The 227,707-nt window shown below is 68.8% G+C and carries 210 protein-coding genes, 4 tRNA genes and 2 pseudogenes (1 of these 216 only partly in view); 137 read left to right on the forward strand and 79 right to left on the reverse strand.

The features are described from left to right. Positions 1-118: 118 nt before the first annotated feature. From F8O03_RS03805 to F8O03_RS03815, 3 genes are all read right to left on the reverse strand, one after another. Complete coding sequence (locus F8O03_RS03805; protein ID WP_151422643.1) at positions 119-409, reverse strand: WXG100 family type VII secretion target; 291 nt, start codon at positions 407-409, stop codon at positions 119-121. Positions 410-491: 82 nt separating this feature from the next. After that, positions 492-2,225, reverse strand: coding sequence for a sensor histidine kinase (locus F8O03_RS03810; RefSeq protein WP_151422645.1), 1,734 nt, complete (start codon positions 2,223-2,225; stop codon positions 492-494). Positions 2,226-2,263: 38 nt separating this feature from the next. Beyond that, a complete protein-coding gene (locus F8O03_RS03815) occupies positions 2,264-2,962 on the reverse strand; it encodes a response regulator transcription factor (protein WP_068479813.1) in 699 nt (232 codons plus the stop codon). Positions 2,963-3,092: 130 nt separating this feature from the next. Here F8O03_RS03815 and F8O03_RS03820 point away from each other — a divergent pair, with 130 nt between their 5' ends. Beyond that, positions 3,093-3,908, forward strand: coding sequence for a methyltransferase domain-containing protein (locus tag F8O03_RS03820; protein ID WP_151422647.1), 816 nt, complete (start codon positions 3,093-3,095; stop codon positions 3,906-3,908). A 19-nt stretch (positions 3,909-3,927) separates the two neighbouring features. Here F8O03_RS03820 and F8O03_RS03825 read toward each other — a convergent pair whose 3' ends face one another. The 3 genes from F8O03_RS03825 to F8O03_RS03835 all read right to left on the reverse strand — a co-directional run bounded on the left by F8O03_RS03825 (position 3,928) and on the right by F8O03_RS03835 (position 7,602). Continuing rightward, the gene (locus F8O03_RS03825; protein ID WP_151422649.1) at positions 3,928-5,574 is read right to left on the reverse strand and encodes a DNA repair helicase XPB; all 1,647 of its coding nucleotides are present in this window, start codon (positions 5,572-5,574) and stop codon (positions 3,928-3,930) included. Positions 5,575-5,647: 73 nt separating this feature from the next. Continuing rightward, the gene (locus F8O03_RS03830; protein ID WP_151422651.1) at positions 5,648-7,306 is read right to left on the reverse strand and encodes a helicase-associated domain-containing protein; all 1,659 of its coding nucleotides are present in this window, start codon (positions 7,304-7,306) and stop codon (positions 5,648-5,650) included. A gap of 26 nt (positions 7,307-7,332) precedes the next feature. Then, positions 7,333-7,602 (reverse strand): hypothetical protein, encoded by a 270-nt coding sequence (locus F8O03_RS03835; protein ID WP_104253815.1) that lies wholly within the window; start codon positions 7,600-7,602, stop codon positions 7,333-7,335. 142 nt (positions 7,603-7,744) lie between these two features. Between F8O03_RS03835 and F8O03_RS03840 the strand changes: the two genes are divergently transcribed. Together F8O03_RS03840 and F8O03_RS03845 are read left to right on the forward strand one after the other, a co-directional pair. Beyond that, positions 7,745-8,128: a cold-shock protein gene (locus tag F8O03_RS03840; RefSeq protein WP_104253894.1), complete on the forward strand. Its 384-nt coding sequence runs from the start codon at positions 7,745-7,747 to the stop codon at positions 8,126-8,128. Then, entirely contained in the window at positions 8,128-9,351 is a 1,224-nt protein-coding gene (locus F8O03_RS03845; protein WP_151422653.1) for a DUF3027 domain-containing protein, read from the forward strand. The genes F8O03_RS03840 and F8O03_RS03845 overlap by 1 nt, the downstream gene beginning before the upstream one ends. Positions 9,352-9,454: 103 nt before the next feature. Here F8O03_RS03845 and serC read toward each other — a convergent pair whose 3' ends face one another. Then, positions 9,455-10,570, reverse strand: a complete 1,116-nt coding sequence (gene serC / locus F8O03_RS03850; protein WP_104253813.1) for a phosphoserine transaminase — start codon at positions 10,568-10,570, stop codon at positions 9,455-9,457. A gap of 76 nt (positions 10,571-10,646) precedes the next feature. On the opposite strand from serC, the gene F8O03_RS03855 reads away from it, so the two are divergent. From F8O03_RS03855 to F8O03_RS03875, 5 genes are all read left to right on the forward strand, one after another. Beyond that, positions 10,647-11,384: a metal-dependent transcriptional regulator gene (locus F8O03_RS03855; RefSeq protein WP_104253812.1), complete on the forward strand. Its 738-nt coding sequence runs from the start codon at positions 10,647-10,649 to the stop codon at positions 11,382-11,384. Positions 11,385-11,660: 276 nt separating this feature from the next. Continuing rightward, positions 11,661-12,755: a C40 family peptidase gene (locus tag F8O03_RS03860; RefSeq protein WP_167516456.1), complete on the forward strand. Its 1,095-nt coding sequence runs from the start codon at positions 11,661-11,663 to the stop codon at positions 12,753-12,755. A gap of 181 nt (positions 12,756-12,936) precedes the next feature. Then, the gene (locus F8O03_RS03865; protein WP_151422658.1) at positions 12,937-14,115 is read left to right on the forward strand and encodes an NlpC/P60 family protein; all 1,179 of its coding nucleotides are present in this window, start codon (positions 12,937-12,939) and stop codon (positions 14,113-14,115) included. 196 nt (positions 14,116-14,311) lie between these two features. Next, positions 14,312-15,352 carry a C40 family peptidase gene (locus tag F8O03_RS03870; RefSeq protein WP_151422660.1) on the forward strand — a complete coding sequence of 347 codons (1,041 nt, stop codon included), beginning with the start codon at positions 14,312-14,314 and terminating at the stop codon, positions 15,350-15,352. Positions 15,353-15,687: 335 nt separating this feature from the next. Next, positions 15,688-16,182 carry an HNH endonuclease gene (locus F8O03_RS03875; RefSeq protein ID WP_104253808.1) on the forward strand — a complete coding sequence of 165 codons (495 nt, stop codon included), beginning with the start codon at positions 15,688-15,690 and terminating at the stop codon, positions 16,180-16,182. A gap of 11 nt (positions 16,183-16,193) precedes the next feature. On the opposite strand, the gene F8O03_RS03880 is transcribed toward F8O03_RS03875, so the two are convergent. Further along, positions 16,194-16,646, reverse strand: a complete 453-nt coding sequence (locus tag F8O03_RS03880; RefSeq protein ID WP_151422662.1) for an SRPBCC family protein — start codon at positions 16,644-16,646, stop codon at positions 16,194-16,196. A gap of 33 nt (positions 16,647-16,679) precedes the next feature. Between F8O03_RS03880 and F8O03_RS03885 the strand changes: the two genes are divergently transcribed. Beyond that, positions 16,680-18,443 carry a helicase HerA-like domain-containing protein gene (locus F8O03_RS03885; RefSeq protein WP_151422664.1) on the forward strand — a complete coding sequence of 588 codons (1,764 nt, stop codon included), beginning with the start codon at positions 16,680-16,682 and terminating at the stop codon, positions 18,441-18,443. Between the two features lie 164 nt (positions 18,444-18,607). Here the strand turns inward: F8O03_RS03885 and F8O03_RS03890 are convergent, their stop codons facing one another. From F8O03_RS03890 to aztB, 5 genes are all read right to left on the reverse strand, one after another. Next, on the reverse strand, positions 18,608-19,276 hold the full coding sequence (locus tag F8O03_RS03890; protein WP_151422665.1) for an AIM24 family protein: 669 nt from the start codon (positions 19,274-19,276) through the stop codon (positions 18,608-18,610). A 185-nt stretch (positions 19,277-19,461) separates the two neighbouring features. Next, a complete protein-coding gene (locus F8O03_RS03895) occupies positions 19,462-20,649 on the reverse strand; it encodes a hypothetical protein (RefSeq protein ID WP_151422667.1) in 1,188 nt (395 codons plus the stop codon). A 65-nt stretch (positions 20,650-20,714) separates the two neighbouring features. Beyond that, positions 20,715-21,656, reverse strand: coding sequence for a zinc ABC transporter substrate-binding protein AztC (gene aztC / locus F8O03_RS03900; RefSeq protein ID WP_151422669.1), 942 nt, complete (start codon positions 21,654-21,656; stop codon positions 20,715-20,717). 2 nt (positions 21,657-21,658) lie between these two features. Beyond that, complete coding sequence (locus F8O03_RS03905; protein ID WP_151422671.1) at positions 21,659-22,933, reverse strand: hypothetical protein; 1,275 nt, start codon at positions 22,931-22,933, stop codon at positions 21,659-21,661. Positions 22,934-22,956: 23 nt separating this feature from the next. Further along, the gene (aztB, locus tag F8O03_RS03910) at positions 22,957-23,862 is read right to left on the reverse strand and encodes a zinc ABC transporter permease AztB (protein WP_151422672.1); all 906 of its coding nucleotides are present in this window, start codon (positions 23,860-23,862) and stop codon (positions 22,957-22,959) included. 36 nt (positions 23,863-23,898) lie between these two features. Between aztB and F8O03_RS03915 the strand changes: the two genes are divergently transcribed. From F8O03_RS03915 to F8O03_RS03925, 3 genes are all read left to right on the forward strand, one after another. Beyond that, positions 23,899-24,621 carry a metal ABC transporter ATP-binding protein gene (locus F8O03_RS03915; RefSeq protein WP_151422674.1) on the forward strand — a complete coding sequence of 241 codons (723 nt, stop codon included), beginning with the start codon at positions 23,899-23,901 and terminating at the stop codon, positions 24,619-24,621. A 73-nt stretch (positions 24,622-24,694) separates the two neighbouring features. Next, entirely contained in the window at positions 24,695-25,279 is a 585-nt protein-coding gene (locus F8O03_RS03920; RefSeq protein WP_151422676.1) for an HdeD family acid-resistance protein, read from the forward strand. A gap of 5 nt (positions 25,280-25,284) precedes the next feature. Then, positions 25,285-25,740, forward strand: a complete 456-nt coding sequence (locus F8O03_RS03925) for a DoxX family protein (protein ID WP_151422678.1) — start codon at positions 25,285-25,287, stop codon at positions 25,738-25,740. A 143-nt stretch (positions 25,741-25,883) separates the two neighbouring features. On the opposite strand, the pseudogene F8O03_RS03930 reads toward F8O03_RS03925, so the two are convergent. Continuing rightward, a pseudogene (locus F8O03_RS03930) lies at positions 25,884-27,175 on the reverse strand (low temperature requirement protein A). Between the two features lie 159 nt (positions 27,176-27,334). On the opposite strand from F8O03_RS03930, the gene F8O03_RS03935 reads away from it, so the two are divergent. The 6 genes from F8O03_RS03935 (at position 27,335) to F8O03_RS03960 (ending at position 34,171) form a co-directional block, all read left to right on the forward strand. Beyond that, positions 27,335-27,925, forward strand: a complete 591-nt coding sequence (locus tag F8O03_RS03935) for a GNAT family N-acetyltransferase (protein WP_151422680.1) — start codon at positions 27,335-27,337, stop codon at positions 27,923-27,925. Positions 27,926-28,064: 139 nt separating this feature from the next. Next, positions 28,065-29,213 (forward strand): peroxidase-related enzyme, encoded by a 1,149-nt coding sequence (locus F8O03_RS03940; RefSeq protein WP_151422682.1) that lies wholly within the window; start codon positions 28,065-28,067, stop codon positions 29,211-29,213. A 59-nt stretch (positions 29,214-29,272) separates the two neighbouring features. Then, complete coding sequence (locus tag F8O03_RS03945; RefSeq protein ID WP_151422684.1) at positions 29,273-30,346, forward strand: ABC transporter substrate-binding protein; 1,074 nt, start codon at positions 29,273-29,275, stop codon at positions 30,344-30,346. Beyond that, entirely contained in the window at positions 30,346-31,446 is a 1,101-nt protein-coding gene (locus tag F8O03_RS03950) for a FecCD family ABC transporter permease (RefSeq protein ID WP_104253795.1), read from the forward strand. Before F8O03_RS03945 ends, F8O03_RS03950 begins: the two co-directional genes overlap by 1 nt. Beyond that, on the forward strand, positions 31,443-32,228 hold the full coding sequence (locus F8O03_RS03955) for an ABC transporter ATP-binding protein (protein WP_151422685.1): 786 nt from the start codon (positions 31,443-31,445) through the stop codon (positions 32,226-32,228). The genes F8O03_RS03950 and F8O03_RS03955 overlap by 4 nt, the downstream gene beginning before the upstream one ends. Further along, positions 32,228-34,171: an FAD/NAD(P)-binding protein gene (locus tag F8O03_RS03960; protein ID WP_151422687.1), complete on the forward strand. Its 1,944-nt coding sequence runs from the start codon at positions 32,228-32,230 to the stop codon at positions 34,169-34,171. The genes F8O03_RS03955 and F8O03_RS03960 overlap by 1 nt, the downstream gene beginning before the upstream one ends. A 178-nt stretch (positions 34,172-34,349) precedes the next feature. On the opposite strand, the gene F8O03_RS03965 is transcribed toward F8O03_RS03960, so the two are convergent. Both F8O03_RS03965 and F8O03_RS03970 read right to left on the reverse strand, forming a co-directional pair. Beyond that, the gene (locus tag F8O03_RS03965; protein ID WP_151422689.1) at positions 34,350-35,582 is read right to left on the reverse strand and encodes an MFS transporter; all 1,233 of its coding nucleotides are present in this window, start codon (positions 35,580-35,582) and stop codon (positions 34,350-34,352) included. Beyond that, a complete protein-coding gene (locus tag F8O03_RS03970; protein WP_151422691.1) occupies positions 35,575-36,018 on the reverse strand; it encodes an ArsR/SmtB family transcription factor in 444 nt (147 codons plus the stop codon). The genes F8O03_RS03965 and F8O03_RS03970 overlap by 8 nt, the downstream gene beginning before the upstream one ends. A gap of 123 nt (positions 36,019-36,141) precedes the next feature. Between F8O03_RS03970 and F8O03_RS03975 the strand changes: the two genes are divergently transcribed. The 3 genes from F8O03_RS03975 (at position 36,142) to F8O03_RS03985 (ending at position 40,685) form a co-directional block, all read left to right on the forward strand. Continuing rightward, positions 36,142-37,467, forward strand: a complete 1,326-nt coding sequence (locus F8O03_RS03975; RefSeq protein ID WP_167516457.1) for a GNAT family N-acetyltransferase — start codon at positions 36,142-36,144, stop codon at positions 37,465-37,467. A 75-nt stretch (positions 37,468-37,542) separates the two neighbouring features. Next, a complete protein-coding gene (locus F8O03_RS03980; protein ID WP_151422695.1) occupies positions 37,543-38,916 on the forward strand; it encodes a hypothetical protein in 1,374 nt (457 codons plus the stop codon). A 416-nt stretch (positions 38,917-39,332) separates the two neighbouring features. Next, complete coding sequence (locus tag F8O03_RS03985) at positions 39,333-40,685, forward strand: choice-of-anchor G family protein (protein WP_167516458.1); 1,353 nt, start codon at positions 39,333-39,335, stop codon at positions 40,683-40,685. Between the two features lie 95 nt (positions 40,686-40,780). On the opposite strand, the gene F8O03_RS17990 is transcribed toward F8O03_RS03985, so the two are convergent. Together F8O03_RS17990 and F8O03_RS03990 are read right to left on the reverse strand one after the other, a co-directional pair. Continuing rightward, the gene (locus tag F8O03_RS17990) at positions 40,781-40,924 is read right to left on the reverse strand and encodes a hypothetical protein (protein WP_167516459.1); all 144 of its coding nucleotides are present in this window, start codon (positions 40,922-40,924) and stop codon (positions 40,781-40,783) included. 53 nt (positions 40,925-40,977) lie between these two features. Then, on the reverse strand, positions 40,978-41,343 hold the full coding sequence (locus F8O03_RS03990; RefSeq protein ID WP_151422699.1) for an MmcQ/YjbR family DNA-binding protein: 366 nt from the start codon (positions 41,341-41,343) through the stop codon (positions 40,978-40,980). A 111-nt stretch (positions 41,344-41,454) separates the two neighbouring features. Between F8O03_RS03990 and F8O03_RS03995 the strand changes: the two genes are divergently transcribed. Further along, positions 41,455-42,486, forward strand: a complete 1,032-nt coding sequence (locus tag F8O03_RS03995; protein WP_151422701.1) for an NADPH:quinone reductase — start codon at positions 41,455-41,457, stop codon at positions 42,484-42,486. A gap of 36 nt (positions 42,487-42,522) precedes the next feature. Here the strand turns inward: F8O03_RS03995 and F8O03_RS04000 are convergent, their stop codons facing one another. From F8O03_RS04000 to F8O03_RS04015, 4 genes are all read right to left on the reverse strand, one after another. Then, the gene (locus F8O03_RS04000; RefSeq protein ID WP_167516460.1) at positions 42,523-43,356 is read right to left on the reverse strand and encodes an SDR family NAD(P)-dependent oxidoreductase; all 834 of its coding nucleotides are present in this window, start codon (positions 43,354-43,356) and stop codon (positions 42,523-42,525) included. A 60-nt stretch (positions 43,357-43,416) separates the two neighbouring features. Further along, positions 43,417-43,959, reverse strand: coding sequence for a DinB family protein (locus tag F8O03_RS04005; RefSeq protein ID WP_151422703.1), 543 nt, complete (start codon positions 43,957-43,959; stop codon positions 43,417-43,419). A 65-nt stretch (positions 43,960-44,024) separates the two neighbouring features. Then, positions 44,025-44,099, reverse strand: a tRNA-Arg gene (locus F8O03_RS04010). Positions 44,100-44,330: 231 nt separating this feature from the next. Further along, complete coding sequence (locus F8O03_RS04015) at positions 44,331-44,612, reverse strand: hypothetical protein (RefSeq protein WP_151422705.1); 282 nt, start codon at positions 44,610-44,612, stop codon at positions 44,331-44,333. A gap of 3 nt (positions 44,613-44,615) precedes the next feature. Here F8O03_RS04015 and F8O03_RS04020 point away from each other — a divergent pair, with 3 nt between their 5' ends. From F8O03_RS04020 to F8O03_RS04030, 3 genes are read left to right on the forward strand one after another with little or no spacing between them, the layout of a single operon-like run. Next, a complete protein-coding gene (locus F8O03_RS04020) occupies positions 44,616-48,548 on the forward strand; it encodes an AAA family ATPase (protein ID WP_151422707.1) in 3,933 nt (1,310 codons plus the stop codon). 2 nt (positions 48,549-48,550) lie between these two features. Next, the gene (locus tag F8O03_RS04025; RefSeq protein ID WP_151422709.1) at positions 48,551-48,817 is read left to right on the forward strand and encodes a hypothetical protein; all 267 of its coding nucleotides are present in this window, start codon (positions 48,551-48,553) and stop codon (positions 48,815-48,817) included. Between the two features lie 28 nt (positions 48,818-48,845). Next, positions 48,846-50,138: an MFS transporter gene (locus tag F8O03_RS04030; RefSeq protein WP_244295891.1), complete on the forward strand. Its 1,293-nt coding sequence runs from the start codon at positions 48,846-48,848 to the stop codon at positions 50,136-50,138. Between the two features lie 109 nt (positions 50,139-50,247). On the opposite strand, the gene mscL is transcribed toward F8O03_RS04030, so the two are convergent. The 3 genes from mscL to F8O03_RS04045 are packed head-to-tail and all read right to left on the reverse strand — an operon-like array spanning position 50,248 to position 51,677. Continuing rightward, positions 50,248-50,685 (reverse strand): large conductance mechanosensitive channel protein MscL, encoded by a 438-nt coding sequence (gene mscL, locus F8O03_RS04035; RefSeq protein WP_104253781.1) that lies wholly within the window; start codon positions 50,683-50,685, stop codon positions 50,248-50,250. Positions 50,686-50,729: 44 nt separating this feature from the next. After that, the gene (locus F8O03_RS04040; protein ID WP_151422711.1) at positions 50,730-51,038 is read right to left on the reverse strand and encodes an FmdB family zinc ribbon protein; all 309 of its coding nucleotides are present in this window, start codon (positions 51,036-51,038) and stop codon (positions 50,730-50,732) included. Between the two features lie 60 nt (positions 51,039-51,098). Next, positions 51,099-51,677, reverse strand: coding sequence for a 5-formyltetrahydrofolate cyclo-ligase (locus tag F8O03_RS04045; RefSeq protein ID WP_151422713.1), 579 nt, complete (start codon positions 51,675-51,677; stop codon positions 51,099-51,101). Positions 51,678-51,809: 132 nt separating this feature from the next. Between F8O03_RS04045 and F8O03_RS04050 the strand changes: the two genes are divergently transcribed. The 4 genes from F8O03_RS04050 to F8O03_RS04065 all read left to right on the forward strand — a co-directional run bounded on the left by F8O03_RS04050 (position 51,810) and on the right by F8O03_RS04065 (position 55,587). Next, the gene (locus F8O03_RS04050) at positions 51,810-52,733 is read left to right on the forward strand and encodes a UTP--glucose-1-phosphate uridylyltransferase (RefSeq protein WP_151422715.1); all 924 of its coding nucleotides are present in this window, start codon (positions 51,810-51,812) and stop codon (positions 52,731-52,733) included. A 12-nt stretch (positions 52,734-52,745) separates the two neighbouring features. Continuing rightward, entirely contained in the window at positions 52,746-53,393 is a 648-nt protein-coding gene (locus F8O03_RS04055) for a GNAT family N-acetyltransferase (RefSeq protein WP_104253777.1), read from the forward strand. 96 nt (positions 53,394-53,489) lie between these two features. After that, the gene (locus F8O03_RS04060; protein WP_151422716.1) at positions 53,490-54,611 is read left to right on the forward strand and encodes a hypothetical protein; all 1,122 of its coding nucleotides are present in this window, start codon (positions 53,490-53,492) and stop codon (positions 54,609-54,611) included. A 43-nt stretch (positions 54,612-54,654) separates the two neighbouring features. Then, positions 54,655-55,587, forward strand: a complete 933-nt coding sequence (locus F8O03_RS04065; protein WP_151422717.1) for a hypothetical protein — start codon at positions 54,655-54,657, stop codon at positions 55,585-55,587. Positions 55,588-55,599: 12 nt separating this feature from the next. Here F8O03_RS04065 and F8O03_RS04070 read toward each other — a convergent pair whose 3' ends face one another. The 3 genes from F8O03_RS04070 to F8O03_RS04080 form a co-directional block, all read right to left on the reverse strand. Continuing rightward, a complete protein-coding gene (locus F8O03_RS04070) occupies positions 55,600-56,436 on the reverse strand; it encodes a siderophore-interacting protein (RefSeq protein ID WP_151422718.1) in 837 nt (278 codons plus the stop codon). Then, on the reverse strand, positions 56,433-57,251 hold the full coding sequence (locus F8O03_RS04075; RefSeq protein ID WP_244295893.1) for an ABC transporter ATP-binding protein: 819 nt from the start codon (positions 57,249-57,251) through the stop codon (positions 56,433-56,435). The genes F8O03_RS04070 and F8O03_RS04075 overlap by 4 nt, the downstream gene beginning before the upstream one ends. 192 nt (positions 57,252-57,443) lie before the next feature. Then, positions 57,444-58,214, reverse strand: coding sequence for an AraC family transcriptional regulator (locus F8O03_RS04080; protein WP_167516461.1), 771 nt, complete (start codon positions 58,212-58,214; stop codon positions 57,444-57,446). Between the two features lie 255 nt (positions 58,215-58,469). Here F8O03_RS04080 and F8O03_RS04085 point away from each other — a divergent pair. Continuing rightward, a tRNA-Ala gene (locus F8O03_RS04085) sits at positions 58,470-58,542 on the forward strand. A gap of 65 nt (positions 58,543-58,607) precedes the next feature. Here F8O03_RS04085 and F8O03_RS04090 read toward each other — a convergent pair. Further along, positions 58,608-59,357: an NADPH-dependent F420 reductase gene (locus F8O03_RS04090; RefSeq protein WP_341872787.1), complete on the reverse strand. Its 750-nt coding sequence runs from the start codon at positions 59,355-59,357 to the stop codon at positions 58,608-58,610. Between F8O03_RS04090 and F8O03_RS04095 the strand changes: the two genes are divergently transcribed. Further along, positions 59,356-59,706 carry a DUF2200 domain-containing protein gene (locus tag F8O03_RS04095; protein WP_151422722.1) on the forward strand — a complete coding sequence of 117 codons (351 nt, stop codon included), beginning with the start codon at positions 59,356-59,358 and terminating at the stop codon, positions 59,704-59,706. The two genes, F8O03_RS04090 and F8O03_RS04095, sit on opposite strands and share 2 nt — an antisense overlap. A gap of 55 nt (positions 59,707-59,761) precedes the next feature. After that, positions 59,762-61,045 carry a heparan-alpha-glucosaminide N-acetyltransferase domain-containing protein gene (locus tag F8O03_RS04100; RefSeq protein WP_151422723.1) on the forward strand — a complete coding sequence of 428 codons (1,284 nt, stop codon included), beginning with the start codon at positions 59,762-59,764 and terminating at the stop codon, positions 61,043-61,045. Between the two features lie 83 nt (positions 61,046-61,128). Here the strand turns inward: F8O03_RS04100 and F8O03_RS04105 are convergent, their stop codons facing one another. Further along, positions 61,129-62,124: an ABC transporter substrate-binding protein gene (locus F8O03_RS04105; protein ID WP_151422724.1), complete on the reverse strand. Its 996-nt coding sequence runs from the start codon at positions 62,122-62,124 to the stop codon at positions 61,129-61,131. A 58-nt stretch (positions 62,125-62,182) separates the two neighbouring features. Between F8O03_RS04105 and F8O03_RS04110 the strand changes: the two genes are divergently transcribed. The 4 genes from F8O03_RS04110 to F8O03_RS04125 all read left to right on the forward strand — a co-directional run bounded on the left by F8O03_RS04110 (position 62,183) and on the right by F8O03_RS04125 (position 66,047). Next, the gene (locus tag F8O03_RS04110) at positions 62,183-63,250 is read left to right on the forward strand and encodes a FecCD family ABC transporter permease (RefSeq protein ID WP_244295895.1); all 1,068 of its coding nucleotides are present in this window, start codon (positions 62,183-62,185) and stop codon (positions 63,248-63,250) included. Continuing rightward, entirely contained in the window at positions 63,247-64,311 is a 1,065-nt protein-coding gene (locus F8O03_RS04115; protein WP_151422725.1) for a FecCD family ABC transporter permease, read from the forward strand. Before F8O03_RS04110 ends, F8O03_RS04115 begins: the two co-directional genes overlap by 4 nt. A gap of 68 nt (positions 64,312-64,379) precedes the next feature. Then, positions 64,380-65,576, forward strand: a complete 1,197-nt coding sequence (locus F8O03_RS04120) for an MFS transporter (protein ID WP_244295897.1) — start codon at positions 64,380-64,382, stop codon at positions 65,574-65,576. An 18-nt stretch (positions 65,577-65,594) separates the two neighbouring features. Beyond that, entirely contained in the window at positions 65,595-66,047 is a 453-nt protein-coding gene (locus tag F8O03_RS04125) for a DUF1622 domain-containing protein (protein WP_151422726.1), read from the forward strand. Between the two features lie 51 nt (positions 66,048-66,098). On the opposite strand, the gene F8O03_RS04130 is transcribed toward F8O03_RS04125, so the two are convergent. From F8O03_RS04130 to F8O03_RS04140, 3 genes are all read right to left on the reverse strand, one after another. After that, positions 66,099-67,301, reverse strand: a complete 1,203-nt coding sequence (locus F8O03_RS04130) for a TetR/AcrR family transcriptional regulator (RefSeq protein WP_167516462.1) — start codon at positions 67,299-67,301, stop codon at positions 66,099-66,101. 207 nt (positions 67,302-67,508) lie between these two features. Beyond that, a complete protein-coding gene (locus F8O03_RS17995; protein ID WP_167516463.1) occupies positions 67,509-68,735 on the reverse strand; it encodes an Ig-like domain-containing protein in 1,227 nt (408 codons plus the stop codon). A gap of 310 nt (positions 68,736-69,045) precedes the next feature. Beyond that, positions 69,046-69,249 (reverse strand): cold-shock protein, encoded by a 204-nt coding sequence (locus F8O03_RS04140; protein ID WP_068478769.1) that lies wholly within the window; start codon positions 69,247-69,249, stop codon positions 69,046-69,048. Positions 69,250-69,817: 568 nt separating this feature from the next. Between F8O03_RS04140 and F8O03_RS04145 the strand changes: the two genes are divergently transcribed. The 4 genes from F8O03_RS04145 (at position 69,818) to F8O03_RS04155 (ending at position 73,075) form a co-directional block, all read left to right on the forward strand. Next, positions 69,818-70,600, forward strand: coding sequence for an alpha/beta hydrolase (locus F8O03_RS04145; protein ID WP_151422729.1), 783 nt, complete (start codon positions 69,818-69,820; stop codon positions 70,598-70,600). A gap of 101 nt (positions 70,601-70,701) precedes the next feature. Then, positions 70,702-71,790 (forward strand): GNAT family N-acetyltransferase, encoded by a 1,089-nt coding sequence (locus F8O03_RS04150; RefSeq protein ID WP_151422730.1) that lies wholly within the window; start codon positions 70,702-70,704, stop codon positions 71,788-71,790. Between the two features lie 53 nt (positions 71,791-71,843). Then, the gene (locus F8O03_RS18000) at positions 71,844-72,131 is read left to right on the forward strand and encodes a hypothetical protein (RefSeq protein ID WP_167516464.1); all 288 of its coding nucleotides are present in this window, start codon (positions 71,844-71,846) and stop codon (positions 72,129-72,131) included. Further along, on the forward strand, positions 72,128-73,075 hold the full coding sequence (locus F8O03_RS04155; RefSeq protein ID WP_167516465.1) for an SDR family NAD(P)-dependent oxidoreductase: 948 nt from the start codon (positions 72,128-72,130) through the stop codon (positions 73,073-73,075). The genes F8O03_RS18000 and F8O03_RS04155 overlap by 4 nt, the downstream gene beginning before the upstream one ends. On the opposite strand, the gene F8O03_RS04160 is transcribed toward F8O03_RS04155, so the two are convergent. Beyond that, a complete protein-coding gene (locus tag F8O03_RS04160; protein ID WP_104253758.1) occupies positions 73,015-73,401 on the reverse strand; it encodes a thioredoxin family protein in 387 nt (128 codons plus the stop codon). The two genes, F8O03_RS04155 and F8O03_RS04160, sit on opposite strands and share 61 nt — an antisense overlap. Before the next feature lie 104 nt (positions 73,402-73,505). Between F8O03_RS04160 and F8O03_RS04165 the strand changes: the two genes are divergently transcribed. Continuing rightward, entirely contained in the window at positions 73,506-74,975 is a 1,470-nt protein-coding gene (locus F8O03_RS04165) for a DHA2 family efflux MFS transporter permease subunit (protein WP_151422732.1), read from the forward strand. A 70-nt stretch (positions 74,976-75,045) separates the two neighbouring features. Here F8O03_RS04165 and F8O03_RS04170 read toward each other — a convergent pair whose 3' ends face one another. From F8O03_RS04170 to F8O03_RS04190, 5 genes are all read right to left on the reverse strand, one after another. Continuing rightward, complete coding sequence (locus tag F8O03_RS04170; protein ID WP_151422733.1) at positions 75,046-75,333, reverse strand: YciI family protein; 288 nt, start codon at positions 75,331-75,333, stop codon at positions 75,046-75,048. Between the two features lie 8 nt (positions 75,334-75,341). Continuing rightward, positions 75,342-76,262 carry a PRC-barrel domain-containing protein gene (locus tag F8O03_RS04175; protein WP_151422734.1) on the reverse strand — a complete coding sequence of 307 codons (921 nt, stop codon included), beginning with the start codon at positions 76,260-76,262 and terminating at the stop codon, positions 75,342-75,344. Between the two features lie 107 nt (positions 76,263-76,369). After that, positions 76,370-77,311 (reverse strand): DUF4349 domain-containing protein, encoded by a 942-nt coding sequence (locus tag F8O03_RS04180; protein ID WP_167516466.1) that lies wholly within the window; start codon positions 77,309-77,311, stop codon positions 76,370-76,372. A gap of 103 nt (positions 77,312-77,414) precedes the next feature. Beyond that, positions 77,415-78,245, reverse strand: coding sequence for an aldo/keto reductase (locus tag F8O03_RS04185; RefSeq protein WP_104253753.1), 831 nt, complete (start codon positions 78,243-78,245; stop codon positions 77,415-77,417). A gap of 39 nt (positions 78,246-78,284) precedes the next feature. Then, on the reverse strand, positions 78,285-79,499 hold the full coding sequence (locus F8O03_RS04190; protein ID WP_151422736.1) for an MFS transporter: 1,215 nt from the start codon (positions 79,497-79,499) through the stop codon (positions 78,285-78,287). Positions 79,500-79,831: 332 nt separating this feature from the next. Between F8O03_RS04190 and nrdH the strand changes: the two genes are divergently transcribed. From nrdH to F8O03_RS04215, 6 genes are all read left to right on the forward strand, one after another. Beyond that, positions 79,832-80,068 carry a glutaredoxin-like protein NrdH gene (nrdH, locus tag F8O03_RS04195; RefSeq protein WP_068478736.1) on the forward strand — a complete coding sequence of 79 codons (237 nt, stop codon included), beginning with the start codon at positions 79,832-79,834 and terminating at the stop codon, positions 80,066-80,068. A 48-nt stretch (positions 80,069-80,116) separates the two neighbouring features. Then, complete coding sequence (gene nrdI, locus F8O03_RS04200; RefSeq protein WP_151422737.1) at positions 80,117-80,548, forward strand: class Ib ribonucleoside-diphosphate reductase assembly flavoprotein NrdI; 432 nt, start codon at positions 80,117-80,119, stop codon at positions 80,546-80,548. Continuing rightward, positions 80,545-82,671, forward strand: a complete 2,127-nt coding sequence (gene nrdE / locus F8O03_RS04205; protein ID WP_151422738.1) for a class 1b ribonucleoside-diphosphate reductase subunit alpha — start codon at positions 80,545-80,547, stop codon at positions 82,669-82,671. The genes nrdI and nrdE overlap by 4 nt, the downstream gene beginning before the upstream one ends. A gap of 81 nt (positions 82,672-82,752) precedes the next feature. Beyond that, positions 82,753-83,736: a class 1b ribonucleoside-diphosphate reductase subunit beta gene (gene nrdF, locus F8O03_RS04210; RefSeq protein ID WP_104253749.1), complete on the forward strand. Its 984-nt coding sequence runs from the start codon at positions 82,753-82,755 to the stop codon at positions 83,734-83,736. A 322-nt stretch (positions 83,737-84,058) separates the two neighbouring features. After that, entirely contained in the window at positions 84,059-84,220 is a 162-nt protein-coding gene (locus F8O03_RS18005; protein ID WP_167516467.1) for a hypothetical protein, read from the forward strand. A gap of 97 nt (positions 84,221-84,317) precedes the next feature. Then, on the forward strand, positions 84,318-84,851 hold the full coding sequence (locus tag F8O03_RS04215; protein ID WP_151422739.1) for a DUF6328 family protein: 534 nt from the start codon (positions 84,318-84,320) through the stop codon (positions 84,849-84,851). Here F8O03_RS04215 and F8O03_RS04220 read toward each other — a convergent pair. Further along, the gene (locus tag F8O03_RS04220; RefSeq protein WP_151422740.1) at positions 84,821-86,470 is read right to left on the reverse strand and encodes a metallophosphoesterase family protein; all 1,650 of its coding nucleotides are present in this window, start codon (positions 86,468-86,470) and stop codon (positions 84,821-84,823) included. The genes F8O03_RS04215 and F8O03_RS04220 overlap by 31 nt on opposite strands. A gap of 68 nt (positions 86,471-86,538) precedes the next feature. Between F8O03_RS04220 and gad the strand changes: the two genes are divergently transcribed. From gad to F8O03_RS04260, 6 genes are all read left to right on the forward strand, one after another. Then, positions 86,539-87,924 carry a glutamate decarboxylase gene (gene gad, locus F8O03_RS04225; RefSeq protein ID WP_208851783.1) on the forward strand — a complete coding sequence of 462 codons (1,386 nt, stop codon included), beginning with the start codon at positions 86,539-86,541 and terminating at the stop codon, positions 87,922-87,924. Positions 87,925-88,208: 284 nt separating this feature from the next. Further along, positions 88,209-90,494: an ABC transporter substrate-binding protein/permease gene (locus F8O03_RS04230; RefSeq protein ID WP_151422741.1), complete on the forward strand. Its 2,286-nt coding sequence runs from the start codon at positions 88,209-88,211 to the stop codon at positions 90,492-90,494. A 107-nt stretch (positions 90,495-90,601) separates the two neighbouring features. After that, complete coding sequence (locus F8O03_RS04235) at positions 90,602-91,306, forward strand: amino acid ABC transporter ATP-binding protein (RefSeq protein WP_208851808.1); 705 nt, start codon at positions 90,602-90,604, stop codon at positions 91,304-91,306. Positions 91,307-91,389: 83 nt separating this feature from the next. Further along, complete coding sequence (locus F8O03_RS04240; protein WP_151422743.1) at positions 91,390-93,093, forward strand: glycoside hydrolase family 13 protein; 1,704 nt, start codon at positions 91,390-91,392, stop codon at positions 93,091-93,093. A 7-nt stretch (positions 93,094-93,100) separates the two neighbouring features. Then, on the forward strand, positions 93,101-93,979 hold the full coding sequence (locus F8O03_RS18395) for a hypothetical protein (protein WP_244295899.1): 879 nt from the start codon (positions 93,101-93,103) through the stop codon (positions 93,977-93,979). A 287-nt stretch (positions 93,980-94,266) separates the two neighbouring features. Further along, complete coding sequence (locus tag F8O03_RS04260; protein ID WP_151422744.1) at positions 94,267-95,022, forward strand: SDR family NAD(P)-dependent oxidoreductase; 756 nt, start codon at positions 94,267-94,269, stop codon at positions 95,020-95,022. A gap of 101 nt (positions 95,023-95,123) precedes the next feature. Here F8O03_RS04260 and hrpA read toward each other — a convergent pair whose 3' ends face one another. Next, the gene (hrpA, locus tag F8O03_RS04265; RefSeq protein WP_151422745.1) at positions 95,124-99,053 is read right to left on the reverse strand and encodes an ATP-dependent RNA helicase HrpA; all 3,930 of its coding nucleotides are present in this window, start codon (positions 99,051-99,053) and stop codon (positions 95,124-95,126) included. Between the two features lie 145 nt (positions 99,054-99,198). On the opposite strand from hrpA, the gene F8O03_RS04270 reads away from it, so the two are divergent. Both F8O03_RS04270 and F8O03_RS04275 read left to right on the forward strand, forming a co-directional pair. After that, positions 99,199-100,032 (forward strand): aldo/keto reductase, encoded by an 834-nt coding sequence (locus F8O03_RS04270; protein ID WP_208851809.1) that lies wholly within the window; start codon positions 99,199-99,201, stop codon positions 100,030-100,032. Between the two features lie 202 nt (positions 100,033-100,234). Further along, complete coding sequence (locus F8O03_RS04275) at positions 100,235-101,920, forward strand: RecQ family ATP-dependent DNA helicase (protein WP_151422746.1); 1,686 nt, start codon at positions 100,235-100,237, stop codon at positions 101,918-101,920. Positions 101,921-102,035: 115 nt separating this feature from the next. On the opposite strand, the gene F8O03_RS04280 is transcribed toward F8O03_RS04275, so the two are convergent. Beyond that, a complete protein-coding gene (locus tag F8O03_RS04280) occupies positions 102,036-102,689 on the reverse strand; it encodes a CatB-related O-acetyltransferase (protein WP_151422747.1) in 654 nt (217 codons plus the stop codon). Between the two features lie 77 nt (positions 102,690-102,766). Here F8O03_RS04280 and F8O03_RS04285 point away from each other — a divergent pair, with 77 nt between their 5' ends. After that, positions 102,767-103,864 (forward strand): SDR family oxidoreductase, encoded by a 1,098-nt coding sequence (locus F8O03_RS04285; protein WP_151422748.1) that lies wholly within the window; start codon positions 102,767-102,769, stop codon positions 103,862-103,864. A gap of 7 nt (positions 103,865-103,871) precedes the next feature. On the opposite strand, the gene F8O03_RS04290 is transcribed toward F8O03_RS04285, so the two are convergent. Then, positions 103,872-105,650: a dolichyl-phosphate-mannose--protein mannosyltransferase gene (locus F8O03_RS04290; RefSeq protein WP_151422749.1), complete on the reverse strand. Its 1,779-nt coding sequence runs from the start codon at positions 105,648-105,650 to the stop codon at positions 103,872-103,874. 50 nt (positions 105,651-105,700) lie between these two features. Between F8O03_RS04290 and rsmI the strand changes: the two genes are divergently transcribed. The 6 genes from rsmI (at position 105,701) to F8O03_RS04320 (ending at position 112,111) form a co-directional block, all read left to right on the forward strand. Continuing rightward, positions 105,701-106,513, forward strand: coding sequence for a 16S rRNA (cytidine(1402)-2'-O)-methyltransferase (gene rsmI, locus F8O03_RS04295; protein WP_151422750.1), 813 nt, complete (start codon positions 105,701-105,703; stop codon positions 106,511-106,513). Positions 106,514-106,543: 30 nt separating this feature from the next. Next, positions 106,544-108,112, forward strand: coding sequence for a methionine--tRNA ligase (gene metG, locus F8O03_RS04300; protein WP_151422751.1), 1,569 nt, complete (start codon positions 106,544-106,546; stop codon positions 108,110-108,112). Between the two features lie 71 nt (positions 108,113-108,183). Next, positions 108,184-109,113 (forward strand): TatD family hydrolase, encoded by a 930-nt coding sequence (locus tag F8O03_RS04305; RefSeq protein WP_151423101.1) that lies wholly within the window; start codon positions 108,184-108,186, stop codon positions 109,111-109,113. Further along, complete coding sequence (rsmA, locus tag F8O03_RS04310) at positions 109,110-109,961, forward strand: 16S rRNA (adenine(1518)-N(6)/adenine(1519)-N(6))-dimethyltransferase RsmA (protein ID WP_151422752.1); 852 nt, start codon at positions 109,110-109,112, stop codon at positions 109,959-109,961. The genes F8O03_RS04305 and rsmA overlap by 4 nt, the downstream gene beginning before the upstream one ends. A gap of 168 nt (positions 109,962-110,129) precedes the next feature. Continuing rightward, positions 110,130-111,449 carry a hypothetical protein gene (locus tag F8O03_RS04315; protein WP_151422753.1) on the forward strand — a complete coding sequence of 440 codons (1,320 nt, stop codon included), beginning with the start codon at positions 110,130-110,132 and terminating at the stop codon, positions 111,447-111,449. A gap of 65 nt (positions 111,450-111,514) precedes the next feature. Then, positions 111,515-112,111, forward strand: coding sequence for a DUF1349 domain-containing protein (locus F8O03_RS04320; protein ID WP_151422754.1), 597 nt, complete (start codon positions 111,515-111,517; stop codon positions 112,109-112,111). A gap of 161 nt (positions 112,112-112,272) precedes the next feature. Here F8O03_RS04320 and F8O03_RS04325 read toward each other — a convergent pair whose 3' ends face one another. Next, positions 112,273-112,680, reverse strand: coding sequence for a GNAT family N-acetyltransferase (locus tag F8O03_RS04325; RefSeq protein WP_151422755.1), 408 nt, complete (start codon positions 112,678-112,680; stop codon positions 112,273-112,275). Between the two features lie 258 nt (positions 112,681-112,938). On the opposite strand from F8O03_RS04325, the gene F8O03_RS04330 reads away from it, so the two are divergent. From F8O03_RS04330 to F8O03_RS04345, 4 genes are all read left to right on the forward strand, one after another. Further along, positions 112,939-113,979: an LLM class flavin-dependent oxidoreductase gene (locus tag F8O03_RS04330; RefSeq protein ID WP_151422756.1), complete on the forward strand. Its 1,041-nt coding sequence runs from the start codon at positions 112,939-112,941 to the stop codon at positions 113,977-113,979. Positions 113,980-113,997: 18 nt separating this feature from the next. Then, entirely contained in the window at positions 113,998-115,341 is a 1,344-nt protein-coding gene (locus F8O03_RS04335) for an LLM class flavin-dependent oxidoreductase (RefSeq protein WP_151422757.1), read from the forward strand. A gap of 183 nt (positions 115,342-115,524) precedes the next feature. After that, a complete protein-coding gene (locus tag F8O03_RS04340) occupies positions 115,525-116,874 on the forward strand; it encodes a M20/M25/M40 family metallo-hydrolase (RefSeq protein ID WP_151422758.1) in 1,350 nt (449 codons plus the stop codon). Between the two features lie 104 nt (positions 116,875-116,978). Beyond that, entirely contained in the window at positions 116,979-117,731 is a 753-nt protein-coding gene (locus tag F8O03_RS04345; RefSeq protein ID WP_151422759.1) for a MerR family transcriptional regulator, read from the forward strand. Between the two features lie 11 nt (positions 117,732-117,742). Here the strand turns inward: F8O03_RS04345 and F8O03_RS04350 are convergent, their stop codons facing one another. From F8O03_RS04350 to F8O03_RS04365, 4 genes are all read right to left on the reverse strand, one after another. Then, the gene (locus F8O03_RS04350; RefSeq protein WP_151422760.1) at positions 117,743-118,096 is read right to left on the reverse strand and encodes a hypothetical protein; all 354 of its coding nucleotides are present in this window, start codon (positions 118,094-118,096) and stop codon (positions 117,743-117,745) included. Between the two features lie 9 nt (positions 118,097-118,105). Beyond that, a complete protein-coding gene (locus tag F8O03_RS04355; protein ID WP_151422761.1) occupies positions 118,106-119,932 on the reverse strand; it encodes an ABC-F family ATP-binding cassette domain-containing protein in 1,827 nt (608 codons plus the stop codon). Positions 119,933-119,988: 56 nt separating this feature from the next. Continuing rightward, complete coding sequence (locus tag F8O03_RS04360) at positions 119,989-120,501, reverse strand: MarR family winged helix-turn-helix transcriptional regulator (RefSeq protein ID WP_374953919.1); 513 nt, start codon at positions 120,499-120,501, stop codon at positions 119,989-119,991. A 164-nt stretch (positions 120,502-120,665) separates the two neighbouring features. Continuing rightward, positions 120,666-121,118 carry a YybH family protein gene (locus tag F8O03_RS04365; protein WP_151422762.1) on the reverse strand — a complete coding sequence of 151 codons (453 nt, stop codon included), beginning with the start codon at positions 121,116-121,118 and terminating at the stop codon, positions 120,666-120,668. A 123-nt stretch (positions 121,119-121,241) separates the two neighbouring features. Here F8O03_RS04365 and F8O03_RS04370 point away from each other — a divergent pair. The 3 genes from F8O03_RS04370 (at position 121,242) to F8O03_RS04380 (ending at position 123,845) form a co-directional block, all read left to right on the forward strand. Then, positions 121,242-121,313: transfer RNA gene (locus F8O03_RS04370), tRNA-Gln, on the forward strand. A 74-nt stretch (positions 121,314-121,387) separates the two neighbouring features. Then, on the forward strand, positions 121,388-122,833 hold the full coding sequence (gene glmU / locus F8O03_RS04375; RefSeq protein WP_151422763.1) for a bifunctional UDP-N-acetylglucosamine diphosphorylase/glucosamine-1-phosphate N-acetyltransferase GlmU: 1,446 nt from the start codon (positions 121,388-121,390) through the stop codon (positions 122,831-122,833). A gap of 34 nt (positions 122,834-122,867) precedes the next feature. Next, positions 122,868-123,845 carry a ribose-phosphate diphosphokinase gene (locus F8O03_RS04380; protein ID WP_104253722.1) on the forward strand — a complete coding sequence of 326 codons (978 nt, stop codon included), beginning with the start codon at positions 122,868-122,870 and terminating at the stop codon, positions 123,843-123,845. A gap of 94 nt (positions 123,846-123,939) precedes the next feature. Here the strand turns inward: F8O03_RS04380 and F8O03_RS04385 are convergent, their stop codons facing one another. The 6 genes and pseudogenes from F8O03_RS04385 to F8O03_RS04405 form a co-directional block, all read right to left on the reverse strand. Continuing rightward, positions 123,940-124,545, reverse strand: a complete 606-nt coding sequence (locus F8O03_RS04385; protein ID WP_151422764.1) for an HD domain-containing protein — start codon at positions 124,543-124,545, stop codon at positions 123,940-123,942. A 121-nt stretch (positions 124,546-124,666) separates the two neighbouring features. Further along, a complete protein-coding gene (locus F8O03_RS04390; protein WP_151422765.1) occupies positions 124,667-125,740 on the reverse strand; it encodes an alkene reductase in 1,074 nt (357 codons plus the stop codon). A gap of 137 nt (positions 125,741-125,877) precedes the next feature. Beyond that, positions 125,878-127,671 carry an HNH endonuclease signature motif containing protein gene (locus F8O03_RS04395; protein WP_482811961.1) on the reverse strand — a complete coding sequence of 598 codons (1,794 nt, stop codon included), beginning with the start codon at positions 127,669-127,671 and terminating at the stop codon, positions 125,878-125,880. Beyond that, a pseudogene (locus F8O03_RS18640) lies at positions 127,654-127,965 on the reverse strand (DUF5956 family protein); the annotation flags it as partial. The gene F8O03_RS04395 and the pseudogene F8O03_RS18640, both read right to left, overlap by 18 nt. Before the next feature lie 15 nt (positions 127,966-127,980). Beyond that, entirely contained in the window at positions 127,981-128,946 is a 966-nt protein-coding gene (locus F8O03_RS04400; RefSeq protein WP_151422767.1) for an SDR family NAD(P)-dependent oxidoreductase, read from the reverse strand. Between the two features lie 46 nt (positions 128,947-128,992). After that, the gene (locus F8O03_RS04405; RefSeq protein ID WP_151423102.1) at positions 128,993-130,975 is read right to left on the reverse strand and encodes a beta-galactosidase; all 1,983 of its coding nucleotides are present in this window, start codon (positions 130,973-130,975) and stop codon (positions 128,993-128,995) included. A gap of 232 nt (positions 130,976-131,207) precedes the next feature. On the opposite strand from F8O03_RS04405, the gene F8O03_RS04410 reads away from it, so the two are divergent. The 3 genes from F8O03_RS04410 (at position 131,208) to F8O03_RS04420 (ending at position 133,325) form a co-directional block, all read left to right on the forward strand. Continuing rightward, positions 131,208-131,708, forward strand: a complete 501-nt coding sequence (locus tag F8O03_RS04410; protein WP_151422768.1) for an Asp23/Gls24 family envelope stress response protein — start codon at positions 131,208-131,210, stop codon at positions 131,706-131,708. 100 nt (positions 131,709-131,808) lie between these two features. Then, positions 131,809-131,997: a hypothetical protein gene (locus tag F8O03_RS04415; RefSeq protein WP_151422769.1), complete on the forward strand. Its 189-nt coding sequence runs from the start codon at positions 131,809-131,811 to the stop codon at positions 131,995-131,997. 269 nt (positions 131,998-132,266) lie between these two features. Continuing rightward, positions 132,267-133,325 (forward strand): magnesium and cobalt transport protein CorA, encoded by a 1,059-nt coding sequence (locus F8O03_RS04420; protein ID WP_151422770.1) that lies wholly within the window; start codon positions 132,267-132,269, stop codon positions 133,323-133,325. A gap of 137 nt (positions 133,326-133,462) precedes the next feature. Here F8O03_RS04420 and F8O03_RS04425 read toward each other — a convergent pair whose 3' ends face one another. After that, positions 133,463-133,867 carry a hypothetical protein gene (locus tag F8O03_RS04425; RefSeq protein ID WP_151422771.1) on the reverse strand — a complete coding sequence of 135 codons (405 nt, stop codon included), beginning with the start codon at positions 133,865-133,867 and terminating at the stop codon, positions 133,463-133,465. A 372-nt stretch (positions 133,868-134,239) separates the two neighbouring features. Between F8O03_RS04425 and nirB the strand changes: the two genes are divergently transcribed. The 6 genes from nirB (at position 134,240) to F8O03_RS04455 (ending at position 141,512) form a co-directional block, all read left to right on the forward strand. Further along, on the forward strand, positions 134,240-136,825 hold the full coding sequence (gene nirB / locus F8O03_RS04430; protein WP_151422772.1) for a nitrite reductase large subunit NirB: 2,586 nt from the start codon (positions 134,240-134,242) through the stop codon (positions 136,823-136,825). Further along, positions 136,822-137,238 (forward strand): nitrite reductase small subunit NirD, encoded by a 417-nt coding sequence (gene nirD / locus F8O03_RS04435; protein WP_151422773.1) that lies wholly within the window; start codon positions 136,822-136,824, stop codon positions 137,236-137,238. The genes nirB and nirD overlap by 4 nt, the downstream gene beginning before the upstream one ends. Then, positions 137,235-138,470: a uroporphyrinogen-III C-methyltransferase gene (cobA, locus tag F8O03_RS04440; RefSeq protein WP_151422774.1), complete on the forward strand. Its 1,236-nt coding sequence runs from the start codon at positions 137,235-137,237 to the stop codon at positions 138,468-138,470. Before nirD ends, cobA begins: the two co-directional genes overlap by 4 nt. Then, entirely contained in the window at positions 138,467-139,663 is a 1,197-nt protein-coding gene (locus tag F8O03_RS04445) for a uroporphyrinogen-III synthase (protein WP_151422775.1), read from the forward strand. Before cobA ends, F8O03_RS04445 begins: the two co-directional genes overlap by 4 nt. Positions 139,664-139,773: 110 nt before the next feature. Beyond that, positions 139,774-140,508: a sirohydrochlorin chelatase gene (locus F8O03_RS04450; RefSeq protein WP_151422776.1), complete on the forward strand. Its 735-nt coding sequence runs from the start codon at positions 139,774-139,776 to the stop codon at positions 140,506-140,508. 149 nt (positions 140,509-140,657) lie between these two features. Then, positions 140,658-141,512, forward strand: coding sequence for a formate/nitrite transporter family protein (locus tag F8O03_RS04455; protein ID WP_151422777.1), 855 nt, complete (start codon positions 140,658-140,660; stop codon positions 141,510-141,512). 587 nt (positions 141,513-142,099) lie between these two features. Here the strand turns inward: F8O03_RS04455 and gndA are convergent. Then, a complete protein-coding gene (gndA, locus tag F8O03_RS04460; RefSeq protein ID WP_151422778.1) occupies positions 142,100-143,572 on the reverse strand; it encodes an NADP-dependent phosphogluconate dehydrogenase in 1,473 nt (490 codons plus the stop codon). A gap of 213 nt (positions 143,573-143,785) precedes the next feature. Between gndA and F8O03_RS04465 the strand changes: the two genes are divergently transcribed. The 6 genes from F8O03_RS04465 to F8O03_RS18400 all read left to right on the forward strand — a co-directional run bounded on the left by F8O03_RS04465 (position 143,786) and on the right by F8O03_RS18400 (position 151,385). Continuing rightward, positions 143,786-144,619: a hypothetical protein gene (locus F8O03_RS04465; RefSeq protein ID WP_151422779.1), complete on the forward strand. Its 834-nt coding sequence runs from the start codon at positions 143,786-143,788 to the stop codon at positions 144,617-144,619. 176 nt (positions 144,620-144,795) lie between these two features. Next, a complete protein-coding gene (locus F8O03_RS04470) occupies positions 144,796-145,395 on the forward strand; it encodes a 50S ribosomal protein L25/general stress protein Ctc (protein ID WP_104253694.1) in 600 nt (199 codons plus the stop codon). Positions 145,396-145,527: 132 nt separating this feature from the next. Next, on the forward strand, positions 145,528-146,121 hold the full coding sequence (gene pth / locus F8O03_RS04475; RefSeq protein WP_151422780.1) for an aminoacyl-tRNA hydrolase: 594 nt from the start codon (positions 145,528-145,530) through the stop codon (positions 146,119-146,121). Then, complete coding sequence (gene dtd, locus F8O03_RS04480) at positions 146,118-146,555, forward strand: D-aminoacyl-tRNA deacylase (protein ID WP_151422781.1); 438 nt, start codon at positions 146,118-146,120, stop codon at positions 146,553-146,555. Before pth ends, dtd begins: the two co-directional genes overlap by 4 nt. 70 nt (positions 146,556-146,625) lie before the next feature. Continuing rightward, complete coding sequence (gene mfd, locus F8O03_RS04485) at positions 146,626-150,240, forward strand: transcription-repair coupling factor (protein WP_416375833.1); 3,615 nt, start codon at positions 146,626-146,628, stop codon at positions 150,238-150,240. A gap of 2 nt (positions 150,241-150,242) precedes the next feature. Beyond that, positions 150,243-151,385: a MazG nucleotide pyrophosphohydrolase domain-containing protein gene (locus F8O03_RS18400; protein WP_151422782.1), complete on the forward strand. Its 1,143-nt coding sequence runs from the start codon at positions 150,243-150,245 to the stop codon at positions 151,383-151,385. Positions 151,386-151,621: 236 nt separating this feature from the next. Here F8O03_RS18400 and F8O03_RS04495 read toward each other — a convergent pair whose 3' ends face one another. Beyond that, positions 151,622-152,842, reverse strand: coding sequence for a winged helix-turn-helix domain-containing protein (locus tag F8O03_RS04495; RefSeq protein ID WP_151422783.1), 1,221 nt, complete (start codon positions 152,840-152,842; stop codon positions 151,622-151,624). Beyond that, positions 152,839-153,117 (reverse strand): hypothetical protein, encoded by a 279-nt coding sequence (locus F8O03_RS04500; protein WP_151422784.1) that lies wholly within the window; start codon positions 153,115-153,117, stop codon positions 152,839-152,841. The genes F8O03_RS04495 and F8O03_RS04500 overlap by 4 nt, the downstream gene beginning before the upstream one ends. A gap of 49 nt (positions 153,118-153,166) precedes the next feature. On the opposite strand from F8O03_RS04500, the gene hisS reads away from it, so the two are divergent. From hisS to F8O03_RS04540, 8 genes are all read left to right on the forward strand, one after another. After that, the gene (gene hisS / locus F8O03_RS04505) at positions 153,167-154,483 is read left to right on the forward strand and encodes a histidine--tRNA ligase (RefSeq protein WP_151422785.1); all 1,317 of its coding nucleotides are present in this window, start codon (positions 153,167-153,169) and stop codon (positions 154,481-154,483) included. Positions 154,484-154,510: 27 nt separating this feature from the next. After that, positions 154,511-155,191: a hypothetical protein gene (locus tag F8O03_RS04510; RefSeq protein WP_151422786.1), complete on the forward strand. Its 681-nt coding sequence runs from the start codon at positions 154,511-154,513 to the stop codon at positions 155,189-155,191. A gap of 103 nt (positions 155,192-155,294) precedes the next feature. Further along, positions 155,295-156,575 (forward strand): phosphopyruvate hydratase, encoded by a 1,281-nt coding sequence (eno, locus tag F8O03_RS04515; RefSeq protein WP_151422787.1) that lies wholly within the window; start codon positions 155,295-155,297, stop codon positions 156,573-156,575. A gap of 114 nt (positions 156,576-156,689) precedes the next feature. Beyond that, the gene (locus tag F8O03_RS04520; RefSeq protein WP_151422788.1) at positions 156,690-157,394 is read left to right on the forward strand and encodes an FtsB family cell division protein; all 705 of its coding nucleotides are present in this window, start codon (positions 156,690-156,692) and stop codon (positions 157,392-157,394) included. A 70-nt stretch (positions 157,395-157,464) separates the two neighbouring features. After that, a complete protein-coding gene (locus F8O03_RS04525; RefSeq protein ID WP_244295900.1) occupies positions 157,465-157,995 on the forward strand; it encodes a DUF501 domain-containing protein in 531 nt (176 codons plus the stop codon). Positions 157,996-158,046: 51 nt separating this feature from the next. After that, on the forward strand, positions 158,047-159,573 hold the full coding sequence (locus tag F8O03_RS04530; RefSeq protein WP_151422789.1) for an NAD(P)/FAD-dependent oxidoreductase: 1,527 nt from the start codon (positions 158,047-158,049) through the stop codon (positions 159,571-159,573). A gap of 52 nt (positions 159,574-159,625) precedes the next feature. Further along, a tRNA-Leu gene (locus tag F8O03_RS04535) sits at positions 159,626-159,699 on the forward strand. A 70-nt stretch (positions 159,700-159,769) separates the two neighbouring features. After that, positions 159,770-160,588, forward strand: coding sequence for a shikimate 5-dehydrogenase (locus tag F8O03_RS04540; RefSeq protein ID WP_151422790.1), 819 nt, complete (start codon positions 159,770-159,772; stop codon positions 160,586-160,588). Here F8O03_RS04540 and F8O03_RS04545 read toward each other — a convergent pair. Beyond that, positions 160,585-162,063, reverse strand: a complete 1,479-nt coding sequence (locus F8O03_RS04545) for an ATP-binding cassette domain-containing protein (protein WP_167516469.1) — start codon at positions 162,061-162,063, stop codon at positions 160,585-160,587. The two genes, F8O03_RS04540 and F8O03_RS04545, sit on opposite strands and share 4 nt — an antisense overlap. Before the next feature lie 501 nt (positions 162,064-162,564). Here F8O03_RS04545 and F8O03_RS04550 point away from each other — a divergent pair. The 6 genes from F8O03_RS04550 (at position 162,565) to ilvA (ending at position 167,794) form a co-directional block, all read left to right on the forward strand. Continuing rightward, positions 162,565-162,933 (forward strand): hypothetical protein, encoded by a 369-nt coding sequence (locus tag F8O03_RS04550; RefSeq protein WP_151422792.1) that lies wholly within the window; start codon positions 162,565-162,567, stop codon positions 162,931-162,933. 98 nt (positions 162,934-163,031) lie between these two features. Further along, positions 163,032-163,679, forward strand: coding sequence for a lipoyl(octanoyl) transferase LipB (gene lipB / locus F8O03_RS04555; protein ID WP_151422793.1), 648 nt, complete (start codon positions 163,032-163,034; stop codon positions 163,677-163,679). Then, on the forward strand, positions 163,676-164,668 hold the full coding sequence (lipA, locus tag F8O03_RS04560) for a lipoyl synthase (protein ID WP_151422794.1): 993 nt from the start codon (positions 163,676-163,678) through the stop codon (positions 164,666-164,668). The genes lipB and lipA overlap by 4 nt, the downstream gene beginning before the upstream one ends. Before the next feature lie 39 nt (positions 164,669-164,707). Next, a complete protein-coding gene (locus F8O03_RS04565) occupies positions 164,708-165,277 on the forward strand; it encodes a LemA family protein (protein ID WP_151422795.1) in 570 nt (189 codons plus the stop codon). Between the two features lie 40 nt (positions 165,278-165,317). After that, positions 165,318-166,550 carry an AI-2E family transporter gene (locus F8O03_RS04570; protein ID WP_104253678.1) on the forward strand — a complete coding sequence of 411 codons (1,233 nt, stop codon included), beginning with the start codon at positions 165,318-165,320 and terminating at the stop codon, positions 166,548-166,550. Next, positions 166,547-167,794 carry a threonine ammonia-lyase gene (ilvA, locus tag F8O03_RS04575; RefSeq protein ID WP_104253677.1) on the forward strand — a complete coding sequence of 416 codons (1,248 nt, stop codon included), beginning with the start codon at positions 166,547-166,549 and terminating at the stop codon, positions 167,792-167,794. The genes F8O03_RS04570 and ilvA overlap by 4 nt, the downstream gene beginning before the upstream one ends. Before the next feature lie 87 nt (positions 167,795-167,881). Here the strand turns inward: ilvA and greA are convergent, their stop codons facing one another. Together greA and F8O03_RS04585 are read right to left on the reverse strand one after the other, a co-directional pair. Further along, entirely contained in the window at positions 167,882-168,367 is a 486-nt protein-coding gene (greA, locus tag F8O03_RS04580) for a transcription elongation factor GreA (RefSeq protein WP_151422796.1), read from the reverse strand. A gap of 67 nt (positions 168,368-168,434) precedes the next feature. Continuing rightward, complete coding sequence (locus tag F8O03_RS04585; protein ID WP_151422797.1) at positions 168,435-168,890, reverse strand: DUF4307 domain-containing protein; 456 nt, start codon at positions 168,888-168,890, stop codon at positions 168,435-168,437. Between the two features lie 96 nt (positions 168,891-168,986). Here F8O03_RS04585 and mca point away from each other — a divergent pair, with 96 nt between their 5' ends. After that, positions 168,987-169,883 (forward strand): mycothiol conjugate amidase Mca, encoded by an 897-nt coding sequence (mca, locus tag F8O03_RS04590; RefSeq protein ID WP_244295904.1) that lies wholly within the window; start codon positions 168,987-168,989, stop codon positions 169,881-169,883. After that, positions 169,883-170,251, forward strand: coding sequence for a hypothetical protein (locus F8O03_RS04595; protein ID WP_208851786.1), 369 nt, complete (start codon positions 169,883-169,885; stop codon positions 170,249-170,251). The genes mca and F8O03_RS04595 overlap by 1 nt, the downstream gene beginning before the upstream one ends. A 10-nt stretch (positions 170,252-170,261) precedes the next feature. Here F8O03_RS04595 and trhA read toward each other — a convergent pair whose 3' ends face one another. Then, complete coding sequence (gene trhA / locus F8O03_RS04600; RefSeq protein WP_151423105.1) at positions 170,262-170,909, reverse strand: PAQR family membrane homeostasis protein TrhA; 648 nt, start codon at positions 170,907-170,909, stop codon at positions 170,262-170,264. A 166-nt stretch (positions 170,910-171,075) separates the two neighbouring features. Between trhA and F8O03_RS04605 the strand changes: the two genes are divergently transcribed. The 3 genes from F8O03_RS04605 (at position 171,076) to F8O03_RS04615 (ending at position 174,167) form a co-directional block, all read left to right on the forward strand. Then, on the forward strand, positions 171,076-171,852 hold the full coding sequence (locus F8O03_RS04605; RefSeq protein ID WP_374953918.1) for an isoprenyl transferase: 777 nt from the start codon (positions 171,076-171,078) through the stop codon (positions 171,850-171,852). A 256-nt stretch (positions 171,853-172,108) separates the two neighbouring features. Beyond that, entirely contained in the window at positions 172,109-173,428 is a 1,320-nt protein-coding gene (gene phoH2 / locus F8O03_RS04610) for an RNA 5'-3' helicase PhoH2 (RefSeq protein ID WP_244295968.1), read from the forward strand. A gap of 250 nt (positions 173,429-173,678) precedes the next feature. Continuing rightward, positions 173,679-174,167 carry a prepilin peptidase gene (locus F8O03_RS04615; protein ID WP_167516470.1) on the forward strand — a complete coding sequence of 163 codons (489 nt, stop codon included), beginning with the start codon at positions 173,679-173,681 and terminating at the stop codon, positions 174,165-174,167. A gap of 105 nt (positions 174,168-174,272) precedes the next feature. Here the strand turns inward: F8O03_RS04615 and F8O03_RS04620 are convergent, their stop codons facing one another. The 6 genes from F8O03_RS04620 to fbaA form a co-directional block, all read right to left on the reverse strand. Then, on the reverse strand, positions 174,273-175,676 hold the full coding sequence (locus F8O03_RS04620; RefSeq protein ID WP_416375834.1) for a class II fumarate hydratase: 1,404 nt from the start codon (positions 175,674-175,676) through the stop codon (positions 174,273-174,275). Positions 175,677-175,735: 59 nt separating this feature from the next. Further along, positions 175,736-176,383 carry a DUF4245 domain-containing protein gene (locus tag F8O03_RS04625; RefSeq protein ID WP_151422800.1) on the reverse strand — a complete coding sequence of 216 codons (648 nt, stop codon included), beginning with the start codon at positions 176,381-176,383 and terminating at the stop codon, positions 175,736-175,738. After that, positions 176,383-176,607: an exodeoxyribonuclease VII small subunit gene (locus F8O03_RS04630; RefSeq protein WP_374953913.1), complete on the reverse strand. Its 225-nt coding sequence runs from the start codon at positions 176,605-176,607 to the stop codon at positions 176,383-176,385. The genes F8O03_RS04625 and F8O03_RS04630 overlap by 1 nt, the downstream gene beginning before the upstream one ends. A 5-nt stretch (positions 176,608-176,612) precedes the next feature. Continuing rightward, positions 176,613-177,893 (reverse strand): exodeoxyribonuclease VII large subunit, encoded by a 1,281-nt coding sequence (gene xseA / locus F8O03_RS04635; protein ID WP_244295909.1) that lies wholly within the window; start codon positions 177,891-177,893, stop codon positions 176,613-176,615. 170 nt (positions 177,894-178,063) lie between these two features. Next, on the reverse strand, positions 178,064-178,510 hold the full coding sequence (locus F8O03_RS04640) for a DUF6264 family protein (protein ID WP_151422801.1): 447 nt from the start codon (positions 178,508-178,510) through the stop codon (positions 178,064-178,066). Then, positions 178,507-179,532 (reverse strand): class II fructose-bisphosphate aldolase, encoded by a 1,026-nt coding sequence (gene fbaA / locus F8O03_RS04645; protein WP_151422802.1) that lies wholly within the window; start codon positions 179,530-179,532, stop codon positions 178,507-178,509. The genes F8O03_RS04640 and fbaA overlap by 4 nt, the downstream gene beginning before the upstream one ends. Before the next feature lie 232 nt (positions 179,533-179,764). On the opposite strand from fbaA, the gene glpX reads away from it, so the two are divergent. Further along, positions 179,765-180,697: a class II fructose-bisphosphatase gene (gene glpX, locus F8O03_RS04650; RefSeq protein ID WP_244295971.1), complete on the forward strand. Its 933-nt coding sequence runs from the start codon at positions 179,765-179,767 to the stop codon at positions 180,695-180,697. Positions 180,698-180,808: 111 nt separating this feature from the next. Here glpX and F8O03_RS04655 read toward each other — a convergent pair whose 3' ends face one another. Together F8O03_RS04655 and F8O03_RS04660 are read right to left on the reverse strand one after the other, a co-directional pair. Continuing rightward, positions 180,809-182,041 (reverse strand): DNA recombination protein RmuC, encoded by a 1,233-nt coding sequence (locus F8O03_RS04655; protein ID WP_151422803.1) that lies wholly within the window; start codon positions 182,039-182,041, stop codon positions 180,809-180,811. A gap of 30 nt (positions 182,042-182,071) precedes the next feature. Continuing rightward, entirely contained in the window at positions 182,072-182,701 is a 630-nt protein-coding gene (locus tag F8O03_RS04660; protein WP_151422804.1) for a 3'-5' exonuclease, read from the reverse strand. A gap of 242 nt (positions 182,702-182,943) precedes the next feature. Here F8O03_RS04660 and F8O03_RS04665 point away from each other — a divergent pair, with 242 nt between their 5' ends. The 6 genes from F8O03_RS04665 to F8O03_RS04690 all read left to right on the forward strand — a co-directional run bounded on the left by F8O03_RS04665 (position 182,944) and on the right by F8O03_RS04690 (position 188,950). Continuing rightward, complete coding sequence (locus F8O03_RS04665) at positions 182,944-183,825, forward strand: PIG-L deacetylase family protein (protein ID WP_167516471.1); 882 nt, start codon at positions 182,944-182,946, stop codon at positions 183,823-183,825. Further along, a complete protein-coding gene (locus tag F8O03_RS04670) occupies positions 183,822-184,745 on the forward strand; it encodes an ATP-grasp domain-containing protein (protein ID WP_151422806.1) in 924 nt (307 codons plus the stop codon). The genes F8O03_RS04665 and F8O03_RS04670 overlap by 4 nt, the downstream gene beginning before the upstream one ends. Then, entirely contained in the window at positions 184,742-186,040 is a 1,299-nt protein-coding gene (locus F8O03_RS04675; protein ID WP_151422807.1) for a glycosyltransferase family 2 protein, read from the forward strand. The genes F8O03_RS04670 and F8O03_RS04675 overlap by 4 nt, the downstream gene beginning before the upstream one ends. Beyond that, a complete protein-coding gene (locus F8O03_RS04680; RefSeq protein WP_151422808.1) occupies positions 186,037-187,122 on the forward strand; it encodes a hypothetical protein in 1,086 nt (361 codons plus the stop codon). The genes F8O03_RS04675 and F8O03_RS04680 overlap by 4 nt, the downstream gene beginning before the upstream one ends. Before the next feature lie 26 nt (positions 187,123-187,148). After that, complete coding sequence (ychF, locus tag F8O03_RS04685) at positions 187,149-188,222, forward strand: redox-regulated ATPase YchF (protein ID WP_104253660.1); 1,074 nt, start codon at positions 187,149-187,151, stop codon at positions 188,220-188,222. 65 nt (positions 188,223-188,287) lie between these two features. Then, complete coding sequence (locus F8O03_RS04690; RefSeq protein ID WP_244295911.1) at positions 188,288-188,950, forward strand: mismatch-specific DNA-glycosylase; 663 nt, start codon at positions 188,288-188,290, stop codon at positions 188,948-188,950. A gap of 79 nt (positions 188,951-189,029) precedes the next feature. Here F8O03_RS04690 and F8O03_RS04695 read toward each other — a convergent pair whose 3' ends face one another. Further along, positions 189,030-190,550 (reverse strand): hypothetical protein, encoded by a 1,521-nt coding sequence (locus F8O03_RS04695; RefSeq protein ID WP_208851788.1) that lies wholly within the window; start codon positions 190,548-190,550, stop codon positions 189,030-189,032. Positions 190,551-190,719: 169 nt separating this feature from the next. Here F8O03_RS04695 and F8O03_RS04700 point away from each other — a divergent pair, with 169 nt between their 5' ends. The 4 genes from F8O03_RS04700 to F8O03_RS04710 all read left to right on the forward strand — a co-directional run bounded on the left by F8O03_RS04700 (position 190,720) and on the right by F8O03_RS04710 (position 196,509). Further along, positions 190,720-191,781 (forward strand): DUF6892 domain-containing protein, encoded by a 1,062-nt coding sequence (locus F8O03_RS04700; RefSeq protein WP_151422809.1) that lies wholly within the window; start codon positions 190,720-190,722, stop codon positions 191,779-191,781. A 45-nt stretch (positions 191,782-191,826) separates the two neighbouring features. Next, complete coding sequence (locus F8O03_RS18015) at positions 191,827-194,061, forward strand: hypothetical protein (protein WP_167516472.1); 2,235 nt, start codon at positions 191,827-191,829, stop codon at positions 194,059-194,061. Then, positions 194,058-195,830: an HSP90 family protein gene (locus F8O03_RS04705; RefSeq protein WP_167516473.1), complete on the forward strand. Its 1,773-nt coding sequence runs from the start codon at positions 194,058-194,060 to the stop codon at positions 195,828-195,830. Before F8O03_RS18015 ends, F8O03_RS04705 begins: the two co-directional genes overlap by 4 nt. A 67-nt stretch (positions 195,831-195,897) precedes the next feature. Next, positions 195,898-196,509, forward strand: a complete 612-nt coding sequence (locus tag F8O03_RS04710; protein WP_151422811.1) for a dihydrofolate reductase family protein — start codon at positions 195,898-195,900, stop codon at positions 196,507-196,509. Positions 196,510-196,559: 50 nt separating this feature from the next. Here F8O03_RS04710 and F8O03_RS04715 read toward each other — a convergent pair whose 3' ends face one another. Beyond that, the gene (locus F8O03_RS04715; protein ID WP_151422812.1) at positions 196,560-196,997 is read right to left on the reverse strand and encodes a hypothetical protein; all 438 of its coding nucleotides are present in this window, start codon (positions 196,995-196,997) and stop codon (positions 196,560-196,562) included. Positions 196,998-197,178: 181 nt separating this feature from the next. On the opposite strand from F8O03_RS04715, the gene F8O03_RS04720 reads away from it, so the two are divergent. Continuing rightward, positions 197,179-197,577: a VOC family protein gene (locus F8O03_RS04720; protein WP_151422813.1), complete on the forward strand. Its 399-nt coding sequence runs from the start codon at positions 197,179-197,181 to the stop codon at positions 197,575-197,577. Positions 197,578-197,646: 69 nt separating this feature from the next. After that, a complete protein-coding gene (locus F8O03_RS04725) occupies positions 197,647-198,006 on the forward strand; it encodes a DUF2695 domain-containing protein (RefSeq protein WP_151422814.1) in 360 nt (119 codons plus the stop codon). Here F8O03_RS04725 and F8O03_RS04730 read toward each other — a convergent pair. After that, the gene (locus F8O03_RS04730; RefSeq protein WP_244295913.1) at positions 198,000-198,395 is read right to left on the reverse strand and encodes a TraR/DksA family transcriptional regulator; all 396 of its coding nucleotides are present in this window, start codon (positions 198,393-198,395) and stop codon (positions 198,000-198,002) included. The two genes, F8O03_RS04725 and F8O03_RS04730, sit on opposite strands and share 7 nt — an antisense overlap. 139 nt (positions 198,396-198,534) lie before the next feature. Here F8O03_RS04730 and F8O03_RS04735 point away from each other — a divergent pair, with 139 nt between their 5' ends. From F8O03_RS04735 to F8O03_RS04765, 7 genes are all read left to right on the forward strand, one after another. Further along, positions 198,535-199,785 carry an NAD(P)/FAD-dependent oxidoreductase gene (locus F8O03_RS04735; protein ID WP_151422815.1) on the forward strand — a complete coding sequence of 417 codons (1,251 nt, stop codon included), beginning with the start codon at positions 198,535-198,537 and terminating at the stop codon, positions 199,783-199,785. After that, on the forward strand, positions 199,778-201,397 hold the full coding sequence (locus F8O03_RS04740) for a cryptochrome/photolyase family protein (RefSeq protein WP_151422816.1): 1,620 nt from the start codon (positions 199,778-199,780) through the stop codon (positions 201,395-201,397). Before F8O03_RS04735 ends, F8O03_RS04740 begins: the two co-directional genes overlap by 8 nt. A gap of 88 nt (positions 201,398-201,485) precedes the next feature. Further along, a complete protein-coding gene (locus F8O03_RS04745) occupies positions 201,486-201,896 on the forward strand; it encodes a VOC family protein (protein ID WP_104253650.1) in 411 nt (136 codons plus the stop codon). 119 nt (positions 201,897-202,015) lie between these two features. Next, positions 202,016-203,416, forward strand: coding sequence for an MFS transporter (locus F8O03_RS04750; RefSeq protein WP_151422817.1), 1,401 nt, complete (start codon positions 202,016-202,018; stop codon positions 203,414-203,416). A gap of 63 nt (positions 203,417-203,479) precedes the next feature. Then, positions 203,480-203,908, forward strand: coding sequence for a Rieske (2Fe-2S) protein (locus F8O03_RS04755; RefSeq protein ID WP_151422818.1), 429 nt, complete (start codon positions 203,480-203,482; stop codon positions 203,906-203,908). Continuing rightward, entirely contained in the window at positions 203,905-206,037 is a 2,133-nt protein-coding gene (gene malQ / locus F8O03_RS04760; RefSeq protein ID WP_151422819.1) for a 4-alpha-glucanotransferase, read from the forward strand. The genes F8O03_RS04755 and malQ overlap by 4 nt, the downstream gene beginning before the upstream one ends. 7 nt (positions 206,038-206,044) lie before the next feature. Then, positions 206,045-206,722 carry a hypothetical protein gene (locus F8O03_RS04765; RefSeq protein WP_151422820.1) on the forward strand — a complete coding sequence of 226 codons (678 nt, stop codon included), beginning with the start codon at positions 206,045-206,047 and terminating at the stop codon, positions 206,720-206,722. 21 nt (positions 206,723-206,743) lie between these two features. Here the strand turns inward: F8O03_RS04765 and F8O03_RS04770 are convergent, their stop codons facing one another. Then, complete coding sequence (locus F8O03_RS04770) at positions 206,744-207,550, reverse strand: CPBP family intramembrane glutamic endopeptidase (RefSeq protein ID WP_151422821.1); 807 nt, start codon at positions 207,548-207,550, stop codon at positions 206,744-206,746. Positions 207,551-207,738: 188 nt separating this feature from the next. Between F8O03_RS04770 and F8O03_RS04775 the strand changes: the two genes are divergently transcribed. The 3 genes from F8O03_RS04775 (at position 207,739) to F8O03_RS04785 (ending at position 212,490) form a co-directional block, all read left to right on the forward strand. Continuing rightward, a complete protein-coding gene (locus F8O03_RS04775; protein ID WP_151422822.1) occupies positions 207,739-209,607 on the forward strand; it encodes an ABC transporter family substrate-binding protein in 1,869 nt (622 codons plus the stop codon). 154 nt (positions 209,608-209,761) lie between these two features. Continuing rightward, entirely contained in the window at positions 209,762-211,336 is a 1,575-nt protein-coding gene (locus tag F8O03_RS04780) for an ABC transporter permease (RefSeq protein WP_151422823.1), read from the forward strand. Positions 211,337-211,350: 14 nt separating this feature from the next. Continuing rightward, the gene (locus F8O03_RS04785; RefSeq protein WP_151422824.1) at positions 211,351-212,490 is read left to right on the forward strand and encodes an ABC transporter permease; all 1,140 of its coding nucleotides are present in this window, start codon (positions 211,351-211,353) and stop codon (positions 212,488-212,490) included. Positions 212,491-212,534: 44 nt separating this feature from the next. On the opposite strand, the gene F8O03_RS04790 is transcribed toward F8O03_RS04785, so the two are convergent. Further along, a complete protein-coding gene (locus F8O03_RS04790) occupies positions 212,535-213,140 on the reverse strand; it encodes a hypothetical protein (RefSeq protein WP_146079170.1) in 606 nt (201 codons plus the stop codon). A 113-nt stretch (positions 213,141-213,253) separates the two neighbouring features. Here F8O03_RS04790 and F8O03_RS04795 point away from each other — a divergent pair, with 113 nt between their 5' ends. The 6 genes from F8O03_RS04795 (at position 213,254) to F8O03_RS04820 (ending at position 220,502) form a co-directional block, all read left to right on the forward strand. After that, positions 213,254-215,047 (forward strand): ABC transporter ATP-binding protein, encoded by a 1,794-nt coding sequence (locus F8O03_RS04795; protein ID WP_151422825.1) that lies wholly within the window; start codon positions 213,254-213,256, stop codon positions 215,045-215,047. A 107-nt stretch (positions 215,048-215,154) separates the two neighbouring features. Continuing rightward, positions 215,155-217,071 (forward strand): translational GTPase TypA, encoded by a 1,917-nt coding sequence (gene typA, locus F8O03_RS04800; protein WP_104253639.1) that lies wholly within the window; start codon positions 215,155-215,157, stop codon positions 217,069-217,071. A 45-nt stretch (positions 217,072-217,116) separates the two neighbouring features. After that, complete coding sequence (locus tag F8O03_RS04805) at positions 217,117-217,587, forward strand: hypothetical protein (protein ID WP_151422826.1); 471 nt, start codon at positions 217,117-217,119, stop codon at positions 217,585-217,587. Beyond that, positions 217,584-217,910, forward strand: coding sequence for a ferredoxin (gene fdxA / locus F8O03_RS04810; protein ID WP_104253637.1), 327 nt, complete (start codon positions 217,584-217,586; stop codon positions 217,908-217,910). Before F8O03_RS04805 ends, fdxA begins: the two co-directional genes overlap by 4 nt. Further along, positions 217,907-219,037 (forward strand): succinyldiaminopimelate transaminase, encoded by a 1,131-nt coding sequence (dapC, locus tag F8O03_RS04815; protein ID WP_151422827.1) that lies wholly within the window; start codon positions 217,907-217,909, stop codon positions 219,035-219,037. Before fdxA ends, dapC begins: the two co-directional genes overlap by 4 nt. 130 nt (positions 219,038-219,167) lie before the next feature. Next, positions 219,168-220,502, forward strand: coding sequence for a citrate synthase (locus F8O03_RS04820; protein ID WP_104253635.1), 1,335 nt, complete (start codon positions 219,168-219,170; stop codon positions 220,500-220,502). A gap of 173 nt (positions 220,503-220,675) precedes the next feature. Here F8O03_RS04820 and dapD read toward each other — a convergent pair whose 3' ends face one another. Continuing rightward, on the reverse strand, positions 220,676-221,659 hold the full coding sequence (gene dapD / locus F8O03_RS04825; protein ID WP_151422828.1) for a 2,3,4,5-tetrahydropyridine-2,6-dicarboxylate N-succinyltransferase: 984 nt from the start codon (positions 221,657-221,659) through the stop codon (positions 220,676-220,678). Positions 221,660-221,733: 74 nt separating this feature from the next. On the opposite strand from dapD, the gene dapE reads away from it, so the two are divergent. The 3 genes from dapE to F8O03_RS04840 all read left to right on the forward strand — a co-directional run bounded on the left by dapE (position 221,734) and on the right by F8O03_RS04840 (position 224,928). Next, positions 221,734-222,864, forward strand: coding sequence for a succinyl-diaminopimelate desuccinylase (gene dapE / locus F8O03_RS04830; RefSeq protein WP_151422829.1), 1,131 nt, complete (start codon positions 221,734-221,736; stop codon positions 222,862-222,864). After that, positions 222,846-224,105, forward strand: coding sequence for a hypothetical protein (locus F8O03_RS04835; RefSeq protein WP_151422830.1), 1,260 nt, complete (start codon positions 222,846-222,848; stop codon positions 224,103-224,105). The genes dapE and F8O03_RS04835 overlap by 19 nt, the downstream gene beginning before the upstream one ends. Positions 224,106-224,238: 133 nt before the next feature. Continuing rightward, entirely contained in the window at positions 224,239-224,928 is a 690-nt protein-coding gene (locus F8O03_RS04840) for a hypothetical protein (protein ID WP_151422831.1), read from the forward strand. A gap of 89 nt (positions 224,929-225,017) precedes the next feature. Here F8O03_RS04840 and F8O03_RS04845 read toward each other — a convergent pair whose 3' ends face one another. Continuing rightward, entirely contained in the window at positions 225,018-225,614 is a 597-nt protein-coding gene (locus F8O03_RS04845; protein WP_104253631.1) for a superoxide dismutase, read from the reverse strand. Between the two features lie 215 nt (positions 225,615-225,829). Between F8O03_RS04845 and F8O03_RS04850 the strand changes: the two genes are divergently transcribed. Continuing rightward, on the forward strand, positions 225,830-226,000 hold the full coding sequence (locus F8O03_RS04850; protein ID WP_104253630.1) for a DUF3117 domain-containing protein: 171 nt from the start codon (positions 225,830-225,832) through the stop codon (positions 225,998-226,000). Positions 226,001-226,092: 92 nt separating this feature from the next. On the opposite strand, the gene F8O03_RS04855 is transcribed toward F8O03_RS04850, so the two are convergent. Further along, a complete protein-coding gene (locus F8O03_RS04855) occupies positions 226,093-226,722 on the reverse strand; it encodes an O-methyltransferase (RefSeq protein ID WP_151422832.1) in 630 nt (209 codons plus the stop codon). Positions 226,723-226,855: 133 nt separating this feature from the next. On the opposite strand from F8O03_RS04855, the gene F8O03_RS04860 reads away from it, so the two are divergent. After that, a complete protein-coding gene (locus F8O03_RS04860) occupies positions 226,856-227,269 on the forward strand; it encodes a twin-arginine translocase TatA/TatE family subunit (protein WP_151422833.1) in 414 nt (137 codons plus the stop codon). 61 nt (positions 227,270-227,330) lie between these two features. On the opposite strand, the gene F8O03_RS04865 is transcribed toward F8O03_RS04860, so the two are convergent. Beyond that, a protein-coding gene (locus F8O03_RS04865; RefSeq protein ID WP_151422834.1) for an Mrp/NBP35 family ATP-binding protein crosses the window boundary here: on the reverse strand, positions 227,331-227,707 show its 3' end. 748 nt of this gene lie beyond the right edge of the window; 377 of the gene's 1,125 nt are visible here — the last part of the coding sequence; its start codon lies off the right edge, out of view — the gene reads right to left on this strand; its stop codon occupies positions 227,331-227,333.

The following is a 227,707-nucleotide window of genomic DNA, read 5'->3' on the forward strand; positions in this document are numbered from 1 at the left end:
GGGCCCCGGGCGCTGTATGGGACTGCCCCGCCCCCCGCGCATGTCGACCGGGGGGCGGCACCCCCGGGCGCCGCCCGCTTCGTCGTACCCGGCGCCACGCGCGCGGGGCCCGGTCGAATCAGACGCTGAAGAGCCGCCGCACGTCACCCTCGACGGTGCCATAGCTCGCGCTCGCGCTGCCGAGCGCGCCGTTGATCGCGGAGATGCTCGACTCAACCTGCGCCTGCGTGGCCCGCCACTGCTGCACGAGTCCCTGGAAGGCGGTGGCCGCCTCGCCGCTCCACGAGCTTTCCAGGGCAGTCAGGTTGCCGAGCAGGGCGGCCACCTCCGCCTGGACTCGGCCGATGGATGCGTGCGTGTTCGTCACCGTGAGTTGCAGCTGCTCGCTGTCGACCATGTAGACGGCCATGGATGTTCCCCCTTCGTCGGCCGCCGGGCGGTTCCGGCGGCACCTCGCGAGAAGGCTACGGGGGAGGAGCGCGGCGCCGACTTCAGGAGTTCGGGGCTGTGGACGAGGCGCTGTCCACAGGCGCGGACATGAGGAGTGGGAATTTGAGACGGAAGGTTGCTCCGCCGCCCGGAGTCTCGAAGACGTCGACCTCGCCGTCGTGCGCCTTCATGATCGCGGAGACGATCGAGAGGCCGAGTCCGGATCCGCCGGTCTCGCGCGCTCGCGAGGTGTCCGCGCGCCAGAACCGCTCGAAGATCTTCTCCCTGATCTGGGGCGGGATGCCCTCGCCGTGGTCGATGATGTCGACGATCGCGAGCTGATTCGGCAGGTCGACGGTGACGCCGACTTCCAACGGTGAGCCCTCGGGCGTGTACCGCATGGCGTTGCCGAGCAGGTTCGAGATCGCCTGACGCACCTTGTCCTCGTTCGCGTGCACCATGGCAGGCACGTCGCCGTAGTCGTCCTCGGCCTCCGGGGCCTCGTCCGTGCTCGGCTCGATGCCTCGGCGGCGGATGGGGAAGCCGCGGAGGGCAGGGCGTGGCAGCGGTCGCCTGCGCCAGATGGCGCGCCTCGCTGCGGCGGCTTCCGGGGCAGCGGCATCACCGACGGGGACCACGTCCGCGTCGATCGGCGCTGGCAGCTCGCCCGTCGTCGCCGTTCCCGGGACATCAGGCTCATCTCGGGGCTCCTGGATGATGCGGACTGGGAGCGCTCGGACGACGCGGTCCTTCGAAGTCGCGTGCGCGTCCATGGCGGCGTCTTCTGCGATGGGCTCGAGGTCGATGACATCCTTGACGAGCTCACGCGTCTCATCGAGTCGTGCGAGCTGCAGGAGGTCCTCGACAAGACCGCCCATTCTGAGCGCTTCCTTCTCGATGCGCTCCATGGCCTGCCCGACCTTCTCGGGGTCGTTCAGGGCGCCCATGCGGTAGAGCTCGGCGTAGCCGCGCACCGTGACGAGCGGGGTGCGCAACTCGTGGCTCGCGTCGCCGACGAAGCGGCGCATCTGGGCGATGGTGCGGGTGCGCTCATCGAAGGCGTGATCGATCCGCACGAGCATCGTGTTGAGGGAGCGCGACAGGCGCCCGACCTCGGTGTTCGGCGTGCCGGCGGGCAGTCGCTGCGAGTAGTCGCCTGAGGCGAACTGCATGGCCGTCGCCTCGACCTGGCGCAGCGGCAGCAGGGTGGCGGAGACGAGGACTCGTGTGAGGGCCGCGCCGAAGATCACGACGGTCAGCCCGAACCCGAAGAAGATCGCCAGGAAGTTGACCATCGTCGCGTTGACGCTCGTCAGGGGGGCGGCGATGAGCAGCGTGCCACGCACCTGGTCGGCGGCGTACTCGCCCTCCGGCACGGTGATCGTCCGCCACGTCGCGCCGAGCGGGTCCTCAATGTCGAAGAGCGTCTGGCTTCCTCGGGTGGCGGCGTCGGAGGGCACCTCGGGCGCGATCGCCTGCGGGCGCTGCCACTGCCCCCAGTTGTCGACGACGACATTCCCTTCGGCGTCGAGCACGGCGACGTACAGCGTCGAGGGCGCGATGCGGATCGCATCGTAGGTGATCAGCCGGGACGAGGGGTCGGCGGCGAGGAACTGGGTGGGATCGCTCGCGTAGACGCTCAGCTGCGAGTCGGTCTGCGACACGAGCGTCGGCCGCAGCAGCAACGTCGTGCCGATGCCGGCCACGACGATGCCGAACGTCAACAGGGTGATGTTGACGATCGTCAGCTTGTTGCGAAGCGAGAGCCGATCCCAGCGCCAGGCCTTGAACGGCACCGCCTACTTCCCCTCGTGACCGGGCCTGGTCACCTCTGTCAGGCCTTGGCCCCGGAGACCTTCAGCATGTAGCCGAAGCCGCGCTTGGTCTGGATGAGGGGCTCCTCGGTGAACTGGTCGAGCTTGCGACGCAGGTAGGAGATGTACGACTCGACGATTCCGGCGTCGCCGTTGAAGTCGTACTCCCAGACGTGGTCGAGGATCTGTGCCTTGGAGAGCACGCGGTTCGGGTTGAGCATGAGGTAGCGCAGGAGCTTGAACTCCGTGGGGGAGAGCTCGATGGGCTCGTCGCCGATGAACACCTCGTGGGTGTCCTGGTCCATGGTGAGCTCGCCCGTGCGGATGACCGCTTCCTCCTCGGCCTGCATGGTGCGGCGGAGGATCGCCTTGATGCGGGCGACGATCTCGTCGAGGCTGAATGGCTTGGTGACGTAGTCGTCACCGCCTGCGTTGAGGCCCTCGATCTTGTCGTCGGTGTCATCCTTCGCCGTGAGGAAGAGGATCGGGCTCGTGTACCCGGATGCGCGGAGGCGCTTGGTGACGCCGAAGCCGTTCATGTCCGGGAGCATGACGTCGAGGACGATGAGGTCGGGCTCCTCTTCGATGACGGCAGAGATCGCGGCGGCGCCGTTGCCGACGGCACGCACCATGAACCCTGCGAAACGCAGGCTGGTCGACAGGAGTTCGCGGATGTTTGGCTCGTCGTCAACGACGAGAATCTTGGGGCCATCAGTCATGCACTAAGTATCTTGACGCCGTCTGAGTGAAGTCTGACGGCGCGCGGTGTCTCGGCTATGCGGGTGCGCTAATCTGCTGGGTCGCCCATGCGCGCACGGTCGGTGTGATCTGTTGCGTTACTGTGCCGACATGGAAGACTCCCGAGTCCCGAGGTACACCCACGGCCACCACGCCAGCGTGCTCCGCTCGCACGCGCGCCGCACCGCCGAGAACTCCGCCGCCTACCTGCTTCCCGAGCTCGAAGCTGGGATGCGCGTGCTCGATGTCGGCTGCGGGCCCGGCTCCATCACCCTCGATCTTGCGGATCGAGTCGGGGGCACGGGACAGGTCACTGGCATCGAGGTCGTCGACGAGCCCCTCGGCGTCGCTCGTGCCGCGGCAGCCGATCGCGGGGACGCGCGGACCAGGTTCCTCCTCGGCGACGTCTACGCGCTCGACTTCGCTGACGGCGAGTTCGATGTGGTGCATGCGCATCAGGTGCTCCAGCATCTCGCCGACCCGGTGGCCGCCCTGCGGGAGATGCGCCGCGTGACGAAGCCAGGCGGGCTCATCGCGGTGCGGGACGTCGACTACGGGACCTGCGTCTGGGCTCCCCAGCTCCCGGCCCTCGACCACTGGCTCGCGATCTACGACCGTGTCGCGCGTTCGAACGACGGCGAGCCGAATGCCGGACGGTTCCTCCGGCGCTGGGCAAGGGCCGCTGGCCTCGACGAGACGCGCCTGACGGCCAGCGCCTGGATCTTCGCGACGCCCGACGAGCGCGAGTGGTGGGGATCCACCTGGGCGGAGCGTGCCACACGTTCGCGCTTCGCGGAGGACGCGCGTGCCAGGGGAATCGCCTCGGCGGGCGATCTCCAGCAGATCGCTGACGCCTGGTCCGCGTGGGCCGAGGACGGCGATGCCGAGTTCGTCATGACCCACGTGGAGCTGCTCGCCCGCGTGTGATCGGTGCGGACGGTAGGTGCTAGGCGGGGGCGAGGATCGCGTCGGCGTCCAGGATCTCGTACGAGTATCCCTGCTCTGCGAGGAAGCGCTGCCGGTTCTGCGCGAAGTCCTGGTCGACCGTCTCGCGCGAGACGAGCGTGTAGAACGACGCGGTCACGCCGCTCGAGCTCGGACGCAGCAGGCGGCCGAGGCGCTGGGCCTCCTCCTGCCTCGACCCGTACGAGCCGGAGATCTGCACGGCGACGGAGGCGTCGGGGAGATCGACAGAGAAGTTCGCCACCTTCGACACGACCAGCACCTTCTCGCGTCCCTCGCGAAACGCCTGGAAGAGCTCCTCGCGTTCGGTGATGGGTGTCTGGCCCGTGAGCTTGGGCACGCCGAGCTCCTCGGCGATGCTGTCGATCTGGTCGAGATACTGCGCGATGACGAGGATGTTCTCACCCTCGTGCTTGCGGATGAGGGCCTTCACGAGCTCGTGCTTTGCCGGTGCCGTCGCGGCGATGCGGTAGCGCTCGTCGTCGCTGGCCGCCGCGTATTCCATGCGGGTCTCGTACGGGAGGTCGACGCGCACCTCGTAGCACTTGGCCGGTGAGATGTAGCCCTGCGCCTCGATGTCCTTCCACGGGGCGTCGAACCGCTTGGGCCCGATGAGGCTGAACACGTCGCCTTCGCGGCCGTCCTCGCGCACGAGCGTCGCGGTGAGGCCGAGTCGTCGACGCGCCTGCAGTTCGGCGGTGAGCTTGAAGACGGGGGCAGGGAGGAGGTGCACCTCGTCGTAGACGATGAGGCCCCAGTCGAGGGCGTCGAGCAGCGACAGGTGCGTGTAGACGCCCTTCCGGCGCGCCGTGAGGATCTGGTACGTGGCGATCGTGACGGGTTTGATCTCCTTGATCTCGCCCGAGTACTCGCCGATCTCTTCCTCTGTGAGCGTGGTTCGGCGCAGCAGCTCGTCGCGCCACTGCCTCGCGGAGACGGTGTTCGTCACGAGGATGAGGGTGCTCGTGGACGCCGTGGCCATCGCGCCGGCACCCACCAGGGTCTTGCCTGCGCCGCAGGGGAGCACGACGACCCCTGAGCCGCCCTCGAAGAAGTGGTCGACGGCGGAGCGCTGGTAGTCGCGCAGCTGCCATTCCGATTCGTCGAGCGCGATGGCGTGCGGCGTGCCAGGGGTGTACCCGGCGAGGTCCTCCGCCGGCCAGCCGAGCTTCACGAGCTGCTGCTTGAGCTCGCCGCGTGCCCACGCCTGGACGCGGAATCCTGACTCGCCGATCGGTCCTTCGAGGAGTGGCGCGACGTGCTTGGCCTTGGAGATCTGCAGGAGCACGGCGGGGTCGTCGCTGGAGACGATGAGCTCACCGTCATCGTCTCGTGAGATGACGAGCTTGCCGTAGCGCGCCACCGTCTCGCGGATCTCCGCGGAGACCGAGGCGGGGACCGGGAACTTCGCGAAGCGCTCGAGCACATCGAGCATCTCGTCGGCCTCGTGCCCGGCGGCGCGTGCGTTCCAGAGCCCGAGGCGCGTGATGCGGTAGGTGTGGATGTGCTCGGGCGCGCGTTCCAGTTCGGCGAACACGGCCAGCGCGTGGCGGGCTGCTTCAGCGTCGGGATGCGCCACTTCGAGCAGGACAGTTCTGTCGCTCTGTACGATCAACGGTCCAAGTGCCATAACGGTCGATCATACTCGTCGACATCCGTGCGCCTGAGTGCTTGTCGGTGACGCGCTGAGAATGCGTGGGCGGCTACTCGACGTCCGGCTGCTCGGAGAGCTGCACTTCGAGGATCGCGCGGATGGGCAGGGTTCGCTCGACGTCGGCCGCGAGGTCGCGCGCCCGCAGTCTGCCCGCCGCGACGCTCATCGGCACGAGACGGAGCGTGGTCTCCTTGCCGCCGCCGAGGTCCACGCGCACGGTGACCTCGCTCTTCGCCCGCCTGGCCACTTCCAGCTGCCGTTGCACCCACGTCTGCGCGTCGTCACCGGCATCGAGCCGGGTCGCCTCCTCGTGCAGCGCATCCGCGAAGCGCAGTGCGGCGTCGCTGGGGCCGAGCTCCCGAGCGGGGGCCGTCTCCCTCGGTCGCAGGGGAACGAGCTGACCCTCGGCGTTCTCGGCGCTCGCCGGGTACCGGGCGTCGAGGAGCATGAGCACGACGGTGTCGCGAGACGCCGAGGAGACGAGCGCGCCTTCCCCCGACTGGCGCAACCCGAGCGGAGCGACCGCGGCATCCACCCGGAGCGCGTCCATGAGGGCGGGGTCCTGGCTCGTGACGATGGTCCCCGGCCTCACTGGATGCTCGCGAACCCGGACCCTGCCGTGCCGGTTGGAGGCCTCGCGGAGCAGGTACTCGACCGGTTGGGGGATGCCGGTGAGGGACAGCCTCGCCAGCGTCGCCTCGATCTCGGAGATGGAGAGGCCCGTGCCGAGGGCGTGCGTCACGGACGCCTCGGAGAGGCGGTAGCTCGACGCGAGACCGCGTCGCTCCAGGGACGCCACCGCCTGCAGCGCCTGCTCGTCGACGGGGGCGAGCGGGCCGGGCGCGATGATCGAGAGGTCGGGTTGCAGATAGACGCCTGCCACCTCCTCAGGGAGCGCGGATGCGAGGAGCTCGGCCGCGGCATGGAGGTCGTCGTGCGCGAGGAGGAGCCCGAGCTGGCTGAGCCGGCCCTCGACGGTCAGCCCGAGGAGCTCCGTCTGCGGGGTCGCGTGTCTCGCGCTGTCGCTGAGCAGTCCTGCGCGGTCTGCCACGCTGAGCTCGGCGAGCCAGCACTCCGCCAGTCGGCGCCAGCGATCGAGCGGAGCGCTCAGCCTGAACGTGCGGCCGGCGGCCGTCGGGCGCATCGCATCCGCGACCGGGCTGCAGAGGCCCAGGTCGAGCAGCCACTCGAAGAGCGGCGAGAGCACGGTCTGCTCGGTGTGCAGCTCGGCGGCGATGCGCCGGACCGTCGTAGCGCCGAATTGCAGGCCACCCCGACCGTCCCGGTAGGCGCGCGGGGCGAGGTCGAGCGAGGCGATCGCGTCCGCCGCGAGCTGGGCTGCGCCGTGGGCGCGCTCGGTGGCCTGGGGGAGCGGAGCGAGGTCGGCCTGCTCGACGTTCGCATCGTCGCCCGACCCGGCAAGCTGTCGGGTGAGCGCGGCGGATGCGGCGGGCAGGAGCTCGGGTGCCTCCGGCGTGCCGACGGCGAGGCCTCGAAGCCGTGCGAGCTGCAGTGCCTCCACCGAGCCGGAGGCCAAGCGGGACGCATCCCGCCAGCCGAGCCTGGCCACGGCCTCGCCGATGGCGACCTCATCTGCGAGGGCCTCGGCGATGTCCATGGCCCCGTTCGAGCCGCGCATCGACAACCTGCGCCAGCTTGCGAGGGCGGCGAGGTCGGTGCGATCGAGGCTGCGGAGGAGTTGGAGCACCCGCAGCGCGCTCGGGGAGGTGTCTATCAGTTCTCGGACCTGCCCCGCGAACGTCGGTTCGCGACGACGCGCCAGATGATGAGCGACAGGATGAGGAGGAACGCGATCGGGAAGCCGAGGTAGGTGACGAAGAGGAGCGTCGGCCAGATCGGATTGGTGGCGTCCACTTCGATGCCGAGAAGCGGCGTCGCGAGCAGCACCAGGAGCGCGATGAACGAGATCGCCGCGATGCCGAGGGACATGAATGCGAGGATGCGTTCGCCCTTCGCGATGGGGGCGCCGTTGGAAGAGGTCACCGAACCAGACTAATCGACATGCGCGCCACCGTAGACTGGTTCGGATCAGCCGCACGCCGCGGTCGACCAGGGGAGGCGAAGTTCGCCACCCCGCCTGTGAAAGTTCGATCTGGTGCTCTACGCGCCGAACAAGGAGATGGCCATGCCCACCGGCAAGGTGAAGTTCTACGACGAGGACAAGGGATTCGGTTTCATTGCGGCCGACGACGGTCAGGAGATCTTCCTGCACGCGACGGCGCTGCCAGCAGGGACCTCGTCGGTGCGCCCGGGAACGAAGCTCGAGTTCGGCATCGCCGACGGCCGACGCGGTGCGCAGGCGCTGTCGGTTCGTGTCCTCGAGGCGCCACCGAGCGTCGCGCGCATCCAGCGCAAGTCGCCTGATGACATGGCGGTCATCATCGAGGACCTCGTGAAGCTGCTCGACACGGTTGGCGGCGCGATGCGTCGAGGCCGTTACCCAGAGAAGCCGCAGGGCGCGAAGATCGCAGCGATGCTCCGTCGCGTCGCGGACGACTTGGACGCCTGATGACGAACGAGGCCGTGCTTCCAGCCCCGCTCGGGGTCGCCCTCGATGCGGCCGAGCTCGAACCATCGCGACGGCTCGCGTGGGCCGCGCTGCTGGACGTGACGCCGGCCTCGGAGCTCGGCGAGCTCGTCGCCGTCGTCCCGGAGACGGATGATGGCGTCTACACCCTGCAGTACACGACGCGTCTGCCCGGATACCCGGACTGGCGCTGGAACGTCTCGCTGGTTCGGCTCGTCGACCAGGCGGAGCCGACGGTGCTCGAGGTCGAGCTGCTGCCCGGGGACGGAGCGCTGCTCGCACCCTCCTGGGTGCCGTGGTCCGACCGACTCGCCGACTACGAGGCAGCGCAGCTGCTCGAGGCCGGCGAAGCGGTCGAGGGCGGCGTCGAACCGGCCGAGGCGACGGGCGGGGAGCCTGCTCCGAAGTCGAGCAAGCGCATCCGCCGCACTCGCACGCGCCGCCGCATCGGTGCTGACGGGACCGCCGAGGTCGAGCCGACAGGTGCGGAGCCGGGTGAGGACGAGGCCACAGCCGAGCCGAGTCAGCTCTCGTCTGCCGATGCGTCTGCGGAGGACGTCGACGCGGGCGCAGCGGCTGAGAAGCCGAAGAAGAAGAAGCGCAAGAAGGACAAGTCTGCGAAGAAGGCGAAGTCTGAGGCAGGAGACGAGCTCGGGGCTGACAGCTCTGAGCGCGGCGGCACTCCCGAGGAAGCGTCCGGCGCTCCCGTCGACGAAGCACCGAGCGAGGGGAAGCCGAAGAAGTCGCGGCGCAAGCGCGTCGACCAGGCCAGCCCCGAGGCGGTCGAGCTGGCCGATGGCAAGCCGGACGAGTCGTCCGACGAGAGCCCCGCGCAGAAGCCTGAGCGTCGGAAGCGCAAGAAGGCCGTCAAGTCGGTGGACACCGCTCCCGATGTCCAAGCGGATGCGGGAGACGCGGCCGACGAGTCCGTCGACTCCGACCGGGCCGCCGTCGCTGCGGTGCAAGCCGAGCCCGCCAAGGCGAAGGCTCGTGGCAAGCGCCGCCGCGTGGTGGTCGTGCCGAGAAGCGAGGACGAGCTTCCTGCGAGGGACCCCGTCGAATTCGGCGAGGCCGCCGACATCCGCGAGTTCGCCGACGACATGGACGACGTGCTCGATGGCGTCGACTTCGAGCCAGAAGCCGCTTCCGACGACTCGGGGGCCGCCGGCTCGACCGCCGCGGACTCAGCTCGCACGGAGGACTAGCCCGACGCTGGCGCCTTCCGCGGAGCCTGAAGGGGCGTCACCAGCAGCTGCTGGTGACGCCCCTTCTTCGTGCGTCGCTGCTCGCTCAGCGCGAGAGATCGACTCAGCCCAGGTGCTCGATCACGTAGTCGATGGCACCGGTGAGACGACGGACATCGTCGGGGTCGACGGAGGTGAAGGTCGCCACCCGCAGCTGATTGCGGCCGAGCTTGCGGTAGGGCTCCGTGTCGACGATGCCGTTGGCGCGGAGTGCCGCAGCGATCGCGGCGGCGTCCACGTCGTCGTTGAAGTCGATCGTCGTGACGACCTGCGAGCGCTCCGCCGGGTTCGCGACGAACGGGGTTGCATGCGCCGATGCCTCGGCCCAGTCGTACATGATCCCGGAGGATGTGCGGGTCCGGCTGTCGGCCCAGGCGAGTCCGCCGTTGCCGTTGATCCAGTCGAGTTGGGCTTCGAGGAGCAGGAGCGTCGAGATCGCGGGAGTGTTGAGCGTCTGGTTCTTCCGCGAGTTCTCGACCACGTTGCTGAGCTTCAGGAAGTCGGGGATGTACCGGTCGGAGGCTGCGATGCGCTCGATGCGCTCGAGAGCGGCGGGCGACGCGATCGCGATCCAGAGGCCGCCGTCCGAACCGAAGTTCTTCTGCGGAGCGAAGTAGTAGACGTCCGTCTCGCTGATGTCGATGTCGACGCCGCCGGCAGCGCTCGTCGCGTCGATGACGGTCAGGGCGCCCTCGTCGCCGTGCACGCGGCGGATGGGAGCCATCGCGCCCGTCGACGTCTCGTTGTGCGGCCAGGCATAGACGTCGACGCCGGCGAGGGCCTCGGGGGCGGCGATGGTGCCGGGCTGGGCGGAGCGCACGTCGGGGGCCGTGAGCCACGGGGCTGCCGCGGCCTTGGCGAACTTCCCGCCGAACTCGCCGAACGTCAGGTTCTGCGCGCGGTCGGAGATCAGGCCGAAAGCGGCCGAGTCCCAGAACGCGGTCGACCCGCCGTTGCCGAGGAGGACCTCGTAGCCGTCGGGAAGTCGGTAGAGCGACGAGAGCCCGGAGCGGACCCGGCCGACCAGGTCCTTCACCGGCGCTTGGCGGTGCGAGGTGCCGAGGATGCTCGTGGCCCCTGCGACGAGGTGGTCGATCTGTGCGGGCCGTACAACCGACGGGCCGCAGCCGAATCGGCCGTCGAGCGGAATGAACTCAGTCGGGATGCGAATGTCAGGCATGCTGCAAGCCTATGCGCGCGAGTGGCCTCGCTCGCCGCTAGGCTTGGCGGACCAATGCAACGGGAGGTGGCGGGGCGTGACCAATCTGGTGGACACCACGGAGATGTATCTCCGCACCATTCTCGACCTCGAGGAAGAGGGCATCACCCCGCTTCGCGCTCGGATCTCCGAGCGGCTCGGCCACTCGGGGCCGACGGTGTCGCAGACGATCGCCCGCATGGAGCGCGACGGACTCGTCTCCGTCGCGAGCGACCGCAGGCTCGTGCTCACCATCGATGGTCGCGCGAAGGCCACGCGGGTGCTTCGGAAGCACCGCATCGCTGAGGGGCTGCTCGCGAACGTGATCGGCCTGGACCTCGCACAGGTGCATGAAGAGGCCTGCCGCTGGGAGCACGTCATGAGCGACGAGGCCGAGCAGCGCATCTTCGAGATGCTCGGGCGCCCGAGCGAGTCGCCGTACGGCACGCCGATTCCAGGCCTCGACGAGTTCGGTGCCGAGCCCGCAGAGGACTTCCTGTCCGGCGTCGTGAGCGTCTCGACGCTGCTCGAGGTCGCGGCGAGCGGCGCGACGTCGACCGAGCCGGTCCTCGCGAAGGTGCGTCGCCTCGGCGAGCCGGTGCAGTCCGACCTGCAGACGCTCACGCTGCTCCGCGAGGCCGGGGTCCTCCCTGGCACCCAGGTCACGCTGCAGCGTCGCGGTGCGTGGATCGGTCTCCTGCCCGCGTCGGGCGGCATCGGTGTCGAGGTGTCGCTGGAGACCGCAGAACACGTCTACGTGGATGCGATCCTGAGCCCCGAAGGTGCGCTAGGCTGAGATCTGGTCACGGCCAGCTGAAGATCTCCTCCGCATTCTGCGGACCTCGAAGCGCCTGACTTCCGCTCTATTCCGGGCCTCGTTACCTCGGCGTTAGGGTTCTGACACCGAAGCGTGACAATTCACAGGTTTTCCACTAGTGTTGTCCGAGTCATGAGCTATGCAATCTGCATAGCTGGCAGGCCGAGGCGCCGCATCCCGCTCCTCGACCTAGCTTCCCCTGGTAACAGGCAAGAGCGGGATCGGCTCCCAGGAGTCAGGCGCTGGAGGAACGACTTGGAAAACTTTTCGAACGCCACGGCACCGCTGACGCGACGCCAGGCTCGTGAGATCGAGCGCCGCACGGGCCAGCGCCCGGTGGCGACCGTCGGTGTCGCGGGTGTGTCCGCGCCGGTGATCGAGGCTTCGGTCGCAGATATCACCTCAGCGCCCTCTGCATCTGTGCACGACACCGCACACATCGAGCGCAACGAACTCGGTGCGCTCGTCTCCGTGCTTCCCACGACCACGGCACTGCCCCAGGTCGCTGGCGATGAGGCCGTCGAGACGAAGCTCGCCGAGGTCATCGAGATCCCCGAGGCATTCACCGGGCGCTCCGTGACCATCCGGGCGGCCAAGCCTGCGACGCTTGTCGCTCGACAGCGTCGCCGCACGGCAGGTGGCTTCGCCGCCGCCGCGACTGTCGCGGCAATCGCCACGGCGGGCGTCGTCGTGCCCGCGGCTGTCGCCGACGGCAATGACTCCAGCCAGGCGCAGGCCAACCTCATCGGTGCGACCACGGTCGAGACCGAGACCCCGGCCGCCGAGCCCAGCGCAACGGCAGAGGCAACCGAGCAGGCAGCTGCTGAGCAGGTCTCCGTCGACCTCGTCGCGGCTCCCGAAGTCGCCGTCGACCGCACCGAGTCGAGCGTCGTGACGTTCTCGAGCGACCAGGTCGCCGAAGTCGTCGCAACTCCTGAGCCCACGGCAACGGCAGACACCCGCGCCTCCACCGGCGGCACGACGTCCACCGGCGGAAGCACCTCCGGCCAGGCCACCTCGGCATCGACCGCAGGCCAGAGCGTTGACTCCTCGAGTGTCTCTGCGGCGGCCATGAGCTACGTGGGATCACACTTCGGTGCGTGCGACCTGCTCACGCAGGCCGCGTACGCGGCTGTCGGTGTCTCGCTCCCGCGCGGCGTCTCCGCGCAGGCAGCCATGGGGACGCCGACCACGAACCCGCAGCCCGGCGACCTCGTCGTCTGGCCGGGCGAGCACATCGGCATCTACGCTGGCAACGGCATGGTCATCGATGACCCGGGTTACGGCGGGCGCTCCGTGGAGTACCGCTCTATCTCGTGGGGCAGCCCCTACTACGTGACGCTCCGCTAAGCAGCGATTCACCTCGACAAGCGCGTCCAGCTTCTGCTGGGCGCGTTTTGTCGTTATGGCTCCGTGATTCCACGTGCATTGATTTGTGACCTGGCCGTGACAATTCTGTGACCTTTGTGTAGGCTCGAACGCGTCGAGGATGCCGGTTCCAACGGTGTTCGAAAACACCCGAGGAGAAGTCTTGAGCACATCGAGCACCCCGCGCACGGACAGCACCAAGGTGCTGACCCGCCGCGAAGCCCGCGCGATCGAGCGGCAGACCGGAGTTCGGCCAGCCGCCGCTCCCGCGGCAGTCACCGGGGTCTCTGCCCCGGTCATCGACGCGTCCATCGCCGAGCTCTCGGCCACGAAGGCCTCGCGTCTTGACGCCCCAGCAGCCTCCGTGCACGACACGGCTCGCATCGAGCGCAACCAGCGCGGCTCGCTCGTCTCCGTCCTCCCTGTTGCGCCCGCGGCCGACCGCGCCGCAGTCCAGGGATCCGAGCAGGCCGACGACGCGCCCTCGGCTGACGTGACCCACATCTCGGAGGCCTTCACGGGCCGAGCGGTCAGCATCCGTGCGGCCAAGCCGGCCGCGCTCGTCGCCCGCGGTCGCCGCCGCACGGCCGCGAGCTTCGCCGCCGCCGCGACGGTCGCCGCAGCCGCCACGGCAGGCATCGTCGTCCCAGCAGCTGTCGCAGACGGCAAGAGCGAGGTGCAGTCACAGGCCAACCTGGTCGCAGCGACCGCGCCGGACGCGACTGCCGCGCCTGCCGACGCCACCACCACCACTCCCGCCGCTGAGGCCGCGCCCGCCGAGGAAGCCGCCCTCGTCGCGGCTCCCGAGGTCGCCGTCGACCGCACTGACTCGACGGTCGTCTCCATCTCGAGCGATGACCTGGCCGCGGTCGCCGAGACCCCGACTCCGACGCCGACTCCAGAGGAGACGCAGGAGCCTGTCGCTGAGTCGTCGACCTCGTCCAGCACCTCGTCTGGCGGCGGCACGAGCAGCCAGACCTCGACGACCTCGTCGTCATCCTCATCGGGGTCATCCGCAGGGGGATCGGGCAACGTCGACACGTCGAGCCTAATCGCCGCCGCGCACAGCTACGTCGGCTCCTACTTCCCTGCCTGCACCGATCTCACCAAGGCGGTCTACGCCACGCAGGGCATCTCGCTCTCCGGATCGGTCAGCAACCAGATCGCTGGCGCCCGCCAGACCTCGAGCCCCCAGCCCGGCGACCTCGTCGTGCAGCCTGGGGCGCACATCGGCATCTACGCCGGCGACGGCATGGTCATCGACTCGCCCGGCTACGGCGGCAAGGTCGTGCAGTACCGCTCGATCTGGTGGAGCAACCCCGTCTACTACACGTTCAACTAGAGCTGTCCAGCGAGCTCTGGCCCGCTGGACCACGACGCCGCGCGCAGCATCTGCTGTGCGCGGCGTCGTTCGTCGTTATGCAAACGTGTCTTTTGGGATGCTTCTGTGATCCCAGCGTGACAATTTCGTTATAAACCGATACGCTCTTCGGAGTCCAGGGCACCGGTCGGTGCTCAGCTCCACCCGAAGGAAATCCATGAGCACCACGCTGACTCGTCGCGAGGCACGCGCCATCGAACGCCAGACCGGTGTGCGCCCCGTCGCGGATGCCACGACGTCGCTGAGCGCATCGGCGTTCGCCTCTGTCGCAAGCCCGCAGCCCACCGCATCCGCTCAGGCCGAAGAGACCGGTCGCATCGAGCGCAACGCGATCACCTCGCTGCTCTCGGTCGTCCCCGCCGAGCAGGTACCCGCCGCGCCCGCCGGAACGACCACCGCCGGATCCGTGGTGCCAGCATCGTTCGCTGGTGAGCGTGCCATGACGATCCGTGCCCCACGCCCCAAGCAGCTCGTCGCCCGGCGTCGCGTGGCAGGCGGCCTCGCTGTCGCGGCTTCGCTCGCCGCGGTCACGACCGCAGGTGCCATCGTGCCGAGCACGATGGCCGCTCCGGCCAGCGAGGCGAGCCTCTCCAGCGCCGTCGCAGCCCAGGACGGCACCTCCGACGACACCAACGCAGACGCGCAGAACGACCAGGCGTCCGTCGAGGCGGCCATCGCCGATGCGGTCGCCGACGCGACCCCCGCCGTCCCGGCGCCCGAGACCGTCACCGACCGCACCGAGACATCGGTCGTCAGCTTCAGTGCAGACCAGGTCGCCGCCGTGGCGACGCCCGAGCCGACAGCCGAGGCGACTTCGGCAGACGCGACGAGGGCTGACGCCAGCGGTGCGACCGGACAGAGCACTGTCGGCGCGAGCGTCGTCGAGACTGCCTCGCAGTTCATCGGCGTCTCGCCGTACGTGTTCGGGGGAGCGACGCCAGACGGGTTCGACTGCTCCGGACTCGTGAAGTACGTCTTCGGCCTCCACGGTGTGGATGTCGCGCACGGCGTGAGCGCGCAGGCAGCCGCCGGTACGCGAGTCTCGGACCCGCAGCCGGGCGACCTCGTCATCTTCCCGAACTTCCACGTGGGCATCTACGCCGGCAACGGACAGATGATCGACGCCCCGACCGAGGGCCGCATGGTCGAGCTCGGCGGCCTCGACGCAGGCGGCAGCTACTACTTCGTGCGCCTCTGACCCCACGGTCCTCCTCATGCGGGAGGGGCAGCTTCCTGTCTCGGGCCTTTCCGGCCCGTGAACAAGCGAAGATGCCCCTCCCGCATTCTGCATGCGTGGTCTACGCTGATGCCAGATCGACGACACTCGGGAGCGTCAATGAGGGCACGCAGCAGCATCCACGCCACGGATGCGCGCGCGTGCTCAGCCCTCGACGTCTACCAGAGCGGTGAAGCCTGTCAGACCATGCGAATACAGGCCGGCGAGTCTCGTCAGTCCATCTACCTACTCGATTCAAGGGTGCCGCCGATCCGGGCGGTGCCCTTTTTTCGTACGGATGCGAAAGCAGGTCCGCGATGCGAACTCTTGTCCTGAACGCAGGCTACGAACCACTCGGGGTGGTCTCCGACCGGCGGGCGCTCGTGCTGGTGCTCCATGGCAAGGCAAGCGTCATCGATGTGGATGAGGAGCATCCGGTGCTCGCGTCCAGCGGGGTCTGGGAGCGGCCTCGGGTCATCCTGCTGACGAGGTACGTGCGGGTGCCGATGGCGCGCATGCAGCCCGTCAGCCGGAAGGGCGTGCTGCGCCGGGACGCGAACCGGTGCGGCTACTGCGACGGGTTCGCGAACACGATCGACCACATCCTGCCCCGCTCGAGAGGAGGGCGCGACAGCTGGGAGAACCTCGTCGCATGCTGCCTGCGGTGCAACAACGTCAAGGGCGACAAGACTCCGGGGGAGATGGGGTGGCGACTCCGCCTCACCCCACGCCCACCGCGGGCCACCGGCTGGTCGCCGCGCAGCGTCGAGCGCGAGCTGCCCGAGTGGGCGGCCTACCTCCCTGCCGCCTAGCGGCTCAGGGGTCAGACGGCCGCGAGCTGCTCTGCCCTCGACGCGAACGCTTCTGCACGTTCCTGCAGTTCGCGCTCGAACACGGGCTTCGTCGCCGCTCCCAGCGTCGAGGCGAAGACCGGGGACGCGAGCTTGTACGTGTACTTCCAGGTCGCCTTCGTGCCGCCGTCGACCGCCTCGAACCGCCAGCCCTCGCCGAACGAGGCGAGCCAGGCCGGGCCCTTGACCATCTCAGCGGAGCTCATGAGCGGTGCGTGCACAACACGCAGTTCGAGGATCATGCGCCGCCCGCTCGGCGTCTTCGTGAAGAAGTGCGCGCCGGGGGCGGGTGCGCTTGCACCGCGGATGTACTGGCTGCGGACGACGCCGGGGTCCCAGCTGCGTCCCTCGCCAACGGTGTGCGCGAGCGCGAACGCCTCGTCGGGGGAGAGTGGCACGATGACGGACGCTTCCAGCTGAGGCATGGGACCAAGTCTAGGAGTGACTAGCCTGGTGCCATGACTGACGCCGATGCCCGTATCGAAGCCGCACGCAGAGCGCTCGAGGAAGCCACGGCCGCCCTCGCGGCCGCCGAGGCAGAGGCCGAGGCCTCCGCGGCCACCGAGCCCGAACCCGCCTCCGAACCCGCCACCGAACCCGCCACCGCGGCGAGCGCATCCGGTCCGCTGGACGAGCAGCAGCTCGAGGCCGTGCGTGCCGGGTACGCGTTCGAGGCGGCGGCCCTCGAGATCGGCGCCATCGTGAACGGCGAGGCCGTCCCAGGGGTGCCCGTGCGCATCCCGCTTGCGATGACGAATCGACACGGGCTCGTCGCTGGGGCCACAGGCACCGGCAAGACCAAGACCCTGCAGGTCCTCGCAGAACAGCTCTCGGCGGCGGGGGTCCCCGTGTTCGCGGCCGACATCAAGGGAGACCTGTCCGGCATCGCCACCCCGGGCGAGCCGAACGACAAGCTGCTCGCGCGCACGCGGGGCATCGGCCAGGACTGGGTGCCCGCAGCCGCGCCGACCGAGGTGTTCTCCCTCGGCGGGCGCGGCCTCGGCGTTCCCATCCGCGCGACCGTGTCGAGCTTCGGACCGCTCATGCTCTCCAAGGTGCTCGGCCTCAACAAGACGCAGGAGTCGAGCCTCGGCCTGGTCTTCCACTTCGCGGACGAGCACGGGCTCGCACTCGTCGACCTGTCGGACCTGCGCACCGTGCTCCAGTACCTCACGAGCGCCGAGGGCAAAACCGAGCTCGAGGGGATCGGCGGCCTCTCGAAGCAGACCGCAGGCGTGATCCTGCGGGAACTCGTGAACTTCTCCGAGCAGGGCGCAGACATCTTCTTCGGCGAGACCGAGATCGACACCCGTGAGTTCCTGCGTGTGACGGACGACGGGCGCGGGGTCGTCAGCCTGCTCGAGCTGCCCGGCGTGGCCAGCAACCCGGCGCTCTTCTCGACGTTCCTCATGTGGCTCCTCGCGGACCTGTTCAACGAGCTCCCCGAGGTCGGCGACCTCGACAAGCCGAAGCTCGTGTTCTTCTTCGACGAGGCGCACCTGCTCTTCTCTGGAGCGTCGAAGGCGTTCATCGAGCAGATCACGCAGACCGTTCGGCTGATCCGTTCCAAGGGCGTCGGCATCTTCTTCGTCACGCAGACGCCCAAGGACGTGCCGGATGACGTGCTCGCCCAGCTCGGCTCGCGCATCCAGCACCAGCTGCGCGCGCACACGCCGGACGATGCGACCGCCCTGCGGCAGACGGTGCGCACGTACCCCAGGAGCGGGTACGACCTCGAAGCGGTGCTCACGCAGCTCGCCACCGGTGAGGCGATCGTCACGGTCATGAACGAGAAGGGCGCGCCCTCGCCGGTCGCCTGGACTCGGCTGCGGGCCCCGCAGGCCTCCATGTCGCCGACCCCGGACGAGGGCCTCCGCCAGCTGGTCGCCTCGTCGTCCCTGTACCCGCGGTATTCGCCGGTACTCGACCCGCAGTCGGCGCACGAGGTGCTCACGGCGAAGATGAACGCCGCGGCAGAACGGGAGCGCGCGGAAGCTGCGGCCGCCGAGGCTGAGAAGCAGGCGGCGAAGGATGCGAAGGAGCGGGAGCGCGCAGAGAAGGCCGCGCGCTCGCGCACGCAGACCCGGACCACCACCAGGGCGAGGCCGGACACGGGCGGCGGGAATGTCGTGAGCGATATCCTCGGCTCCCGCACCGGCCAGACGATCGTGCGCGAGGTCGTGCGCGGCGTGTTCGGCACGCTCTTCAAGAAGCGCCGCTGACCGGCCGAGCGCGCACCGGCCGAGCACGACGGAGGCGGGTGGCGGATCTCCTCGATCCGCCACCCGCCTCCGTCATGCTGCCGCGTCGTTCAGCTCAGTGCGCTCGAACCGACGTCGACGACGAACTCGGTGCCGCCCTTCAGCGCCGAACCGGCCCGGTCTCCTCAGGCGGTGGCGACGATCGGCATGCCCTCGCTCGGCTGCACGACCACGAACCCGGGTCCGTGGAATGCCAGCTGGAACGACTCGCCGGAGCCGCGGCCGATGAGCGAGCCCATCTTGAAGTCGTTCTTGATGGTCGGCTGCAGGTTCTGCGACCAGCAGATCGCCGCCTGCGGGTCGACGAAGGTGGGCTGCACGGAGCAGTCGAGCACCATGGGGGGTCCGTCGCTCGAGACGGCGACGGTGCCGTGCCCGCCGACCTCGAGGTTGAAGAGGCCGCCCGTCATCATGCCCGCATTCGCGAGCATCTTGATGTCCCACTGCAGGTTCGCGTCGAACGCGAGCAGGTTGGCCGTGTTGATGGTGATGCCCTCGCCCTCGAGCGTGAGCGTGAAGACGTCGGCGCCCTGGCGGGCGAAGAAGACCTCGCCCTGACCCCCGACGCGCATGAGCGAGCCGCCTTCGCCCGAGACCATCTTCTTCATGAACTTGCCGAGGCCGCCGGAGCCCTCGTGCTTGAAGTCGAACTGACCCTGGTAGGCGACCATCGCGCCCTTGGCCGCGAGGACCTCGGGGCCGAAGCCGACGCGCAGCATCTTCTTTGACTGCAGCACCCAACGCTCGGTGCTCTGGCTCTCCCGGTTCGCTTCCGCGAATAGCTCGCTGCGCATGCTCATTCTCCTTGTCGTCTGCTTCCCTGAAGCACGATGCCTGCAATCGCGGGGCTGAGGGCCTCGCTGTTCGGAATCATATTGCCGTTCGCTTGCGGGGCGCATGGGGAGTGCTCCCCATGCGCCCCTGGCTTCACTCAGGCTGGTGCGGTACCCAGAGCCGTGAACTGCGGCGGGTGGTCGCTCTAGCTCAGCGCGATCTCGTTCGGCACTCCGGGGAGCGTCTCAGAGGTGGTGATCTCCTCGGTCTCGAGGTCGACCGCGTGGATGGTGCTCGTGGCCGGGTCGGTGACGTACGCGATGCCGTCCTGCACCTTCAGCGCGGGGTGAGCGTCCTGCCACTCGGCCGGCCCCTCCCACGCGTCGATGACCGGGATCGAGGTGATGAGCGAGCCGTCCGCCTCAGCGAAGAGGTGCAGCGAGCCGTCGGAGCCGAGGACGATCGCCTCGTTGTCCGAGCCGCGACCGAGGTCGCGGAAGGTGTAGCCGACCCCCTCGGGCAGATCGTGCACGGAGATGGCGCCGGCCGCCGTGTCGACGAGGCTGAAGGCCTGGAGCAGGTAGCCCTCGGCGTCCGGATCCGACTTGTAGTCGCCGAGCGCGATGGCCGATTCCTCGGTCGTGAACATGTTGCCGATTCGGCCGAAGTCGTCCGGCGACGAGAGCTTGGTGATCTCGCCGTTCGCGTAGGCCAGCGCACCGTTCTCGCAGCCCACGATGACGACCTCATCCTTCACTGTGCCCTCGCCGTGCACGCCGGGGCAGTCGGTCGAGCGGGCGAGCTCGTTGCCGTCGGCGTCGGTCGCGACGATGCCGGTGCGGTCGCTGAGCGTCGTGACGAAGGTGCCGTCGGAGAGCTCGATCGAGACGCCGTGGTGTGCGGCGTCGCTCGCGACCGTCGTGGTCTCGGGCAGTGTCGTGTTGTCGGCGAGGAGCGCATCCGTGTCGAAGATGACGGAGTCGCCAGTGCCGTCGAAGAACAGCACGGTCTTGCCGGCGTGCGGCACGGCGTGGCCGGCCTTGGAGCCTTCGAACGTCAGGCCGGTGAGGGCCGGTTCCCGGGTGTCGAGCACCTGGAATCCGGTCTCCGTCGTCACCAGCACGTTCTGGCCGTCGCCGACGGGGTTGACGCGAGTGAATCCGTCGATGGGGACGTCGCCGACCACCTCGAGGGTGGCGGCGTCGAGAACGACGAGCCCGCCGTCGTAGGTGAGCGTGACCGTCTCCGATGCTGGAGCGGAGGCGGACCCGGGGGTTGCCGCCGCTTCGCTGGGGGCGGCCGGGGTGGTCTGCGCGCAGCCTGTCAGGGCGAGGATGCCAAGTGCGGAGACGGCGATGGCGCCGCGCGTCTTCGATGGTGATGCGATGGTCATGGAGACCTTTCTGTGTGCGGACTTGCTTCTGGGATGGGGGATCGTGGTCGGGGCCGGTCGGAGAGTCAGGGTGCGAGGCCCGAGGTGATGCGCTCCGTGTTGGCGCGCATCATCTCGAGGTAGGTCTCGGCGCCGCCGCCGGCTGGCGTGAGCGATTCGGTGAACAGCGGCTCGACGCGCACGTCGATGCCCGCCTCGTTCGCGAGGGCGCGGGCGAGGTCGTCCGGGCTCGATGCATCGGCGAAGATCGTGGAGACGCCGGCGGTCGTGATGTCCGCGCTGAGCTCGGCGAAGTCGGCGGCGCTCGGCGCTGCCAGCGTCGTCCCGCCGGGGATGACGGTGCCGACGACGGTGAAGCCGAATCGGTCTGCCAGGTAGCCGAACACGTGGTGGTTGGTGACGAGGCTCTTGGATGCGCTCGGGATGGTGTCGAACTGGTCCTGCATCCACGCGTCGAGCTCGTCGAGCTGACCGGCGTAGTCGGCGACAGAGGCGTCGAGCGCCGCCCGGTCGAGGCCGGCGACGTCGGTCGCGAGCTGGCTGCTCAGGGCGTCGACGACCGCCGACATCCTGGCGGGGTCGGTCCAGAAGTGGGGGTCGTCCATCCCTTCCGCGTCCCCTTCCGTGTAGGCGAGTGGCTCGAAGGCGTCGCTCGCGACGAAGTGGGGGATGCCTGCGGCGTCGACCTGCGTGAGGTGCTGCGCGACTCCCTCCTCCAGGCCGAGCCCGTTGGAGACGACGAAGTCGGCGTTCTCGATGGATGCGGCCTCCTGCGCGGAGAGGCTGAAGGAGTGCGGGTCGGCGCCGGGTTTCATGAGGGTCGTGACGGTTGCCTGGTCGCCGACGAGCTCGGTGACGACGTCGCCGAGGATGTTCGTGGTCACGACGATCTCGGGCCGGCCGTCGGTTCCCGTCGCGCTGCAGGACGCGAGACTCGCCGTGATGGTCACGGCGGCGAACGCGGCGGCGATCGTGCGGACGGCCGGGAGCTGGACGCGGTTGCTCATGGTCAGTTCCCCGTCTCGAACGCGAAGGCCGGGGCGGACGGGAGGTCGAGGGTGCGGGCGATGCGGGCGCCGTCCTTGTAGTCGATCTCGTGCACATCGGCGGAGGCCGGTGTGCTCAGGTAGGCGCGGCTCGTGTCGACGGAGAGGTGGATGCTCATCGCGGAGTCCGGGGTGCCGATGAGCCCGGCCTGCGTGCCGGTCACCTCGCCGGTCGCTCCGTCGATGACCAGCAGCGTGCCTTGGTGGTCGACGGCGACGACGCGGCTGCTGTCGTCGGCGACTGCCACGGCGGTGAGGATCGGGGTCGCGGTTGGGATGAAGCTCAGCTCCTGCGTTCTGGAGGAGGCGAGCCAGATGCCTGCGTCCCCGGCGGGGCCTGCGACGGCGGGCCGGTGCGGGCGGTTGTCGAGGGAGCTCGCCGGGCCGACGGGTGCTGCGCCCTGGCCTGCCGTCGCACCGGCATCCGGATAGGCGACCTTGGTGAGGGCGGGGGCCGCCGACGTGGCGCCTGCCTCCGCGGCCTGTGCGAACACGAGGCCGTCAGAGCACGAGAAGGTCGCGCCGAGGCTCGTCTGCTGGACGTCGCCCAGGCCGGGGCACTCGACGCCGACGCCCAGGTCCTGGCCGTCGAGCGAGTATGCGCTCAGCGTCGGCGTTCCGCCTGGCGACTCGACGCTGCTGGCGACGACCGCATCGCCGACCGGAGCTGCGGCTCCGACGTGGGCGGTGGACTCGACCCGAGCGAGCTCGACCACCTCACCCTGCCCCAGTGCGTGACGGTCGAGGATGACGGTTGTCCCGGAGTCCTGGAAGCTGAGGGCGGCGACAGCCTCGTCCGAGGAGACGCGGGCGGGTCCTGCCTCCGCGAGCTCACCTGTGACCCCCGGCGCCGTGCGGTAGTAGTGCACGTGGTCGCCGTGCGGCACCGTCCACACGCCCGTGTCGATCACCTGCGTGATGCCGTCGCCGTCGGCTCCGGACCCCGTGAAGACGAATCGCCCGTCGCTCACCGCCCAGGCGGGTTCCGCGACGGAGTCGAGCGTGGTGGTCTCACCCGTGAGGAGGTTGAGCACGTTCACGGAGCCGTCCGCTCCGATGCTCGCGATGCTCGACTGGGCTTCCGTGAGCTCCTCGGCGCCGGCGACGAAGCCGTGTGGCTGTTCTTCGGGCGCCTGGCTTTCTGTGGACGCCGCGGTCCCCTCGACGGGGGAGGCGCACCCGGCGAGGGTGAGCATCCCGACCGCCGCCAGGGCGGCGACGACGGGGCGTCGACGCATGGATCCGGAGAGAAGGGGGAGGGCTACGCGTGTGCGGGGCAAGATGTGACGCTTTCTGCTGGAGCGGTGGATGCGGAGGACGTGCGGGCGCGCGCGCCACGGAGCCGGGCCGGGTGCACGAGTGCGGCCACGGCGACGGACAGCACGGCGGCAAGCGCGATGGCGGGGCCCGCGGCGATCGAGAGGTGCCAGGAGGCGTAGAGGCCGACGACCACAGCGGCGACGCCGATGGCGCTGCCGAAGGCCATGATGCCGACGACGCTCTTGCGTGTGAGGGATGCGGCGGCGGGGGGAGCCAGGAGGAGCGCGGTGACGAGCAGGGTGCCGACGGCCTGGTACGACGCGATCACGGCGAGCGCGACGAGTCCGATGAGGGCGAGGCTCGCGCGCTCCGGTCGCAGGCCGAGGGTGTGGGCCTTGCGCTCGTCGAAGGCGAGGGCCGTGAAGCCGCGGTGGAAGAACGCGAGTCCGGCGATCGCGAGCACGAGCGCTGCGCCGATGAGCAGGAGTTCTGCCGGGCCGATGGCCAGCACGTCGCCGAAGAGCATGGCCGTGACGTCGACCGCGAAGCTCCCCGATCTGGAGACGATCGCGATGCCGAGCGCGAGCATCCCGACGAAGAGGATGCCGATGGCGGTGTCGTTGGAGAGGCGGGTGCGCTTCGTGAGGGTGCGCACGCCGACGGCCATGACGGCGGCAGAGGCGGCGGCGCCGGCGACGGGCGGGAAGCCGAGGAGCACCGAGAGCGCGACTCCGGGCAGGATGCCGTGGGCAAGCGCCTCGCCGAGGAAGGCCATACCGCGGAGCACGACCCAGGTGCCGACGCAGGCGCACAGGACGGCGGCGAGGGAGCCGCCGATGAGGGCTCTGGCGAAGAAGCTCGCTTCGAGGGGATCGGTGAGGAAGGGCACGAGGAAGGACCGTAGCATAATGAAAACGCTTCTCATTACCGATAGGGTTCGAGCATGGCCCCCCTCACCACACTCGCGAACGCAACCGTCCGCTACGACTCCCACGAGGCGCTCGCGGGAGTCTCGCTCGAGATCGCCCGCGCCGCGATCACGGTCGTCGTCGGGCACAACGGCTCAGGCAAGAGCACGCTGCTCGGCATCCTCGCCGGGACCACGCCGCTCACCTCCGGGTCACTCGAGTGGCACGACTTCGACGCATCCCCTGGACGCATCGCCTACGTGCCGCAGCACGCCCGACTCCCAGAGGCCTTCCCGATGACCGTCGGGGCAGCGGTCGCGATGGGCAGGTGGGCCGAACGAGCCCGAACCGGCATCCGCCTGCGCCCTCGAACGCGAGCGCATGGGCGCCGGAGCTCCGACGCCGAGCACGTGCACGAGGCCATCGAGCAACTCGGCCTCGGCCCTCTGCGCGGACGACTCCTCGGCGAGCTCTCCGGCGGCCAACGACAGCGCACGCTCATCGCGCAGGGCATCGCACAGGACACCGAGCTGCTCCTGCTCGACGAGCCGACGGCCGGCGTCGACGCCGAATCGAGCGAGCGCATCGCATCCTGCCTCGCCGCGCTCGCCGCACGCGGCACGACCATCGTCGTCGCGAGTCACGACGCCGAGGAGATCTCGGCGGCAGACGCCATCATCACGCTCAGGGACGGTCGGAGGACGGACGAAGAACTCACACCGTCGGTGGGCCAGCGGCGCACTTCGTCACTAGGATGACGGCAACCCCTCGCTCTCCGGACGAGGGGAGTCGACGCCGCGCGCGGCGCATCCCCCGCTAAAGGAGTCCGCAGTGAGCCAGTCCACCCCCATCGCGCGTTTCAACCTCAACCCGACGCTCCTGAGCCCGAAGCAGGTGACGACGCTGCGCTGGATCTTCGGCGTCGGCGGAGCCGTCGCACTCGTCCTCGGCATCGTCGCGTTGGCCTTCCCAGAGAAGGCGCTCACCGCCATCGCGTGGGTCTTCGGCATCTTCTTCGTGTTCACCGGAGTGCTGCGCCTCGTGCGCGCCATCGTCTCCAAGGGGCTCCCCACCGGGTGGCGCGTCTTCAACGCAGTGGTGGGCCTGCTGCTGATCGCCGGTGGAGTCGTCGCGCTCGTGCAGCCCGCGGCGCTCATCGACGCGCTCGGCATCCTCATCGCCATCACCTGGATCATCGAGGGCATCGCATCCCTCGCGGATGCGTCCCCCGACCAGTCGCGCTGGTTCGCGATCATCTCGGGCGTGCTCAGCATCGTCGCCGGCCTGCTGATCCTGCTGTGGCCAGCTGGGATCGTCGTCGTGATGCTGTGGATCGTCGCGTTCATCCTCATCATCGGCGGCGTCACGCAGCTCGTGATGGCCTTCCGGTTCGGCAAGACCGCCAGGAAGGCGTGACGATCATGGCGATCAAGAGCTCGGACATCCGCCTCGCCGACGAGGCACCCACCTCACGGCTTCGGACCGTCAAGCGCGTGCTCCTCGGCGGCTTCCTCGTCTTCGCGGGGGTCACGCACCTGACCGTCGCGCGCGAGGAGTTCACGGCTCAGGTGCCGAAGTCCGTCACCAGATACGCCCCCGTGACGGCCGACCAGGTGGTGCTCGCCTCCGGGGCCGCCGAGATCGCGCTTGGCCTATCGCTGCTCTTCGCCCGTCGAGCCCAGCGGCCGACCGTCGGCTGGGTTGCCGCGGCGTTCTTCGCGGCTGTGTTTCCCGGGAACCTCGCGCAGTTCGTGCACCGCCGGGACGCGTTCGGCCTCGACACCGACAAGAAGCGCTTCCTTCGCCTCTTCTTCCAGCCAGTGCTCATCGCCTGGTCGCTGTACTCGGCCGGGGCCTGGCGCCGCCGCGTCAGGTAGGAGGGCAGGCGCGCGCGAGCCGCTGCCCGTCTCGCCCCACCCGCCAGCAGATTCGGGATGGGTTTCTCGCTTCCGGATGGTTTGTTTCCCATCCCGAAGCGAGAAACCCATCCCGAAACGCGCAGGTGTGGGGGGCAGCTGAGCTAGTGGGACGCGGGCGCGGACTGCTCGAGGCGGTCGAGGTGCGCCGCTGCGTGGCGGTGCCCGAGGGCCTCGTAACCGACCACGACGACAACGGGCGCGAGCATCCCGACGAGCAAGCTGACCGAGATGCTGGCACCATTCGCCGCCATGACGACACTTGCCGCGAGCACGGCGACGGATACGAGCGCGAGCCCCACGTGGAAGACATCGATCGTGCGCAGCAGGTACGCGTACAGCGTGAACACCGTGAGCAGGAAGATGAGCACGGGGATCGCGACGGAGAGCACCGCCGTGACGTCGCTCACGTGGTAGTGCTCGTCGAACGTGTACGCCACGATGTGCAGACCAGCTCCGGTTGCGGCGATCGACGCGAAGATGAAGAAGTGGCCGTACCCCCACGGGAACGAGCGCTCCGGTGGACGTGCAGCACCTCGGCCGCCGGCACCATGAAGTACACCCACCACATGCCGAAGATGAGCACCATGCCGACGATGACGAGCACGATCGCGTCGAAGCTCCAGCCGTACTCGGTCGTGATGGTCGTGACGGCGGCGATCGTGCCGAAGACCCCTTCTCCGAGCGCGATGATCGCGAGCAGCGAGTAGCGCTCGGCGATGTGGTGCGCGTGCCAGGGCGTTGCCGAGCCGTTCCTGGCCCCGCGGCGTTCGGCGATGAGAGGGCTGGCGATCTCGACGAGGAGCGCGACGAGCCCGCCCAGCAGTGCGAAGACGAGTGTGAGCGGGAGGATCGCGATGACGATCCAGAGGATCTGCGCGATGGACACGAGGACCGCGTACGTCATGGCCGTCGTCCGGTACCGTGAGCCGCCCCTGGCCGCGCGGAGCCACTGGCAGACGAGCGCGACGCGCATGACGACATACCCCGCGATCATGACGCGGTTGTCGAGCACCTCACCGTGATCGATGGACTCGAACATGGCCGGGAGCCCGAGGGCGAGGATGACCACGCCCGCCATCTGCACCATCGTCAGCAGCCGGAAGAGCCAATCGTCGGTGTCGAAGGCCGAGGCGAACCAGGAGAAGTTGATCCACGCCCAGACCAGCGAGAACATCGCGAAGCCGAAGCCGATGATCGCGGGCACCGTGTGGCCCTCGGCGATGCCGTGGGCGAAGAGATTCCCGGCGGTGGCGAACGACGCGGCGAACGCGAGGTCGTAGAGCAGCTCGAGCGGCGTCGCGGCGCGTCCCTGCTCGTGGGTGTCGCGGCCGAGCATCCGCTGGAGCCCGTGGTTCAACCGCCGTGGGGCGGGTGCGCGTGTTTCTGAGGTCATGACGTCGTCCGATCTGCCGAAGTGAGCGAGCTCCGGAGGTCTCGCAGACCGACGCTGATGTTCCCCCACCGGCTCCGAAGCCTGTACATGTTACGTCGTCCTCCGCGTTCCCGCGCGTCGTCTCCCGCTGAGCACATGTGCAGATGCGACACTGCGAGGGTGGATGCACACCTCCGACCATGGGTGGCCGACGATGCCCCCGCCCTAGCGAACGCGATGCGGACGTCGCCGGACCTCGCAGCGCAGTTCCCTGGAGGGGTGCCGTCGACGGAACTCGACTTCGTCTCGTACATGGCACAGCACCTCGTCTCCGGCACGGCGAAGCACGACTTGGCGATCATCGTCGACGGGATCGCCGTGGGCAACGTGGGGCTCAGCAACATCGAGCACGTGCACCAGACGGGGTGGGCCTACTACTGGCTCGCGAAGGGGGCGCGGGGGAGGGGCCTCGCCACGCGGGGCCTCGCGACGATCGCCGACCTGGCGTTCACAGAGCTCGGCCTCTTCCGGCTCGAGCTCGGGCATCGCACGGGCAACGCCGCGTCGTGCCGCGTCGCGAGCCGCGCCGGCTTCCGGCCTGAGGGGATCGAGCGACAGAAGCTGCGCTACGGGAAGCAGCGCTTCGATGTGGAGACGCACGCGCGCCTGACGCTCGACCCGGTGCCGGACATCGAGCTCATCCCGCGCACGGCCTACCTGGCTGGCCCCCGCCAGCCAGATCTGACCCGCCCGGATCTCGGGCCCGCCTGACCGAGCGCGCACGACGCAGGACACATGTCCCGGTGAGGGGCGTCGAGTTCATGCGGGGTAACGCAATTGCACGCGGCCGCGCCGGTGGTGGCAGTTTGGTATCTGATCTCGCCCGAACTCCACTGCTGAGGACCCCCACGTGCGCATCTCTCCGACAGTTCCCGAGTCGATCGCCTCGCTGACGGCCGCGAAGCCCGAGGTCATCGAGCAGACGCTCGCGGCCTACTCGGCGCTCTACGAGGCACCCCAGGCGCTCGATGCGACGCTCCTGCACGGGTTCGCCCGCACGGTGGCACGCTGGCAGGGCAACGCGCAGCTCGCGGAGTGGCACCTCTCTCAAGGCGCGGACGCGCGCCTCGTCGGCGACGAGCTGCCCGCCGACCCGAAGCTCCGTGCGCTTGTCGAGCACGTCGACCTCATCACGGTGTCGCCGGCGCTGGCGACGCACGAGGACCAGCACGTGCTGCCGCTCGCCGGCATCACGCCGGACGAGATCGTGCTCCTGAGCCAGCTCGTCGCGTTCGAGAGCTACCTCGCCCGCATGCTCGACGGCGACGCGCTCCTCGCTGGTCGGTCGCCGGAGCGGGTGGATGCGCCTGCGCGCTCGACGGTCGCGGCCGGTCGCTCGAAGGACCTCAGCGGACGCACGATCTCCGGCCTGCAGAAGCCGACCTCGTACACCCAGGAGCAGCTCGAGTGGTCGCCGTGGATCGCCGCTCCCGCGGAGGACGAGCTCACCCCCGAGCAGGTCGATTCCTTCGCCGCGAAGGCGACCACCAACAGCGTCTACTTCCGGCTCCTGTCTCGTGTACCCGCCGTGCTGAAGGCGCGCAGCGCGATCGACAACGCCGTCTTCCTGAGCAAGGACGGGCTGCCGCGTGCCGAGCGCGAGCTCGCGGCGGCGGTCGCCAGCAAGGTCAACGACTGCATCTACTGCGCGTCCGTGCACTCACGGAAGGCGACCTTCCAGTCGAAGCGTCACGATGACGTCCAGCGGGTCATCGACGCGAGCCTGCCGAGGGACGCGAACTGGCAGCCGACCGCGCTCGAGGCGCTGAGTGCGGGTCAGGATGCACGCTGGTCCGCCATCATCCGCTTCGCGGCGAACCTCTCGACGCTGCGCCCGAGCGCGACGCCGAGCCAGATCGAGGAGCTCCGCGAGCTCGGCCTCGACGACGCGGAGCTGTTCGACCTCGTCGGTTCGACCGCGTTCTTCGCGTGGGCGAACCGGCTCATGCTCAGCCTCGGCGAACCGAACTGGCCCGCGTCCGCCCCGTCCGCCGGCTGAGCATCCCGGCCCGCTTTCTCGCACCTTCTTCTGCACCCCAGCCACCGAGAGGTTCCCCTATGCCCATCGCACGTCGACTTCCCGCCGCCATCGCGGCCCTCGTCGCCAGCACGCTGCTGCTCACCGGCTGCGGCACCGTCACCCCCGAGGGCGGGGCCGACGCCGAGACGATCACCGTCGTCGACGACCAGGACCGCGAGGTCACCATCGACGGACCCGTCGAGCGCGCGGTCGTGCTCAACAGCTACGGCAACGAGTTCGTGCGGGCGATCGGCGCGGGCGACACGGTCGTCGGCGTCGACCGCGCCTCCATCAACCGCCTCCCGTACCTGCCGGTCGACGAGGCAGACGTCATCGCCGAGGGCCTCGACCAGATCAACTACGAGGCGGTCGCCGAACTCGACCCCGACGTCGTCATCATGCCCCGCAACGCCGTCTGGCGTGAGGCCGCAGAGCAGCTCGAGTCGTTCGGCATCCCCGTCGTCGTCGCGACCGCGTGGGACTACGCGGTCTTCGACGAGACCGTGAGCCTCCTCGGACAGGTCTTCCAGAAGGAAGAGGGCGCGCAGGCGGTCACCGACTTCTCGAGCGAGATCCTCGACGTCGTCGCGGACCGCACCGAGGGCGTCGAGCCCGTGCCCGTGTACTGGGAGACGGTCGACCCGTACCTGACGGTGCTCCCCGGCTCCGGCTTCCACGCCATCATCGAGGCGGCTGGCGGCACCAACGTGTTCGAGAACGCCGCGGGCGGCGGTGACGAGCAGGAGGAGATCACGGTCGACCCCGCCGAGGTCGTCACCCGCAACCCTGCCGTCATCGTGCACGAGTTCGAACCCAGCGCCACGCCGACCGGCCAGGAGCGCTTCGACTCGCTCGGCGCGGAGATCACGGCCCGACCGGGCTGGTCGAACGTCGACGCCATCAAGAACGGTGAGGTGTACCTCGCGAACGGATGGGCGACCAGCGCCGTCGCGAAGTCCATCGGCGCCCTGTACCTGGCCAAGTGGCTGCACCCGGAAGAGTTCTCCGACGTCAACCCGGACGAGTTCCTCGAGCGCTGGGTCGTCGACTTCCAGGACACCGACTTCCCCGGCGCGAACGAGTACATCCAGCAGTACCAGGCGGGCGCGTAGTGACGGTCGCGACACCAGAGGCCGGCACGGGCTCGGCCGGCGAGCAGAACGCGGTCGCGTCGAGCGAGCGCAAGCGCGCCAACATCAAACGGCTCGCGATCATCGGCGGCCTCATCGTGAGCGCGCTCGCGATCATCGCCGCCGTCACGATCGGCACGGCCGGCGTCACCTTCGGGGACGTCTGGGCCGCGGTCGTGCTGTCGATCTTCGGCGGCACGCTCGAGAACGACTTCGCGCAGAAGTTCTCGATCGTGACGGAGCTGCGCCTGCCGCGAGTGCTGCTGGCCTTCGCGGCCGGCGCGGGACTCTCGCTCTCCGGTGTGCTCATGCAGGGGCTGCTGCGCAACCCGCTGGTCAGCCCCTTCACCCTCGGCGTCTCGCCCGCGGCCGCCTTCGGCGCAGCCCTCGCGATCACCATCGCCGGCGGCACGACCCTCCCGTCGTGGGCGATCATCGCGAGCGCGCTGGTCGTCTCCCTCGCCGTGTCCGCGCTTGTTCTCGGCCTGGCATCCGCCAAGGGCATGGCGATCGCCACCCTGCTGCTGCTCGGAATCGCCATCACGCAGCTCTTCGAGGCGCTCACCGCCGCCCTGCAGTTCACGGCCAACGAGAACACGCTGCAGGCCATCGTGCGGTGGACCTTTGGCTCCGTGAACGACGCGACCTGGGGTGACGTGCAGACGGTCGGCATCCTCGTGCTCGCGACGATCCCGTTCGTGCTCTGGTTCGCGAAGGACCTCAACGCCGTCGCGTTCGCCGGCGACGACGCTGCCAAGAGCCTCGGCGTCAACGTGCAGGCACTCCGCGTGGGGCTCATCATCGTGGCGGTCGTGCTCGCCGCGGTCATCGTGAGCTTCTGCGGCGTCATCGGGTTCGTGGGCCTCGTCGGGCCGCACATCGCGCGCCTCATCATCGGCGCGGACCACCGCTACCTGATCCCGTTCTCGGTGGTCACCGGCGGCCTCCTGCTGCTGGTCGCCGACACGGTCGGGCGCACGATCCTCGCGCCCGCCGTCATCCCCGTGGGCATCGTCGTCGCCTTCATCGGCGCGCCCATCTTCATCCAGCTCATCCTCACGAGGAAGACGGCCCTCAAATGAGCCTGACGATCGACGGCATCGAGTTCGCCTACGGCAAGCACAAGGTGCTGAAGGGCGTGAGCCTCGAGGTGCAGGACGGAACGTTCTGCGCGCTCCTCGGCCCCAACGGCTCCGGCAAGTCGACGCTGACGAAGGTCATCGCCCGCGTGCACAAGCCGAGCGAGGGCACCGTGACGTTCGACGGCACGGACGTGCTGAGCCTCGGCAGGCGCGAGCACGCCAGGACGGTGGCCTACGTGCCGCAGTCCGGCGAAGCTCCGTTCGACCTGACCGTCCGGGAGGCGGTGCTCCTCGGCCGGACCCCCCACTACGGCATGGCCCCCGGCGCCGAGGACTGGCGCCACGTGCAGGACGCCATCACGCTGCTCAACCTCGACGGGCTCGTCGACCGCAACATGTCGGAGCTGTCCGGCGGGCAGGCGCAGCGTGTGCTCGTCGCCAGGGCGCTCGCGCAGGACCCGAAGGTGCTGCTGCTCGACGAGCCGACCAGCGCCCTCGACCTGCGCTACCAGATCGAGACGCTGCAGATCGTGCGCCGCATCACCCGCACGAAGGGCATCACCGCGCTCATCGCCATCCACGACCTGAACCACGCCGGTCGCTTCTGCGACCAGATCGTCATGCTCGACCAGGGCACGATCATCAAGAGCGGCACGCCAGCCGAGGCGCTGCAGGAGGACACGCTCAAGCAGGTCTACGGACTGCGCGTGACCGTCGAGGAGCGCGAGGGCTTCGTCGAGGTGCGCCCCGTCGTCGAGGACGACCTGGAGTACCGCATCTGATGTTCGACGCCGTCATCGTCGGGGGAGGGCCGCGCGCCGTCGCCACGGCGCTCCGGGTGGCGGCTCGCCGGCCCGCGACGCGCATCCGCATCGCCATCGTCGACGCCATCGACGTGGGCGCCGGGGCGACCTGGCGCATCGACCAGCCGGCCGAGTTCCTCAACAACACGACGTCCGGCTCGACGACCATCCACGCCGACGAGTCGACCAGAATGTCCGGGCCGGTCGTGCCCGGCCCAGACCTCGTCGACTGGGCGGCGGCGATCGTGGAGCGCGGTGCGCACCCCACCCCATGGGTACTCGAGGAGGCCCGGGCCGTCCGGCCGGGGAGCATCCCTTCGAGACGCCTGCAGGGCGTCTACTTCCGCGAGCAGCTGGACGCCGCCGAAGCGAGCGGAGACGTCAGCGTCACCCGCATCGACGGGACGGCCGTGGATCTGCGAGCCGATGGGGCCGAGACGCGCACCGTGGTCCTCGCCGACGGCACCGAGCTGACGGCATCGGTCGTGGTGCTCGCCCAGGGCATGGTGCAGGCGCTGCCGAGCGAGGAGACGGAGCGGTTCGAGCGAGCCGCTCGCGACCGGGGCCTCGTCTACATTGCACCGGGGATGCCGGCCGAGCAGGACTGGTCGGCCGTCCCCGAGGGCGAGCACGTCATCGTCCGCGGCCTCGGCGCGAACTTCTTCGATGTCGTCGCCGTGCTCACGGCGGGTCGCGGCGGCAGGTTCGAACCCATCGCGGGCGACACGAGGGGCAGACTGCGGTACCTGCCCTCCGGCCGGGAGCCGATCCTGCACGCCGGCTCGCGCCGCGGCGTGCCCTATCGCGCGAAGGCCGACGGCTGGGCGGAAGCGACGCCCTTCTCCGCCCGCACAGCTGACCGCGCCTGGTTCGACGCGCTCGCAGCGACGGAACCCGCGTCGCTCGACTTCCGCCGAGACGTGTGGCCCGGGATCGCCCGAGAGCTCGCCGTCGCGTACCTGACGGCACTCGCCGGGTGGGCCCCGGAAGCGATGCTGGTGCAGCTGGAGGCCGCCCTCAAGGAACTCGACGGTGCGCAGGACGTGGCCGCTCTCGACGCGGTGCTCACCGCATCGATCGACCACGACCTGGACGATGGAGCGCACGCCTTCACGATCGACTCCCTCCGCCGGCCCACGCGAGGCGAGCAGGTCACGGCAGAGCAGTGGGCGCGGCAGGTCGCGCAGCTCGTCGAGGCGGAACTCGGCTCGATGTCATCCCCGGACACGCACCCGCGCGCCGCCGTCAACCGCGCGATGGGCGCCCTTCGAGGCCAGGCCGGACGCCTCTCCGCCGCCGGCGTCCTCGAGGGGCGATCGGCAGTCCTGGACTTCGAGGGGTGGTTCAACGCCGACGGCCTGTTCCTCGCATCCGGTCCGCCCTCCGGGCGCACCCGCGAGGTCCTCTCGCTCATCGACGCCGGGATCCTCCACCTCACCGGACCCGAGACCGAGGTCTGGCTCGACGAGGCGGCTGGCGAGTTCGTGGCCCGCTCGGCGATCACCGGCATCGTCGTCCGGGCACGTGCGCTCATCGAGCCCCGCATGTCGAAGGGCAAGGTGCCGGCGACCAACGACCCGCTGCTCCGGGCACTGCTCGACTCGGGCCGCGCCCGCGTGCACACGCGGCGCTCGCGGGACGGCGTCGACGTGGAGACCGACAGCATGGAGGCAACCGGGGCAGCGCTGGACGATCAAGCGCCAGGCCTCAACCTCGTGGGTCGCGACGGCTCCGTGGACGAGCGTGTCGTCGTGCTCGGGATACCGGCGCTCAGCACGCAACCTGGCAGCGCGATCGGGGCGACCCCGGGCAAGCCGTCGCCACTCCTTGCGGGCGCGGACGTCGCGGCCAGGCAGATCATCGCGGCCGCGCAGTCGCAGTCGCAGTCGCAGTCGCAGGATGTGGGACAGCTGCGGGCCTGAGACGGGCCCAGCCGCGCCGCGCCGCGCATCCACCCCTCCCTCTCGGGATGGGCCCCTCTCTCGGGATGGGAAAGTCGCTTCGTGCTGGGAAGTTTCCCGCAACGAAGCGACTTTCCCATCCCGAGACCGAGACCGAGACCGAGACCGAGACCGAGACCGAGACCCAGCCCGGCGCGGCTCAGACCTGGACGGGCTCCGGGCGTCGATCGTGCGCGCCCCGACCGGCCCAGGTCAGTGCGGCGATGACCGTCGCGACAAGACTCAGCCCGCCGAGTACCGCGGCGGTCGGCGCGAGTCCGAGCCAGGCGCCGAGGAGTCCCGCCGCCGGATAGCAGAGGATGTAGCAGGCATGCGAGAGCGAGAACTGGGCCGCGAAGACGGCCGGCCGCTCATCGCTCGTCGCCGCTCGGCGCAGCAGGCGAGACGACGGGGTCAGCACGAGTGAAGTGGCCGCGCCAAGGAGCCCCCACACCGGGAGGGAGAGCATCCACCCCAGCTCGCTCGACGTCGAGAGGGTGCCAGCCGCAGCGAGGAGCCCGACGGGGACCAACGCGGCTCCTGTGAGCATCACGCTGCGGTCGGAGACCCGCTCGAGCACGCGAGGCAGGCCGAGGGCGACGAGCATGGACCCCGCGCCCGAGCACGCGAGGAGCACGGCGAGGTCGGACTGCGGCCGCCCGAGCTGCGCCTGCACGAACACGACGGAGTTAACGATGACCATCGCCGTCCCCGCGGCGACCGCGAGGTTCAGAGCCAGGAGCGCCCTGAGATCTCGGGTGCGCCAGAAGACCCGGATGCCCGAGGTCAGGCGAGCGAGGAAGGGGCTCGGCGCGGCGAGCGCGACGCTCGGGAACCTGGTCGCGGCGACGAGCGTCGCCGAGATGAGGAAGCCGACGACAGTGCCGACGAACAGCGAGTTGTAGGTGACGACCGTCAGCAGCACGGCAGCGAGGACTGGGCTCGCGAGCGCCTCGAGGTCGTACGCGAGGCGGGAGAGCGAGAGCGCTCGTGTGTAGCGGCGCTCGTCCGGGAGCACGTCGGGGATCACTGCCTGGAACGTCGGCGTGAAGGTCGCCGACGCCGCCTGCAGCACGATGATCAGCAGGTAGACCTGCCAGACCTCGCCGACGAACGGCAGCCCGAGGGCGATGGTTGCGCGGATGAGGTCGGCTGAGATGAGAACTCGCTTCCTCGACCACCGGCTCGTCACTGCGGCCATGACTGGAGAGACCACGACGTAGGCGATCATCTTGATCGTGAGGGCCGTGCCGAGCACGATGCCGGCGTCGCCGCCCGCGAGGTCGAAGGCGAGGAGGCCGAGCGCGACCGTGAGGAGGCCCGTCCCGACGAGGGCGACGACCTGCGCCCCGAAGAGGTGCCGGAACGCCCGGTTCGAGAGCAGCTCACGCATCGGAGTCCCCATCGGCGACCAGGCCGCGCGCGGCGTCGTTCCGGTGGTGCGGCGGGATGGCGTCCGCGCCGCCGACTCCGGCGACGGAGTGCTCGGCCTGGAAGATGGCGTCTGCGACGAGACGCCTGGCGTGCCCGTTGATGAGCCGGTAGAAGACGCGTGTCCCCTCCTGTCTGGTGGCGACGATCCTCGCGAGCCGCAGCTTCGCGAGGTGCTGCGAGACGCTCGCCGGCGTCTTCCCGACGGCTTCGGCGAGGTCGTTGACCGCGTGCTCACCGGTGTCCAGGATCAGCACGATGCGCACGCGGGTCGCGTCGGCGAGCATCCCGAAGACCTCGGCCGCGAGTTCGACGGTGGGGCTGTCCAGCTCGACGAGCGGTGAGGTGTCGGCGGGACCAAGCGATGCGCTCGGCCCTGTCTGCTTATCTGCATGCATACGCAGATAGTGTCACACGATCTGTGCTTGGTTCAACGCCACAGCGGCACCGGCGCGAGATCCGGCTCGCCGCGCCAGAACGTGCTCAGGAGCCGCGCGCCGCGCGGGACCTACGCTGGAGGCATGTCTGCAGTTGAAGATTTCACGCGTTTCCCGATCGACGAGACCTCAAGGGCGAAGCTCGCCGAATCCGGCCTGCGCTACGAGACGCTGGAGGCGAGCGACGCGGCTGGCTTCGCGGCCTGGGCGCGGGCGGACGTGCGCGGGTTCCTCGCCGCAGAGCCGAGCGAGAAGTACCTCGAGGGCATGCGGGCATCGCTCGGCTACCGGCGCACGACTGGCGTCTGGGACGATTCCGCTCCCCAAGCGGATGAGCCCGTCGCGACCACGAGCTCGTGGCCGGCCGAGCTCACACTGCCCGGCTGCACCCAGCTTCGGGTGTGGGCCATCAGCTCGGTCACTGTCTCGCAGGCGCGCCGCAGGCGGGGGATCGCCAGGAACCTGCTCGAGGGCGAGCTGCGCACGGCGGCTGCGCTCGGCATCCCGCTCGCGGCGCTCACCGTCTCCGAGTCGACGATCTACGGGCGCTTCGGGTTCGGGCCCGCGACCTTCGCGGCGAATCTCACCGTGGACACCCGTCGTGTGCGATGGAGCGGCCCCACGCCGAGCGGCCGCATCGACTACGTGAGCCGCGAGCAGTGGGCGGGTCAGATCGCGGGCCTCTTCGACAGCGCCCGCACGTCGACGGTCGGCGAGATCGAGGGCTGGGATGGCATGTGGCCGCGCCTGGCAGGTACCGTGCACGACGAGGAGGGTGAGGGCAAGAAGCTTCGAGCCGTCACCTACACCTCGGAGTCCGGCGAGCTGCAGGGGGCGGCGCTCTTCAAGTACGAGGGCGGCGACCACGACTACGCGAGCCACACGCTCAGCGTCGAGTTCCTCCGCACGGTGAGCGACGACGCGTACGCGGCAATCTGGCGCTTCTTCCTCGAAGCCGACCTCGTCTCCACCGTCAAGGCGGAGCACGTCGCCGTCGACGAGCCGGTCAGGTGGATGCTCGGCGACCAGCGGGCGGCGACCGTCACGACGACGGATCACCAGTGGCTGCGCATCCTCGACGCCAAGGCGGCGCTCGAGGCCAGAGGCTACGCGTCGCCAGGAGTGCTCGGCCTCGAGGTCGAGGATGCGCTCGGATTCGCGGACGGGGCGTTCCTCCTCACGGTCGCCTCGGACGGGGTGGGACGCGTCGAAGCGGTCGAGCGCCTCCCGGAGGAGGTGCCCGCCGTGCGCCTGCGAGTGGATGCTCTCTCGTCGCTCCTGCTCGGTGGGGTCGCGCCCGCCGCGCTTCGCGCAGCTGGTGTGCTCAGCGAGCTCACGGAGGGGGCGAGCGCTCAGGTCGCGCGCCTGCTGCGGGTCTCGCCGGAACCGGCTCCCGGCATCTGGTATTGAGCCGAGCCGCCGGGCGCTCCGCCGGCGGTGAACATCGCCAGCTTCCCCCGGTGACGCGCAACTAGAATCTGCGGCATGGCATCTGGATTCTGGGGGCGCGCTCGCCGCGCGAAGCAAGCGCAGCAGGCCGAGATCGACGCTCACGACAAGGACCTGGCGATGAAGGCGGGAGTGGCGCTGGTCGACGCCGACGAGCGCATCCGCCTCATGAACGACGAGCTGTCGTTCGCGGAGGCCGAGCTCGGCTCTGGTGCCACGCAGGATCTCAGGGACACGCTCGTCAACGTGCGGAAGTACATGGGCGAGGCGTTCCATCTGAACCAGCTCAACGTCGACGACATCCCGGACACGCCAGAGGAGCTGCGCACCAGGAACGCGCGCATCGTGCAGATCTGCGAGTGGGCGATGGGCCTGCTCGAGGAGAAGTCGTCTGTGCTCGAAGAGGCCGTCGCGGTGGTTCGCCAGACCCCGGCCGTGCTGGAGGGCGTCAAGCGCGACTCGGAGCGCCTCCGTGCCCGCATCCCTGACGCGCAGGCCAGCATCGATCGGCTGGCGCTCCGGTACTCGGATGCCGCACTCCACCAGGTCGGCGACAACCCCGCTGAGGCGGCGCAGCTGCTCACCTTCGCCGAGCACAGTGCCGACGTGTCGCTGCGCCGACGCGAGGCGGGGCAGAACGAGCAGTCCCGGCTCGCGCTCGAGGCGGCGACGGAGGCCGTGCGCCGAGTGCACACGCTGCTCGACGCCGTCGAGAACTATGAGATCGAGGCGCTTCGTGCCGAGTCGACGCTCGCAGCGGTCATCGCCGACTCCCGCGGCGACCTCGTCGCGGCGCGCGACGTGCCGCGCAGTCGCGAGGTCGAGGAAGCCGCCGAGCGGCTCACCGAGGCGCTCGCGTCGCTCCCTCCGGCGGGGGAGCGCACCGACCCGTTCGCGTCGCTCTCGCGACTCCGAGCTGCGAACACGGCGCTCGACGAGGCGGTTGCGAAGGCAAGAGATCGAGCGGCGCGCCCCATCCCGTCGCAGACGCAGGTTGCGACGGCGATCGATGACGCGGACCGGCAGATCGCCGTCGCGAACGACGTGATCTCCGGGCACCGAGGGTGGATCGGCTCCGCGCCGCGCACGCGCCTGGCGGAGGCCGAGCGCATCCGGAACGAGCTCGTCAGCTACCGGGGCGGGGAGGACGAGCGTGAGCAGGCCCTCTCGCTGGCACGTCGCGCGGGTTCGCTCGCGAGTGAGGCGCTGCAGCTCGCGCAGCGCGACATCGACCAGTCGCGCCCGCAACAGCAGCAGGGGTACGACGAGTGGGGGCAGCCGCGCGGTGGCGGATACCAAGGCGGGTACGGCGGTCGTGGGGGTCGGCGTGGGGGCGACATGGGGGATGTCGTCGGCGGTGTGCTCGGCGGTCTCATGATCGGCGGCCTGCTCGACGGGATGTTCGACTAGAGCGCTTGTGCAGGTCGCTCACCGTTCGGTTGGTTGAGATGGGTGAATATCCGGGTGAATCACCCCGTTTGACGCGAGTATTCGGATCAAGGTCCAGGAGGCTGTGCTAGTGCGCTATCTTCTTGTCCTAGCGCGTGATTTCGGAGTCGAAGTACCCAGCGTCTCCGACGCACGTGGTCCCACTGCCGTTCGTTCCCCCAGCGAAAGAGTGCCGCCGCATGCCAAGCACATCTCAAGAATCATCTGCCCAGACCCCACCGGTACCGAGTACCTCCACGGCGCCACGTACTGGAACCGTTACACGTCGCTCCATCGTTGCGGGTGCCGCATGGACGGCGCCGCTGGTCGTTGCGGCCGCATCCGCACCTTTTGCCAGCGCTTCCCCTGCCTGCGTCCCCGCCGGCACGCTGTTCAATGTGGATGCCTCGGGTCGTCTCCTGAGTGGGTCGCTCCTGAACACGAACCTGAACTCCATCGCCGGTGTAGCTGGCGCCAATGTGTCGGTTGCTCCCGGGACACCTGGCAACGCAGCGACCACCAGCAGCCCCCTCAACGTCGACCTCCTGGCCGCAACGCTGCTGAGTCTTGGGCTTCGTCTTCCCGTCCCCGGTGCAGCAGTTGGTCTCGTCAACCAGTTCGCCGCGGCGGCCGCGGCGGGAACGTTCACGGGGGCGAGCGGCGCCGTTGCGGACAACAGTGGCGCTATCTCCACCACCGCCGGCGTTGCGGGTGCGCCCCAGCTGGCAACCGTCGATCTGAGCACGATCCTCAGCGGAGTGACCGGTTCGCCTGCGCTGACCGCCCTGGTCGGAGCCATCTCGAATCTGAGTCTCTCTGTCGGAGCGGTCGGCAATCGTCTGAACGTTGACGCGCGCTGCACGGAGAACAGCGTGCCGACCGTTCGACAGCACGAGTACGTGCTGTCCTACCTGCGAGCAGTGGTGAACACCCCGATCGTGGGGACGCTCTTCTCCGCGTTGAACGGCAACCTCTCGATCGACACGGCCGCTCTCCTCACGGCTTTGCGCGCGATTCCGGTGCTCGGACCGGCCCTGAACGGCCTTGTCGGTGGCCTCCTCTCGCTGTCGGCAACTGTGACGGTCTCCAACGGGCCCCTCACCAACCAGCGCATCCCCAACGGAGTCAACGACCCCGTCTCGATCGACTTCGGCGCTGGGAACATCGTCGTCGACCTTGCGCCGCTCGTCGGTCTGCCCTATGACGGAGCCGGGAACAGCGGGCTCAACGGACGCCCCGCGAACACGCGCCTGTTCGCCGCTCCGTACCTCCCGACGGTGTCCACTGCTTTGTTCGTGGATGCACTCGCTCAGGCACTCGTGACTGCGCTGCTCAACACGATCACCGTCGACATCGGGATCAGCCTCCTTGGTCTGCGTGTGCTTCGCATCCAGGGCACTCTGGCCGCGGTCGTGAACGGGACCGCGACGATCACGCTGGCCGGCGGGTTGCTGGGTCTCAACCTCGGGCCTGTTCTCGGAGAGATCGGCACGGCGGTGCGCAACTCCGTTGTCGGTGCAGTTGTCGGACTCCTCGGCACCACGAACGTGCTCCTGGACAATCTGTTCCTGGTTCTTCGAGACGTGGTGGCTATCACTGTCAACGCTCAGGAAGTGTCACAGACGCCGACGAACACGAGCACAGATGCGTCCGCGCTGCGGCTCAGTATCGTGCCAGGTGCTGCTGCGGCCGGGCTGCTCGACCTTCGCCTGGCCCGCGGCTCCGGCACGACAGCCCGTCGCACGCCGTAGCGTCTCTCCGGACGTCAAGGGCCTCCGTGCCGCAACTGGACTTCAGTCCGTTCCGGCACGGAGGCCCCTTTTCGACGAGGGGTCGTGATGCGCGCCTACTTCGTCGAGCGGACCGAGAGCAGCTCGTACCCCTCCGGCACCATGGCCTCGATCTTCGACTTGGCCTCTTCGTAGGAGTCGGCTTCCGCCTCGATCGTCTCGCTCGCGACGGGACGGATGACTGCAATGACCTTGACCATCCGCTGATCATACGGCTGGCGGTCGCTGCTTTCGGAGAAGGACGCGACCGCCCCTAGCGCGCGTCGGCGTCGGCGTCGGTGTCGGTGTCGGCGTCGCGGAGGATGCGCTTCGTCGCCCTCGCCCGCCACGCCTCCTGCAGGACTTCGCCCAGTCTCGCCTCCGTCACCTCCTCGAGCCGCACGAGCACGCTCGGGTGGCCGTCGTAGTGCGGGGTGGTGAAGAACGCGTCCGGCTCGCCCTGCAGGAGCGCCTCGCGCTCACCCAGGTCGGCCCGCCAGCAGACCAGCACCCCAGGCTCGTCATGGAGGCGCGCGAACATCTTCGTCCCGACGTAGAACGCCGGAGTGCCGTAGGCGGTGCGCTCTTCCGTCTCAGGGAGCGCGAGCGCCAGTCGTCGAACATCGTCGTCGCTGCTCATGACGCCATCGTGTCACTGCTGCTGTCCCGGAACCAGGCCGTGCGCGGAACTCGGCGGCGTGGGCGCGCCGAGCAGGGAATACCTCGCGGCTTGCTCGTGCTGGACCTTGGTATGAAGGCAATCGTCTACGCATCCACCGGTCCGTCCGACGTCCTCTCCCTGGTCGAGCGCGAAGTCGCGCAGCCGGGGCCAGGGGAGGTGCGCGTCAGGGTCGTCGCCTCGGGCGTGAACCCGACGGACTGGAAGGCGCGAGAGGGAGGCGGAGCCGGAAGCGCGCTCGGCTTCGACGAGGTCGTCCCGAACCAGGACGGCGCCGGGGTCGTGGATGCGCTGGGCGAGGGGGTCACGGGCCTGACAGTCGGCGACCGCGTCTGGCTGTACCTCGCGGCGCACCAGCGTCCGACGGGAACCGCGCAGGAGTTCACGGTGCTGCCTGCCGATCGCGTCGTCGCCCTTCCAGATGGCATCGACTTCGATGTGGCCGCCAGCCTCGGCGTGCCGGCCATGACGGCGCACCGGGCGCTGACCGTGCACGAGCACGGGCCGGCCCGCCTCTCGCCTGGGGCGCTCGCTGGCCGCACGGTGCTCGTGCACGGTGGCGCCGGCGCGGTGGGTCACGCGGCGATCCAACTCTCGGCGTGGGCAGGTGCGACGGTCATCACCTCGGTCAGCAGTGACGAGAAGGAGGCACTGGCCCGTGCTGCCGGAGCCCACCACGTGGTGCGCTACCCCGACTCGTCGCTCGCCGAGCGCATCCAGGAACTCGCGCCGAACGGCGTCGACCACATCGTGGAGGTCTCGCCGACGCAGAACGCGGCGCTCGACGTCGAGGTCATCGCCAATCACGGCAGCATCGCCTACTACGCGAACAACAACGGTGACGACTTCACGGTGCCCATCATCGCGAGCTTCGCGAAGAACGTCCGCTGGCAGGGGCTGCTGCTCTACACGGTGGGGCCGGATGCGCTGCACGCGGCCGCCGAGGACGTGACGGCGGCGCTTGTCGACGGTGCACTGCCGGTGGGGGAGTCTGCAGGTCTGCCCATCACGTGGTTCCCGCTGGAAGAGACCGCGAACGCACATGACGCGGTCGAGGGAGGCGCGGTCGGCAAGGTGCTGATCCGCGTGGCTGACGGGGTGTGATCCCGGCGCCTCGGTGCGGCCTCGTCCTCGGGGCCGTCACCGCGGGAAGCGGGGGTCGCGGCGATACTCGTCGAGCCTCGCGCTCAAGGCGGCGTGCACCTGTGGTGGGGCGTCGTCGCCGATGAGCAGTCGCACCCTCGTGTCATCCGGGTCGGCGACGTGAGCGATGATCTCCGCGGCGGCGTCTGCGGGCGAGGTGCCACTGGCCTGCTGCTCGTCTGCGCCCGGCGCGGACGGCCATGGCACGTCTGGTGTCCCGAAGAGGCTCGTGCGCAGCTCGTCGTAGGCGGTCAGCGGCTCGCTGAATCGCATGCTGCCGCCCGCCCAGTCCGTGCGGAGCTCGCCGGGTTCGACGATCGTGACGCGAACCCCGAAGCTGGCGACCTCGGCGGCCATGGCCTCGCTGAACCCCTCGAGGCCCCACTTGGCCGCGTTGTAGAGGCCCAGCGTCGGCATGGTGCCAACCGCACCGACCGTCGAGATCTGCACGATGTGCCCTGATTCCTGCGCGCGCATCCCGGGCAGCACCGCCTGGCTGAGCCAGAGCGGTCCGAGCAGGTCGGTGTTCAGGATGCCCCGCGCGTCCTCCTCGGAGACCTCCTCGGCCGTGCCGATCAGCCCGTAGCCAGCATTGTTCACCAGCACGTCGATCGCCCCGAACCGGGCCGTCGCCCGGTCGACCGCGGCGAAGGCAGCGGCTCGGTCGCGCACGTCGAGCGGAAGAACCAGGAGTCGTCCGTGCGACGGAAGCGAATCGGCGCCACGCACGGTGGCGGCGACGCGGTGGCCAGCCTGCAGGGCGCCCAGGGCTAGGGCGCGCCCGAGCCCTCGGTTCGCACCAGTGATCAGCCAGGTCTGCGATGAGGTCATGCCCGCAAGGGTAGGAGACGATGTTCGCCGAGACGTGTGTGCTGCAGGGAGCCGGGTCGTCTACTCGCCGACGCTTCCGTCGATGCCCTGGCGAAGCAGATCGGCGTGCCCGTTGTGCCGCGAGTACTCCTCCACCATGTGGATGAGGATCCACCGCAGCCGCGGGATGCGCCCGTCCGAGAAGCCGCTCGCCGCGGGGTGCTCGAGGCCGCCGAGTCGGAAGGCGCGCTCGGCCGCGGCTCGTGCTCGCGACACGGCGGCCTCCCACGCTGCGAGGAGCTCGGAGGGCTCGCTGTCTCGCGCGGTGTCCCATTCCCAGTCGGGCGTGGCCTTCCAGTCGATCGAGGCCCACGGTTCGCGCGGCTCCTCCCCGAGGAGGACGACGCCGAACCAGTCGTCCTCGACGTACGTGAGGTGCTTGACGAGGCCACCGAGGGTCATGGTGCTGGGTGGCAGCGTCTTCGCAAGGTCATCCGCGGTGAGCCCTGACACCTTCCAGGCGAGTGTGGCCCGGTGGAAGTCGAGGAAGCCGTTCAGCGTCGACCACTCATCCTCACCGAGCGGCGGCTCCGGGCGATGCTGCTCGTCGAAGATCGTCGTCATGGTCCGATCCTACGGACCAACTCGTGCCGACACGGGATGGCGACCGCTGCGATGCACCCAAGAACTGGTGCCCCTGGAGGGACTCGAACCCCCAACCGTTTGCTTAGGACGCAACTGCTCTTCCATTGAGCTACAGAGGCTGGCGCGACAATGCTACCGGTGCTCGCGGACTTCCGCGCGCACCGCGAGTCCCTGCAGCCTGGGAGCAGCCGCAAGTTCATCGGCAGCCGGACAGGTACCGCCGTCCGGCATCGACCACGAGTCCCGCGAAAACTAGGCCAAGCTCGACGCAACCCACGCGCGCCTCCACCCTCCGACCGGCCGAGACACTTACAGTGTCACGCGTGTGGGGTCTGTTTCGTAAACGAGGTTCAGAGCCGGGCGACGCGAAGAGCGACGATCACGGCTCCGGCAAGGGTGCGCCCACAAACAATGAGACGGAGCCGATTCCCGACCTGAGTCCGGTGCGGGATCGCCTCGAGCGCGAGCGTGCCGAGCGTGAGGGCGACCGCGAGGACCGCGACGACGGCCAGTCCCTCGACCTCGGACGCGACCACGAAGACGGGGTGCGCGCACGAAACGCCGACGGTCCGAGTCTCACTCGCGGCCGTTCCTGGGTTGCGGATGCGGTAGCGCACGAACGCAAGACCCACCCGGTGCCATCCGCGGACGAGCAGGCGCTCACCGCGCTGGACCTCGAACGCGCCGAGCAGGCGCGGGCGCTCGAAGCGGCCGTCGACGCGGCTCAAGACGCCTGGCTGCACGAGCTCGCGCAACTCGGCGGACCATCCCCGCTCCTCGACTTCGCTGACGAGCCCGGCACCTCCGTCGAGCTCACCAGCGCGCACCCCGGCGGGATCGCACCATTCGCCGCGGGCAAGACCGTGCTGCTGTCGGCGCTCGTGCGCGAGAACTCCTCGTTCCGTGGCGCTCGGGACGCCGCCGACCTCATCGCGCAGAAGGGCACCGAGCTGCTCGCCGGCCGTGGCATGAGCACGATCCAGCTCGCCACGGGCTTCGCCGAGTGGACGCAGGACGGGAAGCACTTCCGCGCGCCCATCCTCACCCGCACGGTCGACCTGCGCCGCGCGGGTCGCGACTACGAGTTCACGCTCAAGGGCCCGAGTCGCGTGAACGCCTCCCTCGTGCGTCACCTCGCGCAGCACTTCGGCGTGCGCCTCCCGGTGGCCGAGCTGCTCGAGCTCGCGAAGTCCAACGACGCCTTCCTGCCGCAGCAGGTCTTCGACCGCATGCGAGCGCTCGGCGCGTCCATTCCGCAGTTCACGGTCTCGGCCCGCGCCGTCATCTCGAGCTTCGGCGAGGTGGCGAGCGCCATGCTCCGCGACACGAACGAGCTCACCCACCCCGTGCTTCGCGCCCTCGCGGGCGACGAGGAAGCACGCCGCCAGGTCGCCGCGCCGCGGCCCGCCACGCAGCGACCCAGCCCGGACCGTCGTGACCCGGTCGGGGACCGGTTCCTGCTGGACGCGGACACCGAGCAGGAGCGCGTCGTCGACGCGATCGCGGCCGGCAACTCAGCCGTCATCAACACGATGCCGGGCACCGGGCTCACGCAGACCGTCATCAACGCGCTCGGTCTGCTCGTCGCCGACGGCAAGCGCGTCCTCGTCGTCACGCCACGCTCAGCGAGCATCCGCGCCATCAGGGCTCGCCTCAAGAGCGTGGGACTCGAGGGCCTCGCCGTGACGCCTCGAACCCTCCGCCGGGACGCGATCGCATCCATCTCGCGCAACGAGAAGGCCCGCAAGCCCGCGATGCACGAGCTCGACGACGCCCTCGTCCGTCTCCGCCACGTGCTCGCCGACTACCGGGACGCACTCGTGCACCCTGACCCGGCACTCGGCGTCTCCGCGCTCGACGCCCTCGAAGAGCTCTCCCGCCTCGAACTGCGAGAGCACCCACCCATCACGACGGCACGCCTCGACCGCGACGCCATCGAGGCGATCGCCACGGGCCGCGACGCCATCGCGCGCCAGCTTCGGGCCGCCGGGGAGCTCGGCCAGTTCAAGTATGGCCCGGACGACTCGCCCTGGTACGGCGTCTCGTTCGAGTCGACCGACGAAGCGAACCGCGCGCAAGAGGCCGCGGTCGAGCTCGACGCGGGAGTGCTGGTCGAGGTCATCGACCGGGCGCAGGAGCTCGTCGGCCGAACCCGGATGCGCCCCGCCGAGACGTACGGCGAGCTGGGCATCTACCTCCGACTGCTGCTCGACCTGCGCGAGACGCTCGACCGGTTCCGCCCGGCGGTCTTCGACCACTCGCTGACGGACGTCATCCACGCCACTAACCCCAAGCGGGAGGGCAGCGACCTGACGTCCGCGCGCCGCCGCCAGCTGCGGCAGCTCGCGAAGGACTACGTGCGGCCCGGCGTCGTCGTGGAGGACCTCCACGAGTCGCTCAAGCTGGCCCAGCGCCAGCGCATCCTCTGGCACCGCTACGTCACCGATGGCTCAACCCCCACCGTCCCCACCGGCATCTCCGACGTCAGGAAGTTCCACCGCGAGGTCGCCGAGAAGCTGCGCCTCCTCGACGAGCCGCTCGTCGACGCCGGTGCCGTCTCGCTGAGCGAGCTGCCCCTGGCCGACCTCCCGGCCCGCATCACGGAGCTCGCGGCCGACAGCGAGGTGCTGCACAACATCGTCGAGCGCCTCACCATCATCGAGCGCCTCGAGAACCTCGGCCTCACCCCACTGCTCGAAGACCTCTCCGAGCGTCACGTCGAGGCGGATGCGCTCGGCGACGAGCTCGAGCTGGCCTGGTGGCAGTCGGTCCTGGAGGACCTCCTCGACCGCGACAAGGCCCTCCTCAACGCCAACACCCGCGTCGTGACGCGACTCGAGAGCGACTTCAGGGTCGTCGACCAGGCGCACACCGATCACTCGGCCGCGCAGCTCGCCTGGCAGCTCGCCGAGGCGTGGAAGGTCGCGATCGTCGACTACAGCGAGCAGGCGGATGCGCTGCGGCAGCTGCTGCGACGCCCTGGCGTGCCCTCCACAAAGCTCGCCCTCGAAGCGGGCGACGTCTCGAAGAGCATCGCTCAGCTGTGGCTCACGACTCCGTACGATGTGCCGCTCGTCAGCGAGCGCATCCACTTCGACACCGTCGTCCTGGTGGATGCGGGAACGATGTCGATCGCCGAGAGCATCGGGGCGATCCGTCGAGGCGACCAGGTCGTCGCCTTCGGAGACCCGGTCACCCAGTACCCGACTCCGTTCACGGTCGCCGTGACGCGACCCTCGGCGGACAGCACGGACACGTGGGGCCTTCGGCACACCGACCAGGTCGGCGAGTCCGTGTACTCGCGGCTCGCCGAGTTCCTGCCGGAGCACGCGCTCACGCGCAGCTACCGCGCGGGCGGCGAAGACCTCGCTGAACTCGTCAACCGGCGCTTCTACAAGGGCCGCATCCGCTCTATGCCCTGGGCCGGCACGTTGCTCGGCCACTCGAGCCTCAGCTTCTCGTTCGTGGAGAACGGAACGGGGCTGCCCGACCCGATCACCGGTGGCGTCGAATCGACGGACGCCGAGGTGAGCCGCGTCGTCGAGCTGGTCGTCGACCACGCCGTGCACCGGCCCCGCGAATCGCTCATGGTCGTCACCGCGTCAGCCCTCCACGCCCGCCGAGTCGAGCAGGCCGTCTACTCCGCTGCTTCCCGACGGAGCGACATCGCCGAGTTCTTCACGGCAGCCCGCGGCGAGCCGTTCACCGTCACGACGATCGAGCTGGCCACCGCCCAGTCGCGCGACCGCGTGATCTTCTCGATCGGCTTCGGCCGAACACCGCACGGCCGCGTCCTCGCGAACTTCGGAGTGCTCGGCACCGAGCTCGGCGAGCGGGCGCTTGCCGTCGCCATGACCCGTGCCCGCCGGTCGCTCGTGGTGGTCTCCTGCATCCGGCCAGGCGAGCTCGACCCGTCGCGCATGTCGCGGGGCGTTCTCGGCCTGGCGCAGATCCTCGGTGAAGCCGACCCGGACGCGGCGAAGGCTGGCACGCCCGCTGACGCCCCCGCACCGTCCGAGCCCACGGCAGGAGACCCCGCGCCCGACGAGGAGGGTGACGGCGAGGCACGCGACGTCGAGGCGCCGCCCATGCTGCTCGACCTCGCGAACCGTCTCGAGTCGTTCGGCATGACCGTCGAGCTGTTCCACCGCGGACGCATCCCACTGGCCGCCGCCTACCGCGGCCGGGCGATCGCGATCGACACGGACGGCCTCGACCTGCGTATCGCCGGCTCAGCGGATGCCACACTGCGCGAGACCCTGCGCCTGCGCCCAGAACTCCTCAAGCGCCTCGGCTGGTACTACCTCCGCGTGCACTCCTTCGAGCTGTTCGCGCACCCGGAGGCCGTCGCGCGTCGCATCGGCAAGGCCCTGAAGGTGCCGCTGCCTGCGGAGTCGGCCGGGATCGCGGCCGGCTCGATGCAGGGAGAGCTGGGGGAGCTGACCTCAGGTCGGTCGACGACGGATGCGGGCGCCGCGGCAAGCGCGAGCCTCGCGTCGGTCACGCTGCCGGATGGCAATCAGCAGATCGCGATCGCTCGCCCGGGCGAGCCCGGCGGTGCGAGCTGAGCGTGACCCACTCGAACGACCAGGACGAGACGGCAGGAACTCGCATCGGGCGCAAGCCGCGCCGCCGCGTGACGACGGCGCCGCCGCCCGGCAGCGACCCAGCACCACAGTCGGCCGACGGCAGGCGCGAGCCCGCCGTGCTCGCCGGCGAGGACTCTCCGAGCGCCTGGGGCGACACCGACGTGCGCTACGCGGACGACCGTGCTGCGAGCCCCAGGGGGCCGAACGACGACCGGCTGCGCGCCGACAGGCCACCGCACTATGGCTGAGCGGGCCATCGAACCGAACGACCCCAATGTGCCTGGTTCGGATCCCGAGCATCCCACCACCGGGCAGACCCCCGTCATCTCGAGCGTGGATGGGCCCAGGCCTCCGATCCCCGCAGAGATCTGGGTGCTGCTCGTCGCCACCTTCTTCATCGCGATCGGCTTCGCGCTCATCGTGCCGGTGCTGCCGCAGTACGCCCTGAGCTTTGGGGTCGGCGCAACGCTGGTCTCGGTCGTTGTGAGCGCGTTCGCGTTCATGAGGCTCGTGTTCGCGCCCGGTGCGGGCGCCCTCATCAACAAGCTGGGGGAGCGGCGCATCTACGTCGCGGGACTCCTCATCGTCGCGGCGTCGACGGCCGCCGTGGCGTTCGCTCAGGACTACTGGCAGCTGCTCGTCTTCCGGGGGCTCGGCGGCGTCGGGTCCGTGATGTTCACGATCTCCGCCGCCGGCATGATCGCCCGCTACTCGCCGCCGCAGATCCGCGGGCGCATCTCGGCCCTCTGGGGCGGCATCTTCCTCGTCGGCAACATCGCCGGCCCCGCGGTCGGCGGGGCGCTCGCGCAGTTCGGCATCGGCGTGCCGTTCCTCGTCTACTCTGGCACCCTCGTCATCGCCGCGGCCATCGTCGGGGTCATGATGGGGCGCGCACACCGCGTCACCGCAAGGAAGGCGGCCGAGGAGGCCGGACTGCACGACGCCGGCGACGACCGAGCCCCCGGCATGAGGAAGCTCGAGCCGAAGTCCCTGCGCGAGGCGCTCCAGGACTCCGCCTATCGTGCCTCGCTCGTGTTCGGCTTCGCGAACGGATGGGCGAACTTCGGGGTGCGGACGGCGATCCTTCCGTTGTTCGTCGCGACCAGCATCAGCCAGGAGCCGTGGGTGATCGGGGTCGTCATCGCCGTCGGCGCGGTCGGCAACGTCGTCTCGCTGCAGTATGCCGGGCGGAAGACTGACCGTGTCGGGCGTCGCCCGTTCATCCTCATCGGCCTCGGCGTCTCGGCCGTGGCGATGTTCGCGACGGCGTTCGCCAGCGACATCGTCACGATGCTCGCGCTGAGCTTCGTGCTCGGACTGGGCTCGGGGCTCGCGGCCCCGGCGGAGCAGGCCGTGATCTCCGACATCATCGGCTACGGACGCAGCGGCGGCCAGGTGCTCTCCACGTACCAGATGACGCAGGACGGCGGGAGCATCCTCGGGCCCATCGTGGCCGGCGTCATCGCCGACCTCTTCGGCTTCACCTGGGCGATCATCGTCTCGTCGCTCATGCTCGCCATCGCGTGTCTCTCCTGGGTGTGGGGCCGCGAGACGTTCCGTTCGTCCTGATCGGCCGATCGCCTGCCCCGACACGGTGCGGAGACGCAAGAACGCCGCCGGGGTGACCGGCGGCGTCCTCGTGCAGCGCTTGCGACTGCGGTGCTGTGGCGCTTCTTGCCTAGGCTCGCGTCTCGGGGCCTTCGCCCTGGAGCTTCGCGGGCGACTCCTGCTGCGCCTTGAGGAGGTCGCGGATCTCCTCGAGGATGTCCTTCTCGGTGACGGCGGCCTCGACGGCGGGCTTCGGCTTGCCGTGGATGAGGCGGTAGCTCATGTCGTTGAGCTTGTTGATCGGCACGATGATCGCGAAGTACACGACCGCGGCGATCAGGACGAACTGGATGATCGCGGCGATGACCGCGCCGAAGCCGATCTGTGCCCCGGCGATGTTGACAGTCGCGGCCGCGATGTCGTCAGCCTGGAAGATGGTGGCGATGATCGGGTTGAAAATGCCATCGACGATGGCGGTGACGATGCCGGTGAACGCGGCACCGATGATGACGGCGACGGCAAGCTCGATGACGTTGCCACGCATGATGAATTCGCGGAATCCCTTCACGGGTCCCCTTTCGTTGTGTACTCGCGTACGGACAAGTCGTCAGTTCAGGAAGAAGCTGAAGTGCTGCTGCTGCTGCTGGATGCCGCAGCTGGTGCCGGGTCCTTCTTGGCGGGTGCGGGCTTCGACTCCGAGGTGGCTCCCGAGGAGGAAGCGGAGCCGGAGCTCTTCTTGGCGCTGGCCGCGGAGTCGGTCCGGTAGAAGCCGGATCCCTTGAAGGAGACGCCGACGGCACCGAAGACCTTGCGCAGCTTGCCTCCGCACGCGTCGCAGACCGTGAGGCTCGCGTCGGCGAACCCCTGCTGGATGTCGAAGGCGTTGTCACATTCGGTGCAACGGTAGGAATAGGTAGGCATAATCTCGCTTTCGGGGACCAGGACAGCATAAACGCGCCGGAGAGCCCGCGGGGTAATGCGTCAGAAACGTGTGATCCCTGACGGCGTGACGACGCCATCCACCCGTTCGTCGTGCACCTCGCGGGGGACGGCGCCGACGAGTTCGTCGTCGAAGACCACGGCGAAGACGGGCGGCCTGTCGGCCATCGAGCCGAGCGTCCGGTCGTAGTAGCCGCGCCCCCAGCCCATCCGGTAGCCCTCCAGGTCGATGGATGCGGCGGGCACGATGAGCAGGTCCGCGTCGCCGAGCGCGATGGGCCCGAGGAGCTCGCCGATGGCTTCTGGGAAGCCGAGTTCGTGCGGGTGCTCCGACTCGCCGTCGGAGACGACCCAGTCGAGGAGTCCGTCTTCACGTGTGACGGGGAGCAGCACGGTGATGCCTGCGTCGCTTGCCCAGCTGAGGAACGGTCTCGTGCTCGGCTCGAACTCGCCGGAGAGGTAGCAGGAGATGCGAGTCGCGCCGTGGGCGACGACGAGCTCTCGCAGGTGGTGCGAGAGGTGTTCGGCGTGCTCCGAGAGCTGCAGCTCTCCGTGGCTGCGTCGTCGCTGTCGGATCTCCGCGCGGAGGGCGCGCTTCTCGGTCTTCGCGTCGGTCGCCATGGCAGGGAGCCTAGCGAAACGCCCTGGAGCCGCTTGTGCAGAGCTGGGGCGGGAACCCGCAGATAGGCCCCAACCCGCGCGCCTTCGGCCCTCCGTTTCTCCAGAACACGCGGGGGCCATACGATACGGCCTATGTCCTCGCGCATCACAAAGGCCGTTATTCCTGCTGCGGGTCTCGGGACGAGGTTCCTGCCTGCGACGAAAGCCATACCGAAGGAGATGCTGCCGGTGGTCGACCGGCCGGCGATCCAGTACGTGGTCGAGGAAGCAGTCGACGCGGGGCTGACCGACGTGCTCATGATCACGGGACGCAACAAGACGACCCTCGAGAACCACTTCGACCGGGTCGCCGAGATCGAGGCGCTGCTCGAGGCGCGGGGCGAGACTGAGAAGCTCGCGAGGGTGCGGGCTGCGACGAATCTCGCCGACGTGCACTATCTGCGTCAGGGGGACCCGCTCGGGCTGGGGCACGCGGTGCTGCGCGCGCGTCAGCACGTCGGTGACGAGGCGTTCGCCGTGCTGCTCGGTGACGACATCATGGCGGGTGGCGGTTCGCTGCTCTCGCGCATGGTCCAGGTCCACGAGGCGACGGGCGCGAGCGTCGTCGCCCTGCAGGAGGTCGACCCGGCGATGATCTCCTCCTACGGCGTCGTCGCCTACGATGCGGCCTCGAGTGTCGCGGAGGGTGTGCCTGGCGCCGGTCCGGACACGATTCAGATCGCGGGTCTCGTCGAGAAGCCGTCTCTCGAGGACGCGCCCTCGAACTTCGCGGTCATCGGCCGGTACCTGCTTCGCCCCGAGGTCTTCGCCGTGCTCGAGCAGACGAAGCCGGGCGCCGGGGGAGAGATCCAGCTCACCGACGCCCTCCAGGTGCTCGCCGCGAACCGCGAGGAGCTCGGCGGTGTCGTGGGCGTGATCTACCGCGAGCGTCGCTTCGACACGGGCAACAAGCTCGACTACATCAAGGCGATCGTCGAGCTCGCCATCGACGACCCCAAGCTGGGGCCGGCGCTCAGCCCGTGGCTGCAGCAGTTCGCGAAGTCGCTCGCAGAGTAGACTCCGCTTCCTATGAGCGCTTCCGTTCCCACGCTGACGCACGGCCCGGTGTCGCTGCGTCCCATCAGGGTCAGGGATGCGCGTGAGCTCGAGTCGGTGCTGCTCGCGAACCGCGAGTGGCTGCAGCCGTGGGAGGCGACGAGCCCGGGTGGTGGCGGTCGCTGGGACGTGCGCGGCGGCATCCGTTCTCTGCTGTCCCAGGCCTCGGCGCACACCGCCCTGCCGTTCGTGATCACGTACGAGGGTCGCTTCGCCGGCCAGCTGACGGTGTCGGGCATCAGCTACGGCGCCCTCTCCTCGGCGACGCTCGGCTACTGGGTCGCCCGCGACTTCGCGGGGAAGGGGCTCGCGACGATCGCGACGGCGATGGCCACCGACCACTGCCTGCAGGGGCTCGGGCTGCACCGCATGGAAGTGTGCATCAGGCCGGAGAACGCGAAGTCGCTGCGGGTTGTCGAGAAGCTGGGCTTCCGATACGAAGGACTGCGTCGTCGGTACATCCACATCGACGGCGACTGGCGCGACCACTTCTGCTTCGCCGTCGTGCGCGAGGAGGTGCCGCAGGGCGTGTTGCGACGGTGGCGCGAGGGTGGCGCCGACGAGCGCGAGGCGCAGGTGCCAGAGGCTGATTGGGAGCGGACGTCGCAGCCTCTTCGCTGAGGTTCCGCCTGAGCGTCGCAAGAAGTTCCGATTCCCGAATCTGACACTCCGCAGCAATCGGCGGCCGCGGGTGCGTCCGCGCTTAATGTTGACGCCATGCAGTTCGGCAGCAGTCTCGTCCTCGCCCTGGCGGTGACGCTCTGGCTTGCCTATTTCGTGCCGACGTGGGTGCGCCGCCGCAACTACCTCGCCACCGAGCAGAACGCCATTCGCATGCAGCAGGCGCTGCATTCGCTCGCGACCACGAGCGATCTCAGTGGGGCTCGCGTGCGGGCCGACGGGCGTGGCGTGAGCGAGCAGGAGCGTCGCATCAAGCGTGCGAGGGCCGAGGCCGAGCGCGCGGAACGTGAACGCGATGAGGCAGCTCGTCGGGCCCTGCCCGCCGTGACCGTGCCTCGCTCTGCGGAAGACCGCCAGCGCGCCGCGCGTGCGACCCGGCGCGGTCGTCTCGTCACCTCGCTGGTGACGCTCCTGGGCATTGTCGCGGTTGGAGTGGGCATCTCGCTCGGCGCGACCGCCGGGGTCTGGTGGGTGCTGGTCGCCGGTGTCGTGACGGTGCTTGCCGGCGTCGCGGGCCTGCAGCGCCTCGCTCGCATCGCGAACGCGCAGCGTCTCGCGGCTCGGGTCGCGGTTGGTGCCGAGCGCCAGCCGCGGGCTGAACGACGCGCGGACGCAACGATCGACTTCTCGGTGAGCGACGCGGCCCGTCCCGCAGCTCAGCCGACCGCCGAGGTCCAGGTCACTGAGTCGTTCGATGGCTGGGTACCCGTTCCGGTGCCGAAGCCCCTGTATCTCGAGCGTTCGTCCTCGGAGTCGCTGACTGCCCTTGGAGAGGAGTCTGGGACGCCCGGGCGACCCGGCCCGGACGGTCCTGGAGGTGGGGTGGACGTCGAGAAGGTCAACCATCTCGAGCTGCTTCGCGAGGCGGCCCGCCGGTCCGAGCAGAAGATCCGGGATGCGCACGCGCAGCCAGGGATCGCAACGTTCTCGACCCGCGCGTCCGCAGCGATGCAGGGAGTGCCCCTCGCGCAGACCGCAGCAACTCGTGCCGGGCTGGCCCAGTCGTCGCCGCAACTGAGCGAAGCCGTGCTGAACCCCATCGTGGTGGCCCCGGTCGAGAAGCGGCCGAGCCGCTGGGCCAGCATGGGCGTCCTGGACGAGGTCGAGCCCGGCATGGGTGATCTCGACGCTGCGCTTCGGCGTCGCCGCGTCGGCTAGTCGCCGCCGGGTGGTGCGGGCGATCCACTAGTGTGGTCGGATCATGGCAACACCAGTAGACGGCGACCCGTTCGCGAAGACCGACGACTCATCGATCGATGTGCCGAACGGGATCTTCGCGGCCGGAGACGAGACGCTCGACCGCACCGGCGCGACGAACGCTCGCCTGCTCCTCGGCGGTCCTTTCGCGCGGTTCCGCGCCGCTCCGGCTGCTGCTCGGGTGAGCTGGTTCGTGGCCGCCGTCGCACTTGTGGTCGTCGTCGTGGTGATCCCCGTCTCGATCGGCTCATTCGCCGCGGTTCGCAAGGAGTCGCTGGCGGCGTCCACGGCTGCGCCCGCGCAGCCGGCTGTCGTCGTCCTGAGTCCGGAGACGCTCGCCGTGAGCGCACAGGTGGACGCGATCGAGCCGGCGTACGTCATGTCGAACGGTCTTGTGACGGACGAGTCGAAGACCAAGATGGGCGACCTGCTCGCCACGGCTCGGGATCAGATCGACGCGAACGACGCGGCCGGTGCCACTTCGACGATGCAATCCGCCGTGCCGTACTTCGTCGCGGAGTACTCGCAGCGTGTTGCGACCGCCGCGGAGACCGAGGTCGAAGAGTACGACCAGTCCGAGTGGGAGACGGATGAGCGGCTCGCTGAGCTCATCGAGATCGTACGCGCGAATGCGCAGGGTCAGGACCTGACGGCGCTGGTCGCGGCGGTCATCGAGATCCCGCAGGTGGTGGGCGATGCCCGAGCCGAGCACTTCGGCAACCGTCGCACGTATGTCCCGCCTGCTCCGACGACCGCTGCGCCTGCACCGTCCGCGCCGGCAGCGACGCAGCCGCCGGCGACCGAGGCACCGCAGATGACGCAGGCGCCTGCGCCGTCTCAGGCTCCGGAGCCGGAAGAGACGAAGCCCCCGGAGCCGAAGCCCGAGCCGCAGCCCAGCGGCGGCCCCAACTTCACGTCAGCCCCCAACGGCGACTGACGCGACAGGGCCTCAGTTCTCTGCGCGGCCGATCTTCCAGTACCCGGAGAAGGTGATCGAGCTCGGCGGCAGGTCGCATTGGCGGACGAGGTGCCGGCGGATGACCTTCACCGTCGACGATTCGCCGGCCAGCCACGCGTAGAACGAACCGGAGATCTCCGTTGCGACGGCCCAGGCATCCACGGCTTGCGTGAGCCGCTCGCCGTATGGGTGCTCTCCTCGTACGAGCCAGGTGACGACGACGTCCGCGTTGCCGGTGGGGAGGGGGACGCAGTCGGCTGCTGACGGGACTTCGAGGAACACGCTCGCCGCGGTGGTCTTCGGGAGGCGCTGCAGGATGTTGCGCACGGCTGGCAGCCCCGTCTCGTCGGCGGCGAGCAGGAGGCGCCGCGCCCCGTGTGGTTGGAAGTCCATGCCGCCGGTCGAATCCTCCGCCCGGATGTCGGGGCCGACGACGATGAGCTCGTCCCCGGGCCTGGCGTTCGCCGCCCACGCGGTGGCGGGGCCGGCTGGCTGGTGGAGGACGAAGTCGATGTCGATCTCCCGGAGTGACGGGCGCGTCGCACTGGGCGTGTAGGTGCGGATGGGGTTGCGCTGCTCGTCTGACAGCGTGCGCCACTTCGAGTACCAGTCGGTGAGCGCGGGCGCTGGTGAGTCCGTGATGCCGAAGTCGCCATAGGTGCCATCGGCGTGCTGGAAGACGAGCTTGATCCGGTGGTCGTTGCCGTGCGGCGCGAAGTGCTCGAGGCTGTCGGCGCCGAGCGTGATCCGGACGTAGCTGGGGGAGACGCGGGTCACCCGCTTGACCTGGGTGACGAACGGCGGGAATGGCGTGTATGCCTCGGTCATGCAGGCGTCGTCGTGGGGGAGCGTTGCACGATGGCGGAGTGCGCGAGCGGAACGACGAGCGGTGTGCCCGTCTCGGGGTCCGGGACGATTCGTGCTCGGACGCCGAAGACGTCAGCGACGAGCTCCTCGGTGACCACGTCTGCCGGCGGCCCTTCGGCGATGAGCTCGCCTGCCTTCAACGCGATGAGGTGCGTCGCGTAGCGTGCCGCCTGATTGAGGTCGTGCAGGACGGCGATGAGGGTCTTGCCTTGGCGGTGCAGCTCGGCGCAGAGTTCGAGGACGTCGATCTGGTGCGCCAGGTCGAGGTACGTGGTCGGCTCGTCGAGGAGCACGACGGGGGTGTCCTGTGCCAGCACCATGGCGATCCACACGCGCTGGCGCTGACCGCCGGACAGTTCGTCGACGCTGCGGTCCGCGAGGTCGGTGAGGCCGGTCCGCACGAGGGCTTCCTCGACGGCCTCGTCGTCGTCGTGAGACCACCGCTGGAGGATGCCCTGGTGCGGGTGGCGGCCGCGCGACACGAGGTCGGCGACGGTGATCGTGTCGGGGGCGATCGAGGACTGGGGGAGCAGGCCTATGCGCTTGGCGAGCTCCTTGGCCTTGAGGGTTCGGATGTCGGTGGAGTCGAGAAGCACGCTGCCGCCGGCCGCGGGGAGCAGGCGGGCGAGCGAGCGCAAGAGAGTGGATTTGCCGCACGCGTTGGGCCCGACGATGACGGTGAAGGAGTTCGCGGGGATGGTGACGTCGAACCCATCGAGGATGGTGCGCTGGTCGTAGGCGACCGTGAGGTCTGCGGCGCGGAGCTCTCCGCTCACGCGCGGCTGCGTCTGCGGGCGTCGGCGATCGGTGATCGACTCGCGAGGGCGAGCTCGGTGGGGTGTCGCATGTTGTGGACCTACTTCGTCTGGCGGGCACAGGCTAGGCTTGCCTTGCTGCCAAGTATCCCACGGTTCCGCCGCGATAGGTGCGGAGGCGACGGTCATGTGCCTCTCGGAACTCCTCGCCGCTCAGGACATGAGCGCGTGCGCGCGGTACTGGCCCGGGGTCATCGCGAGCACCCGCCTGAAGGCGTCAATGAACGTGCTGGTCTGCGCGTATCCCAGCGATCGCGCGACGAGCGCCACGCTCTGCCCGTGCGAGAGCTGCTCAAGCGCCGATTGCACGCGGACCAGCTGGCGCCAGCTGTGGAACGAGACGCCCGTCTCGTTCTGGAAGATCCTGGCGAGCGTCTTGCTGCTCACCTCGAGCGATGCCGCCCATTCGTCGAGCGATCGGCGGTCGCCCGGGTCTGCGCTCAGCACGTCGGCGATGGGCAGGATGCGCTGGTCGCGTGGCATGCGCACGCGGAGGTCGTGCGACGTGGGGGTGAGGTTGTCGAACAGGACCCGCTCGATGTTGCGGCGCTGCATCTGCGTGAGGTCGGCGGCCTGGAGGCGGGACAGGAGCTCCTGCAGCAGTGGAGTGACCGTCACTCCGTAGGCGTCTCGGGGGCGGAGGAACGACTCCCGCTCCGAGAAGAACGTCGCCTGGAACTCGCAGTCCGCGGAGATGCGACTCGTGTGGACGATGCCTGCAGGGACCCAGACGGCGAAGTGAGGCGGCACCACCCAGATGCTTCGTTCCACCACGAGCTTCATGATCCCGCGTTGCACGGAGAGGAGCTGGCTCACGGGATGCGAGTGCGGCTCCCACTGGACGGCGTGGCCCTGCTCTTGCCTCGGCAGGGTTCTCGCGGCGGGAAGCAGGGCGAGAGGTGGGGAGACGTCCGGCTCGATCACGGCGGTGTTCGAGTCACGTTGCCACGTAGGTGGTAGTCCAGCGGTGCGCATATCTCGAGATGGTACACACTGTAGGACCGTTCCAAAGTATCCGTATGAGTAGTCAAGAAGCTCATAGGGATTCCTCCAACGTCAGTGTCCGGAAGCCAGGATTTCAGAACCTCATGCGGGATGCGCGGCGGCCCCCGTCGGCGACGGCTCGCGCGGGTCGCGTTGGCAGTCGGCGTTGCCCGGTGGTAATGTTTCCTCCCGTCAGGGCCTATGGCGCAGTTGGTAGCGCGCCTCGTTCGCATCGAGGAGGTCAGGAGTTCGAATCTCCTTAGGTCCACAGCGCTGAGGGCCCGATCACTCGATCGGGCCCTCATTTCTTTCGCGGAAGTGGCGTTGCTGGTATCAGCTGAGGTCGCGGTATCGCTTGGCCTCGGCGAGCGCCGCCACCAGCTGGGGTTTCGTGGCGTGGGCGCCGTATCCCGGGGAGTCGCGTTGGATGCGCCATCCCTCGGCGAGCGGTGTCACCTCGACCGTGTCGAAGCCGAACTGGTTGTAGAGGCCGCGGACGACGTCGAGGGCATCCTGGCTGTCACTGGCGGCGACCAGCGCGCGCCGATCGGCGGCCCCTGCGGGGCGACCATCCGAGGTGATGTCGGCGGCTCCGATGTGATTGAACGCCTTGACGACCCGGGACTTTGGGAGGTGCTGCTGGAGCAGCTCGGATGTGGTGGTCGTCTCGTCGTCGAGCTCGGCGATGGCACCGTCGCGTTGCGGGTAGTAGTTGTTGGTGTCGAGCACGATCTTGCCGGCGAGCGCCTCGACGGGCACGGAGTCGTAGGCGTGCAGGGGAATGGTCACGACGGCCACATCTGCGGCTTCGGCGGCCTCGATGGCCGTCGCCGCGCGGGCCGTCGGTCCGAGTTCCGCGACGAGCGACGCGAGCGTCGCCGGGCCGCGAGAGTTGCTGATGACGACGTCGTACCCCGCCTCCACCGCCTTCCGAGCGATCTGGCTGCCGATATTGCCTGCACCGATGATTCCGAGAGTTGTCATGCTCGAGCCAACCCCGGAAGGGTGCGGGATCTTCCGATGTGACAGCACGTGACGGCAGGTGACGTCGCTAGAATCTGCACAACACGAGGGAGCTGACATGGCAGGCCATCGCATCTACGGGACGGCGTTCGCGGACGTCTATCCGCACTACGTCACGAAGGCGGAGCGGAAGGGGCGCACGAAGGCCGAGGTCGATGAGATCATCCGCTGGCTCACCGGGTACTCCGACGAGCAGCTCGACGGGACCATCGAGCGTCGCGTCGACTTCGAGAGCTTCTTCGGGGATGCGCCGCTCATGCAGCCGAACCGCGCTCTCATCAAGGGCGTCGTCTGCGGCATCCGGGTGGAGGAGATCGAAGAGCCCCTCATGCAGGAGATCCGATACCTCGACAAGCTCGTCGACGAGCTCGCGAAGGGCAAAGCGATGGAGAAGATCCTCCGGAGCTGACGCGGCCCTGCGCTGGGACGTGCGCGTCGGCGCGCCGTGACGGTAGCGTGAATGCGTGAGCGCCCAGAGCATGCCAGGCAAGCCGGCCGCACCCCTCGAAAAGAGTGGGCCTGCGGGCGAGGGTGCCCGGCGCGCGGGACGCATCACGGGGCTCGACCTCGCACGGTTCCTGGCGCTCATCGGCATGATGGCGACGCACGTGTGGGTCACCAACTCGGATGGATCCACGCCTGCGCTCGCCGCGTTCCTCGGCGGCAAGGCGGCTGCACTCTTCGCCGTGCTCGCCGGGATCGGCGTCGTGCTCACCACGACGAAGCAGCGGGACCGCCGCGCCTTCGGAGCGGCCGCTCTCAACGTCTTCGGGCGAGGCCTGGCCCTCATGGTGATCGGAATGACGCTGGGTCTCGTGCCCGGGCCGATCGCCGTGATCCTGGTCTACTACGGGCTCGTGTTCTGGCTCGTCACGCCGCTCCTCCGGCTCTCGAACGTGTCGCTGCTCATGGTCGCGACCGCCTGGGCCGGGCTGTGGCCATTCCTTTCCATGCTCCTGCGCGCGCCCCTCAACGTCGGCTCCGAGCTCGGCACGCCCAGCTGGCTCGACCTCGCGCATCCGCTCGAGCTGCTCCGTGGGCTCTTCGTCACGGGCACCTACCCGGTGCTGACCTGGGTGGTCTACGCGATCGTCGGCATGGTGGTGGGGCGGATGCTCCTCGTCGCTCGCGAGCGAGGCACCATCCTGCAGCTGAGCCTCGGACTCACGGCCGTGGGCTCAGTGCTCGCGCTCCTGGGTGTCGGCATCAGCATGCTGCTCGCCGGGCCGTTCGGCGGCCTCAGCTCGATCAGCGCCTCGACGGGTGCCGGAGATCGAGCGTCCGAGCTCTTCTACACCGCCGCCTTCGGCACCACCCCGACGCAGAGCGGTTGGTTCCTGGCCTCGCCCGCCCCCCACTCCGGGACGACGTTCGACCTCGCGATCACGGCGGGCACCTCGCTCATCGCCATCGGCCTCTGCCTGGCCGTCTGCCTGCGACTCGGCGACGCGACGCTCCGCGTGCTCGGACCGGCTCTCGGCGCGGGGGCGACACCGCTGACGATCTACACCCTGCACGTGATCGTGGCAGGGGTCACCTATACGGCGCTCGTCAACGGCGGTGCGCTCGCGGATGCCCCGGAGCTGTTCTGGCTCGTCTCGAGCGCCCCGATCTGGCTCATCCATGTCGCGTGCGCGCTCGCCGTCGGCGCCGTCTTCTTCTGGTGGCGGCGCCGCGGACCGCTCGAAGCGGCCGTGACCTGGACAGGGCAGCGGTTCGCGTCCCTCGCCGAGGCGCGTCGCGAGTGAGCGTGCCATTCGTGCGCAGACGGAGACGGCGCCCGCCACCGGGACTCGGTGGACGGGCGCCGTGTGCGTCAGGCGGCGCGGGGCTACTTGCCGGCGAGTGCCGTCTCGATCTGCGGTGCGACCTGGTCGATGGCATACTGCACTGCGAGCGTCGTGCCGAGCGAGTACGCCGAGGCGACGTCGCCGTCGATGACGACGGCACGGCCGTCTGCGACTGCGGGAATCTGCTGCCACTGCGCGTCATCGGTGATGGCCGACTTCTCGATGAAGATCGGGAACGCGACGATCAGGTCTGCGTCGAGCAGGTCGAGCTGCTCGTTGGAGACGGTCGAGGTGAAGCCGGACTCGGCGACGGGGAGCTCAGCGATCTTCGGGCTCTGCGCGAAGCCGAGGTTCTCGAGGAACGCGACGCGCTCGCTGCCGTCGATGTACGCACCCCAGCCCTCTGACGTCTTCGTGGCGGCGGTTGCCGTCTTGCCAGCCCACTCCGGGTTGGCGTCTGCGACAGCCGCGAAAGCCGCGTCGACGCCCGCGAGCAGCTCGTCACCCTTCTCGGGAACGCCCAGTGCGCTCGAGATGAGCTCCATCTGCTGCTCGGTCGATGTCAGGTAGCTGTCTCCTCCCTCTGGCACACCCACCGTGGTGGTGATCGAGGAGAGACGGTCGTAGCGGTCCTGGTCCCCGGAGCTCTTCGTGTCGAGGATGAGGTCCGGTTCGAGGGCAGCGATCGCCTCGTAGTCGGGCTCCATGGTCTCGATGATGACGGGAGCCGTGTCGTACAGACCCTCAGCCCAGGGGCCGACGCCTTCGCCGCCGAACGCCAGCCAGTCCGACGCGCCGACAGGCTGGACGCCAAGCGCGAGCGCCGTCTCTGCATCGCCCCATCCGAGGGCGACGATGCGGGTCGGCGCCTCCTCGATCGTGACCTCGCCGAATTTGGTGTCGACGACCGCTGGGAACGTGCCATCGGCTGCCGGGGCGGCCGTCTCTTCGGCATCCGTGTCGGCGGTCGCGGAGCATCCCGTCAGCAGGAGCGCGGCTGCGGAGGCGAGGGCGAGGCCCTTGGCGAGGTGTTTCATGGAGACCTTCTGTCTGGGTGAACGGCAGTCGATGTAGGTTAGCCTAAACTCGGTTCTCGTGACGACAGAAGTGAAAGCCGGGCCACCCGGCGGCGTGGTGCGTTCCGCCGCAAGCTCGGCCAGGCACGTCTCGGGGGCGCGGCGAAGCCTGATGCTCCTGATCTCGACGCTCCTGCTCGCCGTCACCTGCGCCCTCAGCATCGCGATCGGCTCGCGGGAAGTGCCGCTCGACCAGGTCTGGGCCGCGGTCACCGGGGGAGACGTCGACCAGGCCACGCGCACGGCGATTCTCGACCTTCGCGTCACACGAACCATCATCGGCCTGCTGGTGGGCGCCGGCCTCGCCGTCGCTGGAGCGATCATCCAATCCGTCACCAGGAACCCCCTCGCGGACCCCGGCATCCTCGGCGTCACCTCGGGCGCGTCCTTCGCCGTCGCGCTCGCCGTGGCGGTGCTCGGTGTGACCAACCCGAACGGCTACGTGTGGTTCGCGTTCCTGGGTGCCGCGGCGACGACCGTGCTCGTCTACTTCCTCGGCAGCGGAAAAGGCGGGCCGAACCCGCTCAGGCTCACGCTCGCAGGCATGGCCTTCGGAGCCGTGCTGAGCGGCATCATCGCCGCGATCCGATTCAGCGACCCGCAGCGGTTCAACGCCCTGCTCGTGTGGGAGTCCGGCTCCTTCCAGCTGCGAACGCTGGACACGACTCTGCCGGTCGCGCCGTTCGTCGTCGCTGGAGTGGTGCTGGCGCTCGCGCTGGGCCGCTCGCTCAACGCGCTCGCGCTCGGAGACGACCTCGCCCACTCGCTCGGCTCCTCGGTCGCACGCACCAGGGTGCTGTCCATCGTCGCCGTCACGCTGCTCGCGGGAGGGGCCACGGCGATCGCCGGCCCGATCGCGTTCGTCGGCCTCATGGTGCCGCACCTCGCACGCGCCATGGTCGGTCAGGACCAGCGCTGGATCCTCGGACTCAGCGTCCTCCTCGGTCCCTCGCTCATGCTCGTCGCAGACGTGCTCGGCCGGGTCGTGCTCCGGCCAGGCGAGCTCCCGGTGGGCATCGTCACGGCGTTCATCGGCGCCCCTGTGCTGGTTGCGCTGGCACGCCGGAAGAAGGTGAGCGGCCTGTGACCGGACAGGACGTCACGGCGCGGCGCGGTCATCGAACGGCGCCGTCCGGGCCCGGAGGTCCTGCGAGGGTCGCGCGCGAGCTCCGACTGCGGCGCACCGTCGTGGTCACGCTCATCCTCAGCGGCATCGCCATCGTGCTTGCCGTCGTGGCGCTCGGACTCGGCAAGTACCCGCTCACCCCCATCGAAGTGCTCGAGGCGGTCTTCGTCCCCGACGGCGGCTTCGCAACGACCGTCGTGCTCGAGTGGCGGGCACCGCGAGTCGTCGCGGCGCTCGTGTTCGGGGCAGCGCTCGCCGTCTCCGGCGCGCTCTTCCAGTCGCTCACGAGGAATCCGCTCGGCTCGCCGGACGTCATCGGGTTCTCGACCGGCGCCTACACGGGCGCCGTCATCGTCATCATCGCCGGCGCTGGCACCTTCGTCGGGACGGCACTCGGAGCACTCGCCGGCGGCCTGCTCACGGCCATCCTCGTCTACGCGCTCGCACGTCGCGGAGGCGTCAGCAGCTTCCGCCTCATCGTGGTCGGCATCGGCGTGACGGCCTTCCTGCACGCCCTCAACACGTGGATGCTCCTGCGCGCACAGACGGAGGTCGCGATGACGGCGTCCATCTGGGGTGCCGGGTCGCTTGCCCTCGCCCAGTGGTCGCAGCTCGTGCCTGCCGCGGTCATCCTGATCCTCCTCGTGCCCGCGGTCGCCCTGCTCGCCGGCCCGCTCCGACAGCTCGAACTCGGCGACGAGACCGCGAGGAGCCACGGCGTGCGGGTCGAGCCGACACGCTTCGCCGTGCTCATCGTCGGCGTCATGCTGACGGCCGTCGTGACCGCCGCGACGGGGCCCATCGCGTTCGTCGCGCTCTCGGCGCCGCAGCTCGCACTGCGTCTCGAGCGTGGGCCGGGTGTGCCGATCCTGTCCTCGGCGGTCCTCGGCGCAGTGCTGCTGCTCGCGGCCGACCTCGTCGCGCAGCACGCGCTCGGCGGCGCTGTCCCGGTGGGAGTCGTGACGATCGTCATGGGCGGTGCCTACCTGGTCGTCCTGCTGGCGCTGCAGGCCCGACGGTAGGGCGAGGCTCGCCTGCTGTGCTTGGATTGCTTCATGCTCAGCAAGCACCACGACGACGCGGTCGGGGAGTGACCTCCCAGGCTGACCGGCGGGCGCGCGTCGCCGTCGCCGCAATGTTCCTCACCAACGGGGCGCTCTTCGCGAACCTCCTCCCTCGGTATCCGGGGCTCAAAGCCGAGCTCGCGCTCAGCAACGTCGAGTTCGGGCTCGTCGTCGCCGCCTATCCGAGTGGCGCGCTGCTCGCGGGCCTCGCCGCGGCCTCGCTCATCCGCCGCTTCTGGTCGTCGCGACTCGCGGTGGCTGGCACGGCGATCACCAGCGTCGCCTTGTTCGCGGCGAGCTTCACGCCGAACGGGCTGCTGCTTGCAGCGGCCTTCGCGCTCGGTGGCGCAGCGGATGCGCTCACCGACGTCGCGCAGAACTCGCACGGACTGCGCGTTCAACGCCGCTTCGGGCGCTCCATCATCAACGGATTCCATGCGATCTGGTCGATTGGCGCTGTGCTCGGCGGGCTCATGGGGGCGGCGGCCGTGGCGCTGCACGTGCCTCTCCCGCTGCACCTCGGCATCAGCGGCGCGCTCTTCACGATCGTCGCGATTCTCGCGTACCGGTGGATGATCCCGGGCCCAGAGCACGACGATGTCGAGGTGTCGACTGCCGGAATCAGGGTCGTGCAGGAGGGCACGGCGTCTCGGGGTGGGTCGGCGAAGTACGTCGTGCTCCTGGCGCTTGTCCTCCTGACCGTCGCGGGCTCGGTGGTCGAGGACTCGGGCAGCACCTGGGCCGCCCTCTACCTCGCCGGTTCGCTCGACGCCCCGCAATCGCTCGCCGCGTTCGGCTTCATCGCGCTCGTGGGCGCGCAGTTCGTCGGGCGGATGCTGGGGGACCGCCTCGTCGACAGGTTCGGGGAGCGCCGAGTCGCGCAGGCTGGTGGGCTCGTGACGGCGCTCGGCATGGGGGTCGCCCTGCTGTTCCCGAGCGTTGGCGGGACGATCGCCGGGTTCGCTGCTGCAGGCTTGGGCATCGCGACGCTCGTGCCTGCCGCGTTGCACACGGCGGATGAGCTCCCCGGGTTCAAGCCGGGCACGGCCATCACGCTCGTCTCCTGGCTCATGCGCCTCGGGTTCCTTGCGGCACCACCCCTCGTGGGGCTGCTTGCCGACGCGACCTCGCTCCGGGTGGGTCTCATCGTGGTGCCGGTCGCGGGTATCGTCGCGTTCCTGTGCGCTGGTGTGCTCGCCGGACGCCACCGCAGGCACGAATAGGCAGATAGGGGAGCTGGGATGCAGGAATCCATGGACCGAGTGTTCGAGATCGTCGCGGTCGTCGTCGAGGTGCTCGGCGCTGTCGCGATCGTCATCGGCATCATCGTCGCGATCGTGCTCGCCGGCTTGGCGCTCCTCCGCGGGCGGGGCGGCACGGTAGCCCTCGCGACGCTGCGCACGTCGCTCGGCGCTGGCATCCTGCTGGGGCTCGAGGTGCTCGTCGCCGCCGACCTCGTCCGCACCATCACGTCGAAGCCCTCGTTGGAGGACGCGCTCATCCTCGGACTCATCGTGGTGATCCGCACGGTGCTGAGCATGTCGATCCAGATCGAGATCGAGGGGGTACTGCCGTGGCGTCGGGCGCTCACCACCAGCGGCGCGCAGGTCCTCGCCGATCAGGTCCGAGCTGCGCGGCGCCCGCCCATGGGTGAGGACGGAGGGACGGAAGTCCGCGGCACCGACCCGCGATGACGGCTGCGGCCCGCGCCTTTTCCAGGCGCGGGCCGCAGACTGCAGTGCGGGTCAGACGCCCAGGACGGCGCGCAGCATGTGCGCGACGCGCGCGCGGTTGCTCGGCGTGTCCTGCCAGGCGAGCACGCGCCCGAGCGAATCGACGACGTGGAAACCCGCATGGGCGATGCATCGGGCTTCGGACGCGGAGAACTGCGGCTTGACTGCGCGAAGCAGGCCAGCCCACTCCTCGATGTGATCCCGCTGCAGGGCCAGCAGGCGCTCTCGCTCTTCGTCGCTGAGGTTCGTCGACTCGGCGATGTAGACCTGGAGCAGCTTGTGGTGCGCGAGCTGCGCTTCGACGTAGGCGTCGATCAGGCCGTCCAACGCGGCTTCGTTGGAATCGACGGCCGCGAAGACGTCACGCGTCACCTGTCCGAGGTATTCCGCGGCCCGAGAGCAGGCGGCTGCGAGGATTCCGCTCTTGCTCTCGAAGTGACGGTAGACCCCGGAGGCAGTGATGCCGACGGCACCGCCGATCTCCTCGATGCTGACGAGGTTGTACCCGCGCGCGAAGAACAGCTCGATCGAGTGCGCCACGATCTGCTCGCGCTTGGCGGTCGACGGGATCCCCGTGGCGGCAGGGGCGACGTACGCCTCCGTTTCGGGGAGGTCGGCGTCGAGGGCACGCTGTGAGGCGGCGCGCAGGTAGTCGGCGGTCGCTGCGGAGATGCTCGTTCGGTGCATGGACACGCTCGCGAGCACCGCGAATGCTGCACGGCTCTGCAGTGCGCGGTCTTCGTCGCTCAGCTCCGGACGCAGCTCCTTCAACACGGCGGAAAAACGTCCGTAGACCTTCGCGAGGCGCTGGTCCACGGAGGCGCGGTCCGCTGGTTCGAGGTAGCGAGATTCCCAGCGGATGATCTCGCCGGTCCCGCGGCACTTGATGAGGCTGTCGAGCGTCGCGTGGATGAGCGCTGAGGCCCGCTCCGTGGCGGGGGCACCCGCGGCGACCGTCGTGTCGGTGACCTCATCCGTTGCCCCTTCGACGGCGTCGACGATGCCGAAGGCCGTGTGCTTGAACAGGTCGTACTTGTTGGCGAAGTGGCGGTACAGGGCCGGAGCGGAGATGCCGACCGAGGCTGCCACGTCGCTCATGCTCACCTGGTGGTAGCCCCGAAGCGCGAACGCCTGCGTGGCTGCCGACTCGATGCGCTGCTTGCGGTCCTTGGGGCGGATGGTCGGAGTGTGCGGCCACGTGGGGGGAGTGGTCATGGAGGGGGTGTTGCTCCGTTCAAGATCTGGTGCTGGTAGTGAACGAGGTCTTCGGCGCTCGGGGGTGCGCATCTCGCCTCAGAAGGATACCCGTCCTACCGGTGGTTCTTCTTCGAACACACCTGATCTGCGGAGCGCGAACGGCGCCGTGCGTGAACGACGAATGCCACCCTGTCGAAGACAGGGTGGCATTCGAGGGCTCGGGGCCTAGGGCTGCGGGTGCCTGGCCCGTGCAAGGAGCATTGCACCGGCTGCCAGGAGCAAGGTGGCTGCAGCAACTGCGAACGGCGCAAGACTCTCGGCTCCCGTGGTCGCGAGGCTGCCCTCCGCTGATGGGGTCGTCGTCGGTGTTGTCGGAACATGAGTCGCAGGAGGCGCCGTTGCCGGTGCCGTCGGAGTCGGAGTCGCCGTGGGCGCCATCGTCGCGGTGGGCGGGACCGTCACAGTCGGAGTCGGCGTGGGAGTCGGCGTGGGTGCCGGTGGGAGTGTCCCGATACCGATGCCACCGCCTTGCTGCGTCACGGTCGCGACGTGTTCGACGCTCGAGCCATTGACGTTGGCGCTGTTGCCGAAGGTCTGCCCGAAGACGAGCGGGCCTGTTGCCTTGGTCTGGTAGGAGAGCCGGTATCGGGCATCCTGCGAGATCGGACCAGCGAACGTGAACGTGTAGCTCATGAGATCCTCACCGATCGAGACGGAGTACTCCGCTGGATCGAGGTCGACGAGGGCGCCATCGCCGGTGGCAGAGGCGAACGAGAACGAACCAGGCACGATCTCGTGCGGGGCGAATCCTGCGTCCGCCTTGAGGGCATCCGTGATCGTGAGCGTCTGCTGCCCGGCGAACTTCGAACCGGGCACGAAGATGCGCCAGGTCATGGTGCCGCTTGCAGTGACCGGCAGCGAGTCCTTGATCAACGAGCTGACCGGAGGTTCTGCCGCTGGCTCGCCTATGCCACCACCGGGGAGAGGGACGACGGTCACGACGCCGTCGACGATGAAGTCCACGCCGTCCTTCTCTGTCACCTCGCTAGCCTCGGCCCAGAGCCAGAGATGGCCGCCGACATCCTCGAGTCCGGCGACGTAATCGGTCAGGGTGCAGGCGACCACGGGGGCCTCGTCATCGGTGACGGTGCAGTTCGCGATAACCGAGTCAGGGTCGTCCGGCGCGGTGACCGTGAACGCGCCGGCCCCCGCGATGCCGAACTCGGGGGGCAGGGTGATACCGAAGGTCTCACCGGCGGTCGCCCCGTTCGGGACTGACCATTCTCCGTCGATGCGAAGCCACTCCCACTTCTTCGCCCCGTCCGAGGAGGAGCCCGTGCTCGTCGTGATCGTGATCGTCGAAGGATCTACCGCCCCCGGATACGTGAATCCGGCTTCCGCGGCGATGGCCGATGGGATGCCGCCTGCGAGGGCAAGTGCCGTGGTTGTCATCGCGGCCGCGAGCGAAACTGTACCTCGGTGGCTTGCTGGTCGTTTGGATCGTGCCGTTGTTGTACTCAATCTTCCCCCTGGTCGATGCCGCGGCACGGCGCGGTGCGCGGCCCGACAAGGATAGTCACGGGGGAGCGGATCTCCCGCCGTAACCGGGCGAGAAATACTGCCTTTTAGTCCGGGCGCATAGCTCCTAGGTGCGATGGAGCCCGCAGGTGATCAAGCAAAAACACAGCGAGTGCGACCCGAAGGTCGCACTCGCTGGGCGTGGTCAGCTCGTCGAAGGACGAGGACCGCTGAGAGCCTGTATTTAGAGCGGGCGGATGCTCTCGGCCTGGAGACCCTTGGGTCCCTGGGTCACATCGAACTCCACGCGCTGGTTCTCTTCAAGCGTGCGGAAACCCTGGACGTCGATTGCGGAGTGGTGCGCGAAGACGTCGGGCGTTCCGTCGTCCGGAGCGATGAAGCCGTAGCCCTTGTCTGCGTTGAACCACTTCACGATGCCAGTTGCCATGTTTTTCTTCCTTCATTGTTATGCAGCCCGTACTTCGGGCGATTGATCCGCGTACGGATCTGTGCTTATTAGGCACGGTCTATTTCGCGCAGGACTGCGCTGCCCGAGTCTGAAGAGATTCGGGTTGCTGTTCACGACAGCGTGAACGAGCAAAGATCAGGGGTGGATAAGTACGTGGGTCGGTGCTGTCTGGGGGCAGTTCCGATTCGGATGGGGCGCGCGCTCGACCCGTATTCACTGCGGTGCTACTGGACGGCTTCCCGACACTCAGCGCGTGAGCCCAACGCTATCACGCTCTGCGCCCGCTATAGCGGGCGAATTCCGGCGAAAAGTGTCACGCGGGGTCATGGGGCGGAAACCCACCGTCTGGTCAGCTCGGAGCGGCGTCGACATCGGCGAGTTTCCGGTGCCCGCGGAAGGTGATCTGGGCTTTCGGGAATCCGTACGAGACTGAAATGGACTGCTCGACCAGGCGCGCCCTCTGCGCTGGAACGGTCGGGCGGTCATCACCGCGTCTACGCTGGAGCGTGAGTGCGTACCATGGAGAGCCAGCGAAGGAGTGGATCGCATGACGGGTGATGAGGCAATCTCGCCCGTGCGCGCGCTCCGAGCCCTCAATGCGGCACGGCGCTACGACGGCGCATCCGGGTCCGGAGGACGGCACGTAGACGTCGATGAGGGCCCTGTCGAGGTCCTCGAGTGGCTCTCCTCTCAAGGACGCAAGCACGACAACCTCCTGGTCCTGGACGAGTCACGTTCCGCGACCGCCGGAGCCCTCGCCGAGCTGCTTCCGGACGCCCACGTGCTGGCGCCGTCCCTCGACGACCTCGGCTGGGCCCAGAGCTCGGAGGCCGCTGCGTCGACCAGCATCCCGGCTGTGGTTCAGGTGCTCGACCACTTCTCCATCGAGCGGGCGGTGCTTGTCGGTGCTGCGGGCGCCGCAGACCTCGCCGTCGCCGTCGCCGTGGCGCATCCGGATCGTGTGGGAGCGCTCGTGCTGATCAACGGCGGCATCGGGGCGTCTGAGGAGCGTGCCGACGTGACGGTGGGCGCCGGATCCGGGTCGCGCGACGCGCTGTCGGGGCTGCGCGTGCCCGTCGCGTTCCTGTTCGGCGGGTCCGTGGCCGAGTCGATGGGCTACACACCTGCGTCCGTCCGAGCGATCACGTCCTGGCTGCGGCACGTTGACGCGCAGCATGTGGCTGCGGACGAGCACGAGCAGTTCGAGGAGCGCGCGCTCGCTCTCGTCGCCGACATCGTCGAGGCCCAGCTCGCCGCGGTGCGTGCGAGGGCTGCACATCCGGCGACCGGCTCCCACCGCGTGATCACGCCGGTCGACGACGCGAACTGACCGCCGCTCATCCGCTGTCTGGGCGACGGCGCGCGGCGTCGTCGTATGCTGGACAGTTGCACATACGGGCGCGCCGAGCCCGAAGAGGTATTGGATGGTCTATGAGCGTCGCAGCTAGCGTCGAGCCACGCACGAACACGAACCCGGACAGTTTCATCGTCCGAGAAGCACGAACGGACGAATTCGAGGCCATTGGGGCTCTGACGGTTCGGGCCTTCGACGCCGGTTCCCACGGCAGTGCGCGGTGGCGTGAGTGGCGTCGACCCGCGGAGCGGGACGTCTCCGCACGAAGCGAGGCTGGCACGGTGCTCGTGGCTGTTGCCGATGGCAGCGGATCGCAGGCTTCCGCGGTGATCGGGACGACGACGGTGCTTCGAGCCGGGACGGACCCCGCACGTCTCGCACGCGGCGACGAGGCCGAGCTGCGCTTCACCGCGGTGGCTCCCGAAGCGCGCGGTGCAGGGGTCGCGGATGCGCTGGTCCACGCGGGCCTCGAGCTCGCCCGCCGAGGCGGCGCGAGGGCGGTCGTCCTCGACGTGGGTGCCGCGAACACGCAGGCCAGACGGCTTGCCGAGCGCGTCGGATTCGCCAGGGTGAAGGGCCGGGACACCGAGGACGAGACGGCCGGCGTGGAGCTGGCCTACCGCTACGACCTGACGCAGACCGAGGGGATCCGCATCCGCCTGGTCAGACATGGTGAGATCGAAGCCATCGGCAGGCTCACCGAGCGCGCCTACAGCAACGACTACGAGGTGACCCCCAGCTACGCGGAGGACCTGCGCGACGCCGCCAGCCGCGCGCGACGCGATGAGGTCTGGGTGGCCGAGGACACAGCTACGGGGCAGATCCTGGGTTCGGTGTGGACGCCGAGGCCTGGAGAGCGGATCTCCCAGCTCGCCCGGCCCGGAGAATTGGACTTCCGCATGCTCGCGGTGGCTCCTGAAGCCCGAGGTCGAGGCATCGGTCAGGCGCTCGCGGGTCACGTCATCGCGCTTGGCCGAGACCGTGGGGCATCGCGCGTGGTCATGAACAGCGGGCCGGAGATGCTCGGCGCCCATCGCCTCTACGAACGGCTCGGCTTCGTTCATCTCACCGACCGTGAGGGCCCGAAGGAAGTGGCCCCCGGCATCGTCGTGCACCTCTACGCCTTCGGCTACGACCTCAGCGCCTCACCGGCAGTGGAGATCTGACCCTCCTAGACTCTGACGCATCCGATCTCTCGTTCAGCGGTGAGGAGCAGATGATGCCCAGGTACGACCACTTCGAAGCGGCCCGCGCACGCGCCATCGGCGCAGGCGCGTCATCGCTGGTCGACCCGAACGACCCGCACCCCATGGCTGGGCCGCCCGAGTTCCGGGACACGCAGTTCGGGCCGAGGCCGGGCGACGAGGATGCACGCTTCGGTGCCTTCGAGGAGGCAGTGGTGCTCGGCGAGCCCGCGGACACCCCCTTCGGAAGGATGGCGAACCTCGTCGATCCCTTCGGCGCGGGCTGCTGCCTGGTCGAGGCGCAGGAAGGCGCCGGCGAGTGAGGGCACCCGCCGAGTACGGGCGACACGACCTCACTGGTCGCCGCTACCTGATCACCGGCGCCTCGACGGGGCTCGGCTTCTTCACGGCGAGAAGCCTCGTCGGGCGGGGCGCGGAGGTGGTCATCACGGGCCGCAGCGCCACGCGACTCGCCGCGGCCGCGGCCGGCACCGGACGTCCGGACCTCACCGCCACGCTGCCGTTCGACATCGCAGAGCTGAGCGAGGTCGATGGTGCCGCGCGGACGCTACTCGAGGGGCAGAACGGCGGAGGCGGGTTCGACGGTGTCGTGCTCAACGCCGGTGTCGTTCACCCGCCCGCAGATCGCGAGACGACGAGCGACGGCGTCGAGCGGGTCTTCGCGACCAACGTGCTCGGACACTTCGCCCTGCTGAGCCGCCTGACGGCCGAGGCAGCGCTCCGCGAAAGCGCGGCGATCGTGTGGCTCGGCAGCATCGCGCCCGCCCTGACCCGCGCGCACCTGCAGGACGTGCAGCTGCGCGGCGGTTACTCGTCGTGGAATGCCTATGCGCAGTCGAAGCTCGCGACCCAGGTGCTCGCCATCGAGGGCGATCGGCGGGCGCGCGCCGCCGGAGGGCACGTGCGGAGCCTCGTCGCGCATCCGGGATACTCGACCGGCGGACTGACACCGACGGTGGCTGGCGTGCACGAACCCTCGCTCGGCAAGCGAGCCCTCGACGGGCTGCTCGCCGTCGCCGCACAAGGCAAGGACGATGGCGCCCTGTGCCAGCTCCGGGCCGTGACCGACCCGGAGCTCTGTGGCGGGGAGACCATCGTCCCGGCCCGTCTCACGCGAGGCCGCCCGGTGCTGGGCACCTCGCACTGGCGCAGCTACGACAGCGAGCTGGGCGAGCGCCTCTGGGACTACTGCGCGTCGCTTGCGGGCGCCGCGCCCGACTTCTCGGCGATCTCGGCGCGAACCTGATCCATGTCGACGTTCTCGAGTGCCTCGATCAGCTTCTCCACCCCGGCGAGGGGCATCGCACCGGGCTCGCGGTACAGCAGCACGCCGTCACGGAATGCCATCAGCGTCGGAATCGACGTGATCTGCAGGCCAGCGGACAGCTCCTGGTTGCTCTCGGTGTCGACCTTCGCGAACGTGATGTCCTCGTGGCGCTCGGACGCGGCGGAGTAGATCGGACCGAACTGACGGCACGGGCCGCACCATTCAGCCCAGAAGTCCACGAGCACGATGCCCGAGGAGTCGACCGTGTCCTTGAACGTCTCAGTGGTGATGTCGATGGTTGCCATGCGTCTCCTATCTCGGGGCGTACGGGGAGCACAACGCCCCACGGATGCACGCTATTCCGTCGGCGCTGAGCGTGGCATCTGCAAGGGGCGTAGCATCCACCCTCGTGGAAACTGTCTCCCGCCCCTGGCCCGCCCTCTGGGCCCTCGTCATCGGCTTCTTCATGATCCTGGTGGACTCGACGATCGTCTCCATCGCGAACCCGGCGATCCTGCGGGACCTGCAGACCGACATCACCGCCGTCATCTGGGTCACCAGCGCCTACCTGCTCAGCTACGCCGTGCCGCTCCTCATCACCGGCCGGCTCGGCGACCGGTTCGGGCCCAAGCGCATCTACCTCATCGGCCTCGTCGTGTTCACGCTCGCCTCACTCTGGTGCGGCCTGTCGGGCGACATCGGGACCCTGATCGCCGCCCGCGCAGTTCAGGGCCTCGGCGCCGCGCTCATGACGCCGCAGACCATGTCCGTCATCACCCGGATCTTCGCACCCGACAAGCGCGGTGCAGCCATGGGTCTCTGGGGTGCGGTCGCCGGCGTCGCCACGCTGGTCGGGCCCATCCTCGGAGGATTCCTGGTCGACAGCCTCGGCTGGGAATGGATCTTCTTCGTGAACGTGCCTGTCGGCGTCGTCGCGTTCATCCTGGCCTGGCGCCTCGTGCCGAGCCTCGAGACGAAAGCGCACTCCTTCGACTGGCTCGGGGTCGTGCTGAGCGCCGTCGGCCTCTTCCTGCTCGTGTTCGGCATCCAGGAAGGCCAGACCTTCGACTGGGGTCAGATCGCCGGGCCCATCTCCGTGTGGAGCCTCATCATCGCTGGCGGGGTCGTGCTCGCCGGTTTCGTGGTCTGGCAGCGATTCAACCGGAGGGAGCCCCTCCTGCCGCTCAGCCTGTTCCGGGACCGGAACTTCACGGTCGCGAATCTCGGCATCTCGGTGCTGGGGCTCGCCATCGTGTCGATGCCGCTGCCCATCGCCTTCTACTTCCAGACAGCGCGCGCCCTCGAACCCACGCAAGCCGCGCTCATGCTCGTGCCCATGGCGGTCGTCTCCGGGGCCATGGCACCCTTCGTCGGCCGGCTCACCGACCGAACCCAGCCGCGCTGGATCGCCTTCGCCGGCTTCCTCATCGTCGCCGCGTCGCTCACCTGGCTGTCGCTGCTCATGACGGCAGACCGGCCGCTCTGGCAGCTGCTGATCCCGCCCGCATTCCTCGGCCTCGGACTCTCGGGCCTCTGGGCTCCGCTCGCGACCAGCGCGACGAGGAACCTCCCGCCGGCGCTCGCGGGGGCCGGGTCGGGGGTCTACAACATGACGCGCCAGGTCGGGTCCGTGCTCGGCTCGGCCGCGATCGCGGCCCTCATCAGCTCGCGCCTCGCCGCGGAACTGCCTGGAATGCCGGCGGAGGCGGCCGAGCAGAGCAGCGGCGAGCTGCCCGCCGCAGTCGCCGAGGGGTTCTCGGCCGCGATGGGGCAGGCGCTGCTGCTGCCGATCGCTGCGTTCCTCGTGGGGGCGGTCATCGTCCTCTTCTTCGAGAAGCCGCGAGTCGAGGAGACCGCGCGGGCCGAGAACCGCGCGTAGACGACCGCACCGAGACGAAGCCGGCCGCCGCGAGTGCGGCGACCGGCTTCGTCTGGCGACGTGCGTGCGGTTACGGGACGAACGGGCCGAAGACCGGGGTCCACTCGTAGACATCGGTCTGTCGGATGACTCCGACCTGCGCGAACGGATCGGCGGGGATCAGCTCGCGCAGCGATGCCTCGTCGTCGCTCTCCCACAGGAGCAGCGCGCCGGCGTGGGGTGCAGCCCACGGGCCGGAGGCCTTCAGAACGCCAGCATCCTTCTGCTCGCCGAGCCAGGCCCGGTGCGCGGGTCGGTGCTCATCGCGGGTCGCGTCTGAATCGTCTTCGTAGTGGTAGATCGTGGCGAAGATAGGCACGGATGCTCCTAGTTGCGGTCGGCGGTGCTCGGGTCGGTCGTCTCATCGTCTGGACGCTGGAAGCTGATCTCTTCCCACTCATTGACGGTGGGCGCCTCGAACTCGTCATCGTCAGCCGCTGCCTCGGCCGTCGCGATGAGGCGAGTGTCGTCGTCATCAGCGGTGAGCAGCGGAGCCGCGGTCTCGTGGGCATCGAGGCTGGCTTCCGTGTCGAACGCCGAATCCGAGACGGACTCCGCGAGCAGCGCATCCTCGGCCAGGGTCGCCTCGTCGGTCTCGCCGAGGTCGTCGGCGCGTTCTTCGAAGACGACGGGGGCGCTGCCGGGGCGCAGCTCGCTCCCACCCTCGACGAGGCTCGTCTCCGTTCCGTTCTCCGGCATGCGCCCGGGAACCTCGTAGTGCACGTAGAGGGCGTCCTCCTCGGCGGGGCTGAGGTTCTGGTCGACTTCCGTGCTCGGGGCGCTCGTCACGAGCGACTTCGTGTACGGCACGAGGATCCGCTTCTCGTCGAGCTCCGCGAGGTCGAGCGGGATGAAATACTCCTTGGTGCCGAAGAGGCCCGTCTTCACGGTGACCCAGTTCGGGTCGCGAGTCTGGTCGTCGAGGTACACCTGGCCGACACGGCCGATGCGCTCGTCGCCGGGGCCGAAGACGGTCGCCTGGAAGATGCGGGTGAGCTTCGCCTCGTGCGCTTTCAGCTCGGCGGCGGCGTTGCTCTCCCCGTTGACCGCGGAGCTCTCCCCGGTCAGGGAGTCAGAGTCCTGGTCGACCTGTTGCGGGGGCGCGATCGGGTCGTCCTCGAGTCCGCCAGGGATCTCGGCGTCGGACAGGGCCCGGTCGGGGGCCTCGGTGGCGTCGATGCGCGTCGTGTCGTCGTCGCCCGGCTCGAAATCAGGGTCGAACTTGGTGTTCGTGTCGTCGGCAGCCATGCTGTGCTCCTCGGTCAACGTGGATGTGGCGGGTCGCCCGCGCCGGCCTGCGCGCGAGAGACCTGCACAAGACTAGCGATCGCGGCGGTGCGCTGGCCGAGTCGTGGCTAGGACGCGGCTCCGGGCGGCGCCGCATCCCCGGATGCCGACGGCCGCGTCGAGGTCTGTCTGCCGGCAGGGGCGGGTGGCGGGACGGCCGGCGCTGTCGTTCGCCTGGCGGCCCTCGTCCTGGCGCCCTTGACGCTGAGCCGAACGATGAGCCATGCCGCGGCGCCGAGGACGGTCAGGAGCACGAGGCCGGGCAACGCGAAGCCGAACGCGGTCCAGAAGGCCGCGAACCCGCGGAACAGGGCAGCCATGCCATCGCGCAGCCCGGCCAAGAACCCGGCTGGCTCACCGCCGGGCGCTGGTGCGTCGCTCGAGATCGAGATCGACACGGTCGAGTAGGTGATGCTCTCCTCGAGCACCTCGAGCTGTGCGCGCAGGCTCTGCAGCTCGCCGCTGCGCTCGGTGAGCGTCGTCTCGATGGCAAGGAGGTCGTCCACCTCCGTCGCCGAGGAGAGCATTCCCCGCAGGGAGGTGACCGAGGCCTCCAGCGTCGCCACCCGGGAGGCCATGTCGGTCTTCTGCAGGGTCACGTCGACCGCCGAGGTCTCGACCGAGACGACCTCGCCGACCTCGCGCAGCTCGGTGATGAACGCGTCGTAGTCCTCAGCCGGGACGCGGGCCGTCAGCTGCGCGGAGATGACGTCGCCACCGGTCTCCGAGCGAGCGTCGATGCGGCCGTCGCGTGCCTCCACGAGAGCTTCGACCTGCTCTCGAACGCCCGGCACGTCACCCGTCTGGATCCCCACGTACCCCGTCGTCACGACATCGCGATCCTCTTCGGCGGCGCCCGCCATGGGGGCCTGGCCGGCGTCTTCCTGCGCGACACCCTGCGGGGCCCCGGCGGACTCGGCCGAGGAGGAGCCATTGGCGCATCCGGCGAGCAGGAGGGCCGTCAGGGTGAGGGCGGTCGCGGCTCCGAGCCGCCTCAATGTGGTGCGCATAGGTGTCATGCAAGCACCTGCCGGGGTCGGGCGCGCTCCGAGTTCCCCCAGAGAACGCGCGTCGAGACGTTCGCTGCGATCGACCTGCGCCGAGGAGAGGCGCTCAGAAGAAGAGGTCGGGGTCCTTGCCGGTTCGTTCGCCGGATTCGAGTGCGGCGATCACTGCGAGGTCGTCGGCGTCGAGGCTGAAGTCGAAGACCTCGAGGTTCGAGGCGAGCCGATCGCGATGGACGGACTTGGGGATAACGACGTTGCCGAGGTCCAGCTGCCAGCGCAGCACCACCTGGGCGACGGTCCTGTCGTGCTTCTCGGCAAGCGCGACGAGCGCGGGCTCCTGGAGCAGCGTGCCTCTGGCGAGCGGGGACCACGCCTCCGTCAGGATGCTGTGCGTGCTGTTGTACGCGCGCGTCTCGGTCTGCGGCAGGCGGGGGTGCAGCTCGATCTGGTTGACGGCTGGAACCGTGCCGGTCTCTGCCGCCAGGCGGTCGAGGTGATGCCCCTTGAAGTTCGAGACGCCGATCGAGCGTGCACGGCCCTCGTCGCGCAGTCGCTCGAGTGCTCGCCACGTCTCGACGTACCTGTCTTGCGCGGGGGCTGGCCAGTGGATGAGGTAGAGGTCCACGTAGTCCAGCCCGAGCCGCTCGAGGCTCTCGTCGAACGAGGCGAGCGTCTCGTCGAAGCCGTGCCGGTCGTGCCAGACCTTCGTCGCGACGAAGAGATCAGTGCGACGTGCTCCGCTCTCGCGGATTCCGCGCCCCACGCCCACCTCGTTGTCGTAGAACGCGGCGGTGTCGATGTGGCGGTAGCCGAGGTCGATGGCGTCGACGACGACTCTTGTCGCCTCCTCGTCGGGCACCTTGTAGACCCCGAGCCCCAGCTGTGGGATCTCGATGCCGTCGTTCATGGTCAGGCTGGGGGAGAGCGGCGAGGTCATGGAGGCCTTTCGTTCGGCGTGCGGCTGAGCGAGGGTCGATCAGGAGGGCGCGTTCAGGATGTTCATCGGCTCTGTGTCGGGGCGCGGAGCGATGTCGGTGCCGCGCAGGTCCGGGATGCTTCGACGCCAGATGAGCGCGACGGCCGCGCCGAGGAGCGCGAACGCCGCGCTGACCAGGAACCCGCCGAGGGAGCCGGCGAGGTCGTTGGCGATGCCTGCGAGCGCGGATCCTGCGGCCGCCCCGATGAGCTGGCCAGTCGCCATCCACCCGTACGACTCTGCGCTCTCGCTGAACCTGACGCTCGAGGACACGGCCGAGAAGCTGCCGGAGAAGACCGGCGCGATGCCGAGGCCGCTCACGAAGAACGCCGCGCCGAGCCAGATCGGGTTCGTCGAGATGAGCGCGAGACCGATGCCGAGGAACACGATGCCCATGCGGCGCGCGAGGGACATGGGGGCCAGTGGGACATGTCCGAATGCGAGGCCTCCGACAAGCGAGCCGACGGCGAACACCGCCAGCAGCACCCCGGTCTCGGCTCGCTCGTGCCCGAACTCGGCGACGACGGCTGCCTCGATGGCGGAGCAGGCGCCGACGAGCAGCGCGCCGATGATCGACATGAGCACGACGACGGGGTTGCGGAGCACCGCCCCGGCTCTCCTCCTCGACTTCGGGATGCGGACCTTTCCCACCTCGGGAGCCGCGACGAACCAGAGGCCGCCGAGGAGCAGGATGCCGGCCGCGACGAGAATGCCGGCGGCGGGGGAGATCGCGAACGCGACGGCCGTGGTGGCGACAGGGCCGATGACCCAGATGACCTCCTGGAGGGAGGCGTCGAGGGAGAAGAGCCGAGAGAGGAGGGCCGCGTTCACCACCTTGGGGTAGATGGTCCTGACGGCCGGGGACACGGGAGGGATGGTCAGCCCGGCCAGGACGGCGATGATCGCGGCCTGCCAGAGCACCGGCGGCCAGAGGGCCAAGGCCGTGAGCGAGACGGAGCAGGCGACCATCGTCGCGATGAGAACGGGGCGCATGCCCCAGAACGTCATGAGGCGACCGGCCACCGGTCCGGAGACCGCCTGGCCGATGCTCAGCGCTGCGAGGACGACGCCTGCCGAGGTGAAGTTGCTGTACGTGTCCTCGATGTGCATGAGGATCGCGAGCGAGAGCATGCCGGCGGGGAACCTGGCGACGAGCTGCGAGAGCAGGAGTCGTGTCAGGCCTGGGGTTCTGAGTACAGTCGCATAGTTCGTCACAGCGCCGACAATCGTACGCCCCAGACACAGAATGTCGGTGGTTGGGGACAGACTGTGCACAACCGCCGAAAACCGGTGGAGAAACGCCGGAAACAGGGGCATTTTCTGTGGAGGACTTGTGGAGAACTACACGGTTGTAACACCGCATCTAGTGGTGGTAGCCTCATCGAGCACAAGATGTAGTGGCCGCGGGAAACTGCGACACAACGGGGGTTCATCCGCCTGGCACCGCGTGAGACTGCTCCGGCAGGGCCGCGGAAGACCGGACGAGACGCGTTCACCGCACTGCACGAATAGCACTCCCCACAGCACTTAGGAACCAGGAGAAGACCATGGCAATCGCCGTCTACAGCAAGCCGTCATGCGTGCAGTGCACCGCCACCTACCGTGCCCTCGACAAGCAGGGCATCGAGTACGAGATCTTCGACGTGTCCGCCGACGAGAAGGCACTCCAGACCGTCAAGGAGCTCGGCTACATGCAGGCTCCCGTCGTCATCGCCGGTGACGACCACTGGTCGGGGTTCCGTCCCGACAAGATCAGCCAGCTGGCTGCTCTCGCCACGGCCTAGCCGTCGCACCTCGCTGCTCTCGCCGCTGTTGAAGAAGGGACTGCACCCATGACCGGGCTCATCTACTTCTCGAGCGTCTCCGAGAACACGCGTCGCTTCGTCGAGAAGCTCGATCGGCCAGCGAGCCGCATCCCGCTCTTCCCGAGCGAACCCCAGCTTGTCGCAGACGAGCCCTACGTGCTCATCCTCCCCACCTACGGCGGGGGAGATGGGCGCGGGGCCGTCCCCAAGCAGGTCATCAGGTTCCTGAACGAGCCGCGCAACCGCGAGCTCCTCCGCGGCGTCATCGCCGGCGGGAACACGAACTTCGGCAAGGGCTACGGCCTGGCTGCCGACATCATCTCTGCGAAGTGCGGCGTACCCACGCTCTACCGCTTCGAACTCTTCGGCACGCCAGACGACGTCGCCGCAGTCAACTCTGGATTGGACAGGTTTTGGCAGCAACAACCGCTCTCGACGACGCAAGTGTCATCACGATGAACGCACCAACGGCGGCGAACACGCTCGACTACCACTCGCTGAACGCGATGCTCAACCTGTACGACGAGAACGGCCAGATCCAGTTCGACAAGGACCGCGAAGCCGCTCACCAGTACTTCATCCAGCACGTCAACCAGAACACGGTCTTCTTCCACGATCTCGAAGAGCGCCTCGAGTACCTCGTCGAGAACGAGTACTACGAGCCCGAGACGCTCGCGATGTACTCCCACTCGTTCATCGAGCAGCTCCGCAACCGCCTCTACGCGAAGAAGTTCCGCTTCCCCACGTTCCTCGGCGCGTTCAAGTTCTACACCTCGTACGCCCTCAAGACGTTCGATGGCAAGCGCTACCTCGAGCGCTTCGAGGACCGCGTGCTCATGGTCGCGCTCGGCCTCGCACAGGGTGAAGAGGTGCTCGCGACCTCGCTCGCCGACGAGATGATCGCCGGCCGCTTCCAGCCGGCGACCCCCACGTTCCTCAACACGGGCAAGAAGCAGCGCGGCGAGCTCGTCTCCTGCTTCCTCCTCCGCATCGAGGACAACATGGAGTCCATCGGCCGCTCCATCAACTCCGCGCTGCAGCTCTCCAAGCGCGGCGGCGGCGTCGCGTTCAACCTCTCCAACATCCGCGAGTCCGGCGCCCCGATCAAGCAGATCCAGAACCAGTCCTCTGGCATCATCCCGATCATGAAGCTGCTGGAGGACTCCTTCTCCTACGCGAACCAGCTCGGCGCGCGCCAGGGTGCGGGAGCCGTGTACCTCAACGTGCACCACCCGGACATCATGCGGTTCCTCGACACGAAGCGCGAGAACGCCGACGAGAAGATCCGCATCAAGACGCTCTCGCTGGGCGTCGTCGTCCCCGACATCACGTTCGAGCTCGCCAAGCGCGGCGAGGACATGTACCTCTTCTCCCCGTACGACGTCGAGCGCGTCTACGGCAAGCCGTTCGGCGACATCTCCGTCACGGAGAAGTACTACGAGATGGTCGACGACGCGCGCATCCAGAAGACGAAGATCAGCGCTCGCCAGCTGTTCCAGACGCTCGCCGAGATCCAGTTCGAGTCGGGCTACCCGTACATCATGTACGAGGACACGGTGAACCGTGCGAACCCCATCGAGGGACGCATCAACATGTCAAACCTGTGCTCGGAGATCCTTCAGGTCAACTCGCCGACGACCTACACCGACGACCTCGGCTACGAGACCATCGGCAACGACATCTCCTGCAACCTGGGTTCGATGAACATCGCGGCCGCCATGGATTCGCGCGACCTGGCGACGGCCGTCGAGACGGCGATCCGCGGCCTCACCGCCGTGAGCGACATGAGCCACATCGCCTCGGTGCCGTCCATCGCGAAGGGCAACGACGAGTCGCACGCCATCGGCCTCGGCCAGATGAACCTGCACGGATTCCTGGGACGCGAGCGCATCTTCTACGGTTCGGAAGAGGCTCTCGACTTCACGAACATCTACTTCTACACGGTGGTGTTCCACGCGATCCGTGCCTCGAACCTCATCGCGACCGAGCGTGGCCGTTCCTTCGCCGGCTTCGAGCGCTCCACCTACGCGACCGGCGAGTTCTTCGACAAGTACGTCGACGTCGAGTGGGCTCCCAAGACGGAACGCGTCCGCGAGCTCTTCGAGGGCATGCACATCCCGACCCAGGCCGACTGGGCTGAGCTGCGCGAGCTCGTGCAGAAGCACGGCATGTACAACCGCAACCTGCAGGCCGTGCCGCCGACCGGGTCGATCAGCTACATCAACCACTCGACCTCGTCGATCCACCCGATCGCGTCGAAGATCGAGATCCGCAAGGAAGGCAAGCTCGGCCGCGTCTACTACCCGGCGCCGTACCTCTCGAACGACAACCTCGAGTACTTCGAGGACGCCTACGAGATCGGCTACGAGAAGATCATCGACACGTACGCCGAGGCGACGCAGCACGTCGACCAGGGCCTGTCGCTGACGCTCTTCTTCAAGGACACGGCGACGACCCGCGACATCAACCGCGCGCAGATCTACGCGTGGAAGAAGGGCATCAAGACGATCTACTACATCCGTCTTCGTCAGCTCGCGCTCGAGGGCACCGAGGTCGACGGCTGCGTCAGCTGCATGCTGTAACAGCCCCTCCTCGGCCAGGCCGGCCTCTGGGCGAATGCCCGACCATTCCCGCACGAACGCGACAGAAAAGAACTCACGCAGATGAACCCGCAGGTCGAGACGAGCCACCTTCTCGAGAAGGTCCAGGCGATCAACTGGAACCGCATCCCGGATGAGAAGGATGTCGAGGTCTGGAACCGACTCGTCAACAACTTCTGGCTGCCGGAGAAGGTGCCGCTGTCGAACGACGTGCAGTCGTGGAACACGCTCACGCCGGCCGAGCAGACACTCACCATGCGCGTCTTCACGGGGCTCACGCTGCTCGACACGATCCAGGGAACCGTCGGCGCCGTCAGCCTCATCCCCGACTCGCTGACGCCGCACGAGGAGGCCGTCTACACGAACATCGCGTTCATGGAGTCGGTGCACGCCAAGAGCTACTCGTCGATCTTCTCGACCCTCTCGAGCACGCCGCAGATCGACGACGCGTTCCGCTGGTCCACGGAGAACGAGAACCTGCAGCGCAAGGCGCAGATCGTCATGAACTACTACCACGGCAACGACCCGCTCAAGCGGAAGATCGCGTCGACGCTGCTGGAGTCGTTCCTGTTCTACTCGGGCTTCTACCTGCCCATGTACTGGTCGAGCCACGCGAAGCTGACCAACACGGCCGACCTCATCCGCCTCATCATCCGTGACGAGGCAGTGCACGGCTACTACATCGGGTACAAGTTCCAGAAGGGGCTCGAGCTCGTCGACGAGGCCAAGCGCCAGGAGCTGAAGGACTACACGTTCGAGCTGCTCTTCGAGCTGTACGAGAACGAGGTGCAGTACACGCACGACCTGTACGACGAAGTCGGCCTGGCCGAGGACGTCAAGAAGTTCCTGCACTACAACGCCAACAAGGCGCTCATGAACCTCGGCTACGAGCCCATGTTCCCCTCCAGCGTCACCGACGTGAACCCGGCGATCCTGTCGGCCCTCTCGCCGAACGCCGACGAGAACCACGACTTCTTCTCCGGGTCGGGTTCCTCCTACGTCATCGGCAAGGCCGTCAACACCGAAGACGAGGACTGGGACTTCTAACCCCGCGCCCCGTAGCGCCACCTTCGAGGCGGCACCGACCAGAATCTGGCCGGTGCCGCCTCGACGCGTCTCACCCGACAACGCCGCGCCGCGCCGCCGCCGCTCGAGGGCGGACTTGTGGTCGCTTCCGGCGCGTTTTGGCGACCACAACTCCGCCCGCGGTCTCGGAGGCCGCACCCGGGGAGGAGTTGGGGTCGTTTTCGTCCTGGTGAACGCGACCAGCTCTTGCCGTGATCCGGGCCGCGCGCGCTACGCTCTGGGCAGCGGCGCCCCGCCGCCGGGGGCGAGCACGGTTCCCCCGAGCACGATCGAAGGAGATCCCATGGGACACGACAAGAACGAGGAACTTCGCGAGGAGCATGAGCACCAGGAGGAGCACCGCCAGGTGCGCCGCGACGAGACCTTCGAGGCTGGCGACGGTGCCGTCGACGACGAGGGCTCGCAGGACCGCCGACGCCAGGACGGCGTCAGCGACCTGTCCTGACCGCTGAGTCCGGCGCGTCCCCGGCCCTCGGCTCGGGGTGCGCCGGACCCACCAGCACGACGAAACACCCGGCACCTCCAGGAACGCAGGAGAAGTCATGGTCGACAACGAGGTCTCCACCACGCCTGACGACGGGCGGGACGAGACTCCCAACGAACGCTACGACCGCAACTGGAACGAGCTCATGCAGGAGTTCCGTGTCCTGCAGACGGGCACGCAGATCATGGCGGGCTTCCTCTTGACGCTGCCGTTCCAGCAGCGCTTCACGGAGCTGGGGCCGTTTGACCACGTGCTCTACCTGTGCCTCGTCATCTTCGCCGTCGTCGTCACCCTGTTGGCCCTCGCACCGGTCATGTTGCACCGCGTGCTCTTCCAGGAGCGAGCGAAGGCGCAGCTGGTGCACGCGGCGAGTGTGATCCTCCTCGTCTGCCTCGTCGCGGCGACGCTGCTGTTCGTCGGCATCGTGCTCTTCGTCTTCGACTTCGTCGTCTCACCCACTGCCGGTCTGTGGGCCGGGGGAGGGATCGCCGTGCTCGCCGTCCTGCTGTGGACCTTCGGCCCGAAGCTCCTCAGGGCGGCGCGCGACCGCGCCGCGCGTGATTACCCCAGCGGGAACGCGTCGAACAGCTGAGCGGGAGCCTCCTGAGTGCGCGAGTCGACCACGTAGCTCTCGACCAGGGCACCCGCATCCGCTGACACGGTCAGCACGCTGAAGACGCTCAGCTTCGGGTCGGCGACGTACGGGAGCGGCTGCCCTTCGGGTCCCAGCTGGGGGCGGATGTTCGGCACGACCGGGGCGAGGCCGCCCGGGTCGCCCTGCGCGAGGGCGTTGTGGGAGTTCCAGAGGCGAGGCGGGCGGGCGCGGTGACGTCCGCCGCCGCTCTCGAACGCTCCGTGGGTGCTGCCCGCGTGCGAGGTCTCGAGGTAGTGCACGCCCGCGGGCGACGTGAACCTGGACCAGAGGTGGGAGTGGCCCCCGACCACGAGGTCGACCCCGGCCGCCTCGAGCAGTGGCGCGACGTCGCGCAACAGGATGTTCTCGCTCGACGGGTAGTCGTAGCGGACCCCGGTCACCCGCCCAGTCGCATCCCGCTCCTCCAAGCGAACGGGATGCGCGAAGTGCGGCATCGCGTTCACGCCGATGCTGTGCGGGCTCTCGTGCATGACGACGACCTGCAGCCTCGCCTCAGCGAACTCCGGACTCTGCAGTTCGCGTCGCAGCCAGGTGTGCTGCGTGCTGCCGACGCTCAGGTCGTCGATAATGTGCGAACCGTGGCGCTGGGCGAGCGGGTCGTCGAGCACGTCGCGTGACTCCTGGTACCTGCTCGAGACGTTGCGGGCCTCGGGACGCTCGTCGGCACGGCCCGACCGCCAGACGCGTGCCGCACTGAGCGCGATGATGCGCACGCCGCCGAACGTGACGGCGTAGTAGCGCTGCCCGGACGCTGAGGGAAACAGCCCCTCGTAGTTGGACAGGCTGTGGCTATCGGCGGAGACGGCGAGCGGCAACGCGTTGTCGAACGATGCAGGCAGCCCGGCCCCCGCCGCCCTCCTGCCTTGGACCTCGTGATTGCCGACCACGGGAAAGATCGGGGTGCTCGGCAGGATGCTCCGCATGGCCGGGAAGAACGCTGACCCTCTGGCGTCGTCGAACCATTCGGAGGCGCGGTCGGGAACGTTCACGAAGTCGCCTGCGTAGAAGACTGCGTCGAACGGGCCGACCACGGCTGAGGCCTGCTGCATCGCGGCAGGCACGGGCGCGCCGAGCTGATGATCGCTGGTCAGCAGGATGCGCAGGAGCGGCGCGTCGGGCGGGGGAGCGGCCGTGAGGCGAGCGACCGTGGACGTGGCTCCGTCGCTGACGACTCGGTACGCGTAGTCCTGGCCCGGCACGAGCCCGGTGGCGTCGGCAGAGACGCGCCATACCTCGCGCGACACGATGACCTCGGTCTCGAGGGCCCGACGCAGCTCGATCAGCTCGGTCGGGAGCGCGCTGTCGCGATCCTCCGCCATGGCGGGGAGGCGAGTGCAGACGGTTTCGACCGCGCTTGCCCCTGGCAGGAGGGCACCGAGGTTGGCCCGGTGAAGTTCGTCCGGCGTGAGACGCGCAAGGCGCTCCGCGCGCTCGATCGGCGCGAAGACCAGGCGGCTCGCGCGCGGCCTCCGGTCGGTGACCCAGGCGACTTCGACTCCGGTCTCGTCCGGCAGCAGAAGATACGGTTCGCACAGCATTCCGACGTCGTCGCTCATCCGCGTGCCTCCATCTTCGCGCCGGTCTGGCTCTTGCGGCCCTGCCCACCAGTGGCAAGAGTAAGCACATGGACATCCCCATGACGCCTCCCGCCGACGAGAATCCCTTGACGATCTTTAGCAGCGCCGATGAGCTCAGACCGCTTCCGAAGCTGGAGCTGCCCGAGAGCGGGACGAGGAGCGAGGTCGCGTACCAGCTCGTCCGTGACGACGCGATGCTCGACGGCAACGCCAGGCAGAACCTCGCCACCTTCGTGAGCACCTACATGGACGAGCACGCCGATCGCCTCTACTCGGCGACGTTCGACAAGAACATCGTCGACAAGGACGAGTACAGACGGACGGCCGAGATCGAGCAGCGATGCTGGAAGATGATCGCGAACCTTTGGCACGTGCCCGACGTGACCACGGCCATCGGGACGAGCACGGTCGGCTCATCAGAGGCGGCCATGCTGGCAGGCCTCGCCCTGAAGAAGCGGTGGGCTTCGGCGCGCAAAGCCAAGGGGCAGTCGGCGGATGCACCCAACATCGTGATGTCGAGTGCCGTGCAGGTGTGCTGGGAGAAGTTCTGCGTCTACTGGGATGTGGAGGCTCGCTTCGTGCCCATCGACGACACGCATCCGACGCTCACGGGCGACCAGCTCGACGCCGTCGTCGACGAGAACACCATCGGCGTCGTCGCCATCATGGGCGTCACCTACACCGGCGCGTACGAGCCCGTGAAGGAGATCTCGGCCGCCCTCGACCGGATCCAGGCGGCGCGCGGCCTGGATATTCCCGTGCACGTCGACGGAGCGTCCGGCGGCATGATCGCGCCGTTCCTCAACCGGGACCTCGAGTGGGACTTCCGCGTCGACCGGGTCGTGTCGATCAACACCTCCGGCCACAAGTACGGGCTCGTGTACCCCGGCCTCGGCTGGGTCGTGTGGCGCGACGTCGACCTCGTGCCGCCCGAGCTGATCTTCCGGGTCAGCTACCTCGGCGGCGACATCCCCACACTCACCCTCAACTTCTCGCGCCCCGGCGCGCAGGTGCTGCTGCAGTACTACCAGTTCCTGCACCTGGGGTTCTCGGGGTACGAGCGCGTGCAGCGCGCGACGATGGATGTGGCGCAGTTCCTCGCGCAGGAGATCGACTCCATGGACGAGTTCACCCTCTTCAACAGGCAGCTCGACATCCCCGTCTTCGCCTGGCAGCGCACCGACGCGGGCGGCGCATGGACTCTCGCCGATGTCTCCGACCGGCTGCGCATGACCGGCTGGCTCGTGCCCTCGTATCCGCTGCCAGACAATCTCTCCGACCGACTCGTCCAACGCATCGTGGTTCGCAACGGGCTCGGACGTGACCTTGCCGACGACCTCATGGAAGATCTCCGTGGCGCGGTCCGGGACCTCGATTCGGGCGCCGCAGGCCGTTCCGACGGAGGGGACGGCAAGCGCGGGTTCACGCATTAGGGAGGTTCCCGTCCCGCATCCCGCCGACCGGATGAGCGCTCCAAACGGCACCATCCAGGCGCCTCCCGCGAGATGGGAATCGGCGACTCGCTGCGACGGATGAACATCACAAGGCGAACACGATGTGCGGATCGTGTCATTCAGCAGACTCCCAGGCCGGTAGCGTTGCGCACACAATTCGGCTGAGGCGATCTGCGTCAGCCGACAGACCGGCAGACGCGGGGGCAGCCGGGTTCCGACAGGTTCCAACGCTGCTCAATGTTCTGCCCCGGCCGAGGAGCACGATGCGAACTTCGCTCACCTCACTCCTGCAACGAGTCGCAGACTCACGAAACCAAGTCCTGTCCGTCATCGCGGTCGCACTGCTGCTGCTGCTGACCGGCGGAGCCATCGCGGGAACCGCCCAGGCGGCCACGATCGGCAAGAGCTCGGTCGAGGGACAGACCTTCACGATCGCCACCGACACCACGTGGGCGCCGTTCGAGTTCGAGATCGACGGCGAGCTCCGCGGCATCGACATGGACCTCATCAACGCCATCGCGGATGATCAGGGCTTCACAGTCGACATCAAGTCGCTCGGGTTCGATGGCGCGTTGCAGGCAGTGCAGACCAACGCGGTCGACGGCATGATCGCCGGCATGTCGATCACCGATGAGCGGAAGGGCACGTTCGACTTCTCGAACCCCTACTTCGACTCAGGCATCCAGATGGCCGTCGCCAAGGACAATGGCGACGTCACCACGTACGAGGACCTCGCGGGCAAGACCGTCGCCGCCAAGAACGGCACCGAGGGCTTCACGTTCGCCGAGACCCTGGGCAAGGAGATCGGCTTCACCGTCACCGGCTTCCAGGATGCGTCCGACGCGTTCAACGACGTCACGAGCGGCAACTCGGTCGCGGTCTTCGACGACTTCCCGATCCTCCAGTACGGCATCGAGACCGGCGAGATCAACCTCAAGACGGTCACCGAGCCGGAGCGCGCATCCTCGTACGGCTTCGCGGTCAACAAGGGCCAGAACACGGAGCTCCGCGAGGCCTTCAACGAAGGCCTGAAGAACGTCGTCGAGAACGGCACCTACCAGGGCATCCTCGACGAGTACCTCGGCGACGGCGCGCCCGACGCGACCAAGATCTCCGGCGGAGTCGTCACGCTCGGCAACGAGGTCATCGAGGACGACGGTCCCGGCACACTGCCCAAGAACCCGCTCTTCCCGGTCGACACCCCGCAGGACAAGGGCTCGTTCGTCATCGCGACGGACAACACCTACGCGCCGTTCGAGTTCGAGCAGAACGGCGAGACCATCGGCATCGACATGGACCTGATGCGCGCGATCGCCGCGAACCAGGGCTTCGCGGTCGACATTAAGCCGCTCGGCTTCGATGCCGCACTCCAGGCGGTCCAGTCCGGCCAGGCCGACGGCATCATCGCCGGCATGACCATCACGGACGAGCGCAAGGAGGTGTTCGACTTCTCGGAGCCGTACTTCACCTCCGGTGTGCAGATGGCCGTCGCTGATGGCGACACGAGCATCACCGGCTACGAGGACCTGGCCGGCAAGAACGTCGCCGTCAAGACGGGAACCGTGGGCGCCACGACCGCCGAGGAGCTGTCGACCGAGTACGGCTTCACGATCCGCACGTTCTCCGACACCGCCGACATGATCGCGGAGGTGCAGACGGGCAACTCCGTCGCACTGTTCGAGGACTTCCCTGTGCTGCAGTACGGCATCCAGCAGGGCAACGGCCTCATGACCGTCGGAGACCCCATCGAGGGCGGCGAGTACGGCTTCGCGGTGCTCAAGGGACAGAACGCCGACCTGCTCGAGATGTTCGACGCCGGCCTCGCCAACGCCGAAGACACGGGAGTGCTCGACACGATCAACGACCGCTACCTCGGCAGCGAAGAGGAATCGGGTCAGCTGGGATTCTTCGAGCTCGTCGTGGCGGCCCTCCCGTCGCTCATGGTCGGCCTCGGCTACACGCTGCTCGCGACCGCGCTGTCGCTCGTCTTCGCCATGATCCTCGGCCTCGCGTTCGGCTTCCTGAAGATCTCGAAGAACCTGCTGCTCCGCGGCATCGCATCGACGTACGTGAACATCTTCCGAGGCACCCCGGTGCTGGTGCAGGCGTTCTTCTTCTACTTCGGTGTGCCAGCCGTGACGGGCATCTCGCTCGACGCGCTGACGGCCGGTGTGATCACGCTGAGCCTCAACGCCGGCGCGTACATCACAGAGACCGTGCGCTCGGGCATCCAGTCCGTCGACCCCGGCCAGATGGAAGCGGCTCGCTCGCTCGGCCTGACGCGTGGCAAGTCCATGCGCCGAGTCGTGCTGCCGCAGGCGTTCAAGATCATGACGCCCTCGCTCATCAACCAGTTCATCATCACGCTGAAGGACACCTCGCTGCTGTCCGTCCTCGGCTTCGCTGAGCTCACCTACCAGGGCCGCATCGTCATCGCCTCGACCTTCCGGTCGTTCGAGATCTGGCTCGTCGTCGGTGTGCTCTACTTCATCGTCATCTACCTGCTGACGGTCCTCTCCAACTACGTCGACAAGAGGTTCAACAAATGAGTGACGTGAACAACTCAGCGTCGGATGCGTCAGCCGTGGAGCAGACGCCATTCACTGGACGCTTCGACGCCGTCAACTCGGGCCAGCCGCGCGTGCGCGTCGTCGAGATGCACAAGTCGTTCGGCCCCGTCGAGGTGCTCAAGGGCATCGACCTCGAGATCGCCAACGGTGAGGTCATCGCCATCATCGGCCCGTCCGGTTCGGGCAAGTCGACGCTGCTGCGGTGCCTCAACCGCCTCGAAGAAGTCACCAAGGGCCACGTCTACATCGACGACGACGACATCACGGCGCCGAAGACGAACCTCGACAAGGTGCGCCAGCGCATCGGCATGGTGTTCCAGCACTTCAACCTCTTCCCGCATATGACCGTGCTGGAGAACGTGACGCTGGCACCCCGCGAGATCAAGGGCACGAGCAAGGAGGCGGCCAACACGCGCGGCGAGGAGCTGCTGCGCCGAGTCGGCCTCGACCACCTCATGGATCGCCGCCCCTCGCAGCTCTCCGGCGGACAGAAGCAGCGCGTGGCGATCGCCCGCGCGCTCGCCATGGACCCGGAGATCATGCTCTTCGACGAGGCGACCAGCGCCCTCGACCCCGAGATGGTGGGGGAGGTGCTGCAGGTCATCCGCGACCTCGCGAAGTCGGGCATGACGATGGCCCTGGTCACGCACGAGATGGGCTTCGCACGCGAAGTCGCCGACCGTGTCGTGTTCATGGCCGAAGGCAAGATCGTCGAGACGGGAACTCCGGACGAGCTGTTCGGCAACCCGAAGGAGTCGCGCACGCAGGACTTCCTCGGCAAGGTGCTCTAGCCGGTTCGCGAACCCGGGACCCAAGAACGCGGCACCCCCTGTCCGGTGGACAGGGGGTGCCGCGTTTCCACTAGCCTGTCGACGTGACGCTCAACGATGCACCCACCGCAGCCCAGTTCGCGAAGGACACCACCCCCGGATCCGAATGGTGGCGTTCGGCCGTCATCTATCAGGTCTACCCGCGTTCGTTCGCGGACGGCACCGGCGACGGCATCGGCGATCTCGCCGGCGTCACCGCGCACATCCCGGACCTCGCCGACCTCGGCATCGACGCCATCTGGCTCTCCCCGTTCTACCCGTCGCCGCTCAATGACGCCGGCTACGACGTCGCCGACTACTGCGACGTCGACCCCGTCTTCGGCACGCTCGACGAGTTCGACCGGATGCTCGAAGCCGCTCACGAGCGGGGCATCCGCATCATCGTCGACATCGTCCCCAACCACTCCTCCTCGGAGCACGCCTGGTTCAAGGCGGCCGTGGCCGCTGGACCCGGCAGCCCGGAACGCGCACGCTACCTGTTCCGCGAGGGCAAGGGCGAGCACGGCGAGCTGCCGCCGAACAACTGGCAGTCGCTGTTCGGCGGGCCCGCCTGGACGCGCCTCACGGAAGCCGACGGGACGCCCGGCCAGTGGTACCTGCACCTCTTCGACTCCACGCAGCCCGACTTCGACTGGTCGAACCCCGTGGTGCACCAGGACTTCGAGGACATCCTCCGCTTCTGGCTCGACCGCGGCGTCGACGGCTTCCGCATCGACGTCGCCCACGGCCTCGCGAAAGAAGACGGGCTGCCCGACTACATCCCCGTCGAGAGCAACCTGCCCATCGTCGGCGACCCCCGCACCCCGTACCTCGGGCAGGAGGCCGTGCACGACATCTTCCGCGCCTGGCACCTCGTGGCGGCCGAGTACGACGGCGACCGCGTGCTCTGCGGTGAGGCGTGGCTCCCGAGCGTCGAGGAGATGGCCGAGTGGGTCCGCCCCGGCCAGCTGCACCAGACGTTCAACTTCGCGTACCTGCGCGCCCCGTGGGACGCGGACGGCCAGAAGGAGGTCGTGACGCGCTCGCTCGCCGCGTTCGCCGCATCCGGAGCCCCCAGCACGTGGGTGCTGTCGAACCACGACACGGTGCGCCACGCGACCCGCCTCGCGCTGACCGAGCCGAACGCGCACGGCGCCGGCGTCGGCCCGAAGACCCCCGGCCAGCCCGACCCCATCGTGGGGGAGCGCCGCGCCCGCGCCGCGACCGCCCTCATGCTCGGCCTCCCGGGGTCGAGCTACCTCTACCAGGGTGAGGAGCTCGGGCTTCCCGATGTCATCGACCTCGCCGACGACGCGCGGCAGGATCCCATCTTCATCCGCTCCGAGGGCGAGCTGTACGGCCGCGACGGCTGCCGCGTGCCCATCCCCTGGGAGGCCGAGGGCGACAGCTACGGCTTCAGCCCGACGGGGGAGTCATGGCTTCCGCAGCCTGAGCTGTGGGCGAAGCTCGCCCGCAGCGAGCAGGTGCACGACCCCGCGTCGACGCTCAACCTCTACCGCTCGCTGCTCGCGCTCCGACGCGAGCACGACCTCGGGCTGGGGGATGCGCGCTTCGAATGGGTCGACGGCTTCGGCGACGAGGTGCTCGCCTACCGGAACGGCGACGTCACCGTCATCACGAACTTCGGCGTCGAGCCGGTTGCGCTGCCGGAAGGGCGTCGAGTGCTCGCCCGCAGCGAGGTCGCGCACGTGGACGCCGCCGGGCAGCTGGCGACCGACACCACGGTCTGGCTTGCCGCCGCCGAGTAGCACCGCCGTGCCCGGCGTGCCTGACGTGCCTGACGTGCCCGGCGTGCCTGACGTGCCTGGCGTGCCCGGCGTGCCTGACGTGCCTGACACGCCTCGCGTGGCTGGCGTGGGAGCACGCGGCAGCGTCGGGGCGGCGGAGCTCATCACCGAGCTCTCCACCCCGGCGCTGCCGGTCGTCGTCATCTCCCTGCTCAGCGGCCTGTCGAGCGCGGCGGGGTTGCCGGGTCTCCTTTGGGGTGCGATTCCGGCAGTGCTCTGCGGCGTCGTGCCGTACGCGGTGCTCGAGATCGCGTCGCGGCGCGGGATGCTCACCGACCGCCACGTCACCCAGAAGCGGCAGCGGCCGTGGGCATACGGCGTCTGCCTCCTGTCGGTCGCCGTGAGCGTGCTGCTGCTGGTCCTGCCCGGAGCGCCGTCGATGATGCTCTGGGCGCTCGGGACGATGTTCGTGGGGCTCATCGCGGCGGGCGCCATCACCGTCGTCGGCCCCAAGGTCTCGGTGCACGCGTTCTGCTGGAGCGCGCTGTGCGTGTTCCTCGCCCTGCTGTCTGCTGCTCTTCGCAGCCCTGCCCGTGATCGTGTGGAGTCGGCTCCGTCTCGGGCACCACTCGTCGACCGAGGTTGCGCTCGGCGCGGTGCTCGGGGCGCTGATCACCGCAGTGGCCTGGTTCTTCCTGCCCGTGTGATCGGGCAGGCGGAGCTCGCATCCGGGAGTCGCATCCTGTTGCTGTTGCTGTTGCTGTTGCTGTTGCTGTTCCTGTTCCTGTTCCTGTTCCTGTTCCTGTTCCTGTTGCTGCGTTGCTGTTGCTGTGTTGCTGCGAAGCCGGTCGCCCCGCGCCCAGGACCCATCCGTCCGCCGGACGTGCGGACTTTTCCTGGACGATGATGGGTTTTTTCCCATCACACTCGCAAAAAGCCCGCACGGCCGTCTGCGAGACCCATCAGCGTCGCCGAAACCCAGCACGGCTGTGTGTCGCGTGCCCGAATAGCGTGCCCGGAAACAGCGCCCGGATAGCGCGCCCGGAAGCAGCGCCCGGACAGCTCTTGCAGATACAGCTCACTCGGATCGTACGCCTCTTCGCTGACCCGGGACCCAGCCACTGGACGATGCTCGGGAGGACACTCGAAGCGACGGCCGGATCCCACCGGCCCAGCTTCGGAAGGACTCAGCAGATGGCATTTCAGGACAAGGTCGCGATCGTAACGGGCGGCGGTTCCGGGATCGGGGAGGCGATCGCCAAGGACCTCGCCGCGAACGGCGTCAAGGTCGTCGTCTCCGACATCAACCTCGAGGGCGCGAAGCGCGTCGTCGCCGAGATCGAGGCAGCCGGCGGCACGGCGTCGCCCTTCGAAGCGAACACGGCCATCGCCGAGGACAGCGTCCGCACCGTCGAGCACGCCGTCGCGACCTACGGCAAGCTCAACTACGCCGTGAACAACGCGGGCATCGGTGGGAAGGCCGCGCCGGCGGCCGAGGTGGACGTCGACGACTGGGACCGCGTCATCAACATCAACCTCAACGGCGTGCTCTACGGTCTGCGCGCGCAGATCCCGGCCATCCTCGAGGCTGGTGCCGACGAGGGCGCGATCGTCAACATGGCATCGATCCATGGCACGGTCGCAGCGATCGGCAGCGGCGCCTACACGGCGGCCAAGCACGGCGTCGTCGGCCTCACCAAGAACGCGGCGGCAGAGTACGGACCCCAGGGGCTGCGCATCAACGCGGTCGGGCCCGCGTACATCCGCACCCCGCTGCTCGAGCAGCACCTCGACGCGGCCGGGTTCGCGGCCCTTGAGGCGAAGCACCCGCTCGGACGCCTCGGCCAGCCGCAGGAGGTCGCGAACCTCGCGACGTTCCTGCTCTCCGACAAGGCCAGCTTCATGACGGGCTCCTACGTGCTCGTCGACGGCGGCTACACGGCGGTCTAACGGTCAGGAGCGTCAGCGCTGCCTGAGAAGCCACCCTCACGTTCGCCTCGCGGGGTCGGGTTATCGGGCAGCGATCTGCGGCAGCGATCCGGTGCGGCGCGCTACTTCTCGGCGAGGGCCTGGCGGATGCGCTTGAGCGAGACGGTCTCGGCAGTGCCGAGCTGCTGGGCGAAGAGGCTCACGCGGAACTCTTCGAGCATCCACCTCGCCTGCACGATGGACGCGGGCGCAGTGCGTGCGACGGGGAAGGTGCCCCCGGCTTCCGTGTACAGAGCCGTGGCCTGCTCGACCTGCATGAGCCCGGCGCGCTCGATGCTCGAGTGGCTGAGCACCCGTTCGAGGCGGTAGGTGAGCGCGCGCAGGTAGCGGGGCAGGTGCGCGAGCCGCGCGACACCGGTCTTCGACACGAACCCCGGGTACACGAGGGCCTGCAGCTGCGACCTGGCGTCGGCGAGCGACGGCAGCACGGAGATGTGGTTCGCCGACTTGAGTGCCTTGTTCGCCTCGCGGAAGCGGTCGAGTACCTCGGAGACGAGCTTGGTCTGCGCGAACATGCGGTCGACGAGGGTCGCGTTGAAGGCCTCGCGCAGCTCGTCGAAGGCCGCACGAGTGCGCACGGGCCCGCCGTGATCCGCGGAGTACGCGGCAACCGCGTCCTGGGCGAGCGCGGCCACGATGTCGTTGAAGAGCGCCGGCGTCGAGTGGTACGGGCTCGTGGCGAGGGCGAGCTTTTCCTTCGCCGTCAGGTGCTCCTGCACGTAGCTCGCGGGTGAGGGCACCGAGGCGGCGAGCAGGGCGGCGACGCCGACGGGATGCTCGCGCGCCTGGTCCTCTGGGGTCGTCACGAGGCGGAGATCGATGCTGCCCTTGACGACGGCCAGCGACGGGTAGGCGCGGATGACGCCGTGCTTGCGCTTGATGTCGATGAGCTCCGGGATCTCGTCGAGCGGCCATTCGGTGAGCCCGTGCTGGTCGTAGCGTAGTTCCGCCGTCGACGCGCTCTGCGCGGGCACCGAGCCGGCTTCGCGCACGCCGTTCCCTGGCCGGGCAGGTGCGGCGACCTGCTGGGTGGCGCGCAGGACCGACGCCTCCGACGCCTTCTTGAGCTTCTCCTGCAGCGCCGTGAGGTCTTCGCCGGTGCCGAGCTCGCGCCCGCGGTCGTCGAGCACTCGGAAGCGCACCCGCAGGTGGGACGGAACGCGGGTCCAGTCGAACTCGGAGACGTCGAAGCGGATGCCCGCCTGCCGCTGCATGATCTGCCGCAGCGCGTCGTCGAAGTCGCCGGGAACCTCCTGGCCGAGGTCGGGCCTCGCCTCGCCGAGCTCGCCGAGCAGCTTGTCGGCCCAGTCGGCGGACGGCACGAAGTTGCGGCGGGTCGCCTTCGGCAGCGACTTGAGGAGCGCGATGACGAGTTCGCGGCGCATGCCGGGAACCTGCCAGTCGAAGCCGCGGTCGTCGAGGCGCGACAGCAGGGGGAGCGGGATGTTGACGGTCACGCCGTCGTCGGGCGCCCCCGGGTCGAAGCGGTACCTGAGGCGCAGGCGCTGGTCGCCCTGCTTCCACTCGGTCGGGAACCCGGCACCCTGCTCGTCTGGGTCGGCGTGCTCCTCGCCGAGCACATCCGCCCGCGTCATCGTGAGCAGCTGCGGGGTCTGCTTCTGCGCGCCCTGCCACCACTTCTCGAATGTCGACTGCGAGACGACGTCGCGGGGGAGCCGCTCGTCGTAGAACTCGAAGACGGCGTCCTCGTCGTCGGAGTACGCGCCGCGCGACCTGGTGCGCTCCTCGAGGTCGGCGAGGCTCTTGCGCAGCGCCCGGTTCTTCGAGTCAAAGCTGTGGCGGCCGTTCCAGTCGCCCTCGACGAGGGCGTGACGGATGAACAGGTCGCGCGACCAGGCCGGGTCGATCTTGGAGAACTGCACCGTGCGCCCGCGGACGATCGGCACGCCGTAGAGGGTCACGCGCTCGATCGCGACGGCGGAGCCCTGCTTCTTCTCCCAGTGCGGGTCGGAGTGGTTGCGCTTCGCGAGGTCGCCGGCGAGCACCTCGGCCCAGGCCGGATCGATCTTGGCGACGGTGCGTGCGAAGAGGCGGCTCGTCTCGACGAGCTCGGCCGCCATGACGACATCCGGCTGCTTCTTCGCCTTCGCGAGGCCCGAGCCGGGGAAGATCTGGAAGCGGGTGCCTCGGGCTCCCGCGTAGTCGCGCTTCAGCTCGTCGCGGATGCCGATGTGGCTGAGGAGGCCGGCGAGCATGGAGCGGTGGATGGCGTCGGCGAGCGCGCCGGGCTCCTGTACCTGGCCAGCGGCGGGCCGCTGCACCTTCAGGCCGATGGGGCCGGCGAGCTGACGCAGCTGCCTGAACACGTCCTGCCACTCGCGGAAGCGGACGAAGTTGATGAACTCGTCGCGGCACTTGCGGCGGAACGCGCTCGAGCCGAGCTCGTGGCTCTGCTCCTCGAGGTAGTTCCAGAGGTTCACGAGGGTGAGGAAGTCGCTGGACGGGTCGCGGAATCTGGCGTGCAGCTCGTCGGCCTTCTGCCGGTGGTCGAGCGGCCGCTCGCGGATGTCCTGCACCGTCATGCCCGCCACGATGATGAGCACCTCGCGGCTCACGTCGTGCTGCTTCGACTCGATGACCATGCGCCCGAAGCGGGGGTCGATGGGCAGGCGTGCGAGGCTGCGGCCGATCTTCGTGAGCCGCAGCTGGCTGCTCTTCCCCTGGCTGGCCTTGCCGGGCTCGACGGCGCCGAGCTCGCTGAGCAGGTCGGTGCCGTCCTTGATGCCGCGCGCGTCCGGCGGCTGCAGGAACGGGAACTCGGAGAGCGCGCCGAGGCCGAGCTCGAGCATCTGCAGGAGCACGCTCGCGAGGTTCGTGCGGAGGATCTCGGGCTCGGTGAACTCGGGGCGGCGGTCGAAGTCCGCCTCGGAGTAGAGGCGGATCGCGACGCCCGCCGAGGTGCGGCCCGCGCGGCCTGAGCGCTGCTTCGCGGAGGCCTGCGAGATGGCCTCGATGGGGAGTCGCTGCACCTTCGCGCGCGTCGAGTAGCGGGAGATGCGGGCGGTGCCCGTGTCGATGACGGCCACGATGCCCGGCACCGTGAGGCTCGTCTCGGCGACGTTCGTCGCGAGCACGACGCGGCGCCGCACGCCCGGTGGGCGCTTCGACTCGAACACGCGGTGCTGCTCGGCGGAGGAGAGGCGCCCGAAGAGCGGGAGCACCTCGGTGGACTCGGGGCGGCGGTCGCGCGCGAGGTGCGCGCGGATCGCGTCCTGCGCATCCCGGATCTCCTGCTCGCCCGAGAGGAACACGAGGACGTCACCCGGCAGGTCGCGGTCGAGCTCGTCGAGCGCATCGACGATGCCCTCGAACATGTCGCGCTCCGGCGTCTGCGGTGCGGCGTCCTCGTCCTGTTCACCAGGGAGCGGTGCGTCGGCGACGAGCGGCCGGTAGCGCACGTCGACGGGGAAGGTGCGGCCGGAGACCTCGATCATCGGGGCGTCGTTGAAGTGCTTCGAGAACGACTCGGGGTCGATCGTCGCCGACGTGATGATGACCTTCAGGTCGGGGCGCTTCGGCAGGAGCGTCTTCAGGTAGCCGAGGAGGAAGTCGATGTTGAGGCTGCGCTCGTGCGCCTCGTCGATGATGATCGTGTCGTACTTGCGCAGCAGCCGGTCGCGGTGGATCTCGTTGAGGAGGATGCCGTCGGTCATGAGCTTCACGCGCGTCTCTGCGGACACCTCGTCGGTGAAGCGCACCTGGTAGCCGACGAGGCCGCCGATGTCGCCGCCGAGCTCATCGGCGATGCGCTCCGCGATCGTGCGGGCGGCGATGCGTCGCGGCTGCGTGTGCCCGATCATGGTGCGGCCGAGCTCGAGGCAGATCTTCGGCAGCTGCGTCGTCTTGCCCGAGCCGGTCTCGCCCGCGACGATGACCACCTGGTTGGCGGCGATGGCGTCGCGGATCTCGTCCCGCATCTGGCTGACGGGCAGCTCCGGCGGGTAGGAGATCTCGAGGGGCGTCGTAGTCATGAGCAGTTCAGTCTATTGCCAGGTGGCTTGCGAATGTGCCCCGCACCGGCCACTCAGCGGTCGCGATCCGCGCTCGTTCGCTTCCAGCGTCGCTCACCAACTCGCTTTAGTTGCACACGCTTGGTAAAACTGTGGGATGACCGCATTGCAGATCCCAAACGTATCCCTCAACGACGGCACCAGCATCCCCCAGCTCGGCTTCGGCGTCTTCAAGGTCGACCCGGCGGAGACCGAGCGCATCGTCTCCGACGCCCTCGAGGTCGGGTACCGCCACATCGACACCGCGAAGATCTACGGCAACGAGGAGGGCGTGGGCCGCGCCATCGCGAAGTCGGGCATCCCGCGCGAGGAGCTCTACATCACCACGAAGCTGTGGAACGACGAGCAGGGTCGCGACACGCCTCGCGCCGCGATCGACGCGAGCCTCGAGCGCCTCGGCCTCGAGAAGGCCGACCTGTACCTCATCCACTGGCCGACGCCCAAGCAGAATACGTATGTCGAGAGCTGGGAAGCCCTCGTCGAGCTGCAGCAGGCCGGCCTCACCACGTCGATCGGCGTGTGCAACTTCTTCGAGTCGCACCTGCGCGACATCATCTCGGCAACGGGCGTGAAGCCGGTCGTCAACCAGATCGAGCAGCACCCGATCTTCCAGCAGCCGGAGCTCGACGCCTACCTGCAGGCCGAGGACATCAAGACCGAGGCGTGGGGCCCGCTCGGCCAGGCCAAGTACCCGCTCTTCGAGCTCGAGCCCGTCACGGCCGCGGCGGATGCACACGGCAAGACGCCAGCACAGGTCGTCATCCGCTGGCACATCCAGAAGGGCAACATCGTGTTCCCGAAGACCACGTCGCGTGAGCGCATGGTCGAGAACGCCCAGGTCTTCGACTTCGAGCTGTCTGGTGCCGAGTACGACGCCATCACGGCGCTCGAGCGCGGCGAGGAGGGTCGCGTCGCGGCGCACCCCAACGAGGTGAACTAGCCTCCAGCAGGCAAGGCGACGGCCGGTGCTCCCTCAGGGGACGCCGGCCGTCTCGCGTGCGCCGCATCCGCACGGGGAATGCTGGCTCCCGGCGGCAGGAACCGGCATCACTCGGGTGCATCCAGCGAGTCGGGGCGGCACGAAGCAGGGGGGCCTGTCAAGCGACGTCGCCACCGAGTTCGTCGTCGATACCGTCGAGAGCATGAGTTCCCCCGCACCTGCTCACGACACCATCGAGCGCATCGCGCGGGAGCGGTTCGGGTGGGAGTCGCTCCTCCCCGGTCAGGGCGACGCAATCCGCTCGGCGGCCGCGGGGCGCGACACGCTGCTCGTGCTCGCGACCGGTGGTGGGAAGTCCGCGGTCTACCAGGTCGCGGGCGCTGCGCGCGGCGGCATCGTCCTCGTCGTCTCGCCGCTCATCGCCCTGCAGGCCGACCAGCGTGCGTCGATCGAGGCCGCGCCGGACGCCCCCGACGTCGTCGCGATCAACTCCTCGCGGGGTGCCGCAGCGGTCGAGCGTGCGTGGGAGCGGATCGACGAGGGCGGATCGCTCTACGTGCTCCTCGCGCCCGAGCAGCTCGCGGACGAGGACAACGTCGCCCGTCTCGCGGCGCAGGGCGTGTCACTGCTCGTCGTCGACGAGGCGCACTGCGTCTCCTCCTGGGGGCACGACTTCCGGCCCGACTACCTGAGGCTCGGCGATGTGCGTTCAGCGCTTGGCGACCCGCCGGTGCTGGCGATGACCGCGACGGCGTCGAAGCCGGTGAGAGCGGACATCATCGAGCGGCTGCGGATGCAGGACCCGGACGTGCAGGTGCACGGCGTCGACCGCCCGGAGATCCGGCTCGTGGTGCAGCGCCACGAGAGCGAGGACGAGAAGCGAGCCGCCATCATCCAGGAGGCGCGCAGCTGGACCGCACCCGGCCTCATCTACGTGGCCTCGCGCCGGGAGACGGAGGCATACGCGGCCGAGCTCGCCGCGGAAGACCGCCACGTTGCCGCGTACCACGCAGGGCTCAAGGTCTCGGAGCGTCGTGCTGTCCAGGACCGGTGGCGCGACGGCGACCTCGACGTGGTCGTCGCGACCTCCGCGTTCGGCATGGGCATCGACCGGGGTGACGTGCGCTTCGTGTTGCACGCCGCGACGACGGAGTCTCTCGACGCGTACTACCAGGAGGTGGGCCGCGCCGGCCGTGACGGCGAGCCGGCGACGGCCGTGCTGCACTACCGCGTCGAGGACCTCGCGTTGCGACGCTTCTTCGCGAAGCGCTCGGTCGACAGCGCCGGGTTGCGCAGCGTGTGGCACGCCATCAAGCGCAAGCCCGGTGCCAGCGTGCGGGAGCTCGCCGAGGCCGTCGACCGGCCCGCCAGGTCCGTCTCCAGGCTCCTCAACCAGTTGGTGGATGCGGGCCTCGTCGACACAGCCGAGGGAGTGCATCCACTGCGCAGGACCCGGGTGGATGTCGTCGTGCGGGCAGTCAAGGAAGCGTCCGCCGCTCGGGAACGCATCGCCGAGTCGCGGCTGGCCATGATGCGTGCCTACGCCGAGGAGTCGTTGTGTCGCCGCCGGGTGCTGCTCGACTACTTCGGGGTCGACGGGCCTGAGTGGTGCGGCAACTGTGACGGCTGCGAGCGACACGAGGCCGACGGAGACGCTCCAGAGGCTGCGGGCGCCGCAAGCGCCCGCGACTCGCGCACGGGCATCGACAGCGCCGCGGACGCTCCGCTTGCCGTCGATGAACCCGTCGAGCACCGCGAGTGGGGAGCCGGCACGGTCGTGAGCCTGGAGGAGGACCGGGCGACGATCTTCTTCGAGTCGGAGGGCTACAAGGTCGTCGCGCTCGCGGCACTCGACTCCGGCGTGCTGCGGCAGGTGGAGGCCGCCTGAGGGACGCCGCAGCGACGCATCGTCGAGGAGCGCTGCGTCTCGTTCCGCGAGTCTCCGGAAGCAGCGACCGTGGCGGTGTGCGGGCTGGGAGGCGCCTTGCGGTGACCCGGGCTGTCTAGGTGAGCCGGCGAGCGATCGCCGCGAGCTCGGCGACCGATCCATCGGAGATGGCGCGCAGGTGCTCGGTGATCGCCTCGATCGGCCAGTCCCACCAGGCGGCGTCGAGCAGGGTCGCGACGTCGGCGTCATCGAATCGGCGTCGGATGAGCGTGGCCGGGTTGCCGCCGACGACGCCGTAGTCGGGCACGTCCTTGGTGACGACCGAAGCCGTGGAGATGATCGCCCCGTGCCCGATGCGCACCCCTGGCATGATGGTGACGTCGCCGCCGATCCAGACATCGTTGCCGACGACGGTGTCGCCCCGGTTCGGCAGCTCGGTGACGAGGTCGCGGTGCTGCGCCCACGAACCGCCCATGATCGGGAACGGGTAGGTCGACGGTCCCGACATGCGGTGGTTGGCGCCGTTCATGATGAACCGGGTACCCGCCGCGAGCGCGCAGAATTTGCCGATGATGAGACGCTCCGGCCCGTAGTGGTGCAGCACGTTGCGCGTCTCGAACGCCGTCGGGTCGTCGGGGTCGTCGGAGTAGGTGAAGTCTCCGACGCTGATGAGCGGGCTCGTGATGAGCGGCTTGAGCAGGACGACGCGGTCCTGACCCTCGATGGGATGCAGCGTGTCGGGGTCGGGAGGAAGCGCGGGATCGGTCACGGGCCCAGCCTAGGGCTCCGCCTGTCTCGGCTGGGTGGTTCTGGAATATCGTCCCTCGCTGCCTCGTTGCACCCCTGATGACCTCGAACTCGAACGACACCATCGAAACGAAGCGGACGGCGCTCGTCGTCGGAGCCTCCGGGATCACCGGCTCGGCCCTCGTGGATCGCCTGACCGAGGACGGCTGGGAGGTGCTCGCGCTCTCGCGCAGCGCCGCGAGCACCGAGAAGGTGCGCGGCATCGTCGCCGACCTGCGCGACCCTGAGAGCCTCAAGGCTGCGCTGGCTTCCGAGAACCCGACGCATGTCTTCTTCACCGCGTGGCAGCGCCAGGCGACGGAGGCGGAGAACATCGCCGTGAACGGCGCCATGGTCCGCGACCTCCTGGCCGCGCTGGCGCACGCGCCCGTGCAGCACGCGGCCCTGGTCACCGGACTCAAGCACTACCTGGGGCCATTCGAGGCGTACGCGGCTGGCGAGATGCCGGACACCCCGTTCCGTGAGGAGTCCGAGCGGCTCGACACCCCGAACTTCTACTACGCGCAGGAGGACGAGCTGTTCGCCGCGGCGGCCCGCCAGCGCTTCACCTGGTCGGTGCACCGCTCGCACACCGTCATCGGGCACGCCGTCGGCAACGCCATGAACATGGGCCTGACGATCGCCGTGCAGGCCGCGCTCACGAAGCACCTCGGCGTGCCGTTCGTGTTCCCCGGCAGCGAGGCGCAGTGGAACGGCCTCACCGACATGACGGATGCGGGAGTCCTGGCCGAGCAGATGGTGTGGGCGTCGACCGGTCCCGCTGGCCGAAACGAGGCGTTCAACATCGTCGACGGCGACATCTTCCGCTGGCGGTGGATGTGGCCGCGCCTCGCCGAGATGCTCGGAGTCCCCGCCGGGCAGGTTGTCGGGTTCGAGGGCGAGGCTCGCCCGCTGGAGGTGCAGATGAAGCAGCTCGAGCAGCACTGGCCGGCCGTCGTCGCCGAGCACGACCTCGTCGAGTCGGACATCTCACGGCTCGCATCCTGGTGGCACACCGATGCCGATCTCGGCCGCGAGATGGAGGTCGTCACCGACATGGGCAAGAGCCGCGACGCCGGCTTCCTCAGCTTCCGCCGAACCGACCAGGCCTTCGCCGAGCTGTTCGAGCGCTACCGCGCCGACCGCCTGATTCCCTGAGCGGTGGCTAGCGCCAGCTGGGGAGCCAGTGGGTCAGCGACCAGTAGGAGGTCGAGATCATCTGGCCGGTCCACACGGGCCAGAACAGCACTGAGACGAGCGCCATGATGACGAGCAGCACCCCGACCGCGGAGACGCCGATCGTCCGAGACGTGCGCGGCGTGTCCCGGTCGCCGGCGATCGTCTGGATCACCACGAGCGACGCGAGGATCATGAACGGCAGGAACGCGATCGCGTAGAAGTGGAAGACGGCCTGGCGCTCGAGGTAGGCGAGCCACGGGAAGTAGCCGGCGCCGTACCCGACGAGGATCGCGAAGTACTGCCACTTGGGTCGCAGGAAGCACATGATGATCAGGAACAGGATCGACACGGTGCCGAACCAGAAGATGATCGGGTTCGAGATCGACGTGATCGCCTCGACGCACTGGTCGACGTCGCAGCCTGAGCCGTCGCCCTTGCCGCTGTAGATGTAGCTGAACGCGGTCGGGCGGATGAGGAACGGCCACTCCTGCGGCCCCGACTGGTATGGGTGCTCGGCGCTCAGCCCGCGGTGGAAGTTGTACGCCTCCACCTGGTAGTGCCAGAGGCTCTGCAGAGGCAGCGGCACCCAGGACAGGAGCCCCGTCCAGGCGTTGCCCGCCTGCTCGGCCCAGTCACGGTAGAAGCCGCCGGTCGTCGTGAGCCAGCGGGTCCAGGTGGCGAGGTAGGTGAGCACGGCGAGGGGCACGGTCAGGATGAACGAGACGGGGCCCTGCAGGAGGATCGCGGCCGACCCCCAGAACGTCACGCCGAGTCGCTTGCGCTCGATCATGTCGACGACAAGCGTGTAGACGCAGAACGCGGCGAGGAAGTAGAGGCCCGACCACTTCACGGCGGAGGCGGCGCCGAGGGTGACGGCGGCGGCCATGAGCCAGGGGCGCCACCACAGGCGCGGCCCCCAGTCGGGGCCGACGGGCTTCACATCCGGGGCCCTCGAGGTGGTCGTGGCCTTCGTCGGAACGGGCTCGCCCTCGAGCCCCTCCTCGGCGCGCCACGCCATGATCTTGGTCCGCAGCTTCCGCCGCTGGTCGTCGCGGTCGAGCAGCACGAACAGGAAGGCGAGCAGCACGAAGAACATGAGGATGCCGTCGAGGATCCCCACTCGCGACATGACGATCGCGTGCCCGTCGATGGCCAGCATGCCGGCGCCGATGGTGGCGAGCATGGGCGAGCGGAACAGCTTCTTCGCGATGACCCACAGGAGCGGCACGGCGAGGGTGCCGACGAGGGCCACGCCGAACCGCCAGCCGAAGGGGTTGTCGGCACCGAAGACGAGCATCCCGAGCCCGATGATGTACTTGCCGAGCGGCGGATGCACGACGTACGACGGGTCGGTCGTGTACCCGTTCGGGTCGCCCGCGTTGAACGCGTCGTTCGGGTTGTCAGGCCACTCGGCCTCGTAGCCGAGGTTGAGGAGCGTCCACGCGTCCTTCACGTAGAACGTCTCGTCGAAGATCAGGTAGTGCGCGCCGCCCAGGTTCCAGAACCGCAGGACAGCGGCGAGCAGCGTGACGACGCCGAGGAGGATCCACTCGGTGCGCACGCGCACTCGGGGCGTGCTCGTGACGCGTGCCCAGAGGTCGTCGAAGACCGAGCCGCGCTCGACTTCGGCCGGCGGGGCCGGCGCCGGTGCGGGCGGAGCGGAGTCGGCGGTCGCCGGAGCTTCGACCTGAGCCGTCGCGGGGGCAGCCGACGCGGGTGACGTGGCCGCCTCGTCAGGGGTTCCGGTCTCTGCTTGCTCGCTCACGCAAGCAATCGTAGGGGGCCATGCACCCAGCGCGTGGGAGGATCGCAGCCATGATCATCCTCGCGGGCACCCCCATCGGGAACCTCGGTGACGCTTCGGCGCGTCTCATCGACACGTTCAAGAACGCGTCTCTCGTGGCGTGCGAGGACACCAGGTCGACGGCGAAGCTGCTCGGGATGCTCGGGGTCGAGAACCGTCCGAGGCTCGTCGCCCTGCACGAGCACAACGAGGACGAGCTGGCGAAGACGATCGTCGAGCAGGCCCGCGACTCGGACGTCGTGCTCGTGAGCGACGCCGGGATGCCGGGGATCTCCGACCCCGGGTACCCGATCGTCGCGCTCGCGGCGAAGGAGGGGGTGACCGTCACGAGCGTGCCCGGCCCGAGCGCCGTCATCACGGCGCTCGCGATCTCGGGGCTGCCGACCGACCGCTTCACCTTCGACGGCTTCCTGCCACGCAAGGCGGGGGAGCGGGAGACGTTCCTCAGATCCCTCGCGAACGAGCCGCGCACGGTCGTGCTGTTCGAGTCGCCGCACCGCCTGGCCAGGACGCTCGCCGACATGGCCGCGGTCTGGCCCGCGGACCGCCGCATCGCCGTCTGCCGCGAGCTGACCAAGCTCTACGAGGAGGTCAAGCGCGGCACGGCGGCTGAGCTCCTGCCCTGGGCCGAGGAAGGCGTGCGCGGGGAGATCGTGATCGTCGTCGAGGGAGCAGCACCCGCGGTCGTCGACGCCGCCGGCGCGCAGGCGATGGTCGCCGACCTCGTGGCAGGCGGGATGCGCCTCAAGGAGGCGGCCGCGCAGGTCGCCACGGAGACGGGCATGAGCAAGCGCGATCTGTACCAAGGCCACCTCGCGTCGTAACAGTGCCCAGCCGACAATAGGATGATCCCCATGGCTTCCGGCGAATCGTTCTACATCACGACACCGATCTTCTACGTCAACGACGTTCCCCACATCGGTCACGCGTACACGGAGGTCGCCGTCGACGCGCTCGCCAGGTGGCACCGCCAGCGCGGCGACACGACGTGGCTGCTCACGGGAACCGACGAGCACGGCCAGAAGATCATGCGCTCGGCGCTCGCGAACAACGTCACGCCGCAGGCGTGGGCCGACAAGCTCGTCAGCGAGGCGTGGAAGCCCATGCTCGAGACACTGAACATCTCGAACGACGACTTCATCCGCACCACCGACGAACGTCACGAGACGCGCGTGCAGCGCTTCCTGCAGAAGCTCAACGACGCCGGCTTCATCTACGACGCCGAGTTCGAGGCGCTCTACTGCGTCGGCTGTGAGGAGTTCAAGCCCGAGTCGGAGATCGTCGCCGGTACTGGCCAGTACGAGGGCGAGAAGGTCTGCGCCATCCACTCGAAGCCCCTCGAACTGCTGCAGGAGCAGAACTACTTCTTCAAGCTCAGCGACTTCCAGGAGCGCCTGCTCGCGCTCTACGAGGAGAACCCCGAGTTCATCCAGCCATCGTCGGCGCGCAACGAGGTCATCTCGTTCGTGCGCTCGGGCCTCCGCGACCTCTCCATCTCGCGCACCACGTTCGACTGGGGCGTGAAGGTGCCGTGGGACGAATCACACGTCGTCTACGTGTGGTTCGACGCGCTGCTCAACTACATCACCGCCATCGGCTACGGCGACGACGACTCGGAGCTCGAGAAGCGCTGGCCGGCGCACCACGTCGTGGGCAAGGACATCCTCCGCTTCCACGCCGTCATCTGGCCAGCCATGCTCATGGCCGCCGGACTCCAGGTTCCTGCCGGCATCTTCGCGCACGGCTGGCTGCTCGTCGGCGGCGAGAAGATGTCGAAGTCGAAGCTCACGGGCATCGCGCCGACCGAGATCACCGACGTCTTCGGCTCAGACGCGTTCCGCTACTACTTCCTGCGCGCCATCCACTTCGGCCAGGACGGCTCGTTCTCGTGGGAGGACCTCTCGGCCCGCTACCAGTCCGAGCTCGCGAACGGCTTCGGCAACCTGGCCTCGCGCGTCATCGCCATGGTCAACAAGTACTTCGACGGTGTCGTGCCGGAGCAGTCGACGCTGCTCGACTCCGAGCAGGTCATCATCGACCTCGCGACCGACGTGGCGGCGAAGGCTGACGAGGCGATGCTCGCCTTCGACATCGACGGTGCGCTCGCGCACATCTGGCGGCTCGTGGATGCACTCAACGGCTACATCACGGAGCAGGAGCCGTGGGCGCTCTCGAAGCAGGGCGACGAGGGGCGCGCCCGCCTCGCCGCGGTGCTCGAGGTGACGACCCGCTGCCTCGGCCACCTCGCCGTGCTCCTCAACCCGTTCATCCCGATCGCCGCCGAGAAGCTGTGGTTCGCGATCGGCGGCGAGGGCGAGCTCGCCTCGACCCGCATCGCCAACGCCTACGCGCTGGTCGGCTCGCGACCGCTGAGCGAGCTGCCGCCGCTCTTCCCGCGCATCGAGCAGGAAGTCCAGCGCTGACGGTGCCCGAGTCGCAGCAGGGCCAGCGGGGTGAAGCTCAGCAGGGCGAGGCAGCAGGGTCGGCCGAGAAGCTGCGTCGCCGCTCGGCGACGAGCGAGTCGGGGCACACGCGCATCCTCGCCTACCCGCCGTACCCCGAGGCCCTGGATGTGCCCTGCTACGACAACCACACGCACCTCGAGATCGAGGACGGCGAGGAGGACGAGCGCCTGTCGCTCGACGAGCACCTCGACGCCGCGGCCGCCGCAGGCGTGAAGGGTGTCGTGCAGGTCGGCAACGACGTGCCCTCGAGTCGCTGGTCGGCGCGCATCGCCGCGACGAACGGGCGAGTGCTCGCGGCGGTTGCCCTGCACCCGAACGTCGTGCCTGAGCTCGCCGCCGCCGGCACCCTCGACGAGGCGATCGCCGAGATCGACCGCCTCGCCGCCGAGCCGCGCGTGCGCGCCATCGGCGAGACGGGGCTCGACTACTTCCGCACGCCGGAGAAGGCCGACCAGCTGCTGCAGGTCGGCGCGTTCGAGCGGCACATCGAGCTCGCGAAGCGGCACGGCATCGCCATGCAGATCCACGACAGGGACGCGCACGACGACGTCATCTCGACGCTCAAGCGTGTCGCCGCCCCCGAGCGCACGGTCTTCCATTGCTTCTCCGGTGACGCCGACATGGCCCGCATCGCGGCCGACGAGGGCTGGTACCTCTCGTTTGCCGGGACGGTGACGTTCAAGAACGCCGCCTCGCTGCGGGAGGCGCTCTCGGCGACGCCGCTCGACCGCATCCTCGTGGAGACCGACGCGCCGTTCCTCACCCCTGTCCCGTTCCGTGGCCGCCCGAACGCGCCCTACCTCATCCCAGTGACGCTGCGCGCGATGGCCGAGCACCTCGACGTGCCGGTCGACGAGCTCAGCGCGCAGGTCGCCGCGAACACCGAGGCTGTCTACGGCAGCTGGGACCTGTCGGGCGCCGAGCCCGCCGCCGCATCCACTCAGAGAGATTCCGCATGAGCGTGAGCCTGCTTGGCGCCAACGAGATCCGCGAGCTCGCGGCCGAGCTCGACGTGACGCCCACGAAGAAGCTCGGTCAGAACTTCGTGCACGACCCCGGCACGGTGCGGCGCATCGTGCAGACCGCGAAGGTCCGCTCCGGCGAGCACATCCTCGAGGTCGGGCCCGGTCTCGGATCGCTGACGCTCGGCCTGCTCGAGGCGGGCGCGAGCGTCACGGCCATCGAGATCGATGAGCGCCTCGCCGCTCGCCTGCCGCAGACGGTCGCCGAGCACGCGCCCGGCGCGCAGCTCGACGTGATCGTCTCCGACGCTCTCCAGGTGCAGGATGTGCCGGGTGAGCCGGTCGCGCTGGTCGCGAACCTGCCGTACAACGTGTCCGTGCCCGTGCTGCTGCACCTCCTCGAGCGGCTGCCGTCGCTCGAACGCGGGGTGGTCATGGTGCAGGCCGAGGTGGGGGAGCGCATCGTCGCGGGCCCCGGCTCGAAGGTGTACGGATCGCCGAGCGTGAAGGCCGCCTGGTATGGCTCCTGGTCGAGCGCCGGGCTGGTTGGTCGCAAGGTGTTCTGGCCTGTGCCGAACGTCGACTCCATCCTCATCTCCTACACGGAGCGTGACACACCGCGCGGCTCCGAGGAGCTGCGCCGCAAGGTGTTCCGCATCGTGGACGCCGCCTTCGGGCAGCGGCGCAAGATGCTGCGACAGGCGCTCTCCCCGCTGCTCGGCGAGAACGCAGCGGCGACCTCCCTCGTCCTGGAGGCATCGGGGATCGACCCGACGGCCCGCGGTGAGACGGTCGGCATCGACGACTACGTGCGCCTCGCGGAGGCCTGGCAGCCCGAGGCCTGAGGCCTGCGTCAGCGAGGAGCCAGACGACGAGAGCTCTTCGAGCCTCGGGCCTGACGCGCACCGGCTGAGATCTCCGCCATGTCGCCGCATCTTCGCGGGGACTCGTGCAGACTACGAGGACAGCACCACAACGAAGTCGGTGCCCCGGAGCTAGGCGAGGGATTGGGCATGGGCGAGTCCGCCGCGGCTGACGCAGACGCTCCGCTGCCGTCCCGCCGCGCGCGCATGCTGACGATCGGTGCGATCGTCGTGGTGCTGGCGCTCGCCGCGGGCTGGGTGGTCCTCGCCTTCACCGGTGACGGTGACACTTCTTCGACGGACGTGGTGAGCGAGTCGACGCTCCCCGGCTACCCGACCCGTGGCGCCGAGGCGAAGCTCGACGAGCAACGGCCACTGGTTGCTGCGGCCGATGCCTGGCGCGACTATGCCGACGGCGACACCCTTCAGCTCCCGGAGGGGCAGGCCATCGAGCTCCTCTGGGCGGGAGACGTCGACTCGACGAAGGTCGGCACCTCATCCGTGCGCGCCTCGTTCTCCGCGCGGCTCGTGATCCTCCGATCGGACAACGCGGTCGCCGCGCTCGTCCGCCCGCTCGACGGCGCGGGCAGCGGCGACGACACGGCCTACTCGGTGCTCGGCACCTCCTCGATCGCGACGGCCCGTTACGAGCGCGGTTTCACCGTCGCGACGGGCGTGCTGCTCTTCAACGAGCGGATGCAACGGGGCACGTCGCTCGAGACCGTCACCTTCGCTTCCGAGGCCGCTCCCGCGCTGGGCGAGACGTCCACCTCGGACGGGCTCCTTCTGCTCGCGACCCGGTCGCTGCTGCGCATCCCGGATGCGGGCGGTTCGGGGATCGACGTGGTCGAGGGCTTCGCCTACGTGCATCCCAGCTCGGGCCTCACGCTCCTGCAGACGGTGGATGCCGACGGGGACTGGGCCGCCGTCACGGACGCAGAGCGGGGGAACGCGAGGTTCGCTGCGCTCTCGCGGGGCATCATCACCGCTCGGGAGGAAGAGAAGGGCCGGCGTCTGCGCGCCTCGATCCTCGACGACCAGACCATGCCGTCCGGCGCCCCGCTTTCGCTCGTCGAGGTGGCGCACCTCGAGAACCAGGGGAGCGGGTCCGGTGTCCTCTGGGCGGTGGTCGTCGCAACACGCGACGACGACGATCCGACGCTGCTCGGTGCAGGTCCCGTCGCGAGTCCCGTGAACGGGGCGCCGCAACTTCCCGTCATCGCCGCGAAGTGGCTGCGTGACGACGGCGTGGACGTGCTTGTCGTCGCCGGCTCCAAGGGAATCACCTCGTTCGAGGTCGAGGCGTCCGGCGGCACGACGAGCCGGAACGGCTCGAGCGGCGTCCTCGAGCGGGCTGACCTCGCGCTCACCTGGGAAGGCGATGCCCGGAACGACGTGACCCGCCCGGCCCTTGTGGTCGTCGGCAGGTCCGGGGCCGGTCCCGTCCAGCCGCTTCAGCCGGTCAGCTGAGCGCGCGCGGTTTGACTGGACGTGCCAGGCTGGCGTGCCCGACGAGATCTGCTTGGATTGGAGCCATGAGCACACACGACACGTCGGAGGTTCCCTGGAGCGATGGGCGTTGGACCACCGAGCCGGTTTCGACTGAGGTCGTCGACGGCGACCTCCTCGTCACGGCTGTCGAGGGCAGCGATGCCTGGCGCACAACCTCCTACGGGTTCATCCACGACACCGAGCATGCGCTCCTGCGTGACCTCGAGCAGGATTCCGCCGTCGAGGTCGAGTTCCTCGTCGACTTCAGCGAGCAGTTCGACCAGGCGGGTCTCTTCCTGCGGAGCGACGAGACAACGTGGATCAAGGCCGGCATCGAGCTCAGTGACGGGCAGGAGCAGCTGGGTGCGGTCGTGACCAGGGGCGAGTCCGACTGGTCGCTCGCACCTGTTCCCTACTGGGGTGGCCGCCGCGCCACCGTGCGGGCGAGCCGCGCCGGCAACGCGGTCACGATCCGCGCCCGAGTCGACGCTGAGTCGTGGCGGCTCGTGCGAGTGGCGCCGCTGGCTCCGGATGAGTGTGTTCAGGCCGGGCCGTTCTGCTGCGCGCCGTCTCGGAGCGGACTGGTCGTCCGGTTCCTGGCCTGGCGGACGACGCCCGCCGACACCTCACTGCACCCGTGAGGGTTCGCGGCGATGGCAATCGCAGTATCGTTGGCGCCCTCCCGCCAGACCGACGCCAGCCGCTCGACGTCTGACCCCGAGACCGGAAACCGGAGACCGGAAACCGGAGACCGGAGTCCCGAACCCCGCGATTGGAGACCGGAATCCGGCGCTCTGGCCCCTCAGCCCCCGAGCTCGAGGGACAGCGCGAAGATCTGCGTCCAGGCCTCTTCGCCGTGCTCGAGTTCTGGGCGGCGCTCGAAGCCGAGCTGCTCGAGGAGGCGCTGCATGGCGACGTTCTGCTCGGCGACGTACGTGTCGATGCCCGTCGCGAGGTGCAGGTCGGCCCACGTGATGGCGGCCCGCGTCACTCGCGTGCCGATGCCGTTGCCGCGCAATTCTGGCGCGACCCAGAGCTCGTCGAAGACCAGCTCGGCGCCGACTCCGTCGAGGTCGCCGGAGAGGGCGGCGGTGGCGACGACGCGTGTGCCGTCGAAGGGAATGGCGTGGAACTCCACGCGGTTGGCGCTGGCTCGGGTGGTGGTCACACGGACGGCGTTGCCGATCGACGTGTGCAGCCCGAGGCTCATTGCGGCGCCAGCCTGCCCGTCTCGACGCGCTGCTGGCACATGAAGTTCAGGCCTGTCGTCGTGTGTGTCATCTTCATGCTCCTTCCACGGTCGGGGTCGTGCGGTCCGCTCCTCGGTGGGGCGGGCTTGTGCTCGTGGTGGGTACCGTACGCCTCACTTCGCGGGGCGCGCATCCAGTGTTGCGTCAGAAGTCCTCCGGGGGCGGCAGGTGAAGCGCAGGCCGTCACACAGTGATGCGCGGTTCCTAGTCTGCGAGGCATGACTCACGAGAACCCGCCGTTTGCCGTCGCCGTCGAAGCGGGCAGCGAGGGCGTCAGCCCGACCCGCATCCGCGCGGCGATCGCCGCCCTCGAGCGCTTCGGCGTGACGATCGCGACGTTCGAGGACGCAGGCTTCCCCGAGCTCGGCGAGACGGTTCCGCGACTGGATGCGGTGACGCAGGCCGCGTTCGCCGCCCCGCTCTCCGGGGCGACCGGCCTGGTGCCGCTCGTGCGCGTCACGGCGGTCGAGCCGTTCCACCTCGCGACGCAGCTCGCGACCCTCGACTACGCCTCGCACGGCCGAGCCGGCTGGATCGGCGAGGTCGACGGCGGCGCGCTCGAGGCCGCGGCGTTCGACCGGGCGCCGCTCGACGGACCGGAATCGCGCCGGGCCGAGCTCGACGACACCATCGAGGTGCTCGGTCGCCTGTGGGACTCGTGGGAGGACGACGCCGTCATCCGCGACACGGCGACGGGCCGGTACCTCGACCGCGACAAGCTGCACTATGCCGACTTCGAGGGCGCACGCTTCAGCGTGAAGGGGCCGTCCATCATCCCGCGCCCGCACCAGGGGCTCCTGCCGACGTTCGCGGTCTCCGGCTCGGCCGCGCCTGAGCTCATCGACGTCGCGCTGATCCGCGAGCGCACGGTCCTCGAGGCGAGTGCCGCCGCCGGGCAGGCGGACACGCAGGGCATCAAGCGCACGGTCGTCGAGGTCTCGTTCGCGCTCGATGCGCGGGGGAGCGCTGCGGTCGAACGTGTCGGGAACCGGGCGTCTGAGGCCGAAGCGGCGGGGCGCATCCACTACTCGGGCGACTCCGCTGGCCTCGCTGAGCTCATCACCGAGGTGGCCTCGTTCGCGAACGGCGTGCGCCTGCTGCCGGCAGACTTCGGCGTCGACGTGCAGGAGCTGGGCCGTGCCGTGCTCCCGAGCCTGCGCCGCGCCGGTGTCTTCGCCTCGCCGCGGTCCGGCGAGCATCTGCGGGACGCCCTCGGGCTCGCGCACCCCGTCAACCGCTACGCCGCCACGGCACTCTGAACGCGAAGGATCACGACGATGACACAGCACAGCACCGGCGCGACTCGGCCACCGGTGGGCGCCGAGGGCGCCGGCCAGATCCAGTTCGGCGTCTTCTTCCAGGGCGTGAACTCGACGACCATCTGGTCGAGCGAGCAGAGCGGCTCACAGACCGAATTCGAGTCGTTCCGCCGCATCGCGCAGACCGCTGAGCGCGGCCTCTTCTCGGCGTTCTTCCTCGGCGAGGGTCTTCGCCTGCGCGAGCACCTCGGCAGGATCCACGACAACGACGTGGCCGGGCGACCGGATGGCATCACGCAGCTCGCCGCGCTCGCACCCATCACCGAGAAGATCGGCCTCGTCGCCACGCAGAACACGACCTACAACGAGCCGGCCGACCTCGCGTACCGCCTCGCGAGCCTCGACCTCCTCAGCGAGGGGCGGGCGGCGTGGAACATCGTCACGACCGACAACGCGTGGACGGGCGCCAACTTCCGCCGCGGCGGGCACCTCGCGCACGAGCACCGGTACGACCGCGCTGCTGAGTTCGTTCGGGCGGCCAAGCAGCTCTGGGCGAACCGGGGCGGAGTCGACGTCGACGGCGAGTTCATCCGCTTCGTCTCCGAGCGTGTCCTCCCGCGGAGCCCGCAGTCGAGGCCCGTGCTGTTCCAAGCTGGCGACTCGAGCCAGGGGCGTGACTTCGGTGCCGAGCACGCCGACGTCATCTTCTCCGCCCACCCCGAGCTGGAAGGCGCCACGGCGTTCGCCGCCGACCTGCGCGAGCGGCTCACGAAGTTCGGGCGGGCCCGCAACGAGCTCGCGTTCTTCCCGGGCGCGACCATCGTCATCGGCGCGACACCGAAGGAGGCCCAGGAGAAGGCGCGCTGGGTGCGCGAGCATCAGATCTCACCCGCGACGTCGCTGCGCTACCTCGAGCAGTTCTGGGGCAAGGACCTCTCGCACCTCGACCCGGACGGTCCGCTGCCGTCCGAGGACCCGGTGGTCGCCGTCACCGACGGCACGCGCGGCAGCGCGTTCCAGAACGCGAAGGCGCTTGAGCTCGCCCAGCAGTGGCGGGAGAAGTCCGAGGCGCTCGGCCTGTCGATCCGGGACTTCGTCATCCACCTGTCCTCGCAGCGGGGCTTCGTCGGCAGTGTCGACGAAGTCGCCGACACGCTCACCGAGCTGGCGCGGAGCGGGTCGGTCACTGGCATCAACCTGACGCCGTACCTCGTGCCCTCCGGTCTCGACGACATCGTCGACGACCTCATCCCGGCCCTCCAGGAGCGCGGCTCGTATCGAACGGAGTACCCGGGAACCACGCTGCGCGAGAACCTCGGACTTCCTGCGGTCGTCGAGGACCTGGTGCCAGCCGGAGCCTGAGCATCGCGCTCCCACCGCCGCCGTCGCGCCACCACTCGGTCGAGTTCAGTGCGAAGCGCGCTCGGCACAGCGCGCCGGGCGGTGCCGAACCTCCGACATCGCGGGCGTCGCGCCTGGCCGACCACGTGACCCCGTGCAACGCATGTGCACGCGGACCCGCCGACTTTCGCCCAGGATGAGGGCATGACTTCGCTTCGCGACGAGACCGTGGCCCTCCTGCAGCAGCTCATCCGCGCCGAGACCGTCAACGACGGTGCGCTCGCCTCCGGCAACGAATGGCGCGCGGTGGCGGTGCTCGAGGCGTTCTTCGCCGGCAGCGGCGTCGAGCTGACGCGCGTCGAGCCGTTCCCGGGACGCGTCTCCGTGGTCGCGCGTCTCGCGGGCACCGACCCCGCGGCGGAGTCGCTGGCGCTCGTCGGCCACACCGACGTCGTGCCCGTGAAGGCCGCCGACTGGGTGCATCCGCCGCACTCGGGTGAGCTCATCGACGGCGAGGTGTGGGGCCGCGGCGCCGTGGACATGCTGTTCCTCACCGCCTCCTACGCCGCCATCTTCAGGCGGCTCGCGACGAGCGGCTTCGCGCCGACGGGCGACCTGGTCTTCGCGGCCGTCGCCGACGAGGAGCAGGGCAGTAGGGCAGGCGTCGGCTGGTTCTCGGAGAACGACTGGGCGACGATCGCCGCAGACAACGTGCTCACCGAGTGGGGAGGCGCGCGCCTGGGAGGAGTCGGCAGCACCGCCATCACGGTGGGCGTCGGCGAGAAGGGCGCAGCCCCGCGGCGCATCGTCGTGCGCGGCGACGCGGCGCACGCGTCTGCTCCCTGGGGGCGCTCGAACGCCGCCGTGACGCTCGCCAAGGTCGTCGATCGCCTGCAGGCCGTGGCCCCGGCGCCGCGCATCAGCGAGCAGTGGCTTGAGACGCTCGCGGCGCTCGAGCTGCCTGCCGAGCTGAGCCGTCGCCTCGCGGACCAGGCCACGATCGACGACGCCATCGAGGAGCTGAGCGCGCATCCCGAGCTGGGTGAGCTCGCCCCGTTCGTGCACGCCTGGACCCACACGACCGTTGCGGTGACGATCCTCGAAGCGGGCTCGAAGGTCAACGTCATTCCGGACAGCGGGTCGGTCTCCCTCGACATCCGCGTGCTGCCCGGTGTCACGGAGGAGGACGTCGCGGCGCACCTCGCGGCGGTCGCAGCCGAGTTCCCCGGCCTCGTGAGCGTGGAGGGGGACTGGTTCTCGCCGGCCAACCAATCGGCGACCACCACGCGCCTCTATGCGCAGATCGAGCAGACCCTCGCCGAGTTCGTGCCAGGAGCGAAGCCCGCGCCGATACTCGGCGTCGGCGGCTCCGACGCGCGCTTCTACCGGCTGCACGGCGCCAACGCGTTCGGCTTCGGGATCCTCAGCCCAGAGCTGACCTTCTCCGTTGCGCGCAACCGCTTCCACTCCGCCAACGAGCGCCTCGATCTCGAGTCGATCGACCTCACGGTGCGCGGACTCGATCACGTCGTCAGGAGCTTCCTCTCGGCGTGACGCTTGACCTTGACGCAGCGTCAATTTCTAGGGTCGTTCTCGAGCGGTTCGCTTCCCCCGAAGAGCGGGGGAGCCGCTCGCACGATCTGGGAGAGGTTGCGGTCATGGAGTGGTCGATCGGCGAGGTCGCGAAGCGCTCGGGTGTGACGTCCCGCACACTGCGCCACTACGAGAGCATCGGCCTGCTGCTGCCGAGCAGCACGGGCACGAACGGCTATCGCTACTACGACGACGCCGCGCTGGTGCGGTTGCAGCGCATCCTGCTGCTTCGCGAGCTTGGCGTCGGCCTCGCGGCCATCGCGGATGCGCTTGCCGGGCGGGGCGATGACGTCGCTGCGCTCGAGACGCACCTCGGCTGGCTGAACGACGAACGCAGCCGCCTCACGACGCAGATCGGATCGGTGCGCGCGACGCTCGCTGCACTCCGAGGGAAGGAGACGCTCATGCCTGAGCAGATGTTCGACGGATTCGACCACACGCAGTACAAGGACGAGGTCGAGGAGCGCTGGGGCGCCAAGGCGTACGCCGACGGCGACACCTGGTGGCGTGGTCTCGGCGAGGAGGGCAAGCAGGGGTTCCTGGAGGAGCAGACGCGGATCCAGGATGCGTTCAGCGCGGCCCAGTCGGCCGGCCTCGGCCCAGACAGCGACGAGGCGCAGGCCGCGACGGCCCGCCAGTTCGACTGGGTCAAGGCCGGTTGGAACGGGGAGGCCCCGAGCGCGGAGGCGTTCGCGGGTCTCGGCGAGCTGTATGTCGCAGATGAGCGGTTCGGCAGGAACTACACGCGCGTGCACGCCACGGGCGCCGAGTTCGTGCGCGACGCGATGCGCGTCTATTCCGAGCGCAACCTGGCGTAGCGCGGCGGCGCTCAGGCGAGCGTCGCCGCGTCGACCTGCGGGCCGCCCTCGTAGGTGACGGTGATGGCGAGCGGGCGCCCGCTCGCCGCCGCTGGCAGTGCGAACTCGAACGACACGGGCGCGAGCATCAGGATGCAGATGGCGTTCGGGTCGACGATCGGGAAGCGGATGCGCAGCTCGGTCGGCGATTCGACGACCAGTTCGGGGTCTCCCGCGCCGCACAGGGGTCGGTTGTTGAGCAGGTCCATCCGAAACCGGGAGTCGCCGACCCAGGCGAAGCTCGGTGCGACGTCGTCGTTGGCGCCCGCGGAGAGGGGATCGTAGTCCTCGGGCGACGTGACGGACACTCCGATGATGGGGCGCATGCGGCCAGGCTACGCCTCGAGCACCTCGGACAGCTCGAGCCACCGCTCTTCGAGGGCGTCGACCTCGGCCGCGAGCGCCTGGCGCTTCGCGGTGATGACGCCGAGCCCTTCGTAGTCGCCCTGGTCGTGGGCGGCGAGCTCCGCGTCGACCTTCTTCATCGACTGCTCGAGTTTCTGGATCTTCCTCGTGATGCCCTGCACCTCCTTCTCGGCAGAGCGGCGGTCGGCGCCTCCCAGCGAGAGTCCGGACGAGGCGGATGCGGAGGACGACGACGAGCCGTTGGCAGCCGCATCCGTCGTGCTGGAGAGCGTCGCGGGCGCTGAGCCCTTGAGGCTGTTCGAGCGCAGCTCGAGGTACTGGTCGACGCCGCCGGGGAGGTGGCGGAGGCCGCCGTCCCACACCGCGTACTGCTGGTCGGTGACGCGCTCGAGCAGGTACCGGTCGTGCGAGACGACGAGGAGGGTGCCAGGCCACGTGTCGAGGAGGTCCTCCATGGCGGCGAGCATGTCGGTGTCGAGGTCGTTGGTGGGCTCGTCCAGGATGAGCACGTTCGGCTCGTCGAGCAGGATGAGGAGCAGCTGCAGGCGGCGGCGCTGGCCACCCGAGAGGTCCTTGACGGGGGTCTGCAGCTGCGTGGTGGTGAAGCCGAGGCGCTCCAGCAGCTGCGACGGCGTCATCTCCTTGCCGCCGGACACGTAGCTCGACTTCTGCCGGGCGACGACCTCGCGGACGCGGTCGTTCTGGTGCTCGTCGAGCTCGGCGAGGCGCTGCGAGAGGGTCGCGATCTTCACGGTCTTGCCGCGCTTGACCTTGCCGCTCGTCGGCTCGAGGCTGCCGGCGACGAGGTTGAGCAGGGTCGACTTGCCGGCGCCGTTGACGCCGAGGATGCCGGTGCGCTCGCCCGGCGCGATGCGCCACTCGATGTCGCGCAGCACTTCCTTGTCGCCGAAGGTCACGCCCACGTCGAGGAGGTCGACGACGTCCTTGCCGAGGCGGGCCGTGGCGAGCTGGGACAGCTCGACCGGGTTGCGCACGGGCGGCTCGTCCTCGATGAGCTGCGTGGCCGCCTCGATGCGGAACTTGGGCTTCGCCGTGCGGGCGGGGGCGCCGCGGCGCAGCCAGGCGAGCTCCTTGCGCATGAGGTTCTGGCGCTTCGACTCGATCGCGGCAGACTGGCGGTCGCGTTCGACGCGCTGCAGGATGTACGCCGCGTAGCCGCCCTCGAACGGGTCGAGCACGCGGTCGTGCACCTCCCACGTCGTCTGGCACACCGCGTCCAGGAACCACCTGTCGTGGGTGACGACCACAAGCCCGCCCTGGTTCTTCGACCAGCGGGAGTTGAGGTGTCCCGCGAGCCACGCGATGCCCTCCACGTCGAGGTGGTTCGTGGGCTCGTCGAGCATGATGATGTCATCGTCGCCGATGAGCAGGGCGGCGAGGGCGACGCGCCGCTGCTGCCCGCCGGAGAGGTCGCCGATCTTGTCGGTCCATTCGAGGTCGCCGGCGAGGCCGTTGACGACGTCGCGGATCTTCGCGTCTGAGGCCCAGTCGTGGTCGTCCATGTCGCCGACGATGGCCTGCTTGACGGTGAGCTCCGGGTCCAGGGTGTCGGCCTGGTCGAGCATCCCGACGCGCACGCCGCGGCGCCGCGTGACCTTGCCGCCGTCTGGCTGGATGCGGTCGGCGAGCAGCTTGAGGAGGGTCGACTTGCCGTCGCCGTTGCGTCCGACGATGCCGATGCGGTCGCCCTCTTGGATGCCGACGGAGACGCTGTCGAAGACGACTCGAGTCGGGAACTCGAGGTGGAGCGCTTCCGCGCCGAGGAGATGGGCCATCAGACCAGCTTAAGGCCGGGGCGGCCCGGCGCCCTCCGAGGAAGAGCGGTCGAAGCTCAGTGCGCCGGGTCGTCCATCCGGAGGGAGAGGGTGCGAAGGGCTGTGGCCAGGTCGTCGCGGGTCTCGAGGTCGAGCTCGGCGAGCAGCTCGCGCTCGGCGGCGACGAGGCGAGTGAGGGCTTCGTCGACGAGGTCGCGACCGTCGACGGTCATGGTGACAAGGATGCCGCGCCCGTCGTTTGGGTCGACCTCGCGCGTGACGAGGCCCCGGCCCACGAGGCGGTCGATGCGGTTCGTCATGGTGCCGCTCGAGACGAGGTTGGAGGCGAGCAGATGCTTGGGGCTGAGGCGGTGCGGGGATCCGGCGCGGCGCAGGGCGGAGAGGACGTCGAACTCCCACAGCTCGAGGCCCGTCTCCGCGAAGGCCGCCTTGCGGAGGGCGTCGAGCTGCTTCGCGATGCGCTTCACTCGGGAGAAGATGCGCAGCGGGTCGACGTCCAGGTCGGGACGCTCCCGGGACCAGTCGCGAACGATCGTGTCGACGGTGTCGACCGGATGCGCGGGGTGCACGGAGCGGCCGCCCGCGCTCAGCTCAACTGCATCGCGAGAGAAGTCGCGCTGCTGAGCTGCACGTCCGGGGGCATCCATACCCCCCATTATGGCGAGTCCCGCGATCCCGGGGCGACGCGCCGAGGGGAGCGCGGCCGCCACGGCGCGCTCGCGGGGTCTCGCGGCTACGAATTCGGGTGGTGGGCGTCCACTTCGCGTTTCGTCACGACGAGCCCGGTCTCGGCGTTGACGGGCGCCGATGTGTGCTCGTGCGCGATGACCCACTCGCCCTTGTGCTGCACGAGCGCCCACGTGAGTCGGTTGTCCATCCATTCGAGCTCACCCTCCGGGCTGTGCCAGGAGTAGCGCACGAAGCTCTCCGCGACGATGACGTCGTGGTCGCCGTACGCGCGGAGGTCGGTGAACGTCGCGGAGTGCGTGCCCGACTCGATGGAGTCGAACCACTCGCCGATCGAGTCTCCCCAGGTGTCGGCCCCCTCGTGGGACCAGGTGCTCCAGAGGTCGAAGACGCGAACGTCCGGTGCGTAGAGCGACATGATGGCGGTCTTGTCGCGCCCCGTGACGGCGGCCGAGTAGGTGTCGGTGAATCGCTTCGCGACGGCGAGGGCTTCGGACATGACGCCTCCTTGGGTCTTGTGTTTCGCCAGTCTCGCGCACTCACCTCCACGGCACCACCGTGGCAAGCGCGCGACCCTCCCGGTTCTGGCACAATTGGCGAGTGCGCGCGTGAGCGGGCACGTTCCTCCTTGGTGTAACGGCAGCACGACAGCCTTTGGAGCTGTTAGGTCCAGGTTCGAATCCTGGGGGAGGAGCGGCGCGGGGGTGCTGCATGCCACCGTGGACCGTGATGGCGTTCGCATCGCGGCGCCCACAACGAGGAGGATCTGTGACCGATCGAGAACTCGCAATCGTCATCCTGGCGGCTGGCCAGGGAACACGGATGCGCTCGAGCACCCCGAAGGTGCTGCACCGACTCGGAGGCATTCCCCTCGTCGGGCACGTGCTGCACACCGCCGCCGAGCTCGGCCCCGCGCATACCGTCACCGTGGTCCGCCACGATCGTGACCGCGTCGTCTCAGCCATCCAGGACCTGGCTCCGGACACGCAGTTCGCGGACCAGGACGACGTTCCCGGCACTGGTCGGGCACTCGAGGTGGGTCTCGAATCGCTGCCCGCGGACTTCGACGGGGTCGTCGTCGTCCTCTCCGGCGACGTGCCCCTCCTTGACTCCGGCACGATCGCGCGCATGGTCGAGCAGCACCGCCACGCGAAGAACCAGCTCACCCTCCTGAGCGCGTTCGTAAAGGAGCCGGCAGGCTTCGGGCGCATCGTCCGCTCGTCCGGCGGTGACTTCGACGAGATCGTCGAGCACAAGGACGCGAGTGAGGAGCTGCTGCGCATCTCGGAGATCAACGCCGGCGTGTACGCGTTCGACGCCCGCACGGTCCGCCAGGTGCTGAGCCGTATCGACGACTCGAACTCGCAGCGCGAGAAGTACCTCACCGATGCCGCGAAGCTCATCAAGGCGGATGCGGGGCGCATCGAGGCGATCGCCGTCACCGACCCGGAGATCGTGCAGGGCATCAACGACCGCGTGCAGCTCGCGGAGGCGCAGCGCTACTACAACGCCCGCCAGATCCGCCACTGGCAGCTGGAGGGCGTCACCGTGCACGACCCGGCGACGACCGTCATCGAGGGCAACGTGTCGCTCGGACGCGACGTGGAGCTGCTCCCTGGCACGCAGCTGCGCGGCGCGACATCGGTCGCCGACGGCGCCATCATCGGACCGGATACGACGCTCGTCGACTGCGAGGTCGGCGAGGGTGCCGTCGTGAAGCGCACCGACGCGACGCTGAGCGTCATCGGGGCCGGCGCATCCGTGGGGCCGTGGGCGTACCTTCGCCCCAACACGATCCTCGGCGCCGGTGGGAAGATCGGCACGTTCGTCGAGACGAAGAACACGCAGATCGGCGACGGCTCGAAGGTGCCGCACCTCTCGTACATCGGCGACGCTGAGGTGGGCGTCAACTCGAACGTCGGAGCCGGCACGATCACCGCGAACTACGACGGCGTGAACAAGCATCGGACGACCGTCGGCGACAACGTGCGCTCCGGCTCGCACAACGTCTTCGTCGCCCCGGTTAGGATTGGCGACGGCGCTTACACCGGGGCTGGAACGGTGGTCCGCAAGGACGTTCCAGCGGGTGCACTCGCCATCAACGTCGCACCTCAGCGAAACGCCGAGGGGTGGGTGCTCAAGAACCGAGCAGGCACCGCCGCGGCCGAGGCCGCTGAGGCTGCCTCGTCGCGCGAATCAGAACCGAACGCGTAACAACAGAGCAAGCACAGGAAACGGGCGGTACAGCGTGTCTGGCATCATCACCTCCACTGAGAAACGACTTGTTCTCGTCTCCGGCAGGGCTCATCCCGAGCTGGCCGAAGCAGTCGCGGCAGAACTCGGCATCGAGCTCGGGGAGACCGAGTCGCGCACCTTCGCGAACGGCGAGATCTACGCTCGCTACGGCGAGAGCATGCGAGGGGCCGACGTGTTCGTGCTCCAGTCGCACTGCCCGCCGATCAACGAGTGGCTCATGGAGCAGCTCATCATGCTCGACGCGCTCAAGCGTGCGTCGGCGAAGCGCATCACCGTCGTGGCTCCCTTCTACCCGTACGCACGCCAGGACAAGAAGGGTCGCGGCCGTGAGCCGATCTCGGCCCGCCTCGTCGCGGACCTCTTCAAGGCCGCCGGCGCGGACCGCATCATGTCGGTCGACCTGCACGCGCCGCAGGTGCAGGGCTTCTTCGACGGTCCCGTCGACCACCTGTTCGCGATGCCGGTGCTGCTCGAGCACTTCCGCAAGAAGCTCGACCCGGCCACGCTCACCGTCGTCTCGCCCGACATGGGGCGCGTCCGCGTCGCCGACGTCTGGAGCGACCAGCTGGATGCGCCGCTCGCGATCATCCACAAGCGTCGCGACCCGAAGGTCGCGAACCAGGTGAGCGTGCACGAGATCGTCGGTGACGTCGAGGGCCGCGTGTGCCTGCTGGTCGACGACCTCATCGACACGGGTGGAACGATCGTCAAGGCCGCGGAAGCGCTCAAGGCCGCCGGCGCGATCGGCGTCGTGGTCGCTGCGACGCACGCCGTCTTCTCGCACCCGGCCGTCGAGCGGCTCAGCTCTGACGCCATCGACGAGGTCGTCGTCACCGACACGCTGCCGTTGCCGCCCGAGAAGCGCTTCGACAAGCTCACGATCCTGCCCATCGCTCCCACGCTCGCTCGCGCGATCACCGAGGTCTTCACCGACGGTTCGGTCACGTCGATGTTCGACGGCGCCGCGTAAGCAGAACGGCTTCAAGCACGCACAGACGCCCCGGCGGAACCGCTTGGTTCCGCCGGGGCGTCTGGCGTTTGTGCGAACCGACGCTGCAGTCTGGCTACCGGAGGCGCTCGAGCGGGTTCTCCTCGAGCTTGCGGAGCAGGCCGCCGTCGACGAGCCTGCGGGCTGAGGTCGTCGGCTTCCGCGAGGCCTGGTCGGTGACGCACCTGCCGAACTCAGTGGCAAGGGCTCCGCGCGGATGCGCCACGAGTACTTCCCGCAGGAAGGCCTCGGGCAGTGCGTCGGGTTGGCTGCCCGTGATGTCGAGGCCGGTGGCGCGCTCGAGCAGGTACCCCTCGAGGTCGAGTTCGGGGTCGACGCTTGGCCAGTTGTGCCGCACGATGACGTCGAGGACCCGGTGGCGGCGTTCGGCGGGCCACCCGGCGCCGGCGGTCAGGGCGACGGCCACATGCCCGCTGGCGTGCTCGTAGGAGACGGTGTGATTGTCGTACTCGGTGACCGTTCCTATGTCGTGCAGGACGGCGGCCACGTAGAGGAGCTCGTGGTCGACGCCGGTGCGGCGCTCGGTCGCTGCGATGCCCTCGGCCCACAGCCACGACCGCAGGGCGTGCGTGGTGATGGCGGCCGACTGGTACTCGGTGGCCAGCTCGAGGGCACCGCGAGCGGCGGTCGTGTCCGGCACGGGGAAGTCAGCGATGCGCATGGCCAACTCTCGCATAGTGGGAGGCCGGTGCCGTGAAGGAACGTCGTTCTTGCAGGGAGGGGCCCGCCCGATGACTTGACGTCTTCGAACGGGCCCCGCCGTGATGCTTGGTCGGTGGTGGCTACGCGGAGAGTCGCGGGTAGTCGGTGTACCCGGTGGCGCCGGCTCCGTAGAAGGTCTCCGGGTTCGGCTCGTTCTCGGGGTGCTCGCCCAGCCAGCGCTCGACGAGGTCCGGGTTGGCGATGGCGAGGCGACCGACGGCGACGGCGTCCGCGTTGCCCTCCTTGACGAGGTTGACGGCTTCCTCGCGGGTCGTGACGCGACTGAAGCCGCTGTTCGCGATGAACGGCCCGCCGAAGCGCGCGCGCAGGTCCTGCACGAGCTCACCCTCTGGGTCGCTGTGCAGCACGCTCAGGTAGGCGAGGCCGAGGGGTGCGAGGCCGTCGGCGACGGCGTCGTAGGTCGCGCGCACGTCGGCGTCGTCGGTCTCGACGACGTCCTGGATGTTGTGGGCGGGCGAGAGGCGCAGGCCCACGCGGCCGGCCCCGATCGCTTCCGCGACGGCCGCGGTGACCTCGACCACGAAACGGGCGCGTGCCTCGGGGGAGCCGCCGTACTCGTCGGTGCGCTGGTTCGATACGGGAGAGAGGAACTCGTGCAGGAGGTAGCCGTTGGCGCCGTGGATCTCGACACCGTCGAGGCCCGCCTCGATGGCGCGGCGGGCCGCATCCACGAACTCCTCGCGAACATCGGCGAGCTCGGCCGTCGTGAGGGCGTGGGGGACCGGGTACGGCTGCTTGCCGTTGGGGGTGCGAACCTCACCGTCGATCGCGATGGCGCTCGGGGCGACGATGCGGGGCGTGCCCGTGATGTCGGGGTGCGAGACGCGCCCGCCGTTCATGATCTGCATGACGATGCGGCCACCCCGGGCGTGCACGGCTTCGGCGACTCGACGCCAGCCCTCGGTCTGCTCGGGGGTGACGATGCCTGGCTGGCCGGGGTAGGAGCGAGACTCGGCGCTCGGGTACGTGCCCTCGGTGATGATGAGGCCCAGGCTGGCGCGCTGCGCGTAGTGCTCCGCCACGAGCTCACCCGGTACACCCTCCGCGCTCGCACGTGTGCGGGTCAGCGGCGCCATGACGACGCGGTTGGCGAGTTCGATGTCGCCGAGGGTCAAAGGAGAGAAGAGGTCCAAAGGTAGGCCTTTCGGTTCGGGAGGAACGCGGCTGCGGCCCCACAGGTCGAACAGTGTTCTCTCCCGTCGCATTCCGACGGGTGTGTCGGGTTCTCCGAATGACGGCAGCAGTTCGTCGAGGCATGAGGGGCGACGGATCAGAACGGTGGAGAGGCTGGGGGCCTCCGCCAAGGCAGGACCCCGGCGTCGTCGTCACGTGCCGAGCCCTCAGCTGGTGCGTCACCGTCCGCCTCGCCATCGGTAGACAGACTCCTGCCATCTGGTTGTCCCGAGCCATCTGGTTGTCCCGAGCCGGGACCAGGTTCGAGGCCGGCGGGAATCAGGGCCGGTGCACTGAATGGAGTCAAGGCCGGCGCGAAGAGTTGGTCGCTTGGTTTAAAGATCACCCCGTGTGGTTCGGGGCTGCTGATGTAGATCTTGCCGCTTGGTGTGGTCCATTCGAGGACGCCACCGCCTAACTGTCTGACTTTCCAGGCGGTGTGGTGTTTGACGATGTGGTGGTTCTTGCAGAAGTCGCTGAGGTTCCAGACCGCGGTCTTGCCGCCGTGCTGGTAGGCCTGGGTGTGGTCGAGTTCGCACCTCACCGCGGGTTGTCGGCAGCCGATGAAGCGGCAGTGGACGTCGCGGGCCTGCAGGAACGCGCGCATCGCCGCGGTCGGCTTGTAGGAGTCAACGGCCTGCACGGCCCCGGTGATGGGATGCGTGAGCACGCGGATGAAGGCTGGTGCGGTCGCGGCGAGGCGCTTCGCGTCCTCGATCGGCATTGGCGTCATCCCGTCGAGCAGCGCCGGCGCCTGTCCGGCCCCGGGGGTGTCGGCGAGGACGGTCGTGATCGGGATCGAGAGCTGCACGTTCGCCTGGATACCAGCGGCCGCGGAGTTGCCCATCGGGTCACTGGTGAGGAGCATGTCGGCGACGACGTCGGACATGACCTCGTTCAGACTCCGCTCGTCCGGCTCGTCGTCGGCAGCCGGCGCAGTGGCGCGAGAGTTGTCAACGCCGGCTCCGAACGCGCTGCCAGTTCCGGGCTCGGCCGGGTTCGCTGAACCTGAGGCGCTCTCGCCTGTCGTCTTCTGCCTCGCCTTGATGATCGCGAGCGCCTGCTTCCGCACCCGGTCCCGGATCGCGTGCGCGACGAACGTGTCCGTTGTGACACGGATGAGGCTCATCCCGTCGCCGAGGTCTTCGACGGTCGCGCGGCGCTGCCGCCTCGCCCGCGCGTGCCGCGCATCGATGGACTCACCGGTCAGCTCCTCCGCGACCCGCTCCGCCGCCTTCCGCAACGCCTGCGGCGGCAGAGGTTCCCGGCGCACCCGCTCGAGCATCACCTCCACGAACAGCGCCCGCCGCTCGGCCTGCTCGACCGGGTCCTCGTGGTTCACTTTGAACCCCACCTCGACGAGCTTGTGCACCTGCGCGGGCGTCACGACGTTCTCGTCCAACGCGACCGCCAGCGCCGGGAAGTCCTGCTGCGCTTTCGACGCGAGCGCGAGCTGCCCCTGCGCCACCCCGCAGGACACCTGCATGACCAGCGCCACCTCGTTCGCGATGGACCGCACGTGCATCGCCGACTCCGCGCATCCCTCAGCAACGTCCAACGCGTGGCCGAAGTCGTACGCCGCCGCGTGCGCCCGCAACTGCAACGCAGCGCCGCTCGCGATCATCGCCGCCGCCTGCTCCTCCATCGCGAGGATCTCCGCCCGCCGCGCCGCAACCGACGCCGGGTCCGCAGGGTCAAACCCCGGGTCCGGAAGGTCGTGCTCGCGGTGCTGTTGCATGTCTCCAACGCTACGGACGACCACCGACATTCTGCAGACTCGTCGATAACTTTTCTTGAAACTCAGGCTCCCAAGGAGGCGCCCCCGTGGTCGTTGCCCAGGAATCACGACGATGCGACGAGTCGACCGTCGCAGCGCGTGGTGGGCGGTCATGCACGCTCCGTGCAGTCTGCCCTCGTCGACTCCCGGTGGCAGGCTGATCTCCCAGTCGACGCCGAAGGGCTGTTCGGGAACGCCCGCATGAGCGAGGTACTCGGCGGTCATCTCATGGATGAGCGCGCGGATCTCATCCGTGGCGGGTTCCAGCGGGTGCCCGTCTCGGCTGTGGGTCGGGTACGTCGCGGGCCGCTGGGAGACGTATTCGGGACCCGCCAGGTAGGCGATGAGCGCCGTCCACCCGTTCAGGTCGAGGTGCACGCGTGTCCCGGCTCGTTGGGTCTGGGCCGGGAAGTCGCTCCACCTTCAGGTTGGAAGCTCAGCTTCGGCGGGGCGGGACGCCTCGTCGGCGAGGAGCGACTCGGAGAGCTCCCACAGTCGGTGGGCGGCAGCTTCGTCCAGCGCGTGGGGGACGACGCCGTGCACCCCGTCGACGATCTCGTCGACGACGTCCGCCGGGTGGCAGTCCTCGTAGTAGGCGGGCGTGCCGGGGCCGAGCGTCGCCCGCGTCGCGACGAACACCGACGTCGCGGCGCCCTGCTCCGGGGTCTTGGTCGGGAAGCGCCGCTTCATGTCGGCGAGCACCTCCGGGTCCCAGTGCCGCTGCAGCTTCGTCCAGATCCCACCGGGCATGAGCGCCGCCGCCGTGACGCCGCGGTCTGCCCAGCGCCTTGTCGCCTCGAGCGCGAACAGCACGTTCGCGGTCTTCGACTGGCCGTAGGCAAGTCCGCGGTCGTACGCGTCCCGCACGAAGAACGGGTCGTCGAAGCGGATGCCGCTCGAGGCGTGGCCGCTGGAGCTCACGACCACGATGCGCGCGTCGCCAGCCTCGGTGAGCGCGGGGAGGAGGGCGTTGGCGAGCGCGAAGTGTCCGAGGTGGTTGACGGCGAACTGCATCTCCCAGCCGTCAGGGGTGCGGAGCTCCGGGGTGTGCATGATCCCCGCGTTGTTGATGAGCAGATCCAGGGGCCCCGACCATGCGGAGGCCAGCTCGCGCACCGTGGCAAGATCGGCGAGGTCAAGGTGCACCACGCGCACGTCGTCGTTGCCGGTGGATGCCCGCAGCTCGGCCGCGGTGCGCTCGCCCGCTGCCGTGTCTCGCACGGCGAGCGTCACCTGCGCTCCCGCCGCCGCGAGCGCACGCGCGGCCTCGACGCCGATGCCCGAGCTCGCTCCGGTGACGAGCGCCCTCCTGCCGCTGAGGTCCACGCCCTCGACCACGTCGAGGGCGGTCGAGTCTGCACCGAACGTTGGGGAATCCGTTTCCGTCATTGTCCGTTCCTACCAGTTCAGCTTCGCCGAGACCTGGCTGGGGGCGTCAGGGCTGCCCATGACGGACGGCCACGACGCGGACGCTGCCTGCACGCACTGGGTCGTCGGACGCGACCGACTTGTCCGTCAGCAGGTCGTGCCCCGAGATGCCGGCCCCCGCATCCTGGGCTCCGTGGTTGATCTGGAACACGTAGTCGACGCCATCACCGCGGCGCACGACGCTCTCGACGTCGCCGAGGGGGGAGTAGTCGACCGCCGCGCTGTCGAGCACCCGGGTCACGAAGCCATCGAGGTCGGCGCCGTCGAGCGCTGTGGCGAGGTACCAGGCCGCGCCGTCGCCGAAGCTGTGCTTGGTGACCGCGGGGCGGCCGACGCCCGGGCCATCGGCGAACTCGGCGACGCTCGTGGCGCCCCGCAGTTCGATGTCGTCGCTCCAGACGCGTCCGCGCCTGCCGTCGCTGAGCGTGACCTGCTCGCCGGCCCGCAGGGGAAGGAACTCCTCGATGACCAGGCCGAGCACATCCCGGAGCTGACCTGGGTATGGGCCCGTCGGGACGTCGTCGTTCGTCGAGACGATGCCGGAGAAGTAGGAGAACGCCAGCGTGCCGCCCTGCGCCGCGTACTCGCGCAGGTTCGCTGCCGCGTCGTCCTCGATGAGGTACAGGGCCGGGGCGAAGACGACGTCGTACCCCGTGAGGTCGGCGGCGGGATGCACGAAGTCGACCGTGACCCCGCGGCGCCAGAGGGCCGCGTAGAACGCCTCGATGCGCTCTCGGTGGTCGAGGTCGACGGAGGGCCGCCAGTCGAGGTCCTGCGCCCAGAATGACTCCCAGTCCCAGGCGATCGCGACCCGCGCATCCACTCGCGAGCCGAAGAGCGGGGCAAGGGCGGCGACGTCGGCGCCGAGCGCCACCGACTCCCGCCACTTGCGCGACGTCTCGCCGGCCTGCGGGATGAGCGCCGAGTGGAACTTCTCGGCCCCCTTCTGCCCTGCCCGCACCTGGAAGAAGAGGACCGCGTCGGCGCCGCGGGCGGCGTGGGCGAGGCTGTTGCGTCGCATCTCGCCTGGTCGCTTCGCGATGTTTCGCGGCTGCCAGTTCACGGCGGAGGTCGAGTGCTCCATGAGGATCCACGGCTTGCCTCGGGCGAGCGAGCGGGTGAGGTCGGCGGCGCGGGACAGGTGGATGTGGTTGTCCGGCTGCTCGGCGGAGAGGTAGTGGTCGTTGGCGACGATGTCGACCTCGTCGGCCCACCGCCACAGGTCGACGCTCGGGCACATGCCCGCCATGAAGTTCGTGGTGATCGGCTGCGGTGCGTGTTCGCGGATCGCATCGCGTTCGGCTTTGAAGCACTCGAGCAGCGCCGCTGAGCTGAAGCGCGCGAAGTCGAGGCGGTGAGCCGGATTGCTCGCGGTGCCGGACGTTCGCGGCGCGTCGATCTCCTCCCAGGCGCCGTAGCGCTGCCCCCAGAAGTTCGTGCCCCAGGCGGCGTTGAGTGCATCGAGCGAGGCGTAGCGCTTCCGCAGCCAGGTCTGGAATGCGGTCACGGACGCGTCGTCGTAGCTCTCCGTGACCGGCGTCCCGTACTCGTTGTGGACGTGCCAGAGCACAACGGCCGGATGCTGGGCGTAGCGCTCGGCGAGCTTCGCCGCGATCGCCGTCGCGGCCCGTCGGTACTCGGGGGAGCTCGGGCTGACGATGCCGCGCGACCCGAAGGCGAGCGGCATGCCGTCGCGTGTGACGGCTCTCGAGTGCGGGTACCTCCGGTAGAACCAGGCCGGCGGTGAGGCCGTCGGGGTGGCGAGGTCGACGTCGATGTCCGCGGCGTGCAGGCGGTCGATGATCTCGTCGAGCATCGCGAAGTCGTAGACGCCTTCCTCTGGCTCGAGGAGCGCCCACGAGAAGATGCCGATGCTGACGAGGTTCACGCCGGCGTCCTGCATGAGGCGGATGTCTTCATCCCACACCTCGCGGGGCCACTGCTCTGGGTTGTAGTCGCCGCCGAAGCGGACTGTCTGGCGGCCGGGCATCCACGTCGATGTCTTCACCCGAACAAGCTTACGTCATCGTAAATTGGGCGCGCCGTTGACTTACGAATGCGAAAGTGACTCCCGGCGAGGTTGATGCAGGCGGAGCCTCGATCCTGAGCGTCCGCCGAGAGGCGCAAGAAGTTTGTGACGCTCCGGCACCGGCCCACGTCTCCTCTGTAACGCCCCCGATCGGTGCACACGCACCAGGGCTCGAACCCAAGGAGACCCGCACATGTCGAACGTCACCCCCAACACGACTGCCACCCCGAGTGTCGTCGCTCCGTCCAAGGCGGGCACGGGGTCCACTGACAAGAGTGTCGTCCCCACCGGCCACACCGGCTCGGAGGTCGCAACCGGCCACGGCACGACGACGGTCGTCGACAGCGTCGTCGCCCGCGTCGCCGGCATCGCCGCCCGCGAGGCGCACGGCGTCTACGACCTCGGCGGCGGCGCGGCCCGCGCGATCGGCGCCATCCGCAGCGCCATCAACGCCACCGACCAGGGCCAGGGCGTGAGCGTCGAGGTCGGCGAGAAGCAGGTCGCCGTCGACGTGACGATCGTCGCCGAGTACCCGGTTGCGCTGCAGGATGTCGCCAACGGCGTGCGCGCCGACGTGATCCGCGCGATCGAGACGATCGTCGGCCTCGAGGTCACCGAGGTCAACGTCACGATCAACGACGTGCACCTGCCGAGCGACGAGCAGGACGAGCCGGCCGAAGCTCGCGTCCAGTAGCTCACACCGCTTCACCTCTTCAGCCGGCCTGGCCGCCGTTCGGTGGCCAGGCCGCGGCACTTAACCCCGAACGACCTCACCTCACCGAAAGCAGGCAACCATGTTCCTCCGCATCGTCACATTCGTGCTCGGAATCGTCGTCAAGAAGCAGAGCGCCAAGAAGAAGCGCGAGCAGCAGGCGGCCGCACGCGCCAAGCAGACGAAGCGCTCGAAGCGCGGCACGTCCGCACGCGCTCATCGGGGCGGACGCTCGAAGCGCGTGTCGTCGAAGCGCAGCCGCCGGCGCTGAGCGAAGCTGAGCCGATCCCGCCGAGCGGCCCCGCACATCCCATGCTCGACGCGGCACCCGGCAACACGGTCTGGCGCCGGTTCGCGCCCGCCGACGGGAACGTGGGCGTAGGGTCGGTCCGCGCGGCAGTGACCTGCTCCGGTGGACGCCCCCTCAGTCGTCGTCGGGACCTGATAGCGTGCCCGTTCGGTGGGTCCGGGGGCGCATATCGCCGTCGCGGACTGCGGACGGGGCCTCACCGACATCCGACGCGCTAGGAGGGCAGCCCCATGGCCTTGATCGACAACGGGATCTACGTGAACGGGCGTCGGTGCTTCACGCCGGCGACGCTCGACGAGACGTTCGAGAAGCTCCGCGAGCATGCGGGGATGGCCTGGATCGGCCTCTTCCAGCCAAGCAATGAGGAACTCGACGCCGTCGCCAAGGAGTTCGATCTGCATCCGCTCGCCGTCGAGGACGCGCGGGTCGGGCATCAGCGGCCGAAGATCGAACGCTACGGCAGCACCCTCTTCGTGGTGCTCCGGCCCGCTTGGTACGTCGACGCCACCGAGACGGTGCACTTCGGGGAGATCCACCTGTTCGTCGGCCCCGAGTTCGTGGTCACGGTCAGGCAGGCCGCGCGCCCGGAGCTGGGAGACGTTCGGCAGCGGATGGAGCAGAGCCCGGCGCTCCTGAGCTTCGGACCCGAGGCGGTCCTCTACTCGGTGCTCGACCAGGTCGTCGACGGATACGCGCCCGTGACTGCTGGCCTCGAGAACGACATCGACGAGATCGAGGACCAGCTGTTCGCGGGCGACGAGCGAGTCACACGCCGCATCTACGAGCTGCTCGGCGAGGTCATCAACTTCCAACGCGCGACGAGTCCGCTGCGGACCATCCTCGAAGCGCTCCTGCGGGGCGCCGAGAAGTACAACACCAGCGAGGAGATCCGCGCCCGCTACCGGGACGTCCTCGACCACGCGCTGCGCATCGCGGAGCGCGCCGACTCGTTCCGGGTGCTCCTCGAGAATGCGCTGACCGTGCACAGCACGCTGGTCACGCAGCAGCAGAACGAGGCGATGCGCGAACTCTCGGAGGCGAGCCTCGCGCAGAGCGAGGAGACGAAGAAGCTGTCGGAGCAGAGCATCGCGCAGAACGAGGAGATCAAGAAGATCACCAGCTGGGCGGCGATCATCTTCGCCCCGAGCCTCGTCGGCACGGTCTACGGCATGAACTTCACGCACATGCCCGAGCTCGACTTCGAGTGGGGCTACCCGCTGTCGCTGCTTGCCATGCTCGGCGTCGCCGTCACGCTCTGGTCGGTCTTCAAGTGGAGGAAGTGGCTGTAGTCGACGCGCCGACACCACGGCTGCGCGGCCGCACGACTGCGCGGCCGCATCGGACGGCCGGCGGCCGCCGCGTCGGTTCGGACTGTCCGGACCCCTACGTGGCCCTGACGCCCCCGCGCACGCGGCGGCCAGGCTGGTCAGACCGTCCGATTCGGTGTGGACCTGGTGCTCGAGCGTGCACCGGCAGTCCGGTCGGGAACGGCTGCGATGACGATCGCCGCGATGCCGACCACCAGGTGGAACCCGATGTCGAAGCCTGTGAAGCCTGTCGGCAGCAGCGTGAACATGGTCGGGTCGAAGAACGCCACGACCCCCATCGCGACGTACATGACGCCCACGATGGCGATGACGGTCCGCGCCGCCCGGGCGGATGCTCGCGTGAATCCGACGGCGAGGAGCGCGACGGCGAGCACGACGCGAATGAGATCGAGGGTGAGGTCCACATTCATGAGCCCCATCAGGTGCTCGCCTTCGACGAAGAATCCGACGATGGCGAGGAGCCCGACGAGAACCCCGAGGATGCGTGCGGTGAGCTTGTGCATGGGTACACCTCCGTGTGTGATCGAGAATGTTCCTTCAAGCGTGAGATCTGGCCGGATGTGCGGCAACGGGTTGCGCTTCGACCGTCGCTCGTTTAGGCGCGTGAGCGCCGGGCCCGGCCCACTCGCCCCGTTTCCCACTTCTCACACCCTCCCCGGATCCGTGTGCCAAGGAAGTTGCCTCGGGGAAACAGCAGCACGCACCCCGTGAAACATGCGGTTTCTACGCTCTGAGCATGTCAGCGACCGACCGTCGCCGTTCATCCACGGAGGAGCCAGCATGCGCACACCAACTCGAAGCGACCGGGACGAGCTGTGATGAGCACGAAACAATTGCCGCACGGTGACGAAACATCCCAGACCTACGCTCGCGACATGCTCCCCCCGGCGCCGCGCTCCCGTCACGTCGTGGTGATCGGCGCGGGCATGGTCGCGCACCGCTTCGTCGAGTCGCTGCGCTCGCAGGACTCCGACGGGGTGTGGGCGATCACCGTCATCGGCGACGAGCCGTGGCGGCCGTACGACCGGGTGCAGCTCACGAGCACGTTCTCGGGCGTCGAGCCGGCCGCCCTGGAGCTGGGCAGGCCCCTCATGTGGTCGCACCCGAACGTCACGCTCCGCACCTCCGAGACGGTCACGAGCATCCACCCAGGCACCCGCACGGTCGTGACGTCGCTCGGCGCGACCGAGCACTACGACGAGCTGGTCGTCGCCACCGGATCGTCCGCCGCGAAGCCGCCCATCGCCGGGGTGGATGCGCCCGGCGTGCACGTGTACCGCACCGTCCACGACGTGGTCGCGCTCAAGGCCGAGGTTGCCGAGTTGTCACAGCGGCTCGGCCGAACGGTGCGCGGCGCGGTTGTCGGCGGCGGCCTGCTCGGCCTCGAGGCCGCGGGGGCCATGGTCGCTCTCGGCGCGGAGTGCACCGTCGTGCAGTCCTCCGGCCACCTCATGTCGGCCCAGCTCGACGCGGGCGGCGGCGAGTCGCTGCGCCTCCTCATCGAGCACCTCGGGGTGGATGTGCGCACCGGGTCCCGCGCCAGTGCGGTCGTGCTCGACGCCGACGGCCGCGCGGCCGGCCTCGACTTCCCGGACGGCGAGCCCGAGCTCGCCGACCTCGTCGTCTTCGCCGTCGGCATCACGCCCCGCGACGAGCTGGCTCGCGACGCCGGGCTGACGCTCGGCGCTCGCGGTGGCATCGAGGTCGACGAGGCGTGCCGCGCATCCGCCGCCAGCATCTGGGCGATCGGCGAGGTCGCCTCGATCGGCGGTGAGTGCTTCGGCCTCGTCGCCCCCGGCTACTCGATGGCCGAGGTCGTCGCCAACCGCCTCACCGGGGGAGCGGCGACGTTCCCCGGCGTCGACCTCTCGACGAAGCTCAAGCTCACGGGGGTCGACGTCGCGAGCTTCGGGGACGCCTTCGCTGAGTCGCCGGGCGCGCTCGAGGTCACGTACGCCGACCCGGTCGGCGGCGTCTACAAGAAGCTCGTCATGTCGGACGACGGCAAGGTGCTGCTCGGCGGCATGCTCGTCGGGGACGCCTCGGCCTACACCTCGCTGCGCCCCATGGTCGGGCGCGAGCTCGGTGCCGACCCGGCCGCCTACCTGCTCCCCGCCGACGGCATGCCCGAGGTGGGCGGCGACCTGCCGGACGACGCCACGGTCTGCTCCTGCAACAACGTCTCCGTCGGCGCGGTGCGCGGCGCCGTCACCGACCACGCCTGCACCGACCTCGCCGGAGTCAAGGCCTGCACGAACGCGGGCACCGCCTGCGGCTCCTGCGTGCCGCTCGTGAAGAAGATCTTCTCGACCGAGCTCGCCAAGACGGGCGTCGAGGTCAGCAACGCGCTCTGCGAGCACTTCGCGCTCTCCCGGGCGGGGCTCTTCGACGCCGTGCGCGTCACGGGACTCTCGACCTTCACGAGCATCATCGAACGCCACGGCAACGGCGGCCGCGGCTGCGACATCTGCCGTCCCGTCGTCGCCTCGATCCTCGCCTCGCTCGGCAACGGGCACATCCTCAAGGGCGAGCAGGCGGCGCTGCAGGACACCAACGACCACGTCATGGCGAACATGCAGAAGGACGGCACCTACTCGGTCGTGCCGCGCATCCCCGGCGGCGAGGTCACCCCCGACGGGCTCATCGCGATCGGCGCCGTGGCCAAGGAGTACGGGCTCTACACGAAGATCACGGGCGGCCAGCGCATCGACCTCTTCGGCGCCCGCATCGAGCAGCTGCCCGAGATCTGGAAGAAGCTCATCGACGCGGGCTTCGAGTCGGGCCAGGCCTACGGCAAGGCTCTGCGCAACGTGAAGTCGTGCGTGGGCTCGACCTGGTGCCGGTACGGCGTGCAGGACTCCGTCGCCATGGCGATCTTCCTCGAGCTCCGCTTCCGCGGCCTCCGTTCGCCGCACAAGCTGAAGTTCGGCGTCTCCGGATGCGCGCGCGAGTGCGCCGAGGCGCGCGCCAAGGACGTCGGCGTGATTGCCACCGAGAAGGGCTGGAACCTCTACGTCGGCGGCAACGGCGGCTTCACGCCCCGCCACGCGGAACTGCTCGTGGAGGACCTCGACGACGAGCAGCTCATCACGGCCATCGACCGGTTCATCGGCTACTACATCCGCACCGCCGACCGGATGCAGCGCACCGCGCGCTGGATCGAGGACCTCGACGGCGGCATCGACGCGCTCCGGGCGGTCGTGCTCGAGGACAGCCTCGGCATCGCCGCCGACCTGGACGCCATGGTCGCGAACCACGTCGACAACTACAAAGACGAATGGCAGGAGGCGCTGAACGATCCCGAGGTCATGCAGCGGTTCGTGTCGTTCGTGAACGCGCCGACCACACCGGACCCCTCGCTCGGCTACGTGCCGGAACGCGGGCAGCTCCGCCCGGCAAACGAGGCCGACCGCAGCGCCGGCACCGTAATCGCAGGAACAACCCTGGAGGTCCGACGATGACCATCGCACTCGACACCCGCAGCAGCATCCGCGAACACCCACCCGAGGACGCCGACCAGCACTGGATCGCCGTCTGCTCTCTCCACGCCCTGTACCCCGAGCGTGGCGTCGCCGCAATCCTGGATGGAACCCAGATCGCGCTGTTCCGGCTCCGCGACGAGCAGGTCTTCGCCATCCAGCAGGCCGACCCGTACTCGGGTTCGCAGGTCATGAGCCGCGGCCTCGTCGGCTCTCGCGGCGGACGCGTCACCGTCGCCTCCCCGATGTTCAAACAGGTCTTCGACCTCGAGACCGGCGAGTGCCTCGACACCGTCGGCAAGGATCCGCGCACCCTCACGACCCACCCCGTGCGCATCGACCACGGCACCGTGCTGGTCGACATGAGCCGTCGCATCGCTGGTGGTGCCCGATGAGCACGCTCATGGCGCTCGACTTCACCGGCCGCGACGTCCTCATCGTGGGGGCAGGGGCCGTCTCCGCGAGACGCGCCCAGACGTTCGTCACGGCTGGCGCATCCGTCACCGTCGTGGCCCCAGAACTTGGCGGCGCACTCGGTGGGCTCGTCAGCGACGGGCTCGTGACCTGGCTGCAGGAGCCCGTGCAAGCCCACCACCTCGACGGCGCCTGGTTCGTGCACACTGCGACGGGTGACAGGGCCACCGACCTCCTCGTTGCCGAGTGGGCGAACGAGTGCCGGATCTGGTGCGTGAACGCGAGCGACGCCTCCGCCGGCAGCGCCAAGACACCAGCAACCTCGGACGCCGGCGCCGTCGAGATCGGCGTCGTCTCCAAGGAGGGCGCCGACCCGCGCCGCAGCCGCCTCATCTGCGACCAGCTCGCCGAAGGACTCCGCGCCGGCCACATCGACCTGCGCAGGCACCGACCAGGTGCCGGCAGGGTTGTGCTCGTCGGCGGGGGACCGGGGGACGCCGACCTCATGACCCTCCGCGGGCGGCGCGCACTCGCGGAAGCCGACGTCGTCGTGACGGACCGCCTCGGCCCCCGCTCCGTGCTCGCGGAGCTCCCCGCCGAGGTCGAGATCATCGACGTCGGCAAGCAGCCCAAGCACCACCCGGTGCCGCAGGAGGAGATCAACCGCATCCTCGTCGAGAAGGCCCAGCAGGGGCTCGTCGTCGTGCGGCTCAAGGGCGGCGACCCGTTCGTCTACGGACGCGGCGGCGAGGAGGTGCTCGCGTGCAACGCGGCCGGCGTCGCCGTCGAGGTCGTGCCCGGCATCAGCAGCGCCATCTCAGTGCCCGCGGCCGCCGGCATCCCCGTCACGCACCGCGGCGTCGCCAACTCCTTCCAGGTCGTGACCGGGCATCAGCGCCTGGGCGCCGAGCTGCTGCGCTCCGTCAAAGCCGACACCTGCACGCTCGTCGTGCTCATGGGCGTCTCGGCGCTCGGCCGCATCTGCGCCGAGCTCGTGGATGCGGGAGTGCGCGACGACATGCCCGTCGCCATCGTCGAGAACGGCCACACCCCTCGCCAGCGCGTCACGAGGGGAAGCCTCCGCACGATCGACGCCACGGCGCGCAGCGTCGGTGTCGCCAATCCCGCCATCATCGTCATCGGCGAGGTCGCCCAGTTCGGGCTCCTGCAGGCCACACGGTCGCTCCAGGAACAGAACGCACTGTCAGCATGAGTCCCGAACCCGCGAGCGGGGTGCGCGGCCGCGCACCCCAGGAACAGCACCTGGCCGGCGTCGTCGTGGTCGTGACGAGCGACCGCCGCTCCGGTGAGCTCGCGACGGCACTCGAGCGACGAGGTGCGATCATCCGCCACTCCCCGTCGCTCAGCATGACCGCGGTCGAAGACGACGCCGATCTCCTCGACGCGACGAAGCGCGTCATCGCCAACCCGCCCGACATCGTCGTCGCGACCACGGGCGTCGGCTTCCGTGGCTGGATCGACGCTGCGGATGCACACGGGCTGGCCGAGGATCTGGTCGCGGTGCTCTCCCGCGCGCGGATCGTGGCGAGAGGCCCGAAGGCACGCGGCGCGATCCAGGCAGCCGGACTCAACGCCGACTGGGTCGCCGAATCGGAGACCTCCGCGGAGCTCGCCCAGTTCCTTCTCGCAGAGGGCGTCGATGGTGCGCGCATCGCGCTTCAGCACCATGGCTCGGGAGCCGACGGCCTCGACGAGGAGTTCGCCGCAGCCGGTGCCGAGGTCGAGAGCCTCATCGTCTACAAGTGGGGCCCGCCCGCCGACCCCGCGCTGCTTGCCCGCTGGGCGCTCAAGGCCGCAGACGGCGAGGTCGACGCCATCGTCTTCACCTCGGCTCCCGGGGTCTCCGCGTGGCTCGAATCCTTCTCGGACGGGTCCGCCCCGGCAGACGGCGACGACGCGTCCGGCACGGGCGCTTCCGGAGCCCTCGAGCGGCTCAAGGCGCGCTGCCGGGACGGGTCCCTCGTCACCGTCGCGGTCGGCCCCATCACCGCGGCACCCCTGCGCGCCGTCGGCATCGAGCCGATCGTGCCGAAGCGCGGACGACTCGGTGCGCTCATCCGAGAGCTCATCGAGCACTACGCCCAGCGCGCGGCCGAGGGCATCGAGACCGAAGCGGGCCGCCTCTTCCTCCGCTCGAGCTGCGCCGTCATCGGCGACGACGTCGTCGAGCTCTCGCCCGGAGCGCTGCGCGTGCTGCGGCTGCTCGCCGGCAACCCGGGCGGTGTCGTGAGCCGCGAGCAGATCCTCGCCAGGCTGCCAGGCAACCCGACCACCAACCATGCGGCCGACGTCGCCGTCGCGCGCCTGCGCGAGTCGTTCGGCGACCGGGCCATCGTGCAGACCGTCGTGAAGCGCGGCTACCGGCTGCGCGTCCACGCGACGTGAGCGCGCAGCGCGATGCGCCCGCAGCCCGGACGAGGTCACACCGCCGTGTGACCGCGCGCGTCGACGGACGAGCATCAGCAACGAGCATCAGCACGGAGAGCGAGCACCGGATGAACCAGCAGCACCCTCGGCCGACGATCCTGGTGGGCGCGTCCCACGGCACCGACAACGTCGACGGTCAGGCCGTCATCCGCGAGCTGCTGCGCCGAGTGCAGGCGATACGAACGAGCGTGCAGGTCGTCGAGGCGTTCGTCGACGTGCAGCAGCCGAGCCTCGTCGACGTCCTCGCGGGCCTGCCCGCCGACGCCGAGGTCATCATCGTCCCCGTGCTCCTCACCGTCGGCTTCCACACGCAGGTCGACATCGCGGAAGCCGCGGCCGCCCGACCCGGCACCTCGGTCGCGGCGCCCCTCGGACCGGACCCCAGACTCTCGCAGCTGCTCTGGGACCGGTTCCTCGAAGCCGGCGGCAGTGCCGACGACGGGGTCGTCATCGCCGTCGCGGGTTCTACGGCCGCTGCAGCCGTGCCCCGCTTCCACGAGCTGCGCGAGCAGTTCAACGCCATCGGAGGTGCGGATGCGCTGCTCGGCTACGGAGCGGCCCTCGACCCGCGGGTGCCAGCGGCCGTGGAGCTCGCTCGAGGCGCGACTGGCGCGCATCACGGCGACGCCCAGGCGCGCCGGGTCAGCATCGCCAGCTACCTGCTCACCCCCGGCTTCTTCCACGACCGCGTCACCGAGGCGGGCGCCGACATCGTGGCCGCGCCCCTCGGCGTCGACGACAGCATCGCGCACATCATCCTCGAGCGCTTCGATGCCGTCGTCCCCGCCGCGGCCCCCATCTGATCGCACTTCTCACAGCCCCGCCGCGAGGGCGAGAGGGAAAAGAAACCAGAACGCACCGCACGAGCCACGGGGCCGAAACTGCACCCGAATAGCTTGTGGACATCGGGCCGAACATGGCCGCAGAGCATCGCCAGAGCGAAAGGGAACCCGTGTCCTACGTCAAGCCGAATGACCTCGTCACCACCATGATCGATGCCGGGGAGAGCAAGATCTTCCTGTCGACCCGCGACACCATCATCCGCTCGACCATGGGCGGCGCGTTCCTCACCATCGCCGCCGCCTTCGCCGTGACCGTCAGCGTCACGACCGGCGTCCCGCTGCTCGGCGCGCTGCTCTTCCCCGTCGGCTTCATCATGCTGTACCTGCTCGGCTACGACCTCCTCACGGGAGTGTTCGTGCTCGGCCCGCTCGCCTGGCTCGACAAGCGGCCAGGCGTCACCCTCCGCGGCGTGCTCCGCAACTGGGGCCTCGTGTTCGTCGGCAACTTCCTCGGCGCCTTCACCATCGCAGTCCTCATGGCCATCGTCGTGACGAACGGCTTCGCGACACCGCCGAACGAGGTCGGCGAGGCCATCGGGCACATCGGCGAGGGCCGGACCGTGGGCTACGCCGAGCATGGCGCCTCCGGCATGCTCACCCTCTTCGTCCGCGCCGTGCTCTGCAACGCCATGGTCGCGACCGGAGTGGCCCTCGCCATGATCTCCAAGAGCGTCTCCGGCAAGGTCATCGCCATGTGGATGCCCATCATGCTGTTCTTCTTCATGGGCTTCGAGCACTCCATCGTGAACATGTTCCTGTTCCCCTCAGGCCTGCTCCTCGGCGCCGACTTCACGCTCATGGACTACCTGATCTGGAACGAGATCCCCACGGTCGTCGGCAATCTCGTCGGCGGACTGCTGTTCGTCGGACTCCCGCTCTACTTCACGCACGGCCGCACGCGAGCATCCCGGGCCGTCTCACCGAAGGTCGCAGCGAGCGACGCGAAGACCCCCGCCGCCGTCTAAGTCCCCTCCTCCTCGTCCTCCTCGTCCTCCTCGTCCTCCTCGTCCTCCTCCTCTTCCTCCCTGCCTCCTCCCTGCCTCCTCCCTGCCTCCTCCTCCCTGAAAAGTCAGCCAGATGCATCCTCCTTCGCGCGGGAGCCTGCATCTGGCTGACTTTTCGCCCTCGCCTGCCTGACTCCGCCCGCCTCACTCCGCCTGCCGCCCCTCCGCCTGCTGCCCCTCCGCCTGCTGCCCCCACCCTGGATGAGTGAGCCAGAAGCAGGTTCCTCCGCGCGGGAGCCCGCATCTGGCTGACTTTTCCAGTGTTTTGGCGCTGGTTTCAGTTGCATGCCTGCGCCTGCGCCTGTGTTTGCTCGCCAGCCTTCATCCGGCCATCCGCCCCCTAGCTGGCCCACCCCCCCCCAGGCAACAGAAGTTGGTGAGATGCACGCTCACATCGTTGTGAAGGTGCGTCTGGCTGACTTCTGAGGACGCGGATACGGATGCGGACGTGGATGCGGCAGCAGATGCAGCAGCGCGGTTAACCCAGAAGGCCCCGGCCCTCAGGCGGTTGCCTGAGAGCCGGGGCCGTCTGCTGCTCGCCGAGCTGGCTACGCGCTGCGCTCGGTGCGGTCGCCGGACCAGTCGGTGTGGAAGACGCCGTCGCGGTCGACGCGCTTGTAGGTGTGGGCGCCGAAGAAGTCGCGCTGTCCCTGGATGAGGGCGGCGGGGAGGCGCTCGGCGCGCAGCCCGTCGTAGTACGACAGGCTGGAGGAGAAGGCGGGCGCGGGGATGCCGGCCTGCGCTGCCTGCACGACGACGCGGCGCCACGCGGCCTGGGCCGTGTCGACGGCGTCGCGGAAGAAGGGCGCGGTGACGAGCGCGACGAGGTTCGGGTCCTCGGCGTACGCCTCGGTGATGCGGTTCAGGAAGCGGGCGCGGATGATGCAGCCGGCTCGCCAGATCGCGGCGATGTCGCCCTTCTTGATGTCCCACCCGTACTGCTCGGCGCCGGCGATGATGGCGTCGAAGCCCTGCGAGTAGGCGATGATCTTGGACGCGTAGAGCGCGAGGCGCACGTCCTCGACGAAGCCGTCGGCGTCCTCGACCTGGAAGCCGTCGGGGCCGGGGAGCGTTCGGGATGCGGCGCGCTGCTCGAGCTTGGAGGACACGGAGCGCGCGAACACGGCTTCGGCGATGCCGGAGACGGGCACGCCGAGGTCGAGGGCGGTCTGCACGGTCCACGCGCCGGTGCCCTTGGCGCCGGCGGCGTCGAGGATGACATCAACGAGCGGCAGCTGCGTGTCGGCGTCGACCTGGCGGAGCACCTCTGCGGTGATCTCGATGAGGTACGACTCGAGCTCGCCCTTGTTCCACTCGGCGAAGATCTCGGCGATCTCGGCGGGGGACTTGCCGGTGCCGCGGCGGATGAGGTCGTAGGCCTCGGCGATGAGCTGCATGTCGGCGTACTCGATGCCGTTGTGGATCATCTTCACGAAGTGGCCGGCGCCGTCGGTGCCGACGTGGGTGACGCAGGGCTCGCCCTCGGCGACCGCGGCGATGCTGCGCAGGATGGGGCCGAGGGTCTCGTACGACTCGGCGGTGCCGCCCGGCATGAGGGAGGGGCCGTTGAGGGCGCCCTCTTCGCCGCCGGAGATGCCGCAGCCCACGAAGTGGATGCCCGTCTCTCGCACGGCTGCCTCGCGGCGGCGGGTGTCGGTGAAGAGGGCGTTGCCGCCATCCACGATGATGTCGCCCGGCTCGAACGCGTCGACGAGCTGGTTGATGACCGCGTCGGTGCCGGCGCCTGCCTGGACCATGATGATCGCGGTGCGGGGCTTCTGGAGTGACGCTGCGAAGTCGGCGATCGACTCGGACGGCACGAAGCCTGCTTCCGGGTGCTCGCTCACGAGCGTGCGGGTGCGCTCGGGGGAGCGGTTGTAGACCGCGACGGTGTTGCCCTCGCGGCTCGCGAGGTTCCTGGCGAGGTTGGAGCCCATGACGGCCATGCCGACAACGCCGATGTTCGCGCTGGGGGACGAGCCGGTTTCCGAGGAGATCGAGGGGGCAGCGTCAGTGGTCATAGATGCGTCTCTTTCAGAGTGGATGCTTGTCTCCCGTCAGGGCGATGCACGGGACACTCCACGGTATTGCACGACGGGCAGTCGTACCCTGACTTGTGGCACGAGCACGGCAACCATTTCCGCACATGACGAGACGGCGCCGAACTCGGCGCACAGCCAGGACCATATCTGGCTGCGCGCGCGACCGCGAGCACCTAGACAGGGAGACACTCAGTGGCTGATCACGACGCCCGCACGAGAGCCTACGATTTCGGGCGCCCAGACGATGACGGCGACGCCATCACCGACCAGCAGCCGACGACGGCGATGCCGAGGACGCGTGCGACGCCGAGCGCCCCATCCGCTCGCTCGTCGTCGAGTCTCTACGCCGGCAACGAGGAGTCCACCCGGGTCATCCCGCAGCAGGCACCACCGCCCGCGGCGGCACCCGTCGCTCCGAGCCGCACAGCCAAGGAGGGCGTCCAGCAGCCGCCCGCCGCGCAGAAGTCGGGACTGACGGATGCGCGGGGACAGGCGAGCAGGTACGGTCGCGCCCGCGAGTCCGCCAGCCCCAACGTGTGGGCGCGCATCGGCTCCGTCTTCCTGGCCGTGCCCTTGTACGTGATCTGCGTCGCCGCCTTCAGCGCCATCCCCCTGCTCATCATCGTGTCGGGGATCTCGTCGTCGGCTGGCAGCTTCCTCGGCGACGGTGCCGGGGTCTCGCCCGTCTGGACGATGCTCGTCACCATGCTGGCCGCCGTCGGCTTCTTCCTCATGGCGCTCACGATGCGGTTGTCCGGCACCGGGGCGGTCGTCGCGGGTGCCCTTTCCGTGCTCGCGGGGCTCGCCTCCTTCCTCCTCCACGCTCAACTCACCGCGGCCATCGCCGGGCTCCCGCTGTGGCAGGACGAGCTCTCGACGTTCGCGCTCTTCGCCGGGCCCGCATCCGGAATGGCCGTGTCCCTGCTCGCAGCTGAGCTGGTGGTCTTCGGGTTCGCGATGCTGGGGGCCGGCGCCGCCGTGAGCAGCGCTCGTCGCCACGGCTGGCGCAAGGCCGTCGGCTTCTGACGGGAAGGTCATCGCGGCTTTCTCAGAACGTGCACATCCTGGCGCTCCATGACGTAAAGTGGGGGGCTGAACTTCGGCGAGGGGCCGTGAGGCCCGTGATCGACGCGGTGATGTGTCCTTGAACGGGCCTCCACACGCTTCCTCAGTCTGTCGAGAACCACCACCAAGGAGACAACATGGCAGAGACCAACAAGCTCAGCGTTGAACTGCGCAACCAGTTCGGCAAGGGCGCGGCACGCAAGATCCGCGCCGCAGGCAAGATCCCCGCGGTCCTCTACGGCCACGGCACCGAGCCCCGCCACCTGACCCTCCCGGGTCACGAGACGATGCTGCTCATCCGCAAGGCGAACGCGCTCATCGAGCTCGACATCGAAGGCGACAAGCAGCTCGCGCTCGTCCGCGACGTCCAGCGTGACCCGGTGCGCCAGATCATCGAGCACCTCGACCTCGCGGTCATCCGCAAGGGCGAGCGCGTCGAGGTCGACGTGCCGCTGCACCTCGTGGGCGACCCGTTCCCCGGCACGATCGCCGTGCAGGACGCGACGACGATCCTGGTCTCGGCCGACGCGACCACCATCCCGAGCTTCATCGAGGTCTCGGTCGAGGGCCTCGAGGACGGCACGCTCATCCACCGCGAAGACCTCAAGCTGCCCGAGGGCACCGAGCTCGTCGACCTCGCGGAAGACGCAGAAGAGGTTGCCCTCGTCTCGATCCAGACGCCTCGCGGCGAGGACGAGGATGAGGACGAAGAGTCCGAAGAAGCAGCCGCCGAGTAATCTCGCGTCTGGCGTCGTCGATTCGACGCATCTTCGTCGAAAGGCGGGCGGCTCCGGCCGTCCGCCTTTCGCGTCCCAGAGATCCGACGGGTCGTCACCCAGCGCATCCCGTCGCATGAAAGGCTTTGCAGCATGGCAGCAGACACCTGGCTCGTGGTCGGACTCGGCAATCCCGGCGAGAAGTACGCGAAGAACCGGCACAACGTCGGGCAGTTCGTCGTGGACGAGCTCGCGAAACGGCTCGGGGCCAGCTTCTCCAGGCACACCAAGGCCAACGCGCGTGTCGCAGAGGGGCGCACGGCGCCTGGTGGGCCGAAGCTCGTGCTTGCGAAGTCGAACGGCTACATGAACACCTCGGGCGGACCGGTCTCGCAGCTCGTCGCCTACTACGGGGTCGACGTCGACCACGTGATCGTCGTGCACGACGAGCTCGATCTCCCGTTCGACACCCTCAAGCTGAAGGTCGGTGGCGGACACGGCGGCCACAACGGTCTCCGCGACATCAGCGCGGCTCTCGGCGACCCGGGTTACCTTCGTGTCCGAGTCGGCATCGGGCGTCCTCCCGGCCGGCAGGATGCGGCCGACTTCGTGCTCAAGGACTTCGCGGGCAGCGAGCGCGACGTCCTTCCCGTGCTCGTCGGCGACGCGGCGGACGCCGTCGAGCTGATCGCGGGCGAAGGCATCCAGGCAGCGCAGCTTCGCGTGCACACGGCAGCGGGCGCGTGAAGCTCGTCATCCAGCGGGTCACGGAGGCGAGCGTCACCGTCGACGAGCGGATCGTCGGCCTCATCGCCGCCCCTGGGCTCCTGGTCCTCGTCGGCGTCACGCACACCGACACCGCTGCGGATGCGGCGAAGCTCGCCCGCAAGGTGCTCGGGCTGCGCATCCTGAACGACGAGAAGTCCGTGCTCGACACCGGCGCACCGGTGCTGGTCGTCAGCCAGTTCACGCTCTACGGGGATGCGCGCAAGGGGCGACGGCCGTCGTGGTCGCTCGCGAGCGGCAGGGCGCACTCGGAGCCACTCGTGGATGCCTTCGTCGACGCGCTCCGCGAGGGCGGAGCGCACGTCGAGACCGGCGAGTTCGGCGCCATGATGAAGGTCGCGAGCATCAACGACGGCCCCTTCACCGTGCTCCTCGAGTCGGCGGACCTGGCGTAGATCGCTGGCAGCGGGGCAGCGAGCCGCCGCTGTAGGAAGTATCTTCGCCTCGGCGCGTACAATTCCCCGAGTGACTCTGCACGGCTTCGTACGCTCCATCCAGTCCACCCCTTCCTTCGAGCGCGCCATGGGGCGTGCCGGTCGTGACACCGACTTCTCGCTCGTCGACGGGGCGAGGGCGCCGCTCATCGCGAACCTCCTCGCCGCGCGCCAGGCAGAGCTCGGCGCGGCGCCCATGCTGTTCGTGCTCACGGCGACGAGCCGCGAGACCGAGCAGTTCGGCACAGACCTGCAGACGTTCGTCCCGAATGCGCACATCGCCGAGTTCCCCGCGTGGGAGACGCTCCCGCACGAGCGCCTGAGCCCATCGGTCGAGACGACGGGCAAGCGACTGCGCGCGATGCGCGAGCTCACCGAGTGGAAGGCCGGCGACCGCACGGCGCCGTTCGTGCTCCTCGCCTCGGTTCGCGCGGCACTGCAGCCGCTCCTGCCCGGGCTCGACGCGGCGACGACCATCCGCCTCGAGCGCGGCTCCCGCGGCAACGACCTCTCGAGCCTCGCCCTGCAGCTCGTCGACCTCGCCTACTCTCGCGTCGACATGGTCACCCGCCGCGGCGAGTTCGCCGTTCGCGGCGGCATCCTCGACGTGTTCCCGCCGGACGCCTCGCACGCGCTGCGCATCGACTTCTTCGGCGACGAGGTCGACGAGATCCGCGTGTTCTCGGTCGCCGACCAGCGCTCGCTCGAGTCCGAGGTGACGGAGGCGCTCATCACGCCAGCACGCGAGCTGCTGCTCACGGAGAGCGTTCGGCAGCGGGCGCGCGAGATGCAGCACGAGTTCCCGAACCTGCAGCAGATGCTCGCCAAGATCGCCGAGGGCATCCCGTCCGAGGGCATGGAGTCGCTCGCGCCGGCGCTCGTGAGCGAGCTCGTGCCCATCACCAGCTACCTGCCGGAGGACGCCGCCATGGCGGTGCTCTCGCCCGAGCGAGTCGCAACGCGCGCCGTGCACCTCTCCGAGACGAACCACGAGTTCCTCGAGGCCGCGTGGAGCGCGGCGACGGCCGGCGCCGACGCGCCCATCGATCTCAGCTCCGGAGACTTCCTCACCGTCTCAGGACTGCGGGATGCGCGTGGCGGCCGGCCGTGGTGGTCGCTGTCGCCGTTCCAGTCGCTGGAGATCCCGGAGGAGCAGCTCGACGCCAGCGAGATCCTCGCCGTCAAGATCGAGGGCGACGCGGTGCCGAGCTTCGCCGGGAACGCAGACGGCGCCATCGAGCACGTGTCGGCTCTGCTCAAGGACGGCTGGCGGGTCGTCGTCACGAGCCAGGGGCCAGGGCTCGTCGAACGTGCGAGCCAGCTGCTCTCCGAGCACGGCGACGGGGCGAGGCTCGTCGACGAGCTGCCGGACGAGCTCGAGACCGGCGTCGCCTACCTGACCCAGTCGCCCGTCTCCACCGGCGTGCAGGTCCCCGGGCAGAAGCTCGCGCTCGTCACCGAGACCGACTTCTTCGGCCGTTCCGTCGGCTACGACTCCAGGCAGCCGAAGAAGCTCGCGCGGCGACGCACGAATTCAGTTGTCGACCCCCTGCAGCTCAAAGCGGGCGACTTCGTCGTGCACGAGACGCACGGCATCGGCAAGTTCATCGAGCTGCGTCAGCGCGAGGTGCAGGCAGGTGGCCGCAACGCCCCGAAGACCGTGCGCGAGTACCTCCTCATCGAATACGCGCCGTCGAAGCGAGGGCAGCCCGGAGACAAGCTCTACATCCCGACTGAACAGCTCGACCAGCTCACGAAGTACGTCGGCGGCGAGGCGCCAGCCCTGTCGAAGATGGGCGGCTCCGACTGGTCCGCCGCCAAGGGCAAGGCGCGCAAGGCGGTCCGCGACATCGCCGTGGAGCTCGTGAAGCTCTACAGCACGCGCATGGCGTCGAAGGGGCACGCCTTCGGGCCGGACACGCCATGGCAGCACGAGCTCGAGGAGGCGTTCCCGTTCGTGGAGACGCCCGACCAGCTGCAGACCGTCGACGAGATCAAGCGCGACATGGAGCGGCCCATCCCCATGGACCGCCTCGTCTCGGGAGACGTCGGCTTCGGCAAGACCGAGGTCGCCGTGCGCGCGGCGTTCAAGGCAGTGCAGGACGGCAAGCAGGTGGTCATCCTCGTGCCGACGACGCTGCTCGTGCGCCAGCACCACGAGACGTTCTCGGAGCGCATGGCCGGCTTCCCCGTCACCATCAAGCCGCTGAGCCGCTTCCAGTCGAAGAAGGAGTCTGAGGAGACGATCCGCGGACTCGCAGACGGCTCCGTCGACATCGTCATCGGCACGCATCGCCTGCTCACCGACTCGATCGCGTACAAGGACGTGGGACTCATCGTCATCGACGAGGAGCAGCGGTTCGGCGTCGAGCACAAGGACGCCCTCAAGAAGCTCAAGGCCAACGTCGACATCCTCGCCATGAGCGCGACGCCCATCCCGCGAACGCTCGAGATGGCGGTCACGGGCATCCGCGAGATGTCGACGCTCGCGACCCCGCCGGAGGACCGACACCCGATCCTCACGTTCGTCGGCGCGAAGTCCGACCGCCAGGTGGCGGCGGCGATCCGCCGCGAGCTGCTCCGCGAAGGGCAGGTCTTCTACGTGCACAACCGCACCGCATCCATCAACCGGGTCGCCGCCGAGATCGCTGAGCTCGTCCCGGAGGCGCGCGTCGCGGTCGCCCACGGCAAGCTCAGCGAGGCGAGGCTCGAGCAGATCATCGTCGACTTCTGGGAGCGCAAGTTCGATGTGCTCGTGTCGACGACGATCGTGGAAACCGGCCTCGACATCGCCAACGCCAACACGCTCATCATCGACGACGCGGAGCGGTACGGGCTCAGCCAGCTGCACCAGCTGCGCGGACGCGTCGGCCGAGGCCGCGAACGCGCCTACGCGTACCTGCTCTACGACGGAACGCGTCCGCTCACGGAGACCGCCACCGACCGCCTCGAGACGATCGCCGCGAACAACGAGCTCGGCTCCGGCATGCAGGTCGCGCTCAAGGACCTCGAGATCCGTGGCGCCGGAAACCTGCTCGGCGGCGAGCAGTCCGGGCACATCGCAGGCGTCGGGTTCGACCTCTACCTGCGCATGATCGGCGAGGCCGTCAACACGTTCCGCGGCGAGGTCGCGGAGGGGCAGACCGAGCTGCGCCTCGAGATCCCCGTGGATGCTCGCGTGCCGGAGGACTACGTCGCGAGCGAGCGGCTGCGCCTCGAGGCCTACCAGAAGCTGTCGAGCGCCTCGAGCCCGAACGCGAAGCCCGGCCAGATCGGGCTCGTTCTCGAGGAGCTCCAGGACCGCTACGGCGAACCGCCCATCGAGGTCCAGCGCCTCATCGAGGTCTCGAAGCTGCGTCGCCTCGCCGTGAAGGCCGGTCTCGGCGAGCTCGTCGTGTTCGGCAAGACGCTGCGCATCGGACCGGCCGAGCTGAGCGACTCGAAGCAGATGCGCCTGCGCCGCATGTACCCCGGGTCGAAGGTCGTCGACGCGACGCACTCGCTCGCCATCCCCGTGCTCGAAGGTCGGGACGGCAACCAGCCCAGCGACGAGGAGATGCTGATCTGGGTGCGCGGCATCCTCAAGGCGATCTTCGAGGTCGAGGATGAGGTCGTCGAGGTGCCGAGCGACACGGAGGCGAAGTAGCCGTGGCCGACGCGGGCGAGCGCTCGGGGCGCCGCGAGCATCCGGAGCTGCTCCGCCTGCTCGAAGTCGTCGAGGCCTTTCGCGGTGAGGGCGGATGCGCCTGGTATGAGGAGCAGACGCACGCGACGCTCGTGAAGTACCTCACGGAGGAGACCGCGGAGCTCGTCGAGGCGCTCGAGGACGACGACCCGACCGATATCCGCGAGGAGCTCGGCGACGTGCTCTTCCAGGTGCTCTTCCACTCCGACATCGCCTCCACGCGGGGGAGCGGCGCGTTCACGCTCGAGGACGTCGCCCGAGAGCAGGCGGACAAGCTCGTGCGCCGCAACCCGCACGTCTTCGGGCCGACGCCCACGCGTGACATCGACGAGATCATCCGCCTGTGGCAGGAGGCGAAAGCCGTCGAGAAGCGCGACCGCACGAGCGTCCTCGATGGCGTGCCGCGCGACATGTCGGCGCTCGCGCTCGCCCAGAAGCTCCTCGGCAAGGAACGCCAGGTCGCCGCGGCGGTGTCGCCCGCCGTCGCGGCTGACACCGCATCCGTCTCCACCACTCTCGATTCGGGATGGGAAAGTCACCTCGGGATGGGAAACAAGCCATCCGGAAGCGAGAAAGCCATCCCGAAACCTGGGGTGGAGGGGGTCGCCACTGGCGACGTGGATTCGGGATGGGAAAGTCACCTCGGGATGGGAAACAAGCCATCCGGAAGCGAGAAAGCCATCCCGAAACCCGGGGTGGAGGGGGTCGCCACGGGCGACGTCGATTCGGGATGGGGAAATCACCTCGGGATGGGAAACAAGCCATCCGGAAGCGAGGAAGCCATCCCGAAACCCGGGGTGGAGGAGGTCGCCGCGGGCGACGTGGTTTCGGGATGGGAAAATCACCTCGGGATGGAAAACAAGCCATCCGGAAGCGAGAAAGCCATCCCGAAACCCGGGGCGGGGCAGGTTCGCTCCGAGGGCGGCCGGGCTGGAGCCGGCCCAGCCGACAGGGAAGAGTCCGACGCCGAGCTCGAGTTGGGGCGGACGCTGCTGGCGCTCGTGCGAGACGCGGATGCGCGCGGTCTCGACGCCGAACGTGCGATGCGGCTCGCGAACCGCGAACTCGAGCGGCGCATCCGCTCGGCAGAAACCCCACCGGCCTGACCTGCGCGCCCCAACGTCGGGCTCGCGAGCATCCCGCCGGACCGCCACTTCTCGGCGATCACCGCCAGTCAGATGGCCGCTCTGGCGCGACCTAACGGGCGCATTGGCTGGCAGCGTTGGCTTTCGGTCGGGCGCTCCCTGTCAGCGCGCCTGTCAGGGAGTCGGGTGACCGCGCCCTGTCAGGGAGTCGGGTCACCGCGCCACGTCAGCGCGCCCGGTCAGGGAGCTTTGCCAGGTCAGGTCGTGAGTTCACTCGCGAGGTCGCGGGCGAGGGTGCCGCGGTCGGCGACGACGATGTCGTCGAGGTTCTGCCACGCCGCCGCCTCGCGCAAGAGGAGCGCCGTGCGTTCGGCGATGTCTGCGGGCGCATCCGCTTCGCTCCACGCCGACTGCACTCGCAGGACGCGCGACTGTCGGTCGTTCTTCAGGTCGACGCGTCCGACGACGGCGTCGCCGAGGAGGATGGGCAGCGAGTAGTAGCCGTACACGCGCTTGTGGGCGGGGGTGTAGATCTCGATGCGGTAGTGGAAGTCGTGCATCCGCTCGGCTCTCGGCCGGTACCAGACGACGGGGTCGAACGGTGAGAGGAGCGCGGCCGCGTCCATCGCGCGTGGGCGGCGGGCGTCCCGGTGCAGCCACGCGAGGCCGGGCTGGCCGTCCTTGCCCCACTCGGCGACTCGCACGGGGAGGACCTCGCCAGAGTCGGAGAGCTCTTCGAGCGCGGTCTTCGTGAGCGCCATCGGCACGCGGAAGTAGTCGGCCAGGTCAGCCGTGGTGCCGATGCCGTGGGCGGCGGCGGCCATGGCGGTCAACTCGCGGACGGCGTCGCGCGCGCTCACCTCGGTGCCGAGCACCTCGGGAGGGAGCACCTGCGCGGGCAGGGCGTAACGACGCTCGAAGCCCTTGCGCGGGGCGGATGCGAGTTCGCCCCACCGGAAGAGGTACTCGAGCACGATCTTGACGTCGGACCACTCCCACCACGATCCGCGCCGCTTGTTCGCCTCGTGCTCGAACTCGCTGGCCGCGAGCGGTCCGCGCTCGAGGAGCTCGGCGCGCAGCCAGGCGATCGTCGCCGCGTGGCCCTCGAGGAACGCCGCGTTCTTGCGGCGGTCTCGTTCCGCTTTGTCGCGCATCCGCCACGCGAACAGCGGGAGTGACGAGACGGGAAGCAGCGCCGCCTCGTGGGCCCAGTACTCGGTGAGCCGCGGGGTGCGGCCCGACGCGAGCCGGTCGAGCACCGCCTTGTCGTAGCCGCCGAGGCGCGAGAAGACGGGCATGTAGTGGCTCCGCTCCCACACGTTGACGGAGTCGATCTGCAGCAGGTGGATGCGCGAGAGCAGCGAGCCGAGCTGCCTGGTGCCGACGTCGGTCGCGGCACTGCGGGTACCGAAGCCCTGGGCTGCGAGCGCGATGCGGCGCGCCTGGGCTGCGCTGATGAGGGGCGGTTGCGCGGTCATGCCTCGTCGCGCCGTCCGAGCGTGATCTCGACGCGCCCGCTCTCAACTGGCAGCGGGCCACCGGCGACGGGGGAGGGAGCGGGCATCACGCGCTCCGCGTCGAGCGTCGCCGCGGCCTCGGCGTGGGTCGGGGCGAAGGCCTGGTCGACCCCGGTCATGGCGCCAGAGAGTGCTCCTCCGACGCGTGGGCGGCCCGGGCGGCCGATGCGCGAGAAGCTCCAGAACATGCAGGCAGCGAAGAGAAGCGCTGCCGAGAGGATGACGAGGCCGGTCACAGCGCGCCCCCGAATCCGTCGCGTGCGATCATCCTGCGAGAATAGTGCAATGGCTTCTCAGATCACTCCGCCTCGTGGCATGCGCGATTTCCTCCCGGCAGACAAGCGCAGGCGCGAGCGCATCCTCGGCACGATCCGCGAGGTGTACACGAGGCACGGCTTCGATGAGATCGAGACGCCCGTCGTCGAGGACTCCGCCCGGCTGCACTCGGGGCTCGGTGGTGACAACGAGAAGCTCTCGTTCGCCGTCATGAAGCGGGCCCTCGACGCGGACGCGCTTGCGGCGGCTGCGGAGGCGGGCGACCCGCTCGCGCTCAGCGACCTCGGCCTGCGCTTCGACCTGACGGTGCCGCTCGCCCGATTCGTGGCGACGCACCGCGGAACGCTGCCCGGTGTCTTCCGCAGCCTGCAGATGGCGCCCGTCTGGCGAGCAGAGCGCCCCCAGAAGGGCCGATACCGGCAGTTCGTGCAGTGCGACATCGACATCATCGGCGAGCCGGGGGCGCTCGCGGAGGTCGAGCTGCTCGTGGCCTCGTCGGCCGCGCTCGTGGAGCTCGGCCTGGACGACTGCACCATGCGAGTCAACGACCGACGCCTGCTGACCGCGCTGCTCGTGCACTGCGGGTTCGCGGATGCCGAGCACGGCGCCGCGCTCATCACCATCGACAAGCTCGACAAGATCGGACCGGAGGGGGTCGCCGCGGAGCTCGCGACGATCAACGCGACGGCGGCCCTGCAGCTCGCGGCGGCGCTCGCCACCTGGGCTCCGCTGCTCGAGTCGGGCATCCGCTTCGACCGCGAGACGATTCTCACGAGCCTGCCCGGCGCGCTCCGCGAGGACCCGGCCGTCGTCGAGGTCGTCGAGGGCATGGTCGAGATCGCGGATGCTGCTGCCGCTGCTGGCGCGTCGACTCGGCTCGTGTTCGACCCGAGCCTCGTCCGCGGGATGGGCTACTACACGGGCACGATCTTCGAGGCCGCCCACCCGGAGTCCGGTTCGTCGGTCGGTGGCGGCGGTCGGTACGACGGCATGATCGGCCGCTTCCTCGGCCAGGATGTTCCGGCTTGCGGCTTCTCGATCGGCTTCGAGCGCATCGTCGATCTGGCGCAGCTGCCGGAGACGGGGGAGGAACGGGCCATCGCTCTGCTCTTCGACAAGCGCGCATCCGTCGCCGACATCGCGAAGGTCAAGGGTGCGGTCGTGCGCTCGGGGGCCTCGCGAGTGCGCGTCGCGAAGAAGCCCAAGAACGTGCGTGGCCTCCTCGCCTCGCTGGCCGAGCAGGGGTTCACGCACGTCGCCCACGTGCGGGACGAGCACGTCGAGGCGCCGGAGACGCTCAGCTTCGAAGCGCTCCAGGACTCGTAGTCTGGCACCTCCGAACGAGGGGGCGCCTTGGGGACGACGCACAGGTACGGGACAGCGGCCGGCGGAAATCGCACGCGGTGGCTGGCGGCTGCCTGCGTTGCCGCGGTCTCAACGGCCTCGCTCAGCGGATGCTCACTGCTGGGCGAGTGGGACGAGCCGTTCACGTACCACGAGGTCGTGATCCCGGAGTCCGTTGCCGAGCCGGGTAGTCGGTTCGAGTATCAGGAGACCGCGCTGCTCCCGCTCGAGGACGGTCGCGAGGTCGCCGTCACGTTCACGACGTTGTCGATCGGCGGCCCGGAGAACGCTGGCCTCGCGGAGATCGGCGACGAGTGGACGCACCCGGAATCGGTGAACATCGAAGTCGGGATGCAGGGCGACGCGCACGATGGGACGTCGGCGCTCCCACCGGATCTGGTCGGCATCCTCGACGACGGTTCCGTGGCGCCGCGCGCGACCGTCGACGAAGCGCCCGAGGCGATCGTCTGCGAAGAAGCCCTGGGTGTCCCGAAGCAGGACGAAGCCGACTCGCAGCAGCTTCGCTGCGCTCTCTATCTCGTACCTCCCGGCAGGGCGCTCGTCGAATTGCAGTGGGGCCCTCCGGGCGCAGCTGCCGCGTACGCGGAGGACCCGGTCGTGTGGCGAGTCCCGAGCATGGCAGAGCTGATGGCGGGGGAGACTGCCGGGTTGCCGTCGCCCACCTCGTGAGCTCGTCGAGCCCCTCCTTCCTCCCGTTCCACCGACCCCGATACACTGACGAAGGACCGCGTCTCTGGCGGTCCGTACGCTACTGATTCGCAAGGAGCATCCTGTGGCCCTTATTGACGTCGTCCACGCCCGCGAGATCCTCGATTCCCGAGGCAACCCAACCGTCGAGGTCGAGGTTCTGCTCGATGACGGATCCACCGGCCGCGCGGCCGTGCCGTCCGGTGCATCCACCGGTGCCTTCGAAGCCTTCGAGCTGCGCGACGGCGACGCCGACCGCTACCTCGGCAAGGGCGTCCAGAAGGCCGTCGAGGCCGTCATCGACGAGATCGACCCCGCCATCGAGTTCTTCGACGCCAGCGACCAGCGCCTCGTCGACGAGGAGCTCAAGGAGCTCGACGGCACCCCGAACAAGAAGCGTCTCGGCGCGAACGCCATCCTCGGCGTGAGCCTCGCAGTGGCCAAGGCCGCAGCCGACTCGGCTGGCCTCCCGCTCTTCCGCTACGTCGGCGGCCCGAACGCCCACGTGCTGCCCGTGCCGATGATGAACATCATCAACGGCGGCGCGCACGCTGACAACGGCATCGACGTGCAGGAGTTCATGATCCTCCCCATCGGTGCAGAGACCTTCAGCGAGGCGCTTCGCTGGGGCACCGAGGTGTACCACCAGCTCAAGAAGACGCTGCACTCGAAGGGCTACGCGACGGGCCTCGGCGACGAGGGCGGCTTCGCTCCGGACCTGCCCAACACGCGTGCCGCTCTCGACCTCATCGTCGAGGCCATCGGCGCGACGAAGTACGAGCTGGGCACCGACATCGTGCTCGGCATGGACGTCGCCTCGAGCGAGTTCTTCAAGGCCGGCAAGTACCACTTCGAGGGTGCTGAGGTCTCGGCCGAGGAGATGACGTCCTTCTACGAGAAGCTCGTCGCCGACTACCCGATCGTGACGATCGAGGACCCGCTGGACGAGGACGACTGGTCGGGCTACCAGGCCCTCACCGCCGCCATCGGCGACAAGGTGCAGATCGTCGGCGACGACCTGTTCGTCACCAACCCGGAGCGCCTCCAGCGCGGCATCACCGAGGGCGCAGCCAACTCGCTCCTCGTGAAGGTCAACCAGATCGGCACGCTCACGGAGACGCTCGACGCCGTCTCGCTCGCGCAGCGCGCCGGCTACACGGCGATCCTCTCGCACCGCTCGGGCGAGACCGAGGACGCGACGATCGCGCACCTCGCGGTCGCCACGAACTCGGGCCAGATCAAGACGGGTGCGCCTGCTCGCACCGACCGCGTCGCGAAGTACAACGAGCTCCTCCGCATCGAGGAAGAGCTCGGCGACGCCGCCGTCTACGCGGGACGCAGCGCCTTCCCTCGCCACAAGGCGTAAAGGCCTCGCCACAAGGCGTAGGTACTGCGCCGCGCTGATCAGCGCGACACACGAACGGGTCGGGGCAAGTCCCCGGCCCGTTCGGCATGATGGAGGATCGACACGGAGAGGGGGATGAGCATGCCCAACTCGACAGGCAAGTCCGGCGCAGGCAGGAAGACGGGCGCAGCTGGGAAGCCGACCACGAGCGCGGGTTCGCGAGCTGGCTCGAAGTCCACTCCGAACACGAGGTCGAAGGCGCGGCCGGCTGCCGCCACGCCGCTCACATCGAGTGCGCCGTCCCAATCGAACGCGAAGCCCAAGTCGAACGCGAAGCCCAAGTCGAACGCCAAGCCCAAGTCGAAGCCTCGCGCCAAGACTGCGTCCGCCTCGCCCCGCACATCCCGGCAGGGCGCTTCCGGCTCGCGCAGCCGCATCCCGACCGTGCGCCCGAACGGCGCGACCGTGCTCGTCGCCCTCGTGGTGATCCTCGGCATCGCCGTGCTCGCGCCCACAGCCCAGCGCTACATCGCGCAGCGGCAGTACGTGGCGCAGCTGCAGGCCGAGCTCACCCAGACGCAGCAGAGCGTGGACGAGATCGCCACGGAACGCGACAGGTGGAGCGACCCCGCGTACATCCAGTCGCAGGCCCGCGGCCGGCTCCTCTTCGTCATGCCGGGGGACACGAGCTACCTCGTGCTCGACCCGCCGGCGACCACCAAGCAGCAGCAGAGCAACATCAGCACCGACCTCCACGAGACGCAGTCGAGCTGGCTCGACAGCTTCGCCGAGTCGCTTGTGACCGCGGGCACGGCCCCGGCGCCCACTCCGACCGACTAGCAGCAGACGCACCACCACGATCAGTGGATGCGCGTGAACGCGCATCCGCCCGCACAGCCGAAAGCGACCAATGCTCGAGTACTCAGAAGCCACCGAACGCGACCTCGACGTCATGCGCGAACAGCTCGGCCGCCCCATGCGGGGGGTCGTCGGCATCGGCGCGCGCTGCGTGTGCGGCAACCCGACCGTCGTCGTCACCCGCCCGCGCCTTCCCGACGGCACGCCGTTCCCCACGCTCTACTACCTCTCCCACCCGGCCGCGACCATCGCCATGTCGCAGATCGAGGCGGACCAGATCATGCCCGAGATGCAGCAGCGCCTCAGCGACGACGACGAGTTCGGTGCCGCCTACCTCGCGGCGCACGAGCGCTACCTGGCGGAACGCGAATCCCTCGAGGTCGTCGAGGAGATCGCGGGCGTCACCGCGGGGGGCATGCCGACACGCGTCAAGTGCCTGCACGCGCTCGCCGCCCATTCCCTCGTCGCGGGGCCCGGTGTGAACCCGGTCGGCGACTGGGCCCTCGAGCTGTCCACGTGGTCACCGCAGCGCTGCGTGTGCGCCAACCCCGGTGATGCACTCACCGGTGACGCGCAGGAGTAGACTTGACAAGGTTTTCCTCGCCCAACCATCGCATGCAGGGAGTACAAGTACGTGACTAAGATTCTCATCGTTGGCGGAGGTTACGCCGGCTTCTACACGGCATGGCAGCTCGAGAAGCAGCTGAACCCGGGCGAAGCCCAGGTCACGGTTGTCGACCCACTGCCGTACATGACGTACCAGCCGTTCCTTCCCGAGGTCATCAGCGGAAACATCGAGCCGCGTCACGCGGTCGTCTCGCTGCGACGTCACCTCAAGCGCTCGCGTGTCATCACGGCTGAGGTCACGAACATCGACCACGCCACGAAGACGGCGACCATCACGCCTGAGATCGGCGAGCCATACACGGTCAACTACGACATCATCGTGGTCACCGCGGGCGCTGTATCGCGCACGTTCCCGATCCCGGGCATCGCCGACAACGCCATCGGCGTGAAGACGGTCGAAGAGGCCACGTGGATCCGCGACACGATGATCGACAACTTCAACAAGGCGTCGACGATGGCCCCCGGCCCGGAGCGCACGCGCCTCCTGACCTTCGTGGTCGTCGGCGGTGGCTTCGCCGGCATCGAGTCGTTCGCTGAGATGCGCTCGCTCGCGACCGCGCTGCTCGAGGACTACCCGTCCCTGCAGTTCGACGACGTGCACTTCCACCTCATCGAAGCCGCCGGGCGCATCATGCCCGAGGTCTCCGAGGACACGGCTCTCTGGGTCATCAAGAACCTCGCCGAGCGCGGCGCGACCGTGCACCTCAACACGCAGGTCACCTCTGCTGTCGACGGTGTCGTCGAGACGTCGGCTGGCGACAAGTTCCCCACGGACGTCATCGTCTGGACGGCTGGCGTCATGGCCGCTCCGATCATCAAGAGCAACAGCGACCTTCCCGTCGACGAGCGCGGACGCCTCCGCGCCCGCGCCGACCTCCGGGTCGAGGGCGACAACGGCATCGTGCAGGACGCCTGGGCGGCCGGCGACGTGTCCGCCGTTCCCGACCTCTCCGGTGGCGGAGTCGGCGGCTTCTGCGTGCCGAACGCGCAGCACGCCGTTCGCCAGGGCAAGCTCATGGCCTCGAACCTCGTCGCGACGCTTCGCGGCGGAACGCCGAAGGACTACTACCACGAGAACATGGGTGCGGTTGCCGGCCTCGGTATCGGCGTCGGCGCCTTCCAGTCGGGCACCTTCGCCCTGACCGGGGTGCTCGCCTGGCTCGCGCACCGCGGCTACCACGACCTCGCGATCCCGACCGTCGAGCGCAAGATCCGCGTGCTCACGGGCTGGATCAACAACTTCGTGCTCGGCCGCGACTTCGTGTCGCTCAGCGCCCGCGAGACGCCTCGCGCCGGCTTCGAGCGGTTCGCTTCGCGTCCCCGCCCGGCCGCCGCCGAGACGAAGAAGGACGCGCCTGAGAAGCTCCCCGCGTCGAGCGAGCACGGCGGCGGCAAGCCCGCAGCGCCGTCGGACAAGCCCGCCGCCGACACGAGCGGCAAGAGCACCGCCGAGAAGGTCACGGCTGAGGCAGGTGCGGCAGCTCCCAAGCCCGCCGCCCGCTCGGCGAAGGCTCCCGCTGGCGACAGCAAGTAGCAACGCTTGTCGGGGCCGCCTCATCTCCGGATGGGGCGGCCCCGACGTGTACGCCCCTATAGCCCAACTGGCAGAGGCAGAGGACTTAAAATCCTTGTGTTCTGGGTTCGAATCCCAGTGGGGGCACGTCGCTCGCTCTGCGCGTGCTTCGAGGTCCGCGTGGCAAGGCGGGCTTGTTGCGCGCCATACTGGCGTCATGCCGATTCTGAACAAGGACATGACCCTCTGCATCTCGCTCGCCGCCCGGCCGTCGAATCTCGGGACGCGGTTCCACAATTTCCTCTACGACGAGCTCGGCCTGAACTTCATCTACAAGGCGTTCACCACGGAGGACATCGAGGGCGCCGTCCGCGGAGTTCGTGCACTCGGTATCCGCGGCTGCTCGGTGTCCATGCCGTTCAAGGAAGCTGTCATCCCGCTCGTTGACGAGCTGGACGCGTCAGCGCTCGCGATCGAGTCGGTCAACACCATCGTGAACGACGGAGGGAAGCTCGTCGCCTCCAACACCGACTACGAAGCGATCGCCGCTCTCATCGCGGAGCACGACATCCGCCCGTCGCTGCCCGTCGTCGTGCGCGGGGCGGGCGGCATGGCGAAGGCCGTCGTGGCTGCGTTCCGCGATGCGGGCTTCGCGGAGGTCACGGTCGTCGCGCGCAACGAGGGGACGGGCTCCGCACTCGCCGAGAAGTACGGATTCCGGTGGCAGGCAGTGGACCCCTCGCCTGGCCCGTTCGCACTCGTCAATGTCACCCCGCTCGGCATGACGGGCGCCGACGAGGGGGCGCTGTCGTTCAGCGAGGAGCACGTCGCCGCAGCCGAGCTGGTCTTCGATGTCGTCGCGTTCCCCGCGGAGACCCCGCTCATCCGTCTCGCACGTGCTCGTGGAGTCCCCGTGATCACGGGGGCGGCCGTGGCTGCGCTGCAGGCGGCGCGTCAGTTCGAGAAGTACACGGGGATGTCGATCACCGCTGACCAGGTGGAGCGTGCCGCGGCGTTCTCGCGGCAGGCTGTCTAGGCGGTGATCGCTGCTCGGCGTCCGACGCGCTCGGGTCGCTGGGCGCCGAGCATGGCGTGCACGATCATGTCCTCGTCGAGCAGCTCGGAGCGGCCTTCGAGTGCGGTGCGTCCGTTGGCGAGCACCACGACCCGGTGGCTCCACTGCAGGAGCTCGGTCATGTCCGTGCCGAGGAACACCACCGCGGTGCCCGTCTCGGCGAGGCTGTGGAGGAACGCGAACACGGACCGTCGCGCACCGACGTCGACGCCCTGCGTCGGGTGAGCCAGCACCAGGACGCTGCCTCCGCGTTCCACGGCGCGAATGAACTCCGCCTTCTGCTGGTCACCGCCGGAGAGCTCGTCGAGCGCGGCGTGGATGTTCGTCGTATTGATGCGCAGACGGTGGACGAGGTCGATCATCTTCCGAGCCCGCGTGATCTCGGCGCTGAGCGAGCTGTCGGTCGGGTCGACGCCCTGGCTGAGGCTCCGGTTCGAGTCGAACGAGGGGACGGCGTCCGGCAGGAAGCTCACCCCGTGTGCTTCCGCCGCCCCTGATTGCGTCAGGTCGACCGGCTCCCCGAAGAGCTCCACGTGACCTTGCCCGGGGTGCGTGGCGCCGCCGAGGATCTCGATGAGCTGGCGGACGCCGGAGTCGTGTGTGCCGGTGATGCCGACGACCTCGCCTGGGCGGACATGCAGATCGACGCCGTGCAGGAGCTGGCCGTCTCCGACGCCGAAGGCCGCGAGTGCCGCTCGATGGGCGTCATCGGCGGCGACCGCGAGCGTCGCGTCGGGGTCCGGCAGCTCGCCGAGGAGCATGATCGTGAGCTCTTCCGAGCTGAGCCCCGCGATGGGGGTGTCGATGGCGATCCTGCCCTCGCGGAGCACGAGGACGCGATCGACGATGGACTGCACCTCGTCCATCCGGTGCGTGATGTAGAGGATGCCCCGTCCTTGCTCGGCAAGTTGGCGCAGGACGCGGTGGAGCAGTGCGATCTCGTGGTCCGCGAGCGTGACGGCCACCTCGTCGATGACCACGAGCTGCGCCTCCTCTGCGAGCATGCGCACGACCTCGACGAGCGCGCGTCGACCACGATCGAGCTCGCTGACCATGGCGCCGAGGTCCAGCTCGGCACCGGTCTGCTCGAGGAGCTCGGTCGCGCGTTCGAGGACCTCCTCGTGCGTCTCGCCCGCCCGGTAGGTGTTCCGGAAGAGGGCTTGCGCAACCGTCAGGCCCGTCGGCGGCTCCGCATTCTGCGTGATGACGCCGACTCCGCATGCCTGCGCTTCGTCGAGCGACTCCGGCGCGTACGGCTCGTCACCGAGAATCATGGTTCCGGAATCGAGCTGGTGGCGTCCGACGAGCGTGTTGACGAGCGTGCTCTTCCCGGCCCCGTTGACCCCGATCAGACCGACGATCTGCCCCCTGTACAGGGTGAGGTCGATGTCTCGAAGGACGTGTCGGTTGCCGTACGAAGCGGTCGCATCGGTCATGTGCACAAGAGTGTCCATCGTTCCCCCTCGATAGCTCTGCGACGCGTGATTCTGGGATCGACGACGCGTCGTTTGTCCGCCCCCTCCGCAGCGGACTGCGAACTCGGACGAGCCAAATCTATACGATCGCCGACCTCTGCCGCGTGTTTCCGGGCTCCAAGTGTGGGTTATGGTCATGTCGGCTGCCGTCGGCGGCCATCACCGACTGGATCTTCGATGCGGCTGAGGTTTGACGTGCGGACACCCGATTCACTGCCGTGGTGGCGGCGCGTTCTGGGCTTGGCTGGCGCGGATGTCGCCGTCAGGGCTGAAGTAACGTCTGCTGCGGAGCCTTCTCCGGGTGGGCCGAGCGATGGCTCGGATGCGCTGGTGGATCTGGTCGGCAAGGGGGAGTCGGACGACGAAACCACTTCGGAATGGACGATAACGCAGGACGATCTTTCGCCTGCCGTTCTCGATGGTGTGGAGTCGCCGACTCGAAACGCAAAGGGGAAACACCACATGAGTTCACTTGACGAGGCCATCAGGCAGCTGCTCAGCATCGAAGGCGCCACCGGCGCTGCGATCGTCGACTACGCGAGCGGCATGGCGCTCGCGCAGGGCGGCAACCCGTCCTTCGATCTCGGCATCGCGGCCGCCGGCAACTCGAACGTCGTGCGGGCGAAGCTCGCGACGATGAGCGAGCTCGGCGTCACCGACGAGATCGACGACATCCTGATCACGCTGAGCTCGCAGTACCACCTGATCAACGTGCTCAACACGCAGGGGTCGAACGGCCTGTTCATCTACCTCGTGCTGAGCCGTACGAGCGCGAACCTGGCGCTCGCGCGTCACAAGCTGAAGGCGGTCTCCTCGCAGATCGCTATGTGACGCCCGGCGGCGAGCACGCGGAGGGGCGACCCATGGTCGCCCCTCTTTGCGCATCCCGACTTTGTTGTACCGCGTCTAGAATATGCGACACTGGTGTCATGATGCATGTGCTGACACCGGGATTCGGGCCAGAGGCCGTCGAGTACGTGGAGGCGCTCAGGATGCAGCGCGCGCTGCACGCCGAGCGGGTGTCCGGTGCGCGCGCCGACACGCTGGTGCTGCTCGAGCACCCGAGCGTCTACACCGCAGGGCGGCTCACGCGGGCCAGCGAGCGCCCCGTGGACGGGACCCCCGTCGTCGAGGCGGATAGGGGCGGTCGGCTCACGTGGCATGGGCCGGGGCAGCTCGTCGGGTATCCGATCGTGCGGCTGGCGGAACCGATCGATGTCGTGGCGCACGTCCGTCGGCTCGAGGTGGCGCTCATCGAGGTGATCGACGAACTCGGCATCACTGGCCGACAAGTGGCTGGGCGGTCGGGAGTGTGGGTGGGGCCCGTGGATGCACCACGGAAGATCGCCTCGATCGGCGTTCGCGTGGTCGAGGCGTGCACCATGCACGGCTTCGCCCTGAACTGCTCCAATGAGCTCGAGCCGTTCCAGCGCATCGTGCCGTGCGGGATCAGCGACGCAGGCGTCACCTCCCTGAGCGTGGAGCTCGGACGGGTGGTCACGCCAGCCGAGATCGCCCCACGAGTCGCCGAGCTGCTCACCGAGCACCTCGTCATCGGAAACGGGGTAGCCGCGTGACGATCAGGCCAGAAGGGCGGAAGCTGCTCCGTGTCGAGGCGCGCAACGCGGAGACGCCGATCGAGCGCAAGCCGGAGTGGATCAAGACGAGAGCCAAGATGGGGCCCGAGTTCACGAGGGTCTCCGAGCTCGTGAAGGAAGGTGGTCTGCACACGGTCTGCCAGGAGGCAGGGTGCCCCAACATCTACGAGTGCTGGGAAGACAGGGAGGCCACGTTCCTCATCGGAGGATCGCAGTGCACGCGCCGGTGCGACTTCTGCCAGATCGACACGGGCAAGCCGGCGGAGTACGACACCGACGAACCGCGGAGGGTCGCCGAGTCGGTGACCTCGATGGGGCTCCGCTACGCGACGGTGACGGGTGTCGCTCGAGACGACCTGCCGGACGAGGGCGCATGGCTGCACGCGGAGACGGTGCGGCGCATCCACGCCGGCAACCCCGCAACGGGGGTTGAGATCCTCGCGACCGACTTCTCCGGAAACCCGGAGCTGCTCGCAGAGGTCTTCTCGTCGCGGCCGGAGGTGTTCGCACACAACGTCGAGACCGTGCCGCGCATCTTCAAACGCATCCGCCCCGCGTTCCGGTATGAGCGGTCCCTCGGTGTCATTTCCCAGGCGAGGAACGCGGGCCTCGTCACGAAGTCGAATCTGATCCTCGGAATGGGGGAGGAGCGGCGCGAGATCGAGCAGGCGCTCACCGACCTTCACGAGGCTGGCTGCGACATCATCACGCTCACGCAGTACCTGCGTCCAAGTCCACGGCACCTGCCGGTGGACCGTTGGGTGAAGCCGCAGGAGTTCGTCGAGCTGAAGTCGGTCGCCGAGGAGATCGGCTTCCTCGCCGTCCTGGCCGGCCCGCTCGTCCGATCGTCGTACCGGGCGGGGCGCCTGTGGGCGCAGGCCGCTCGCCGCCGCGGGATGCCCATCCCCGAGCACCTCAGGCACCTCGCAGAGTCGGCGTCCAGTGAATTCGCTCAAGCGGTGAGCTGATCCCGCTGCCTCGCAGTCGATGCGGGTTACCATTCCGGCATGCTCGAAGTCTGGATCGCCGTCGGAGCCGTGCTCCTCATCGTCATTGCCATCGCCGTGTACGCGGTCGCCACGAGCCGCTCGTTGAAGCGGCTGCAGGCACGCGTGGATGCAGCCTGGACTGACATCACCGCGCAGCTCGTCGCGCGCGAGGAACTCCTTCCCCAGCTCGAGAGCAGCGTACGAACCTTCGCAACGCACGAGGACAAGGCCTTCGCCGCGTTCGACGAGGCGCGTCAGGCCAGCTCCCAGGCGGAGACACCGGAAGAGGTGAGCGCTGCCGAGAACCGCGTGCAGGGCGCGCTCCGCGGTCTCTTCGCCGCCGCAGAGGCATACCCGCAGCTGCAGGCGAGTCGGGAGTTCCTGCAGCTGCAATCCGACCTCGTCGACGTGGAGAACCGCATCCAGGCATCGCGCCGCTTCTACAACGGAGGCGTTCGCGAGTACAACACCAAGGTCAAGGTGTTCCCGAACAATCTCGTCGCGGGCCCGCTCCACTACGAGCAGCGGTCGTTCTTCGAAGTGGCCGACCGGGCCGCCATCTCGCAGCCCCCACGGGTGCAGTTCTAGTGGCACCGACGCGCCAGCGGGCGCTCCTAGTATTGAACCTATGACCGAACGAGACCTCGACGAGACGACCGCCACGGCGGCCTCGACGAGAACCGGCTCCACGCTGGCGCAGAATCCCTCGCCAGCGCTGCGCAACGAGAGCGAAGACGAGCTCGTCCCACGAGGCCTTCGCATCGGCGCTGCCTGGGCCTGGCGCAGCGTGGCGATCCTGCTCGCGCTCATCCCGCTCGGCTGGCTCGTCACCCAGGCGTCGCTCCTCGTGATCCCCCTGCTCGTGGCCGCACTGCTCGCATCGCTGCTGGCCCCACTCATGAAGTGGCTGGTGGGGAGCGGGCTGCCGCGCTGGGCCGCGCTCATCCTGTCGCTCATCGTGCTGCTGGTCGCCATAGGCACCCTCATCACGCTCGTGATCAGCCAGTTCGCGCAGGGATTCAACCTTGACCTCGGGAAGCTCGAGGCGCAATACCAGCTGGCCCTGCAGTTCCTCAGGGACTCCCCGCTGCACGTCACCGAGGAACAGGTCGACGCCGGTCTGAGCGAGATCGTCGACTGGGTGCAGTCGAACGTCAACTCCATCGCATCGCAGGCTGTCTCTGTCGGGTCCAACGTCGCCGCGTTCCTCGCCGGGACGCTCGTCACCGCGTTCGCGCTGATCTTCTACCTGCTCGACGGCCGCAGCATCTGGCTCTTCATCGTGTCGATCTTCCCCAAGAAGGCGCGCGCCGCCATCGACGGAGCCGGGCAGCGCGGGTGGATCTCCGTGGGCCACTACGTGCGGGTGCAGGTGCTGGTCGCCCTCATCGATGCTGTCGGCATCTACCTCGGTGCCGTCATCCTCCAGGTGCCGTTCGCGCTGCCGATCGGCGTCATCGTGTTCCTCGCCTCGTTCGTGCCCTACATCGGAGCGATCTCGGCCGGCACGATCGCCGTCGCGGTCGCACTGGCGTACAACGGCTTCCTCAACGCCCTCATCATGCTCATCGTCGTCGTGGCCGTCATGCAGATCGAGTCGCACATCCTCCAGCCGCTGATCATGGGCAGCGCCGTCAAGCTGCATCCGCTCGCCGTGCTGCTGTCGGTGAGTGCCGGAACCATCTTCGGCGGCATCGCCGGAGCCGTCTTCGCGGTCCCGCTCGTCGCAGCGGGCAAGGTCATGGTCCAGTACATCTCGCGGGGCTCCTGGCGAGACGAACCCGACCCGACCAAGATCACGAAGCCCCCAACACCCCAGCGCGAGAAGTCGCAGCGCGAACAGAAGGCAAGCACGGTATGACCGCTCCCACCATCACGCTGGACCAGATCGTCGCGGCACGCGAAATCGTGCGGCAGGTCATCTCGCAGACGCCCATCGACTCGGCGCGCTTCCTCTCGGAGAAGCTCGGCTCGCCCGTGCTGCTCAAGTGCGAGAACATGCAGCGCACCGGGTCGTACAAGATTCGCGGCGCGACGTACCGCCTCTCGCAGCTGAGCGAGGAGCAGCGGTCTCGCGGCGTCGTCGCCGCCTCGGCAGGAAACCATGCGCAGGGCGTCGCGTTCGCTGCGCGAGAGCTCGGCATCAAGGCGACGATCTTCATGCCCGTCGGCGTTCCGCTTCCCAAGCTGCAGGCCACGCGTGGCTACGGCGCCGACGTGGTCCTGACCGGTGTCAACGTCGCCGACGCTCTGGTCGCGGCGAAGCAGTTCGCGGTCGACACCGGGGCGGAGTTCATCCACCCCTACGACCACGCCGACATCATCACGGGGCAGGCCACGCTCGCGCTCGACATCCTCGAGCAGGCACCCGACGTCGACACGATCATCGTGCCCATCGGCGGCGGCGGCCTCATCTCGGGCGTCAGCGTCGCGGCGTCGCTCCTCGGCGAGCAGCGCGGCCGACCGATCCGCATCATCGGAGTCCAGGCCGCGAACTCCGCGCCCTTCCCGGTCTCACTCGAGGCGGGCTACCCGGTGAAGATCCAGGCGCGGCCGACGATCGCCGACGGCATCGCCGTCGACGTGCCAGGGGACATCACGTTCGAGGTCGTGCGCAACCTCGTTGATGAGGTGGTCACGGTCTCCGAGGACGACATCTCGCGGGCGATCCTGCTGCTCGTCGAGCGCGCCAAGCTCGTCGCCGAGCCAGCAGGGGCGACTGCCGTCGCGGCGATCCTCGCCGGCAAGATCAAGGACGCGGGCACGACCGTTGCGATCCTCTCCGGCGGCAACATCGACCCGCTCATGCTCGAGAAGGTGCTGAGCCGCGGACTCGCCGCATCCGATCGCTACCTGAAGCTCGTCATCGAGCTGCAGGACGTGCCGGGACAGCTCGCGCTCATCGCGAAGACCATCAGCGAGGTCAACGCGAACGTGGTCGAAGTCCTGCACACGCGCCACAACAAGGGCCTGCAGGTGAGCCACGTCGAGCTCGAGGTCTCGGTCGAGACGCGCGGCACCGAGCACTCTCATCAGGTGATGGATGCGCTTCGCGCGCTCGGCTACCAGCCCCGCACCAGCCGCGACGCGGCCCCGATGCCGTGACCCGAGCATCCGGCCAGCCCTGACACAGAAGAGGACCTCCCGCGGGAGGTCCTCTTCTGTTGCACCGCGCGAGCGCTGCGGCGGATGCTACGGGTGGAAGGTCTCGACCTCGACGATCTCGACGTCGATGGAGTTGCCGTTCGGCGCCTCGTAGCTCGTGGATGCGCCGACCGCGAGGCCCAGGATCGAAGCCCCGAGCGGGCTCTCACCCGAGTACACACGCAACTGCGTCTGCGAGGCCATCTCGCGGCTGCCGAGGAGGAACTTCTGCTCCTTGCCGCCGATCTTGGCCGTCACGACCGTTCCGGTCTCGACGATGCCGGACGCTTCTGGCGCCTCGCGGACCTCGGAGTTCCTCAGCATCGTCTCGAGCTGATTGATGCGGGCCTCGATCTTGCCCTGCTCGTCCTTCGCCGCGTGATAGCCGGCGTTCTCCTTGAGGTCGCCGTCTTCGCGCGCCTCTTCGATGCGCTTGGCGATCTCTTCACGACCGTTCACTGCGAGCTCGTCGAGCTCCGCCTTGAGGCGGTCATACGTCTCCTGGGTGAGCCAGGTCACCGATGGGTTAGCCATGCTGGAACTCCTTGTGCAGCCGGATACGACCAAAGCCCTGACGCGAGTCAGGGCCTCGAGCGCCATTCTACGGCAACCAGCATTCCTTCACCAAAGCTGTCGTGCCCGCCTTCGTCGTCCGGACCTGGGCATTCAGCACCTGGGACGCCTCATCGGTGGGCGGGACGTCCACGACATCCCAGCCGACGACTGCCTGCTGCTCGTCGCGGATCTCGATAGCGCACGTCACCTCGGTGCCCGCCGGGGCCGTGATGCGGTAGTCGAAGCTCACGTTCGCGTCGTCCAGGATCGAGAACCGGACGGTGTCGGCACGGATCGCCGACGAGGAGACCGGGCCGACGGTCGTCGTCGCCCAGAACGCGACGACCGCGATGACGAAGATCCCGACCACCATCCAGATCCACCGCTCCGGCTTCTTCTCGGAACGGGGGGCGCGCGCGCCATATCGATCGGCGAGATCAGCCCGATCGACGAGGTCAGCTGCGGGGGTGGTCGCGGCGACGGTTTCGCGTTCAGCTGACACTGGGGGTTCCTCTCGGCGGGAGGGTGTGCACGGCCAGAAACTGGCGGCCGCGCGAGATAGGCTCTGTACCTAGGTTAACGTTCCACGAGGAGACCAGTGACACTTCGACTGATGGCGGTCCACGCCCATCCCGATGACGAGTCCAGCAAGGGCGCGGCGACCTACGCTGCGTACCGCGCGAGGGGTGCTGAGGTCATGGTGGTCAGCTGCACCGGTGGCGAGGCTGGCGACATCCTCAACCCGGGGCTCGAGTCCGTCTTCCACGCGCAGCGTGACCTCGCTGGCCTCCGCCGCGTCGAGATGGCCGCAGCGCAGGAGTTCCTCGGCGTCGAGCACCGGTGGCTCGGGTACGTCGACTCCGGGATGGCGTCGGAAGATGGCTCGCTGCCCGTGAACTCGTTCGCGAGCATCCCACTCGACATCTCCGCGCGACCGCTGCTGCGCCTCGTGCGCGAGTTCCGCCCGCACGTGCTCGTCACGTACGACGAGAATGGCGGCTACCCGCACCCGGACCACATCCGCACGCACGACGTCTCCATGCGCGTCTGGCGCGAGTCCGGACTCGCGTCGCACCCCGAGCTCGGCCCGCCCTGGCGCATCTCGAAGCTCTACTACGACCGTACGATGAACGGGAAGCGGGCGGACAGCCTCCTGCAGCACATCAAGGGGCTCGACCCTGAATCCCCGCTCCTCGAGCGCCTCGAGCAGATGCTCGCCTGGATGCGCGACAAGCCGAGCAACGTCACGACCCAGATCCAGATCGACCAGTTCTTCGACGCCCGCGACTCGGCCCTGCGTTCGCACGCGAGCCAGGTGGCGCCCGACAGCGGCTTCTTCGCGATTCCGCGCGACATCGAGGCGGCGGCCTACCCCTACGACGACTTCGAGCTGGTGGACTCACGCGTTGATGCGCCGACGCCGGAGACCGACCTGTTCAGCGGTGTCGACGAGCGCAACGACGACAAGCAGCGCGCCCAGGGGGCTTCCGAGTGATGCTCGTCGCACAGGCCCAGACCTGGGTGCTTGCACTCGCCGCGACCGCGCCGACGCCGGGGGAGGAACTGCCCTTCAACCCGGATGACGTGACTCCGGGCCCGCTCGGCTTCTTCGTCTTCATCTTCGTCGCGGTCGCGACCGGACTGCTCGTGATGGACCTGATCCGCCGGACGAGCCGCGTCCAGGCGCGAGCGCGCATCCGCGAGCAGCTGCAGGCCGAGATCGCTGCGGGAAAGGCGGCTGACACCGCGGCCGGCGAAGGGCCGGAAGGCTCGGGCGCCGCGGTGCCGGCAGATGCCCACCCGGACGGCCAGGCCGCACCGGAGGCGCAGCCAGCCGCAGACGAGAAGAAGACCGCCGACTAGGCCGGTCCGCCTATCCGGTGAAGACCGGCGGGTCGATGCACAAGAGCAGGATGCCCGTCCACTGGCTCAGGAACGCCAGCACGGTGAAGACGTGGAACAGCTCATGGAAGCCGAAGTGGCCTGGCCAGAAGTTCGGACGCTTGAGCGCGTAGAAGACCGCGCCCACGGTGTAGAAGAGGCCTCCGACGACGATGAGCACCACCGTCGCCACGTTGACCGCCGCGATATCGCCGAGGTACGCGACGGCCGCCCACCCGAGAGCGATGTACAGGGCCACGTAGAGCCAGCGCGGCGCGCCGATCCAGAACACGCGGAAGCAGATGCCGAGCAGCGCGGCGCCCCAGACGACGGTGAACAGCGGCCACCCCTTCTCCGGCGGCAACGCGACCAGCGCAATGGGGGCGTACGTCCCCGAGATGAGCAGGAAGATGTTGGCGTGATCGAAGCGCTTGAGCGCGACACGGGTCCTCTCGCTCCAGTTGAAGCGGTGGTAGAGCGCTGAGATGCCGAACAGCAGCCACGAGCAGAGGGCGTACAGCGCGCAGGCGAGCTTCGCGGTGGTGCCCTCAGCGAGCACGATGAGCACGATGCCAGCCACGACCGACACGGGAAGCGTGCCGGCGTGCACCCAGCCGCGCCAGGACGGCTTCGCCTCCATGACCGGCGCCCCTGACTCCGCCTCGAGCACGGGCAGGTGCACCGCGGGCTCGGGCCCCGGGTCGAGTTCATCGTCTGCGTGATGTTCTGAAGCCACCCTCGAACTCTACGCGGCCCCGTGCACGTGCATCCGACCCGTGGTCCGGTACGTTGGCTGAACCATGTCGATGATTCCCACCAGCTTGCGGAGCTTCCTGTACGGGTTGTACACGAGGCGGCTGCGTCGATCTCTGCACGGACGTCCCAAGCCGAAGCACGTCGCGATGATCATCGACGGCAACCGGCGCTGGGCCAAGCAGCTCGGCCTGCGCGACGCCGCGCAGGGGCACGCGGCGGGCGCGGCCAAGATGATGGAGTTCCTCGCCTGGTGCGACCGGGAGGGAGTGCAGGTCGTCACGCTCTACCTGCTCTCGAACGACAACCTCAGGAACCGCAGCAGCGAGGAGCTCGACGCCCTCATCGACATCATCGAGAAGCTCGCGATGCAGATCGCCGACAACGCGCGCTGGCGCGTGCACCACGCAGGGTCGTCGGAGCATCTCCCGGCCGGACTCGGGGCGACGCTCGAGCGCCTGCAGCGTGACACGGCTCAGCGTCGCGGCATGCACGTGAACCTCGCCGTGGGCTATGGCGGGCGCAGCGAGATCGTCGACGCGATGCGTCGGATCGTTCGCGCGCACGCCGCAGACGGAGGCGATGTCGCCGCACTCGCGGACATCCTCACCCCCGACCTCATCGCGGAGCACCTCTACACGGGCGGGCAGCCGGACCCCGACCTCGTGATCCGCACCTCGGGTGAGCAGCGGCTCAGCGACTTCATGCTGTGGCAGTCGGCCCACTCGGAGTTCTACTTCGTCGAGGCGCTCGGACCCGACCTGCGGGAGGTCGACTTCCTGCGCGCCCTGCGCGATTTCGCATCGCGCCAACGCCGCTACGGGCAGTAGCGGCCGCGCTCCCAGACACGAGCCAAGATTTAACGTTCGCCTGCGCGTGGCGTGCTCGGCATCGTCGTACGTTAATGCCATCAGGTACGGTGCCTGATCGAAACGGCCACAGGTTCCCGAAGTTCGTTTCACCCTACCGAGTGTCCCTGTGGTCGACGTAACCCAACGACGAGCGAGAGCTTGGCGAAGGAGCGGAACTGCCGTGACACCCGCACAGCGCAACACCGACCACCTCGAGAACGAGGAAGGGAGCGCCGTGCACGTCGCGGTTCCCGACACCGCGACCTCGACCCGCACCTACGTGCTCGACACGTCGGTGCTCCTCAGCGATCCGAGGGCCCTGTTCCGTTTCGCGGAGCATGCCGTCGTCATTCCCGTCGTCGTCATCACGGAGCTCGAGAAGAAGCGGCACGACCCGGAGATCGGGTACTTCGCACGCCAGGCGCTCCGGTTCCTCGATGAGCTGCGCATGAAGCACGAGCGCCTCGACTTCCCGATCGCCATCGGCGAGGCGGGTGGCACGTTGCGTGTCGAGCTCAACCACTCGAACATGAGCGTGCTGCCCAGCGGGATGCAGCTCGGAGACAACGACACGCGCATCCTGGCCGTCGCGCAGAACCTGGCAGGTGAGGGGCTGGCGGTCACCGTCGTCTCCAAGGACCTTCCGATGCGCGTCAAGGCGTCGGCGATCGGCCTCGCCGCCGAGGAGTACCGGGCCGAGCTGGCTCGCGACACCGGCTACACGGGGGTGGCGGAGATCTCGCTCGGGGCGGACGAGCTCGACACGCTGTACACCGACGAGACGGTCGCCACCGGGGCTGTCGACGAGCTGCCCGTCAACACGAGCCTCGTGATCCACTCGGATCGAGGCTCCGCGCTCGGACGCGTGTCGGGGAAGGGCGCCGTCCGACTCGTCCGAGGGGATCTGGATGTGTTCGGCGTGCACGGGCGTTCGGCGGAGCAGCGCCTCGCGATCGACCTGCTCCTCGACCAGTCGATCGGCATCGTGTCGCTCGGAGGTCGCGCGGGTACTGGGAAGAGTGCCCTCGCCCTGGCCGCGGGACTCGAGTCGGTCCTCGAACGCGGGCTGCATCGCAAGATCATGGTCTTCCGCCCTCTCTTCGCGGTGGGCGGGCAGGAGCTCGGCTTCCTGCCCGGTGACCAAGGCGAGAAGATGAATCCATGGGGGCAGGCGGTCTACGACGCCCTGTCGGCGATCGTCTCCGAGAACGTCATCGACGAGGTCATGGATCGCGGCATGCTCGAGATCCTTCCGCTCACGCACATCCGCGGGCGGTCGCTCCACGACGCCTTCGTGATCGTGGATGAGGCGCAGTCGCTCGAACGGAACGTGCTGCTCACGATGCTCTCCCGTATCGGCAAGAACTCGCGCGTGGTGCTCACCCACGACGTCGCCCAGCGCGACAACCTGCGTGTCGGCCGGCATGACGGCGTCGCCTCGGTGATCGAGACGCTCAAGGGGCACAAGCTCTTCGCCCACATGACGCTGACGAGGTCAGAGCGCAGCGACATCGCCGCGCTGGTCACCGAGCTGCTGGGAGACTACGAGGTGTGAGGCTGAGCATGTCCGTGCGTTCTGCCCGGAACGCACTCCGGGCGGTCACGGCGCTCTCGGGCTGTGGATAACTTCTGCGGTGCACGAGTGAGGTGACTAGCGTTCTGGCATGGCAGAGAGAGCGAGGGGGAGCTCTCCTGCTGTGACGCGGCTGGGCTCCGCGCGCGAACACGGGGGAGCGCGGGGCCCAGCCTCATCGTCACAGCGGTGGGGTTTCGGAGGGTTGCTGTGCGGAGGCGCCCTGGTCGCCGTGGCGATCGCCGCGGCGGCTGCCGGGCACCTCGGCGAGCTCCCGGTGATGGTCGCGCTCGCGATCGTCACGCCCCCTCTCGTCGTCACCGACGTCAGGGAGCACCGACTGCCGAACCCGCTCGTGGCGTTCGCCGCGCTCGGCCTGCTGCTCGCATATTGCCTCGACTGGCTCCTCACCGGGAGCCTCGACCCGGGGGCGATCATCATCGGCATGCTGGTCGGAGCGGCGCTCCTGCTCTGCTCGGTGCTTGGCGGGCTCGGCATGGGCGACGTGAAGCTCGGGGCCGTCCTCGCGTCCGCGGCGGCTCTCGTGCATCCCTCCCTCGCAGGTGTCCTGGTCTTCCTCGCCATCCTGTTCGGGGGGCTGCAGAGCATCATCGTGCTCGTGTGGACCCGGGATCGGCGGCGGAGCATCGCGCTCGGGCCGGCGCTGCTCGCCGGGTACTGGCTCCCCGTGGCGTGGCTGGCCGCGGCCCACTGGGTGTGAGCCACTCGCTTGCGACGCTGCCCGCCCGTTCGAGGACGACGCCGGGGGATGACAGCAATGACCCGCCGTGTCTCCACGGCGGGTCATTGCTGTGCAGACGCGCGCCTACAGGTTCGGCGAGGTCATGCTGAGCACGTCGAGCTTCTCGTCGAGCTGCTCTTCCGTGATGTCGCCGCGCTCGACGTAGCCGAGGTCGATGACGGCCTGGCGCACGGTGACCTTGTTGGCGACCGAGTACTTCGCGATCTTCGCGGCAGCCTCGTACCCGATGATGCGGTTGAGCGGAGTGACGATGGACGGGGACGACTCGGCGAGGGCGCGAGCACGCTCTTCGTTGGCGACGAGGCCGTCGACGGTCTTGTCGGCGAGCACGCGCACGCTGTTCGCGAGGAGGCGGATGGACTCGAGCAGCGCGGTTCCCATGACGGGGATCTGCACGTTCAGCTCGAACGAGCCGGAGGCTCCGCCGAAGACGATGGCTGCGTCGTTGCCGATGACGCGTGAGGCCACCATGAGGACCGCCTCCGGCACGACCGGGTTGACCTTGCCCGGCATGATCGAGGAGCCCGGCTGCAGGTCGGGGATCAGGATCTCGCCGAGGCCGGTGTTCGGCCCGGATCCCATCCAGCGGAGGTCGTTGTTGATCTTGATGAGGCTCACCGCGATGGTCCGCAGCGCGCCCGAGGCTTCGACGAGGCCGTCGCGTGCACCCTGTGCCTCGAAGTGGTCGAGCGCCTCGGTGAGCGGGAGCTTCGAGTCGTCGGCCAGCTCGGCGATGACCTGCTGCGAGAATCCTGCCGGGGTGTTGATGCCGGTGCCCGTCGCGGTGCCGCCGAGGGGCACCTCGGCGACGCGTGAGATCGTCGACTGCACGCGCTCGATCCCGAGGCGGATCTGCCTGGCGTACCCGGCGAACTCCTGGCCGAGCGTGACCGGGGTCGCATCCATGAGGTGCGTGCGGCCGGCCTTCACGGTGGTCGCCCACTGCTGGGCTTTGCGCTCAAGAGCCTCAGCGAGGTGCTCGAGACCGGGGACGAGGTTGTTGAGCAGCGCGTCCGTGACGGCGACGTGCACCGATGTCGGGAACACGTCGTTCGACGACTGCGACGCGTTGACGTGATCGTTCGGGTGAACGGTCTCGCCGAGGCCTCGTGTCGCGAGTGTCGCGAGGACCTCGTTGATGTTCATGTTCGACGAGGTGCCGGAGCCGGTCTGGTAGACGTCGATCGGGAACTGGTCGAGGTGCTCTCCGTCGATGATCTGCTGCGCGGCAGCCACGATGGCGTCGGCCACGGGCTGCTCGATGATGCCGAGCTTGGCGTTCACGATCGCGGCGGCGCGCTTGATGCGCGCAAGGGCGATGATCTGGCCCGCTTCGAGGCCCGCACCGGAGATGGGGAAGTTCTCGACGGCGCGCTGGGTCTGCGCAGCGTAGAGGGCGTTCTTCGGAACGCGGACCTCGCCCATCGTGTCGTGCTCGATGCGGTACTCGTCTTGATTTTCCACCACGTTGTGTGACCTTTCCAGGTAGCCGATCTCTGTAGAAGCCAGCCTACCGAGTGCTGGCCTCAGCCGAGGTCGGCGGCGACGAGCTCCGCCAGTTTCGTGACGGTCTCCGGCCTGTTGTTGCCGTAGACGAGGTATGCCTGGTCGCCCTGCTCGTGAACGAGCATGTACGCACGGTTGCCGGCGTCTTCCGGGCTCAGGTTCGTTGCGTCGTACTCGACCCAGTCAAGGCCGCCGACCTGCACGGTGCCCGTCGGCGTGCGCTCGCGCGTCGCGTCCAGCAGCCAGGTCGGGTTGATGCCGATGCCCTGGCTCACACCCACGTACTCCGTCGGGGCCTCCTTCGGGCCGACGAGGAAGCCGATGTACCACTCGCTCACGCCGTCGGCGCTGGTGCGGATCTCCGCCTCGTTCGCGGTCCAGTCAGCGGGAACCTGCGGCACGACGAGCGGCTCGGCGAAGTCGCCCTGCGCGCTCTGCGCTTCCGAGGCGAAGTCGACGTCGAAGGACACCGGCGTCTCGTTGCGGGGCACGATCGCGACGATGAAGATCACGAGGCCGAGCGAGACGAGGAGCGAGTAGACCAGGTTGTTGATGGTCTTCCGCTTGCGGTAGAGGCGCGAGGACTCAGCTTTGCGGGCGAAGGTCTCCTCCGGAGTCTCCGGTCGGCCGAGCTCAGCGACGATCGGGGGCTGCTTCGGCTTGGCCATCAGGACTCGTCGGTGTCGTCGGTGCGCCGGCGTGCCGCCTCGAGGCGCTTGCGTGCGCCGAGAAGCCACGACTCGCAGTGAGCCGCCAGCTGCTCGCCGCGTTCCCAGAGCTTGAGCGAGGCCTCCAGCGAGGCGCTGCCCTGTTCGAGCTGGCTCACGACGGAGATGAGCTCGTCGCGTGCCTGCTCGTAGCTGAGCTCTGTGATGTCGGACTGTTCCTGCATGGTGGTCATTCTACGTTCGCCTCCGTTGCGTCGTTCGAGACGCCGGTCGTGATGATGGGCTCGCCGCCGAGGGACGAGGCCGTGATGCGGCCGTCGGCCGTGCGGATGCGGAGCTCTGCGGATGCCGGGGCGTCCTGCCACGCCGTGACGAGCGTCCGAGTGGCGCCGTCGACGCGCTCGACGATCGAGTATCCGCGCTCGAGCGTGCCCTGCGGGGAGAGGCCGCGCAGGTGTCGGGCCAGCGACTCGAGCTTGTCCTGTTCTCGGTCGATGCGTCGGGTGATGAGCTCTTCGCCGCGCTGCGAGGCGCGCATGAGTTCCTCTCCGCGCTGGTCGATGATCCACGACGGGTTGGCGAGCGCCGGGCGAGACACGAGGGACTCGAGCGCGTTCGACTCGCTGCGAACGCGGTCGACGATGCGCTGCAGGATTCGGGACCTCGCCTGCTGGACGCCAGCGAGTTCTTCCGCCACGTCTGGCACGACGCGCTTGGCGGCGTCCGTCGGGGTGGAGGCTCGAAGGTCGGCGACGTCGTCGAGGATCGGGCGATCGGCTTCGTGGCCGATGGCGCTGACGACGGGTGTCGACAGCTCGGAGACGAGCCGCACGAGGCTCTCGTCGCTGAAGGGGAGGAGGTGCTGGAAGTCGCCGCCGCCCCGCGCGACGATGATGACGTCGACCTCTGGGTCTGCGTCGAGCGCCAGCAATGCGGCCGAGACCTCGGCGACCGTGCGCTCGCCCTGCACGGAGGTGTGGATCGTGCGGAACTGCACTGCTGGCCAGCGGAGCTCCGAATTGCGTCGCACGTCCTTCTCAGCATCGGACTCGCGCCCGGTGATGAGTCCGATCGTGCCTGGCAGGAAGGGGAGCGCCTTCTTTCGGCCATCGGCGAAGAGGCCCTCGGAGGCCAGCTGCTTGCGGAGCCGTTCGAGTCGTTCGAGGAGGTCGCCGAGGCCGACGTGCCGCAGGTCGGAGACCTGCATGGAGAGCGTGCCTCCCTTGACCCAGAAGTCGGGCTTGACGCTCGCGATGACCCGATCGCCTTGCTTGAACTCGCCGTCGAGACGCTGGACGACGCTGCGCCAGGCGGTGACCGAGAGCGTGGCGTCCGCGTCGAGGTCCTTGATCTTGCCGTAGGCGTGCCCGCCTCGGATGCTCCAGCCGGTGAGCTCGCCCTCGATCCAGACGGAGCCGAGGCGCGCGATCCAGTCTCGGACGAGTTCGGAGACGACGCTGACCGGCCAGGGTGCATCCGGTGTCGACTTCGGGGGCTGGATGACGACCACGTGCCTCTTTCGCAGATCTGGGCTGTCCCGCGCGGACGCGGTCGGGACTGCGCGTCAGGACCGACAGATTCGGCCCTGGCTCGCGATATCGAGGATATCGCGAGCCAGGGCCGAGTTCTCGTCCCTGTGGAGAGCGCGAGGCGCTCGTCGGCGCCGTCGCGCGTGTCCCGTCAGGTGGACGTCGGCGTCGCGGTCGGCAGTGCGCCGCTCGAGAGCGCCTGGAGCAGTTCCCCGTGCAGCAGGATCGCGGTCAACGTGAGACCGAAGATCGTGACGAGGGTGACGACGGCACCGATGATGGGGATCCACATGGCGCGCTTGCCTGCTTTCCAGCGGATGAGCGTGAGGTACAGCGTGAGCGCGTAGATCGCGGGAAGCACGAGGATCGCCGTCGTTGACAGCAGACCGAGCCCTTCAGGCCGGACGTAGTCGCTGATCCCGAAGTCCTCGTAGAGCAGAGCCATCTGGCCTGCCAGCGAGTTCTCCGTGAACGTCGTCATGTTCAGGATCGTGGCGACGAGGCCGAGCACCAGGAACCCGATGCCGAGGAAGCGGTCGTTCTTTCGCTTCGCCTCCTGCAACGAGTCCTGCTGCTCGGCTCCCGGCGTCACGCTCACGCGGCTGAGTGACCGAACGAGCCGAGCTGCTTGGTGGCTTCGACGACTCGAGCCGCCATCGCGGTCTCGGCCTTCTTGCCCCACGAGCGGGGGTCGTAGACCTTCTTGTTGCCGACTTCCCCGTCGATCTTGAGGAAGCCGTCGTAGTTCTTGAGTACCGTGTCGGCAACCGAACGGCTGAACGCGTACTGCGTGTCCGTGTCGATGTTCATCTTGATGACGCCGTTGCGGACTGCTTCGGCGATCTCTTCGTCGGTGGAACCCGAGCCGCCGTGGAAGACGAGGTCGAGCGGCTTGGCCGCGGTGCCGTACTTCTCGGCCAGGCCCGCCTGGATCTCTGCGAGGAGTTCGGGACGGAGCTTGACATTGCCGGGCTTGTAGACGCCGTGGACGTTGCCGAACGTGAGCGCGGCCATGTAGCGGCCGCGGTCGCCGAGACCGAGGGCTTCGACGGTCGCGATCGCGTCATCGAGCGTCGTGTAGAGGTGCTCGTTGATCTCGTGGGCGACACCGTCTTCTTCGCCGCCGACGACACCGATCTCGACCTCGAGGATCTGGTTGTTGGCCTGGGTGAGCTTGAGGATCTTCGACGCGATCTCGAGGTTCTCGGCGAGCGGCACAGCCGAGCCGTCCCACATGTGCGACTGGAAGATCGGCTCGCCGCCGCGCTTGATCTGCTCGGCGGATGCCTCGAGGAGCGGGTAGACGAATCCGTCGAGCGCGTCCTTCGGGCAGTGGTCGGTGTGCAGCGCGACCGTGATGGGGTAGTTCTTCGCGACCTCGTGTGCGAATGCGGCCATGGCGAGCGCGCCGGAGGCGCGTGCCTTCACGGACTGGCCGGCGAAGTAGTCGGCGCCGCCCGTCGTGACCTGGAGGATGCCGTCAGAGCCGGCTTCGGTGAGACCCTGGAGGACGGAGTTGATGGTCGACGAGCTGGAGACGTTGATCGCGGGGTACGCGAAGCCGCCTTCCTTGGCTCGGTTCAGCATCTCGGCGTACTGGTCCGGTGTTGCGATGGGCATGTGTGCTCCTTCAGCGCTTGGAACTTACGCGTGAAGTCTAGCCAGGGCCGCCGACTTTCTCCGAGCGCGCGTACTAGGGTTGGGAACTGGATAGCGCGGAGCAATGGTGTCGTGTGATTGCTCGGCGAGAACGTCCACAACGCCAGCGAAAGGGACCCCTGTGACCTCAACTTCCGCCACTCCGACTCCTGAGCACGGGCAGCTCTTTGCGAACCCGGACCGCAACCTCGCTATGGAGTTGGTGCGCGCAACCGAGGCCGCTGCCATCCGAGCGACGCCGTTCATCGGGCGAGGCGACAAGAACGCGGCCGATGGTGCCGCGGTCGACGCCATGCGCAAATTCCTCTCGACCGTCGACTTCGCCGGCGTCGTCGTGATCGGCGAGGGCGAGAAGGATGAAGCCCCGATGCTGTTCAACGGGGAGCAGGTCGGCAACGGGCAGGGCCCTGACTGCGACATCGCGGTCGATCCGATCGACGGGACGAGCTTGACCGCCGCTGGGCGCCAGAACGCCTTGAGCGTCATCGCCGTCGCTGACCGCGGTTCGATGTACAACCCGAAGGATCTCTTCTACATGGAGAAGATCGTGACCGGCCCGGAGGGGGTCGGTGTCATCGATCTCGCTCGCCCGATCGGCGAGAACATCCGTGCGCTGTCGAAGGCGAAGAACAAGCCCGTCGAGGACATGGTCATCGCCGTCCTCGATCGGCCGCGCCACGAAGAGCTCATCAACGAGATCCGCGAGGCCGGTGCGGGCACGCAGCTCATGCTCGACGGTGATGTCGCTGGCGGCATCAACGCGGCGCGGGGTACCGGGCGCATCGACATGTGCGTCGGCATCGGCGGAACGCCGGAGGGCATCATCACGGCCTGCGCGATCAAGGCCCTCGGCGGCGTGCTCCAGGGCCGCTGGTACCCGCGCAATGCGGAGGAGCGCGAGCGGGCGATCGCGGCTGGACATGATCTGGATGCCGTGCTCACGCAGGACGACCTGGTCCGCACCGAGAACACGTACTTCGTCGCCACGGGTGTCACCGACGGCGGTCTGTGTGCGGGTGTCCGCCGCGTCGGCAACCGCATCATGACGGATTCGGTTGTGCTCCGCTCGCGTTCGGGCACGGTCCGCAGGGTCACGGCCGAGCACCTCGCTGACAAGTGGCTCTGACCCGGATCTCTTCCTGACATATTCGCTGTTCTCCGACTGCGACGCCCGCCACCAGGCCGGCGCAGCAGTCGGGGAGCAGCGATGTTTCGTCCAGGCGGGTCGGACTGGGCGTCAGCGCCCGCTCGGCCCGCTCTCTGCCGCTGCGGACAGCGCGGTCTCGGTCAGCTCTGGTGCCGTGAGCCCACGGAGCTGGTCCTCGACTGCGCGCGGGGTGGAGATCGGCGAGCCGATGTTGAGCGCGTCGAGTTTTCGGGCGGTTGGCAGCACGCGTGTCTCGAGCGAGCCGAGGAACGCGTTGTAGCTGGTCGTCGCCCCTGCGAGCGACCGACCGAGCTTGTCGATATGGGTCGCGAGGGTGCCGAGGCGTGCGTGGAGTTGCGTGCTCAGCTCGAAGATCTCGTGTGCGCGGTCTTCGAGGACGTCCTGCTGCCAGGCGTACGCGATCGCGCGGAGCGTGGCCCACAGCGAGACTGGCGAGGTGACCGCGACGCCACGGTGGATGGCGTCCTCGAGCAGCGAGGGATCGGCGGCCACGGCTGCTGAGAGCGCCGACTCGCTCGGCACGAACGCGATGACGAGCTCGGGCGAACCGGAGACCGCACCGGGGTATCCTCGCGCGGCAAGCGCCGTGACGTGCGCCCGGAGGGCTTTCGCATGCTCGCCGAGGAGGGTGCGCCGCCTGCTGGTCTCCTCCTCGTCGCCGAGCTCGCTGAGCTGGCTCGCTGCGAGGTACTTGGCCATAGGCGCCTTCGCGTCGATGACGAGGTGCTTGTCGCCCGGAAGGTGCACGAGCATGTCGGGGCGCCCCGCTCCCTGCTCGCCGCTGACGCTGACCTGCGTGTCGAAGTCGACCCGTTCGAGCATGCCGGAGGCCTCGACGATGTTGCGAAGCTGTGCCTCGCCCCACACGCCCCGTGCCTGATTCGACTGAAGTGCAGAGGCGAGCGAGTCGGTCGTCGCTCTGAGTCGTTCGTCTGCCTCGTGCTGGTTGCGGAGCTGCTCGCTGAGCTCGCCATGCTGCTGGAGTCGCTGCTCTTCGATGGATGCGACGGCGCGGCGCATGAGCTCGAGCTGCTTGTTCACCGGGGCGAGGGCCGTGAGCACCTGCTGCTCACCGACCTCCTTCGCTCTGCGTGCCTCGAGCTGGGCTCGCTCACGCGCGAGGACCCCCTCGAGGTGATGTTCCGCGGTCGCACGCGCCTCGTCTGCCCCTTCGGCTCGAGCGCTCGCGCCGGCAAGCTCGGTTGCGAGCTGCTGGCGCTGCGCCGCGCCGCGCATCGCGGCGACGGCGTAGCCGACGACGAGGCCGAGGAGGAGCCCGATGGCGAGGAGAAGAAGGTCCATATGTCCACCCTCGCAGGTGCCACCGACATTTCAGGCGAAGGTGGCCGCCGCGGTGAGTGTCGCCGCGCGTTCCCGCTCCTGATCGAGTTCGATCCGCTCGATGGCGACGTCACGGCTCGTGGCCAGTGAGGCGAGGTCCGGAGCGCCGAACCGGCGTGCGGTGTCGATGACGATGGCGGCGCTCGCCTCTGCATCCGACACCGGGTCGTGGTGGACCAGCGTCCGGAATCCTGCGGCTTCGGCAGCGACCGGGAGCCGATACGAGTGCAGCTCGTAGCTTCGGCGCGCCAGCCGGAGCGAGCAGAAGTAGCGCAGGGCCGGCAACGCGGTCTTCGTCGCGAGGCTCGTCGCCAGCAGGACGCCGATGTCGAACCTCGCGTTGTGCGCGACGAGCACGTCGTCGCCGAGGAAGGCGAGCAGCGCAGGCAGCTGTCGCTCCCAGGGTTGGGCCGCGCGGGTCATCTCCCGGCTGATGCCGTGCAGCTGGACGTTGAACGGGCGGAACTCATCGTGAGCGCTCGGCGGTCGGATGAGCCAGGTCGCGCGATCGGCGACGCGTCCGTCGCGGATTCGGACCAGACCGACCGCGCACGCCGAGGCGGGGGAGCCGTTGGCGGTCTCGAAATCGATCGCCGTGAAGTCGATGGTCACGTCGTCCATGCTCGCATGAGGGGCTGTGGACGGATGCTCTTCGACCAGATTCGAGCAGATGTTGGACTAACTTGGCGGACTAGTGCGCCGGACCTGTGAGGGTGGGGGAGAAGTGCCCACACTCCGCTCGATAGCGACCTGTCGGCCCGGGATATCATTCCGATTCGATGCAGGACAGTTCGACCCTGCGCAGGAAAAGTTGGAGAATCTCCATGATCGTCGCGGTCCTCGGGGCTTCAGCGTGTCTGGGCTTGACCCTCTACGTCGCCGTACGCATGGACCGGGCGCTGGTATCGGCGGAAGTCGGAGCTCCGGTGCGCTGGATGCTGCTGCTCTTCGCGAGCGTGCTCGGGCTCGGCTACTTCTTCCTGATCTTCCACGCTCCGGGAGTTCCCCATACGCCAACGCAGCTGGAGGTCCTCGGCACGGTCGCGCTCTGCCTGGTCACGGCTCTGTTCGTGGTCTTCATCGAGGCGGTGCACGCCAGGAGGTCACCCGACGCGCAGTCGAAGCGAGTCCTCGTGGTCGGCGCGCATCCCGATGATCTGGAGCTCGCATGCGGCGGCACCGTCGCGTCGTACGTGGACGGAGGGCACCAGGTGAAGGTCCTCGTCATGAGCCGTGGTCAGCAGGGCGGGAACCCGTCCGTGCGTCTTCGCGAGGCGCACGCGGGCGCAGCGCTCCTCGGGGTCCACGACGTCACCGTGCATGATTTTCCCGACACACAGCTCTCGAACGCCAATGGCGGCATGATCCGCACCATCGAGCGCGCCATCTCGACGTTCGCGCCGACGGTCATCCTCACGCACTCAGAGCACGATCACCACCAGGATCACCAGGCTGTGCACCGTGCGGTCCTCCGAGCGGGCCGACAGGCATCCTCCATCCTCTGCTTCGAGTCGCCATCCGTCACCAGGCACTTCAATCCGGCGATGTTCGTGGACATCGACGCGTTCATCGACGTCAAGGTCAAGGCAGTCCAGACCCACCGCGACCAGGCAGGAAAGCCCTACATGAGCTCGAACCGGGTGCGCGGCATCGCGGCGTTCCGTGGCGCGCAGGCCAAATGCGACTACGCGGAGGGCTTCGAGCTCGTGCGGTATCTGCAGAACACAGGAGGACGGATCTCATGATGAGGACAGTGGTGGTCACGGGGGCCGGGGGGCCAGCAGGGAAGGCGCTCGGAAGGCAGCTGGCCGCTCTGCGTGCCAAGGGCTGCGAGCTCCTCTCGATCGGCACCGACACCCGCGCCCTTGTGGATGCCAACTTCGCCATGACGGTGCAGGTGCCGAGAGCGGATTCAGCGCAGTACGCCCCCGCGCTTCGCGAACTCGTCGCCCAGACGCGGGCGGACGTCGTCATTCCGACGGTGTCGGAGGAACTCGTCCGGATCGCCGGGATAGCCCACCTGCTGGGGGAAGACGAGCGCGCTCCGGCTGTTGTCGTGTCCACCCCCGCGGCGACCACGTTGTGCGAGGACAAGCTCTTCACCATGTGGGCGCTGGAGGCCGCTGGCGTCGCCGTCCCGAAGTTCGCCGGTGGCACCGAGCACGGAACAGCCAGGAGTGCGCTCGACGCCTTCGGTGGACCGGTCATCGTGAAGCCACGCGTCTCCCGCGGCGGGAGGGGGGTCCGGCTCGTGGAGGATCCCCGCGACGACTGGGGAGGGGTGGACGCTCGAAGCCTCATCCAATCCTTCGCACCCGGTGTCGAGTACGCCCCGCAGGTGTACCGCTCCCCAAGGACCGGTGCGGTCAGCATCGTCGTGCTCGAGAAGACGGTGCTCAGGGAGGGTCGTGTGGGGAATGCCGTCGAGACGAGACGGCTGCCCGCGCACGAGGCCGCCGATGTCGCCTGGCTCGCGGCATCCGCCGTCACCAAGCTGGGGCTCGTGGGTCCGATCGATCTGGACATTCGTCGAGATGAGCAGGGAGTACCCGTCGTGCTCGAGGTGAACGCTCGTTTCGGTGCCAACTCCGAGCACGCTCCTGAGCTGCTCGACCTGGTGCTCGATGACTGGGCTCCCGCCATGGAGGAGCTGGCCACTGCATGACTCCGTGGATCCACTGGCCGCTCCTGGTGCTGGGGACGATCATCCTCGTGCTCGGTGCGCTCAAGCTGATCTATCTGCCACTCGCGGCCGGGTTCGAGCTCGCAGGGTGGCACAGGCGTCGCCGACGTCGGCGACGCCATGTTGCGACGACGATCTTCGGCGATCGCGCCCCGTTCGTCAGCGTCGTCGTTCCCGCCTTCAACGAGGCGAACGTGCTCGAGAACTGCGTCAGGTCGCTGATGCGCTCGAGGTATCCGGCGTTCGAGGTCATCCTGGTCGATGACGGATCAACCGACTCGACGTTCTCGCGCATGCAGGAGCTGGCCGCCGAGCATCCGGGCGTCACGGCGCTGACGAAGGCGAACGGCGGCAAGGGCTCAGCGCTGAACGTCGGCATCAGGGCATCCCGGGGTGAGGTGCTGCTGCTGAGCGACGCCGATGGTGTCTTCGGTCAGGACGCGCTCGCCACCATGGTCGACGCGTTCACCGACACGTCGGTTGGTGCGGTGTGCGGCGATGATCGGCCGGTGAATCTCGACCGCGTGCAGACCCGGTTCCTTGCCGTCATCAGCCACGTCGGCACGGGTCTCGTGCGGCGTGCCATGCACGTGCTGCGCTGCCTCCCGATCGTCTCAGGGAACATCGGTGCCTTCCGTCGCGACGTGCTCGAACGCAGCGGCCTCCTTGCCGAGGACACGCTCGGCGAGGATCTCGAGCTGACCTGGCGTATCTATCGAGCCGGGTATCGGGTGGCGTTCGCACCGACGGCTGTCGTCTATGCGGAGAGCCCTTCGACGCTCAAGGGGCTGTGGCGCCAACGGGTGAGGTGGGGGCGTGGTCTGCTGCAGACCTGCCGCAGGCACGCCGACATGATCGGGAACCCTCGCTACAGGGCCTTCGGCCTGTCACTGCTCTATCTCGTGGGCACGTCGATCGTCGTCCCGATCGCGCAGCTCATGATCGTGCCCTTGCTCATCATCGCGCTGATCCTCGGTGACAGCTCTGCCGTCGCGGCTGATGTGTGGCAGTTCGTGCTCTGGCTGGGGCTGCCGGTCGCCGTCCTCTTCCTGCTCGTCGCCCTTGCGCTCAACCGCGCATGGGGAGATCTGCGCTTCGCGTGGACGCTCCTCTTCTGGCCTGCCTACTCGGCGCTCATGAGCCTCGTGTTCGTGCGGGCGCTTTCCCTTGAACTCCGAAAGGCCCCCCAACGATGGAACAAGCTCGAACGAACCGGCGTCGTCTCCCGCACGGGCACGGAACTCGAGCTCGCCGGCTTGTCGCTCTCGGCCTCGTGAGCACGGTCATGTTCGTGGGCCTGAACGCCTGCGCTGAAGAAACGCAGCTCGTCTATCCGGAGGTACGGGCGGTGAGCCTCGGCTTCGAGGACGTCGCAGATGCCGACACGGATTGGGCCGCGGTCCGAGCCGACCTCGAGTCCGTGCATGCGAATGCCGTGCATCTCGCAGTGGGGCGTGTCGAATGGTCGGCCTTCCCCTGGGCGAAGCACGCCGATCGCACTGCCTCGATCGTCGAGGAGACCGGCACCGACTACGTGCAGCGCGCGATCGACGAAGTTGGCACCCAGCCGGATGGGACACCTCGGCGGATCGTGCTGACGATCGACGCGCTGGTCCCTGAGCTCATCGCCGCAGATCCCGAACTCGCCGGGGTGGACGCGTCTGGCCGCCGGTCGGAGTCGTTCGCATCGGCGTCGGCGCTCGCGGAGGGGACCGTGGGGGACAGGCTCGTGGAGATGGTCGAGTATGTGGCGAGGACGTACGACGCCGACGAGGTCACGCTCACGGAGCTCATGTTCGACGGGTCCACGTTCGGTGACGATGACCTCGAGCTCTACTCGGGAATGTTCGGGGCGGTCGACTGGCCGCGAGACGGCGACGGCGAGATCGACAGTGCCCATCCGTCGATCGGCGCCTGGCGCTCACAGGTGATCGCGCAGCTCGCGTCCCGTGCCCGCGAGGCGGCGAATGCGGCCGGCAGCGAGCTGGCGTTGGACGTGCGGACATCCTGGGTCGATCCGGTCTCTGGACGCGCGGAGAGCGGCCACGACCTGACCGTGGTGGCGGGCTCGGTCGATCGGATCATCGTCTGGAACTACTTCGGCATGAGCGGTGCGTCCGGCGGCGACTCCACCGACCTCACGCGCGCGTACCGGGACGCGGGTATCGATCCCGCGATGGTGACGATGTCGGTGGGGATGTGGACCGATCGCGGTGCGGAGCTGGTCGACCCGGCTGACTTCGGAGATGGCGTGCGTGCATCCGCGAGCCACGGGGTGACGAGTGTCGCCGTCACGCCACGTTCGCTCATGACGCGCGCGCACTGGGACGCGCTCGCCTCGGTCTGGAGTGCCGAATGACGCTCGGCCCCGTACGATAGACCCTCGTGGCTCTTACTCTTGGCATCGTCGGCCTGCCCAACGTCGGCAAATCGACCCTTTTCAACGCACTCACGAAGAACCAGGTTCTCGCGGCGAACTACCCGTTCGCGACGATCGAGCCGAACGTGGGGGTCGTCGAGCTGCCCGACGCTCGCCTGAAGGTGCTCGCGGAGATCTTCGGCTCGGAGCGCATCCTCCCGGCCGCGGTGTCGTTCGTCGACATCGCAGGCATCGTGCGCGGTGCGAGCGAGGGTGAGGGGCTCGGCAACCAGTTCCTCGCGAACATCCGTGAAGCGGATGCGATCGTGCAGGTCGTGCGCGGCTTCGAAGACGGCGACGTGGTGCACGTCGACGGCAAGGTCGAGCCGGCCAGCGACATGGAGACGATCAACACCGAGCTGATCCTCGCCGATCTGCAGACCATCGAGAAGGCGCTCCCGCGGTTCGAGAAGGAAGTCAAGCAGAAGCGTCTTGACTCGTCCGTGCTCGAGGCGGCGAACGAGGCCAAGGCGGCGCTCGACGAGGGAACGCTGCTCTCGGCGACGAAGATCGATCTCGAGCCCATCAAGGAGCTCGGCTTGCTGACGGCCAAGCCCATGATCTTCGTCTTCAACATCGACGAGGCCGCGCTGAGCAGCGAGGAGAAGCTGGCCGAGCTGGCCGCGCTCGTCGCACCCGCGAAGGCGATCTTCCTCGACGCGCAGACCGAGTCGGAGCTCATCGACCTGGACCCGGAGGAGGCGGCAGAGCTGCTCGCGTCGCTCGGTCAGGACGAGTCGGGCCTCAGCCAGCTCGCGCGCATCGGCTTCGACACGCTCGGCCTGCAGACGTACCTCACCGCCGGCCCCAAGGAGTCGCGCGCGTGGACGATCCGCAAGGGCTGGAAGGCGCCTGCCGCTGCGGGCGTCATCCACACCGACTTCGAGCGCGGCTTCATCAAGGCCGAGGTCATCTCGTTCGATGACCTCGTCGAGACCGGATCCACCGCCGAGGCTCGCGCCAAGGGCAAGGCCCGCATGGAGGGCAAGGACTACGTCATGCAGGACGGCGACGTGGTCGAGTTCCGCTTCAACGTCTAGCGGTGCCCACGGTCACCGTCTGCTTCGAGCAGGCAGCCTCGGACCGTCGATGTAAAGGACCTGCGTTGAGTGATTCGCTCGCATCTGCGCCGATTCCTGCCAAGGCGCGTCGGGAGTCGCCGCTTGGTGGTCGGAAACCTCTGACCGCCGAGCTTGCCGCGTTCCGGGGCAGCGACGCCGACGCCGTGGACGACATTCTCCCCGTCGATCTCGCAACGGTCCGTCTCCTCATCGTGGGCGTCAACCCGGGGCTGTGGACTGCGGCGGTCAACGCGCCGTTCGCTCGGCCGGGCAACCGCTTCTGGCCCTCGTTGCACCGAGCCGGGTTCACGGACCAGGTCGTCGACGCCTCGCGCGGGCTTCTGGACGACGATGAGCAACAGCTGCTGCGCCGCGGCATCGCGATCACGAATCTGGTCGGTCGCGCCACGGTGCGAGCCGACGAACTCTCCCGCTCAGAGTTGCAGACCGGTGGGCGGCGACTCGTCGAACGGGTGCAGGAGATGCGTCCGGACGCGGTGGCCGTTGCCGGTATCACCGCCTTCCGGACCGCCTTGGCGCTGCCCAAGGCGGTGCTCGGACGGCAGGATGTGCTCGCGATCGACGGTTGGCCTGACGGCGTGGACCTCTGGGTCGTTCCTCAACCGAGCGGGCTGAACGCGCACGAGACGATCGACACGCTCGCGGCCAAGTGGCGAGAGGTCTGGGATTCGCTGCCACCCGGGTGACACTCCGTACCTGGACTGAACAGGTCAGGTCCCGGGCCGAGGAGAGGGGCTACGCCGCGGGCGCCGTTGAGACTGGGACTCAGCGGTCGCGGTGCGGCAGCCAGAGGTGGACGTCGATGTCCTCCGGCGGTTCCAGGCTGACCGCGATGGTCGTGACGTGCACGCCGTCGCGTGCGTGCACGTGGATCCAGCCTTGCTCGAAGTCGCGCAGATCGTCGTGCTCGCCGACGTACGTCGGCACTCCGAACGGGAGCTCCTTTCGGGTCGGGCGCGCGGGCGTTCCGTCGACGAACGCGGCGAAGCGCTCGGCGTGAGAGCCAGTGCCGCCGACCTCGACGCGAGCAAGACGACCAGCTGAGAACGTGAGGTCGACCCCATCGAGCCGACCGACGGCCAGCACAAGCGGGTGCTGTTCATCCCGGCCGAGGGCGTCGAGGAACATCGTGAACTCGCCCGAGCGCCACCGGTGGATGCGATGCGACACGCTGACCCCGACGGGGACCGCCGTCAGCTCGGTCACCGCCGCGTCGGCTTCGGCCGAGCTGTACTCCGTCAACAGATCGCAGGCCCCGAACCGTCGGAGTTCCATCCGGCCGGTCGTCGCGAGCGGCGCGCCGAACCCTCGACGAGTCTCCTCACGCGTCCCTGGCCAGTGCGGCCTGCGCACGTGCGGCGTCGCAGTCGCCCGGAGCACAACGTCCGACGCAGGTGAGGGCCGGAGACGAACGCTCAGCACCTGCGCATCCTGAACCTGCACCTCCGCGCCGCTGTGCAACTCGAGAAGGCGCCTCGGGAACCCCGATGACACGGCCCAGCGCCGACGGACCTCCCCGAGAAGCTCGACCCCGCGCGTCCAGGCGCAGCCGCCCTCCGGCTCGCCGAGCATCTCGAGGACCAGCCGCATCGGCCCGTCCGGCCAGGGCTGCGCGGCGGGACGCTCGAGGAGCACCTCGGTGAGCCCCACGGCGTCGTAGCCGAGGCGCACACGATCACCTTCGAGGACGTGCACGTCAGAGTCCGCCCCGACAGGAGCGCCGAGCACCGCCGCCACCTGAGCGCGACTCGCCCCGGCACCGAGCCCTGCGATGAGACCAGCCGGTCGCGGATACGCGCCGTCCCCGTTCAGCATGAAGCGGATGCTCGTGACGCGCCCGGCATCCACGGCCATGTCCTCCGTTCCGCCCGCGAGCGCGCGCGAGACCGTCGCGCGTTCCGAATCCAGGGGCTCGCCCAGGGCGTCCACGTGGTGCCAGATCTCCCCGTCGACCTTCGGGGGGAACATGCGGCTCCTCGCGGGAACCCACTGCTCCGGATACCAGGACCCACCGCGAGGGTCGAAGAGCCTGAGGTCATCGTGCTTGCCAGACCAGCACTCGCCGACGAAGCCCGGCTCGACCGAGTCCCAGACCAATTCGCCGACGTACTGCTCGGCGGTGAGCTCGAACAGCGCATCCGCGGAGCCGTGGCCGACCTGCTGGTCGACGCCGACCCAGGTGGCTCCAGTCGTCGTCTCGACGCCGAGGCTCGGCTGGCTCCTCACCTGCACGAAGCACCGCGAGTCCCGCTCCGGCACCTTCGATCTGCTTCTGCGCTTCGACACTCGGGGTCCACCAATCCGGTCCGCCAGGGCAGGGGCAGCGCCCTCACCGCAGCAACCGTACCCGGATGCTGGACGATGACGACCTCAAGCACCGCCGGTGCCAGTCGCCGAACTAGCACTGAACGCTGCCCGGTCTCAGGCCTGCTGCCTCGCGTATCGTTGGCATCGGTTGAGCCTCGAGGGAGTGGTGATCATGGGTGGAGACGTGAACATGCCGAGCATCGACGTCGCACCGGACGGGCTGCGCATAGACGGTGTCCTGGTGGACGCTCAGAGCGTCCGCGCCCTGACGGAGGTGTTCGGATCGCCTCGCATCCTTCCTCCTAACGGGAGCACCACCTGGGTCGTCTGGGACGACGTCGGCGTGCGGGTGCCCACGAAGGACGGTGAGGTGGCGACGGGCGTGTACGTGACCGTCTCGGCCGACGCGCTCAGAGAGGCGAAGCGCAATGAACCGGCGCGTCGCTCTCGTCCAGCAGGTATCTACCCGGGGGTGTTCACGATCGGCGGGCAGCCGCCGATCGCAGCGGCCCCGGATGCGGAGCTGCGGAAGGCGTACCTCATGCTCCAGTTCAGGGTCGGGGATTGGGAGGTGGTCCTGTTCCTGAACACCACCGAGCTGAAGGAGCTCCACGCGATGGAGGGTCGGGAGCGGTTCGCGCGAGCGCAGACCGACGAGCTCGCCGACATGGTCCGGTCGGCACATTCGCCGGTCACGGAGATCATCGCCTCGTACAAGCCCGTGCCGCCGGTGAAGAAGCCGTCTGGGAAGTGGAAGCTTCCGGTGCTCGAGGAGCCGACACTCTCGCTGAAGTCGTTCCCGTTCCGGCTCGCGATCCTCAACGAGCTCATGTTCGTCCAGCGGGTGCTCGGTCCGCGCTTCAACGTGTACGACTTCGCGCAGGATCGAGGAGCGAAGAACTTCGATCCTGACGAGTACTACGACACCATGATCCCTTCCGTGCGCGCCTGGCTGCGCGGCTACCCGATCCCGGCCCGCGTGGCAGGGAAGGTCGAGCAGCTCGTCCTCGACGGCGGCAACGAGATCTACGCGCAGCTGATTCCGCGGTGGGACGGGGAGGACAGCAGCTTCGACATCACAACGATCACCGACCACGACCTCGAACCGTTCACGAACCTCCGGCGAGTGGAGGACATCGGCGGCTTCCTCGGCGTCCGCGCGCGCAGGGCGCTCGAACGGCGCGGCGTGCACGTCGACGGTGCCGACTGAACCGTTTACTTTGCGAACAACACGACTTGGCATTGGAGGCCCACGATGATCGCCTACTCAGAGGTCAGCTCGCTCGACGACGAGCAGCAGGAACGCATTCAGAGTCTCTTCGAGCGCAGCTCCGCCATCTGGGACCTGCCAGAGGATGAGGGGAAGCTCGAGGTCTGGGACGAGTTCATCGACGACTGCGAACGCGCCGAGTTCCCGCACCTCATCGCGAGTGCCCGCTTCGGGCAGTACACAACCCTCGTCAAGGCAGGGCTCGCGGTCCGCGCGCTCGACGCGTACGTGCGCCTCATGCAGGTCATCCACCGCCACGGCGACCTCATCGCCCCCGCGAACGTGAACCGCATGCTCAACTCCATCGCGACGGCGAGCATGACGCTTGTCGACGACCCGGTGGTACCCCTCGAGCAGATCACCCGTGCCATCGATCTCGTCGAGCAGCAGATCCGACAGCGAGGGGCCGACATCGTCGGCGTCTACGTCGCCCGAGCCGCCGTCGCGGCAGCTCGGGGCGATGGCGTGGCGACGCTCGACTGGGTCCAGCGCTGGCGCTCTGAGAACAGCGTCGAATGGCGGCCGGATGACTCCGGCGTCATCCAGATGGAGCTGCCGCTCGTCGCGCGCTTCGACCTGCCCCGCGCGACGGAGGCGCTCGAGCAGCGGTTGCGGATGCTGGAGATCGATCCAGGCGCCTTCGACGAGGCGCGTTCCGAGGCGGCGAACGCCGTGCCGCTGCTCATCCTGCTCGCGTTCTTCTACGTTCGCGCCGGTCGGCGGGCGGACGCGAACCTCATCGCCGACCAGCTCCTCGACGGGGTCGGATCCGCCCGGCTCGCTCGAGACGGGGTCGCCGAGTTCCTCCTCCCCGTCCTGGAAGAGCGACCGCGTGCAGCGCTCGCCGCCGTCGACGAGACCCTCCGCAACCTGCACTTCGACGGGAGCGACTGGGAAGCGACAGCCGCCGTCGCTCGCAGCCGAACCCTTGCAGACCCGAATGGTGAGGAGGGGCAGCTGCTGAGGGTCCTCGTCGAGCAGACCGCCGCGGAGCTGGATCGGCGCGGCGACACGGACGTGCACGCTCGCGAACTCGAGACGTTCTGGTGGGCGGGACTCCCCACGCATCCACGGCCCGCCGTCGTCGATGACCCGAAGGTCTGGGGCGATGTGGAAGAACGAGCCGAGACGATCCTCGCCGCCGGCTGGCTGCCTCGCACGGGGTCCGTGAGCTCCGAGGACCCGCCCATCTCGATCAAGCACCGCTACGTCGCGCACCTCGGCGCGACGATGGAGCTGCTCTCCGCAGAGACCCCAGAAGACGCCGACGCCCTCGCGGCCTCCCTCGCGGCGCGCTCGGAGCAGCTCAAGTGCGCGTCGACCCGCTACTGCGTGCCGCTGCTCCACGGTCTCCGGGCGGGGCAGCAGGGCGAGATCGCCACCCTTGTTCGAGACTTCCGAAGGTCGCAGACCGAGCTCCTGCGCGCGCCCGATGCCATCGAGGACGCCTTCCAGGCGATCGGCGAGCGGTTCTTCACGGTGACCGTCGAGCAGGCCGTCGCGGCGCCCGAGGTCTCGTGGTCGGAGATCGAGGAGCTCATCGAGGCAGAAGCGCGCCTCCGCGAGGTGACCGGGGGACCCGCCTCGCACCTCACGCTTGCTCGAGCGGAGATCGCCACCCACCGCGATGATGTCGCATCACTGCGTGCCGCGGTGGAGCAGCTCGCAGCAGAACTCGAGGCGGACGAGAAGCTCCTCGACCGCGTCACCGTCGACCTCGAGGTCGTTCGCCTGACCGCGTTCGTCGCGCCTGCCTTCGCGGCTGCGACGGCCAAGCGCGTCCTCGCGACCGGCGACGCTGAGCAGGTGCGCGCCGCCACCGCCTGGCTGTGCTGGCTGGACGCCAGGTCAGGGGACGGGGACGCCTCCGCCGAACTCGCCCGCGTCCTCGAGAGCGTCGACGGGGACGTGGAGGCGTTCGGTCCGCTGCCCGGATGGGTGCTGCTCGAGGGCGTGGCGGCACCCGGCGCGGAACTCGGGCCGCTCATCGACGCGCTGCTCGCGGACCTCGACGACGCGCCGAGCGACCTGATGATCTTCGCCGCCTGCGGCAGTGCGCTGCTCGCAACGTCCCCGGACGACCCGCGCGGTCCGGAACTCCGCGCGCGCGCCGCCGACATCACCCGCCGCCTGGACGCCCGAAACGGCGACGACCGGTGGAGCACCTGGGTGCGAGACCGATGGTTCCCGGGCGACACCTCCTTCGGGGCATCCGCGTGAGCGGCGAGAGCTTCCGCGTCGACTTGCGCGGCATCGTCGACATCCTGTCCCACCACCTGTACTCCAGCCCGCGCGTGTACCTCCGCGAGCTCATCCAGAACGCCAGGGACGCAGTCGTGGCCAGGAGCGAAGTCGACTCCGATGCACCGCGGGAGATCGCGATCGAGGTCGAAGATGGCGGGGCCGTGGTGGTCCGCGACTCCGGCATCGGGCTGACCGAGGAGGAGATGCGGTCGGTGCTCGCGACCATCGGTGCCTCGAGCAAACGGAGCGACTTCACGCGAGTGCGTCGTCAGTACCTGGGCCAGTTCGGCATCGGGCTGCTGTCGTGCTTCCTCATCGCCGATCGCATCGAGGTGCGGTCGCGCAGCGCGCGTTCGGACGACGCGCCGACGCTGAGCTGGGTCGGGAGCTCCGACGGGACCTTCTCGATCACGACCGCCCAGACGCCTCTGGCGGGGGCCGGCACCGAGGTGCGAGTGCAGGCGCGCGCCGACGACCGGGAGTGGGTGGAACCCGCGCGGGTGCACCTGCTCGCTGAGCGATTCGCGAGCTTGCTCGAGCTCCCGATCTCGCTGCAGTCGGGCGCGCAGCCGCAGCCCGAGATCGTCAGCACCCGGACGCCGCCCTGGAGAGGCTCCGACCTCGAGGCGACCGCCTGGTGTCATCGCGAGCTCGGCTTCGCGCCGCTGGCCGTGCTCCCCATCGACGTTCCCACTGCTGGCGTGGTCGGGGTGGCCTTCATCTCGGACAGCCCGGGGCGGGTCGGGAACCGGCACGGCGACACCGTCTACTCCCACGGCATGTTCGTTGCCGACGACAACGTGCAGCTGGCCCCGAACTGGGCCTACTTCGTGCGGCTCGCCGTCGAGAGCGGCGACCTCGCCCTGACCGCATCCCGAGAGTCCCTGCAGGATTCGCCGGCGATCAGCGATGTGAAAGAGCAGATCGGCACCCAGCTCAGGCAGAGGATCGAGCACTTCGCGCTGAGCGACCCGGTCGGCTTCGACCGGTTCATGGACGTCCATGCGAAAGGCATCCTCGCCATGGCGGCGAGCGACGACGACATGCTCGACCTCGTGATCGGCCATGTGCCCTGGGAGACCAGCGAGGGCACGATGACGCTCGCGCAGATCCTGCGGCTCTCTGACGACGTGCAGTACACCGCGTCGATGACCGACTTCACCGCGTTCGCCCCGCTGCTGCGTGCGAAGCGGTCGCTGCTCGTGAACGGCTCCTACGTCTACGGGAGCGAGATCCTGCGCAAGGTGCGCGAACGCCGCGGGCATGCCGCGCGCGTGCGGGCGTTCGACCCGCACGCGTTCCTCGACTCCCTCCCTGAACCGCGTGAGGGCGGCGCGGAGGCCCGCGGGTTCGAGGTGCACGCCCGTGCAGTCCTCGAACGGCTCGGAGTCGATCTCGATCTGCGCGCGTTCGCGCCTGCGTCCACGCCGTCCCTGTTCGTCGCCGCCCCCGGCGTGGACCACCGGAGCCGGCTGGCGGACGACGCCGCTGAGGCGGACCCGTGGGCGGGCTTGCTCAGCGAGCCTGAGGCGTCGCGTGCGCGACCGCGGCTCGTCATGAACGTCACGAGCGACGCGGTCCGCTCCCTCGTGCGCGTGCGCGACGAGCGAGTGCGGGCGGACGCCATCAGCGGGCTCTACGTCATCGGTCTCCTCCGGGCCGGCGAGACGCTCGACGAACGGCACGGTGAACTGCTCAGCAGCACGCTGCACACTCTCATCACGGCGGCGGGTGGCGGGGAGTGATGCCCGGGCGGAATCGGGAGTAGGGTCGCGGTCAGGATCTGATCTCGCGTCCGACGGAGGGCCCCGAATGTCCGACACCACGTGCCACATGTCCATCTCCCTGGATGGCTTCGTCGCCGGCCCCGAGCAGAGTCGCGAGCATCCTCTCGGCAGGCGAGGGCACGACGTCCACTCGTGGCACATGGGGGATCCGCGCGCGACCGACGCCGACGAGGCGGCGGCCACCTGGCTCATGCGGCCCCGAGGTGCCTACGTCATGGGCCGGAACATGTTCGGCCCGATTCGCGGCGAGTGGGACGGGGACTGGCGCGGCTGGTGGGGCGAGGAACCCCCGTACCACGCGCCGGTGTTCGTGCTCACGCATCACGCCCGCGAACCCGTCGAGCTGGAAGGCGGCACGACCTTCCACTTCGTGACCGAGGGGTTCGACGCCGCGTACGCCCGGGGCCTTGCCGTCGCTGATGGCAAAGGCGTTGACATCGCGGGCGGCGCCTCCACGGTCAGGCAGGCGCTGCGGGCCGGCGTCATCGACGAGCTCGCCCTCGACATCGCGCCCGTCCTCCTGCATTCCGGCGAGCGGATGTTCGATGGCGTCGAGACGTTCGGGTACGAACCCGTCGAGGTGCTGCACTCGCCGCTCGCCACGCACATCCGCTACCGCAGGGTCGCACAGGGCTGAGCGTGCGGGCCGGTCGGGAGGACCCTGCCCGGCGTGCGACACCGCTGAGCTTACGAGCCCGCGGCCTTGCGCACGTAGTCGGCGATGGTCTTCTCGGTCTCCGGCGTGAGCTCGATGAGTGCAAACGAGGTCACCCAGAGGTCGCCGTCGTCGAGCTTCGCCGCTTCCTCGAAGCCGAGGGTCGCGTACCGGGTCGTGAACTTCGACGCCGCCTTGAAGAACACGACGACCTTGCCGTCGGCGTCGGTGTAGGCGGGGAAGCCGTACCAGGTCTTCGGCATCAGCTGCGGGGCGACGTCCTTCACGATGCGGTCGACGCCCTCGGCGAGCGCCTTGTCCGCGTCGGTCATCTCCGCGATCGCCTTCTGGATGGCCGCGTCCCCCGCGGCCCGGTTCTTGCCGGCCTTCTGCTCGGCGCGCAGCTCCGCGGCACGCTGCTTGACCGCCTCGCGCTCGTCCTTCGAGAGTCTGGTCGTCTTCTCCGCCATGGCAGCTTCCTTCGTTCAGTCGTGAGCAGGTGAATCACGACTACGGTACGACCCCTGGAGCGCGGTCGCTTCTCCGAACCTGCTCGGTCTCCTCGAGCTCGAGAGGTCGAGGTCGGGTCGCGCGAAATGGCGTGGATCCCCAGCTCGCTCGTCCAGGATGGGCGCGTCTGAGGAGGCATACATGGGACTTCGCTGGTATTCGACCGTCGTCGATTCGAGAGATCACCGCGCTCTTGCGGCCTGGTGGGCGGAGACGCTCGACTGGGAGGTCTCCTTCCAGGACGGAGATGAGGCGGTCGTCATCCCGAAGTGGTTCGATGAGGACAACCCGGGTGTGCCATTCGAGCGGGTCGGACCCGGGCTCGTCTTCGTCCCGGTCGGCCAGGACAAGATCGTGAAGAACCGTCTCCACATCGACCTGGCTGCTCCGCTGCACGAGAGCCAGGTGGCTCATGTCGACGCCTTGATCGCACGTGGCGCAACGCGCGCGGATGTCGGCCAGGGCGACGACGTCACGTGGGTTGTCCTCTGCGATCCGGAGGGCAACGAGTTCTGCGTGCTCTCGTCTCGCGAGAGCTGAATCGCGTCGCCCTGCGGGGCCGTGGGCGCCGCCGCAGAGATTGTCGGTGGTCCGGTCCAAGATCGGGTCATGACAGATCAACGAATCGACCAAGAAGCCGAGACCCTCGTCCAGGCGATAGCGAACGACCTGCTCGAACCCGGGCCACGCGAGTGCCTGCTGTGCTACGTCGCGGCGCAGCTCGACGAGTTCGGGTGCGACGGCGCCCACCGCTTCTCGCAGTGGTACCAGGAACGCACGGCCCCGCGAGCGACCGCACTCCTCGAGCGCCTCGATCGTCTGGGCGCCTACTGCGACTGCGAGATCTTCCTCAACGCCTACGACGCGTTCGGGGGCGAGCCGGAGACGCTGCCGCAATGCCTCGGCGTTCGGCGAGGTTCAACTCAGCCGTGCAGGCTGTGGTGGAGGGACAGGCGATCCGCCTACTGACGGCCGGGGCGTCGCCGCTGCTCTGCGCAGGAGACGCACTGCTCCGCGAAGGGACGAACCCGGAGCCTGATGTTCGGGATGCGCTGGCCGCATGTCGAGCAGACGCCGTAGCGGCCCTCGTCCAGGCGGAGCAGTGCCGCCTCGATCTGCTGGAGCTCCGACTGCGCCGCATCCACCTGCCCGGCAAGGCGCGACCACTCGGCTGACAGCGGAGCGCCATCTGGGTCGTGCTCGTCGTCGTCGTTGAGCGAGGATCGGTCCTCCACAAGCGCCCGCAGGGCCGCGGACGTAGCGGTGACGCGGTCGACGGCCTCCGCGCGGAGCGAGGCCAGTCGCGCCGCGTGCGTGGCGGCGCCATCGGGCTCCTCCATCTCGTGAGTGACGTGCATGCTGGCCATTCTGCGCCACCAGCACCCCGGTCTGTCGAGGATCGCGCCTGGCAGGATCACGCGCCCGCGCTCAGGGACGGCCCGGGTTGCTCCCGCAGACTGACGGACCAGTCGAGAGCAGCTCATCGAACGGAGCCACATGGACACGGACGTCGTCGTCATCGGAGCAGGGCTCGCCGGCCTCAGGGCCGCGCGTATCCTCGAGGAACGCGGGCGCAGCGTCGTGGTCCTCGAGTCGGAGGACGAGGTCGGCGGCAGAGTCGGCACGGACGCCATCGACGGCTTCCTCTGCGACCGCGGCTTCCAGGTCCTCAACCCCGCCTACCCGGCACTGCGCGCCTCCGTCGACCTCGCGGCGCTCGACCTCAAGAGCTTCGGAGTCGGAGCCATCGTTCGTTCGGGGGAGCGGACGACGACGCTCGCGCATCCGCTCCGCCACCAGCAGTTCGCGCTGCAGACGCTGCTCAGCGGACACGTGCCCGTCTCCGACGTCCTCGCGCTCGCACGCTGGCTCGGCCCGACGCTCGCAAACCCAGACCCGCAGGCCGCCGGACCGGATCAGACGCTGACCGCCTCCTTCGACGATGCGGGCCTCACCGGGCGGCTCCGACTCGACCTGCTCGACACGTTCCTCGCCGGAGTCCTGGCCGACAGCAGCGGCGGCAGCTCAGCGAACTACGTCAAGCAGCTCGTGCGCTACTTCGCGCTCGGCGCGCCAGGGCTCCCCGCCGACGGGATGCGCGCACTGCCCGCCCAGATCGCCGCCTCGCTGCACGAGCCCGTCCGGCTCGGCACCCCCGCGCGCGAGGTGACCGAGACCGCAGGTGGAGTGCGAGTCGTCACCGACCGGGGGACGATCCTCGCCCGAGCCGCGATCGTCGCGGTCGCCCCGAACGACCTCCCTGCACTGACCGGCCGGGCGGCTCCGGAGACGCACGGCCTGACAACATGGTGGTTCCGAGCGACGGGGACGCCGCGAACCGGGCCGTTCCTCCTTCTGGATGCCTCGAACCTCGGCGGCGGGCCGGCGGGGCCCATCTGGAACACCGCCGTCATCTCGGAGGTGGCCCCCTCCTACGCCCCGGACGGACAGCACCTCGTGCAGGCGACCACCCTCCTCGACCGCCTGGACGGACTCGCGAGCGAAGCGAACGTCAGACGCGACCTCGCCCGCCTGTACGGCACGCCCACCGACGGCTGGGAGGTGCTTGCGCACCACGTCATCCCGCACACCCTCCCCGCCCAGCCACCGCCCCTCGTCGACCGCGGGCCGGAGCGAGTCGGCGAGCGGCTCATCGTGACGGGCGACCACCGCGAGACAGGGTCCATCCAAGGCGCGCTGGTCGCCGGAAAACGGGCCGCAGACGCCACCGTCGAGCTCCTTGGCTGAACCGAGAGCGACAGGGCGGGAGCTGCGCCTCGTCCTGCCCCACCAGCTCTTCGAGGCGCACCTCGCCGAGCCGAACGGAACCGTGTTCGTGCTCATCGAGCACGACCTCCTCTTCCGCCAGTACGCCTTCCACTCGCACAAGCTGGTCCTGCACCGAGCATCCATGACCCGGTTCGCGCAGCGGCTCCGCGCTGCAGGGCACCTCGTCGAGCACCTGAAGAGCGACCTGACTGCGCCGTCCGGACAGCAGCTGGCCGCCCTCGTCCGCCGACATTCGCCAACCCGGGTGACGTGGTTCGATGTCGTCGACGACTGGCTTGAACGCGACCTGGCCCTGGCACTGGCGGCAGGGGGCTACGCGGCGGCGGCGGAAGACGAGCTCGAGACGCCGAACTTCCTCACGGACCGGGCACAGCTGGACTCCTGGTTCGCGCACAACGAATCACGCATGCACGAGTTCTACATCTGGCAGCGTCGCAGACTCGGCATCCTCCTCGACGGCGACGGCCCAAGCGGCGGCAGCTGGTCGTTCGATGCGGACAACCGCAAGCGCCTGCCGAGGGGATACGTGCCGCCGACCGTCTCGCGCTTCCGCGGACACCCGAGCGTGCATCCCCAGGGCGCCTTCGACCTGGACGCACTCATGTCTCCCACCCCGCCATCAGATGACCGTGACGAAGGGGCCAAGCAGGTCGAACTCGCCATCGCCTGGGTTCGCGAGGAATTCCCCCAAGCGCCGGGGGACCCGACGACGTTCGCCTGGCCCACAACCGCCCACGAGGCACGCGAGCACCTCCACGAGTTCGTCCGGACACGCCTCGACGACTTCGGCCCGTACGAGGACGCGATCTCCGCGGAGCATCCCTTCCTCAACCACAGCCTGCTCACGCCGGCACTCAACATCGGTCTGCTCGACCCGCGCGAGGTGCTGCACACCACGCTCGCGAGCGCCGGCGCGGGCACACCGCTCGCCTCCCTCGAAGGCTTCGTGCGTCAGCTGATCGGGTGGAGGGAGTACATGCGGGCCACCTACCGGCTCCGGGGCCGGGAGCTCCGCACATCCAACGTTCTCGGACACACGAACCGCCTGGGGCGTGGATGGTGGACCGCCAGCACCGGACTCGACCCCGTCGACCTCGTCATCCGTCGCGTGCTCGCGACCGGGTACGCCCATCACATCGAACGCCTCATGGTGCTCGGCAACGCGATGTCGCTGCTCCGCATCCACCCGGACGACGTCTACCGGTGGTTCATGGAGCAGTTCGTGGACGCCTACGACTGGGTCATGGTGCCGAATGTCTACGCCATGAGCCAGTTCGCGGCCGGCGAGGCGGTGACCACCAAGCCGTACGTCTCCGGCAGCAACTACCTGCGGAAGATGTCCGACCTCCCCTCGGGCGCGTGGACTGCGGACTGGGACGCCCTCTACTGGGACTTCGTCGCCCACCACCGCGCGGTCTTCGCCCGCAACCCTCGCACCCAGATGACGATCGCACTCATCCAGGGCATGGAACCGGAGACGCTCGAGCGGCATCGTTCCCGAGCGCGCGAGCTCCGACAGGACTCCGACGGAACCGAGCTCGTGATCGGGGCGACGCCAGGCACCACGTGATGGGCTTCCGGGGGACTGACCGGACTCCTATGATCATGGTGCGACGCGTAATCCGTCGTCACATGTCTCGAGCGCAAAGGAGCCCATCATGGGCGTGTCCATGGTCTTCCCGAACCTGCCCGTCGCCGACGTCAAGGCGGCCACCGACTTCTACGTCGGGCTTGGCTTCACCATCAACCCGATGTTCTCCGACGACAGCACCAGCTGCGTCGTCGTCAACGAGCAGGTCGCGATCATGCTGCTGCAGACCGAGCGCTTCCAGGGCTTCCTGCCGGAGGGCGCGGAGACCATCGTGGGTGGAAACCGCCACGAGAGCACGACCGCGCTCCTCCTCGGCAGCACCGAGGAAGTCGACGAGATCACGGCCAAGGCGGAGGCTGGCGGGGGCAGAATCCACCGTCCGGCTGAGGCGAACGAGTTCGGGATGTACGGTTCAGCGTTCGACGACCTCGACGGCCACCTGTGGGAGGTCTTCTACATGGCGGCCCCCGAGGCCTGAGCCGCGCAGAGCACGGCTCCGCCTGCCTCCGTTGCGCAATGCGGCACGGGGGCTGGTGGAGCCGTCTCCCGTCTGGCACGGTTAGTCGTCCCCTCCACCCCGCACCCTTGGATAGGCACATGACCGAGCGTCCCCCGGCTGACCGCCCCGCCGCAGCGACAGAGCAGGCGGCGCCGACGCGAAATCAGCGCCTCGACCGCCTCCCGTTCACCGGCAGGCACCGCAAGCTCCTGTTCGGGTCCGGCATCGGCTGGGCACTCGACGCCATGGACGTCAGCCTCATCTCGTTCGTGATGGCCGCGCTCGCGGTGCAGTGGAGCCTCGACGCGACGACGCTGTCCTACATCGCCTCGATCGGCTTCGTCGGCATGGCGATCGGCGCGAGCGTCGGCGGCCTGCTCGCCGACAAGCTCGGGCGACGTCAGGTGTTCGCCGCGACCCTCCTCATCTACGGCCTCGCCACGGGAGCCTCGGCGCTCGCAGCGTCCGTGGGCGCGCTCATGGTGCTGCGCTTCAGCGTCGGTCTGGGGCTCGGCGCCGAGCTTCCCGTCGCCTCGACGCTCGTGAGCGAGTACGCGCCGAAGCGCATCCGCGGACGGGTCGTCGTGCTGCTCGAGGCGTTCTGGGCCGTCGGCTGGATCGGGGCGGCCCTCATCGGGGCCTTCATCATCCCGCTGTCGGCGGACGGCTGGCGCTGGGCCCTCCTGACGGGCCTCCTGCCTGCCGTGTACGCGGTGGTCGTGCGGTTCGGGCTCCCCGAATCCGTCCGCTTCCTGGAGAGCAAGGGCAGGTACGCGGAGGCCGAGCGCGCGGTCCGGCAATTCGAGGAGTCGGCTGGCGTGGATGCGCCCCCGGCGGCGGGTATCGACGCGTCCGACCGCGGGCACTCCGAGGCGCGTGCCTCCGTGGCACCAGACTCCCAGCGAGCACGCTGGCGCGACCTCTGGGCGCCGTCGCTGCGCCGACGGACGGCCGCCCTGTGGGCCGTGTGGTTCTGCATCAACCTCAGCTACTACGGTGCGTTCATCTGGATTCCGAGCCTCCTCGTGGGGCAGGGCTTCACCCTCGTGAAGTCGTTCGAGTTCACGCTCATCATCACGTTGGCGCAGCTGCCCGGATACTTCGTGGCGGCCTTCCTCATCGAGCGGATCGGGCGGCGCGCGACGCTCGCCATCTTCCTGCTCGGCTCCGCGTGTGCCGCGTTCTGGTTCGGCTTCGCGACGACCGAGGGCGCGATCCTCGCCGCGGGCATGTGCCTGTCCTTCTTCAACCTGGGCGCGTGGGGAGCGCTGTACGCGATCGGCCCCGAGCTGTATCCGACGAGGCTTCGCGCGTCGGGAACGGGGGCGGCAGCCGGGTTCGGCCGCATCGCGTCGATCATCGCGCCCCTGCTGGTGCCCGTCATGCTCGCGGGTGGCGGCAGCGTGCTCGTCTTCGGCGTGTTCGCCGCCGCGTTCCTGCTCGCCGCCGGTGCTGCGTTCACCCTGCCGGAGCTCATGGGGCGCGAACTCGAGGAGTAGTCGGCGCGGGGAGCGGCTCGCGCGCCGCCGCCCGCTCAGCCGCACGCCGACTAGCCTTGAAGCGTGAGCGAACGACGAGATCCTTCACGACGCGGGGTCATACGGGGAAGCGCGGCTGTCGGCGGCGGAATCGCGACGGCGGCGCTGCTTGCCGCGTGCGGGGGCGACGATGCCGGCGGACAGGGCACGGATGCCACGTCGACGGTGAGCGGCGCCGTGGCCGTCGGTGACGTACCGGTCGGAGGCGGGGTCGTGATCGCGGACACCGAGACGGTCATCACCCAGCCCGCCGCGGGTGAGTACTTCGGCTTCAGCTCGATCTGCACGCACCAGGGGTGCCCTGTCGCCACGGTGACCGCCGAGCACATCATCTGCCCCTGCCACTCGAGCCACTACGACACGAGGACCGGAGAGCCGGTCGCCGGACCGGCCGACCAGCCGCTCACCCCTCGCTCCATCACCGTCACCGAAACTGAGGTCGAATACTCGTGAGCATCACCAACCTGACCGCGATCCGCGATCTCGCGACGAACGCGGGTCTCGAAGTCGAGTACTGGGGCTGGCGGGGCGAGAAGGAGCAGGTCGCGCCCGAGACGCTCGCGGCGGTCCTCGGCGCCCTCGGGCTTCCGGCGTCAACCGACGACGAAGTCGCCGCCTCGGCTCGCGAGTTCGAGAACCGGCCGTGGCGCCGAGTGGTGCCTTCCTGCACGACGGTGCGGGAGGGCAGCGACGCCACGATCTTCGTCCACGTTCCCCACGGGAGCGACGTCCAGGTCGACGCGCTCCTCGAAGACGGGTCGACTCGCCGCCTGCAGCAGGTCGAGAACTGGGTCGATCCGAAGGACCTCGACGGGGCGCTGATCGGCCGCGCGACGTTCGCGCTGCCCGCGGACCTGCCGACGGGCTGGCACGAGGTCGTCGCGAAGGTCGGTGACGACCTCTCGGAGCATGCGCCTGCTGGCACGCTGATCGTCGTGCCGACGAGCACTCCCTGGCCGGCCGAGCGCTCGTGGGGGCTGTTCACCCAGCTCTATCAGCTCCGCTCCACCACCTCATGGGGGATCGGCGACCTCCGAGACCTCGCCGCGTTGACGACCTGGGGTGCGGAGCGCGACGCGGACTTCGTGCTCGTCAACCCCCTCAACGCGAACCCTCCGGTGTCGCCCATCGAGCCGTCTCCGTACCTGCCGACCTCACGGCAGTTCGGCGACCCCCTGATCCTCACCGTCGACTGGGCGGCCGCGTTCGTCGCGCAGCGCACCGAGGTACCGGTGGACACTGTGGAGCTGCTCTCGCGTCTTGCGGGCGAGGCGATCCTCGGCAACCGCGTCGACAGCATCGATCGTGACGCCGCCTGGGCGCTGAAGGAACCAGCGCTCCGTGCCCTCTTCGATCTCTGGCAGTCGGCGAACGTCATCGACGACGACTTCACGGAGTTCCGCAAGGAGGCCGGGGAGCCGCTCGAGCGGTTCGGTGTCTTCTGCGCCATCTCGCGCGTGCACGGGCGAGATGCCCGCGGCTGGCCGACTGAGCTGGCAACGGCGAACGGCGCCGACGTGCTCGAGTTCGCGGCTGCCCACGCCGAGGACGCCGAGTTCTACGTCTGGCTGCAGTGTCTCCTGGAAGCGCAGGCGAAGCAGGTGCAGTCCGAGGCGAGGTCGGCCGGGATGTCGATCGGCATCGTCCACGATCTGCCGGTCGGCGTGCACGCCGGTGGAGCGGACGCGTGGTCGTTCGGGTCGGCGATGGCCCGCGGTGTGACGGTCGGGGTGCCGGCCGACCAGTACAACCAGTTCGGGCAGAACTGGTCGCAGCCTCCGTGGCGACCCGACATGCTCGCCGAGCTCGGCTACGCGCCATATCGGGACATGCTGCGCGCCGTCTTCCGCAACGCCGGCGCTGTGCGCATCGACCACATCCTCGGCTTCTTCCGCCTGTGGTGGATTCCGGAGGGCAACACGGCCAAGGACGGCTGCTTCGTGCGCACCGACGCCGAGGCCATGCTGGGCATCCTCGCCCTCGAGGCGGAGCGAGCGGGCGCCGTCGTGATCGGCGAGGACCTCGGAACGGTTCCGCCGGAGGCCAGGGACGCGCTGGCCGAGCGCGGCATGCTCGGCGCCTCCGTGCTGTGGTTCGAATGGTCGGACGATGGGGTCCCGCTGGCCCCTGAGGATTACCGGCGCGCCTGTCTCGCGACGGTGACGACGCACGACCTCCCGCCGACCGCTGGCTTCCTCGCGCTCGAGCACCTCGACGTTCGAGAGCGTCTCGGGTTGCTGGAGGGATCCGTCGACCAGGCGCGGGCCGAGGAGACCGAGACGATCTCGAAGGTCGTCGAGCGCCTTCGTCGAGCGGGCCTGGTGGGGGAGGAGCCGAGCAACGAGGACGTCGTCGTGGCGCTGCACGAGTACCTCTCCGGTTCGGCTGCCCAGCTGTTCGGCGTCGGCGTGTCTGACCTCGCCGGCGACCGCCGCGGCGTGAACCAGCCGGGCACCGCCGACGAGTATCCGAACTGGCGGGTGCCCATGACGGATGCCGAAGGCCGGCTGGTATCGCTCGAAGAGCTTCTCGGCTCGCCGCTCGCCGCCCGGATCGCGGCGGCGTCGGGGAGAACCGAGTAGCGCGGTGATGCCCTCCGGCGGGTGGCGGGCACGGGGTGTCCGCGACCTCCTCGTGGCGTCGGCGCTCGGCGCGTCGCTGCTGCTCGCGGCGTGCGTTCCGCCGGTGGCGGCGACGCGGGAGTCCGCTGACGCGGTGGCCGTCATCGCCACCCCGGGCGTCACCCAGACGCCGACGCCGACCGTCACGCCGATCAACGTGCAGGTCGTGGCCGCGCCCCGCGTCGCGGAGAACGAGAACCCGAAGCCTGTCGACGGCGAGCTCAGGTTCACGAGGGGCCAGTGGGCGACGGTGCTCGGCGCGAGTGGTGAACCCGTCGGCCGCTTCACCGTCGCGGGCGTGGCCTTCGACGTGCGGTGCCTGGAAGAGGATGCTCCGAAGGCCGGCGGCAGCTACGTCGCGATCCAGCTGCAGGTCGAGGGATACGGGGCGCTCAGCGCCGAGGACGAGGAGGGTGCGTTCGCGCCCGTGTTCGCCTTCGACAGCCTTCGCCTGTTCGAGAAGAACGGCGACTCGAAGCTCGTGTCCTCGCTCGCGGATGACTGCATCGGGAGCTCCGTGCAGCAGCGCGAGTACGGCGTCGGCTCCGAGTCGGGGTACGTCGTGTTCGACGTGCCGAAGGAGCGCTTCGACGTGGTCTGGGAGTACGGCGACCAGACCTTCCGGTTCGTGAATCTCACGCTCTGAGGGCCACGCGCCGGGCCTGGCTCAGGTGAAGAGCTGAGGCAGGAGGGCCGCGGCGAGGGGATAGCCGAGGAACGAGACGGCGTCGAGGATGAAGTGCGCCACGACGAGCCCGCCCACGCGCCCCTTCCGCAGGAACCACCAGGAGAGCAGCACGCCCATGGCGACGTTGCCGAGCGCCATCCCGGGCCCCTGGTACAGGTGGTAGGAGCCGCGCAGGAGCGAGGACGCGACGATGATCTGCCAGGTCGCCCACCCCAGCTCGCGCAGGCGTGTCGAGAGGTACCCGACGACGACGACCTCCTCCAGGAGCGCGGCGCGCAACGCCGCGACCAGGAGCAGGATCACGGTCCACCACGTGATCTCCTGCGCGCTCGCCTCGACGGAGAGCGTGAGCCCGAGCGCCCTGGTCGCGAGGTAGAAGACGATGCCGGGCACGCCGACGCAGGCTGCCAGCAGCAGGCCCTGCCCGAGGTCGCTGAGGGGCTGCCTCGTGTCCAGGCCCAGCTTCCGGAAGCCGGAGACGGCGGGCGTCCAGAGCAGCCAGATCACCAGGGCGACGGGCACGAGGTCGGTGAGGATGCTCGAGGTCTGCAGGAGGGCGTCGAACAGCGGCCGCGCGTCGCGGGAAGCGTTCAGCGTGGTCGTCTGGTCGGCGAGCGCGGTGTCGCGCGTCGCGCGATCCGCGAGGGAGATGATCGCGTAGAGGCTGGACGGGATGATGGCGAGCGCGAGGACGATCCAGATCTCCCAGCGCAGCCGCACGCGCGCGGAGCGGTCCAGGTCCACCGTGCCCTGGCTGACCGTAACGTCAATGCGCGAATGTGACATGTCCGCAGTCTACGAACGGCGACGGGCTTGTGAGAGATGAACAAGACCCGTTTCGTGTGAGTAACGATCCCCTGAATTGGTGAAACCCCTCGCGCGAGGGGGCGTAGGTTCAACGGGTATTTGTCGAGAATTCACAGAGTTCGTGGATCTTCGACGTTCACAGCCCCTGTTTTCCCCAAGGAGGTCCTATGAGGACATCACGAGTTATCGCCGTGGGAGCCGTCGTCGCCACAAGCGCGTTGGTTCTCGCCGGCTGCTCTGCCCCGAACCGCGATCCAGAGATCGTCGGTGGCTCCGCCATCACGGTTGCCTGGAACGACCCGTTCTTCGCGTTCAACGTCAACACGTCGGCCAACAACGCCACGGCGAACGCGAACATCGTCCACGTCACGTCTGATGGCTTCATCGACTACGACCCGACCCCCGAGCTCGTGGAGAACACCGAGTTCGGCACGGTCGAAGAGGTCTCGACCGACCCGCTGACCATCAAGTACACGGTCAACGACGCGGTCACCTGGAGCGACGGCACGCAGTTCGACGGCGCCGACCTGCTCCTCACCTGGGCCGCCAACACCACGCACCGCGAAGCGGGCGAGGTGCCAGAGGCCGAGTACGACGATGAGGGCAACGTCACGAACCAGGACGCGATCGACGCGGCCGCGGACGCCGGTGTCTACTGGGGAACCGACCCGGCACCCGGTCTGCAGCTCGACCTCGCCTCGCAGACTCCGACGCTGGCCGACGACAACAAGTCGTTCACGGTCGTCTACGACCAGCCGTACGCCGACTGGAAGACCATGTTCGCGCCGGACACGACGGCGATCTCGGCACACGGCACCGTCCAGCTCGCCTACCCGGGTGAGTACGACGACGCGCAGGCCGCGAAGGACGCGTTCATCACCGCGGTCAACGACAACGACAGCGAGTTCCTGAGCAAGGTCGCCTCCGCCTACCGCACCGGCTACGACTACACGTCGATGCCGGAGGAGCCGCAGAAGACCCTCTCCAACGGCCCGTACACGATCACGGATCTCGTCGAGAACCAGTACGTGACGCTCACGGCCCGCGAGGACTACACGTGGGGCCCGCTGCCGCACTACGAGACCATCACGATCCGCTTCATCCCGGACCCGCAGGCACAGGTGCAGGCGCTCCAGAACGGTGAAGTCCAGATCGTCTCCGGACAGCCGACGACCGACCTCCTGCAGCAGCTCGAGGCCACCGAGGGCATCGAGTGGGAGTCCTCGCTCGAGGGCACCTACGAGCACGTCGACCTCCAGGTCGCGAACGGCGGCGTCTTCGACCCAGCCACCTACGGCGGCGACGAGGCCAAGGCCCAGCAGATCCGCGAGGCCTTCCTCCTCACGATCCCGCGTCAGGAGATCGTCGAGAAGCTCATCACCCCGATCGCCCCGGATGCGACCACGCGCGACTCGCTCGTGTTCCTCCCCGGCGCCGAGGGCTACGAGGAGTCGGTCGCCGACAGCGGCGTCTCGCGCTACTCGGGCGACGACGCCGCCATCGAAGAGGCCAAGGGCCTCCTCGCGCAGGCTGGCGTGGCCAACCCCTCCGTCCGCTTCATGACGGCATCCACCAACCCGCGTCGTCAGCAGGAGCTGCAGCTCATCAAGGCCTCGGCTGAGAAGGCCGGCTTCACGATCGTCGACGCGAGCGCCGAGGACTGGTCCACCGTGCTCACGACGCAGACCGACGCCTACGACGCGGCCCTCTTCGGATGGCAGTCCGAGGGTCTCGGTGTCGGCGAGCCGTCCCCGAACTACATCACGGGCGGCATCAACAACTACTACGGCTGGAGCGACCCCGAGCTCGACCAGATCCTCAAGGACGTCGACGTCACGATCGACCCCGCCGAGGCTCAGGGCAAGCTCGTCGAGGCCGAGAAGATCATCATGGAGAACTCGTGGTCCGTGCCGATCTTCCAGTTCCCCGGCGTCGTCGCCTGGAGCGACGAGGTCGCGAACGTGAAGCCCGGATTCCTCTCGCCCCAGTACTTCTGGAACGCCTGGGAGTGGGCGCCCGTGGAAGCCGCTGAGTAGTCACACCAGCGTCGATCTCTCGACGCGCTGACCGCCGCGCGGTCAGACCTTAGCGACGGCGGGAGTACCGTAGTCTTCTCGACTGCGGGACTCCCGCCTCGTCTGTTCGCGGCCACACCCCGGCCGAATGCCCCCTCCAGAACAGGACACCTCTGTGCTGAGATTCACCCTCCGACGCCTCTTCGTGTCGATCTTCATCCTGCTGGGCGCGCTCTTCATCGTGTACAACCTCGTCGCGATCTCGAAGGACCCGCTCGCAGACATCCTGGAGTCCACAGCTCCCAACAAGGAGCAGCTCATCGCCGCGCGCGTGGAGCTCCTGCAACTGGATGTGCCAGCCCCCGCCCGCTTCTTCCTCTGGCTCGGCGGCATCCTCGGGTTCTTCATCCCGACCTTCGACGACCCGAACGGCCTGTTCGGCTTCCTCGGCAACAACTTCTCCATGGGCGTCAACATCGCCAACCAGGACGTCGGCCCGCTCATCGCCTCGGCGGTCGGCCAGACCCTGCAGCTCGTCACCGCCGCGACGCTCATCGCCGTCGTCATCGGCGTCGCAGTCGGTGTCACGACCGCCCTCCGCCAGTACTCGGGCTACGACTACACGGTCACGTTCCTGTCGTTCCTCACTTACTCGCTGCCCATCTTCTTCGTGGCCGTGCTGCTCAAGCAGTACATGGCCATCGGCTTCAACGACTTCCTGCAGGACCCGGAGATACCGATACCGCTGCTCCTGCTCATCGGCGTGATCATGGGCTTCATCTTCATGTCGATCATCGGAGGGCCCGCAAAGACGCGCGCCACCGTGTTCGGTGCGGGCGCCGTCGGCACGATCGCGATCCTGTTCGGGATGGAGCTGCTCGACTGGTTCCGCAACCCAGGGCTCGGCACAGTGCTCATCATCGTGCTCGGCCTCGCCACGGTGCTGCTCACGGCAGCGCTCACGGTGGGCCTCTCGCACCGACGCAACCTCATCGTCACGGGTGCGGTCGCCGTCGTCGGGGGAGCGCTCTGGTACCCGCTGCAGTTCGCGATGACCAACGAGATCGGCGCCTGGTTCCCCATCGCCCTCATCGTTGCCTTCACGGTCATCGCCTGGTTCGTCGGCAAGTACTTCGGCGGCCTCGACAAGCGCAACGTCGCGAGCAACGCCGCCATCGTCGGCTTCGTCGTGTCGCTGCTGCTCGTCATCGACCGCGTCATGCAGACCTGGTCCGGCTACTACGACCAGACCGGCGGCCGCCCCATCGCGACCGTCGGAGCATCCAGCCCGCAACTCGGCTCCGACCCGTCGATCTGGCTGCAGATGCTGGACGGCTTCACGCACCTGCTGCTGCCGACCATCGCCATCATGGTCATCTCCATCGCGAGCTACAGCCGCTACTCGCGCTCCAGCCTGCTCGAGATCATGAACCAGGACTACGTCCGCACGGCACGAGCGAAGGGCCTCCCCGAGCGCACCGTGGTCATGCGTCACGCGCTGCGCAACTCGCTCATCCCGATCACCACGATCGTGGCCGCCGACGTCGGCGCCATCATCTCGGGTGCGATCGTCACCGAGCAGATCTTCGGCTGGCGGGCGATGGGGTCGATCTTCTCCGAGTCGCTGCGCAACGTCGACCTGAACCCGCTCATGGGCTACATCCTCGTGACCGCGGCGCTCACCGTGATCTTCAACCTGATCGCCGACATCCTGTACTCCGTCCTCGACCCGCGAATCCGCCTGAGCTGAGAGAGGGCTGAGCTATGACGACTCCGAACTTCACCGAGATCACCGCCCCGCAGCCTCACGGCCCCGGCGACGAGCTGACCATCGAGCAGCGTGAGACCATCGGCCTCAGCCAGGGCCAGATCGTGTGGCGGCGCTTCGTGCGCCACACGGGCGCCATGGTGTCGACCGCCGTCCTCCTGGTCATCGTGCTGCTCGTCTTCACGTCCGTCGGCATCGTCGTGCCGTGGTGGGACTTCTCCGAGGGCAAGTTCACGCAGATCCAGGTCTCGGGCTGGTGGGCGTACGACTGGAACTCGATCGCGCCGATCGTGAACGGCGGCAATCCGACGTTCGTGAGCCTCTTCGACTGGGGCTCGCACCCGTTCGGCCAGGACGAGATCGGCCGCGACATCTTCGCCCGCGTCATGCGCGGCACGCAGCAGTCGCTGACGGTCATGTTCATCTACGGCATCCTCGCGGCGGTCATCGGCATCATCGTCGGCGGCATCGCGGGCTACTACCGGGGTTGGGTCGACAACGTGCTCATGCGCGTCACCGACCTCTTCCTCGTCATCCCGACGCTCGTCTTCGCGGCCGTCCTCGGACAGCTCGCTGGACAGAACGAGGTGCTCCGGGCCTACGGCGCCGTCTCGCTCGCCGTCGTCCTCGGCCTCGTCGGCTGGATGTCCCTCGCGCGCCTCGTGCGTGGAGAGTTCCTGACGCTGCGCGAGCGCGAGTTCGTGGATGCGGCGCGTGTCGCCGGCGCGTCCGGCCGGCGCATCATCTTCCGCCACATCCTGCCGAACGCGCTGGGCGTCGTGATCGTGTCGACGACCCTGCTGATGAGCGCCGCCATCATCCTCGAGGCGAACCTCTCGTTCCTCGGCTTCGGCATCCAGCCGCCCGACGTGTCGCTCGGCCAGATCGTGCAGGAGTACCAGGGCGCGTTCGCCACCCGCCCGTGGCTGTTCTGGTTCCCCGGCGCCTTCATCGTGGCGATCGCCCTGTGCATCAACTTCATCGGCGACGGGCTGCGTGACGCCTTCGACCCGCGTCAGCGCAAGATCCCGGGCAACGGCACCTGGTCGCGCATGTGGCGCACGCTCACCTCGCGCGACGGCCGTCCCACCAAGGGTGAGGCGGCTGACCGCGACTCGAGCAAGGCGGATGCGTGACGGTCCTCGTCGCAGAGCGCGCCGGCTCGCTGGCCCCGGCGGGGCTAGATCGCGAAGAGCGCGCCGACGACCAGCAGGGTGGCGATCAGCACCACCGTGTTCGCCACGTTCTGGGTGCGCACGACCGGGCCGAGCGGGGCTCCAGCCTCACGCTGCTGCTGGGCCCTGCGGTGCGTGAGGTTCACGGCCGCGTCTCCCGAGTACGTGCCGGGAGCGGCGCTCGTGCGGATGCTCTGCGACTCGTCGGTGAGCCGGCGAGGATCCTTCCACAGGAGCGGGTCGCGCGGGTCCATTCGCTCGGCGCTGAGCCGGTCGGGCGGGGGAGCGGCCCACGCGCTGACCTTGCCCTCCGGCGTCGTGACGGTGAAGCCGCGCGTCGTCTCGACCAGCTCGATGTGCCCGTAGGGCACCACCGTCTTCTTGAGGGGGTTGTTCACCTCGAGCGCATCGTCGGTGAACACGACGCTCGGGCTCACGAGGGTGATCCAGCCGACGCCGAGCGCCAGGATGGGCAGCGGCAGCACCGAGAGCAGGTGGCGGCCGGCACCTGGCGTCACCGCCACGGAGATGACGGCGACCAGCGCCATGGCGGCGATGACGCCGTAGACGACAAGACCCATGCGGGGGCGGAGAACTGTTCGCTCGGACACGAGCCAAGTGTCGCAGACGAATCCCGTCCCACCGCGGTGAGCGGACCGGCAGTCAGCCCGCTCGCACCTCAGACACCACGCACTTCGACCGCAGCCCACCGGGAGGCACGCTCATGAGCACGACTTCACGCAAAGACGACACGACGCCCATCCTCGAGGTGCAGGACCTGAGCGTCGAGTTCTGGGTCGGCGGAGACTGGGTCCCCGCCGCGAAGGACATCAACTACGTGGTCCGGCCGGGCGAGGTGCTCGCCATCGTGGGCGAGTCCGGCTCCGGCAAGTCGGTGTCGTCGATGACGCTGCTTGACCTGCTCCCGAAGAACGGGCGCACGTCCGGGAGCGCGAAGCTCAACGGCACCGAGCTCATCGGCGCTCCGCAGTCGACGCTTCGTCGCGCGCGCGGCAACGACATCGCGGTCATCTTCCAGGAGCCGATGACCGCGCTCAACCCCGTGCTCACCATCGGCTTCCAGATCTCTGAGGCCCTGCGCATCCACAACCCCACGATGACGCCGAACGACGCGCGCGAGCGTGCGCTCGAGCTGCTTCGCCTCGTGGAGATGCCGAACCCGGCCAAGGCGTTCGATTCGTACCCGCACCAGCTCTCGGGCGGTCAGCGGCAGCGTGCCATGATCGCGCAGTCGCTGAGCTGCGACCCCGACCTGCTCATCGCGGACGAGCCGACGACGGCGCTCGACGTGACGATCCAGGCGGAGATCCTGGAGCTCATGCGCTCGCTGCACGAGCGCCTCAACTCGGCCATCGTCATCATCACCCACGACATGGGCGTCGTCGCCGACATCGCGGACAACGTGATCGTCATGAAGGGCGGAGAGATCGTCGAGCGCGGTACGGTGCGCGAGATCTTCAAGAACCCTCAGCACGCCTACACGAAGACCCTGCTCGACGCGGTGCCGCACCTCGGCACGGGGGAGGCGAGCGGGCTGGATGCGCGCGAGTTCACGGGCGAGCCGGCTCTCGTCGTGCAGAACGCCGACATCGAGTACCCGAAGCAGGGGCGCGTCCCGGCGTTCAAGGCGGTCGAGGACGCGACGTTCGAGATCTACCCTGGCGAGATCGTCAGCGTCGTCGGCGAGTCCGGCTCTGGCAAGACCACGGTCGCCCGCGCCGTCGTCGGCCTGCTGCCGGTCGCGGCTGGCTCCATGAAGCTCAACGGCGTCGAGCTGAACGGAGTCTCGCGGCAGGACCTCGCGAAGGTGCGCCGCGACATCGGCATCGTCTTCCAGGACCCGGGCTCGTCGCTGAACCCCCGCTGGCCCGTCGGGCAGTCGATCGCCGAGCCGCTCATCCTCGAGAAGAAGCTCACGAAGGCCGAGATCGAGGCCCGCGTCGGCGAGCTGCTCGACCAGGTGGAGCTGCCCCGTTCCTTCCGCAACCGCTACCCGAACGAGCTCTCCGGCGGCCAGCGTCAGCGCATCGGCATCGCCAGGGCGCTCGCCCTCGAGCCGAAGCTCCTCGTCGCAGACGAGCCGACGTCGGCACTGGACGTCTCGGTGCAGAAGCGCGTGCTCGAGCTGCTCGTCGAGATCCAGCAGCGCCTGCAGTTCGCAGTGCTCTTCGTGACCCACGACCTCGCCGTCGTCGACCAGCTCGCCAACCGCGTGATCGTCATGAACCACGGCAAGATCGTGGAGCAGGGGCCGACGGACCAGATCCTGCGCGCACCTCAGGACCCGTACACCCAGCGCCTCGTCGCCGCCGTGCCGGTTCCCGACCCGGACGAGCAGGCGATCCGTCGCGAGGAGCGCGCCGCGCTCAAGCGGGGGACAGCCGGCGCGGTCACGGATGAGGTGCTCGGCGACGACATCGTGGTCTCCGACGTGCCGACCGAGCAGCAGGAGAACGTGCTGCGGGCTGAGGCCGAGGAGCGCGAATCCGGCCAGTGACCCGGTAGAAACTTCGACCGGCGTGAGCCCCGCCTCACGCTGGTCGGGAGGCGTGCCCTCCGTGACGTAGGATGAACTGCCCTTTTCTCAAATGAAAGCACCCCTGAATGACTGCTGTGCCTGTCGCCCACCGTTCTGAACTCCGTAACGTCGCCATCGTGGCGCACGTCGACCACGGCAAGACGACCCTCGTCGACGCCATGCTGAAGCAGACGGGCTCGTTTGGCGAGCACGACAGCAACTCGACCGAGGCCCGAGTCATGGACTCGAACGACCTCGAACGTGAAAAGGGCATCACCATCCTCGCCAAGAACACGGCGATCTCGTACAAGGGGAAGCACGCCACGGATGGCCCGATCACGATCAACGTGATCGACACCCCCGGCCACGCCGACTTCGGCGGTGAGGTCGAGCGCGGCCTCTCGATGGTCGACGGAGTCGTCCTGCTCGTCGACGCGTCCGAGGGTCCCCTCCCGCAGACCCGCTTCGTGCTCCGCAAGGCGCTCGCCGCGAACCTGCCCGTCATCCTCTGCGTCAACAAGACGGACCGTCCCGACGCTCGCATCGACGAGGTCGTCGCCGAGAGCCAGGACCTGCTCCTCGGCCTCGCCTCCGACATGGCAGACGAAGCACCGGATCTCGACATCGACGCGCTGCTCGACCTGCCCGTCCTCTACGCCTCCGGCCGTGCTGGCGCCGCCTCGCACAACCAGCCCGCCGACGGCGAGCTGCCGGACAACGACGACCTCGAGCCGCTCTTCGAGACGATCCTCAAGCACATCCAGCCGCCCGCGTTCGACCCCGAGGCCCCGCTCCAGGCGCACGTCACGAACCTCGACGCCTCGCCGTTCCTCGGCCGTCTCGCACTGCTCCGCGTGTTCAACGGAACCCTCAAGAAGGGCCAGAACGTGGCCTGGGTCAAGAACGACGGCTCGGTGCACAACGTGCGCATCACGGAGCTGCTCGAGACCAAGGCGCTCGACCGCGTCCCGACCGAGTCGGCTGGCCCCGGCGACATCGTCGCCGTCGCCGGTATCCCTGAGATCATGATCGGCGAGACCATCGCCGACCCTGAAGACGTGCGTCCGCTGCCCGCGATCACCGTCGACGAGCCCGCCATCTCGATGACGATCGGCACGAACACCTCGCCCATCATGGGCAAGGTCAAGGGGCACAAGCTCACGGCCCGCATGGTCAAGGACCGCCTCGACCGCGAGCTCATCGGCAACGTGTCGATCCGCGTGCTCGACATCGGGCGTCCGGACGCCTGGGAAGTCCAGGGCCGTGGGGAGCTCGCGCTCTCCGTCCTCATCGAGAACATGCGTCGCGAGGGCTTCGAGCTGACCGCCGGCAAGCCGCAGGTCGTCACGAGGATCGTCGACGGCAAGACCCACGAGCCGTACGAGCACCTCACGATCGACTCGCCTGAGGAGCACCTCGGCGCCATCACGCAGCTCCTCGCAGCCCGCAAGGGGCGCATGGAGTCCATGTCGAACCACGGCACCGGCTGGGTGCGCATGGAGTTCATCATCCCGTCGCGCGGCCTCATCGGCTTCCGCAGCGAGTTCATGACGAGCACCCGCGGCACGGGCATCGCCAACGCGATCGCGCACGGGTACGAGCCGTGGGCCGGCCCGATCACGACCCGCACGTCGGGTTCGATCGTCGCCGACCGCGCCGGAGTGGCGACGCCGTTCGCGATGATCGCCCTCCAGGAGCGCATGTCGTTCTTCGTGCAGCCGACCGAAGAGGTCTACGAGGGCATGGTCATCGGCGAGAACTCGCGCGCCGACGACATGGACGTCAACGTGACCAAGGAGAAGAAGCTCACGAACATGCGCTCCGCCAACGCGGACACGTTCGAGTCGATGACGCCGTCGCGTCAGCTCACGCTCGAGGAGTGCCTCGAGTTCGCTCGTGAGGACGAGTGCGTCGAGGTCACGCCCGAGAAGATCCGCATCCGCAAGCTGCTCCTCGACGGCAACGCACGTGCACGTGCCACGTCGCGCGCCAAGAAGCAGTAGTCGAACGTGCGAACTCGCATGGTTCGCAGTGAAGATGAAGGTCGTATGACGGAAGTCATCGAACAGCCTGCCGTAGAGCAGCGAACCGGGGAGCGAATCCTCGGTGCGCTGCTCTACGCGCTTTTCGGCCTGATCGTGGGCACGGTCACGACGTTCCTGCACCGCGGCCGCGTCGAGCTCTTCGACACCACGCTGTGGGTGGGCATCGTGCTCGGACTCGCGTGCATCCTGTGCCTCGGCATCGGCCTCCGCCTGTATCTCGTCGACCGGTGGATGACGACGGGCTTCGCGACCGGCGTCGTCGCGGCTGTCGGTGTCCTCGGACTCTGGAACCCCGGGTCCAGCGTCGTCGTCGTCGGAGACGCGTTCGGCCTCGCCTGGCTGGCGCTCGCATCCCTCATCGCGGCGGCCTGCGCATTCTGGCCGCAGCTCCCGAGCCGTCGGGCGCGAACGACGCCCGTCCGCGACGAGTACGATGGGAGATCGCCCACGAACTTGGAGGAGTCACCCAAGTGACCTACGTCATCGCCCTTCCCTGTGTCGACGTGAAAGACCGGGCCTGCATCGACGAGTGCCCCGTCGACTGCATCTACGAGGGCGACCGGATGCTCTACATCCATCCGGACGAATGCGTCGACTGCGGGGCCTGCGAGCCCGTGTGCCCCGTCGAGGCCATCTACTACGAGGACGACCTGCCCGACGAGTGGAGCGAGTACTACACCGCGAACGTCGACTTCTTCAGCGAGATCGGCTCCCCGGGAGGCGCGGCCAAGGTGGGCGTCATCCATCACGACCACCCCCTCATCGCGGCGCTCGACCCCCAGGGGGACGGCGCGTGACGCTGGGCGAGCTCCCCGACTACCCGTGGGACAACCTCGCGCCGTACGTCGAGCGCGCGAAGTCGCACCCCGACGGCGCCGTGGACCTGTCGATCGGCTCGCCGGTCGACCCGACTCCCGAGATTGTCCGGACCGCGCTGCGCGAGCACGCCGACGCCCACTCCTACCCGACGACCATCGGCACCCCTGAGGCTCGGGACGCCGTGGTCGAGTGGTTCGCCAGGAGCCGGGGGGTCACGGGCCTCGGGCGAGAGAACACGATGCTCACGGTGGGCTCGAAGGAGTTCGTCGCCACTGCGGCGTTCTTCCTGCGCCTCGGCGCGGGCGACACCGTCGTCTACCCGGCACGGGCCTACCCGACGTACGAGATCGGCGCCGTCTTCGCGGGCGCGGCGGGCTTCGCAGGCGACGACCCGGCCGGCTGGCCTGCATCGACGAAGCTCATCTGGCTGAACAGCCCTGGGAATCCGGACGGGCGCGTCCTCGGCGTCGACGAGCTCAGGGCCGCGGTCGCTCGTGCGCGGGACCTTGGCGCCATCATCGTCAACGACGAGTGCTACGCCGAACTCGGCTGGGGTGAATGGGCGGGGGAGTGCATCCCGAGCATCCTCGACGAGCGGGTCACGGGTGGCGACCTGACGAACATCCTCGCCTGCTCGTCGCTGTCGAAGCGCTCGAACCTCGCCGGCTACCGTGCGGCGTACCTCGCAGGTGACTCCTCGCTCATCGAGAGACTCCTCGTCGCGCGCAAGCACGCCGGCCTCATCGTGCCAGCCCCGGTCCAGGCGGCAGTCGCGACGGCGCTCGGCGACGACGAGCACGCCAGGGAGCAGTACCACCGCTACCGCCGTCGCCGCGAGGTGCTGCTGCCCGCCCTCCAGGCCTGGGGGATGCGCATCGAGCACAGCGAGGCCGGACTCTACCTCTGGGGCACGACTGGCCACGACTCGTGGACCACGATCGGCGCACTCGCCGATCTGGGGATCATCGGTGGGCCCGGCGTCTTCTACGGCGAGGCCGGAGACCAGTATGTCCGCATCTCCCTGACGGCCACCGATGAGCAGATCGACGAGGGCGCCCGGCGTCTGTCCGCGGCCAGCGCTGACCCTTCCGCGAAAGCGCAGTAGACAACAGACAGCACATCGCGGGTTTCATTGTGGATTCGCATAGTCACCTTGTCGACCGATTAGGCTATGAGAACACTGCGCGTTCTGCGTGCTCGCCGGGGAGCATCCCCCACTCGCTCGAGGAGGATCTGTGACTGAACAGCACAAGCAGGCTGAGGCCCACCAGCACGAGGCGGACTCGGCCACCTTCAGGATCGGCGACAGGACCGCGGAGTTCCCAGTCCTGCGCGCCACCGAGGGCGCTGACGCGGTCGACATCTCGACGTTCATGAAGCAGACGGGGTACACCACGCTCGACCAGGGCTTCGTCAACACGTCGTCGACCAAGTCCGCCATCACGTACATCGATGGGGCGAACGGCATCCTGCGCTATCGCGGCTATCCGATCGAGGAGCTCGCCTCCAAGTCGAGCTTCCTCGAGGTCGCCTACCTCCTCATCTACGGCCAGCTGCCGACCGAGTCCGAGTACCAGGACTTCACCGACCGCATCCGCCACCACACGCTGCTCCACGAGGACCTCAAGCGCTTCTTCACGGCACTGCCGCCGCACGCGCACCCCATGTCGGTCCTCTCGAGTGCCGTCAACGCGCTGTCCACGTACTACGAGGACTCGCTCGACGTGCACAACCCGGAGATGGTCGAGCAGTCGACCATCCGCCTCCTGGCCAAGATCCCGGTCATCGCCGCTTACGCGCACAAGAAGAGCATCGGACAGGCGTTCCTGTACCCGGACAACTCGCTCGACTTCGTCGACAACTTCCTCAAGCTCAACTTCGGCAACCTCGCCGAGCCGTACGAGGCGAACCCGGTTCTCTCGAAGGCACTCGAGCGACTCCTGATCCTGCACGCCGACCACGAGCAGAACGCGTCGACGTCGACGGTCCGCCTCGTCGGCTCGACCGAGGCGAACATGTACTCGTCGATCTCAGCCGGCATCAGCGCGCTCAACGGCCCGCTGCACGGTGGCGCCAACGAGGCTGTCCTGAAGATGCTCGCGCAGATCCAGGAATCGGGCGAGGGCGTCGACCGCTTCGTCGAGCGCGTGAAGAACAAGGAAGACGGCGTCCGCCTCATGGGCTTCGGGCACCGCGTCTACAAGAGCTACGACCCGCGCGCGAAGCTCGTCAAGGAGTCCGCCGACGAGGTGCTCGCAGCCCTCGGGGTCAACGACCCGCTCCTCGAGCTCGCGACGCAGCTCGAGCAGGTCGCGCTCAACGACGACTACTTCAAAGAGCGCAGCTTGTACCCGAACGTCGACTTCTACACCGGCATCATCTACAAGGCGATGGGATTCCCTACCCGCATGTTCACGGTGCTCTTCGCCATCGGCCGCCTCCCCGGCTGGCTCGCGCACTGGCGCGAGGCGAACGGCGACGCCAAGACGAAGATCGGTCGCCCGCAGCAGCTGTACACGGGAGAGGCCGAGCGCCACTACCCCGAAGACCGCGGATTCCAGCTGCTCTGACGCTGGCCCGCGCAAAGACAAGAGAGAGCCGCCGGAACCTGGAAACCCCTGAGAGGGCTTCCGCTCCGGCGGCTCTCGCTCTACGCTGAACGAACAAGACACTCCCCGCTCGAGCCGCACGACAGGTGGCCAGCGGGGAGTGTTGTTCGGTCTCCAGGTTGCGGAGGCTGCTGCTAGGCGTGCAGCGCGTCGTTGAGCTGGATGCCGGCCCCCGTCCGAGCTAGGGCCTCGACGGCGCCGTTGAGCGAATTGCGACGGAACAGCAGGTTCGGCACGCCGGAGAGCTCGGCGGCCTTCACCGAGCGGGGCTCGCCGATCTGACCGTCGGGGTCGCTCACGCCGATGAGGGAGACCTTGGTGCCGGCCGTGACGTACAGGCCCGCCTCGACGATCGAGTCGTCGCCAAGGGAGATGCCGATGCCGGAGTTCGCGCCAAGCAGTGCGCGCTCGCCGATGCGGATGCGCTCCTTGCCCCCGCCCGAGAGCGTGCCCATGATGGATGCGCCCCCGCCGATGTCGCTGCCGGCGCCGAGGACGACGCCCTGGGAGACGCGGCCCTCGACCATGGAACGGCCGAGCGTGCCCGCGTTGAAGTTGACGAAGCCCTCGTGCATGACGACCGTCCCCGGCGCGAGGTGCGCACCGAGCCGGACGCGTCCGCCGTCCGCGATGCGCACATCCTCCGGCATCACGTAGTCGAGGAGGCGCGGGAACTTGTCGACGGCGTAGACCTGGATGCCCTCGCGCTGGAGGCCCGCGCGCGAGCTCGCCGCGAGCTCCGGTCGCATGGGCCCGACGTTGGTCCACGCGTTGGTCGGCAGGTGGCCGAAGATGCCGTCGAGGTTGATGCTGTTGGGCTCGACGATGAGGTGGCTCAGGAGGTGCAGGCGCAGGTAGGCGTCGACGACGCTCTCAACGGGACCGTCAAGCTCCACGGTCACGGTGACGGGGCTGACCTGGACCTGGCGACGCTCGTCATCGTAGGCGAGAGCGGCGAAGCTCGCAGGCGAGATGTGCGGGTCCCGGCCCTCTGGCAGGGCGCCGAGCGAGGGCGTCGGGAACCAGGCGTCGAGCACCTGTCCGTCGTTCGTGATCGTGGCGAGGCCGTCGCCCCACGCGGTCCGCGGGTCGTTGGAGGTTGGTGCATCGTTGGTCATGGCTCCAGGCTACCCAGCGATGAGGTCGCGCGGGACGAGCGAGCCGGTTCCGGTGAGGACTTAGGCTTGAGCGCATGTCTTCTCTCGCGAGCGCCGACGCCCTCGATCTCACGCGACCTTCGACCGAGCTCACGAGGCTGCTGTGCGACATCCCGTCGGTCTCCGGTGACGAGGCGCTGATCGCCGACACGATCGAGGCCGCGCTCGCTCCGTACCCGCATCTCGAGGTGCTCCGGCTCGGCAACACGATCGTCGCCCGCACATCGCTCGGTCGCGCCCAACGGGTCGCGATCGCGGGGCACATCGACACGGTTCCGATCAACGAGAACCTCCCGACCCGCCCTGAGGTGCTGACGCTCGAGCAGGCGGCCGCGGACGTGCCGGACACGCAGGCCGGCGAGTACCTGTGGGGGCGCGGCACCGTGGACATGAAGGCCGGCGTCGCCGTGCAGCTGCGGCTCGCGGCGGAGCTCACAGAACCCGCCGTCGACGTCACCTGGATCTGGTACGACAACGAAGAGGTTGCCTCGGACCTCAACGGCCTCGGGCGGCTGTCCGATGCGCGACCCGATCTGCTCGCCGCGGACTTCGCGATCCTCGGTGAACCCACGAAGGGAGAGGTCGAGGGCGGCTGCAACGGCACGATCCGCGTCGACATCCGCACGCGCGGCAAGCGTGCACACTCCGCGCGCGCCTGGGTGGGCGAGAACGCCATCCACCGGGCGGCGCCGATCCTCGCGAGGCTCGCAGCCTTCGACCCGGCCACCGTTCCCGTCGAGGGGCTCGACTACCGGGAGGGGCTCAACGCCGTCCGCATCTCGGGGGGAGTCGCCGGCAATGTCATCCCAGACGAGTGCGTCGTGCACGTCAACTACCGCTTCGCTCCGGACAAGTCGCTCGATGAGGCCGAGGCGAAGCTCCGAGAGTGGTTCGGCGACTTCGAGCTCGACTTCGTGGATCGCTCTCCCGCCGCGCGTCCCGGGTTGGACGCGCCGCTCGCCCGCGGCTTCCTTGAGGCCGTCGGGGCCCAAGCCAAGCCGAAGTACGGGTGGACGGACGTGGCGCGCTTCTCGGCCCTTGGCGTCCCGGCCGTCAACTACGGCCCAGGCGACCCGCTGAAGGCGCACGCGGACGACGAGCGGGTGCTGCTGACCGAGATCACGCGCGTCGAGGAGGGGCTCCGCACGTGGCTGACCTCACGCTAGCCAGGACGGGGCGCGACGATTTCACCGTCGCCGCTGACACGCGGCCCACCTACTTCTCCTACTACTGGAATCGTCTGCCGCCGCTGGCGCAGGTCGCCATCATCTTCGCCGTCTCCCGGGTCGTGACGACCACGTTCCTGCTGGCGTTCGCATCGCAGCAGCAGGAGACCTGGCAGTCGCCCGCCAAGCCCGACCTGTGGACCTTCTCGAATCTGTGGGACTCCGCCTGGTACGAGCGCATCGCGACGGGGCCGTACGGCTACTCCAGTGACCTGCCGAGGAACGACGAGGGGCAGGTCACCGAGAACGCGTGGGCGTTCATGCCCGTGTACCCCGTGCTCGTCCGCGCGCTGATGCTCGTGACGATGCTCCCATGGGAGATCGCGTCTGTGCTGGTCGCGACGGCTTTCGGGTTCGCCGCGGCGTGGGTCTTCAACCGGACGCTGGCCCTGGTCGTCGACAGGAGCACGACGTCGTTCGCGACGCTGCTCTTCTGCATCGGGCCGACGAGCCCCCTGCTGCAGCTCGGCTATGCGGAGAGCGCGCAGAACTTCTTCGTCGCGCTGCTGCTCTATCTGCTCATCAAGCGGCAGTGGCTCGTCATGCTCCCGGTCATCGTCATCGCGTCCTTCACTCGCCCGACCGGGCTCGCGTGGGCCATGACGCTCGGCCTGTACTTCCTCGCTCGCTGGTGGATGCACGCCAAGGGCCGGGAGGACTTCCCGAAGCCGGAGGTCATCAAGGTCATGGCGGCCGGTCTGCTCTCGGCGCTCGCCGGCTTCGGCTGGCTCCTCATCGCCTGGGCTGTCACCGGCGTTCCGTCGGCCTACATCGACACGGAGCTGGCCTGGCGCATCCACTACACCGGCCCCATCGAGCTCGTGCCGTTCACCGGCTGGTTCCACGGTGCGACATTCTGGTTCGGTCAGCCGATCGGTGCCATCATCGTCGTCCTGTTCGTCGTCGTCGTGCTCGGCGTCATCACGCTCCCGGTCATGCGAAGGCTCGGCATCGAGATCAGGATCTGGCTGCTCAGCTACTTCACGTACCTGTTCGCCGTGTTCTTCCCGCAGTCGAGCACCTTCCGGCTGCTCATGCCGATGTTCCCCGTCCTCGGCGCGGTGGCCATCCCCAAGTCGCCGCTCTACCGGGTCGGCGTGGTCGTCGTCATGCTCGTCGGCCAGCTGGTCTGGCTGTACCTCTGCTGGTACACCGTGGAGGGTGACTGGACCCCGGCTTAGCCCGGTCCAAACCGTCACCGTTCCGTGGTCGGAGCGTTATCGTTTCCCTCCTTGAAAGCCCTGGTGTACCCCTACATTGAGTGCAGACAACGGCACCGACGCGGCAGCGTCGACACAACCAGGGGAGCAGGACATGGAACGACTCGGGGCGGGGCGGATCGCAGTGATCGCGGCGGTCGGGATGGTGGCACTCTCGGGGTGCCAGACGACACAGGGGGAGGCGGGACCCACAGCCACGTCGTCACCCGCCGCGACCTCCTCGGCGACGCCCGAGGTCACGGAGACCGCGACAGCAACGCCCGCGGAGACGGAACAGCCCGCTGCGGCTTGGGCTGTCGCTTCGATCGACTCAGCGGGTCAGTGCGACCAGTTCACTGAGGCCATGAAAGGCGAGCTGTCGGCTCCCGAGGTCGTGACGTTCCGGTCCATCTTCTTCGGGCAGCAGGGGGACGAGTTCGTCCAGCTCGGGGACGCAAGTGACAATGTCTGCAGCTGGACGCCGGTGAAGTCTGCCGAGCAGAAGTGGCGTGAGACGTCGCTGCACATCGCGACTATTCCCGCGAGCGAGGATTTCGACGCGGCCTCGACGTTTGACGAGTTCGAGAGCTCGGCCGAGGGGCAGAGTCTCGGGACCTCCACGTACGCGTCAGAGTCGCTTGGGGCTGGCACCGTCTACACGCTCGACGACGTCGTGCACGGAGAGGCGGTCAACGCGGATATCTGCCACTACGTCGAGGACAGAAGCGTCGTGACGATCACGCGCGAGGCCGATGGGCAGTGCGTTGCGGCCCTCGAGCAGGCCGTCGCCGTCGCAAAGGGCTGACCGGCTCGCGTCGACCCCCAGAGACACCGATCGCCGCATCCAGCACGGATGCGGCGATCGTCGTCTGCGGGTCACCCCGCCAGGTTGCGCTAGGAGCGTGCGGCGTCGAGGCGCTCGCCGACGTTCTTCCAGTTCACGATGTTCCAGAACGCCTTGATGTAGTCGGCACGGACATTCTGGTAGTCGAGGTAGTAGGCGTGCTCCCACACGTCGAGCTGGAGGAGCGGCGTGACCCCGAACGGGATGTTGCCCTGCTGGTCGAACAGCTGGAACGTCGTCAGGTTGCCGCCGGTCTGGTCGTAGCCGAGCACCGCCCAGCCGGAGCCCTGGACGCCGAGCGCCACCGCGGTGAACTGCGCCTGGAACTTCTCGAGCCCGCCGAACTGCTCGTCGATGGCGTCCTTGATGCCACCCTCAGGCTCGCCGCCCTCGGGGGAGAGGTTGGTCCAGAACACGCTGTGGTTGACGTGCCCGCCGAGGTTGAAGGCGAGGTCCTTCTCGAGCTTGTTGATGTTCGCGAGGTTGCCGCTGTCTCGCGCCTCCGCGATCTGCTCAAGGGCCGTGTTCGCGCCCTTGACGTACGTCGCGTGGTGCTTGTCGTGGTGCAGCTCCATGATGCGAGCCGAGATGTGCGGCTCGAGTGCCGCGTAGTCGTATGGAAGGTCGGGAAGCGTGTATTCAGCCACGGAAAGTCCTTTCGATCATCTGGCAAGAGCGTGAGGCGTCGTCGACGCCAACGCCTTTCGACGCTACACCTCGCTTCTGGTCGTTCCCCGTCGTTTCGCCGCACGTCTGCGGGCCTCCAGAACACGACTTTTCACATTCCGGAGGGCCGAATGCACACTCCGTCCACGAATTTGGGATACTAGGAAGACACTGCACAAATCTTGGAGGCGCAATTATGGCCGCGATGAAACCGCGTACTGGTGACGGACCTATGGAAGCCATCCGCGAAACACGGCTGATCATCGTCCGTGTACCCCTCGAGGGTGGCGGGCGCCTCGTGGTGTCCGTCAACGACGACGAAGCACGCGAGCTTCGCGATGCGTTGAGCTCGGTCGTCGGCGAATAGCCGTTCCGCACGAAGCAGAGGGCGTCGACCATTCGGTCGGCGCCCTTCTGCTGTGCCGACTCGTCTGCCCTGCCGACTCGGGGCCGTCTTGCTCAGCGCAGCTTCGTGAGCTGCAGGATCCCGCCGTCGAGGGGCAGGAGGGAGAGCCGCAGGTCGTCCTGCAGGTCGAACTCGGCGTAGAGCGCGCGAAGTCCGCTCGTCAGCGCATCCCGACGTGCCGGGGATGCCACCTTGCCGCCGTTGAGCGCGCCGAGGGCCACGATCGTGCCGCCCGGGCGGATGAGCCGGAGTCCGTGCTGCAGGTGCGCGCCGATGTGTGCCACGTCGCCACCGATGACGACGAGGTCATACCCGCCCTCCGTCATGCGGGGGAGCACATCCTGCGGGTGGCCCGTGATGAATCGGAGGCTCGCCCCCCGCGCGCCCGCGGAGATGAGCAGGCGACGAGCGTGGCCGAGGTACTCGGGCTCGGCATCGATGCAGGTGATCGTCGAGCCAGGCGCGCCTCGCCAGACCGCGTGGGTCAGGACCCCCGCACCGGTGCCGATCTCGATGATCGTGGAGGCGCCGGTGGCGGCGGCGAGGAAGGTCAGGTGGGCGGCGGTTGCCGCCGAAGGAAGAGGGAGTCCGAGTTCGAGCGTCAGCTGACGAGCATCGCGGACGAGGGCGTCGTCCACGATCCGCTCGTTGATGTAGCGCGAGCTGAGCTCCAGTTCAGACATTCTCCAAGACTAGCGTCGGCCTGGCCCGCCGGCCCGAATGCGGAGCCCCAGCTGGCGCGCCCCGAGTGCCGTGTTGGCGCAGACCAGAGCCTATGATGGGACGGTGTTTGGGCTGACGTTTGAGAAATTGCTGTTGATCGGCATTATCGCGGCCTTCATCATCGGTCCCGACAAGCTCCCGAAAGCTGCCGAGCGTCTCGCTGATGCGGTCAAGTGGCTTCGTGGCGCGTCCACGAATGCCAAGTCGCGCATGAAAGAGGAGATGGGCGACGACTTCGCGGACGTCGACTGGCGCAAGCTCGACCCCAGACAATACGACCCTCGCCGCATCATCCGCGACGCGCTCCTCGCTGAAGACGAGCCCGTGGCTCCTGAACCAGCTGCCGCGAAGGCGACCTCCACAGGAGCGGCTGCGGGCACCGCGGCCCTGGCCGCCGGCGGAGCGGCCGCCGCTGTCGGCGGTGCGTCGCGGCCGAGCTGGGCAGCGGGTGCCGCTCCTGCTCCCACCGTGGTCGGGCCGGTGCCCTTCGACGTCGAGGCCACCTGATCCTGACGCCCATCGACGCTCCCCGAAGTGGGCGCGCCGAATCCCGGCGGGCTGGGCCGCTCTAGACCAGCGACACGGGCAGCCTGCGGCCGCTGAGCCCCCTCGGCTGCGCGAGCAGCGCATCCGCTGCCCGCTGCAGGGCGATGCCCGCCGCAGTGGTCGGAGCCTGCCGCAGCAGGGGCGTGCCCGCATCGCCGGACTCGCGCAGTGACTGGCTGACGGGGACCTCGGCGAGCAGCTCGACGGGGGAGCCGTCCTCACTCAGACGATCAGCGACGGCTCTTCCACCGCCCTCTCCGAAGAGGGCGACACGCTCACCGCCGGCCGAAGCGAACGGCGACATCGTCTCGATGACGCCGATGACGCGCTGGCCGGTCTTCCTGGCAAGCGCTCCCGAGCGCCAGGCCACTTCGGCCGCCGCGGCCTGGGGCGTCGTGA

The organism is Pseudoclavibacter terrae (genome assembly GCF_008831075.1).
GTDB classification, from domain to species: domain Bacteria; phylum Actinomycetota; class Actinomycetes; order Actinomycetales; family Microbacteriaceae; genus Pseudoclavibacter; species Pseudoclavibacter terrae.

Coding starts and splice junctions, on each gene's coding strand:
- F8O03_RS04260 (WP_151422744.1), top strand. CDS start 94,267: ATGGCATTTCAGGACAAGGTCGCGATCGTAACGGGCGGCGGTTCCGGG.
- F8O03_RS04670 (WP_151422806.1), top strand. CDS start 183,822: ATGATGAGGACAGTGGTGGTCACGGGGGCCGGGGGGCCAGCAGGGAAG.
- F8O03_RS17990 (WP_167516459.1), bottom strand. CDS start 40,924: ATGGTCAAGGTCATTGCAGTCATCCGTCCCGTCGCGAGCGAGACGATC.
- cobA (WP_151422774.1), top strand. CDS start 137,235: ATGAGCACGCTCATGGCGCTCGACTTCACCGGCCGCGACGTCCTCATC.
- aztB (WP_151422672.1), bottom strand. CDS start 23,862: ATGCTACGGTCCTTCCTCGTGCCCTTCCTCACCGATCCCCTCGAAGCG.
- F8O03_RS04125 (WP_151422726.1), top strand. CDS start 65,595: ATGCAGGAATCCATGGACCGAGTGTTCGAGATCGTCGCGGTCGTCGTC.
- F8O03_RS18005 (WP_167516467.1), top strand. CDS start 84,059: ATGGGACACGACAAGAACGAGGAACTTCGCGAGGAGCATGAGCACCAG.
- F8O03_RS04445 (WP_151422775.1), top strand. CDS start 138,467: ATGAGTCCCGAACCCGCGAGCGGGGTGCGCGGCCGCGCACCCCAGGAA.
- nrdE (WP_151422738.1), top strand. CDS start 80,545: ATGAACGCACCAACGGCGGCGAACACGCTCGACTACCACTCGCTGAAC.
- F8O03_RS04325 (WP_151422755.1), bottom strand. CDS start 112,680: ATGAGCCTCGGGCTGCACACGTCGATCGGCAACGCCGTCCGTGTGACC.
- F8O03_RS04160 (WP_104253758.1), bottom strand. CDS start 73,401: ATGGCAACCATCGACATCACCACTGAGACGTTCAAGGACACGGTCGAC.
- F8O03_RS03880 (WP_151422662.1), bottom strand. CDS start 16,646: ATGCCTCAGCTGGAAGCGTCCGTCATCGTGCCACTCTCCCCCGACGAG.
- F8O03_RS04060 (WP_151422716.1), top strand. CDS start 53,490: ATGCAGTTCGGCAGCAGTCTCGTCCTCGCCCTGGCGGTGACGCTCTGG.
- F8O03_RS18015 (WP_167516472.1), top strand. CDS start 191,827: ATGATCGCCTACTCAGAGGTCAGCTCGCTCGACGACGAGCAGCAGGAA.
- F8O03_RS04050 (WP_151422715.1), top strand. CDS start 51,810: ATGTCCTCGCGCATCACAAAGGCCGTTATTCCTGCTGCGGGTCTCGGG.
- F8O03_RS03895 (WP_151422667.1), bottom strand. CDS start 20,649: ATGACCATCGCATCACCATCGAAGACGCGCGGCGCCATCGCCGTCTCC.
- F8O03_RS04070 (WP_151422718.1), bottom strand. CDS start 56,436: ATGACCGAGGCATACACGCCATTCCCGCCGTTCGTCACCCAGGTCAAG.
- F8O03_RS04725 (WP_151422814.1), top strand. CDS start 197,647: ATGACAGATCAACGAATCGACCAAGAAGCCGAGACCCTCGTCCAGGCG.
- F8O03_RS04005 (WP_151422703.1), bottom strand. CDS start 43,959: ATGACGACGATCTTCGACGAGCAGCATCGCCCGGAGCCGCCGCTCGGT.
- F8O03_RS04770 (WP_151422821.1), bottom strand. CDS start 207,550: ATGTCACATTCGCGCATTGACGTTACGGTCAGCCAGGGCACGGTGGAC.
- F8O03_RS03885 (WP_151422664.1), top strand. CDS start 16,680: ATGACTGACGCCGATGCCCGTATCGAAGCCGCACGCAGAGCGCTCGAG.
- F8O03_RS04355 (WP_151422761.1), bottom strand. CDS start 119,932: ATGGCCCATCTCCTCGGCGCGGAAGCGCTCCACCTCGAGTTCCCGACT.
- F8O03_RS04105 (WP_151422724.1), bottom strand. CDS start 62,124: ATGAAACACCTCGCCAAGGGCCTCGCCCTCGCCTCCGCAGCCGCGCTC.
- F8O03_RS04720 (WP_151422813.1), top strand. CDS start 197,179: ATGGGACTTCGCTGGTATTCGACCGTCGTCGATTCGAGAGATCACCGC.
- F8O03_RS03890 (WP_151422665.1), bottom strand. CDS start 19,276: ATGCGCAGCGAGCTATTCGCGGAAGCGAACCGGGAGAGCCAGAGCACC.
- F8O03_RS03945 (WP_151422684.1), top strand. CDS start 29,273: ATGCCCATCGCACGTCGACTTCCCGCCGCCATCGCGGCCCTCGTCGCC.
- F8O03_RS04175 (WP_151422734.1), bottom strand. CDS start 76,262: ATGGCTGCCGACGACACGAACACCAAGTTCGACCCTGATTTCGAGCCG.
- F8O03_RS04655 (WP_151422803.1), bottom strand. CDS start 182,041: ATGGACCTTCTTCTCCTCGCCATCGGGCTCCTCCTCGGCCTCGTCGTC.
- F8O03_RS04385 (WP_151422764.1), bottom strand. CDS start 124,545: ATGCGCATCGCTGACTTCCCCGTGCCGGACACGACCGCCGCTCGCGGT.
- fbaA (WP_151422802.1), bottom strand. CDS start 179,532: ATGCCCATCGCAACACCGGACCAGTACGCCGAGATGCTGAACCGAGCC.
- F8O03_RS04000 (WP_167516460.1), bottom strand. CDS start 43,356: ATGACCTCATCGCAGACCTGGCTGATCACTGGTGCGAACCGAGGGCTC.
- lipB (WP_151422793.1), top strand. CDS start 163,032: ATGATGCATGTGCTGACACCGGGATTCGGGCCAGAGGCCGTCGAGTAC.
- F8O03_RS04850 (WP_104253630.1), top strand. CDS start 225,830: ATGGCCGCGATGAAACCGCGTACTGGTGACGGACCTATGGAAGCCATC.
- F8O03_RS04660 (WP_151422804.1), bottom strand. CDS start 182,701: ATGGACGACGTGACCATCGACTTCACGGCGATCGATTTCGAGACCGCC.
- pth (WP_151422780.1), top strand. CDS start 145,528: ATGGCAGCAGACACCTGGCTCGTGGTCGGACTCGGCAATCCCGGCGAG.
- F8O03_RS03820 (WP_151422647.1), top strand. CDS start 3,093: ATGGAAGACTCCCGAGTCCCGAGGTACACCCACGGCCACCACGCCAGC.
- F8O03_RS04420 (WP_151422770.1), top strand. CDS start 132,267: ATGGCCTTGATCGACAACGGGATCTACGTGAACGGGCGTCGGTGCTTC.
- nrdI (WP_151422737.1), top strand. CDS start 80,117: ATGACCGGGCTCATCTACTTCTCGAGCGTCTCCGAGAACACGCGTCGC.
- glpX (WP_244295971.1), top strand. CDS start 179,765: ATGGAGTTGGTGCGCGCAACCGAGGCCGCTGCCATCCGAGCGACGCCG.
- F8O03_RS03925 (WP_151422678.1), top strand. CDS start 25,285: ATGGCGATCAAGAGCTCGGACATCCGCCTCGCCGACGAGGCACCCACC.
- F8O03_RS03915 (WP_151422674.1), top strand. CDS start 23,899: ATGGCCCCCCTCACCACACTCGCGAACGCAACCGTCCGCTACGACTCC.
- F8O03_RS04450 (WP_151422776.1), top strand. CDS start 139,774: ATGAACCAGCAGCACCCTCGGCCGACGATCCTGGTGGGCGCGTCCCAC.
- F8O03_RS04185 (WP_104253753.1), bottom strand. CDS start 78,245: ATGACCTCGCCGCTCTCCCCCAGCCTGACCATGAACGACGGCATCGAG.
- F8O03_RS04605 (WP_374953918.1), top strand. CDS start 171,076: ATGATTCCCACCAGCTTGCGGAGCTTCCTGTACGGGTTGTACACGAGG.
- F8O03_RS04275 (WP_151422746.1), top strand. CDS start 100,235: ATGAGTTCCCCCGCACCTGCTCACGACACCATCGAGCGCATCGCGCGG.
- F8O03_RS04710 (WP_151422811.1), top strand. CDS start 195,898: ATGTCCGACACCACGTGCCACATGTCCATCTCCCTGGATGGCTTCGTC.
- F8O03_RS04400 (WP_151422767.1), bottom strand. CDS start 128,946: ATGACGGAAACGGATTCCCCAACGTTCGGTGCAGACTCGACCGCCCTC.
- F8O03_RS04330 (WP_151422756.1), top strand. CDS start 112,939: ATGACTCACGAGAACCCGCCGTTTGCCGTCGCCGTCGAAGCGGGCAGC.
- F8O03_RS03875 (WP_104253808.1), top strand. CDS start 15,688: ATGCGAACTCTTGTCCTGAACGCAGGCTACGAACCACTCGGGGTGGTC.
- F8O03_RS04365 (WP_151422762.1), bottom strand. CDS start 121,118: ATGTCCGAAGCCCTCGCCGTCGCGAAGCGATTCACCGACACCTACTCG.
- F8O03_RS04470 (WP_104253694.1), top strand. CDS start 144,796: ATGGCAGAGACCAACAAGCTCAGCGTTGAACTGCGCAACCAGTTCGGC.
- F8O03_RS04180 (WP_167516466.1), bottom strand. CDS start 77,311: ATGCGCACCACATTGAGGCGGCTCGGAGCCGCGACCGCCCTCACCCTG.
- F8O03_RS03965 (WP_151422689.1), bottom strand. CDS start 35,582: ATGCGTGAGCTGCTCTCGAACCGGGCGTTCCGGCACCTCTTCGGGGCG.
- F8O03_RS03870 (WP_151422660.1), top strand. CDS start 14,312: ATGAGCACCACGCTGACTCGTCGCGAGGCACGCGCCATCGAACGCCAG.
- F8O03_RS04855 (WP_151422832.1), bottom strand. CDS start 226,722: ATGTCTGAACTGGAGCTCAGCTCGCGCTACATCAACGAGCGGATCGTG.
- F8O03_RS04550 (WP_151422792.1), top strand. CDS start 162,565: ATGAGTTCACTTGACGAGGCCATCAGGCAGCTGCTCAGCATCGAAGGC.
- F8O03_RS04215 (WP_151422739.1), top strand. CDS start 84,318: ATGGTCGACAACGAGGTCTCCACCACGCCTGACGACGGGCGGGACGAG.
- F8O03_RS03995 (WP_151422701.1), top strand. CDS start 41,455: ATGAAGGCAATCGTCTACGCATCCACCGGTCCGTCCGACGTCCTCTCC.
- nirD (WP_151422773.1), top strand. CDS start 136,822: ATGACCATCGCACTCGACACCCGCAGCAGCATCCGCGAACACCCACCC.
- serC (WP_104253813.1), bottom strand. CDS start 10,570: ATGCCTGACATTCGCATCCCGACTGAGTTCATTCCGCTCGACGGCCGA.
- F8O03_RS04495 (WP_151422783.1), bottom strand. CDS start 152,842: ATGACCGCGCAACCGCCCCTCATCAGCGCAGCCCAGGCGCGCCGCATC.
- F8O03_RS03905 (WP_151422671.1), bottom strand. CDS start 22,933: ATGCGTCGACGCCCCGTCGTCGCCGCCCTGGCGGCGGTCGGGATGCTC.
- F8O03_RS03840 (WP_104253894.1), top strand. CDS start 7,745: ATGCCCACCGGCAAGGTGAAGTTCTACGACGAGGACAAGGGATTCGGT.
- F8O03_RS04520 (WP_151422788.1), top strand. CDS start 156,690: ATGAGCATGCCCAACTCGACAGGCAAGTCCGGCGCAGGCAGGAAGACG.
- nirB (WP_151422772.1), top strand. CDS start 134,240: ATGCTCCCCCCGGCGCCGCGCTCCCGTCACGTCGTGGTGATCGGCGCG.
- gndA (WP_151422778.1), bottom strand. CDS start 143,572: ATGACCACTGACGCTGCCCCCTCGATCTCCTCGGAAACCGGCTCGTCC.
- F8O03_RS04565 (WP_151422795.1), top strand. CDS start 164,708: ATGCTCGAAGTCTGGATCGCCGTCGGAGCCGTGCTCCTCATCGTCATT.
- F8O03_RS04040 (WP_151422711.1), bottom strand. CDS start 51,038: ATGCCTACCTATTCCTACCGTTGCACCGAATGTGACAACGCCTTCGAC.
- F8O03_RS04340 (WP_151422758.1), top strand. CDS start 115,525: ATGACTTCGCTTCGCGACGAGACCGTGGCCCTCCTGCAGCAGCTCATC.
- F8O03_RS03975 (WP_167516457.1), top strand. CDS start 36,142: ATGTCTGCAGTTGAAGATTTCACGCGTTTCCCGATCGACGAGACCTCA.
- typA (WP_104253639.1), top strand. CDS start 215,155: ATGACTGCTGTGCCTGTCGCCCACCGTTCTGAACTCCGTAACGTCGCC.
- rsmI (WP_151422750.1), top strand. CDS start 105,701: ATGATCATCCTCGCGGGCACCCCCATCGGGAACCTCGGTGACGCTTCG.
- rsmA (WP_151422752.1), top strand. CDS start 109,110: ATGAGCGTGAGCCTGCTTGGCGCCAACGAGATCCGCGAGCTCGCGGCC.
- nrdH (WP_068478736.1), top strand. CDS start 79,832: ATGGCAATCGCCGTCTACAGCAAGCCGTCATGCGTGCAGTGCACCGCC.
- F8O03_RS03990 (WP_151422699.1), bottom strand. CDS start 41,343: ATGAGCAGCGACGACGATGTTCGACGACTGGCGCTCGCGCTCCCTGAG.
- F8O03_RS04630 (WP_374953913.1), bottom strand. CDS start 176,607: ATGCAGGAACAGTCCGACATCACAGAGCTCAGCTACGAGCAGGCACGC.
- F8O03_RS03955 (WP_151422685.1), top strand. CDS start 31,443: ATGAGCCTGACGATCGACGGCATCGAGTTCGCCTACGGCAAGCACAAG.
- F8O03_RS04090 (WP_341872787.1), bottom strand. CDS start 59,357: ATGTCAGCTCCCTCGTGTTGTGCAGATTCTAGCGACGTCACCTGCCGT.
- F8O03_RS04715 (WP_151422812.1), bottom strand. CDS start 196,997: ATGGCGGAGAAGACGACCAGACTCTCGAAGGACGAGCGCGAGGCGGTC.
- F8O03_RS04675 (WP_151422807.1), top strand. CDS start 184,742: ATGACTCCGTGGATCCACTGGCCGCTCCTGGTGCTGGGGACGATCATC.
- metG (WP_151422751.1), top strand. CDS start 106,544: ATGGCTTCCGGCGAATCGTTCTACATCACGACACCGATCTTCTACGTC.
- F8O03_RS04235 (WP_208851808.1), top strand. CDS start 90,602: ATGCACAAGTCGTTCGGCCCCGTCGAGGTGCTCAAGGGCATCGACCTC.
- F8O03_RS04395 (WP_482811961.1), bottom strand. CDS start 127,671: ATGACCGCCCACCACGCGCTGCGACGGTCGACTCGTCGCATCGTCGTG.
- aztC (WP_151422669.1), bottom strand. CDS start 21,656: ATGAGCAACCGCGTCCAGCTCCCGGCCGTCCGCACGATCGCCGCCGCG.
- F8O03_RS04350 (WP_151422760.1), bottom strand. CDS start 118,096: ATGCGCCCCATCATCGGAGTGTCCGTCACGTCGCCCGAGGACTACGAT.
- F8O03_RS04410 (WP_151422768.1), top strand. CDS start 131,208: ATGTCGAACGTCACCCCCAACACGACTGCCACCCCGAGTGTCGTCGCT.
- F8O03_RS04750 (WP_151422817.1), top strand. CDS start 202,016: ATGACCGAGCGTCCCCCGGCTGACCGCCCCGCCGCAGCGACAGAGCAG.
- F8O03_RS04425 (WP_151422771.1), bottom strand. CDS start 133,867: ATGCACAAGCTCACCGCACGCATCCTCGGGGTTCTCGTCGGGCTCCTC.
- F8O03_RS04785 (WP_151422824.1), top strand. CDS start 211,351: ATGACGACTCCGAACTTCACCGAGATCACCGCCCCGCAGCCTCACGGC.
- F8O03_RS04405 (WP_151423102.1), bottom strand. CDS start 130,975: ATGCCCGGCCGCCAGACAGTCCGCTTCGGCGGCGACTACAACCCAGAG.
- greA (WP_151422796.1), bottom strand. CDS start 168,367: ATGGCTAACCCATCGGTGACCTGGCTCACCCAGGAGACGTATGACCGC.
- F8O03_RS04065 (WP_151422717.1), top strand. CDS start 54,655: ATGGCAACACCAGTAGACGGCGACCCGTTCGCGAAGACCGACGACTCA.
- hisS (WP_151422785.1), top strand. CDS start 153,167: ATGGCTTCTCAGATCACTCCGCCTCGTGGCATGCGCGATTTCCTCCCG.
- F8O03_RS18000 (WP_167516464.1), top strand. CDS start 71,844: ATGCCCAGGTACGACCACTTCGAAGCGGCCCGCGCACGCGCCATCGGC.
- F8O03_RS04285 (WP_151422748.1), top strand. CDS start 102,767: ATGACCTCGAACTCGAACGACACCATCGAAACGAAGCGGACGGCGCTC.
- F8O03_RS03825 (WP_151422649.1), bottom strand. CDS start 5,574: ATGGCACTTGGACCGTTGATCGTACAGAGCGACAGAACTGTCCTGCTC.
- F8O03_RS04230 (WP_151422741.1), top strand. CDS start 88,209: ATGCGAACTTCGCTCACCTCACTCCTGCAACGAGTCGCAGACTCACGA.
- F8O03_RS04795 (WP_151422825.1), top strand. CDS start 213,254: ATGAGCACGACTTCACGCAAAGACGACACGACGCCCATCCTCGAGGTG.
- F8O03_RS04415 (WP_151422769.1), top strand. CDS start 131,809: ATGTTCCTCCGCATCGTCACATTCGTGCTCGGAATCGTCGTCAAGAAG.
- F8O03_RS03805 (WP_151422643.1), bottom strand. CDS start 409: ATGGCCGTCTACATGGTCGACAGCGAGCAGCTGCAACTCACGGTGACG.
- F8O03_RS04055 (WP_104253777.1), top strand. CDS start 52,746: ATGAGCGCTTCCGTTCCCACGCTGACGCACGGCCCGGTGTCGCTGCGT.
- F8O03_RS04525 (WP_244295900.1), top strand. CDS start 157,465: ATGCTCGAGTACTCAGAAGCCACCGAACGCGACCTCGACGTCATGCGC.
- F8O03_RS04735 (WP_151422815.1), top strand. CDS start 198,535: ATGGACACGGACGTCGTCGTCATCGGAGCAGGGCTCGCCGGCCTCAGG.
- hrpA (WP_151422745.1), bottom strand. CDS start 99,053: ATGACTACGACGCCCCTCGAGATCTCCTACCCGCCGGAGCTGCCCGTC.
- F8O03_RS17995 (WP_167516463.1), bottom strand. CDS start 68,735: ATGACAACCACGGCACTTGCCCTCGCAGGCGGCATCCCATCGGCCATC.
- F8O03_RS04540 (WP_151422790.1), top strand. CDS start 159,770: ATGCCGATTCTGAACAAGGACATGACCCTCTGCATCTCGCTCGCCGCC.
- F8O03_RS04145 (WP_151422729.1), top strand. CDS start 69,818: ATGACGGGTGATGAGGCAATCTCGCCCGTGCGCGCGCTCCGAGCCCTC.
- dapD (WP_151422828.1), bottom strand. CDS start 221,659: ATGACCAACGATGCACCAACCTCCAACGACCCGCGGACCGCGTGGGGC.
- F8O03_RS04140 (WP_068478769.1), bottom strand. CDS start 69,249: ATGGCAACTGGCATCGTGAAGTGGTTCAACGCAGACAAGGGCTACGGC.
- F8O03_RS04595 (WP_208851786.1), top strand. CDS start 169,883: ATGCTCGTCGCACAGGCCCAGACCTGGGTGCTTGCACTCGCCGCGACC.
- F8O03_RS03845 (WP_151422653.1), top strand. CDS start 8,128: ATGACGAACGAGGCCGTGCTTCCAGCCCCGCTCGGGGTCGCCCTCGAT.
- nrdF (WP_104253749.1), top strand. CDS start 82,753: ATGAACCCGCAGGTCGAGACGAGCCACCTTCTCGAGAAGGTCCAGGCG.
- F8O03_RS04220 (WP_151422740.1), bottom strand. CDS start 86,470: ATGAGCGACGACGTCGGAATGCTGTGCGAACCGTATCTTCTGCTGCCG.
- trhA (WP_151423105.1), bottom strand. CDS start 170,909: ATGGAGGCGAAGCCGTCCTGGCGCGGCTGGGTGCACGCCGGCACGCTT.
- dapE (WP_151422829.1), top strand. CDS start 221,734: ATGTCTTCTCTCGCGAGCGCCGACGCCCTCGATCTCACGCGACCTTCG.
- F8O03_RS04320 (WP_151422754.1), top strand. CDS start 111,515: ATGAGCACACACGACACGTCGGAGGTTCCCTGGAGCGATGGGCGTTGG.
- F8O03_RS03970 (WP_151422691.1), bottom strand. CDS start 36,018: ATGCATGCAGATAAGCAGACAGGGCCGAGCGCATCGCTTGGTCCCGCC.
- F8O03_RS04335 (WP_151422757.1), top strand. CDS start 113,998: ATGACACAGCACAGCACCGGCGCGACTCGGCCACCGGTGGGCGCCGAG.
- F8O03_RS04045 (WP_151422713.1), bottom strand. CDS start 51,677: ATGGCGACCGACGCGAAGACCGAGAAGCGCGCCCTCCGCGCGGAGATC.
- gad (WP_208851783.1), top strand. CDS start 86,539: ATGGACATCCCCATGACGCCTCCCGCCGACGAGAATCCCTTGACGATC.
- F8O03_RS04130 (WP_167516462.1), bottom strand. CDS start 67,301: ATGACCACTCCCCCCACGTGGCCGCACACTCCGACCATCCGCCCCAAG.
- F8O03_RS03960 (WP_151422687.1), top strand. CDS start 32,228: ATGTTCGACGCCGTCATCGTCGGGGGAGGGCCGCGCGCCGTCGCCACG.
- F8O03_RS04150 (WP_151422730.1), top strand. CDS start 70,702: ATGAGCGTCGCAGCTAGCGTCGAGCCACGCACGAACACGAACCCGGAC.
- F8O03_RS04545 (WP_167516469.1), bottom strand. CDS start 162,063: ATGACCGATGCGACCGCTTCGTACGGCAACCGACACGTCCTTCGAGAC.
- F8O03_RS04095 (WP_151422722.1), top strand. CDS start 59,356: ATGGCAGGCCATCGCATCTACGGGACGGCGTTCGCGGACGTCTATCCG.
- F8O03_RS04315 (WP_151422753.1), top strand. CDS start 110,130: ATGGGCGAGTCCGCCGCGGCTGACGCAGACGCTCCGCTGCCGTCCCGC.
- F8O03_RS04775 (WP_151422822.1), top strand. CDS start 207,739: ATGAGGACATCACGAGTTATCGCCGTGGGAGCCGTCGTCGCCACAAGC.
- F8O03_RS04840 (WP_151422831.1), top strand. CDS start 224,239: ATGGAACGACTCGGGGCGGGGCGGATCGCAGTGATCGCGGCGGTCGGG.
- F8O03_RS04625 (WP_151422800.1), bottom strand. CDS start 176,383: ATGGCCAAGCCGAAGCAGCCCCCGATCGTCGCTGAGCTCGGCCGACCG.
- ilvA (WP_104253677.1), top strand. CDS start 166,547: ATGACCGCTCCCACCATCACGCTGGACCAGATCGTCGCGGCACGCGAA.
- F8O03_RS03980 (WP_151422695.1), top strand. CDS start 37,543: ATGGCATCTGGATTCTGGGGGCGCGCTCGCCGCGCGAAGCAAGCGCAG.
- F8O03_RS04570 (WP_104253678.1), top strand. CDS start 165,318: ATGACCGAACGAGACCTCGACGAGACGACCGCCACGGCGGCCTCGACG.
- F8O03_RS04805 (WP_151422826.1), top strand. CDS start 217,117: ATGACGGAAGTCATCGAACAGCCTGCCGTAGAGCAGCGAACCGGGGAG.
- F8O03_RS03815 (WP_068479813.1), bottom strand. CDS start 2,962: ATGACTGATGGCCCCAAGATTCTCGTCGTTGACGACGAGCCAAACATC.
- F8O03_RS04765 (WP_151422820.1), top strand. CDS start 206,045: ATGCCCTCCGGCGGGTGGCGGGCACGGGGTGTCCGCGACCTCCTCGTG.
- F8O03_RS04345 (WP_151422759.1), top strand. CDS start 116,979: ATGGAGTGGTCGATCGGCGAGGTCGCGAAGCGCTCGGGTGTGACGTCC.
- F8O03_RS04745 (WP_104253650.1), top strand. CDS start 201,486: ATGGGCGTGTCCATGGTCTTCCCGAACCTGCCCGTCGCCGACGTCAAG.
- F8O03_RS04730 (WP_244295913.1), bottom strand. CDS start 198,395: ATGCACGTCACTCACGAGATGGAGGAGCCCGATGGCGCCGCCACGCAC.